At 66.6% G+C, this 225067-nt stretch carries 234 protein-coding genes, 1 tRNA gene, 4 pseudogenes and 1 riboswitch (2 of these 240 only partly in view); of the genes and pseudogenes, 118 read left to right on the forward strand and 121 right to left on the reverse strand.

Annotated elements, in window-relative coordinates; translation table 11 throughout:
* Positions 1–950 carry the 5' portion of a class I SAM-dependent RNA methyltransferase gene (locus tag CG716_RS00835; RefSeq protein ID WP_094475473.1) on the reverse strand. The gene continues 271 nt to the left of window position 1, outside the view, so only the first 950 of its 1221 coding nucleotides appear in the window; its start codon is at positions 948–950; the stop codon falls past the left edge of the window.
* On the reverse strand, positions 925–2928 hold the full coding sequence (locus tag CG716_RS00840; RefSeq protein ID WP_207760545.1) for an APC family permease: 2004 nt from the start codon (positions 2926–2928) through the stop codon (positions 925–927). Before CG716_RS00840 ends, CG716_RS00835 begins: the two co-directional genes overlap by 26 nt.
* Before the next feature lie 125 nt (positions 2929–3053).
* On the opposite strand from CG716_RS00840, the gene CG716_RS00845 reads away from it, so the two are divergent.
* Both CG716_RS00845 and CG716_RS00850 read left to right on the forward strand, forming a co-directional pair.
* Entirely contained in the window at positions 3054–3731 is a 678-nt protein-coding gene (locus CG716_RS00845) for a potassium channel family protein (RefSeq protein WP_094475474.1), read from the forward strand.
* Position 3732: 1 nt separating this feature from the next.
* Positions 3733–4416, forward strand: a complete 684-nt coding sequence (locus tag CG716_RS00850) for a potassium channel family protein (RefSeq protein ID WP_094475475.1) — start codon at positions 3733–3735, stop codon at positions 4414–4416.
* Here the strand turns inward: CG716_RS00850 and CG716_RS00855 are convergent.
* From CG716_RS00855 to CG716_RS00865, 3 genes are read right to left on the reverse strand one after another with little or no spacing between them, the layout of a single operon-like run.
* Positions 4413–5825, reverse strand: a complete 1413-nt coding sequence (locus tag CG716_RS00855) for an MFS transporter (protein WP_094475477.1) — start codon at positions 5823–5825, stop codon at positions 4413–4415. The genes CG716_RS00850 and CG716_RS00855 overlap by 4 nt on opposite strands.
* A 6-nt stretch (positions 5826–5831) precedes the next feature.
* Positions 5832–6557 (reverse strand): DUF3159 domain-containing protein, encoded by a 726-nt coding sequence (locus CG716_RS00860; protein ID WP_094475479.1) that lies wholly within the window; start codon positions 6555–6557, stop codon positions 5832–5834.
* Positions 6554–6925: an OB-fold nucleic acid binding domain-containing protein gene (locus CG716_RS00865; RefSeq protein WP_094475481.1), complete on the reverse strand. Its 372-nt coding sequence runs from the start codon at positions 6923–6925 to the stop codon at positions 6554–6556. Before CG716_RS00865 ends, CG716_RS00860 begins: the two co-directional genes overlap by 4 nt.
* Positions 6926–7046: 121 nt before the next feature.
* Here CG716_RS00865 and CG716_RS00870 point away from each other — a divergent pair, with 121 nt between their 5' ends.
* Positions 7047–7751 (forward strand): alpha/beta fold hydrolase, encoded by a 705-nt coding sequence (locus CG716_RS00870; protein ID WP_094475483.1) that lies wholly within the window; start codon positions 7047–7049, stop codon positions 7749–7751.
* A gap of 7 nt (positions 7752–7758) precedes the next feature.
* Here CG716_RS00870 and CG716_RS00875 read toward each other — a convergent pair whose 3' ends face one another.
* Positions 7759–8538 (reverse strand): DUF3710 domain-containing protein, encoded by a 780-nt coding sequence (locus CG716_RS00875; RefSeq protein WP_094475485.1) that lies wholly within the window; start codon positions 8536–8538, stop codon positions 7759–7761.
* Entirely contained in the window at positions 8538–9002 is a 465-nt protein-coding gene (gene dut / locus CG716_RS00880) for a dUTP diphosphatase (protein ID WP_094475487.1), read from the reverse strand. Before dut ends, CG716_RS00875 begins: the two co-directional genes overlap by 1 nt.
* A gap of 1 nt (position 9003) precedes the next feature.
* On the opposite strand from dut, the gene CG716_RS00885 reads away from it, so the two are divergent.
* Positions 9004–9504 carry a DUF3093 domain-containing protein gene (locus CG716_RS00885; protein ID WP_275988724.1) on the forward strand — a complete coding sequence of 167 codons (501 nt, stop codon included), beginning with the start codon at positions 9004–9006 and terminating at the stop codon, positions 9502–9504.
* Between the two features lie 5 nt (positions 9505–9509).
* Here CG716_RS00885 and CG716_RS00890 read toward each other — a convergent pair whose 3' ends face one another.
* On the reverse strand, positions 9510–9812 hold the full coding sequence (locus tag CG716_RS00890; protein ID WP_094475489.1) for a DUF4193 domain-containing protein: 303 nt from the start codon (positions 9810–9812) through the stop codon (positions 9510–9512).
* A 170-nt stretch (positions 9813–9982) separates the two neighbouring features.
* Between CG716_RS00890 and cei the strand changes: the two genes are divergently transcribed.
* Positions 9983–10633, forward strand: a complete 651-nt coding sequence (gene cei / locus CG716_RS00895; protein ID WP_094475491.1) for an envelope integrity protein Cei — start codon at positions 9983–9985, stop codon at positions 10631–10633.
* A gap of 5 nt (positions 10634–10638) precedes the next feature.
* Here the strand turns inward: cei and CG716_RS00900 are convergent, their stop codons facing one another.
* The gene (locus tag CG716_RS00900) at positions 10639–11496 is read right to left on the reverse strand and encodes an inositol monophosphatase family protein (RefSeq protein WP_094475492.1); all 858 of its coding nucleotides are present in this window, start codon (positions 11494–11496) and stop codon (positions 10639–10641) included.
* A gap of 80 nt (positions 11497–11576) precedes the next feature.
* On the opposite strand from CG716_RS00900, the gene ppgK reads away from it, so the two are divergent.
* From ppgK to CG716_RS00915, 3 genes are all read left to right on the forward strand, one after another.
* Positions 11577–12356: a polyphosphate--glucose phosphotransferase gene (ppgK, locus tag CG716_RS00905; RefSeq protein ID WP_094475935.1), complete on the forward strand. Its 780-nt coding sequence runs from the start codon at positions 11577–11579 to the stop codon at positions 12354–12356.
* 176 nt (positions 12357–12532) lie between these two features.
* Positions 12533–14053, forward strand: coding sequence for an RNA polymerase sigma factor (locus tag CG716_RS00910; RefSeq protein WP_207760546.1), 1521 nt, complete (start codon positions 12533–12535; stop codon positions 14051–14053).
* Between the two features lie 6 nt (positions 14054–14059).
* Positions 14060–14440, forward strand: coding sequence for a RidA family protein (locus CG716_RS00915; protein WP_094475496.1), 381 nt, complete (start codon positions 14060–14062; stop codon positions 14438–14440).
* Here CG716_RS00915 and CG716_RS00920 read toward each other — a convergent pair.
* Positions 14416–14781 carry a DUF952 domain-containing protein gene (locus CG716_RS00920; protein WP_094475498.1) on the reverse strand — a complete coding sequence of 122 codons (366 nt, stop codon included), beginning with the start codon at positions 14779–14781 and terminating at the stop codon, positions 14416–14418. The two genes, CG716_RS00915 and CG716_RS00920, sit on opposite strands and share 25 nt — an antisense overlap.
* Before the next feature lie 163 nt (positions 14782–14944).
* Here CG716_RS00920 and CG716_RS00925 point away from each other — a divergent pair, with 163 nt between their 5' ends.
* Entirely contained in the window at positions 14945–15136 is a 192-nt protein-coding gene (locus tag CG716_RS00925; protein ID WP_094475937.1) for a DUF7455 domain-containing protein, read from the forward strand.
* A gap of 60 nt (positions 15137–15196) precedes the next feature.
* Positions 15197–16198: a YihY/virulence factor BrkB family protein gene (locus CG716_RS00930; protein ID WP_234817651.1), complete on the forward strand. Its 1002-nt coding sequence runs from the start codon at positions 15197–15199 to the stop codon at positions 16196–16198.
* Here the strand turns inward: CG716_RS00930 and CG716_RS00935 are convergent.
* Positions 16185–16424, reverse strand: coding sequence for a DUF3039 domain-containing protein (locus CG716_RS00935; protein ID WP_094475500.1), 240 nt, complete (start codon positions 16422–16424; stop codon positions 16185–16187). The genes CG716_RS00930 and CG716_RS00935 overlap by 14 nt on opposite strands.
* Before the next feature lie 58 nt (positions 16425–16482).
* Between CG716_RS00935 and CG716_RS00940 the strand changes: the two genes are divergently transcribed.
* From CG716_RS00940 to CG716_RS00950, 3 genes are all read left to right on the forward strand, one after another.
* Positions 16483–16896 (forward strand): DUF3099 domain-containing protein, encoded by a 414-nt coding sequence (locus tag CG716_RS00940; protein ID WP_165773990.1) that lies wholly within the window; start codon positions 16483–16485, stop codon positions 16894–16896.
* 118 nt (positions 16897–17014) lie between these two features.
* Entirely contained in the window at positions 17015–18004 is a 990-nt protein-coding gene (locus CG716_RS00945; RefSeq protein WP_264005680.1) for a sigma-70 family RNA polymerase sigma factor, read from the forward strand.
* Between the two features lie 118 nt (positions 18005–18122).
* Positions 18123–18812, forward strand: coding sequence for an iron-dependent transcriptional repressor DtxR (locus tag CG716_RS00950; protein ID WP_094475506.1), 690 nt, complete (start codon positions 18123–18125; stop codon positions 18810–18812).
* Between the two features lie 6 nt (positions 18813–18818).
* Here the strand turns inward: CG716_RS00950 and CG716_RS00955 are convergent, their stop codons facing one another.
* On the reverse strand, positions 18819–19877 hold the full coding sequence (locus CG716_RS00955) for a DUF4192 domain-containing protein (RefSeq protein ID WP_094475508.1): 1059 nt from the start codon (positions 19875–19877) through the stop codon (positions 18819–18821).
* A 167-nt stretch (positions 19878–20044) separates the two neighbouring features.
* Between CG716_RS00955 and sthA the strand changes: the two genes are divergently transcribed.
* Positions 20045–21457 carry a Si-specific NAD(P)(+) transhydrogenase gene (gene sthA / locus CG716_RS00960; protein ID WP_094475510.1) on the forward strand — a complete coding sequence of 471 codons (1413 nt, stop codon included), beginning with the start codon at positions 20045–20047 and terminating at the stop codon, positions 21455–21457.
* Between the two features lie 4 nt (positions 21458–21461).
* Here the strand turns inward: sthA and CG716_RS00965 are convergent, their stop codons facing one another.
* Complete coding sequence (locus CG716_RS00965) at positions 21462–22247, reverse strand: trypsin-like serine peptidase (protein ID WP_094475939.1); 786 nt, start codon at positions 22245–22247, stop codon at positions 21462–21464.
* 189 nt (positions 22248–22436) lie between these two features.
* On the opposite strand from CG716_RS00965, the gene CG716_RS00970 reads away from it, so the two are divergent.
* From CG716_RS00970 to CG716_RS00980, 3 genes are read left to right on the forward strand one after another with little or no spacing between them, the layout of a single operon-like run.
* A complete protein-coding gene (locus tag CG716_RS00970) occupies positions 22437–23411 on the forward strand; it encodes a proteasome assembly chaperone family protein (protein WP_094475512.1) in 975 nt (324 codons plus the stop codon).
* A gap of 31 nt (positions 23412–23442) precedes the next feature.
* Positions 23443–24465 carry an alpha/beta fold hydrolase gene (locus tag CG716_RS00975; protein WP_094475514.1) on the forward strand — a complete coding sequence of 341 codons (1023 nt, stop codon included), beginning with the start codon at positions 23443–23445 and terminating at the stop codon, positions 24463–24465.
* A gap of 34 nt (positions 24466–24499) precedes the next feature.
* The gene (locus CG716_RS00980; RefSeq protein ID WP_094475516.1) at positions 24500–25186 is read left to right on the forward strand and encodes a PhzF family protein; all 687 of its coding nucleotides are present in this window, start codon (positions 24500–24502) and stop codon (positions 25184–25186) included.
* A 7-nt stretch (positions 25187–25193) separates the two neighbouring features.
* Here CG716_RS00980 and nrdR read toward each other — a convergent pair whose 3' ends face one another.
* Entirely contained in the window at positions 25194–25658 is a 465-nt protein-coding gene (nrdR, locus tag CG716_RS00985; RefSeq protein WP_005149375.1) for a transcriptional regulator NrdR, read from the reverse strand.
* Positions 25659–25822: 164 nt separating this feature from the next.
* Entirely contained in the window at positions 25823–26314 is a 492-nt protein-coding gene (locus tag CG716_RS00990; RefSeq protein ID WP_094475518.1) for a LysM peptidoglycan-binding domain-containing protein, read from the reverse strand.
* Positions 26315–26535: 221 nt separating this feature from the next.
* Between CG716_RS00990 and lexA the strand changes: the two genes are divergently transcribed.
* Positions 26536–27207, forward strand: a complete 672-nt coding sequence (lexA, locus tag CG716_RS00995; protein WP_094475520.1) for a transcriptional repressor LexA — start codon at positions 26536–26538, stop codon at positions 27205–27207.
* A gap of 38 nt (positions 27208–27245) precedes the next feature.
* Here lexA and CG716_RS01000 read toward each other — a convergent pair whose 3' ends face one another.
* On the reverse strand, positions 27246–29402 hold the full coding sequence (locus tag CG716_RS01000) for an LGFP repeat-containing protein (RefSeq protein ID WP_094475522.1): 2157 nt from the start codon (positions 29400–29402) through the stop codon (positions 27246–27248).
* Between the two features lie 194 nt (positions 29403–29596).
* Complete coding sequence (locus tag CG716_RS01005) at positions 29597–30784, reverse strand: acyl-CoA dehydrogenase family protein (protein WP_094475941.1); 1188 nt, start codon at positions 30782–30784, stop codon at positions 29597–29599.
* 103 nt (positions 30785–30887) lie between these two features.
* Between CG716_RS01005 and CG716_RS01010 the strand changes: the two genes are divergently transcribed.
* A complete protein-coding gene (locus CG716_RS01010; RefSeq protein WP_094475524.1) occupies positions 30888–33170 on the forward strand; it encodes a molybdopterin guanine dinucleotide-containing S/N-oxide reductase in 2283 nt (760 codons plus the stop codon).
* Between the two features lie 31 nt (positions 33171–33201).
* Here the strand turns inward: CG716_RS01010 and hflX are convergent, their stop codons facing one another.
* The 5 genes from hflX to CG716_RS01035 form a co-directional block, all read right to left on the reverse strand.
* On the reverse strand, positions 33202–34605 hold the full coding sequence (hflX, locus tag CG716_RS01015) for a GTPase HflX (RefSeq protein WP_094475526.1): 1404 nt from the start codon (positions 34603–34605) through the stop codon (positions 33202–33204).
* A gap of 73 nt (positions 34606–34678) precedes the next feature.
* Positions 34679–35548, reverse strand: a complete 870-nt coding sequence (gene dapF, locus CG716_RS01020; RefSeq protein WP_094475528.1) for a diaminopimelate epimerase — start codon at positions 35546–35548, stop codon at positions 34679–34681.
* A 4-nt stretch (positions 35549–35552) separates the two neighbouring features.
* A complete protein-coding gene (miaA, locus tag CG716_RS01025; RefSeq protein ID WP_094475530.1) occupies positions 35553–36470 on the reverse strand; it encodes a tRNA (adenosine(37)-N6)-dimethylallyltransferase MiaA in 918 nt (305 codons plus the stop codon).
* The gene (locus tag CG716_RS01030; protein WP_094475532.1) at positions 36467–37189 is read right to left on the reverse strand and encodes a class III extradiol ring-cleavage dioxygenase family protein; all 723 of its coding nucleotides are present in this window, start codon (positions 37187–37189) and stop codon (positions 36467–36469) included. Before CG716_RS01030 ends, miaA begins: the two co-directional genes overlap by 4 nt.
* A gap of 20 nt (positions 37190–37209) precedes the next feature.
* Positions 37210–38094, reverse strand: coding sequence for a DMT family transporter (locus CG716_RS01035; RefSeq protein ID WP_094475535.1), 885 nt, complete (start codon positions 38092–38094; stop codon positions 37210–37212).
* A 217-nt stretch (positions 38095–38311) separates the two neighbouring features.
* Between CG716_RS01035 and CG716_RS01040 the strand changes: the two genes are divergently transcribed.
* Positions 38312–39637, forward strand: coding sequence for a DUF349 domain-containing protein (locus CG716_RS01040; protein WP_094475537.1), 1326 nt, complete (start codon positions 38312–38314; stop codon positions 39635–39637).
* A gap of 6 nt (positions 39638–39643) precedes the next feature.
* Here the strand turns inward: CG716_RS01040 and CG716_RS01045 are convergent, their stop codons facing one another.
* Together CG716_RS01045 and miaB are read right to left on the reverse strand one after the other, a co-directional pair.
* Positions 39644–40243 carry an Rv2732c family membrane protein gene (locus CG716_RS01045; RefSeq protein WP_094475539.1) on the reverse strand — a complete coding sequence of 200 codons (600 nt, stop codon included), beginning with the start codon at positions 40241–40243 and terminating at the stop codon, positions 39644–39646.
* Positions 40231–41769 carry a tRNA (N6-isopentenyl adenosine(37)-C2)-methylthiotransferase MiaB gene (gene miaB, locus CG716_RS01050; protein WP_234817652.1) on the reverse strand — a complete coding sequence of 513 codons (1539 nt, stop codon included), beginning with the start codon at positions 41767–41769 and terminating at the stop codon, positions 40231–40233. Before miaB ends, CG716_RS01045 begins: the two co-directional genes overlap by 13 nt.
* Positions 41770–41878: 109 nt before the next feature.
* Here miaB and CG716_RS01055 point away from each other — a divergent pair, with 109 nt between their 5' ends.
* The 4 genes and pseudogenes from CG716_RS01055 to CG716_RS01065 all read left to right on the forward strand — a co-directional run bounded on the left by CG716_RS01055 (position 41879) and on the right by CG716_RS01065 (position 44996).
* Complete coding sequence (locus CG716_RS01055; RefSeq protein WP_094475945.1) at positions 41879–42607, forward strand: amino acid ABC transporter ATP-binding protein; 729 nt, start codon at positions 41879–41881, stop codon at positions 42605–42607.
* 17 nt (positions 42608–42624) lie between these two features.
* Positions 42625–43422: pseudogene (locus CG716_RS30595) on the forward strand (glutamate ABC transporter substrate-binding protein); the annotation flags it as partial.
* 36 nt (positions 43423–43458) lie between these two features.
* Positions 43459–44133: an amino acid ABC transporter permease gene (locus tag CG716_RS30600; RefSeq protein ID WP_234817673.1), complete on the forward strand. Its 675-nt coding sequence runs from the start codon at positions 43459–43461 to the stop codon at positions 44131–44133.
* On the forward strand, positions 44133–44996 hold the full coding sequence (locus CG716_RS01065) for an amino acid ABC transporter permease (protein ID WP_094475543.1): 864 nt from the start codon (positions 44133–44135) through the stop codon (positions 44994–44996). Before CG716_RS30600 ends, CG716_RS01065 begins: the two co-directional genes overlap by 1 nt.
* Before the next feature lie 14 nt (positions 44997–45010).
* Here the strand turns inward: CG716_RS01065 and CG716_RS01070 are convergent, their stop codons facing one another.
* Both CG716_RS01070 and CG716_RS01075 read right to left on the reverse strand, forming a co-directional pair.
* The gene (locus tag CG716_RS01070) at positions 45011–45868 is read right to left on the reverse strand and encodes a hypothetical protein (RefSeq protein ID WP_094475545.1); all 858 of its coding nucleotides are present in this window, start codon (positions 45866–45868) and stop codon (positions 45011–45013) included.
* Positions 45869–46042: 174 nt separating this feature from the next.
* The gene (locus CG716_RS01075) at positions 46043–46870 is read right to left on the reverse strand and encodes a TIGR03560 family F420-dependent LLM class oxidoreductase (protein WP_094475547.1); all 828 of its coding nucleotides are present in this window, start codon (positions 46868–46870) and stop codon (positions 46043–46045) included.
* 76 nt (positions 46871–46946) lie between these two features.
* Here CG716_RS01075 and CG716_RS01080 point away from each other — a divergent pair, with 76 nt between their 5' ends.
* The gene (locus CG716_RS01080; RefSeq protein ID WP_234817653.1) at positions 46947–48233 is read left to right on the forward strand and encodes a cytochrome P450 family protein; all 1287 of its coding nucleotides are present in this window, start codon (positions 46947–46949) and stop codon (positions 48231–48233) included.
* Positions 48234–48350: 117 nt separating this feature from the next.
* On the opposite strand, the gene recX is transcribed toward CG716_RS01080, so the two are convergent.
* From recX to CG716_RS01100, 4 genes are all read right to left on the reverse strand, one after another.
* Positions 48351–48881, reverse strand: a complete 531-nt coding sequence (recX, locus tag CG716_RS01085; protein ID WP_420093164.1) for a recombination regulator RecX — start codon at positions 48879–48881, stop codon at positions 48351–48353.
* Positions 48838–49890: a recombinase RecA gene (recA, locus tag CG716_RS01090; RefSeq protein WP_094475553.1), complete on the reverse strand. Its 1053-nt coding sequence runs from the start codon at positions 49888–49890 to the stop codon at positions 48838–48840. Before recA ends, recX begins: the two co-directional genes overlap by 44 nt.
* A gap of 146 nt (positions 49891–50036) precedes the next feature.
* Positions 50037–50231 (reverse strand): DUF3046 domain-containing protein, encoded by a 195-nt coding sequence (locus CG716_RS01095; protein WP_094475555.1) that lies wholly within the window; start codon positions 50229–50231, stop codon positions 50037–50039.
* 9 nt (positions 50232–50240) lie between these two features.
* Complete coding sequence (locus CG716_RS01100) at positions 50241–51413, reverse strand: glycosyltransferase (RefSeq protein WP_094475557.1); 1173 nt, start codon at positions 51411–51413, stop codon at positions 50241–50243.
* Between the two features lie 41 nt (positions 51414–51454).
* Between CG716_RS01100 and CG716_RS01105 the strand changes: the two genes are divergently transcribed.
* On the forward strand, positions 51455–51898 hold the full coding sequence (locus CG716_RS01105) for a limonene-1,2-epoxide hydrolase family protein (protein ID WP_094475559.1): 444 nt from the start codon (positions 51455–51457) through the stop codon (positions 51896–51898).
* Position 51899: 1 nt separating this feature from the next.
* On the opposite strand, the gene pspM is transcribed toward CG716_RS01105, so the two are convergent.
* The 5 genes from pspM to pgsA form a co-directional block, all read right to left on the reverse strand.
* Entirely contained in the window at positions 51900–52730 is an 831-nt protein-coding gene (gene pspM / locus CG716_RS01110; RefSeq protein WP_094475560.1) for a phage shock envelope stress response protein PspM, read from the reverse strand.
* Positions 52731–52745: 15 nt separating this feature from the next.
* The gene (gene pspA, locus CG716_RS01115; protein ID WP_094475561.1) at positions 52746–53561 is read right to left on the reverse strand and encodes a phage shock protein PspA; all 816 of its coding nucleotides are present in this window, start codon (positions 53559–53561) and stop codon (positions 52746–52748) included.
* An 87-nt stretch (positions 53562–53648) separates the two neighbouring features.
* Positions 53649–53984, reverse strand: coding sequence for a transcriptional regulator ClgR (gene clgR / locus CG716_RS01120; protein ID WP_094475563.1), 336 nt, complete (start codon positions 53982–53984; stop codon positions 53649–53651).
* A gap of 72 nt (positions 53985–54056) precedes the next feature.
* Positions 54057–54545, reverse strand: a complete 489-nt coding sequence (locus tag CG716_RS01125) for a CinA family protein (protein WP_094475565.1) — start codon at positions 54543–54545, stop codon at positions 54057–54059.
* Entirely contained in the window at positions 54523–55128 is a 606-nt protein-coding gene (gene pgsA / locus CG716_RS01130) for a CDP-diacylglycerol--glycerol-3-phosphate 3-phosphatidyltransferase (RefSeq protein ID WP_094475567.1), read from the reverse strand. The genes CG716_RS01125 and pgsA overlap by 23 nt, the downstream gene beginning before the upstream one ends.
* A gap of 54 nt (positions 55129–55182) precedes the next feature.
* Between pgsA and CG716_RS01135 the strand changes: the two genes are divergently transcribed.
* The gene (locus CG716_RS01135; protein WP_094475569.1) at positions 55183–55683 is read left to right on the forward strand and encodes an amino-acid N-acetyltransferase; all 501 of its coding nucleotides are present in this window, start codon (positions 55183–55185) and stop codon (positions 55681–55683) included.
* 117 nt (positions 55684–55800) lie between these two features.
* On the forward strand, positions 55801–56655 hold the full coding sequence (locus CG716_RS01140) for a type IV toxin-antitoxin system AbiEi family antitoxin (protein ID WP_094475571.1): 855 nt from the start codon (positions 55801–55803) through the stop codon (positions 56653–56655).
* A 60-nt stretch (positions 56656–56715) separates the two neighbouring features.
* Here CG716_RS01140 and CG716_RS01145 read toward each other — a convergent pair whose 3' ends face one another.
* Positions 56716–59229 carry an FtsK/SpoIIIE family DNA translocase gene (locus CG716_RS01145; protein ID WP_094475573.1) on the reverse strand — a complete coding sequence of 838 codons (2514 nt, stop codon included), beginning with the start codon at positions 59227–59229 and terminating at the stop codon, positions 56716–56718.
* A gap of 184 nt (positions 59230–59413) precedes the next feature.
* Between CG716_RS01145 and CG716_RS01150 the strand changes: the two genes are divergently transcribed.
* A complete protein-coding gene (locus CG716_RS01150; RefSeq protein ID WP_094475575.1) occupies positions 59414–59728 on the forward strand; it encodes a putative quinol monooxygenase in 315 nt (104 codons plus the stop codon).
* A 5-nt stretch (positions 59729–59733) separates the two neighbouring features.
* Positions 59734–60549 (forward strand): mycofactocin-coupled SDR family oxidoreductase, encoded by an 816-nt coding sequence (locus tag CG716_RS01155; protein ID WP_094475577.1) that lies wholly within the window; start codon positions 59734–59736, stop codon positions 60547–60549.
* Here the strand turns inward: CG716_RS01155 and CG716_RS01160 are convergent.
* Positions 60471–62042, reverse strand: a complete 1572-nt coding sequence (locus CG716_RS01160) for a TLP1 C-terminal extension domain-containing protein (RefSeq protein ID WP_133066845.1) — start codon at positions 62040–62042, stop codon at positions 60471–60473. The genes CG716_RS01155 and CG716_RS01160 overlap by 79 nt on opposite strands.
* Positions 62043–62082: 40 nt before the next feature.
* Between CG716_RS01160 and CG716_RS01165 the strand changes: the two genes are divergently transcribed.
* The 3 genes from CG716_RS01165 to CG716_RS01175 are packed head-to-tail and all read left to right on the forward strand — an operon-like array spanning position 62083 to position 64513.
* Complete coding sequence (locus tag CG716_RS01165; RefSeq protein WP_094475947.1) at positions 62083–62613, forward strand: dimethylamine monooxygenase subunit DmmA family protein; 531 nt, start codon at positions 62083–62085, stop codon at positions 62611–62613.
* Positions 62610–63533, forward strand: coding sequence for a PDR/VanB family oxidoreductase (locus CG716_RS30605; RefSeq protein WP_094475581.1), 924 nt, complete (start codon positions 62610–62612; stop codon positions 63531–63533). The genes CG716_RS01165 and CG716_RS30605 overlap by 4 nt, the downstream gene beginning before the upstream one ends.
* Positions 63530–64513, forward strand: a complete 984-nt coding sequence (locus tag CG716_RS01175) for a heme-dependent oxidative N-demethylase family protein (RefSeq protein ID WP_234817654.1) — start codon at positions 63530–63532, stop codon at positions 64511–64513. The genes CG716_RS30605 and CG716_RS01175 overlap by 4 nt, the downstream gene beginning before the upstream one ends.
* Here CG716_RS01175 and CG716_RS01180 read toward each other — a convergent pair.
* The 3 genes from CG716_RS01180 to thyX all read right to left on the reverse strand — a co-directional run bounded on the left by CG716_RS01180 (position 64510) and on the right by thyX (position 67894).
* Positions 64510–66189, reverse strand: a complete 1680-nt coding sequence (locus CG716_RS01180) for a ribonuclease J (protein ID WP_094475585.1) — start codon at positions 66187–66189, stop codon at positions 64510–64512. The two genes, CG716_RS01175 and CG716_RS01180, sit on opposite strands and share 4 nt — an antisense overlap.
* 25 nt (positions 66190–66214) lie before the next feature.
* On the reverse strand, positions 66215–67063 hold the full coding sequence (gene dapA, locus CG716_RS01185; RefSeq protein WP_234817674.1) for a 4-hydroxy-tetrahydrodipicolinate synthase: 849 nt from the start codon (positions 67061–67063) through the stop codon (positions 66215–66217).
* Positions 67064–67141: 78 nt separating this feature from the next.
* Entirely contained in the window at positions 67142–67894 is a 753-nt protein-coding gene (gene thyX / locus CG716_RS01190; protein WP_094475589.1) for an FAD-dependent thymidylate synthase, read from the reverse strand.
* Between the two features lie 88 nt (positions 67895–67982).
* On the opposite strand from thyX, the gene CG716_RS01195 reads away from it, so the two are divergent.
* Complete coding sequence (locus CG716_RS01195; protein ID WP_094475591.1) at positions 67983–68567, forward strand: deaminase; 585 nt, start codon at positions 67983–67985, stop codon at positions 68565–68567.
* A gap of 68 nt (positions 68568–68635) precedes the next feature.
* Positions 68636–70288, forward strand: a complete 1653-nt coding sequence (locus CG716_RS01200) for a purine-cytosine permease family protein (protein WP_094475593.1) — start codon at positions 68636–68638, stop codon at positions 70286–70288.
* Positions 70289–70294: 6 nt separating this feature from the next.
* On the opposite strand, the gene CG716_RS01205 is transcribed toward CG716_RS01200, so the two are convergent.
* The 3 genes from CG716_RS01205 to CG716_RS01215 are packed head-to-tail and all read right to left on the reverse strand — an operon-like array spanning position 70295 to position 72821.
* Complete coding sequence (locus CG716_RS01205; protein ID WP_094475595.1) at positions 70295–71503, reverse strand: winged helix-turn-helix domain-containing protein; 1209 nt, start codon at positions 71501–71503, stop codon at positions 70295–70297.
* Positions 71500–72024, reverse strand: coding sequence for a dihydrofolate reductase (locus CG716_RS01210; protein ID WP_094475597.1), 525 nt, complete (start codon positions 72022–72024; stop codon positions 71500–71502). The genes CG716_RS01205 and CG716_RS01210 overlap by 4 nt, the downstream gene beginning before the upstream one ends.
* Complete coding sequence (locus CG716_RS01215) at positions 72021–72821, reverse strand: thymidylate synthase (RefSeq protein ID WP_094475599.1); 801 nt, start codon at positions 72819–72821, stop codon at positions 72021–72023. The genes CG716_RS01210 and CG716_RS01215 overlap by 4 nt, the downstream gene beginning before the upstream one ends.
* A 43-nt stretch (positions 72822–72864) precedes the next feature.
* On the opposite strand from CG716_RS01215, the gene CG716_RS01220 reads away from it, so the two are divergent.
* Entirely contained in the window at positions 72865–73608 is a 744-nt protein-coding gene (locus tag CG716_RS01220; protein ID WP_094475601.1) for a dienelactone hydrolase family protein, read from the forward strand.
* On the opposite strand, the gene CG716_RS01225 is transcribed toward CG716_RS01220, so the two are convergent.
* The 3 genes from CG716_RS01225 to CG716_RS30610 all read right to left on the reverse strand — a co-directional run bounded on the left by CG716_RS01225 (position 73597) and on the right by CG716_RS30610 (position 75347).
* The gene (locus CG716_RS01225) at positions 73597–74064 is read right to left on the reverse strand and encodes a hypothetical protein (protein ID WP_094475603.1); all 468 of its coding nucleotides are present in this window, start codon (positions 74062–74064) and stop codon (positions 73597–73599) included. The genes CG716_RS01220 and CG716_RS01225 overlap by 12 nt on opposite strands.
* Before the next feature lie 210 nt (positions 74065–74274).
* Positions 74275–74733, reverse strand: a complete 459-nt coding sequence (locus tag CG716_RS01230; protein WP_094475605.1) for a flavodoxin family protein — start codon at positions 74731–74733, stop codon at positions 74275–74277.
* 452 nt (positions 74734–75185) lie between these two features.
* Positions 75186–75347 (reverse strand): hypothetical protein, encoded by a 162-nt coding sequence (locus CG716_RS30610; protein ID WP_234817655.1) that lies wholly within the window; start codon positions 75345–75347, stop codon positions 75186–75188.
* On the opposite strand from CG716_RS30610, the gene CG716_RS01235 reads away from it, so the two are divergent.
* Complete coding sequence (locus tag CG716_RS01235; RefSeq protein ID WP_234817656.1) at positions 75328–77286, forward strand: glycosyl hydrolase family 28-related protein; 1959 nt, start codon at positions 75328–75330, stop codon at positions 77284–77286. The two genes, CG716_RS30610 and CG716_RS01235, sit on opposite strands and share 20 nt — an antisense overlap.
* Here the strand turns inward: CG716_RS01235 and CG716_RS01240 are convergent.
* Both CG716_RS01240 and dapB read right to left on the reverse strand, forming a co-directional pair.
* The gene (locus CG716_RS01240; protein ID WP_094475951.1) at positions 77273–77698 is read right to left on the reverse strand and encodes a tetratricopeptide repeat protein; all 426 of its coding nucleotides are present in this window, start codon (positions 77696–77698) and stop codon (positions 77273–77275) included. The two genes, CG716_RS01235 and CG716_RS01240, sit on opposite strands and share 14 nt — an antisense overlap.
* A gap of 35 nt (positions 77699–77733) precedes the next feature.
* Positions 77734–78468, reverse strand: a complete 735-nt coding sequence (dapB, locus tag CG716_RS01245; protein WP_094475607.1) for a 4-hydroxy-tetrahydrodipicolinate reductase — start codon at positions 78466–78468, stop codon at positions 77734–77736.
* 183 nt (positions 78469–78651) lie between these two features.
* Between dapB and CG716_RS01250 the strand changes: the two genes are divergently transcribed.
* Both CG716_RS01250 and CG716_RS01255 read left to right on the forward strand, forming a co-directional pair.
* Positions 78652–79989: an HNH endonuclease signature motif containing protein gene (locus tag CG716_RS01250; protein ID WP_094475609.1), complete on the forward strand. Its 1338-nt coding sequence runs from the start codon at positions 78652–78654 to the stop codon at positions 79987–79989.
* A 65-nt stretch (positions 79990–80054) separates the two neighbouring features.
* Positions 80055–81146, forward strand: a complete 1092-nt coding sequence (locus CG716_RS01255) for an alkene reductase (protein WP_094475611.1) — start codon at positions 80055–80057, stop codon at positions 81144–81146.
* Here the strand turns inward: CG716_RS01255 and CG716_RS01260 are convergent.
* Positions 81119–81607 (reverse strand): DUF2834 domain-containing protein, encoded by a 489-nt coding sequence (locus tag CG716_RS01260; protein WP_094475613.1) that lies wholly within the window; start codon positions 81605–81607, stop codon positions 81119–81121. The genes CG716_RS01255 and CG716_RS01260 overlap by 28 nt on opposite strands.
* Before the next feature lie 74 nt (positions 81608–81681).
* On the opposite strand from CG716_RS01260, the gene CG716_RS01265 reads away from it, so the two are divergent.
* Genes CG716_RS01265 through CG716_RS30030 form a run of 3 tightly spaced genes read left to right on the forward strand, consistent with a single transcriptional unit; the run spans position 81682 to position 83163 of the window.
* Positions 81682–82281, forward strand: a complete 600-nt coding sequence (locus CG716_RS01265; protein WP_094475615.1) for a TetR/AcrR family transcriptional regulator — start codon at positions 81682–81684, stop codon at positions 82279–82281.
* Positions 82282–82307: 26 nt separating this feature from the next.
* Positions 82308–82700, forward strand: a complete 393-nt coding sequence (locus CG716_RS01270) for a nuclear transport factor 2 family protein (protein ID WP_094475617.1) — start codon at positions 82308–82310, stop codon at positions 82698–82700.
* A gap of 55 nt (positions 82701–82755) precedes the next feature.
* Complete coding sequence (locus CG716_RS30030; protein ID WP_165773982.1) at positions 82756–83163, forward strand: hypothetical protein; 408 nt, start codon at positions 82756–82758, stop codon at positions 83161–83163.
* On the opposite strand, the gene CG716_RS01275 is transcribed toward CG716_RS30030, so the two are convergent.
* Positions 83046–83399 carry a UBP-type zinc finger domain-containing protein gene (locus CG716_RS01275; protein WP_094475619.1) on the reverse strand — a complete coding sequence of 118 codons (354 nt, stop codon included), beginning with the start codon at positions 83397–83399 and terminating at the stop codon, positions 83046–83048. The genes CG716_RS30030 and CG716_RS01275 overlap by 118 nt on opposite strands.
* A 359-nt stretch (positions 83400–83758) precedes the next feature.
* On the opposite strand from CG716_RS01275, the gene CG716_RS01280 reads away from it, so the two are divergent.
* From CG716_RS01280 to CG716_RS01335, 12 genes are read left to right on the forward strand one after another with little or no spacing between them, the layout of a single operon-like run.
* Positions 83759–84445, forward strand: coding sequence for an MlaE family ABC transporter permease (locus tag CG716_RS01280; RefSeq protein ID WP_234817675.1), 687 nt, complete (start codon positions 83759–83761; stop codon positions 84443–84445).
* On the forward strand, positions 84442–85293 hold the full coding sequence (locus tag CG716_RS01285) for an ABC transporter permease (RefSeq protein ID WP_094475621.1): 852 nt from the start codon (positions 84442–84444) through the stop codon (positions 85291–85293). Before CG716_RS01280 ends, CG716_RS01285 begins: the two co-directional genes overlap by 4 nt.
* Positions 85294–85347: 54 nt before the next feature.
* A complete protein-coding gene (locus tag CG716_RS01290; protein ID WP_234817657.1) occupies positions 85348–86640 on the forward strand; it encodes an MCE family protein in 1293 nt (430 codons plus the stop codon).
* Positions 86637–87665, forward strand: a complete 1029-nt coding sequence (locus tag CG716_RS01295; protein ID WP_094475625.1) for an MCE family protein — start codon at positions 86637–86639, stop codon at positions 87663–87665. Before CG716_RS01290 ends, CG716_RS01295 begins: the two co-directional genes overlap by 4 nt.
* Positions 87662–88993 carry an MCE family protein gene (locus CG716_RS01300; RefSeq protein WP_094475627.1) on the forward strand — a complete coding sequence of 444 codons (1332 nt, stop codon included), beginning with the start codon at positions 87662–87664 and terminating at the stop codon, positions 88991–88993. The genes CG716_RS01295 and CG716_RS01300 overlap by 4 nt, the downstream gene beginning before the upstream one ends.
* 2 nt (positions 88994–88995) lie before the next feature.
* Positions 88996–90309 carry an MCE family protein gene (locus tag CG716_RS01305; protein WP_094475629.1) on the forward strand — a complete coding sequence of 438 codons (1314 nt, stop codon included), beginning with the start codon at positions 88996–88998 and terminating at the stop codon, positions 90307–90309.
* The gene (locus tag CG716_RS01310) at positions 90306–91427 is read left to right on the forward strand and encodes an MCE family protein (protein ID WP_094475631.1); all 1122 of its coding nucleotides are present in this window, start codon (positions 90306–90308) and stop codon (positions 91425–91427) included. The genes CG716_RS01305 and CG716_RS01310 overlap by 4 nt, the downstream gene beginning before the upstream one ends.
* Position 91428: 1 nt before the next feature.
* Complete coding sequence (locus tag CG716_RS01315) at positions 91429–92883, forward strand: MCE family protein (RefSeq protein ID WP_094475633.1); 1455 nt, start codon at positions 91429–91431, stop codon at positions 92881–92883.
* Positions 92884–92931: 48 nt separating this feature from the next.
* Positions 92932–93375 (forward strand): SRPBCC family protein, encoded by a 444-nt coding sequence (locus CG716_RS01320; protein ID WP_094475635.1) that lies wholly within the window; start codon positions 92932–92934, stop codon positions 93373–93375.
* A gap of 14 nt (positions 93376–93389) precedes the next feature.
* Positions 93390–94472, forward strand: coding sequence for a CaiB/BaiF CoA transferase family protein (locus CG716_RS01325; protein WP_094475637.1), 1083 nt, complete (start codon positions 93390–93392; stop codon positions 94470–94472).
* 57 nt (positions 94473–94529) lie between these two features.
* Complete coding sequence (locus tag CG716_RS01330; RefSeq protein ID WP_094475639.1) at positions 94530–94982, forward strand: SRPBCC family protein; 453 nt, start codon at positions 94530–94532, stop codon at positions 94980–94982.
* A 40-nt stretch (positions 94983–95022) separates the two neighbouring features.
* Positions 95023–95937: a TIGR03564 family F420-dependent LLM class oxidoreductase gene (locus CG716_RS01335; protein WP_094475641.1), complete on the forward strand. Its 915-nt coding sequence runs from the start codon at positions 95023–95025 to the stop codon at positions 95935–95937.
* Here CG716_RS01335 and CG716_RS01340 read toward each other — a convergent pair.
* A complete protein-coding gene (locus CG716_RS01340) occupies positions 95911–97125 on the reverse strand; it encodes a pyridoxal phosphate-dependent aminotransferase (RefSeq protein ID WP_094475643.1) in 1215 nt (404 codons plus the stop codon). The genes CG716_RS01335 and CG716_RS01340 overlap by 27 nt on opposite strands.
* 74 nt (positions 97126–97199) lie before the next feature.
* On the opposite strand from CG716_RS01340, the gene CG716_RS01345 reads away from it, so the two are divergent.
* From CG716_RS01345 to CG716_RS01355, 3 genes are all read left to right on the forward strand, one after another.
* The gene (locus CG716_RS01345) at positions 97200–97850 is read left to right on the forward strand and encodes a C39 family peptidase (RefSeq protein ID WP_234817658.1); all 651 of its coding nucleotides are present in this window, start codon (positions 97200–97202) and stop codon (positions 97848–97850) included.
* A 119-nt stretch (positions 97851–97969) separates the two neighbouring features.
* Positions 97970–99181, forward strand: coding sequence for an acetyl-CoA C-acetyltransferase (locus tag CG716_RS01350; RefSeq protein ID WP_094475647.1), 1212 nt, complete (start codon positions 97970–97972; stop codon positions 99179–99181).
* A 9-nt stretch (positions 99182–99190) separates the two neighbouring features.
* Entirely contained in the window at positions 99191–101326 is a 2136-nt protein-coding gene (locus CG716_RS01355) for a 3-hydroxyacyl-CoA dehydrogenase NAD-binding domain-containing protein (protein WP_094475649.1), read from the forward strand.
* 56 nt (positions 101327–101382) lie between these two features.
* Here the strand turns inward: CG716_RS01355 and CG716_RS01360 are convergent, their stop codons facing one another.
* A complete protein-coding gene (locus tag CG716_RS01360; RefSeq protein ID WP_094475651.1) occupies positions 101383–102048 on the reverse strand; it encodes a class I SAM-dependent methyltransferase in 666 nt (221 codons plus the stop codon).
* A gap of 77 nt (positions 102049–102125) precedes the next feature.
* On the opposite strand from CG716_RS01360, the gene CG716_RS01365 reads away from it, so the two are divergent.
* The 5 genes from CG716_RS01365 to CG716_RS01385 all read left to right on the forward strand — a co-directional run bounded on the left by CG716_RS01365 (position 102126) and on the right by CG716_RS01385 (position 108263).
* Positions 102126–103622, forward strand: coding sequence for a class I adenylate-forming enzyme family protein (locus CG716_RS01365; RefSeq protein ID WP_094475955.1), 1497 nt, complete (start codon positions 102126–102128; stop codon positions 103620–103622).
* A 542-nt stretch (positions 103623–104164) separates the two neighbouring features.
* Complete coding sequence (locus CG716_RS01370; protein ID WP_094475957.1) at positions 104165–105562, forward strand: amidase; 1398 nt, start codon at positions 104165–104167, stop codon at positions 105560–105562.
* Between the two features lie 32 nt (positions 105563–105594).
* Complete coding sequence (locus CG716_RS01375; RefSeq protein ID WP_094475653.1) at positions 105595–106584, forward strand: LLM class F420-dependent oxidoreductase; 990 nt, start codon at positions 105595–105597, stop codon at positions 106582–106584.
* A gap of 94 nt (positions 106585–106678) precedes the next feature.
* The gene (locus tag CG716_RS01380; RefSeq protein ID WP_094475655.1) at positions 106679–107113 is read left to right on the forward strand and encodes a Zn-ribbon domain-containing OB-fold protein; all 435 of its coding nucleotides are present in this window, start codon (positions 106679–106681) and stop codon (positions 107111–107113) included.
* A 4-nt stretch (positions 107114–107117) separates the two neighbouring features.
* Positions 107118–108263 (forward strand): thiolase family protein, encoded by a 1146-nt coding sequence (locus CG716_RS01385; protein WP_094475657.1) that lies wholly within the window; start codon positions 107118–107120, stop codon positions 108261–108263.
* 51 nt (positions 108264–108314) lie between these two features.
* Here the strand turns inward: CG716_RS01385 and CG716_RS01390 are convergent, their stop codons facing one another.
* From CG716_RS01390 to CG716_RS01400, 3 genes are all read right to left on the reverse strand, one after another.
* Complete coding sequence (locus CG716_RS01390) at positions 108315–110084, reverse strand: PE-PPE domain-containing protein (RefSeq protein ID WP_133066846.1); 1770 nt, start codon at positions 110082–110084, stop codon at positions 108315–108317.
* A gap of 201 nt (positions 110085–110285) precedes the next feature.
* Positions 110286–111935 (reverse strand): DNA repair helicase XPB, encoded by a 1650-nt coding sequence (locus CG716_RS01395; protein WP_094475661.1) that lies wholly within the window; start codon positions 111933–111935, stop codon positions 110286–110288.
* A 7-nt stretch (positions 111936–111942) separates the two neighbouring features.
* Entirely contained in the window at positions 111943–114204 is a 2262-nt protein-coding gene (locus CG716_RS01400) for a helicase-associated domain-containing protein (protein ID WP_094475663.1), read from the reverse strand.
* Positions 114205–114270: 66 nt separating this feature from the next.
* Between CG716_RS01400 and CG716_RS01405 the strand changes: the two genes are divergently transcribed.
* The 4 genes from CG716_RS01405 to CG716_RS01420 are packed head-to-tail and all read left to right on the forward strand — an operon-like array spanning position 114271 to position 115876.
* A complete protein-coding gene (locus tag CG716_RS01405) occupies positions 114271–114453 on the forward strand; it encodes a hypothetical protein (RefSeq protein WP_207760547.1) in 183 nt (60 codons plus the stop codon).
* A gap of 3 nt (positions 114454–114456) precedes the next feature.
* A complete protein-coding gene (moaC, locus tag CG716_RS01410; protein WP_094475667.1) occupies positions 114457–114945 on the forward strand; it encodes a cyclic pyranopterin monophosphate synthase MoaC in 489 nt (162 codons plus the stop codon).
* 26 nt (positions 114946–114971) lie between these two features.
* On the forward strand, positions 114972–115454 hold the full coding sequence (locus CG716_RS01415) for a MogA/MoaB family molybdenum cofactor biosynthesis protein (RefSeq protein ID WP_094475959.1): 483 nt from the start codon (positions 114972–114974) through the stop codon (positions 115452–115454).
* A complete protein-coding gene (locus CG716_RS01420) occupies positions 115451–115876 on the forward strand; it encodes a molybdenum cofactor biosynthesis protein MoaE (RefSeq protein ID WP_094475669.1) in 426 nt (141 codons plus the stop codon). Before CG716_RS01415 ends, CG716_RS01420 begins: the two co-directional genes overlap by 4 nt.
* A gap of 4 nt (positions 115877–115880) precedes the next feature.
* On the opposite strand, the gene CG716_RS01425 is transcribed toward CG716_RS01420, so the two are convergent.
* From CG716_RS01425 to moaA, 3 genes are all read right to left on the reverse strand, one after another.
* Positions 115881–117083, reverse strand: coding sequence for a transglycosylase family protein (locus CG716_RS01425; RefSeq protein ID WP_094475671.1), 1203 nt, complete (start codon positions 117081–117083; stop codon positions 115881–115883).
* A 9-nt stretch (positions 117084–117092) separates the two neighbouring features.
* A riboswitch (cyclic di-AMP (ydaO/yuaA leader) is annotated at positions 117093–117282 on the reverse strand.
* Positions 117283–117529: 247 nt separating this feature from the next.
* Positions 117530–117799, reverse strand: a complete 270-nt coding sequence (locus tag CG716_RS01430; RefSeq protein WP_094475673.1) for a MoaD/ThiS family protein — start codon at positions 117797–117799, stop codon at positions 117530–117532.
* The gene (gene moaA, locus CG716_RS01435; protein WP_094475675.1) at positions 117792–118856 is read right to left on the reverse strand and encodes a GTP 3',8-cyclase MoaA; all 1065 of its coding nucleotides are present in this window, start codon (positions 118854–118856) and stop codon (positions 117792–117794) included. Before moaA ends, CG716_RS01430 begins: the two co-directional genes overlap by 8 nt.
* A gap of 202 nt (positions 118857–119058) precedes the next feature.
* On the opposite strand from moaA, the gene CG716_RS01440 reads away from it, so the two are divergent.
* Together CG716_RS01440 and CG716_RS01445 are read left to right on the forward strand one after the other, a co-directional pair.
* Complete coding sequence (locus CG716_RS01440; RefSeq protein WP_094475677.1) at positions 119059–119469, forward strand: cold-shock protein; 411 nt, start codon at positions 119059–119061, stop codon at positions 119467–119469.
* A 24-nt stretch (positions 119470–119493) separates the two neighbouring features.
* Positions 119494–120501, forward strand: coding sequence for a glutathione S-transferase family protein (locus CG716_RS01445; RefSeq protein ID WP_165773991.1), 1008 nt, complete (start codon positions 119494–119496; stop codon positions 120499–120501).
* Here the strand turns inward: CG716_RS01445 and CG716_RS01450 are convergent.
* Both CG716_RS01450 and CG716_RS01455 read right to left on the reverse strand, forming a co-directional pair.
* Positions 120498–120989, reverse strand: coding sequence for a DUF2771 domain-containing protein (locus tag CG716_RS01450; protein WP_094475681.1), 492 nt, complete (start codon positions 120987–120989; stop codon positions 120498–120500). The genes CG716_RS01445 and CG716_RS01450 overlap by 4 nt on opposite strands.
* Complete coding sequence (locus tag CG716_RS01455) at positions 120986–122587, reverse strand: MFS transporter (protein ID WP_094475683.1); 1602 nt, start codon at positions 122585–122587, stop codon at positions 120986–120988. Before CG716_RS01455 ends, CG716_RS01450 begins: the two co-directional genes overlap by 4 nt.
* 181 nt (positions 122588–122768) lie before the next feature.
* Here CG716_RS01455 and CG716_RS01460 point away from each other — a divergent pair, with 181 nt between their 5' ends.
* A complete protein-coding gene (locus CG716_RS01460; protein WP_094475685.1) occupies positions 122769–123698 on the forward strand; it encodes a DUF3027 domain-containing protein in 930 nt (309 codons plus the stop codon).
* On the opposite strand, the gene CG716_RS01465 is transcribed toward CG716_RS01460, so the two are convergent.
* Both CG716_RS01465 and CG716_RS01470 read right to left on the reverse strand, forming a co-directional pair.
* Entirely contained in the window at positions 123695–124147 is a 453-nt protein-coding gene (locus CG716_RS01465; RefSeq protein WP_094475961.1) for an SRPBCC family protein, read from the reverse strand. The genes CG716_RS01460 and CG716_RS01465 overlap by 4 nt on opposite strands.
* Positions 124148–124169: 22 nt before the next feature.
* Positions 124170–124448, reverse strand: a complete 279-nt coding sequence (locus CG716_RS01470; RefSeq protein WP_094475687.1) for a DUF2530 domain-containing protein — start codon at positions 124446–124448, stop codon at positions 124170–124172.
* A 102-nt stretch (positions 124449–124550) separates the two neighbouring features.
* Here CG716_RS01470 and CG716_RS01475 point away from each other — a divergent pair, with 102 nt between their 5' ends.
* Genes CG716_RS01475 through CG716_RS01485 form a run of 3 tightly spaced genes read left to right on the forward strand, consistent with a single transcriptional unit; the run spans position 124551 to position 126143 of the window.
* Positions 124551–124982 (forward strand): Rv0880 family HTH-type transcriptional regulator, encoded by a 432-nt coding sequence (locus CG716_RS01475; protein WP_094475689.1) that lies wholly within the window; start codon positions 124551–124553, stop codon positions 124980–124982.
* Entirely contained in the window at positions 124979–125827 is an 849-nt protein-coding gene (locus CG716_RS01480; protein WP_234817660.1) for a TrmH family RNA methyltransferase, read from the forward strand. Before CG716_RS01475 ends, CG716_RS01480 begins: the two co-directional genes overlap by 4 nt.
* 46 nt (positions 125828–125873) lie before the next feature.
* Positions 125874–126143, forward strand: coding sequence for a DUF2537 domain-containing protein (locus CG716_RS01485; RefSeq protein WP_094475691.1), 270 nt, complete (start codon positions 125874–125876; stop codon positions 126141–126143).
* Positions 126144–126151: 8 nt separating this feature from the next.
* Here the strand turns inward: CG716_RS01485 and sepH are convergent, their stop codons facing one another.
* Together sepH and serC are read right to left on the reverse strand one after the other, a co-directional pair.
* Positions 126152–126946 (reverse strand): septation protein SepH, encoded by a 795-nt coding sequence (sepH, locus tag CG716_RS01490; protein WP_094475693.1) that lies wholly within the window; start codon positions 126944–126946, stop codon positions 126152–126154.
* A gap of 71 nt (positions 126947–127017) precedes the next feature.
* Positions 127018–128133 (reverse strand): phosphoserine transaminase, encoded by a 1116-nt coding sequence (gene serC / locus CG716_RS01495; RefSeq protein ID WP_094475695.1) that lies wholly within the window; start codon positions 128131–128133, stop codon positions 127018–127020.
* A gap of 156 nt (positions 128134–128289) precedes the next feature.
* Between serC and CG716_RS01500 the strand changes: the two genes are divergently transcribed.
* Both CG716_RS01500 and CG716_RS01505 read left to right on the forward strand, forming a co-directional pair.
* Positions 128290–129306: an AurF N-oxygenase family protein gene (locus tag CG716_RS01500; RefSeq protein ID WP_094475697.1), complete on the forward strand. Its 1017-nt coding sequence runs from the start codon at positions 128290–128292 to the stop codon at positions 129304–129306.
* 15 nt (positions 129307–129321) lie between these two features.
* Positions 129322–131007, forward strand: a complete 1686-nt coding sequence (locus tag CG716_RS01505; protein ID WP_094475699.1) for an FAD-dependent oxidoreductase — start codon at positions 129322–129324, stop codon at positions 131005–131007.
* A gap of 3 nt (positions 131008–131010) precedes the next feature.
* Here the strand turns inward: CG716_RS01505 and CG716_RS01510 are convergent, their stop codons facing one another.
* Both CG716_RS01510 and CG716_RS01515 read right to left on the reverse strand, forming a co-directional pair.
* Entirely contained in the window at positions 131011–131484 is a 474-nt protein-coding gene (locus CG716_RS01510) for a 5' nucleotidase, NT5C type (RefSeq protein WP_234817661.1), read from the reverse strand.
* Positions 131485–131785: 301 nt separating this feature from the next.
* Positions 131786–132910, reverse strand: coding sequence for a citrate synthase 2 (locus CG716_RS01515; RefSeq protein WP_094475701.1), 1125 nt, complete (start codon positions 132908–132910; stop codon positions 131786–131788).
* 117 nt (positions 132911–133027) lie between these two features.
* Here CG716_RS01515 and pdxH point away from each other — a divergent pair, with 117 nt between their 5' ends.
* The 7 genes from pdxH to CG716_RS01550 all read left to right on the forward strand — a co-directional run bounded on the left by pdxH (position 133028) and on the right by CG716_RS01550 (position 139734).
* Positions 133028–133687 (forward strand): pyridoxamine 5'-phosphate oxidase, encoded by a 660-nt coding sequence (gene pdxH, locus CG716_RS01520; protein WP_094475967.1) that lies wholly within the window; start codon positions 133028–133030, stop codon positions 133685–133687.
* A 1-nt stretch (position 133688) separates the two neighbouring features.
* The gene (locus CG716_RS01525) at positions 133689–134963 is read left to right on the forward strand and encodes an MFS transporter (protein ID WP_094475703.1); all 1275 of its coding nucleotides are present in this window, start codon (positions 133689–133691) and stop codon (positions 134961–134963) included.
* A gap of 28 nt (positions 134964–134991) precedes the next feature.
* On the forward strand, positions 134992–135654 hold the full coding sequence (locus CG716_RS01530) for a TetR/AcrR family transcriptional regulator (RefSeq protein ID WP_094475705.1): 663 nt from the start codon (positions 134992–134994) through the stop codon (positions 135652–135654).
* Between the two features lie 39 nt (positions 135655–135693).
* Positions 135694–136335 carry a TetR family transcriptional regulator gene (locus tag CG716_RS01535; RefSeq protein ID WP_234817662.1) on the forward strand — a complete coding sequence of 214 codons (642 nt, stop codon included), beginning with the start codon at positions 135694–135696 and terminating at the stop codon, positions 136333–136335.
* Positions 136336–136437: 102 nt separating this feature from the next.
* A complete protein-coding gene (locus tag CG716_RS01540) occupies positions 136438–137733 on the forward strand; it encodes a citrate synthase (RefSeq protein WP_094475707.1) in 1296 nt (431 codons plus the stop codon).
* A gap of 137 nt (positions 137734–137870) precedes the next feature.
* Positions 137871–139322: an MFS transporter gene (locus CG716_RS01545; protein ID WP_094475709.1), complete on the forward strand. Its 1452-nt coding sequence runs from the start codon at positions 137871–137873 to the stop codon at positions 139320–139322.
* Entirely contained in the window at positions 139312–139734 is a 423-nt protein-coding gene (locus CG716_RS01550) for a MarR family winged helix-turn-helix transcriptional regulator (RefSeq protein WP_094475711.1), read from the forward strand. The genes CG716_RS01545 and CG716_RS01550 overlap by 11 nt, the downstream gene beginning before the upstream one ends.
* On the opposite strand, the gene CG716_RS01555 is transcribed toward CG716_RS01550, so the two are convergent.
* Genes CG716_RS01555 through CG716_RS01565 form a run of 3 tightly spaced genes read right to left on the reverse strand, consistent with a single transcriptional unit; the run spans position 139722 to position 142935 of the window.
* Positions 139722–139970, reverse strand: a complete 249-nt coding sequence (locus CG716_RS01555; RefSeq protein ID WP_094475713.1) for a DUF2630 family protein — start codon at positions 139968–139970, stop codon at positions 139722–139724. The two genes, CG716_RS01550 and CG716_RS01555, sit on opposite strands and share 13 nt — an antisense overlap.
* 28 nt (positions 139971–139998) lie before the next feature.
* Positions 139999–141318, reverse strand: coding sequence for an aspartate aminotransferase family protein (locus CG716_RS01560; RefSeq protein ID WP_094475715.1), 1320 nt, complete (start codon positions 141316–141318; stop codon positions 139999–140001).
* Between the two features lie 45 nt (positions 141319–141363).
* A complete protein-coding gene (locus CG716_RS01565; protein WP_094475717.1) occupies positions 141364–142935 on the reverse strand; it encodes an APC family permease in 1572 nt (523 codons plus the stop codon).
* A gap of 283 nt (positions 142936–143218) precedes the next feature.
* On the opposite strand from CG716_RS01565, the gene CG716_RS01570 reads away from it, so the two are divergent.
* From CG716_RS01570 to CG716_RS01585, 4 genes are read left to right on the forward strand one after another with little or no spacing between them, the layout of a single operon-like run.
* A complete protein-coding gene (locus CG716_RS01570) occupies positions 143219–144232 on the forward strand; it encodes a phosphotransferase enzyme family protein (protein ID WP_094475971.1) in 1014 nt (337 codons plus the stop codon).
* A 28-nt stretch (positions 144233–144260) separates the two neighbouring features.
* Entirely contained in the window at positions 144261–145037 is a 777-nt protein-coding gene (gene fabG, locus CG716_RS01575; RefSeq protein ID WP_094475719.1) for a 3-oxoacyl-ACP reductase FabG, read from the forward strand.
* Between the two features lie 4 nt (positions 145038–145041).
* Positions 145042–145827, forward strand: coding sequence for a GntR family transcriptional regulator (locus tag CG716_RS01580; protein WP_094475721.1), 786 nt, complete (start codon positions 145042–145044; stop codon positions 145825–145827).
* Positions 145828–145845: 18 nt separating this feature from the next.
* Positions 145846–146208: an FKBP-type peptidyl-prolyl cis-trans isomerase gene (locus CG716_RS01585; RefSeq protein WP_094475723.1), complete on the forward strand. Its 363-nt coding sequence runs from the start codon at positions 145846–145848 to the stop codon at positions 146206–146208.
* 39 nt (positions 146209–146247) lie between these two features.
* Here CG716_RS01585 and CG716_RS01590 read toward each other — a convergent pair whose 3' ends face one another.
* A complete protein-coding gene (locus CG716_RS01590) occupies positions 146248–146979 on the reverse strand; it encodes a D-2-hydroxyacid dehydrogenase (RefSeq protein ID WP_094475725.1) in 732 nt (243 codons plus the stop codon).
* 21 nt (positions 146980–147000) lie between these two features.
* Positions 147001–147192, reverse strand: a complete 192-nt coding sequence (locus CG716_RS01595; RefSeq protein WP_094475727.1) for a hypothetical protein — start codon at positions 147190–147192, stop codon at positions 147001–147003.
* 103 nt (positions 147193–147295) lie between these two features.
* Here CG716_RS01595 and CG716_RS01600 point away from each other — a divergent pair, with 103 nt between their 5' ends.
* Positions 147296–148057: a class II aldolase/adducin family protein gene (locus CG716_RS01600; RefSeq protein ID WP_094475973.1), complete on the forward strand. Its 762-nt coding sequence runs from the start codon at positions 147296–147298 to the stop codon at positions 148055–148057.
* A 3-nt stretch (positions 148058–148060) separates the two neighbouring features.
* On the opposite strand, the gene speB is transcribed toward CG716_RS01600, so the two are convergent.
* The 3 genes from speB to CG716_RS01615 form a co-directional block, all read right to left on the reverse strand.
* Entirely contained in the window at positions 148061–149020 is a 960-nt protein-coding gene (gene speB, locus CG716_RS01605) for an agmatinase (RefSeq protein ID WP_094475729.1), read from the reverse strand.
* Between the two features lie 97 nt (positions 149021–149117).
* On the reverse strand, positions 149118–149723 hold the full coding sequence (locus CG716_RS01610; protein WP_094475731.1) for a TetR/AcrR family transcriptional regulator: 606 nt from the start codon (positions 149721–149723) through the stop codon (positions 149118–149120).
* A gap of 3 nt (positions 149724–149726) precedes the next feature.
* On the reverse strand, positions 149727–151289 hold the full coding sequence (locus tag CG716_RS01615) for an ABC transporter substrate-binding protein (RefSeq protein ID WP_094475733.1): 1563 nt from the start codon (positions 151287–151289) through the stop codon (positions 149727–149729).
* Between the two features lie 151 nt (positions 151290–151440).
* On the opposite strand from CG716_RS01615, the gene CG716_RS01620 reads away from it, so the two are divergent.
* Positions 151441–152235 carry an SDR family NAD(P)-dependent oxidoreductase gene (locus CG716_RS01620; protein WP_094475735.1) on the forward strand — a complete coding sequence of 265 codons (795 nt, stop codon included), beginning with the start codon at positions 151441–151443 and terminating at the stop codon, positions 152233–152235.
* Here CG716_RS01620 and CG716_RS01625 read toward each other — a convergent pair.
* Together CG716_RS01625 and prrA are read right to left on the reverse strand one after the other, a co-directional pair.
* Positions 152232–153569, reverse strand: coding sequence for a HAMP domain-containing sensor histidine kinase (locus CG716_RS01625; RefSeq protein ID WP_094475737.1), 1338 nt, complete (start codon positions 153567–153569; stop codon positions 152232–152234). The two genes, CG716_RS01620 and CG716_RS01625, sit on opposite strands and share 4 nt — an antisense overlap.
* 7 nt (positions 153570–153576) lie before the next feature.
* A complete protein-coding gene (gene prrA / locus CG716_RS01630) occupies positions 153577–154278 on the reverse strand; it encodes a two-component system response regulator PrrA (RefSeq protein ID WP_094475739.1) in 702 nt (233 codons plus the stop codon).
* Between the two features lie 230 nt (positions 154279–154508).
* On the opposite strand from prrA, the gene CG716_RS01635 reads away from it, so the two are divergent.
* From CG716_RS01635 to CG716_RS01650, 4 genes and pseudogenes are all read left to right on the forward strand, one after another.
* A complete protein-coding gene (locus CG716_RS01635; RefSeq protein WP_094475975.1) occupies positions 154509–156461 on the forward strand; it encodes an ABC transporter ATP-binding protein in 1953 nt (650 codons plus the stop codon).
* The gene (locus CG716_RS01640; protein WP_094475741.1) at positions 156458–158275 is read left to right on the forward strand and encodes an ABC transporter ATP-binding protein; all 1818 of its coding nucleotides are present in this window, start codon (positions 156458–156460) and stop codon (positions 158273–158275) included. The genes CG716_RS01635 and CG716_RS01640 overlap by 4 nt, the downstream gene beginning before the upstream one ends.
* A 27-nt stretch (positions 158276–158302) precedes the next feature.
* Positions 158303–158950: pseudogene (locus CG716_RS01645) on the forward strand (phosphoribosyltransferase); the annotation flags it as partial.
* 85 nt (positions 158951–159035) lie between these two features.
* On the forward strand, positions 159036–159641 hold the full coding sequence (locus CG716_RS01650; protein WP_094475745.1) for an NUDIX hydrolase: 606 nt from the start codon (positions 159036–159038) through the stop codon (positions 159639–159641).
* On the opposite strand, the gene CG716_RS01655 is transcribed toward CG716_RS01650, so the two are convergent.
* Positions 159638–161218, reverse strand: a complete 1581-nt coding sequence (locus tag CG716_RS01655; RefSeq protein WP_094475747.1) for a carboxyl transferase domain-containing protein — start codon at positions 161216–161218, stop codon at positions 159638–159640. The genes CG716_RS01650 and CG716_RS01655 overlap by 4 nt on opposite strands.
* Positions 161219–161253: 35 nt before the next feature.
* Here CG716_RS01655 and CG716_RS01660 point away from each other — a divergent pair, with 35 nt between their 5' ends.
* Genes CG716_RS01660 through CG716_RS01685 form a run of 6 tightly spaced genes read left to right on the forward strand, consistent with a single transcriptional unit; the run spans position 161254 to position 167839 of the window.
* Complete coding sequence (locus CG716_RS01660) at positions 161254–161985, forward strand: enoyl-CoA hydratase (RefSeq protein ID WP_094475749.1); 732 nt, start codon at positions 161254–161256, stop codon at positions 161983–161985.
* Entirely contained in the window at positions 161986–163140 is a 1155-nt protein-coding gene (locus CG716_RS01665; protein ID WP_094475751.1) for an MBL fold metallo-hydrolase, read from the forward strand.
* A gap of 18 nt (positions 163141–163158) precedes the next feature.
* Positions 163159–164742, forward strand: a complete 1584-nt coding sequence (locus CG716_RS01670; RefSeq protein WP_094475752.1) for a serine hydrolase — start codon at positions 163159–163161, stop codon at positions 164740–164742.
* 34 nt (positions 164743–164776) lie between these two features.
* Entirely contained in the window at positions 164777–167179 is a 2403-nt protein-coding gene (locus CG716_RS01675; RefSeq protein ID WP_094475754.1) for an HAD-IC family P-type ATPase, read from the forward strand.
* 3 nt (positions 167180–167182) lie between these two features.
* Positions 167183–167389, forward strand: coding sequence for an antitoxin (locus tag CG716_RS01680; RefSeq protein ID WP_094475756.1), 207 nt, complete (start codon positions 167183–167185; stop codon positions 167387–167389).
* 3 nt (positions 167390–167392) lie between these two features.
* Complete coding sequence (locus CG716_RS01685; protein ID WP_094475758.1) at positions 167393–167839, forward strand: type II toxin-antitoxin system Rv0910 family toxin; 447 nt, start codon at positions 167393–167395, stop codon at positions 167837–167839.
* Between the two features lies 1 nt (position 167840).
* Here the strand turns inward: CG716_RS01685 and CG716_RS01690 are convergent, their stop codons facing one another.
* Positions 167841–168224, reverse strand: a complete 384-nt coding sequence (locus tag CG716_RS01690; RefSeq protein ID WP_133066847.1) for a hypothetical protein — start codon at positions 168222–168224, stop codon at positions 167841–167843.
* A 143-nt stretch (positions 168225–168367) separates the two neighbouring features.
* Here CG716_RS01690 and CG716_RS01695 point away from each other — a divergent pair, with 143 nt between their 5' ends.
* On the forward strand, positions 168368–168592 hold the full coding sequence (locus tag CG716_RS01695; RefSeq protein ID WP_234817663.1) for a three-helix bundle dimerization domain-containing protein: 225 nt from the start codon (positions 168368–168370) through the stop codon (positions 168590–168592).
* A gap of 13 nt (positions 168593–168605) precedes the next feature.
* On the opposite strand, the gene CG716_RS01700 is transcribed toward CG716_RS01695, so the two are convergent.
* The gene (locus CG716_RS01700) at positions 168606–170168 is read right to left on the reverse strand and encodes a GAF domain-containing sensor histidine kinase (RefSeq protein WP_094475764.1); all 1563 of its coding nucleotides are present in this window, start codon (positions 170166–170168) and stop codon (positions 168606–168608) included.
* On the reverse strand, positions 170161–170802 hold the full coding sequence (locus tag CG716_RS01705) for a response regulator (RefSeq protein ID WP_094475766.1): 642 nt from the start codon (positions 170800–170802) through the stop codon (positions 170161–170163). The genes CG716_RS01700 and CG716_RS01705 overlap by 8 nt, the downstream gene beginning before the upstream one ends.
* 222 nt (positions 170803–171024) lie before the next feature.
* On the opposite strand from CG716_RS01705, the pseudogene CG716_RS01710 reads away from it, so the two are divergent.
* Positions 171025–171911 (forward strand): annotated as a pseudogene (locus CG716_RS01710) (amidohydrolase family protein).
* Here CG716_RS01710 and CG716_RS01715 read toward each other — a convergent pair.
* Together CG716_RS01715 and CG716_RS01720 are read right to left on the reverse strand one after the other, a co-directional pair.
* Complete coding sequence (locus CG716_RS01715; RefSeq protein ID WP_094475977.1) at positions 171908–172795, reverse strand: hypothetical protein; 888 nt, start codon at positions 172793–172795, stop codon at positions 171908–171910. The pseudogene CG716_RS01710 and the gene CG716_RS01715 overlap by 4 nt on opposite strands.
* A gap of 35 nt (positions 172796–172830) precedes the next feature.
* Entirely contained in the window at positions 172831–174513 is a 1683-nt protein-coding gene (locus CG716_RS01720) for an NAD-binding protein (RefSeq protein WP_094475768.1), read from the reverse strand.
* A 49-nt stretch (positions 174514–174562) separates the two neighbouring features.
* On the opposite strand from CG716_RS01720, the gene CG716_RS01725 reads away from it, so the two are divergent.
* Positions 174563–175291, forward strand: coding sequence for a 3-keto-5-aminohexanoate cleavage protein (locus tag CG716_RS01725; protein ID WP_094475769.1), 729 nt, complete (start codon positions 174563–174565; stop codon positions 175289–175291).
* Here CG716_RS01725 and CG716_RS01730 read toward each other — a convergent pair.
* The gene (locus tag CG716_RS01730) at positions 175281–175727 is read right to left on the reverse strand and encodes a cupin domain-containing protein (protein WP_094475771.1); all 447 of its coding nucleotides are present in this window, start codon (positions 175725–175727) and stop codon (positions 175281–175283) included. The two genes, CG716_RS01725 and CG716_RS01730, sit on opposite strands and share 11 nt — an antisense overlap.
* A gap of 165 nt (positions 175728–175892) precedes the next feature.
* Between CG716_RS01730 and CG716_RS01735 the strand changes: the two genes are divergently transcribed.
* From CG716_RS01735 to CG716_RS01745, 3 genes are read left to right on the forward strand one after another with little or no spacing between them, the layout of a single operon-like run.
* Positions 175893–177467 carry an ABC-F family ATP-binding cassette domain-containing protein gene (locus CG716_RS01735; protein ID WP_094475773.1) on the forward strand — a complete coding sequence of 525 codons (1575 nt, stop codon included), beginning with the start codon at positions 175893–175895 and terminating at the stop codon, positions 177465–177467.
* A gap of 9 nt (positions 177468–177476) precedes the next feature.
* Positions 177477–177899, forward strand: a complete 423-nt coding sequence (locus CG716_RS01740; protein WP_094475775.1) for a hypothetical protein — start codon at positions 177477–177479, stop codon at positions 177897–177899.
* Positions 177896–178495: a GNAT family N-acetyltransferase gene (locus CG716_RS01745; RefSeq protein ID WP_094475777.1), complete on the forward strand. Its 600-nt coding sequence runs from the start codon at positions 177896–177898 to the stop codon at positions 178493–178495. The genes CG716_RS01740 and CG716_RS01745 overlap by 4 nt, the downstream gene beginning before the upstream one ends.
* An 86-nt stretch (positions 178496–178581) precedes the next feature.
* Here CG716_RS01745 and CG716_RS01750 read toward each other — a convergent pair whose 3' ends face one another.
* A complete protein-coding gene (locus tag CG716_RS01750; RefSeq protein ID WP_094475779.1) occupies positions 178582–179031 on the reverse strand; it encodes an Hsp20/alpha crystallin family protein in 450 nt (149 codons plus the stop codon).
* A gap of 184 nt (positions 179032–179215) precedes the next feature.
* On the opposite strand from CG716_RS01750, the gene CG716_RS01755 reads away from it, so the two are divergent.
* Positions 179216–179815 (forward strand): LpqN/LpqT family lipoprotein, encoded by a 600-nt coding sequence (locus CG716_RS01755; RefSeq protein ID WP_094475781.1) that lies wholly within the window; start codon positions 179216–179218, stop codon positions 179813–179815.
* Here the strand turns inward: CG716_RS01755 and CG716_RS01760 are convergent.
* From CG716_RS01760 to CG716_RS01770, 3 genes are read right to left on the reverse strand one after another with little or no spacing between them, the layout of a single operon-like run.
* A complete protein-coding gene (locus tag CG716_RS01760; RefSeq protein ID WP_094475783.1) occupies positions 179808–180764 on the reverse strand; it encodes a winged helix-turn-helix transcriptional regulator in 957 nt (318 codons plus the stop codon). The genes CG716_RS01755 and CG716_RS01760 overlap by 8 nt on opposite strands.
* Positions 180764–182281, reverse strand: a complete 1518-nt coding sequence (locus CG716_RS01765; protein ID WP_094475785.1) for a carotenoid oxygenase family protein — start codon at positions 182279–182281, stop codon at positions 180764–180766. Before CG716_RS01765 ends, CG716_RS01760 begins: the two co-directional genes overlap by 1 nt.
* Positions 182271–183500 (reverse strand): acetyl-CoA acetyltransferase, encoded by a 1230-nt coding sequence (locus tag CG716_RS01770; RefSeq protein WP_094475787.1) that lies wholly within the window; start codon positions 183498–183500, stop codon positions 182271–182273. Before CG716_RS01770 ends, CG716_RS01765 begins: the two co-directional genes overlap by 11 nt.
* A gap of 245 nt (positions 183501–183745) precedes the next feature.
* Between CG716_RS01770 and CG716_RS01775 the strand changes: the two genes are divergently transcribed.
* Positions 183746–184396 (forward strand): ANTAR domain-containing protein, encoded by a 651-nt coding sequence (locus CG716_RS01775; protein WP_094475789.1) that lies wholly within the window; start codon positions 183746–183748, stop codon positions 184394–184396.
* Positions 184397–184462: 66 nt separating this feature from the next.
* The gene (locus CG716_RS01780) at positions 184463–185593 is read left to right on the forward strand and encodes a GGDEF domain-containing protein (RefSeq protein ID WP_094475791.1); all 1131 of its coding nucleotides are present in this window, start codon (positions 184463–184465) and stop codon (positions 185591–185593) included.
* On the opposite strand, the gene CG716_RS29820 is transcribed toward CG716_RS01780, so the two are convergent.
* Both CG716_RS29820 and CG716_RS01785 read right to left on the reverse strand, forming a co-directional pair.
* Positions 185590–185829, reverse strand: coding sequence for a beta/alpha barrel domain-containing protein (locus tag CG716_RS29820; protein WP_133066848.1), 240 nt, complete (start codon positions 185827–185829; stop codon positions 185590–185592). The genes CG716_RS01780 and CG716_RS29820 overlap by 4 nt on opposite strands.
* 35 nt (positions 185830–185864) lie before the next feature.
* The gene (locus CG716_RS01785; protein WP_133066849.1) at positions 185865–187691 is read right to left on the reverse strand and encodes a choice-of-anchor I domain-containing protein; all 1827 of its coding nucleotides are present in this window, start codon (positions 187689–187691) and stop codon (positions 185865–185867) included.
* A gap of 208 nt (positions 187692–187899) precedes the next feature.
* Between CG716_RS01785 and CG716_RS01790 the strand changes: the two genes are divergently transcribed.
* On the forward strand, positions 187900–188085 hold the full coding sequence (locus CG716_RS01790) for a hypothetical protein (RefSeq protein WP_094475795.1): 186 nt from the start codon (positions 187900–187902) through the stop codon (positions 188083–188085).
* Positions 188086–188974: 889 nt separating this feature from the next.
* Here the strand turns inward: CG716_RS01790 and CG716_RS01795 are convergent.
* Positions 188975–189532 (reverse strand): hypothetical protein, encoded by a 558-nt coding sequence (locus CG716_RS01795; protein WP_094475797.1) that lies wholly within the window; start codon positions 189530–189532, stop codon positions 188975–188977.
* A 60-nt stretch (positions 189533–189592) separates the two neighbouring features.
* On the opposite strand from CG716_RS01795, the gene CG716_RS31025 reads away from it, so the two are divergent.
* Positions 189593–189715, forward strand: coding sequence for a hypothetical protein (locus tag CG716_RS31025; protein ID WP_272938260.1), 123 nt, complete (start codon positions 189593–189595; stop codon positions 189713–189715).
* 643 nt (positions 189716–190358) lie between these two features.
* Positions 190359–190601: a hypothetical protein gene (locus tag CG716_RS01800; RefSeq protein WP_094475798.1), complete on the forward strand. Its 243-nt coding sequence runs from the start codon at positions 190359–190361 to the stop codon at positions 190599–190601.
* Between the two features lie 520 nt (positions 190602–191121).
* On the opposite strand, the gene CG716_RS29825 is transcribed toward CG716_RS01800, so the two are convergent.
* From CG716_RS29825 to CG716_RS30035, 8 genes are all read right to left on the reverse strand, one after another.
* Positions 191122–191430 carry a hypothetical protein gene (locus tag CG716_RS29825; protein WP_133066850.1) on the reverse strand — a complete coding sequence of 103 codons (309 nt, stop codon included), beginning with the start codon at positions 191428–191430 and terminating at the stop codon, positions 191122–191124.
* A gap of 212 nt (positions 191431–191642) precedes the next feature.
* The gene (locus tag CG716_RS01815; RefSeq protein WP_094475804.1) at positions 191643–192587 is read right to left on the reverse strand and encodes a cutinase family protein; all 945 of its coding nucleotides are present in this window, start codon (positions 192585–192587) and stop codon (positions 191643–191645) included.
* Between the two features lie 234 nt (positions 192588–192821).
* Entirely contained in the window at positions 192822–193652 is an 831-nt protein-coding gene (locus CG716_RS01820; protein ID WP_094475806.1) for a hypothetical protein, read from the reverse strand.
* A 64-nt stretch (positions 193653–193716) separates the two neighbouring features.
* Positions 193717–194082 carry a hypothetical protein gene (locus tag CG716_RS01825; protein ID WP_094475808.1) on the reverse strand — a complete coding sequence of 122 codons (366 nt, stop codon included), beginning with the start codon at positions 194080–194082 and terminating at the stop codon, positions 193717–193719.
* A gap of 658 nt (positions 194083–194740) precedes the next feature.
* Positions 194741–195496 carry a hypothetical protein gene (locus tag CG716_RS29830; RefSeq protein WP_133066851.1) on the reverse strand — a complete coding sequence of 252 codons (756 nt, stop codon included), beginning with the start codon at positions 195494–195496 and terminating at the stop codon, positions 194741–194743.
* Positions 195493–195981, reverse strand: coding sequence for a hypothetical protein (locus CG716_RS01840; RefSeq protein ID WP_094475814.1), 489 nt, complete (start codon positions 195979–195981; stop codon positions 195493–195495). Before CG716_RS01840 ends, CG716_RS29830 begins: the two co-directional genes overlap by 4 nt.
* A gap of 409 nt (positions 195982–196390) precedes the next feature.
* Entirely contained in the window at positions 196391–196762 is a 372-nt protein-coding gene (locus tag CG716_RS01845; RefSeq protein WP_133066852.1) for a hypothetical protein, read from the reverse strand.
* A 95-nt stretch (positions 196763–196857) separates the two neighbouring features.
* A complete protein-coding gene (locus tag CG716_RS30035) occupies positions 196858–197025 on the reverse strand; it encodes a hypothetical protein (RefSeq protein WP_165773992.1) in 168 nt (55 codons plus the stop codon).
* Between the two features lie 98 nt (positions 197026–197123).
* Here CG716_RS30035 and CG716_RS01850 point away from each other — a divergent pair, with 98 nt between their 5' ends.
* Complete coding sequence (locus CG716_RS01850) at positions 197124–197648, forward strand: helix-turn-helix domain-containing protein (RefSeq protein WP_094475818.1); 525 nt, start codon at positions 197124–197126, stop codon at positions 197646–197648.
* Positions 197641–198822, forward strand: a complete 1182-nt coding sequence (locus CG716_RS01855; protein WP_094475820.1) for a tyrosine-type recombinase/integrase — start codon at positions 197641–197643, stop codon at positions 198820–198822. The genes CG716_RS01850 and CG716_RS01855 overlap by 8 nt, the downstream gene beginning before the upstream one ends.
* Before the next feature lie 64 nt (positions 198823–198886).
* Here the strand turns inward: CG716_RS01855 and CG716_RS01860 are convergent.
* The 3 genes from CG716_RS01860 to CG716_RS01870 all read right to left on the reverse strand — a co-directional run bounded on the left by CG716_RS01860 (position 198887) and on the right by CG716_RS01870 (position 200293).
* Positions 198887–198959: transfer RNA gene (locus CG716_RS01860), tRNA-Arg, on the reverse strand.
* A gap of 158 nt (positions 198960–199117) precedes the next feature.
* Positions 199118–199399, reverse strand: a complete 282-nt coding sequence (locus CG716_RS01865) for a hypothetical protein (RefSeq protein ID WP_094475822.1) — start codon at positions 199397–199399, stop codon at positions 199118–199120.
* A gap of 60 nt (positions 199400–199459) precedes the next feature.
* Complete coding sequence (locus CG716_RS01870) at positions 199460–200293, reverse strand: LLM class F420-dependent oxidoreductase (RefSeq protein WP_094475824.1); 834 nt, start codon at positions 200291–200293, stop codon at positions 199460–199462.
* Positions 200294–200387: 94 nt separating this feature from the next.
* Here CG716_RS01870 and CG716_RS01875 point away from each other — a divergent pair, with 94 nt between their 5' ends.
* Positions 200388–201482, forward strand: coding sequence for a glutamate--cysteine ligase (locus tag CG716_RS01875; protein ID WP_094475826.1), 1095 nt, complete (start codon positions 200388–200390; stop codon positions 201480–201482).
* Here the strand turns inward: CG716_RS01875 and CG716_RS01880 are convergent.
* Both CG716_RS01880 and CG716_RS01885 read right to left on the reverse strand, forming a co-directional pair.
* Positions 201475–202842 carry an aldehyde dehydrogenase family protein gene (locus CG716_RS01880; protein WP_094475828.1) on the reverse strand — a complete coding sequence of 456 codons (1368 nt, stop codon included), beginning with the start codon at positions 202840–202842 and terminating at the stop codon, positions 201475–201477. The two genes, CG716_RS01875 and CG716_RS01880, sit on opposite strands and share 8 nt — an antisense overlap.
* A 2-nt stretch (positions 202843–202844) precedes the next feature.
* Entirely contained in the window at positions 202845–203936 is a 1092-nt protein-coding gene (locus CG716_RS01885) for an acyl-CoA synthetase family protein (protein WP_094475830.1), read from the reverse strand.
* Between the two features lie 100 nt (positions 203937–204036).
* Here CG716_RS01885 and CG716_RS01890 point away from each other — a divergent pair, with 100 nt between their 5' ends.
* Positions 204037–205149, forward strand: coding sequence for a DUF7373 family lipoprotein (locus CG716_RS01890; RefSeq protein ID WP_094475832.1), 1113 nt, complete (start codon positions 204037–204039; stop codon positions 205147–205149).
* A 1-nt stretch (position 205150) separates the two neighbouring features.
* Here CG716_RS01890 and CG716_RS01895 read toward each other — a convergent pair whose 3' ends face one another.
* From CG716_RS01895 to CG716_RS01930, 8 genes are all read right to left on the reverse strand, one after another.
* Positions 205151–206224 (reverse strand): poly-gamma-glutamate hydrolase family protein, encoded by a 1074-nt coding sequence (locus CG716_RS01895; protein ID WP_094475834.1) that lies wholly within the window; start codon positions 206222–206224, stop codon positions 205151–205153.
* Between the two features lie 10 nt (positions 206225–206234).
* Positions 206235–207458: an Nramp family divalent metal transporter gene (locus tag CG716_RS01900; protein ID WP_094475836.1), complete on the reverse strand. Its 1224-nt coding sequence runs from the start codon at positions 207456–207458 to the stop codon at positions 206235–206237.
* A 66-nt stretch (positions 207459–207524) separates the two neighbouring features.
* Positions 207525–207767, reverse strand: a complete 243-nt coding sequence (locus CG716_RS01905; RefSeq protein ID WP_094475979.1) for a hypothetical protein — start codon at positions 207765–207767, stop codon at positions 207525–207527.
* A 31-nt stretch (positions 207768–207798) separates the two neighbouring features.
* A complete protein-coding gene (locus CG716_RS01910) occupies positions 207799–208125 on the reverse strand; it encodes a hypothetical protein (protein ID WP_094475838.1) in 327 nt (108 codons plus the stop codon).
* A gap of 25 nt (positions 208126–208150) precedes the next feature.
* The gene (locus CG716_RS01915) at positions 208151–209227 is read right to left on the reverse strand and encodes an NAD(P)H-dependent amine dehydrogenase family protein (protein ID WP_094475840.1); all 1077 of its coding nucleotides are present in this window, start codon (positions 209225–209227) and stop codon (positions 208151–208153) included.
* 22 nt (positions 209228–209249) lie between these two features.
* Positions 209250–210041 (reverse strand): SDR family oxidoreductase, encoded by a 792-nt coding sequence (locus CG716_RS01920; RefSeq protein ID WP_094475842.1) that lies wholly within the window; start codon positions 210039–210041, stop codon positions 209250–209252.
* Between the two features lie 131 nt (positions 210042–210172).
* Complete coding sequence (ku, locus tag CG716_RS01925) at positions 210173–211075, reverse strand: non-homologous end joining protein Ku (protein ID WP_094475844.1); 903 nt, start codon at positions 211073–211075, stop codon at positions 210173–210175.
* A gap of 35 nt (positions 211076–211110) precedes the next feature.
* Positions 211111–211329, reverse strand: coding sequence for a hypothetical protein (locus tag CG716_RS01930; RefSeq protein WP_094475981.1), 219 nt, complete (start codon positions 211327–211329; stop codon positions 211111–211113).
* A gap of 40 nt (positions 211330–211369) precedes the next feature.
* Between CG716_RS01930 and CG716_RS01935 the strand changes: the two genes are divergently transcribed.
* Positions 211370–213652: an ATP-dependent DNA ligase gene (locus tag CG716_RS01935; RefSeq protein WP_094475846.1), complete on the forward strand. Its 2283-nt coding sequence runs from the start codon at positions 211370–211372 to the stop codon at positions 213650–213652.
* A gap of 136 nt (positions 213653–213788) precedes the next feature.
* On the opposite strand, the pseudogene CG716_RS31425 reads toward CG716_RS01935, so the two are convergent.
* The 3 genes and pseudogenes from CG716_RS31425 to CG716_RS01945 form a co-directional block, all read right to left on the reverse strand.
* Positions 213789–213947 (reverse strand): annotated as a pseudogene (locus CG716_RS31425) (nuclear transport factor 2 family protein); the annotation flags it as partial.
* An 80-nt stretch (positions 213948–214027) separates the two neighbouring features.
* Entirely contained in the window at positions 214028–214477 is a 450-nt protein-coding gene (locus CG716_RS01940) for a nuclear transport factor 2 family protein (protein ID WP_094475848.1), read from the reverse strand.
* Positions 214478–214499: 22 nt separating this feature from the next.
* Positions 214500–215219 (reverse strand): SDR family NAD(P)-dependent oxidoreductase, encoded by a 720-nt coding sequence (locus CG716_RS01945; protein WP_234817664.1) that lies wholly within the window; start codon positions 215217–215219, stop codon positions 214500–214502.
* A 56-nt stretch (positions 215220–215275) separates the two neighbouring features.
* Here CG716_RS01945 and CG716_RS01950 point away from each other — a divergent pair, with 56 nt between their 5' ends.
* Together CG716_RS01950 and CG716_RS01955 are read left to right on the forward strand one after the other, a co-directional pair.
* Positions 215276–216184 (forward strand): helix-turn-helix domain-containing protein, encoded by a 909-nt coding sequence (locus tag CG716_RS01950; RefSeq protein ID WP_094475852.1) that lies wholly within the window; start codon positions 215276–215278, stop codon positions 216182–216184.
* Positions 216185–216400: 216 nt separating this feature from the next.
* Positions 216401–217141, forward strand: a complete 741-nt coding sequence (locus CG716_RS01955; RefSeq protein WP_094475854.1) for an SDR family NAD(P)-dependent oxidoreductase — start codon at positions 216401–216403, stop codon at positions 217139–217141.
* Between the two features lie 281 nt (positions 217142–217422).
* On the opposite strand, the gene CG716_RS01960 is transcribed toward CG716_RS01955, so the two are convergent.
* Genes CG716_RS01960 through CG716_RS01980 form a run of 5 tightly spaced genes read right to left on the reverse strand, consistent with a single transcriptional unit; the run spans position 217423 to position 222453 of the window.
* On the reverse strand, positions 217423–218784 hold the full coding sequence (locus CG716_RS01960) for an HNH endonuclease signature motif containing protein (protein ID WP_094475856.1): 1362 nt from the start codon (positions 218782–218784) through the stop codon (positions 217423–217425).
* Between the two features lie 33 nt (positions 218785–218817).
* Positions 218818–219285, reverse strand: coding sequence for a ribonuclease HI (rnhA, locus tag CG716_RS01965; protein WP_165773994.1), 468 nt, complete (start codon positions 219283–219285; stop codon positions 218818–218820).
* Positions 219282–219914: a VOC family protein gene (locus CG716_RS01970; protein WP_094475858.1), complete on the reverse strand. Its 633-nt coding sequence runs from the start codon at positions 219912–219914 to the stop codon at positions 219282–219284. The genes rnhA and CG716_RS01970 overlap by 4 nt, the downstream gene beginning before the upstream one ends.
* 23 nt (positions 219915–219937) lie before the next feature.
* The gene (locus tag CG716_RS01975; protein ID WP_094475860.1) at positions 219938–221134 is read right to left on the reverse strand and encodes a DUF1501 domain-containing protein; all 1197 of its coding nucleotides are present in this window, start codon (positions 221132–221134) and stop codon (positions 219938–219940) included.
* Between the two features lie 11 nt (positions 221135–221145).
* Complete coding sequence (locus tag CG716_RS01980; protein ID WP_094475985.1) at positions 221146–222453, reverse strand: DUF1800 domain-containing protein; 1308 nt, start codon at positions 222451–222453, stop codon at positions 221146–221148.
* 98 nt (positions 222454–222551) lie between these two features.
* On the opposite strand from CG716_RS01980, the gene CG716_RS01985 reads away from it, so the two are divergent.
* Together CG716_RS01985 and CG716_RS01990 are read left to right on the forward strand one after the other, a co-directional pair.
* The gene (locus CG716_RS01985) at positions 222552–223256 is read left to right on the forward strand and encodes a response regulator transcription factor (protein ID WP_094475862.1); all 705 of its coding nucleotides are present in this window, start codon (positions 222552–222554) and stop codon (positions 223254–223256) included.
* 26 nt (positions 223257–223282) lie between these two features.
* Positions 223283–224614, forward strand: coding sequence for a HAMP domain-containing sensor histidine kinase (locus CG716_RS01990; protein ID WP_094475864.1), 1332 nt, complete (start codon positions 223283–223285; stop codon positions 224612–224614).
* Between the two features lie 6 nt (positions 224615–224620).
* On the opposite strand, the gene CG716_RS01995 is transcribed toward CG716_RS01990, so the two are convergent.
* Positions 224621–224869: a hypothetical protein gene (locus CG716_RS01995; protein WP_094475866.1), complete on the reverse strand. Its 249-nt coding sequence runs from the start codon at positions 224867–224869 to the stop codon at positions 224621–224623.
* A 118-nt stretch (positions 224870–224987) separates the two neighbouring features.
* On the reverse strand, positions 224988–225067 hold the 3' end of the coding sequence (locus tag CG716_RS02000) for a propionyl-CoA synthetase (protein WP_094475868.1). 1789 nt of this gene lie beyond the right edge of the window; only the last 80 of its 1869 coding nucleotides appear in the window; the start codon falls outside the window, past its right edge; the stop codon is at positions 224988–224990.

Genomic DNA, 225067 nt, shown 5'->3' on the forward strand with positions numbered 1-225067 from the left:
GTGAGCACCTCGACGCTCGGCAGATCGGCCAACGCCGCCCGGGCCGCACTGGAGGCGGCTCGTGAGGTGTCCACCGTCAACACCCGGCCGCCCTCGCCCACCGCGTCGGCCAGGGCGGCGGCGAACAGCCCTGCGCCGCCGTACAAATCCCACGCCGTGGCACCCTCGATGTTCTGTGCCCAGCCGGCCACCAGGGCGCTGTACGTCGTGGCGGCATCGCGATGCGATTGCCAGAAACCGGTGACCGGAACGCGCCAGACCCGCGAGCCCACCCGCTGCACCGCGTCGTAGTCCCCCTCGGCGCGATGGCCCCGCCGCTGCTGACGGTTGTTGCATACGACGTGCCGGGTGCCGTCGTCGTCGGCGACCACGTGCACCTGATCGCCCGGTTTCCAGCGCGATCCGTCCAGCCCGTCGACCAAGCCGTCGCGCAGCTGACCACAACGCAGATCGGTGACCAGCTCGGCACTGTGGTAGCGGTGAAATCCGGCGTGGCCGCCTGCATCCACCGACAGCCGGACCCTCGTGCGCCAGCCGCGGGCAGCACCGTCACCGAGGGGTTCGGCCACCCCCTCCCAGGGGAAGTCGCCGAGCCGCGCCAGCTGGTTGGCCACCACCTGCCCCTTGAGCACGCGGGCGGCTTCGGGTGCGGCGAAGGCCAGGTCGCAGCAGCCGGACTTACCCACTCCGGCGATCGGGCACAGTGACTCCACCCGGTCCGGCGACGGTTCGATGATCTCGATTGCCTCTGCGTGCCAATAGGATCCGCGGTCACCGGTCACGTGCGCCCGAACGACCTCACCCGGCAGGGCATAGCGGACGAACACCACTCGACCGTCATGGCGCGCCACGCAGCTGCCCCCGTTGGCGGCCGCGCCGGTTGTGAGCACGAGCTCGACCGCATCCCCCTGTTCCACTATCGCGTCACTCCAGGAAGCCTCGGCGCACATCACCCGGTGCGTTCTGCGCCTCCAAGTCATGCACACGCTCCGACGAATTGAGTTGCCAGGGAACCGAAGTCACCATCACATTCGGCATGAACAGCAGCCGGCCCTTGAGCCGCAGCGCACTCTGGTTGTGCAGCACCTGTTCCCACCAGTGGCCGACCACGTATTCGGGGATGAACACCGTCACCACCGTGCGCGGGGCTTCCTTGCTGATCCGTTTGACGTAGTCAAGCACCGGGCGGGTGACTTCCCGGTACGGGGAGGCAACGACTTTCAGCGGGACAGTGATGTCACTGTCCTCCCATTTGTGCACCAGCTGGCGAGTCTCGGAGTCGTCCACGTTGACCGTGATGGCCTCCAGCACGTCGGGCCGGGTGGCTCTGGCATAGGACAGTGCGCGCAGCGTCGGCATGTGCAGTTTGGAGACCAGCACGACGGCGTGGTTGCGGCTGGGCAGAACCACCTCGCCCTGTTCGGCTTCCTGCTCGGCCAGTTCCCTTGCCACCGTGTCGTAATGCTTGTGGATGGCCTTCATCAGGATGAAAAGGCTTGTCATGGCCAGGATTGCGATCCAGGCGCCAGCCAAGAACTTGGTGACCAGAACGACAATGAGCACTGCGCCGGTGGCGATGAAGCCGATCGTGTTGATCACCCGCGAGCGCATCATGTGCCCGCGGGCCCGCGGGTCGGTCTCGGTGCGCAGGTGCCGCGTCCAGTGCCGGACCATGCCGATCTGGCTGAGTGTGAACGACACGAACACGCCCACGATGTAGAGCTGGATCAGCGCGGTGACTTCGGCGCGGAATGCGACGACGAACGCGATGGCGGCGGCGGCCAGGAACAGGATGCCGTTGGAGAAGGCCAGCCGGTCGCCGCGCGTGTGCAGCTGGCGGGGCAGGTAGCGGTCCTGGGCCAGGATCGAGCCCAGCACCGGGAAGCCGTTGAACGCGGTGTTGGCGGCCAGCACCAGGATCAGTGCGGTGACTCCGGTGATCAGCCACAGGCCCAACGGGAAGCCCGCGAACACCGTCTCGGCCAGCTGAGCCACCAGGGTCTTCTGGTGATAGTCGGACGGTGCCCCGCCGAGTTGCTCGGCCGGCCGCTCGGCGATCTTCACCCCGATCTTGGTCGCGAGCACGATGATGCCGACCAACATGGTGACCGCGATCGAGCCCAACAGCAGCAGCGTGGTGGCGGCGTTCTTGGACTTGGGCTTGCGGAATGCGGGCACGCCGTTGCTGATCGCCTCCACACCGGTCAGTGCCGCACAGCCCGACGAAAACGCCCGCGCCACAAGGAACACCAGCGCAAATCCCATGACGTCGCCGTGCTCGGAGTGCATCGAGAACTTGGCCGACTCGGCCTCAAGATGATCGCCCAGCACGTAGATCTTGAAGAAACCCCAGATCAGCATGATGAACATGCCGACGATGAAGGCGTAGGTCGGGATGGCGAAGGCGGTGCCCGACTCGCGGATGCCGCGCAGGTTCGCCGCGGTCAGGATGACGATGGCGGACACCGCGAACGCCACCTTGTGCTGGGCGATGAACGGAAAGGCCGAGCCGATGTTCGACATCGCCGAGGCCATCGACACCGCGACGGTCAGCACGTAGTCGACCAGCAGGGCGCTGGCCACCGTCAGGCCCGCCGTCGGCCCCAGGTTGGTGGTGACCACCTCGTAGTCGCCGCCGCCGGATGGATAGGCGTGCACGTTCTGCCGGTAGGAGGCCACCACCACGAGCATGACCACCGCGACCATCACCCCGATCCACGGCGCCATGGCGTAGGCGGACAGCCCCGCTACCGAGAGCACCAGAAAGATTTCCTCGGGCGCGTACGCCACCGAGGACATGGCATCGGAGGCGAAGACGGGCAAGGCAATGCGCTTGGGCAGCAGCGTGTGGCTCAGCTTGTCGCTGCGGAACGGCTGCCCCAGGACCAGCCGACGGGCGGCGGTCGAAAGCTTAGACACGAGTGCCAAGAGTAGGCCCATGGCGATTTGGCTGTAGCGTTCCCCATACGGTCGTTGTCCGCACACTAGGGTCAGCCACTTCGCGACCCCGGTTCGCTGCGGCTCAACGCACGACGAAGCCGAGAGGACGCCAGGTGCGGGTAGTGGTGATGGGATGCGGCCGCGTCGGGGCGTCGCTGGCCGACGCGCTGTCCCGGATCGGCCACGACGTGGCCGTCATCGACCGGGAGGCGACGGCGTTCCACCGGTTGTCGCCGGACTTTTCCGGCGAGCGCGTGCTGGGCATGGGATTCGACCGAGAAGTGCTGCTGCGCGCGGGGATCCAGGGGTCCGACGCGTTCGCCGCGGTGTCCTCGGGCGACAACTCGAACATCATCTCCGCGCGGCTGGCGCGTGAGACATTCGGGGTGACCCGGGTGGTCGCGCGGATCTACGACGCGAAACGCGCGGCGGTCTACGAGCGGCTGGGCATCCCGACGGTGGCCACCGTGCCCTGGACCACCGACCGGCTGCTGAACACGCTCGTGCGCGACAGCGAGACCGCGAAATGGCGGGATCCGACCGGCACCATGGCCGTCGTGGAGGCGACCCTGCACGAGGGATGGGTGGGTCACCGGCTCACGTCACTCGAGGAGGCCACCGGCGCCCGGGTCGCCTTCGTGATCCGGTTTGGCACCGGCATCCTGCCCGAGCCCAAGACCGTCGTCCAGGCGGGAGATCAGGTCTATTTCGCGGCAGTGTCCGGGCGCGCCGCCGAGGCGCTGGCCATCGCCGCGCTGCCGCCGGGTCCAGACGTCGGAGAGGGGCACTGAGATGGGCGACAAACGGCTCAAGGTGGCAATCGCGGGGGCAGGCGCAGTCGGCCGGTCGATCGCCCGCGAACTGCTCGAGAGCGAGCACGAGGTGACGCTCATCGAGCGCAACGCCGAACATCTCGACGTCGACGCGATTCCTGCCGCGCACTGGCGGCTCGGGGATGCCTGCGAAATCAGCCTGCTGGAGTCGGTGCACCTGCACGACTTCGACGTGGTGGTCGCCGCCACCGGCGACGACAAGGCGAACGTGGTGCTTTCGCTGCTGGCCAAGACGGAATTCGCGGTGTCGCGCGTGGTGGCACGGGTCAACGATCCCCGCAACGAGTGGCTGTTCGACGACTCATGGGGTGTGGACGTCGCGGTGTCCACCCCGCGGATGCTGGCCTCGCTGGTGGAAGAGGCCGTCGCGGTCGGCGACCTGGTGCGGCTGATGCAATTCCGGCACGGTCACGCCAACCTCGTCGAGATCACCCTTCCCGACGACACACCGTGGGGCGGACGGCCGGTGCGCAAGCTGATCCTGCCGCGCGACGCCACGCTGGTGACAATCCTGCGCGGTGCTCGGGTGATTGTGCCGGAGGCCGACGAGCCGCTGGAAGGCGGTGACGAGCTGTTGTTCGTTGCCGCCCCCGAGGTGGAGGACGAGCTGCGGAAGACGGTGCTGTCGGCCGCGACCGGTTAACGCTTTACCGGCGGAGGGCCGTCCCGATCCTGGCAGGCCGCGACGGCGCCCGGCGACGGGCCGGACAGGTTGGGCACGAGGTTGTCGATGCCCGCCGCCGAAACCGCACCCGCGATGAACAGCAGCACGGCAGCGGTTATCGCGCCACGTCGAAATCCGCTGAAATCCATTGCGCCGCCGACGATCACAGCGGCGAAGGCAATCGCGACAAGGCCCGAGACCCGAGCGACAGCGTTGTTGATCGCCGAGCCGATGCCGCTCTGGGCAGGGTCGACCGCCGCCAGAACCGCGGCCGTCAACGGCGATACCGTGACCGCCAGCCCGATGCCGAACAGCACCAGGCCCGGCAGCATCTGCAACCAGATGTTGCCGGTCGTGAATGCCATCAGCACGAAGCCGGCCGCGGCGATCACGGGTCCCACGGCCATGAATCGACGGGGTCCGTGCCGGCCTGCCAACTCACCGAACCTGGCGGCCAGCAACAGTGAGAGGACGGGCACCGGCAACGTGGCCAGTCCGGCTTGCGCCGGCGAGAGTCGGCCCGTCTCCTGCAGGAACAAGGCGATGAGCACCTGTCCCAGCGAAACACCCGCGTAGAGGAACACTGTGGCGAGGTTGCCAACCGCGAAGTTACGGGCGGCGAAGATGCCCGGCGGCACCATCGGCGCAGCGGTGTGGCGCTCCCACCAGACGAAGGCGATCAGACAGACCGGACCCACGATCAGCCCGGCAATGATCGCCGGGTTGATCCAGCCCAGACGCTGTTGCTCGATCACCGCGAAGACAGTGCTGCCGAGCCCGATCGCGGTGAGCGCCGCGCCGACGATATCGATGCTCCCGCCCGGCGCGACCGGGCCGGCGGGGAGTCTGCCGGTGAGCGCCAGGGTGATGGCGAGCGGCACCACATTGACGGCGAACACCCACCGCCAACCGAGGCCTTCGACGAGCAGTCCGCCCAGCAGGGGGCCGACCACGAAGGCGGTCCCGGTCCACGCCGTCCAGATCCCGATGGCGCGGGACTGCGCGGGGCCGGTGAATCTCGCATTGAGCATCGCCAGAGAGCTGGGGACCAGAAAGGCAGCGCCCAATCCCTGTAAACAGCGCGCCGCGATCAACACGGAGCCACTGGGCGCCAGCGCGCACAGCAGCGACGCCAGGCCGAACACGACCAGTCCCGCGCGCAGCACCGCCAACCGCCCCAGAGTGTCGGAGATCGCCCCGGCTACCAGAATCAACGCACCCAGCGTCAACAGATAGCCATCGATAACCCACTGCTGGGTGACGAGCCCGCCGCCCATCTCCGCCTGGATGGCGGGCAGCGCGAGGTTGACCACCGAGCCGTCGAGAAAAGCGATGAAGGAGGCAAGCACGGCGACGGCGACCAACAGGCGGTCGTCGCGGCCGGACATGGAAGGTCAGTCGTTGGTGGCGACGTCGATATCAGCGTCGGCGTCGTGGGTGCCGGCGTGTGCCGCGTGAGTCGCCCGCTGGGCGACGCGGATCGCCAGATAGGTCACCAGCGCGGCAACTGCGGTCAGCGGCCAGCCCATCGCGATGCGGGCCACCCCCAGCCAGCCGGTCTGGTCGAGGTCGTAGAGGTGCCGCTGAACCACGAATCGCGACGCGAACACCAGCACCCAGGTCATCGTCGCGACGTCGAATGCCAGCACAGCGCGGCGGTTGCTGCGCCAGGCACGGTCGTGGCCTTGAATCCAGCTCCAGGCGTAGCCCACGATCGGACGTCGAATCAGCACCGACAGCATGAACACCCCGGCCCAGATCAGCGACGTCCAGATGCCAAGCAGGAAATAGCCTTTCGACGCCCCGACCATCCACGCGATCAGGGCGCTGATTCCGACACCGATGAAACCGGACACCGCGGGCTGAACAGAATCGCGGCGGATCAACCGCCACACCAGGATGAGGGCGGCTACGCCCAACGCCGCGGCGATGGCGGGCATCAAGCCGAAGGCGGTATTGACCGGAATGAGCACCGCGACGGGCAGCGAGGAGTAGATCAGCCCGCTGATCCCGCCCATCTGGGCCAGCAGCGCCTGGGCCGTGGTCTGCTGCGCAGGAGCCGTCTCGGGGTCTTCGGCGGAGTCTTGGGAGCGGTCGCTGTCTTCGACGGGACGGCTCAAGTCTGGATCTCGTAGTGCGGGTTGTAGATGGCCTTCGTGCCGTTCTCCAATGTGCCCAGGCGCCCGCGTACTCGCAGGGCGCGGCCCGATTCGATCCCGGGGATGCGGCGCTGTCCCAGCCATACCAGCGTGACGGCGTCAGTACCGTCGAACAGCTCGGCACGCACCCCACCGGCGCAGCCCTTGGCGTTCATCTCGACACTGCGCAGAGTGCCCACCATCGTGACCTCTTGGCCGCGCTGGCAATCGATTGCCCGCTGCGCGCCGGTCTGAGCAGCCTCGTCGGTCAGCTCCTCGACATCCCGCTGCTCAGGGTCCTCCGTCAGCCGACGGGTGAGACGGCGGACAAAACTTTCGGCCGTAGCCATGGCCTCTCCTGATACTTCAGCGGATCACAATGCCAACGCAACGGTAGACCTCTTGGTTCCCGATTGCCATGCGGCATACCCACGGCGGCCGTTGCTAATCTGCCCAGGGCAGGATCATGAGATGACCATCACATTTCGCGGCGTGACGGCGGTCCTGCTGCCGGGAACGGGCTCCGACGACGACTACGTCTATCGGGCGTTCGCCGGGCCGCTGCACGGGGTCGGCGCAGTGGTCTCGACACCGCGGCCCCAGCCGGCTCGGCTGGTCGCCAGCTACCTCGAAGCGCTCGACGACGCAGCCCGGCAAGGCCCGATCGTCGTGGGCGGGGTGTCCATCGGCGCCGCGGTCACGACGGCGTGGGCGCTGGCACACCCAGGTCATGCGGTAGCGGTGCTGGCCGCGCTGCCCGCGTGGACCGGCGCGGCGCAGTCAGCACCCGCCGCGCTGTCGGCCCGGCACACCGCCCATCAGCTGCGGACCGCCGGGCTGGTCGCCACCACCGCCCACATGCAGGAGTCCAGCCCGGCCTGGCTGGCTGACGAACTCACCCGTAGCTGGCTGGGCCAGTGGCCCGAGCTGCCCGAAGCGATGGAAGAAGCCGCCGGCTATATCGCTCCGAGCATCGCCGAGTTGGAACGGCTGAGCGTGCCGATGGGCGTGGTGGGGGCATTCGACGACCCGATCCACCCGCTTGAAGTGGCGCTCGAATGGGTCTCGGCCGCGCCGCGGGCGGCGCTGCGGACGGTCAGTCTGGACGACTTCGGCCCCAACCCGGAGGTGCTGGGAGCGGCCTGCCTGGCGGCGCTGGACGAGGCGGCGGGCTAGGTCTTACCTAGCCGCCGGTGCTGGTGCTGCGCAGCTGCTGCATAGCCGAGCCCGACGCGCTACGCCGTTCGGTCGGCAGCTGACCCTGCGCCTGCTGTTCCTGCACCAGTGCCTGCTGAGCGGCAGCCATCTGCGCCTGCTGGGCGGCGGCCTGTTGCAACTGCTCGAGCATCGGCTCGGGCAGCTGGACCGGCAGCGGGGTGCGCACCGGCAGGGGGGTGTCGCCGCGTCGTACGACGGTGTCTCCCAAGGCTTCTCGCGCCTCGGCGACCAGGTTGGGCATCGCTTCGGCCGCGCCGTTGACCACGCAGCGGATCATCCAGCGGTAGCCGTCGACCCCGATGAAGCGCACCACGCCCGCGCCGGTACCGACGACCTCACGGCCCCACGGGCCATCCTCGATCGATACCTGGGCGTTGTCTTTGCGCAGCGAGTCGGCAAGTTCGGAAGCCACTTCCCGCCACAGCCCGGGTGATTTCGGTGCCGCGTACGCGGCAATGGTGAACCGCCCGTTCGGCGTGACCACCCACACCGCACTCGGCACTCCCTGCTCGTTGAGCTCCACCTGGATCTGGCCGGCGGCGGGCATCGGAACCAGTACCGAACCGAGGTCGAGCCGGGCGGCGACGGCGTCGTCGGGGTTGTCGAAATCCTCGACGTCAAAAGGGCCGCCGTCGTATTCGACGAAGTCCTCGATGTCGGGCTCCTCGGACACCACAGAAGCTTCGGCCTCTGCCGTCTCCTCGGCCGGGGTAGCTGTTTCGTTCTTACGTCTGCCGAATGCCATCACAAACTCGCATGTCCGCCGGAGGATCCGTAGCCGCCCTCGCCACGGGTGGTGTCAGCCAGTCCGGCCTCGTCGAACGAGACCACCTCGACCAGCTCTGGTAGTTCGACCCGCTGGACCAGCAGTTGGGCGATGCGGTCTCCGCGCCGGATGTGAATCGACGTGGTGGGGTCGAGGTTGATCAACGACACTTTGATCTCGCCGCGATAGCCGGCGTCGATCGTGCCGGGGCTGTTGACAATCGAAAGTCCAACGCGCGCAGCCAAACCGGAGCGCGGATGGACCAAGCCGACCATGCCGTGCGGGATCGCCACGGCAATACCGGTGCCCACCATGGCGCGGTGGCCGGGGGCCAGCTCGACGTCTTGGGCACTGAACAGGTCGACACCGGCGTCCCCGTCATGGGCGCGGCTGGGCATCGGGAGATCGCGGTCTAGGCGAACCACCGCAAGGCTGGTGGGCACGATGCCACAGACTACCCTTGGCCGCGTGTCTGGTTCGCGTGTGACCTCGCAAACCGTGCGGTACCGCGAGCGGCTCTGGGTGCCGTGGTGGTGGTGGCCGCTCGGCCTGGCGCTGGCAGCGCTGATCGCCAAGGAAGTCACGATGGGTGTCCGCACCCTGCCCGTGTGGCTGCCCTACGCGCTTCTTGGCGCCGTCGCGGCGGGCGTGTTGTTGTGGTTGAGCCGCACCGAGGTACGCGTCGTGACCGACGGCGCCGACGTCGAGCTGTGGGCCGGGCAGGCTCATCTGCCGATGTCGGTGGTGTCCCGGTCGGCCGAGATCCCGCGAACGGCCAAGTCGGCGGCACTGGGCCGCCAGCTCGATCCGGCTGCCTACGTCCTGCACCGGGGTTGGGTCGGCCCGCTGGTCCTGGTCGTCCTCGATGATCCGGACGATCCGACGCCGTACTGGCTGGTGAGCGCCCGCCACCCCGACCGGGTGCTGTCCGCGCTGCGCAGCTGATTGTCTCAGGCGGCGCAATCCGTGCAGATCAAGACGCCGTTCTTGTCGCTGGCCAGCCGACTGCGGTGGTGCACCAAAAAACAGCTCGAGCAGGTGAACTCGTCGGCCTGCTTGGGGACCACCCGTACCGAGAGTTCCTCGCCGGACAGATCGGCGCCGGGCAGCTCGAAATTCTCCGCGGAATCGGTTTCGTCGACATCGACCACGGCCGACTGCGCCTCGTTCCGGCGCGCCTTCAGCTCCTCGAGCGAATCTTCGGACACATCGTCAGTCTCGGTGCGCCGTGGGGCGTCGTAGTCGGTAGCCATCTCTTGTCCCCTCGTAACCTCAGCATGGCTTTGTATCAGCGTCGAACGGATCCGCCAAACGATTCGGGCCCAGATCACGCAGTTCTCGCGTGTGATTTACATCACATGTATTGATCTGAACCGATGGGCGTGTTCCACCCGCCCTCGCCCGGTGCCTCTAGAGTGCATCCGTGGTCGCTCAAATCACGGAGGGCACGGCCTTCGACAAGAACGGTCGCCCGTTCCGACGGCGCAACTACTTGCCCGGACTCATCGCGCTCGGCGTCATGTTCGCGGTGACCGCCGTGGTGTGGGGGTTCGTGCTGACCAGGCCGGTCGACGTGCGAGAGGCCGCGGCCTGCAACCCACCACCACCGGCGGCTGATCCGGCCGCTCCCAAGCTCGGCACGCAGGTGTCGCACTCCGCGATGCTCGACGTCTCGCCGGCCAAGCTCGTCGACACCAAGATCCGGGTCCTCAATGCCAGCGGACAGGGCGGACAGGCCGGCGAGGTCGCCGGCGCCCTGCGAGACCTCGGCTTCGCCCAGCCCACCGCGGCCAACGATCCGATCTACACCACCACCCGGCTGAGCTGTCAGGGCCAGATCCGGTTCGGCGCCAGCGGCCGGGCCGGCGCCGCCGCCGTGTGGCTGGTGGCTCCGTGCGTCGAGCTCTTCCAGGACGACCGCAAGGACGATTCGGTCGACCTGGCGATCGGCACCGACTTCAGCGCCCTGGCTCACAGTGACGACATCGACGCCGTCCTGGCGGGCCTGCGCCCGGATGCCAGCGAGCCCGCCGACTCAGCGCTGGTCACCAAGATCCACAACGGCACCTGCTGAACCGGCTACGCCAGCGGCCGTAGTCCCCCGGCGCGATCCAGCGCATCCATGAGCGCGGCCGCGATCCCCGGCGCGGCGGCCAACGTCAGCCCGCCGTCCTCGCCTGAGCCGTCGACCCCCGGCAGCACCACCAGTGCACCCGCCTCGGTGGCCACCAACGCCCCGGCGGCCCAGTCCCACACATGCAGACCGTGCTCGTAGTGGGCATCGAGGCGGCCCGCGGCGACCATGCACAGATCCAGCGACGCCGACCCGATCCGGCGGACGTCACGCACCTGCGGCAGGAGCCGGGCCAGCAACGCCGACTGTTCGGCGCGGCGTTGCGGCGCGTAGCCGAAACCGGTGCCCACCAACGCCATCGACAGCTCCGTCACCGCGCTGCAGCGCAGCGCCACGGACTGCCCGTCGCGGCGGACATGCGCACCGTGACCTGCCGCGGCCGAATACACCTCACCGCTGACCACATCGGCCACCGCACCCGCCACCGACACGCCGTCGATCTGTGCGGCAATCGAAATCCCATACGCCGGAATGCCATACACGAAGTTGACGGTGCCGTCGATCGGGTCGATCACCCAGCAGATCGTGCCGTCGTCACCGGCCGCCGGACCGCCGCCCTCCTCGCCCAGGATCAGGTCATCCGGCCGCAGTGTGTCCAGCCGATCTCGCAGCAGCAGTTCGGTTTCGGTGTCGACGACGGTCACCGGGTCGGTCGGCGTGCTCTTCGTTTGGATTGAATCCGGGCCGGCCGCGTCGCGCCCGCCGCCGAAGATCTCCGCGCGGCGCCGCCGGACGAACGAGGCAGCTTCGGCGGCGAGCTGCTCAGCCACCGCCCGCAGTTGCTCTGGCCGATTGTCGGTCACCCGCCTATCGCAGCACAGACAGGCGCGCAGCCACTAGTGTGTGGATCGCGCCGCCCGCCCGCCTCGCTGAGGAGCAGCCCATGTCTGAGACCGAATCCCCCGCCCCCGGCCAGAATCACATTTTCGGGGTCGACGTCGGCGGCAGCGGTGTCAAGGGCGGCATCGTCGATCTGGACACCGGCCAACTCGTCGGCGATCGCTACAAGTTGCTCACCCCGCAGCCGTCCACCCCGGATGCGGTCGCCGCGACCATCGCCGAGGTGGTCCGGCACTTCGAGTGGACCGGCCCACTGGGCGTCACCTACCCCGGGGTGGTGGTCAACGGGGTCGTGCAGACTGCGGCCAACGTCGACAAAAGCTGGATCGGCACCGACGCCGCCGAGGTCATCAGCAAAGCCCTGGGTGGCCAGCACGTCACCGTGCTCAACGATGCCGACGCCGCTGGCCTGGCTGAGCAGCGACACGGCGCCGGACGCAACAGGAACGGCGTGGTCGTGTTGCTCACGTTCGGTACTGGAATCGGCTCGGCAGTGATCCACGACGGCCAGTTGCTACCCAACACCGAGTTCGGACACCTCGAGGTGGATGGCAAAGAGGCCGAGCACCGTGCCGCTTCCTCGGTGAAGGAACGCAAGGACTGGAGCTACGAGCGGTGGTCCGAAGAAGTCACAAAAGTGCTGGTCAGCATTGAAAACTTGCTCTGGCCCGACTTGTTCATCGCCGGCGGCGGAATCAGCCGCAAAGCCGACAAATGGATTCCGCTGCTCAAGAACCGAACCCCGGTGGTTGCTGCGGAACTGCTCAACGAGGCGGGCATCGTCGGCGCGGCGATGGCGGCTCACGCCGACGTCACACGCTGATTTTTCGCCGCTCGGCGCGGTAGAGGCTCACAGTGTCGTTACAATGGTCGACGGCGGCCGCCTACCGGATAGCGGCGAGAATCCACACACGAGATCCACGCCAACAGTCCTCATAGCCGACGCTTTCGGTGGCGCGCCCTCGCCCGCCGAGAGCCAGCACGACCGAAAGGGTGTACGTGGCAGCGACCAAGGCAAGCCCGGCAACCGAAGATCCGGTGAAGCGCACCGCCACCAAGACTCCCGCGAAGAAGCCTGCGGCCAAGGCCACCAACGGTTCCGCGCCGGCCAAGCGCGTCGCCAAGGCCGCGCCGCACGCCGCGGAAGCCGGCGATCTCGAGACCATTGACGAGACGGCCGCTCCGACCAAGGCCCGCGCCACCAAGGCTCCAGCGAAGAAGGCGCCGGCGACCCGCGGCCGGGCCAAGAAAGACGCTGATGCCGCCGACGGCGATACCGACCTGGGCGCCGAAGAGGAGCTCGACGGCGATCTCGACGGTGACCCGGTGATCGACGTAGTCGACGAAGATCTTGAACTCGACGATCTCGAGGACGTCGCCGAAGAGGCGGACGACGAGACCGAAGAGGTCGCTGACGACGACAGCGAAGACGCCGAGGGCGGTGCTGCTGTCAAGAAGGCTCCGGCCGCCGGGGGTGAGGCCAGCGAGGATGAGGACATCGCCGAGCCGTCCGAGAAGGACAAGGCCTCCGGTGACTTCGTCTGGGACGAAGAGGAGTCCGAGGCGCTGCGACAGGCCCGCAAAGACGCCGAGCTGACCGCATCGGCCGACTCCGTTCGCGCCTACCTCAAGCAGATCGGCAAGGTCGCGCTGCTCAACGCCGAGGAGGAGGTCGAACTCGCCAAGCGGATCGAGGCCGGCCTCTACGCCACTCAGCTGATGGCCGAGAAAACCGACAAGGGCGAGAAGCTTCCGGTCCAGCAGCGCCGCGACATGCAGTGGATCTGCCGCGACGGTGACCGTGCGAAAAACCATCTGCTGGAAGCCAACCTGCGTCTGGTGGTGTCGCTGGCCAAGCGCTACACCGGCCGCGGCATGGCGTTCCTCGATCTCATCCAGGAGGGCAACCTGGGTTTGATCCGCGCGGTGGAGAAGTTCGACTACACCAAGGGCTACAAGTTCTCCACGTACGCCACCTGGTGGATCCGTCAGGCCATCACCCGTGCAATGGCCGACCAGGCCCGCACCATCCGCATCCCGGTGCACATGGTCGAGGTCATCAACAAGCTCGGCCGCATCCAGCGCGAGCTGCTCCAGGATCTGGGCCGCGAGCCCACTCCCGAAGAGCTCGCCAAGGAGATGGACATCACGCCGGAGAAGGTGCTGGAGATCCAGCAGTACGCGCGTGAGCCGATCTCGCTGGACCAGACCATCGGCGACGAGGGCGACAGCCAGCTGGGCGATTTCATCGAGGACAGCGAGGCCGTCGTGGCCGTCGACGCCGTCTCCTTCACGCTGCTGCAGGACCAGCTTCAGTCGGTTCTGGAGACGCTCTCCGAGCGCGAGGCCGGCGTGGTGCGGCTGCGGTTCGGCCTGACCGACGGTCAGCCCCGCACCCTCGACGAGATCGGACAGGTCTACGGGGTCACCCGTGAGCGCATCCGCCAGATCGAGTCGAAGACGATGTCAAAGTTGCGCCACCCAAGCCGCTCTCAGGTGCTGCGCGACTACCTGGACTAGTCCGGCATGTCGGCGCAGCGGGTGACCATCGGATCGGGCTCCGAATTCGAGGCGTTCGTCGGCTACTCCCGGGTGGTGCGCACCGGGCCGTTCATCGCCGTCGCCGGCACCACCGGCGCCGGCCAGGACATCACCGCTCAGGCACGAAATGCATTGCAGCGCATACAAAAAGCGCTGTCAGACGTGGGCGCCGACCTCTCCGATGTGATTCGCACCCGGATCTTCGTCACCGACATCTCGCGGTGGCGCGACGTCGGTGCGGTGCACGCGGAGTTCTTCGGCACGGTCCGCCCGGCCGCCACCATGGTGGAGGTCGCCGCGCTCATCGAGCCCGGGCTGCTGGTGGAGATCGAGGCGGACGCCTACGTCGCCGACTCGAACGGCTGAAACAGGCCGTCCCCTCCGGGCAGGTACGGGGTGACGTCCCTGACGGCGACCGCCGGCAGCCGGCCGTACAGGTGCGGGAACCTCATCGACTCCGGATCCGTTGGCACTCCAGGCTCCCAGCGCACCGGGGCGTCCAGCTCCTGCGGGTCGATGTGGAGCAGCACCAGATCGGTTCGTCCGGCGAAGAGCCGGTTGGCCGGAAGGTGCACCTGTTGGGGCGTCGAAAGGTGGATGAATCCGGCGTCGGTCAGCGATTCGGGGCAAAGTTCGCCAGCGGCCTTGGCAGCCTCCCAGTCTCGCTGTCCACACAGGTGGAGTAATAATTCCGGATTCGGGTACATACGACCACACTGCACCACCCGCAACAGGACAGGGCGTGAGACACGACACAGCGCTAAACCCCCGGGGAACAAGGCCGAAACAACGAACGTCTGAGACAGTGGAGATACGTGACGGCGACGCCAAGTCGCCGGAGCGCTGAGCACCTTACGGAGGAGCCCAATGATGAACGCGACCCTGACCAGTCCCGAATTGACCAAGGCTGATCGTTGCGACCGCTGTGGTGCGGCTGCTCGGGTCCGCGCGAAGCTTCCTTCCGGCGCCGAGCTCCAGTTCTGCCAACACCACGCCAATGAGCACCAGGCCAAGCTGGTGGAGTTGGCCGCGGTGATCGAAGTGGCTGCGTCGGAGGCATAACCGCAACTCACGGCCGCGTCGCTGGGCAGGACTGCTGTCGTCAGGAATGCTGGTGTGGTCATGACTGACCAACCCGTCAAGCCATCTCGCCATCACGTGTGGCGGATTTCTCGCAGGACATTGTCCAAGAGCTGGGACGACTCGATCTTCTCCGAGTCCGCCCAGGCGGGTTTCTGGTCGGTGCTGTCGTTGCCGCCCCTGCTGCTCGGCATGTTGGGCAGCCTGGCGTACATCGCGCCGCTGTTCGGTCCGGACACCTTGCCGACCATCGAGAGTCAGCTGATCAATTTCGCCAACAGCTTCTTCTCGAAGAATGTGGTCAACGAGATCATCCAGCCGACGGTCCGCGACATCATCCAGAGCGCACGCGGCGAGGTGGTGTCGGTGGGCTTCGTGATCAGCCTCTGGGCCGGTTCGTCGGCCATCTCGGCGTTCGTCGACTCGGTGGTCGAGGCTCACGACCAGACGCCGCTGCGCCATCCCGTGCGGCAACGGTTCTTCGCACTCGGGCTCTACGTGGTGATGCTCGTGTTCGTCATCGCCGCGGCGCCGATCATGGCGTTGGGTCCCCGCAAGATCTCGTCGTACCTGCCGGACAGCTGGGACAACGTCCTGCAGTACGGCTACTACCCCGCGCTGGTGTTGGCCTTGGTGCTCGCGGTGACCATCCTCTACCGGGTGTCACTGCCCAGCCCGCTGCCCACCCATCGCCTGGTGTGGGGGGCGGTCCTGGCGACGACGGTGTTCGTCGTGGCCACCATGGTCCTGCGTTTCTACCTGACCTGGATCACCAGCACCGGCTACACCTATGGCGCGCTGGCGACCCCGATCGCGTTCTTGCTGTTCGCGTTCTTCCTCGGCTTCGCGATCATGATCGGCGCGGAGCTCAACGCCGCCATCGAAGAGGAGTGGCCGGCCCCGACGACGCACGCCTACCTGGTGGGGAGGTGGCTGCGCCGCAAGGCGAAGACGTTGACTCCAACGTCCGAGACCGCCAAAGACGACGGGCAGCTACCGCAGCCGGACGCGACGGCGCCGGCCGCGGAGGTCAGCCCTTCTTGAGGTTCTCGTAGACGCGCTTGCAGTCTGGGCAGACCGGCGAACCCGGCTTGGCTGCCCTGGTGACCGGAAACACCTCACCGCACAGTGCGACGACGTGGGTCCCCATCACCGCGCTCTCTGCGATCTTGTCCTTCTTGACGTAGTGGAAGACCTTCGGCGTGTCGTCATCGGTGCCGTCGTCGACGCGTTCGTCGCTGTCGGTGCGCTCGATCGTCTGGGTCTGCATGAAGACATTGTGCCCGGTTGTAGCGCGGTAGGAAACTGACCTGCCTATCGCCTGCGGAATGTGGAACAGTGGAGCTATGAAGCGTGAGCTGGGGTTCGACGACGAAGGTCGGCCCGTGCTCATCACGGCGGCGGCCCCGGCTTACGAGGAGCAGCACCGTCAGCGAGTGCGAAAGTACTTGGCGATCATGTCTTTTCGGATCCCGGCGCTGATTCTTGCGGCGGGGGCCTACGGACTATGGCACAACGGGCTGATCTCGTTGGCGATCATCGCTGTGTCATTGCCCTTGCCGTGGATGGCAGTGCTGATCGCCAACGACCGCCCGCCGCGGCGGGCAGAGGAACCGCGTCGGTTCAACGACGTCCCCCGGCGCACGCAGCTGTTCCCGCGGCCCGATCGTCGGGCTATCGATGCCGGGACCTCGACGGCGCAACCGCATTCGGCCGGCGGCGCCGACCGCGGTTCCCACTGACCTCCAAACAAGGTCGTTTCTCAGGACATTCTCAGGGCTGCGCCGTATTCGTGCACTTCAGAGGGTGTGAGAAGGCGACATCGTGGGAACTCTTTGCTCCGGTCGAACGTTAGACCGTTTGACAGTTGCAGCCGATCAGGAGGCCACCATGGCAAATGCCACCACCAGCCGGATTGACAGCGATCTGGACGCCCAGAGTCCAGCCGCCGACTTGGTGCGCGTGTATCTGAACGGCATCGGCAAGACCGCTTTGCTCACCGCAGAGGACGAGGTCGAACTCGCCAAGCGGATCGAAGCCGGCCTGTATGCCCAGCACCTGCTGGAAACCAAGAAGCGTCTGAGCGACAACCGCAAGCGGGATCTCGCCATCGTCGTCCGCGACGGCCAAGCCGCCCGAAGCCACCTGCTGGAAGCCAACCTTCGTCTGGTGGTGTCGCTGGCCAAGCGCTACACCGGGCGCGGCATGCCGCTGCTGGATCTCATCCAGGAGGGCAACCTGGGCCTGATCCGCGCGATGGAGAAGTTCGACTACACCAAGGGTTTCAAGTTCTCCACCTACGCCACGTGGTGGATCCGTCAGGCCATTACCCGTGGCATGGCCGACCAGAGCCGCACCATCCGGCTGCCCGTGCATCTGGTGGAGCAGGTGAACAAGCTGGCACGGATCAAGCGTGAGATGCACCAGAGCCTGGGGCGCGAAGCCACCGACGACGAGTTGGCCGAGGAGTCGGGCATCCCGGTCGAGAAGATCAACGACCTGCTCGAGCACAGCCGCGACCCGGTGAGCCTCGACATGCCTGTCGGCAGCGACGAGGAAGCCCCGTTGGGTGACTTCATCGAAGACGCCGAAGCCATGTCGGCGGAGAACGCGGTGATCGCCGAGTTGCTGCACACCGACATCCGCCACGTGCTGGCCACTCTCGACGAGCGTGAGCAGCAGGTGATCCGGCTGCGGTTCGGCCTCGACGACGGCCAGCCCCGGACCCTGGACCAGATCGGCAAGCTGTTCGGCTTGTCCCGTGAGCGTGTCCGCCAGATCGAGCGCGAGGTCATGTCCAAGCTGCGCAACGGCGATCGGGCCGACCGGCTGAGGTCTTACGCCAGTTAAGCAACCCCCTTAGTGTGCCCGTCGGCGATGCCGGCGGGCACGCTGCTTTGGGCGCCCATGTTGAACAACCGTTTCCCCAGCTAGCCAGGTAAACTCGGGACAGACGAAGGGTGCCCTTATGAACGACCTGGTCGATACGACTGAGATGTATCTCCGCACGATCTACGACCTCGAGGAAGAGGGCGTCATCCCCCTGCGCGCGCGCATTGCCGAGCGGCTGGATCAGAGCGGCCCGACCGTCAGCCAGACGGTGGCACGCATGGAACGCGACGGCCTCTTGCACGTGGCCGGCGACCGGCACCTCGAACTGACCGAGAAGGGCCGCGAGTTGGCCGTCTCGGTCATGCGCAAGCACCGCCTCGCCGAGCGGCTGTTGGTCGACGTCATCGGGCTGCCGTGGGAAGAAGTGCACGCCGAGGCTTGTAAGTGGGAACACGTGATGAGCGAGGACGTCGAGCGCCGCCTGGTGCAGGTCCTCGAGGACCCCACGGTGTCCCCCTTCGGCAATCCCATTCCCGGCCTATCCCTGCTGGGGTTGGAGCTGAGCCGGCGCGAGGACTCCCACCTGGTGCGCCTGACCGAGCTGCCGCCCGGCTCTCCGGTCGCCGTCGTCGTCCGTCAGCTCACCGAACACGTCCAGGGTGACGTGGAGCTGATCGGCATGCTCAAGGACGCCGGCGTCGTGCCCAATGCCCGCGTGCAGGTCGAGAACACCGCGACCGGCAGCGTGACGATCGTGATCGGTGGCCACGAGAACGTGCAACTGCCCCACGAGATGGCGCACGCGGTCAAGGTCGAGAAGGTCTAGCCAGCACTAGACGGCGCGGCGGCCGAACGACCGCCGCGGCGGTAGCCGCACCCCCAGCCGTTTGGCCAGCCGGTAGCCCGTGCCGGCGAGCTCACGGATCTGTTCAGGCCGCATGCCGGACTGCAATGCAGTGTCGAGCATCCCTGCCATCCGATGCTCAGGATCGCTACGTAATGCCGCGTCCAACGATAAGCCGGCCAATGGGCCGTCGCCCCGCGCGTACGCCGAAAAAGCAAGCAGGACAAGCGCTTCAGCTCGCCAAGGCTCAGGAAGTGTGCGCGCCAACAGCGCCCACAACGTCTCGGCCCGCCCAGCGTCGGCCCCGACCGCCAAGGCGTACAGCGTGTCGCGGACGGCGACGTCGGTCAGCGCGCAGGCCAGGCCAGCCAGCTCGGCGTCATCCAACTCTGCGCCCTCGCACACCCGGGCGCTGACGGCCATGACCGCCTCCACATCCCGCCGACCGCAATCGTCGGGATCCGCGCGCCACCTGGCCTCCCGCGCTTCGGCGTATTCGTCGATCACCGGCACCAGCGCCGCACTGCGCTCGGCGTCGGCCAGGTCCACCACCGCCTGCAAGTCTTCACGGCGCGGATAGAGCCGGCGCCCCTCGAGCACGGCCGCAGCCGCCAGCGGGGAGGCCATCGGATCTTCGACGGTGCCGAACGCCCCGCAGCCGTCCACACAATGCCAGCGCCCGCCCGCCTCGATCCGGTCGACGACGTGGCCTGCGTAGAGCTCCATGTCGTGGGTGGACAGAGCCGTCGTCAGCGCGTCGCACAGATCGCGGTAATCCTGGTTGCACATCGGGCACTGGGCGCCTTCGGCGTCCACGATCACCGCCACCGCCCTGTCCGCTCCCGACGCCGAGGCGAGATCGGCCAGGTGGCTGAGGTCGCCGTCCACCGCACGGGACAGGTCGACGCGCATCACGGCACCCATCTCGCCGTGCTCGAGAGACACCAGGACCAACGACCGCACCGGCACAAAGCCCAGAACGGCAGGTAGAGCGGCGATCAGCGCGCCGGGGCGGGTGAAGCGATAGTCAGGCTCGTGTGTGGTCATGGCCCGACGCTGTCAACCAGCACCGTCGAGACCGTCTCACCCATAGGCCGGCGAGCCCCGGGTTGTGGATGAACGCGGAACTGGGGATCGCCGCACAGCAGATTGTTCACGCCGTATTGACATCGTCGGCATGCAGGATTCGGCAAACCGGCGTACACCTTGTCCTCATGGGTGTGGAATACGACCTCGTCGTCATCGGCTCGGGACCAGGCGGCCAGAAAGCCGCTATCGCCGCGGCCAAGCTGGGCAAGTCGGTGGCCGTCATCGAACGCGGCGAAATGCTCGGCGGTGTCTGCGTCCAGACCGGCACGATCCCGTCCAAGACACTGCGTGAGGCCGTCCTCTACCTGACCGGCATGAGCCAGCGCGAACTCTACGGGGCCAGTTACCGCGTCAAGGACAAGATCACTCCGGCCGACCTCCTGGCCCGCACCAAGCATGTGATCAGCAAAGAAGTCGACGTGGTGCGAAATCAATTGATGCGCAACGGCGTCGTGCTCTACGTCGGACACGGCCGGTTCGTCGACGAACACACCATCGAGGTCGAGGACCCGACCCGGGCCGAACACGTCAGCGTCTGCGGCCGCCACGTCGTCATCGCCACCGGCACCAAGCCGGCGCGGCCCGCCGGTATCGAGTTCGACGAGAACCGGGTGCTGGACTCCGACGGCATCCTCGACCTGAAGACCATCCCCACCTCGATGGTGGTGGTAGGCGCCGGGGTCATCGGCATCGAGTATGCCTCGATGTTCGCCGCGCTCGGCACCAAGGTCACCGTCGTGGAGAAGCGCGACTCGATGCTCGACTTCTGCGATCCCGAGATCGTCGAGGCGCTGCGGTTCCACCTGCGCGACCTGGCCGTCACGTTCCGATTCGGCGAGGAGGTGACCGCCGTCGACGTCGGCTCGGCCGGCACCGTCACCACCCTGGCCAGCGGCAAGCAGATCCCCGCCGAGACCGTGATGTATTCGGCCGGGCGCCAGGGCCAGACCGATCACCTCGACCTCACCAACGCCGGCCTCGAGGCCGACAACCGCGGCCGGATCTTCGTCGACGAGAGGACCTTCCAGACCAAGGTCGACCACATCTACGCTGTCGGCGATGTCATCGGCTTCCCTGCTCTGGCAGCCACGTCGATGGAGCAGGGCCGGCTGGCCGCCTATCACGCGTTCGGCGAGCCGACGGCCGGTATGACGGAGCTTCAGCCGATCGGTATCTACTCGATCCCCGAGGTGTCCTATGTGGGCGCCACCGAGGTCGAGCTGACCAAGGACTCCATCCCCTACGAGGTAGGGATATCCCGCTACCGCGAGCTGGCCCGCGGCCAGATCGCGGGGGACTCGTACGGCATGCTCAAGCTGCTGGTGTCCACAGAGGACCTGAAGGTCCTGGGCGTCCACATCTTCGGTACGGCGGCCACCGAGCTCGTCCACATCGGCCAGGCGGTGATGGGCTGCGGCGGCACGGTCGACTATCTCGTCGACGCCGTCTTCAACTACCCCACGTTCTCGGAGGCCTACAAGGTCGCGGCCCTGGACGTGATGAACAAGCTGCGCGCGCTGAACCAGTTCCGCCGCTAGTTCCTCAGCACTGGCTGTCGAACTGCGTCGGCGCGTCGTCGCCGGGCCCGCCTGCTTCGGCGCGGGAGAGCAGCGCAGCCGTCGCAGCGTCAAAGGGCGGCGAATAGGAGACGTTGGCCTCGCAGCCGCCGCCGTCGAAGCCACCGATCACACCGACTACCGCCGAACCCTTGATCCACGGGGCTCCGCTCGTGCCGTCGACCAGGCCGCCGCAGCGTAACGACGGATACCCACCACGTTCTATCTCAGCGATGACGTCGCATCCGATCGGCGGCCCGCCCACGCCGGACGGGTACCCGACCACCGACACCGCGCCGCGAATGTCGGATGACGCGCCCAGCGTGAACGCTCGGCCGGCGACTGATTCGACCGCGCCGCCCGCGGGCCGGCTGACCCGCGCGAAGGCGTAATCGGCCTTGGGGTCCTGGGAGGTAATCCAGCGGGGATCCATGTAAACGGCATCGACGGTCCACACGTCCTGCGGAGCCGCCGTGTCCTTGAACGCCGGCACGAAGGTGGCCGGGGTGCCCCCGGCCAGGCAATGCGCCGCGGTCAGGATCAGATTCTGGGTCTTGGAGGCGACCACCGACGCAGTGCAGCTATGGGCATCGGTGCCGCCGACAAACAGCGCCCCCACCGCCGGGTGGGGCGGCACAGGCTCGGCATTCTTGGTCAGCAACCGCGCGGCGACGGCCTCGGCAGCCTTCAGCGGCGGCTGGGTCGGCCCATGGCAGCCAGCCACCAGCACCATGGCTCCCGCCAGGTTGAAAGCCGCCGCGACCGTCCGCATGGGCTCGATCATGCCTGATGTAGCTAAGACTGACTCGTCGCGGCGACGGGCATCAGGGAACGGCGCGCCCAGCACCTGCGTTGTGCAACACAGGCGCTATCGATGGCGCCGACCCGATTCTGAGAGACACTGGTTGTCACGGTACAAGGGACACGATGACGTGCCCAGGCACCGCGAGGAGGCGGAGAGATGACTGACGAGCAGGGACAGCAGTACCAACCTGAGCAGACCGGAATGTATGAACTGGAGTTTCCGGCGCCCCAGCTGGCCGCGCCCGACGGGCGTGGGCCAGTGATGATCCATGCTCTCGAGGGGTTCTCCGACGCCGGGCACGCCATTCACCTTGCTACCGAACACCTGAAGAGCAAGCTCGACACCGAGCTGGTGGCGTCGTTCGCGATCGACGATCTGCTGGATTACCGGTCCCGGCGCCCCATGATGACGTTCAAAACCGACCACTTCACCGACTACGACGATCCGCAACTGAACCTCTACGCCCTGCGCGACAGCCTCGGCACCCCGTTTCTGCTGCTCGCCGGCCTGGAGCCGGACCTGAAGTGGGAACGGTTCGTCACCGCCGTCCGGCTGCTGGCCGAGCGCCTAGGGGTGCGCCAGACCATTGGGCTGGGCACAATCCCGATGGCGGTGCCGCACACCCGGCCGGTGACACTGACCGCACACTCCAACAACCGCGAGCTGATCGGCGAGTTCACCCCGTGGGTCGGCGAGGTGCAGGTCCCGGGCAGCGTGTCCAACCTGCTGGAATATCGGATGGCCCAGCACGGCCACGAGGTCGTCGGGTTCACCGTCCATGTGCCGCACTACCTGGCGCAGACCGACTACCCGCCGGCAGCCGAGGCACTCCTGGAGCAGGTGGCCAAGCTGACTTCGCTACAGGTGCCGTTGCGGGCGCTGACCGATGCCGGCTCGGGCATCCGCACCAAGATCGACGAGCAGGTGGAAGCCTCGCCCGAGGTCTCTCAAGTGGTGACCGCACTCGAGCGCCAGTACGATGCTTTCGTTGCCGCTCAAGAAAACCGGTCGCTCCTGGCACGCGATGAGGATCTTCCCAGTGGCGAAGAGTTGGGTGCGGAATTCGAACGATTCCTAGCCCAGCACGCAGACGACTTCAAAGACGGTTTCACCGACAACGGCGAGACCTGAGGAAGTCACCGCACCGACGACGGGGTGGCCTATGACGCAGCGAAAGCCCAATCTGCAGCCGGTGCGGGAAGTGACGCCCACGTTGCACTTTCGGACCATTCACGGGTACCGGCGGGCGTTTCGGGTGGCCGGATCAGGACCGGCGCTGCTGCTGATCCACGGCATCGGCGACAACTCGACCACGTGGCATCCGGTGCACAGCAAGCTCGCCCAGCGCTTCACCGTCATCGCCCCCGACCTGCTGGGGCACGGCCAGTCCGACAAACCGCGGGCCGACTATTCGGTGGCCGCCTACGCCAACGGGATGCGTGATCTGCTCAGCGTCCTGGAACTCGACAAGGTCACCGTGGTCGGGCACTCGCTCGGCGGCGGTGTCGCGATGCAATTCTCTTACCAGTTCCCGCAATTGGTGGAGCGACTGATTCTCGTGGGCGCCGGCGGTGTCACCAAGGACGTCAACATCGCGCTGCGAGCCGCGTCGTTACCACTGGGCGGAGAGGCGCTGGCGCTGTTGCGGCTGCCGATGGTGCTGCCCGCCCTCCAGGTCGCAGGGCGTGCGCTTGGGGCCGTCTTCGGTTCGACCGGGCTGGGCCGCGATCTGCCCGACGCGCTGCGCATCCTGGCCGATCTCCCCGAGCCGACAGCGTCGGCGGCCTTCACCCGCACCCTGCGCTCGGTGGTGGATTGGCGCGGTCAGGTGGTAACGATGCTCGACCGATGTTATCTGACCGAATCCGTTCCGGTGCAACTCATTTGGGGCGATCAAGACGCAGTCATCCCCGTTAGCCATGCGCGGATGGCCCATTCTGCGATGCCTGGCTCCAGGTTGGAGATCTTCGCTCGGTCCGGGCACTTCCCCTTCCACGACGATCCCGACCGCTTCGTCGAGGTCGTCGAGCGGTTCATCGACTCGACCGCGCCCGCCGAATACGACCAGGCCGTTTTGCGTGAACTGCTGCGCAACGGGCTATCCGAGCGCTTGGTCACGGGCACATTGGACACGCGGGTGGCGGTGCTCGACGCCATGGGCACCGACGAGCGCAGCGCTACCTGACCGCTGCCGCGCAGCGGCGTCGTAAAGTCGAATCATGGCCATCGACGTGACCGTTTTGCGGGTGTTCACCGATTCGTGCGGCAATTTCGGCAATCCCCTGGGCGTAGTCGACGCGGCCACCGTGCCTGCCGGTGAGCGTCAACGCGTAGCCACCGAATTGGGTTACAGCGAAACGATATTCATCGACCTGCCCGACCCCGGGTCGACGACCGCGCACGCGCACATCTTCACCCCGGCCACCGAGCTCCCGTTCGCCGGGCACCCGACGGTGGGTGCGGCTTGGTGGCTCAGGGAACGTGGCACCCCGATCAATACCCTGCAGGTACCGGCGGGCATCGTGCAGATCAGCCACGACGATGCGCTCACTATCGTCCGCGCACGGGCCGAATGGTCACCGGAGTTCGCCCTGCACGAGTTGGATTCGGTGGACGAACTGCTGGCTATCGAGCCGGGCGACTACCCCGACGATGTCGAGCACTACCTCTGGACATGGATCGATCGCGACAGTGGGCACATCCGGTCGCGGATGTTTGCCAACGACCTCGGCGTCACAGAGGACGAGGCGACCGGCTCTGCGGCAACGCGGATCACCGAGTACCTGAGCCGGGATCTGACCATCACCCAGGGCAAGGGCTCACAGCTGTACACGACGTGGAGCGCCGAAGGCTGGGTGCTTGTCGCCGGTCGCGTGGTCGACGACGGCGTGCGGGAGCTGGACTGACGACGTCTCAGCCGGAGGTGCCGACCGCGCGATGCGCGCGCAGGGCCTCGATCTCGCGTTCGAAGTCCTCGGCAGAGCTGAACGAGCGGTACACGGAGGCGAATCGCAGGTAGGCGACTTCGTCGAGTTCGCGAAGCGGGCCGAGGATGGCCAGGCCGACCTCGTGGCTGGGGATCTCCGGGGAGCCTGCCGCCCGCACGCTGTCCTCGACCTGCTGGGCCAGCAGATTGAGAGCATCGTCGTCGACATCGCGACCCTGGCACGCCCGCCGTACCCCGCTGATGACCTTCTCGCGGCTGAAAGGTTCGGTGACCCCGCTGCGCTTCACGACCGCCAGCACGGCCGTCTCCACGGTGGTGAATCGCCGGCCACATTCCGGGCAGGACCGGCGCCGCCGGATGGCCTGACCTTCGTCGGCCTCTCTGGAGTCGACGACACGGGAGTCGGGATGGCGACAGAACGGACAATGCATGACCGCTCCTTCACCTCCGCCGCAGCCCGATGCTTCGAACCACCCAGAGCCTACCTGCGTCGTCGGCCGGGCGGCCACGTCCTGAAAACTGCGGCGGCCGCGGCGGCCGCCGTCGAGGCCGCTTGTCCGGCACACGTTTTGGCCAGCCATGACGCGGTGGGTGGTCACCCGATCGGCGCGATGAGGGTCTGCCCGACATCCAGCGAGGCCGAATCGAGCTTGTTGAGGTCGCGGATGCGCTGCATGACCTGCCCAGCGGGCGCATCTGGAGCCACCCGGCCCGCGAGGTCTTGCAGTGTCTCTCCCGCCTGTACCTGAACCACCGCGAGCTGATCCGGCATCTGATCAGTGGGCGCGGGTGTGCTGCTGAGATGGCCCACCAACCCCAGCCAGAGGGTGATGAGCGCGGCCACGCCGGCCAGCGCGATCGTGACGCCAGTGCTGACCGTTCGCCGAGCGTGCGGCGCCCGGGAGAAGGTGACACCGGTGCCGCGGTAGTGGATCGGGGCACCGGCCGGCCGGCCCGGGTAGGGCCGGTGGACCCGAGGGCCGGCCGGACGGACCCGGGCCGGCGCGACGGACCTAACCGCCACCCGAGGGCGCATCGGTCGTACCGGTGCCGAATGGAATACCTGCCGATCGTCGATGACTGTCACGTCTGTTTCCTTCCTTCAAGACGCCCGTTGTTCGCTCTTGTGTTCGAACAGTACTCGATCATGCGTTCGAAATCCGAACATCTGAGCGAGCGTGTCTGAAGAATAAATCCGGCCACCGACAAGTTTTGATTCCTGCAACGACCTGCGCCGTTGCCGGATGCGACACGCGGGGGTCGAACAGATGTTTGATTATCGTTGGCCTCGGGACTAGATTCGGGCCCATGAGCGACCGCAGTGAGATATCAGGTGCCGACTCCGGGCTGACCGAACGGCAGCGAACAATCCTCGACGTGATCCGCGCCTCGGTCACCACCCGTGGCTATCCCCCGAGCATCCGCGAGATCGGCGATGCCGTCGGTCTCACCTCGACCTCGTCAGTGGCTCACCAGCTGCGCACCCTCGAGCGCAAGGGCTATCTGCGCCGCGATGCCAACCGGCCGCGCGCTGTCGATGTCCGCAGCGCAGAGGAGACCGCGAACTCGGTGCGCACCGAGGTCGCCGGCTCCGACGCGCTTCCCGAACCGACGTTCGTGCCGGTGCTGGGACGCATCGCCGCCGGTGGCCCGATCCTGGCCGAGCAGGCCGTCGAGGACGTCTTTCCGCTGCCGCGCGAGTTGGTCGGCGAAGGCTCACTGTTCCTGCTGAAGGTCGTCGGCGAGTCCATGGTCGATGCCGCGATCTGCGACGGCGACTGGGTGGTGATCCGTCAGCAGAGCGTGGCCGACAACGGGGACATCGTCGCGGCGATGATCGACGGCGAAGCCACCGTGAAGACGTTCAAGCGCACCAGTGGTCAGGTCTGGCTGATGCCGCACAACCCGGCGTTCGACCCGATCCCCGGCAACGACGCCGCCATCCTCGGCAAGGTCGTCACCGTCATCCGCAAGATCTAGCAGACTCCCTACTGCGCCTCAGCCAGGGCGCGAGGCACCTATTCTGCCTTGAGGAACCCATTTGCTTGAGCGAGTTCCTCACTGGCGAACCACACTTCGGGCACTGTGTCGTCGTAGAGCGGCGAGCCTGGGGTGTAGTACAGGCCCGAATGCGTGTTGGCCTTGATCACGTAGCCTTCCGGCGCCTGATAGGGGTCGGACAGTGGAAGGTGGATCGCGGGACGTGAGCCTGCCCCCGCGTGCACGTCGGACTGCAGCACCTCCGCCGGCTCGGTGACCAGTTGATCGGCGTCGTCCAGATCCTCTGGCTCGACGATGTCGGCCTCGGTGATCTCTTCAGGCTCAGGCTCGTCAGGTTCTTCCGGCTCGGCGGCGCGGCGGCGACGCGGCGCCCCCAGCTCAGCCAGATTGAATCGCCGGACCGACTGGGACTCCCCGAGGTTCACCACCGCGTGGCGTCCCGAATCGGCGGTGAGGTCGTCGTCCTCGATCTCTTCGACCTCGGCGTACTCGTGCTCGACGGGCACCTCTGGGGCCTCGGCCACGTCGGCCTCGTCGGCCACGTCGGGACCCGCGAGCTCCCCGGGAATCAGGGTCGGCGTGGTGTCGATGGAGTCCTGATCCCCGTCGAACACGTCCTCGGGCCCGGGCATCGACTTGTCCTCAGTTCCCGGCGGCGCCCACCCGAACCCGGGCGCCGGGGCAACCTGCACGTAGCCGCCGTCGGGGTAGGTCGAGAAGCGCGAAGTCGCAGAATCCTCGGCATCGCCGTCAGGACCCGCTCTGTCCCACTCATCGTCGTCGTCGTAGTCCGAGTCGTGAAAGTCGTCGTCATACTCGACCTCGGAACTGCGGCGCCGCTGCAGCCAGAGCAGCCCCAGCGCGATCACCGCCACCAGCAGCAGGGCTGGGATGATGATCAGCAACCACCACAGGTGGAAGGTGAAGCCCTTCGAGTTCGGCGCCCCCGCACTCGCCTGCGGCCCAGACACGGTGGGCACCTGCACGCCCGACAGCGACGCGGCCAACTCCGGGGGCTGGGTGGTGAATGTGTTGTTCGCCTTGTTCCAGGAGATCTCGCCACCACTGAACTTCTGGGTCACTGTGTCGCCGTTGACGCTCTGCTCACCGGTCGGCACACCGAGCTTGCCGGTCGCGCCGCCCAACTTCGCCCAAGCCGCGTTGATCGCACCGCGCACCACGATGGCGCCATTGTCGGGCGTCCAGAAGATCACCGGTTTGTCGGCGGCGCTGAACGCGCTGACCCGACTGTTGGGTGCGCCACCGTCGGCTTCGGTCCCGGTCGGCAGACCCAGATCGCCGGTCGGTCCGCCCGCGGCCTCGTACTTCGACAGGATCGCGCCTGTCACCGCGTGCGCTCCGGTGGCCGGCGAGTAGAAGATCTTGCCGCCGACGTAATCCTGCGTGGCGCCGTCAGTTCCGACGGCACTCTGGGCACCCTGGCGGGCGCCGAGCGGTCCCGTGAGCCCGCCCGCGGCGCGCCACGCCTGGTTTATCGCCGTCGTGGCGTCGGTCGGGACCTCGACTCCGGCCAGATTGTTGGCCAGCTCGGGTGGCACCGTGGTGAACGTCTTGGCGCTGGTGTCATACGAGATCTGGCCGCCGGTGAACTTCTGGCTGATCGAGCTGCCGTCATAGGACTCGTCGGCAGTAGGCACACCCATCGTGCCGGCCGAACCGCCGAGCTTGTCCCATGCCGCATTGATCGCGCCGCGCACCACCCACGCGCCGGTGTCCGGCGTCCAGAAGATCGCCGGCTTGTCGCTCGCACTGAACGTGCTCACCCGGCTGTCCGGACCGACCAGGCCGGCCACTTCGTCGATCGTGGGGAATCCGAGGTCGCCGTCGGCCGGGCCACCGGTGGCCTGGTACTTGTCCAGGACCGGGCCCCACAGCAGATGGGCGCCGGTGGCCGGGGTGAAGAAGATCTTGCCGCCGCTGAAGTTCTGCGCGAACCCGTCGCCGACCGGGTAGACGTCGCCGTCCTTGGTGCCTACCGGAGAACTGTCGCCACCAGCGGCCTGCCAGGCCTGGTTGATGGCATCGCTTGCATCGCTGTCGGGGGTTGCGATCGCCCCGGGCGCCAGCAGCAGCGCTGCTGCTGTAGCCGTCGCGAAGGCGGCGAGCGCCATCCGCCCGACGCCTCTACTGAGACGACTTCCAAGCCAGGTCATGCACTCTCCCCGCAGTTTCGGTCAAGATGCTTGCCCTTATCCTCCGCGTCAACTGTGCGTCAGCACTTCGCGACACGCGGCGTTTCCCCAGATAAGCCAGTCGCTGGAGGGGGTAAAAACTCCGAAAAGTCGGGCACAGAGCGGGCGTGGACGACCAACGGAAAACTAAAACCGCAGGTCAGCCGATGGCTGGGCTAGACGCCGAGGCTACGACCGATGATTTCCTTCATGATCTCGGTCGTTCCGCCGTAGATCGTCTGAACCCGAGCGTCCAGGTAGGACCGCGCCACCGAATATTCGCGCATATAGCCGTAGCCGCCGTGCAATTGCAGGCAGCGGTCGACCAGGTGCACCTGCTTCTCGGTGGAGTACCACTTCGCCATCGATGCCTGCTCGGCGGACAGCTTCCCGTCTAGGTGCAGCCGAATGAACTCGTCGACCATGATGCGCACCGCGGTCGCCTCGGTGGACAGTTCGGCCAGCAGGAAACGGCTGTTCTGCTGACTGCCGATCGGCTTGCCGAACGCCTTGCGCTCCTTGGCGTATTGCAGCGTCTCGGAGAGCACGTTTTCCATGGCCGCGGCCGCCATCACCGCGATGTTGAGGCGTTCCTGGGGCAGGTTCTGCATCAGGTAGATGAAGCCGAAGCCCTCCTCGCCGAGCAAGTTCTCGGCAGGAACCTTGACGTCGGTGAAGGACAGTTCTGCGGTGTCCTGCGCATCCAGGCCGATCTTGTCGAGGTGACGGCCGCGCTCGAAGCCCTCCATGCCGCGCTCGACCATCAGCAGCGAGAAGCCCTGGGCGCCCTTCTCGGGGTCGGTCTGGGCCACCACGATCACCAGGTCGGCGTTGATGCCATTGGTGATGAACGTCTTCGATCCATTGAGGATCCAGCTGCCGTCGTCCTGTTTGACCGCGCGTGTCTTGATGCCCTGCAGGTCACTTCCGGTGCCCGGCTCGGTCATGGCGATCGCGGTGATGTATTCGCCGCTGCAGAACTTGGGCAGCCAGCGCTGCTTCTGCTCCTCGGTGGCCAGGTGCAGAAGGTACGGCGCAATGATGTCGTTGTGCAGGCCGAATCCGAGCCCGCTGTACCGCCCGGCCGCGGTTTCCTCGGTCAGGATCACGTTGTAGCGGAAGTCCGGGTTGCCGCCGCCGCCGTACTCCTCGGGCACGGCCATGCCCAGGAAGCCCTGTTTGCCGGCCTCCAGCCAGACCCCGCGGTCGACGATCTTGTCCTTCTCCCACTGATCGTGGAATGGCGCGACATGGCGGTCGAGGAAAGACCGATAGGCCTCGCGGAACAGGTCGTGTTCGGGCTCGAACAGGGTTCGCTCGTACTTGACGACGGAGTTCTTCTCGGGGCTGTTTTGCGAAGCCATGGTTCCCTTCCGGACGGCGCTGGGCACTTGTGACGAGGATAACCAACCGGATGGTTGGTCGCTCCATGGGGCCCTGCACTGCCGGCTTGCCTAGACTTTTCCCATGCGTGACAACCCCAGCAGCCTCACGCACTGGGGTGCCTTCACCGCAACATTGGCCGACGGCGAGATCACGGCGGTCACACCGTTTCCCGGCGACACCGACCCGTCTCCCCTGCTTGGCAATATCCCCGGTTCGCTGCGACACCCGTCGCGCATCACCGGACCCGCCGTCCGGCGCGGGTGGCTGCACGACGGGCCGGGGCCCACTACCGCGCGGGGAGCCGACGAGTTCATCGCCGTGAGCTGGGAAGAACTCGCCGAGCTGCTCGCAGCCGAACTGCGCCGGGTCGTCGACACCTACGGCAACGAAGCCATCTACGGCGGGTCCTACGGCTGGGCCAGCGCCGGCCGGTTCCACCACGCCCAGAGTCAAGTGCACCGATTCCTGAAACTACTTGGCGGCTATACCTTTTCGCGGCACTCCTACAGCCTGGGCGCCACCGGAGTGATCATGCCGAGAGTGGTCGGCACCCACGATGACCTGTTCAAACGGTCCACCGAATGGAACGTCATCGTCGAGCACACCGACCTGCTGGTGTGCTTCGGCGGGGTGAACATGAAGAACACCGGCATCAACCACGGGGGCACCACCGGTCACCCGGCGCGCGAGGCGCTGCGGCGATTCCGGGACAAGGGCGGACGCATCGTCTCGATCAGCCCGCTGCGCAGTGACGTCGACGGCGACTGCCAGTGGCTACCCGCTGTTCCCGGTACCGACGTGGCGATCATGCTGGCGCTGGCCTACGTGCTGGCCACCGAGAACCTGGCCGACCGGGACTTCCTCGATACCTACTGCACCGGGTACGAGCAGTTCGAGCGCTACCTGCTCGGCGTCGACGACAGCGAGCCGAAATCGCCGCAGTGGGCGGCGGGTATCTGCGGGGTCGACGCCGCAGTGTTGACCGAATTAGCCAGGACGATGGCCGCGCAGCGCACCATCGTCACCGTCAGCTGGTCGCTGCAACGCCTCCGGCATGGCGAGCAGGCCCCCTGGATGGGGGTGACGCTGGCCGCCATGCTCGGCCAAATCGGCCTCCCAGGAGGCGGTTTCGGGCACGGCTACGGCTCGATGAACGAGCCGGGGTTGCCGCCGGTGCGGGTCCGGCTGCCGTCGTTGCCGCAGGGCGCCAATCCGGTGCAGACCTTCATCCCGGTCGCCGCGATCAGCGACATGCTGCTGCACCCCGGCGAGACATTCACCTACAACGGGCGCACCCTGACCTATCCCAACATCAAGTGCGTGTACTGGGCCGGCGGGAATCCCTTTCATCATCACCAGAACCTGCCGCGGCTGCGGCGCGCGCTGGCCCGCGTCGACACCGTTGTGGTGCACGACCCGTATTGGACGCCGATGGCCCGGCACGCCGACATCGTCGTCCCTTCCACGACCGCGTTCGAACGCGACGACTACTCCGGGTCACGCAACGACCCGCTGCTGGTGGCGATGCCGGCGATGGCGCCCCCGTACGCGCAGGCCCGCGACGACTACACCACGTTCGCGGCACTGGCCGAGCGGCTGGGCTTCGGCGAGCAGTTCACCGAGGGTCGCACGGCCGGTCAGTGGCTACGGCACATGTACGAAAAGTGGTCGAGGGAAGTCAATTTCGCCGTTCCTGACTTCGACCAGTTCTGGGCCGACGGCTTGTTGGCGCTGCCGGTCGAGTCGGGCCTGACGCTGATGGCCGACTTCCGCGCCGACCCGCTGGCACATCCGTTGGCCACCCCGAGCGGGCGGATCGAGATCTTCTCCGACGAAATCGCCGGGTTCGGCTACCCCGACTGCGCCGGCCATCCGCGCTGGTACGACCCCGTCGAATGGCTCGGCGGCCAGCGCGCTGAATGTTTTCCGCTGCATCTCATCGCCAATCAGCCCGCAACCCGGCTGCACAGTCAGCTTGACGGCGGCGCGGTCAGCAAGAATGCGAAAATTCAAGGGCGCGAACCACTTCGGATGCATCCGGCCGACGCCGCGCAGCGCGGCCTGGCCGGCGGCGACGTGGTCCGGGTATTCAACGACCGCGGTTCCTGCCTGGCCGGGGTGGTGCTCGACGAGGGGCTACTGCCCCGGGTGGTGCAGCTGTCGACAGGGGCCTGGTACGACCCGCTGGACCCGTCGGATCCGGATTCGATGTGCGTGCACGGCAATCCGAACGTGCTGACCGACGACGTCGGTACCTCTTCGCTGGCCCGGGGTTGCACTGGTGCCGCCGTGCTGGTGCAGGTCGAGAAGTTCGACGGTCCGCTGCCGCCGGTGCGCGCCCATCGGCCCCCGGTCATCCGATGACCGACGTCGTCACCGTCACCGAGCGCGCCGCCTAGCTGTTGTACTGGCGCAGCCCGGCCGCGAGCGCCGCGGGCACTCGTGCTTTGAGCCGGGTGCCCGACTCGGTGTGCTCGACGGCATCGACCTGTCCGTCGCTGTGCAGCCGCGCCACCAGGTCGCCCCGGTCGTACGGGATGGTCACGTCGACGGTGATCTCCCGCGGTTCAACAAGTTCGCCAAGGCGGGCGCGCAGCCGCGGCAGACCCTCACCGGTGTGCGCGGAGACGAAGACCGCACCCGGTAGCGCTCGGCGCAGCTGGGCCAGCGTCAAGTCATTGGCGGCATCAATCTTGTTGACCACCAACAGTTCTGGCGCAGGCGGCGCGTGGTGGTCGTTTTGCACTTCGCGGACGACCTGGCGCACCGCTTCGATCTGAGCCAGTGGGTTGCTGTCGGATCCGTCGACCACGTGCACCAGCAGGTCGGCGTCGACGACTTCTTCGAGAGTGGACCTGAACGCCTCGATCAGCTGGGTCGGCAGGTGCCGGACGAAGCCGACGGTGTCGGTCAGTACGAAGGGGCGGCCGTCGTCGAATTCGCCACGGCGCGTGGTGGGTTCGAGCGTGGCGAACAGCGCGTTCTGCACCAGCACCCCGGCCCCGGTGAGCGCGTTGAGCAGGCTGGACTTGCCGGCGTTGGTGTAGCCGACGATCGCCACCGACCCCATATCGCTGTGCAGCCGGCGGCTGCGCTGGGTATCGCGGACCTGCTTCATCTCTTTGATCTCGCGGCGCAGCTTAGACATTCGCTCGCGGATGCGACGCCGGTCGGTCTCGATCTTGGTCTCACCGGGGCCTCGGGTGCCCACGCCACCGCCGGCACCGCCGGCGCGACCACCGGCCTGGCGCGACATCGACTCACCCCAGCCGCGCAGCCGGGGCAGCATGTACTCCATCTGCGCATACGCCACCTGCGCCTTGCCTTCCCGGCTGGTGGCGTGCTGGGCGAAGATGTCCAGAATCAGTGCGGTCCGGTCGATGACCTTGACCTTGACCACCTTTTCGAGTGCGTTGAGCTGCGCGGGGCTGAGCTCGCCGTCGCAGATCACGGTGTCGGCGCCGGTCGCGATCACGATCTGGCGCAGCTCCTGGGCCTTGCCCGAGCCGATGTAGGTGGACGGGTCGGGCTTGTCGCGGCGCTGGATCACTCCTTCGAGCACCTCGGAGCCCGCCGTTTCGGCCAGTGCGGCCAGCTCGGCGAGGCTGGCCTCGGCGTCGGCGGAGCTGCCTTGGGTCCACACCCCGACCAGGACCACACGCTCCAGCCGCAGCTGGCGGTATTCGACCTCGGAGATGTCAGCGAGTTCGGTGGAGAGCCCGGCGACACGCTTGAGGGCGGCGCGGTCCTCGAGCGCGAGTTCGCCGACGCTCGGATCGGGAAAGTCAGCTTTTGTCATAGGCGGTATGCGTCATGTTCGGTAGTCGATGGTGCCACGCATGTCCAACGTCGCGCATCCGAATAATGTGCCGTCAGCGCGGGGCCGCCCACCACGAGTCGGAAAGTTCACCCTGCGCCACCAGCACCGAGGGTCCGCGCAAGAAGCTGCTGGTGTCGCTGACCTCGACGGTCACCTGGCCGCCTGGGATGCGGACCCGCAGCGTGCCGGTCGACATATTGAGGTGGGCGAGAGCGGCGACCGCGGCGGCCACGGTCCCAGTGCCACAAGAGCGGGTCTCACCGACACCGCGTTCGTGTACCCGCATGCTGATCGCACCGTCGCCGGCGATGGTCAGCACCTCGACGTTGACGCCCTCGGGGAATTGGCCGTGGTCGAACTGCACCGGAGCGGCGACGTCGAGGACGGCCAGCGCCGCTTCGGTGAGGCCGGGGTCCAGGCAGGCCAGGTGCGGGTTGCCGACGTCGACGCCGACACCGGTGAAGCGCCTGCCACCGACGGTGGCGGTGCCCGATCCGAGCAGGTTGACTTTGCCCATCTCCACGGTGACCTCGGCATCAACCGCGTCGGCGTGGTGCACGACGACCGGCCGCGGCCCGGCCAGCGAACCGACCACGAACTCGTCGCGCTGTTCCAGTCCGCTGGTCCGCAGGTAGTGGGCGAACACTCGCACGCCGTTGCCGCACATCTGGGCGATCGAGCCGTCGGCGTTGCGGTAGTCCATGTACCAGTCGTCGGCGCCGACGCCTTCGGGCAACCGGTCCAGGACGCCCGCGGCGACGACGGCGCCGGCGGTGGTGACTCGCAGGACACCGTCGGCGCCCAGACCCTGGCGGCGGTCGCACAGCGCGGTCACCGCAGCAGGCGTCAGCTCCAGCTGGGCGGTCAGGTCAGGCAGCAGCACGAAGTCGTTCTCCGTGCCGTGGCCCTTGGCGAAAATCACGTGTTCAGGATACGTGCCGCCACTGAGCGATCACGTCGTCGGCGAGCCCGGGGGCCGTCCCGTCAAGCCAGTGGATGCGATGGTCGCGACGAAACCACGACCGCTGGCGCCGCACGTAGCGCCTGGTCCCGATGAAGGTCAGCTCGCGGGCCTGCGCGAGGTGCTCGTCGGTGCCACCGTCATCGAGTGCGGCGATCACCTGGGCGTAGCCCAGTGCGCGGCCGGCGGTGACGCCCTGGCGCAGGCCGCGCTCGAGCAGCCTGCCGACCTCGTCGACCAGACCGGTCTCGAACATGACGTCAGTGCGCCTGCTCAGACGGTCATCGAGAATGCCTGTCGGCCAATCTAATCCGACGATCAGAGTGTTCCAGCGTGGTTTCCCGATGCGGGGCGCAGACGCGGCGAACGGCTGGCCGGTCAGCTCGACGACCTCCAGCGCGCGCACGATTCGGCGACCGTCGGTGGCCAGGATCGCGGCCGCGGCGGCGGGGTCGCGCCGCGCCAGTTCGGCGTGCAGGGCCGTCACTCCGACCTCGGCGAGCTGCTGTTCCCACCGGGCCCGCACCTGCGGGTCGGTGGCCGGGAAGGCCCACTCGTCGAGCAGCGACTGGATGTAGAGCATCGACCCGCCCACGATCACCGGCGGCAGCCCACGGGCGGCGATCGCCTCGACATCGGCGGCGGCGGCCTCCTGATAGCGCGCGACGGTCGCGGTCTGGTCGACGTCGAGCACGTCGAGCTGGTGGTGCGGGATGCCCCGGCGCTCGGCCACGCCGAGTTTGGCGGTGCCGATGTCCATGCCGCGGTACTGCTGCATGGCGTCGGCGTTGACGATCTCCCCGCCGAGCCGTTCGGCGACATCCAGTGCCAGCTCGGACTTACCGGTGCCGGTCGGCCCGATCACCGCAATCGGTCGGGTCACTCGGTCGATTCCCCGGACGCTGCGCCCCAGCCCGCCGGGACCCAGACGCCGACGAAGTACCCCACCCCATAGGGCGCGCCCCGCACCAGCTCCTTCGCCGCCCACGGTCCGGGCTCAACCAGCCCGGCCAGCACCTGGTAGGCGACCCGGCCGACGATGCCGGCGGGCAGCCGGATCAGCGCGGCGGCATCGCCGGAGGCCAGCGCGTCGTCGAGAGCGGCCTGCACGGGTGCGGCGTCCGGGTCGAAACCGCCCGGGGCGGCCGGTGTCAGCGTGTGGGCGCCGTCGGCCACCACCAGGACGCCGACCGCGTCCGCGGCGGCGTCGATCTCGGCGCGCAGGGCGCGGCCGCGGGCCACCGCGGAGTCGGCGTCGAGGTCGGCGTCGTACACCCGGACTTCGGCGCGTGCCGCAGGGTTTGCCTGTCCCCTCAGCCAGCCGGTGAACAGCGCGCACAGCGGCAGCGCACTCATCGCCGGGCCCGCGTCCGGGGACAGCGCGACAGGCACGTCGACCCCGTAGCCGGCGAACGTTCCCCGGGTGTCCGGGCCGATGACCTGGCCGGTCGTCCCGACCCCGACGGCAATCCAGCGCTCGGGCAGTTCCGCGGCGGCCGTCAGCGCCGCGGCGCGGAATTCGGCGACCTCGGCCGCCGCCCCGCCGGCCAACTCGGGCACCAGGACAGGCGCCGACGGCGTCAGGGCAATGGCGGACAGCACGCCACACACGGTAGTGGCCGTCAGCCCGAACTGGTCGGCGCGCCCTCCGGCGCGGGCGCGGCCTCGGTGCGTGCCAGTTCCACTGTCGCGGCGATCATCACGACCACCGCGACGACCAGGAAAGCCCAGCCGGACCTACCAGGGCGCAACATCTCGCCGAGGATGGCAACCCCGAGTACCGAGGCGACCAACGGCTCGCTGACCGTCACCGCAGGCAGGGACGCGGCCATCGATCCGGCGCGGAATGACGCCTGCTGGACCGCGGTCGCGACGACAGCCACCGCCGCCCACGGGTAGAGCTCAGGAAGCTTGAGTACAGCCCAGATCCCGTTGTCCAGCTGGTCGACCACGCCCTTCATCAAGACAGCGAACAGCCCCCACAACGAACCCGCCACCACACCGAGCAGCACCGCGGCGACCGGCTTGCCCTTGTACAGCCGGGCACCCAGCAGGCACAGCAGCAGGAAAGGTCCGAGTGTGGCGATCACCCACGTCCACGTCTGCAGCCCGGCCCGCGATTGCCCCTTGGACGGGTCGCCGACGGTGACGATCACCGCAACGGCAATGGCCAGCAGCACCGCCCACATCCACTGGTACCGCGTGATCCGCCGCCCGGCGAAGCGCGCACTCAGCGGCAGCGCGAACAGCAGCGACGTCACGATGAGCGCCTGCACCAGCAGCACGGAGCCGAATGCGAGCGCGGCGGCCTGCAGCCCGAATCCCCCGGCGGCCACGAGGCTGCCCAGCCACCACTGCTTGTCCCTGAGTAGCTGCAGGAACAACGCAACGGTGCCCACCGGTTCGTCGGTGACGTCGTGCGCCGAGCGCTGCTGGATGACATCCCCCACGGCGATCATCAGCGCGGCGCCCAGTGCGAACAGGGTGGCGATGTCAGACCTGTGCATGCCTCGTCTCCTCCGCCTGGAACCCGCCAGCCTGCCTGCCAATCGCAGCGGCCCGCAACCTTAGACCAGCCAACCCGGGCGCACACAGGGCATCGAGCTGGTTCAATACCACGAGGACGGCCGACCGCAATCACACGGCCGTCGACCATGCAGCAGTGGCGCCGCGGTGCGCGGCAGATGCGCGGGTGACCGCGCGGAGGGTAGGTAAGGCGAGGTCATGACCATCGACGAACCCAGCGCAGGCGGAACCCCGAAGCCGACTCCCCGGCCTGGACCACCGCGACCCGTGCCCAAACCCCACCCGCCAGCTGCCCCGCTGGCGGCACCGCCCTCGAGCGACCCGCACCGGTTCGGCCGTGTCGACGACGACGGCACGGTGTGGCTGATCACGTCGGCCGGCGAACGCTCGATCGGCTCCTGGCAGGCCGGCGACACCGAGGCGGCGTACGCCCACTTCGGCCGGCGCTTCGAGGACCTGGCCACCGAAGTCACGCTGATGGAAACTCGGCTGGCATCGGGCACCGGTGACGCCCGCAAGATCAAGGCCGCCGCGGCCGCCCTGGCCGAAACCCTGCCGACGGCAAGCGTTCTCGGCGATCTCGACGCGCTGGCCGAGCGCCTAGGTGCGATCCGCGACCACGCCGAGGAGACCGCCGCGGCCGACCGCGCCCGCCGCGACGAGCAGCGCGCCGAGCAGACTGCCCGCAAGGAAGCGCTGGCCGCCGAGGCCGAGGAGTTGGCCAACGTCTCGACGCAGTGGAAGGCCGCCGGCGACCGGCTGCGCACCATCCTCGACGAGTGGCGCACCATCACCGGACTGGACCGCAAGACCGACGATGCGCTCTGGAAGCGGTATTCGGCGGCGCGCGAAACGTTCAACCGTCGCCGCGGCTCGCATTTCGCCGACCTGGACCGGGAACGTGCCGGCGCCAGACAGGCCAAGGAAGCGCTCTGCGTGCGCGCCGAAGAACTCTCCGGGTCGACGGACTGGTCGGCGACGGCGACGGCGTTTCGCGATCTGCTGACCGAGTGGAAGGCGGCGGGCCGGGCGGCCAAGGACGTCGACGACTCCCTGTGGCACCGGTTCAAGGCCGCACAGGACACGTTCTTCGCGGCCCGCAATGCGGTGAACGCCGAGCGCGACACCGAGTTCCAGGCCAATGCCACCGCCAAGGAAGCGCTGCTGGCCGAGGCCGAGAGACTCGACACGTCCAACCTCGACGCGGCCCGCTCGGCGTTGCGGACCATCACCGACAAGTGGGATTCGATCGGCAAGGTGCCGCGGGAACGCTCCGCCGACCTGGAGCGCCGGTTGCGCGCGGTGGAGAAGAAGGTGCGCGACGCGGCCGACTCCGGGCGGATCGATCCGCAGGCCCAGGCTCGTGCCGAGCAGTTCCAGGCCCGCGTCGAGCAGTACGAACGGCAGGCGGAGAAGGCTGAGGCCGCGGGCCGCACCAAGGATGCGGAAGCGGCCAGGGCCAGCGCCGAGCAGTGGCGGCAGTGGGCCGACGCGGCGGTCGAGTCGCTGGGTAAGAAGCGCTAGGGCCGCTTAGGCCGGGGGCTGTTGCCCTTCGCGATGGTCGACGTCCTCCAGCAGGGTTCGCGACTGGCTCTCGGCGGCGGCGATGCGTCGCTGCTGCTCGGCGGCCAATTGCACCGCGGTGCGCGTCCAGACGACCCGCGCCCAGTGGAATGTCAGCAGGATGACCGCGAGCCAGCCCAGCAGCAGCCCGATTCCGGGGCCGGGATGTCCGTGTACGGCGGTCTGACGCGACCACACGGCCAGCAGTCCGAGCGCACTGGCCAGCGCGGAACCGGCCAGGGCGATCCAGGCCAGCACCCAGCGCCGAGTCGTCAGCGCCAGCATCGAGAACCCGACGCCGAACACCAGCGCGAACCAGCTGAACAGCCTGGATGGCACGGCGATCCCCACGCCGATGGCCTTGTTGTCGCCTATCAGCACGTCGACGCCGCGCGCACCACCTGCGTGCGGCAGGATCAGCGACACCAGCAGGACGAACACCAGGATCGCCACCACCAGCGCACGGGCTCCCGGCTGGATTTCGCCGGCGACTTTGCGTTCGGCGGCCTCCAGTTCGGATCGGTAGGCCTCCCAGCCGTCGTCTTCTGGGCGACTCATCGCGTACATCCCGTCGTTGTTTCCTCGATGCGCGGCCTGCCCACCGGCGGTAGCCCCAGCCCGACCGTCCGCGGCCGCTGACCGGCGGCATGGGCGTCGCCGGCGCGGGTGCGGCGGTGGGTCAGCAGTGGCGCGTCGGCGATCAGGTGGTGCGGGGCCGCACCGGTGACCGTCGTGGTGACGATGTCACCGGGACGCGGCTCGGCGTGGCCTGGGGTGAAGTGCACGAGGCGGCCGTCGCGGGCACGTCCGCTCATGCGGGCGGTGCTGGCGTCCTTGCGACCTTCGCCGGTGGCCACCAGCAACTCGACCTCCGTGCCGATCGCAGCGGTGTTCTCCTCGAAAGAGATCTGCTCCTGCATCTCGATCAGACGTTGATAGCGTTCCTGCACAACAGCTTTGGGCAGCTGGCCGTCGAGCTCTGCGGCAGGGGTGCCGGGGCGCTTGGAGTATTGGAACGTGAACGCGGCACTGAACCGGGCCTGGCGCACCACGTCGAGGGTGGCGGCGAAGTCGTCCTCGGTCTCGCCGGGGAAACCTACGATGATGTCGGTGGTGATCGCCGCATGCGGCATGGCCGTGCGCACCCGCTCGATGATGCCGAGATATTTCTCGGCGCGATACGACCGGCGCATCTCACGCAGCACGCGATCCGACCCGGATTGCAGCGGCATGTGCAGGGCCGGACAGACATTCGCGGTTTGCGCCATCGCGTCGATCACGTCGTCAGTGAATTCGGCCGGGTGCGGTGAGGTGAATCGGACGCGCTCCAACCCGTCGATGCGACCGCAGTCGCGCAGCAGTGCGGCGAACGCGCCGCGATCACGCGGAGTACTGGGGTCGGCAAACGAGACGCCGTAGGCGTTGACGTTCTGGCCCAGCAGCGTGATCTCCAGTACGCCCTGGTCGACCAGGGACTGCACCTCGGCGAGGATCTCGTCGGGGCGACGGTCCACTTCCTTGCCGCGCAATGACGGCACGATGCAGAACGTGCAGGTGTTGTTGCAGCCCACCGAGATGGAAACCCATGCCGCATAGGCGGATTCGCGGGCCGCAGGAAGTGTCGACGGGAATTCCCGCAACGACTCGGCGATCTCGACCTGTGCCTGCTGGTTGTGTCGCGCCCGGTCGAGCAGCGCGGGCAGCGAGCCGATGTTGTGGGTGCCGAACACGACGTCGACCCACGGCGCCTTCTTCAGTAGGCCGTCGCGGTCCTTCTGGGCCAGGCAGCCGCCCACCGCGATCTGCATGTTCGGATTGGCCTGCTTGCGCGGCACCAGGTGGCTGATGTTGCCGTACAGCTTGTTGTCGGCGTTTTCGCGCACCGCACAGGTGTTGAACACCACCACATCGGCGTCGGTGCCCTCAGGCGCGCGGTGATATCCGGCGGCCTCGAGCAACCCGGCAAGTCGCTCGGAGTCGTGGACGTTCATCTGGCACCCGTAGGTGCGGACCTGATAGCTGCGACCTGCGCCCGAGCCGGGCAGTCCGCCCGCCGGGTGGTCGTTGGTCAGCACCGATGTCACATTGCTCATCGTACGGAGCCGGTGGCTTACCCGAGAAATCGCAGATCGGCCAACGCTCGGCAATCTGAGGGTTACCTGGGTATGGTCTGAACGCATGGGGCGCAGCGGCGAGAAGCCGATGATCTCGATCAGAGGCGTCGATAAGCACTTCGGCGACCTACACGTACTCAAAGACATCAATCTCGAGGTCGATCGCGGGCAGGTGGTGGTGGTGCTCGGGCCATCCGGCTCGGGCAAGTCGACGTTGTGCCGGACCATCAACCGCCTAGAGACGGTCGATTCCGGCACGATCGAAATCGACGGTGAGGAATTGCCCGCAGAAGGGCGCAAACTGGCACAGCTGCGCTCAGACGTCGGCATGGTCTTCCAGTCCTTCAATCTCTTCGCACACAAGACGATCCTGGAGAACGTCACGCTGGGACCGATCAAGGTACGTAAGACCGACAAGGGCAAAGCGCGCGAAAAGGCCATGGCGTTGCTGGAGCGGGTCGGGGTGGCCAACCAGGCGGACAAATATCCCGCGCAGCTCTCCGGTGGCCAGCAGCAGCGCGTCGCCATCGCACGCTCGCTGGCCATGGACCCCAAGGTGATCCTGTTCGACGAGCCGACCAGCGCGCTGGATCCTGAAATGGTCAACGAGGTGCTGGCGGTGATGACTTCACTGGCCTCCGAAGGCATGACGATGGTGGTGGTCACCCACGAGATGGGCTTCGCCCGCCGAGCCGCGGATCGGGTGGTTTTCATGGCTGACGGCGCGATCGTGGAGGATGCTCCGCCCGCCGAGTTCTTCGATAATCCGCGATCCGAACGCGCCAAGGACTTCCTCGGCAAGATCCTCAACCACTAGCAGCGAGAGGCCAAGACATGTTGTCACGGGCTGTGCGCGTGCTGGTGATCGCGATGCTGGCGCTGGCGCTTCCGTTCGCCATCAGCGCTTGTGGCGGCGGCGGTAAGAAGATCACCATCGGCACCAAGTTCGACCAACCCGGGCTCGCGGTCAAGAAGCCGGACGGGACGATGGCCGGCTTCGACGTCGACGTCGCCACCTACGTCGCCGGTCAGCTCGGCTACAAGCCGAACGAGATCGAATGGAAGGAAGCTCCGTCCGGGCAGCGCGAAACGCTGATCCAGAACGGCCAGGTGGACTTCATCGCAGCCAGCTACTCGATCACCGACGCCCGCAAGCAAAAGGTCGACTTCGCCGGTCCATACCTGATCACCGGGCAGAGCCTGCTGGTGCGCGCCGACAACACCGACATCACCGGCGCGGAGTCGCTGCAGAACGGCAAACGGCTGTGTTCGGTGTCGGGATCCACGCCCGCGCAACGAATCAAGGACAAATACCCGGGCGTGCAACTGCAGCAATACGATACGTATTCGGCATGCATTGAGGCGTTGCGCAACGGCGCGATCGACGCGGTCAGCACCGATGAGGTGATCCTGGCCGGCTTCGCTGCGCAGTTCCCCGGCACCTTCAAGATCATCGGCAAGCCCTTCTCGACGGAGCCCTACGGCATCGGCCTGCGCAAGGGTGACAGCGAACTGCGCACGAAGATCAACGACGCGATCGTGAAGATGGAGCAGGACGGCGACTGGAAGGCCGCCTTCGACAAAAACCTCGGCCCGGCCGGGATCACTGCCCCGCCCCCGCCTCCGCTGGATACCGGCGCGACGAAGGCACAGGCGGAGAACGTACAGATCTTCAGCAAGTACCAGGGGCAGATTCTGCGGGCGTTCTGGACCACCATCCAGCTCACCGTCTTTGCCGCCATCGGGGCTTTGATCCTCGGGACGATCCTTGCGGCGATGCGCCTCTCTCCTGTCCCAATTCTTCGATCGCTTGGCGCCGCCTATGTCAACGTGGTGCGCAATACCCCGCTGACGTTGATCATCCTGTTCTGCTCATTCGGGTTGGCTCAGACATTGGGGATCACTCTGGCCGATCCGAAGTCGCCGACGTCTATCGCGGACAGTAACTTTCGGCTGGCCGCACTCGGCTTGACGGTCTACACGGCGTCGTTCGTCTGCGAGACAGTTCGCTCGGGGGTCAATACCGTGCCCCTGGGGCAGGCCGAGGCTGCTCGATCGCTGGGGCTGACATTCGGACAGAATCTGCGAATTATTTTGTTGCCGCAGGCCTTTCGCGCAGTGATCATCCCCCTTGGCTCGGTGTTGATCGCATTGGTCAAGAACACCACGATCGCCTCGGCGATCGGGGTCGCCGAGGCGGCTCTGCTGATGAAGGAAATGATCGAGAATACGGCCGCGTTGCTGGTGGTCGGCACCATCTTCGCGGTCGGCTTCGTGATACTCACTCTGCCACTGGGCTTGTTGTTCGGGTGGCTCGGCAAGCGGCTGGCGGTGGCGCGGTAATGAGTACGTCCTCTGTTCTATACGACGTGCCTGGACCCCGCGCCCGGGTCCGCGACCGGTTCACCGCGGTGGTGACGGTCGTCATTCTGGTGTTGGTCGCCTGGGCCGTGGTGGCCAAGCTCGCGGGCAAGGGACAGCTGACCGCCGCGAAGTGGCATCCGTTCTTGACTGCCGATCTCTGGAAAACCTATGTACTGCCGGGTATTGAAGGCACGCTGACCGCGGCAGCTTTGTCGATCGTGCTGGCGGTGGTCCTCGGCTTCGCCCTCGGGGTGGGACGGATGTCGCCGACCGGCCTCGTACGCCGGCCGTGCGCGGTGTTCGTGGAGTTCTTCCGTGCCGTGCCCGTGCTGATCATGATGATCTTCGCGTATTTCCTGTTCGCGTTGTATGACGTCTTTCCGTCCAAGCAATTGGCCCTGGCGGGTGTGGTGACGGGGCTGACGCTCTACAACGGCGCGGTGATCGCCGAGATCGTTCGTGCCGGGGTTGGTTCGCTGCCTCGTGGGCAGACTGAGGCCGCATCGGCGCTGGGCTTGCGGTGGGGACAGACCATGCGCTCGGTCCTGCTCCCCCAAGCGATCACGTCGATGTTGCCGGTGTTGGTGTCGCAGCTGGTTGTGGTGCTCAAGGACACTGCGATCGGTTACCAGATCACCTTCCTGGAGATGGTCCGCCAGGGCACCGTGGTCGGCTCGACCTACGGCAACTATGTCCCGGCGTTGATCGTTATCGCGGGGTTGATGATCAGCGCCAACTTCGCGTTGTCCTGGGCAGCCACCAGACTCGAGAAGCGGCTGCGCCGTTCGAAACGCGTCACTACGCCCATGCAGACGAAGATCGCGCTGGAACCTGGCGACTAGTCCATCGGTGTCGGCTACGTCGTGCGCTTGTCCCTCGCCGCCGGCACCACGGTCTTCGACGCGGAGGGTGTAGATGCAGCCTTCACAGCTTGCGGCCCGTGGCTTTGAGCCGCGGCCGCGAGGGCCAGTCTGGTGAAGAGGTTGATACCGGGAGACGCCTGGGTGACCGTCGCGCCCGTCTGATTGAAAGCTCCGGCGACCGCGAGCGGACCCCCGCCCGCTTGCACGGTGTTGCCGCTGCCGAGCACGTTGAACGCGAAGCTGGCGTAGGCGTTCTGGCTCGTACCGACGCTCGCCCGGACCGCGTTGCCGGTCCCACCAATATTGATGGCCGCATTGGCAAGCCCCAGCGCCCGCACGTCCTGCCCGGTGCCGTTGCCGAAAAGGTTCACGGCCAGGTTGCCGACGCCGTCCGCGACGGTGAGGTTGTTGGTGGAGGACAAGCCCAGATTGAGGGCAACGTTGGCAACAGGCAGATAGGGATGGAGAGTTTCCGCGGCCAGTGCCGTTAAGTTCGTTCCTGCTGCGACCGCGAGCGATAAGGCGCCCCCTGCTTCGGCAAGCGCGTTAACACCAACGGCCGCTGCAAGATTGAAATAGTTTCGCCCCCCGCTAGGGATGGAGCTGATCGAATCAGTGCCGACCGCGAACGAGGTGCCGAACAGCCCACCCGCAAACGCTTGCGCACCGGTGCCAATCGCGATGGCGATACTCGTCTGACTGCTCGAGCATCCCCCGCCGTTGTTGATACCGAAGAATGATGCGCAGGTTGCCTGGGCGGTCGGCGCCACAATCACGGCCCCGGCAGCCAACGCACCGGACACCAACGCGCCGAGAGAAACCCCACCCTTGTTCCGAGTCTGACCGATCATGGTTTGCCTCCCGAGCAGGTATTTTGAAGCGAAAGCTACTCCGGCAGCCTGCAGCCACATTGCTTTTCAGGGATTACTCAGGTTCCGTCCAGCACACCCGCAGCTTGACTTACGATCCTTGGCGTGCAACATGATTCGCCGATCGCACTGAGGCGATCCGTGCGCTGTGGACGCCTACAAGCGCAACTGCGCACACTGCGCCAGCAGCTCGGCCGACGGCGGCTGGTAGAAACTCAGCACCGCGTGTTCGCAACCCAACTCGGCGAAGCGCGGCAGCTGATCCAGTTGCGCGACCACCTGGTCGGGGTCGCGCGGGTGCAGGAAGAGCTGCACTGATCGGCGAATCTGGGCTGGGTCGCGGCCGACCTCAGCGCACGCTTCGGTCAGCCGCACATTCGCCTCGCCCCACTGTGTGGGGCCTTCGTAGCTGGGCATGTTCCACTCGTCGGCGTGACGGGCGATGACCCGCAGCATCTTGGGCTGGGATCCCCCGACGACGATCGGCGGATGCGGGCGCTGGACCGGCTTGGGCTCGCAGATCGCCTCGCGCAGCGTGTAAAACCGGCCCTCGAAGCTGACCGTATCCTCGGTCCACAGTCTGCGGATGATGGTGAGCGCTTCGTCGAGCATCGCCACTCGCGTTCCGGCGCTAGGGAATTCGAGGCCGTAGCCGCGGTGCTCGGCCTCGTGCCAGCCCGCGCCGATTCCGAAGTCCAGCCGCCCACCGCTGATGTGGTCGACGGTGACGGCCATCTTGGCCAGAATCGCTGGATTGCGGTAGGTCACCCCGGTGACCATGCACCCGATCCGGGCTTGGCGGATCACCACGCCCATCGCGGCCAGCGTCGTCCAGCCCTCGTAGGTGGGCTTTCGGTCCTCGACTAGTCCGTAGAAGTGGTCGTAGTTCCAGATCGCTTCGAAGCCGAGCTCGTCGGCGGTGCGCCAGAACTGCTCGAGCTCGGGATAGTCGAAGGTGGGCGCGAGTTTGGCCGAAATCCGCATGGGTGCAGCCTAGAAGAACTTTGGCCGTCTGATCGAAAGGTATCGTCAGCCTCGTGTCCGTTCGCGATGACTTATAGTGCCGAACCCACTCGACGTCCTACCCGTCGCCGACGGCGTCGGGCTGCCGTGGGATGTCGCGGTTGACGATGCTGTGGCTGCGATCGCTACGGCACGCGAACGCTGCGGCGACACGTTCGTGGTGGAGAGTGGGGGCGGGCAGTACCTCTTCACCTTCTCGCCAACCGGCGTCGAATCGTTCTACGCGCTCGCTGAAGAAGCCGCGAGCAAGGGTGTCGCGGATTTCCTCATGCTGCGGCGCAAGCTGCCCGACGAGGTGTTTGCAGGCAGACGACTACTGCCAGGTTCGCTGTTTCGCCGCGACGACGTCACGTCATACCTCGCGAACCTCGATAGTGCTCTCGACGCAACGGAGGTCGAGCTCGGCGAGAGCGGCTCCGTCGACGTGTTCGCGCTGACCCGACGGCTCGGCCATCGCATGGGGTTGGCGTCGTGGGCCGGGCCCGGCTGCGCCGAAGGGGAAGCGTTCGAGCGACTGGTGTGCGCGTTCGACGTGCTCGACGGTTCGGACGCCTTCGTTCACCCCGACGCGATGGCGGCCGTGGCCGCCTCGGGTATGCGGGCCGAACGAGCCGCCTTGGAAGAGGTTTCCGAGGTGATTGAAGCGTCACTGCGGCAGCATGATTCGAGGCCCGAGGTCGGCGTGGGGCTGTTCAGCCGAATCGTCGATGCCTGGGCTTTGGAATCGGTGGACGTCCGCAATCGCGGTATTGCGATGGACGTCGCGCTCATCCACATCGCCTCGATGTCGAACCTGATGGCAGCGCTCGGCTGGGCACTGGTCGACCTGGTCGTTCATCCCGATCAACTCCGCCTAGTCGCGGGCGGCGATCGCGACCTCGCTTCCAGCTGTGCTCTCGAAAGCACCCGGCTGGCGCAGCGTTCGATCATGGCCCGCGCCGTACTCGAACCGGTCGAATTCGACACCGGCGCAGGTGTGGTCGACGTGCCGAAGGGCTGGACCATCGCGACGCTCCTGCCGCTGCTGAACACATCTGCGGCTGCCGGCTTGGAGGAATGGGATCCCAGTCGGTGGCAGCGGTTCCGGCTCGTCGATGCAAATGTGTTGCCATCACCGATGCTGGTGACCGCCTTCGGGCACGGCAGGCATTCCTGTCCGGCACAGCCCTTTTCGGTGGCCGCGATGACGATGGCGATGACCCGCCTCTTGGGCCGCTACGACATGAGACCCGAGTGGAAAGGATACCCACGTCCGGTGCCCGCTCAGATCGGCGGCGTGGCTCGCGCGGCCAATCCCTGCACGGTCGGCTACACAACGCGCTGACCGGAACACCGGACTGGAGGTCTCCACCGCCGGCGACCCGATCATGCTGAACTACCAGACGGTCATGATGACCTACGCCAACGCACCTCGCGCCATGTTGCGCGACGCCGAAGGCGGCTAGACCTTGCGGCGCTCACGTTCGGCGGCCAACCCATCGCTGACCACAGCCACCGCCATGCTCTGGTTGTAGCCCCGCCGGGCCAGCATGCCGACTAGCCTGCGCATCACCTTGGTGTCATCGGCGTCGGTCAGCGCCTCGCGGCGCAGCTTCTGCTCCACCAGCTGCTCGGCCCGTAGCCGTTCGGCGCCGGCATCAATACCGTCGAGCGCCGCGGCGATCAGCTCGTCGTCGACGCCCTTGGTCCGCAGCTCGGCTGCCAAGGCGCGCTTGCCTTTTCCGGCCCGCGCCCGTCGGGATCGGACCCACTGCTCGGCGAAGTCCGCATCATCGACCAGGCCGACAGCGGCCAGCCGGTTCAGTACCGTCGCAGCGACGTCGTCGGGATATCCCCGCTTGGCCAGCTGACCGGCCAGCTCCGATCGAGTTCGTGACCGCGCGGTGAGCAGGCGCAGGCACAACGCGTGCGCCTGCTCTTCGCGCGTCTCAGAAGTCGACTGGGGCTGGCAGGACGTCATCGATGAGTTCATCGGTCATCACCGCACCGATACCGAGCTTCTCCTTGATCTTCTTCTCGACCTCGTTGCCGACGTCGGGGTTCTCGATCAGGAAGTTGCGGGCGTTCTCCTTGCCCTGCCCGAGCTGCTCACCCTCGTAGGTGAACCACGATCCGGACTTGCGGATAAAGCCCTGTTCAACGCCCATGTCGATGAGCGAACCCTCACGGCTGATGCCCTTGCCGTAGAGGATGTCGAACTCGGCCTGCTTGAACGGCGGCGACACTTTGTTCTTGACGACCTTGACGCGGGTGCGGTTACCCACCGCGTCGGTACCGTCCTTGAGTGTCTCGATCCGCCGCACATCCAGGCGCACCGAGGAGTAGAACTTCAAAGCCTTTCCACCCGTCGTGGTTTCGGGTGAGCCGAACATCACGCCGATCTTCTCGCGCAGCTGGTTGATGAAGATCGCCGTGGTACCCGAGTTGCTCAATGCGCCGGTGATCTTGCGCAGCGCCTGGCTCATCAACCGGGCCTGCAGGCCGACGTGGCTGTCGCCCATCTCGCCTTCGATTTCGGCGCGTGGCACCAGCGCGGCCACCGAGTCGATGACGATGATGTCGATGGCTCCCGAGCGGATCAGCATGTCGGCGATCTCCAGTGCCTGCTCACCGGTATCAGGCTGGGACACCAGCAGTGCGTCGGTATCCACGCCGAGCTTCTTTGCGTAATCCGGGTCCAGTGCGTGCTCGGCGTCGATGAAGGCCGCGATGCCGCCGGCGGCCTGAGCATTGGCCACCGCGTGCAGTGCGACGGTGGTCTTGCCCGAGGACTCCGGACCGTAGATCTCGATGATGCGGCCGCGGGGCAGACCGCCGATGCCCAACGCCACGTCCAGGGCGATGGATCCGGTCGGGATCACCGAGATGGGCTGGCGCACCTCGTCGCCGAGGCGCATCACCGAGCCCTTGCCGTGGTTCTTCTCGATTTGCGCGAGCGCCAGCTCGAGGGCCTTCTCGCGATCAGGTGCCTGCGGAGCCATGGTGATACCTCTTCCGGTAGTCGTTGTTGACCGGTTCTCGGTCGGTTAGCCGTGACGCTAGGACAGGGCACCGACAAGACGGGCGAACGTCGACCACCATAGCGAACAGGTGTTCGAAAGCAAGCAAGGCGCGCCGTGCGTGTCGGCTACCACTGATCGCGCGGCACGTCGAAGTCCGCGCACAGCGCCCGCCACACGTCGCGGGGCTCCGCACCGGCCTCGATGGCCTGCGCGGCGGTACGTCCGCCCAGCTCCGTCAGCACGTGATCCACCAACAGCGACCGACCGCGAACACGACCGAACTGCCCATCGACCAGTTCGTGGAATTCCGTCAGCCGCACGTCACCAACTTACCCAGCCACACGCGTCGCCTCATGGCACACCCGTACCGGATCGGTGACCTGCCGGATGCTCTCACCGGCACGCCGGGCCGCCTCCTGATACCTCGGCGACGACAGCACCTCACCCACTTCGGCCACCAGCGCATCTGCGGCCAATGGCCGGATCAGCCGCGCACTCCCCTGCCGCACAACACGATTCGCCAACTCCCACTGGTCACCCCCGCCGGGGAGCACCACCATCGGCACCCCGGCGAGCAGTGTCTTGGACAGCATGCCGTGGCCACCCCCGCAGACCACCAAGTCGGCATGGGCCAGCAGCTCATCCTGTCGCCCGAGGCCGACACTCGCCCACGGCGGAACCTCCACGTCCTGGCCGCCGAGCCGGGAGACCACCACCCGCGAACCGACAGGCAGGGTGCGGCCGGGCACCAGATGTTCCAGCGCCAGCTCGGCCACCCCGGCGGTTCCGGTCGTCGCGGTCGAGGGCGCCACCACGATCACCGGGCCCTCCCCCGGCGGGACCGGCAGCACCGCGGCGGTCGGCTCGAAATGCAGCGGCCCGACGACGACGGCATCGTCCGGCCAATCCGGGCGCGGCACCTCGAGTGCGGGCAGGGTGGCGATCAGCCGGCGTGCCGGGCCCGGTTCGCGCGCCGGCAGCCCGATCTCCACCCGCACTGTCGAGCGCTGACGCTCCCCTGCCTTCACCGACCGCGCGGTCAGGGCACGCATGATCGTGTCCCGCAGCCGCCCGCGGATCCCGGTGCCGGGCGCCAGCCCACTGCCCAGCGGTGGCAGGCCCCGCGACGGCAGGTAGAGCGGATGCGGGCAAAGCTCGACCCACGGGATGCCGAGCAGTTCGGCGGCCATCCCACCGCAGACTGTGATGACGTCGGACACGATCAGATCGGGCGCCAGCTCCCGCAGCACCGGCACGTTGAGCACGGCCATCCGGGCCGCGCGCTGGTGAAGCTTGGCGCCGGCGTCGGTGTCGTCGTCTCCGGCTTCGAGGTCGAGTCCGGCGAGTTCGACGGATTCGATCCCCGCCGCTCGGCCGGTGTCGAGCCATCCGGTGCCGGTCAGCAGGACGGGATCATCCCCGGCGGCCGCCAACCGCAGGCACAACGCGATCGCTGGAAATGCATGACCGGGATCGGGGCCGGCCACCACCGCGACGCGCACGGGCCTACCCTGCCACAGGACTTCCCCATAGGCTGGCGAGCATGACCGAGCAGACCAGCAACGTGAGCTCCGACATCGACAACGCCCATACCGTCGAGGTCTTCCTGGCCGCGCTGCAGAACCAGGACCTGGCGACCGCCGACGCCCAGCTGGACGACAACCTCGTCTACCAGAACGTCGGCTTCCCGACCATTCGCGGCCGGGCGCGGGCCATGAAGATGTTCAAGGGGTTGCAGCGCCCGAGCTTCGGCTTCGAGGTCAAGATCCACCGCATCGCGGTCAACGGCCCGGTGGTGCTGACCGAGCGCACCGACGTGCTGGCGATCGGCCCGGTGCGGCTGCAGTTCTGGGTGTGTGGCGTCTTCGAGGTGAAGAACGGGCGAATCACGCTGTGGCGCGACTACTTCGACATGTACGACGTGCTCAAGGGAACAGTCCGCGGCCTCATCGGCGCCGTGGTGCCCGCGCTGCGGCCGACGCTGTAGGTCAGGCCCGGCGGAGCTGACCCAGCTCGTCGAACGCCTGCGCCCAGCCCATCAGCCGGTCGGTCGCACCAGCCAGCTCGTTGCGGTAGCGCTGCTGGGACATCGGCGAGCTCGACATCGAACCGGTGTTAGCCGCCGACACCAGTTGCGCTGCGGCGGTGACCATTTCGTTGTACTGCCGCACGCCGGCATTCAGCTGAGCGGTGAACGCGTTGATCGTCGGCGCCAGATAGGACTGCGAATGTGGGGTCTCGCTCGCCGCCCGCTCCATCGAGACCACCTCGTCGGCGGTGGCGGCCATGGTCGCCGCGGTGCGGTCCGCCGCTGCGGTGAGTTCACGGATCTCCTCGGGCGGCAACATGTTTCCGCGCGTCATCACACCCAGCAGTGAATGAAATCCCCGCTCGGAGGCGCCCAGCGCCGACATGGACGGCCGGGCGACCGACCCGTGCGGCGGCATCCGGCGGCCGCTGACCTGACGTTGCGGGGGCAGCGGCTCGCCCCGAAGCCAGCGGTAGCGCAACAAGAACAGCGTCGCGGGCACTGCGGCCCCCACGGCGATCACACCCGTGATGATCAGGCCCCATACCGGCGTGCTCCACGTCGCGAGCAGCCCGGTGACCGCCACCCAAAACGCCGTCGCAAGTGAGAAGAACAGGCCCAGCCGCAGCGCCCAGCGCCGCTTGCGCAACAGTCGGGCACGCGGATCGGCTGCGGCACTGAGCTTTTGGGCCGCAGCCCCGGCATACTCGCTGACGGTGTCGATACCGCGCTGCATGGCCGAACGCCACTGGCGCGCTACGAATCCCGGCTTGTCCGGTGTCACCGCCATCGAAGAGCTCGCCTCCTACTGGCCGAGCGGCTGCTCGGGCTCGGGCGTGCCGGCGGGCGCGGCCGATGCTGCGTCAACCGCCGGCGCGGCGCCACCGGCTGGCAGCGCATCGCCACGCATCGAGGCGCGGATCTGCTCCAGGCGGGAATGACCAGCCATCTGGACAGTGGCCTGCTGGACTTCGAGCATCCGGCCCTGCACCGAGTTCTGGGCAAGCTCGGCGGCGCCCATCGCGTTGGCGTAGCGCGTCTCGATCTTGTCGCGGACCTCATCGAGGCTTGGGGTGTTACCCGGGGCGGCGATCTCGCTCATCGACCGCAACGACGCACTGACCTGCTCTTGCATCTTGGCCTGCTCGAGCTGGCTGAGCAGCTTGGTGCGCTCGGCAATCTTCTGCTGGAGCACCATGGCGTTCTGCTCGACAGCCTTCTTGGCCTGACCGGCAGCCTGCAGCGCCTGGTCGTGGAGGCCCTTGAGGTCCTCGACGCTCTGCTCGGCGGTGACCAGCTGCGCGGCGAACGCCTCGGCGGCGTTGTTGTACTCGGTGGCCTTGGCGCCGTCGCCGGCCGCGGTGGCCTGATCAGCGAGCGTCAGCGCCTGGCGGACGTTGACCTGCAGTTTCTCGATGTCGGCGAGCTGGCGGTTGAGCCGCATCTCGAGCTGACGCTGGTTTCCGATCACTTGGGCGGCCTGTTGGGTCAGCGCCTGATGCTGACGCTGGGCATCTTCGATCGCCTGCTGGATCTGCACCTTGGGGTCGGCATACTCGTCAACCTTGGAGTTGAAGAGCGCCATCATGTACTTCCACGCCTTGACGAACGGATTCGCCATCAGTTGCCCGCCTTCGTATCGAGTGCCGCAGTTCGGTGGTCGAGCCCCAACTTATCGGTTCAGGCTGCGTGGCCACACCCTTGTGCCTCAGGCCACCGCCATCGTGACGGGATGTGGGATGACGACCTTGGTGGCGACGTCGATCGACGTGTCGTGAGCGGGCACAGCGGTCAATCGGGCGATGCGCTCACGATCGGCCATCTTTTCCCCGGCGTTGGTCAGCACCTGTGACAGCGGTACCTCCAGGGCGGTGCAGATCGCGCTGAGTAACTCGCTGGAGGCCTCCTTGCGGCCGCGCTCCACCTCAGACAGATAACCGAGGCTGACACGGGCCGAATCCGAGACCTCGCGAAGGGTGCGTCCTTGCAAAGTGCGGGCGTCGCGCAGCACGTCACCGATCACTTCACGCAGTAGTACCGCCATCGAGCTGTCCTCTCCAAGAGTTGCAACAAACTGTGCAACGCCGGAGAACGCCGATTTGGTTCCCAGGAAACCTCAAGTTCGTCCGACCAGGCCTGATAGCCGCCCGATGGCCTGGTGCACCGCGGCCAGACGGATGTCCCAGCGGGAGCCGTCCAGCTGCAATTCGGCCACCTCTGTCGCCCGAGGACCGGCCAGTCCGAGGTAGACGGTCCCGACAGGATGCCCGCCGTGCGGTTCTGGGCCGGCCACCCCGGTCAGGCCCACGCCCCAGGTGGCCGCACAGCGGTCGCGCGCCCCTTCGGCCAGCGCGGCCGCCGTCGGTGCCGCGACGGGACCGACCTCGTCGAGAAGCTCACGGGGCACGCGCGCCAGCGTGATCTTGGTCTCGACGGTGTAGGTGACCAGCCCGCCGAGCAGGACAGCGCTGGCGCCGGGCACGCCGGCCAGGGTGGCCGCCAGCAGCCCGGCGGTCAGCGATTCCGCGGTGGCGACGGTCTCGCCGCGCGCGGTCAGTAGAGCGACCAGCGTGCGGGCGGCGTCATCGACCAGCGGATCGCTCACGGGAGTCCCTGATCGCCGACACCACGTAATCGATGCCGGTGAGAACCGTCAGCACGACCGCGGCCCACATGATCACCCAGGCCACCGTGAGCCAGGGCGACGGCCAGCTGTGCAGCGGCAGCACGAACAAACCGATGGCGACGGCCTGCACCAGGGTCTTGAGCTTGCCGCCGCGGCCGGCGGGAATCACCCCGTGCCGCAGCACCGCCAACCGCAGCACGGTGATGCCCAGCTCGCGGACCAGGACCACCACCGTGACCCACCACGGCAGATCGCCGAGCATCGACAGCCCGATCAGCGCGGCCCCGATGAGCATTTTGTCGGCGATCGGGTCGGCGAGCTTGCCGAATTCGGTCACCATGCCGTAGGTCCGGGCCAGTGAACCGTCGAACCGGTCGGTGATGACCGCGACCGCGAAGATGACGAAAGCTGTTATCCGATAAGAAGTTTCGTGGCCATTACCGGCGAACAAGGCGAGCAGGAAGATCGGGACCAGGACCAGCCGGATCCCCGTCAGCAGGTTGGCGACGTTGGCCACCCGCACACGCGGGACCGCTGGACCGGATTGGGGTTGTCCCGACACGGCAACAGAATATCGGTTGGCAGGCCAAGGCCTCACGCCCGATACTCTGCACCCGTGAGCCCCGATGTCGTCGTCCGCCGCGCCCGCACCTCGGATGTGCCCGATATCAAGCGTCTGGTCGACACCTATGCGGGCCGCATCCTGCTGGAGAAGAACCTGGTCACGCTGTACGAGGCGGTCCAGGAGTTCTGGGTGGCCGAGCACAACGGCGAGGTCGTGGGGTGCGGGGCACTCCACGTGTTGTGGGCGGATCTGGGTGAGGTGCGCACCGTCGCCGTCGATCCGAAGGTCAAGGGCCGCGGCATCGGGCACACCATCGTCGACCAGCTGTTGACGGTCGCGCGCGAGCTCCAACTGCAGCGGTTGTTCGTGCTGACGTTCGAGACGGACTTCTTCACCAAGCACGGCTTCGCCGAGATCGAGGGCACGCCGGTCACCTCCGAGGTGTACGACGAGATGTGCCGCTCCTACGACATCGGTGTCGCGGAGTTCCTCGACCTGTCCTACGTCAAGCCGAACATCCTCGGCAACACCCGGATGCTGCTGATCCTGTAGCTCGTTGAGTGAGCGTTGACGCAGAGATTGGCCGCGTTTTCGCTGCGTCAACGCTCAGTGAATGGCGTGTGGATAGCTGAAAGCGGGCTGACAGGTCGACTGGCAGCGTTGCGCCGCATGACGCGGGTGTTCGTTGGCAGTGAAGCATTGGCGGCTGGGCGGGTGAACCGCTATCAATTGACAAACGCCCACCAACGCGTCTTCCCCGACGTCTACGCTCCGCGCGGAGAGCTGACGCTGCTGGACCGCACCATAGCGGCCTGGCTGTGGTCAGGAAGGCAGGCAACCGTCACCGGACGTGCAGCGGCGGCGCTGCACGGTGCACGTTGGGTCGATCCCGCTACCCCGATCGAACTCAACTTCGCCAACAATCGCAGTCCGCACGGGGTCGTCACGCGCCGCGAAACCCTGCTGCCAGACGAACTCACCTGGAGCGGCGCCATACCGGTCACAACCGTCACCCGGACCGCATTCGATCTGGCACGCCGCAGTACTCGTCGCCGCGCGATCGCAGACCTCGACGCACTGGCCAACGCAACGCACTTCACGACCGAAGACGTTCTGACCATCGCCGACGCTCATCCCCGTCTGCGAGGCGTCCGACGACTGCCCGCCATGTTGAACGCGCTCGATGCGGGTGCGCAGTCACCGAGGGAGACATACCTCCGGCTTGATCTCATCAACGCCGGCTTCCCACGGCCGAAGACGCAGATCCCCGTCGCCCGACCACATGGCCGCTGGTACTACCTGGACATGGGGTGGCCGGACATTCTGGTGGCCGTTGAGTACGACGGCGAGCATCACCGCACCAGCCGAACCGCATACGCCATCGACGTCGAACGGCAGGACTACTTGATTTCGATCGGCTGGATCGTGGTGCGGGTGCTGGCTGACCATCGCCGCACGGACATCATCAGCCGGGTTGGGCGAGCATGGGATGCTCGATCAAATTCACATTGGGCCGCGAGTTGATTGAGCGCCCACGCGCCATTTCCGCGTGGAAAATGCAACATGAGCGCTCAACCAACGCCGTCAGTAGTCCTCGTCGTCACCGTCGTCGTCGGCGCCGCCACCGCGGATCGCCATCAGGGTGGCGGCCAGTTCGTCGGGCTTGATCAGCACCTCGCGGGCCTTGGAGCCCTCCGAGGGCCCGACGATGCTGCGGGTCTCCATCAGGTCCATCAGCCGGCCGGCCTTGGCGAAACCGACCCGCAATTTCCGCTGCAGCATCGAGGTGGAGCCGAACTGGCTGGACACCACGAGCTCGACGGCCTGCAGGAAGACGTCCATATCGTCACCGATGTCGGGGTCGACGTCGCTGCGTTCCCCACTCGGCTTGGCGGCGGTGACGCCTTCGGTGTACTCCGGCTCGGCCTGGTCCTTGCAGGCCTCCACGACGGCCTGGATCTCCTCGTCGCTGATGTAGGCGCCCTGCAACCGTTGCGGCTTGCTGGCGCCCATCGGCAGGTACAAGCCGTCGCCCATGCCGATCAGCTTCTCGGCACCCGGCTGGTCCAAAATGACCCGGCTGTCGGTCAGCGACGACGTGGCGAATGACAACCGCGAGGGCACGTTGGTCTTGATCAGGCCGGTGACCACGTCGACCGACGGCCGCTGGGTGGCCAGCACCAGATGGATGCCTGCCGCCCGAGCTTTTTGGGTGATCCGGACGATGGCGTCTTCGACGTCGCGAGGTGCGGTCATCATCAGGTCGGCCAGCTCGTCGACGATCGCGACGATGTAGGGGTACGGCTTGTACACGCGCTGGCTGCCCAACGGCGCGGTGATCTCACCGGAACGCACCTTGGCGTTGAAGTCGTCGATGTGCCGCACCCGCGAGGCCTGCATGTCCTGGTAGCGCTGTTCCATCTCCTCGACCAGCCACGCCAGCGCCGCGGCGGCTTTCTTCGGCTGGGTGATGATCGGCGTGATCAGGTGCGGAATGCCTTCATAAGGCGTCAGTTCCACCATCTTGGGGTCGATGAGGATCATCCGCACCTCGTCGGGCGTGGCGCGGGCCAGCAACGACACCAGCATCGAGTTGACGAAACTGGACTTACCCGACCCGGTGGAACCGGCCACCAGCAGGTGCGGCATCTTGGCCAGGTTGGCCGAGATGAAGTCGCCCTCGATGTCCTTACCCAGGCCGATCACCAGCGGGTGATGGTCGCCGCGGGTGGTCGGTGCGGTGAGAACGTCTGCCAGACGGACCATTTCGCGGTCGGTGTTGGGCACCTCGATGCCGACGGCGGACTTGCCGGGGATCGGCGCGAGCATCCGGACGCTCTCGGTGGCCACCGCGTAGGCGATATTCCGTTGCAGCGCAGTGATTTTCTCGACCTTGACGCCGGGGCCGAGTTCGACCTCGTAGCGGGTGACGGTCGGCCCCCTGGTGCAGCCAGTAACCGCGGCGTCGACCTTGAACTGCTGCAGGACCGACGAAATCGCGTCCGCCATCTGATCGTTGGCGGCACTGCGCCGCTTCGGCGGCTCGCCGGCCACCAGCAGCTCCAGCGAGGGCAGCGTGTAGGGACCTTCGACGACGCGATCGAGAACTTTTGTGTCCTGCTTGGACGTTTCTTCTCTGGGAGCCGGCTTTTTGCGCCGCACCTTGGCCGGCTCGGGAACCGTCGGGGCGTCCTCGTCGAGCGGATAGTTGTCCAGCGGCGTGCCCACCGGCCCCGCCGCCCCGGGCCAGGCTGGCGCCTCGTCGGTGTAGGACCGCGGGTCGTCGTAGTAGCCGTCGGAGAAGTCCTCCGGCGCAGCCTCATCGGCGGCCTCGGGTTCGTCGTCGTATTCGTCGTGCTCGTCGTAGTACTCGTCGTCGTCATAGCGGCCGCGAGTGCTGAACATCGAGTAGAGCGTCTCGGGTACTTCACGGATCGTGGTGCCGGTCAAGAGCAGCAACCCGAACAGCGCGGCGATGATGAGCAGCGGGGTGGCGATCCACGAGGAGAGCCCGTCGGACAGCGGGCCGCCGATTGCAAACCCGACGAAGCCGGCGGCGCGCTGACGGCCGGCCGGGTCCTGCGGTGCGCCCGACCACAGGTGCCAGAGGCCCAGCACGGGCAGCGCGACCATCGCGCAGCCCAGGATCAGGCGCGGCCGAGCCTCGGGGTTGGGTTCGGTGCGCATGAGAAGGACGGCGACGACGCAGATGATGGCGGGTAGCAGGACGACGGCGCCGCCGACCAGAGTGCGCAGCACCGAGTCGATCCACGCGCCGACTGGCCGGGCGGCGTCGAACCACGAACTGGCGGCGATCACCACCGCGATGGCCAGCAGCCCGAGCGCGACGCCGTCGCGGCGATGGCCCGGCTCGATATCGCGGGCCCGGCCGACCGAGCGGGCGGTCGATCCGGCCCCCTTGGCCAGCATCAGCCAGGTCGCCCGCGCAGCCCGCCCACTGGCTGCTGCGGCGGAGGCGACCGGTGAGGAATTCCGCTTCTTGGCAGGCTTGCGCCGCGGCGTCGGCTTAGCCGACCGTGACGCACCCTTTGACCTGGTCGTTCGCGCGCTTGAGCGAGCGGCCGTCTTGTTCGCCATGCGGGTCAGCCTAGTCGCAATTGCCCCATCTGCACCACCCACCACACCCGTTACACGGTGCGTCGTTGCCAGACTGCGACAAACGCCAAAAACGGCACGCAACGGCTGACCGGGACCCCATCGATCAGCGATACGAAGTAGGGCTAACGTAAGCGCCGTCACACCTACTCCGAGGAGCTTGCCCATGCCCGTGGTCGTCGTTGCCAGCTTCACCGTCAAGCCCGAATCCGTCGACATCGTGCGCGAGGCCTGCAAGAAGGCCGTCGCGGCAGTGCACGAAGAGCCCGGTTGCGACCTGTACGCGGTGCACGAAGGCGACAAGACGTTCGTGTTCGTCGAGCAGTGGGCCGATGCCGACGCCCTCAAGACCCACAGCACCGCACCGGGCGTGACCGCGCTGTTCGGGGAGATCGGGGAACACCTCGACGGTGCCCCCGACATCAAGATGCTGCAGCCCATCGTGGCCGGGGACCCGGCCAAGGGCCAGGTGCGTCCCTAACCGCCATGGGTGAACTCGACGGCAAAGTCGCGCTGATCACCGGCGGAGCCCGTGGCCAAGGCCGCGCGCACGCGGTGAAGCTGGCCTCGGCGGGCGCCGACATCATCGCGATCGACTTGTATAGCCAGATCGCCAGCGTGCCGTACCCGATGGCCACCCCCGAGGACATGGCCGCCACGGTCAAGCTCGTCGAGGACACCGGGGCCCGCATCGTCGCCAAGGAAGCCGACGTCCGAGACCGGGCCGCACTCAAGGCCGCGGTCTACGCGGGCATCGAAGAACTGGGCCGGCTCGACATCGTGATCGCCAACGCCGGTATCGCCCCAATGGCCGCCGAAAACGCCTGGCAGGACGTCATCGACGTGAACCTGACCGGGGTTTATCACACCGTTGACATCACAATGAAGCCGATGATCAAGCAGGGCGACGGCGGCGCGATCGTGCTGACCAGCTCAGTGGCCGGACTGGTGGGCATCGGCGCGCCCGTCTCCGGGTCGCTGGGCTACACGGTCGCCAAGCACGGCGTGGTCGGCCTGATGCGGGCTTACGCCAATTTCCTTGCGGCGTTCAACATCCGGGTGAATTCGGTACACCCGGCCGGGGTGAACACCCCGATGATCGACAACGAGTTCACCCGTTCCTGGCTCGAAGGTTTCGCCGAGCAGATGGCGAGCGGCCCGAACATGAGCAACGCGCTGCCGGTGCAGGCCCTGGAGCCCGAGGACATCGCGAACGCGGTGTACTACCTCGTCTCCGACTCCGGGCGGTACGTCACCGGCGTCGCGCTGCCTGTCGACGCCGGGTACACCAACAAGCGCTGAGACTCGGTCTGGTCGGCGGTGGTGAAGATTCCGTCGCGCAGGACTACCTCGGCGCCGACGAGGTCGTCGGTCAGGGCCGATGCCATCAGTTCCTGATCGTGGCTGCGCGCCACGGCGCGGCTGCCGTCCGCCAAATCGACCACGGCGATCGCCCGCTCGGGCCGATCACCGTCGAACACCACGGTATACGCGACAACCCGGGCGGCACCCTGCGCATCGACGACGACCGGCAGCTGCGGTTCTTCGTCAGCGACTGCGTCCGTGACGTCGATCGTCTCGAACGGCTCTGGCGGCGCCTCCGCGGTGATCACCAAAGCCCCCTGCTTGGTGTACAGACCACTCACACTGCTGACCAGCGCGGCGTGAGCGTCCGAGCTGGTCAATCGCTGCGCGGCGGCAGCAATTGCATGCAGGACATAGCTGTTGAGCGGGCCACCGGCGAAGGACATGCCACCTGTCAAGGTCAGATCACGTCCCGCCGGCACACGCAGCGCCTGGGCTCCGATGAACACCGGAGCGGGGAACGCCGAATAGAGATCCAGCAGCTCGATTTCGGAAACGTCGTATCCCATCCGGCCCGAAATCGTCTCGCCGATGATACGCATCGCGGCTGGCTGGCTGAGCCGGGTTCGGGCGGCCACGGGCACAACATGATTGGACTCGACGGCCACGACCGGATAACACCGCGCCGTGTCGGGAATCCCCAGTTCGTCGGCGTGCCGGTGAGTGGTGATGACCAGCGCACACCCTTGATCGACGGTCCAGGTCGTGGCCAACAACTTGGTGTAGGGAAAGGCCAGCATTGGGTTGTTCGCCGACGGGTCGCGCAGCTCTTCGGCACGATAGCCGTTGGCGCGCACCGCATCCGGGTTGTTCCGGGCGACGGCGGAGAATCGCGAGTACACCCGGGCGAGCTCATCGCGGTGCTCCTCGATGCCCCGGCCGTTCTGGCTACGCCAGAAACTGTCGATCAGGGCGTAGTACGCGGGAGTGGCCGACAGTCCCGCGGCCACCTCCGCGGGATGCGACATGCTCGCATCGAAATCCGGTGAGGTCAACGACTCGTCGGGCACCACAGCCGGCGCCTGGGTGGTGACGTACGATTCCAGCCCGCGTGCTGCCGCGCGGACCTTGCGATAGTGCGCCTCGCCACCAACTACCAACGCCACCTGATGAGCGCCATTTTGGACGGCCCGACATGCGTGGCTGACCAGTGTCTGCTGCATGACGCCGATGTGGGCGAGCACGGTGTGTGCGGCACCGGCGTCGATTCGTTCGGCCACCAGACGGGCGGGGTCCGCGTACCGGGTCAAGCCCGCGGTGGCGCCAATCCAATCCACGTCGCTGCCGTCCAGCCCCGAGGCCGCCAACGCCGCGCCCGCGGCGCTCGCCATCAGTTCGGCGGCCTCCTGACCGTCGCGGGGGTCGGCGTCACGACGGCTCACAGAATGCCAGCCGACGACAACCGGAGTCGACGGGTCGATGGCTGGCACGAAAGCTGTCTATCACACGCTGACATACGATCGAGTGGCGATGACACCCGATCTGGACCTCACCAGCGTCCCGGCCTGGGCCGTCGAACCCACCTGTCCGACGGCCGATCTGACCGGCCGCCAGTACACGGTGCTCGCCATCGGGGCCGACGCTGCCGCCATCGCCACGCAGTGGACCGCCCAGGTCAACGCTGCCCGTCCGGGCGTCGAGCCCCGCGTTCATCTCGTCGACGACACCGCTGGAGCTTGCCGCGCATTGGATTCCGACCTCGCCGACGCACTGGTCGGCTGGCGCCTCCTGCTGGCCGGGCCCGCGCACGCGTGCTTGCGGGTTCGCGCTCGCGCGCTCGAACAGGGCGCCGCCGACAACGAGATCACCGTCGCGAGCACCGAAGTGGGCACCCGCGAGATCTATTGCGCGCATTGCCGGACGACTACCACCGCGGCTGTGGGATTGACGCAGGAGATCGCCTGCCCCGGCTGCGGGCGCGACCTGTTCGTCTACTACCACGTATCCCGGCGGGTCGGCGCCCACCTGGGATTCGCCACCAGCGCTGACACCGTTCCATGAACACGCTGACACTGGAGGTCGTCGGGGTCGACGATCGCGTGCCCGGAATCAGGACACTGAGCCTGGCCCGCACCGACCGAGGCGTGTTGCCGTCGTTCACCCCCGGTAGCCACGTCGTGATCCAATACGCCGGGGGTGCCAACGCCTATTCGCTGACCGGCGAGACCACCGCGCCCCGCGAATACGTTGTTTCAGTGCTGGAATGCCCGCAGGGACGCGGCGGATCGCGCTGGATTCACCGGGACCTGACAATGGGGTCTCTCGTCGTCGCTCACCAGCCCCGCAGCGCGTTCGCCCCGGTTCAGCGCGCCACACGGCACCTGCTGGTCGCCGCCGGTATCGGGATTACCCCGATGGTGTCGCACCTGCGCAGCGCCCGCCGGTGGGGCCGCGATGTGCGACTGCTCTACATTCATCGCGAGGGCCGCGGCGCCTACCTCGACGAGATCGCCTCGCTCACCGACCACGCGTCGTTCTTCACCGACCGCACAGCCTTCCTGACCGAACTGAACCCGACGCTGGCGAGTCAGCCCTTCGGCACGCACGTCTATGTCTGCGGCCCAAGCCAATTCATCGACGACGTCGTCGCTGCCGCCGCTGATGCCGGCTGGCCGCCGAGCCGCATCCACGTCGAGCACTTCGGCGGCGATCTCGCACCGGGCGACCCGTTCGAGGTCCAGTTATCCCGCAGCGGTGATACTTTCACCGTCGGGTCGGGCGTATCGCTGCTGGAGTCGTTGACCGCACGAGGGCATACTGTGTCCAGTCTCTGTCACCAAGGGGTCTGCGGCGAATGCCGGGTGCCGGTGCATTCCGGAGTGGTACTGCACCGCGACCTGTATCTGAGCGCCGACGAGCGCGCGGACACGATGATGGCCTGCGTCTCCCGCGGGTCCGGCCGGTTGGAGCTGGACCTGTGAGCGGGCAGCTCTCGGCGCCGGATCTGTTGGCGTCGTTCCCGTTTCCGTACACCGCCGATTCCTACCGCTACAGCACGAACATCGCGCCGGCCGGCGAGGTCGTCACCACCGCGACCGGGCAGTGGGGTCAGCGAGTGGTGGACATCGACAGCGAGTACACCCACGAGCTGGCCGAGCGCCGCCGCATCCTGGCCGCCGATCCGTCCCGGCATGCGGTGTTGCCGCATATGCGCGTCGCGAGCTGGGACACCATGATCGCGTTGATGACCGAGTTGGCGCAGGCCTACCCGGCGACCATGTCACTCGATCGCGAAGGCGACACCTGGCACTGGCGCAACGAATTGCTCCAGATCACACAGGATTTCGTCGTTGGTGACGTGAAAAGCCTGCCCTGCGACCCGCTGGCCTACATCGCCGGTCAGGTACAGGAGGACATCGTCCTGCTCGACCAGCGCGATGGCGACCTGTTCGCCGACGCCGGCGTGGTCACCTTCGCCGCGGGCTGGTCATTCGGCTTCGACGTCGGAATGACGTTCCTGGAGATCCACGGCCCGGTCCCCCGACTGCGCGAAACCGGGGTCATCACCCGGGCCCGGGAATTCCTGATGCGTATGCAGGCAGGCGACTTCTACCGGCGCACCAACTGGTCCATGACGGTCGGGCGGCGCCTGGACGTGTCTACCGAGGCCGCCCCCGAGTGGCTGCCCGACCCCGGCCGCCTCGACGCGCTCGACGACGACGCCTTCGGCCGGACCATCCATCTTCGGGTGGAGGTCCAGCATCTGATCCGGCTGGCGGAGTCCGGTGCGATCTGCTTCCTGATCCGCAGCTACATGCTGCCGCTGTGCGATATCGCCACCGTCGACCAGTGGCGCACCCGCACCGCGGCGGTGCTGGCCGAATTGCCCGATGACATGGTCGAATACAAGGGCTTGAGCCCCTACCGGGAGCGTGCGGTGCGCTGGCTGCGGTCGCGCTAGATTTCGATGACGGTCGGCACGATCATCGGCTGGCGCCGGTAGGTCTCCCCCACCCACTTACCGACCGTGCGCCGCACCACCTGGGCGACGCGCACCGGATCGGTGACATTGTCGGCGGCAAGCGATTCCAGCTCCGCCTGAACCTTGCGCGTCACGGGCTCCAGCGCTTTGGGGTCCTCGGAGAAGCCGCGTGAGTACAGGTGCGGCGGGGCGGCCAGCTTGCCCGTTTCACGGTGCAGCACAATCGTCGCCGCGACGAATCCCGAACTCAGGACCAGCCGTTCGCCCAGCGTCGCGTCACCCACGTCGCCGGTGATCAGCCCGTCGACGAACATCTTCCCGACCGGCACCGCGCCTGCGATCGAGATCCGGCCACCCACCAGGTCCACGCTGACACCGCTCTCGGCGACGATGATGTTCTCCTCGGGCACACCGCTTCGCGCGGCGAGTTTGGCGTTGGCCCGCAGCATGCGCCAGGTGCCGTGCACCGGCATCACGTTGCGGGGCCGCACCCCGTTGTAGAGGAACAGCAACTCGCCGGAATAGGCGTGGCCCGAAACATGCACCCGCACTTGCTGATTGGTCACGACCCTGGCGCCGATCTTGGCCAGGTCGTCGATGACCCCGTAGACGGCTTCTTCGTTGCCGGGGATCAACGACGAGGACAGAATGATCAGGTCGTTGGAGGTGACCGTGATGCTGCGGTGCTCCCCGCGCGACATCCGCGACAGTGCGGCCATCGGCTCGCCCTGCGTGCCCGTGGTGATCAGCACCACCTGCTCGGGTGCCATCTCCTCGGCCATCGCGATATCGACGACGTCGCGATCTTCGACGTGAAGAAAACCCAGCTCGCGGGCTATGGCCATGTTGCGCAGCATGGACCGGCCGACGAACGAGACCCGGCGGCCCAGCGCAATTGCGGCGTCGACGATCTGCTGCACCCGGTCGACGTTGGAGGCGAAGCACGCCACGATGACCCGCTGCCCCTCGGCGCTGCGCATCAACCGGTGCAGATTGGGCCCGACTTCGCTTTCCGAGGGACCCACCCCGGGGATCTCGGAGTTGGTCGAATCACACAAGAACAAGTCCACCCCGGCGTCGCCGAGGCGGGACATGCCCGGCAGGTCGGTCGGGCGACCGTCGAGCGGCAGCTGGTCGAGCTTGATATCGCCGGTGTGCAGGACAGTGCCGGCACCGGTGTGAATGGCGATCGCCAGTGCGTCGGGAATCGAGTGGTTGACTGCGAAGTACTGGCACTCGAACACCCCGTGGGTGCTGCGCTGCCCCTCGGCCACCTCGACGAACACCGGCTTGACCCGGTGCTCACGGCATTTTGCGGCGACCAGCGCGAGGGTGAACTTGGAGCCCACGACCGGGATGTCGGCGCGCATCTTCAGCAGGTACGGAATAGCGCCGATGTGGTCTTCGTGGGCATGCGTGAGCACCAGGGCTTCGATGTCGTCGAGCCGGTCGGAGATCAGCCGCAGGTCCGGCAGGATCAGGTCCACGCCTGGTTCGTCGTGGTTGGGGAACAACACGCCGCAGTCGATGATCAGCAGCCGGCCCAGATGCTCGAAAACGGTCATGTTGCGGCCGATTTCGTTGATACCGCCCAGGGCGGTCACGCGCAGGCCTCCCGGGGCCAGCGGCCCGGGAGGCGACAGCTCCTTGTTCACCGGAGTCGCCCGGCCGACGACATCGTCATCGCAACACTGCTGCAGCGCGGAGGTCGGCCGCCAGCTCGTCGAGCTGCTCGGACGTTGCGGGTAACTGCGGCAGTCGCGGGTCCCCGACCTCGATGCCCTGCAGGCGCAGGCCTTCCTTGGCGAAAGTGACCCCACCAAGGCGGGTCTGCGCGGCGTTCAGCGGCGCCAACGTCACGGCGATCTTTCGTGCGGTGGCGATATCACCAGAGTTGAAGGCGGTCAACATATCTCGCAGCTGGCTGGCGGCTACATGGCCCCACACACTGACGAAGCCGACCGCGCCCATCGCCAGCCATGGCAGGTTCAGCGCGTCGTCACCGGAGTAGTAAGCCAGACCTGTCTCGGCCATGATCTGGGCGCCGCCATGCAGATCGGCCTTGGCGTCCTTGACCGCGACGATGTTGGGGTGCGCCGCCAGTGTGCGCATGGTGTCCCATTCGATCGGGATGATCGAGCGCGGCGGAATGTCGTAGAGAAGCACCGGTAGGTCGGTGGCGTCGGCCACCGTCGTGAAATGCGCGACCAGTCCGGCTTGCGGCGGCCGCGAGTAGTACGGGGTGACGACCAACAGCCCGTGGGCGCCCTCGGCCGCGGCGGTCTTGGCCAGGTGAACGCTGTGCGCGGTGTCGTAGGTGCCGACGCCGGCGATGACGCGGGCACGGTCGCCGACGGCGTCCAGGACCGCGCGCAGGAGCGCCAGCTTCTCCTGATCGGTGGTGGTCGGCGACTCACCGGTGGTGCCGGACAACACCAGACCGTCGCAGCCGGTGTCGACCAGATGGGTGGCGACCCGCGCAGCGGCGACAGTGTCCAGCGTGCCGTCGGGCTTGAACGGCGTCACCATTGCGGTCAGTACGGTGCCCAATTGGGCGCTGACGTCGACTCCGCTGGTGCTCACGGTCCCCTAGATTACCCGCTCCGGTCAGGCCTCCGTAGCCAGCGGGGACGTGGCAACCTCCGTACCGTCGGCGAGTTCGGTGATCTCGAAATCGGCAAATACGGCGGGCGCCACGTCGGCCAGCTGTCGCAGGCAGGCGATCGCCAGGCGCCGGATCTCCACATCAGCGTGCTCACTGGCCCGCATCGCGATGAAATGCCGCCAGGCACGGTAGTTGCCGCTCACGACGATGCGGGTCTCGGTGTCGTTGGGCAGCACCGCCCTGGCGGCCTGACGAGCCTGTTTGCGGCGCAGTACAGCGTTGGGCTGGTCGGCGAATTTGGCTTCCAGCCTGCTCAAAAGCTCCTGGTAAGCGGCACGGCTGGCATCGGCGGCCTCGAGCAGGATCCGCTGCAGTTCGGGGTCGTCCTCGAGGCCGGGCGGCACGACGACCTGGGCCTCGGTCTCGGGCACGTAGCGCTGGGACAGCTGCGAGTAGGAGAAGTGTCGATGCCGGATCAGCTCATGGGTGCAGGACCGGGAGATGCCGGTGATGTAAAAGGACACCGACGCGTGTTCGAGCACGGAAAAATGGCCCACGTCGATGATGTGCTTGAGATAGGACGCGTTGGTGGCCGTCCGCGGATTCGGCTTGGACCAGCTCTGATAGCAGGCGCGACCGGCGAACTCGAGCAGTGCCTGGCCGCCGTCGGCGTCGGTGTCCCAGGGCACGTCGGCAGGTGCCAGGAACTCGGTCTTGGCGATCAGCTGCACGCGCAGCGGCGCGGTCTCGGCCACGGGCTCACCTTAGTGCGCACCAGTCGCAAGCATGTGACCTGCCTCGATTCGGCGCGCGGCCTGCGGCTCAGTCACGTTAGCCTGCACCATGTCCCCGACGATCGCCCCTCGCCTGCTGAACGTGATCGATGACGACATCCTCCCCTTGACTGAACGTGGAGTGTTCGCGGGCAACAAGGTGTTCGGGGCGGCGATCCTACGCAAGTCCGACCTATCGCTGGTCATGGCCGGAGCCAACGGTGAGATCGAGAACCCGTTGTGGCACGGGGAGATCCACACACTCAAGCAGTTCTACGAACTTTCACAGCGGCCCGCGAGCAGCGAGCTGGTGTTCTTGTCCACTCACGAGCCGTGCACGATGTGCCTGTCGGCGATCACCTGGGCGGGCTTCGACAACTTCTACTATCTGTTCAGCCACGAAGATTCACGTGACGCCTTCGCTATCCCACACGACCTGAAGATTCTGTCCGAAGTATTCGGGTTGGCGCCCGGTGGCTACCGGCACAGCAACGCGTTCTGGACGGCCTACTCGATTCCGCAGCTGGTCGAATCGGAGTCTGAGCCACTTCGCTCGCAGCTACAGCAACAACTCGTGCGGATCAAACAGCACTATGCAATTCTGTCAGCGCGATATCAGGAATCCAAGGGCGACAACCATATTCCGCTCAATTAGCGAATACACAGCTAGGCGAAACATCAGTGTGACGGCGCGGTAACCCCGGTCGCATAAGTTTGCCCGGCATGACGCAAGAAGCTGAACGCATCGATACGGACGCCGCTGCCCCTTCAGCGTCAATCGCCGCCACCAAGGAGACCTTGGAGGACTACACGCTGCGGTTCGCTCCCCGGAGCTACCGCAAGTGGTCCACCCGCGTGGTCGGAATCTCCGCACTGGGCGGCATCGCCTACCTCGCCGATTTCGCGATCGGCGCCAACATCGGGATCTCCTACGGCACCACCAACGCGCTGTGGGGCATTGCGATCTTCGCCGTGGTCATCTTCGCCACCGGTTTTCCGCTGGCCTACTACGCGGCGCGCTACAACATCGATCTCGACCTGATTACCCGCGGTGCGGGATTCGGCTATTACGGCTCGGTGGTCACCAACGTCATCTTCGCGACGTTCACGTTCATCTTCTTCGCCCTGGAAGGCTCGATCATGGCCCAGGGCCTCAAGTTGGGGCTGGGGGTGCCACTGTGGCTGGGCTACGCGGCCTCGACGCTGATCATCTTCCCGCTGGTGATCTACGGCATGAAAGTGTTGTCCACCCTTCAGGTGTGGACCACTCCCCTGTGGCTGTTCCTGATGGTGTTCCCGTTTGCCTATCTGGTGATCAGCCACCCCGAGTCCGTCGCCCAGTTCTTCCACTACCAAGGCGAACACGGCAGTGGCGCAACCAGTTTCGGCTCGATCCTGCTGGCCGCGGGCGTCTGCCTGTCGCTGATCGCCCAGATCGCCGAACAAATCGATTACCTGCGTTTCATGCCGCCGCGCACACCCGCAAACGCTCGCAGCTGGTGGACGTGGATGGTGCTGGCCGGCCCGGGCTGGGTGATCTTCGGCGCCATCAAGCAGATCATCGGACTCTTCCTGGCCGTCTACCTGATCGCCAACGTCGCCGACGGAGCGACGGTGGCCAACCAGCCGGTGCACCAGTTCCTGGAGATCTACCAGAACTTCATGCCCGGGTGGTTGGCGATGACGCTGGCGGTGGCGCTCGTCGTGATCAGCCAGATCAAAATCAACGTCACCAACGCCTACTCGGGCTCGCTGGCCTGGACCAACTCCTTCACGCGGGTCACCAAGCACTACCCGGGGCGGTTGGTCTTCCTCGGCGTGAACCTGGTGATCGCGCTGATCCTGATGGAAGCCAACATGTTCGACTTCCTCAACACGATCCTGGGTTTTTACGCCAACTGCGGTATGGCATGGGTGGTGGTGGTCGCTTCCGACATCGCGATCAACAAGTACCTGCTGAAGATCTCACCCAAGAAGCCCGAGTTCCGCCGCGGCATGCTCTATGCCATCAACCCCGTCGGCTTCTGCTCGATGCTGCTGGCGGCGGGCGTCTCGATCCTGGCCTTCTTCGGCGGTCTCGGCGAGACGCTGCGGCCGTACTCGCCTCTCGTCGCGATTGTCCTGGGCCTGGTGTTGCCACCGATCTTCGCGATCGCCACCAAGGGCAAGTACTACTTGCGTCGCGACCACGACGGCATCGACCTGCCGATGTACGACGACCACGGCAACCCCGTCGATGTCCATCTGCTCTGCCACGCGTGCGGGATCGAATACGAGCGCCCCGACATGGTCGCCTGCGAGACCCACGACTCGCACGTGTGCTCGCTATGCCTGAGCACCGACAAGTCAGCGGGGTGCGTGCTGCCCGCGCACTGAGCGACGTCAGAGTGCTCGGCGAAGCGCCGGCGCCAACTCCCCGCGCCGGCCGACTGTGACGTTGCCCAGCCCCAGCCACGACGCCATCGCCTGAAGTTCGGCGGCCAGGCGCGGGGCGACGACGGCCGGATCCTGGCCCTCTTCGACGAATGCGCCGACCACGTTGAGGGCATCCTTGGACCGCTCGGCTTTGAGGTCCACGCGGCCGACCAGCCGCCCGTCGAGCAGGAACGGCCACACGTAATAACCGAACTGGCGCTTGGCTTGCGGGGTGTAAATCTCGATGCGGTAATGGAATCCGAACAGCCGCTCGACCCGCGGGCGGAAGAAGATCAGCGGATCAAACGGGCACAGCAGCGCCGTCCCGCGATCCACCCGCGGTACCGTCAGTCCCGCGCGCAGATACGCCGGCGCCGACCAGCCGTCGACCTCGACTTCCTCCAGCTCACCCCCGGCGACCAACGCGGCGACCGCGGGCTTGCTCTGCTTGGGATTCAGCCGGAAGTAGTCACGCAGGTCGGGTTCGGTAGCCACTCCGAGCGCGCCGGCGGCGCGCAGCACCAGCTCCCGAACGGCCTCGATATCGTCGACGTCGCGCGCGAACACCTCCGGCGGCAGCACCCGTTCGCTGAGGTCATAGTGCCGCGCGAACCCGACGCGGGTGGCAGTGGTCAGCGCTCCCGACGACCACAGCGCCTCGGCCACCCACTTGGTATCGCTGCGATCCCACCACGGCCCCTTGCGCCCGCGCGGTTCGGATTCCAGGTGTGCCTCGATCTGGCCCGCGGTGCTCGGCCCGAGTTCGGCGACCGCGGCCAGGATGTTCTCGGCCAGCTGGGGGTTCTTCTTGACGATCTCGGTGCCCCAGCGACCGTGGGTGTATTCCCGCATCCGCCAACGCAATAACGGCCAATCCTCGACGGCCATCAAGGCCGCCTCATGTGCCCAGTACTCCACCAGCAGCCGCGGGGCGCGCGCGGTGTGGCTCCATGCCGCACCGTCGAGCACATCCCGGTCATACGGCCCGAGCCTGCTGAACACCGGGGCGTAGTGGGCGCGCACCGCCACCGACACGGAGTCGAGCTGCACGACTTGGATGCGGTTGATCAGCCGACGCAGGTGCGCGCGGGTGACAGAACCGCGCGGCTTGGGCTCGGCCAGGCCCTGCGCCGAAACGGCAACGCGGCGAGCCTGATCGGCAGACAGCCGGGTCATGCCCGCAGGTAACTGTGGAACCGGTAGCGCAGCCCGGAGCTGCTCGTCTGCCAGTCCCCCGATGTACCCACCCACGATTCGTCGAGAACCGGGGCCAGCGTGTCGTCGTCCTCGAGCCGCAGGTCGATCTCGACCTCGGTCACCTCGCAGCGCGTCGCCGCCGGAAGGGCGAGGTGGTAGATCTCTGCCCCGCCGATCACCCAGAACGTGTTGTTCCCCGGGTCGCTTCGATCCGGCCCGCCGAGTCCGGCATCCAGCTCGTCGAGCCCGCTCACCACCGTCGCTCCGTCAGCCACGTAGCCAGCTTGCCGGGTGAGTACGACATTTTCGCGACCGGGCAGCGGGCGCACCTGCACCGGCAGCGACTCCCACGTGCGCCGCCCCATCACGACGGTGTGTCCCATCGTCAGGTCCTTGAAGCGGGCCAGGTCCTCGGGTAGGCGCCACGGGATACCGCCGTCCCGGCCGATCACACCAGAGGTCGACTGCGCCCAGATCAGGCCCAGCCCCGTTTCCGTCATACCGCGACGGGCGCCTTGATCGCCGGGTGCGGATCGTAGTTGCGGACCTCGACGTCTTCGAAGGTGTAGTCGAAGATCGAATCACGATGAGCAAGAACAAGTTCCGGGTAAGGGCGCGGGTCGCGGGTCAGCTGTTGGGTGACCTGCTCGACGTGGTTGTCGTAGATGTGGCAGTCACCGCCCGTCCAGACGAACTCCCCCACGTCCAACCCGGCTTGGGCGGCCATCATGTGGGTCAGCAGCGCGTAGCTGGCGATGTTGAACGGCACGCCGAGAAACAGGTCGGCGCTGCGCTGGTAAAGCTGACAGGACAGCTTGCCGTCGGCGACATAGAACTGGAAGAACGCGTGGCACGGCGGCAGTGCCATCTGCGGGATCTCGCCGACGTTCCAGGACGACACGATGTTGCGACGAGAGTCGGGGTCAGCCTTCAGTAGTTCCAGCGACGCGCTGATCTGGTCGATGTGCTCACCCGACGGCGTCGGCCAGGACCGCCACTGCACACCGTAGATCGGACCGAGTTCGCCCGTCTCGCTTGCCCATTCGTCCCAGATGGTGACGCCGTGCTGCTGCAGCCAGGCCACGTTGGACTCGCCGCGCAGGAACCACAGCAGCTCGTAGACGATCGACTTCAGGTGCACCTTTTTGGTGGTGATCAGGGGGAAGCCGGCCGCCAGGTCATAGCGCAGCTGATGGCCGAACAGGCTTCGAGTGCCGGTACCGGTGCGATCAGATTTCGGTGTGCCCTGTTCGAGCACAAGTCGCAACAGATCCTCGTACGGCGTGGCGATCGGCACACCGCTCAGCTTACGTCCATGGCCGAAGAGTAGAACGGATGCCATGCCGACCATCAGCGACACCGTGACCACGCCCGATGGCACTTGCCCCGTCACCTTCACCACCCCCGAGGGCACCGGGCCGTGGCCCGCTGTCTTGATGTACCCGGACGCCGGCGGCCCGCGCCAGGTGTTCCGCGATATGGCCGCCCAGTTGGCCGGCTATGGCTACGCGGTCCTGGTGCCCGACATCTACTACCGCAGCGGCGACTGGGCGCCGTTCGACCTGAACACCGCGTTCACCAACCCCGATGAGCGCCAGCGGCTGATGACGATGATGGGTGGCATCACCCCGGACAAGATGACGTCGGACGCCACGGCGTTCTTCGACTACCTGGAATCGCGGCCCGAGGTCAGCGGGACGACGTTCGGCACCACCGGCTACTGCATGGGCGGACGCACGTCGCTGATCGTCGCGGGCCGCCTACCCGAGCGTGTTGCGGCGGCGATGTCGTTCCACGGCGGCGGCCTGGCCGCCGATGATCCTGGCAGCCCGCACCTGCTGGCCGACCAGATCCAGGCCGCCGTCTATGTCGGCGGCGCCGAGAACGACGCGTCCTTCACCCCCGATGCCGCTGAAACACTCGACAAGGCGCTGACCGCGGCCGGCGTCGAGCACACCATCGAGTGGTATCCCGCACTGCACGGATTCGCGGTGGCCGACCACAGCGCCGCCTACGACAAGGCCGCCGCGCAGCGGCACTGGGACGCGATGAAGGACTACTTCGGGGCGCACCTACCCCGTTGAGGTGGGCTGCTCGTCGTGCCGATGGCGAATGCTGCTCAGCGCGCGAATGACACCGCGCGAGGCGTACAGCGCAACCACCCCGGACAACACGATCAGGAACACAAACGTCACCAGCCAGTTGCTACGGCTGTGCGGCACGTTCCACCAGACGATGGTGAACAACACGGCGCAGACGAACACCACGATGTCGCGCCAATTGCCCTTGTAGGAAGTGGCGATCTCGCGCAGTTCGCGGGTCTTCTCGGTGGCGGCGATGAGGTCGGCGATGCGCTCCTCGATGCTCCTGCGCAGTGCGGCGCGCAGCTCGACGTTTTCGTCCGGGATCTTGTCGAGCAACTCGAGGTCGGACTTGATCGCGCCCCGGACGTCGGGGCCCCTCAGACTGCCCGCGGCAACACCCAGCAGTGCGCCGCCGGCGATCGGGGCGGCCCCCAATGCGATATCAGCTATCCCCATAGCGCCTCACGTCCTTCCGCAGCGGCTGTTGTATCCACCGACCGTAGGGCCCGAGCGACATGCAGGTCCAGAAGGGCGGCAGGCCGTGTCGACCGGCGAGCGTCCAATGAGCGCTTGCGCAGCAATCTGGGCGGAGCAGCGGAGGTCTGCCGGCCGCGTCAGGCAATACTCAACGGGGACTGGATATCTCCCAACGCCAACCCTGCTGATTCACTCCCCCATCAGCGTGGCCGCGACGGTCGCACCGAGATTCCAGCACGCCTCGACATCAGCCTTGGTCGGCTTGCCCGACACCACAACGTATTCCGCCGCCTTGACCCACCCCAGCCCGGCGGTGATGCCGTCCAGGGCACGCTCGGCTCCCTCGGTGCCCTCGTTGCCGTGCAGCCACACCCCAAACGGCCTCCCCCGCGTCGAGTCGAGTAGCTGGTAGTAGCTCTGGTCGAACGCGTGCTTGAGGGCCCCGCTGATGTAGCCGAGGTTGGCCGGCGTACCCAATAGGTACCCGTCGGCCTCCAGCATCTCGACCGGCGAGACCGTGAGTGCAGGGCTACGCACCACCTCGACACCCTCGATCTCGGGGTCGGTCGCGCCGGAAAGCACCGCCTCGAACATCTCCTGACAGTGCGGCGACGGCGTGTGATGCACGATCAGCAGGCGCGGCTTCATCTGAAGAGTGCACCATAATTCCCACAGATCGAGCGGGGATGGTTGCTCGCGTGCTAAACCAATGCCTATCGACGCTTACGTAAGCGAGGTGGGGGGTGAGCAATGAGTGCATTGAGTTCCGTTAAACTGCCAGGCAATTCGCCGTATATCGGCCGGGTTGGCGCATTGGCGGTGGCGCTCGGTGTCGGCGCTGCGGTCGCATGGATGCCAGCCATCGCATTTGCTGACTCTTCCGACCCAGGCGGATTATCGGGGTCATCCCCTTCATCGTCATCGGTCGGCGGTTCGCCAAAATCGCCCCAGGTGGGTCAGTTCCGACTCGCGCCCGCGCGCAAGTCGACGCACCCGGAGACGACCAAGAAGACGCCGTCTGCTTCGGCACGACGGGACGTAGGCGGTCCGCAACGGTCGACGGCAGCAGCAGGGCAACCGACAACCGGCGCCGATGCGAGTCAACCGCAGAGTTCCCAGGTGGCCAGCGTGGCCGTCCCCTCGTCATCGGCGCCCGCCCCGGCGACCACGGGGGTAACGACCGCGGCGACGACGACACCGACGCTGGCCACCGCTGAGCGCACGGTGAGCGCGCAGGCCTCGGTGCCGACGCCGGCCGGCATGTTCGCCGCGATTCTGCATCTCTTCGGCATCCCCAACCGGCCGATCGCAGTCCCGACGCTGACGTCCATCCTGGAGTTGTTCCGCCGTAACCTCGAACAGACGCGCTCCAGCACGTCGGCTGCCAACCCAACAACGCAGGTGAGCGCCACGACCACCACAATCAACGTCAAGGACTACGGAGCGGTCGGCGACGGCGTTACCGACGACTCGGCGGCGATCAAGGCCGCCGAAGCCGCGTTGACCTCAGGCGAGACTCTCTACTTCCCCCCGGGCAACTACCGGTTCGCCCAGCAGAATCCGAGCGGCAACGCGGCGATTTTCCTCGACGGCCTCTCGAACGTCACGGTGGAGTTCGCCCCGGGCGCCCAACTGCTGATGGACAACCTCGATGCGAACGGACTCGGTACCAGCTATGGCATCCGCGTCGAGGGGGCGGCATCCAACATCACGATCCTCAATCCGACCATCGATTGGACCACCCGCCCGTCGGCCCGCAGCTTCGGCGACGGGATCTCAGTGCTGGGCTACCCGTCCGATTCCGCTCCTCCCGCGGGGTGGACGGGATCCACCGGGGAAGTGTCGAACATCTCGATCATCAATGCGCGCGTGGTGAATTCACCGCAAGCCGGAGTGGTCGTGATGGGTGCTTCCGATGTGACGGTCACCAATCTCACGGTGATCGGCTCGCTTGCCGATGGTTTGCATTTCAACGCCGACCGCCGCGTCACCGTCAACGGGCTCTACGCAGAGAACACCGGCGACGACGGCCTGGCCTTCGTCACGTACTACGACCCGACTCAGCCGTGGACCTACGGTCCCACCGACGGCCCCTTCAACGAACCCGGGCTCGGCGAGTGGAACAACGGCGGTTCGACGGCCACGAACATCACCGTGGTCGGAGGCCAAGCCGACGGCGTCCGGGTCCAGGGCGGCTACGACATCAGCATCAGCCACGTCACGGTCAGCGGCAAAGACTTTGGCATCCAAGTCAATTCGTCCATCTCCACCGGCGCCGGCGACTGGACGAGCCTGGCGTCGCGGAATGTCACGATCTCCGACGTCACGATCGACGGAACCGGCACCGGCATCGTGCTCGGCACGCACAACATCGACGGCACCGAAGATCCGATGTGGTGGGATTTCTCCGGCGTCGTGATCAATGGTGTCACGATCACCAACTCCAACAACTGGTCGGTTGCGGTGGAGACACCGGCCACCGAGACCAGCAAGTTCGCCGGCGTCACCTTGAGCAACATCTACGCGGTGTCGAACGGCGATCCGACCGGTGGCGGCGACGGAGGCATGCTGTTGGCGTCCCTGCAGAACTCGGTGATCGACAACGTGAAGCTGGTCTCCGACCACGCCGCGAGTATCTATCTGTTTGGCGCAAGCCAGATTCGGAGCGAATTGTCGGTCGATGAACTGCCGTCGTCGAACTTGACCGTGGACAATCTGGAACTCGACGGGCCCGGGCTGATCCTGATCCAGGACATCGCTGGGGTGAAGTTCGGCACGGTCACGTCGTCGGATGCCGACGGTGCCGGCGTCGAGCTCTACCGGGTCAAGGACGCCTCGTTCGACAATATCGTCGTGAACCTGCCAGGGCGCGGCGACGGTGCGGGCTACGGCGTGCGGCTGCTGCAGGTCGACGGTATCGACATCGCTGCGGTCAAGGTGACGATGGACGACCATGTCGGATCATCCTTCTTGGCGCTCGAACTCAGCGGGGGAAATCCCACGCAGTACATCGCCGGCAGCGATGTCCACGTCGACAAAGTCACCTTCGTCAGCGACCTGGGCGACATGGGCTCCCCCATCGGGATCCAGGGCGGACCTTACGGGCCGGTGGACTGGTACATCGACGCCTCGTGGTTGTACGAGGGTGAAACCGATCCGCAACAGCAATCGGCCTCGTACGGAGATATCAGTCCCCTCTGAACTCCGCTTGCATGGCAACGGCTTTGCGCATCGCTTCGCGGGCACGGCTGCGATCGCCCGCATAGTCGTAGGCCCGGGCCAGCCGATACCAGCGCAGCCAGTTGTCCGGGTCGGCTTCCAGTTCGGCCCGCACCCTGTCGAACAGGGCGTCGGCAGCGTCGCGCTCGATACGGCCCGCCGGCGTCCTCGGCAAGCCACTCACGTCGAGTTCCATCCCGTCTTCGACCGCGAGCCGGGCCAGCCGCTGGTGGGCGAATCCGGCGCGCAGGGTGGCGACCATCGCCCACGCCCCGACGACCGGCAGGATCAGCACGCCGACACCGAGCGCGATGGCGACCGGCGTTCCGGTGCCGATGAGCGTGATCCCGGTCCGGCCGAGGAGCACGAAGTACACCACCAGGGCCGTACACATGAGGCCGATCAGCAGCTGGATACGCAGCGCGGCATTCACAGGTCGAGCAGCGGTTCGATCCCGATGGTGAGCCCAGGCCGGCTCGCGACCTGGCGGACGGCGAGCAGGACGCCGGGCACGAACGATGTGCGGTCCAGGCTGTCGTGCCGGATGGTCAGCGTCTCGCCGAGGGTGCCGAACAGCACCTCTTGGTGTGCGACCAAACCGGTCAGCCGAATGGAGTGGACAGGAATGCCGTCGACGTCAGCGCCGCGAGCGCCCTCCAGCCCGGTGCTGGTGGCATCGGGGTTGGGCGGCAAGCCTTTTCGAGCTTCGGCGATCAGCTTGGCAGTGCGTGTAGCGGTGCCCGACGGGGCGTCGGCCTTGTGCGGATGATGCAGCTCGATGACTTCCACTGATTCGAAGTACGGTGCGGCCTTCTGCGCGAAGTGCATCGACAGCACGGCTCCGATCGCGAAGTTGGGTGCGATCAGCACCGCGGAGCCGGGTCTGGCGGCAAGCCAAGCGCGGACCGTATCCAGGCGCTCGTCGGTGAAGCCGGTGGTGCCGACAACAGCGTGGATTCCGTTGTCGATGAGGAACTTCAGGTTGTCCATCACGACGTCGGGGTGGGTGAAGTCGATGACCACTTCGGTGCCGCTGCTAGTCAGCAACGACAGTGCGTCACCGGCATCGACTTCCGCACTCAACGTCAGGTCGTCGGCCGCACGCACGGCGTCGCACATCGTTGTTCCGACTTTGCCTCTGGCTCCCAGGACCGCAACTCGCATGGGTGCAGCTTAGCGAGACAACGTTGATCAAAACCTGGGCGACGGGGCAACCCCGCGGGCCATCGAACACGCGGTGGTTCAGTCCGTTCGATTGGTTGTCACGCCGACACGGCCGAAAGGTTCGACGGCACCATCCGGTCGGGAGCGCTGAGTTTTGTCGGCACGTTCACATAGTATTCGAATATGTGTTCGATCGATGGGTTGTTGGAGGAGCTCGACGATGTTGTCGAGCGTCTCGGTGCCGTCGATCTCGAGGTGTTGTCGCCGCCGCGGCGGTTTGTGGTGTTGGAGCGGTTGGAGACTGCGCGGCGGCGTCAGGTGGCGCTCTCGCATGCGGTGCTGGCCCGGTTGGAGCGGTTTGCGGGTTGCCCGCCGGTGGGGATTGCCGTGGCCGATGTGTTGCGGATCAGCCCGCGGGAAGCGCGCCGCCGGATGCGCGATGCTGAGCAGCTCGCACCACGCACCACGTTGACCGGGCAACCCCTGCCGCCGCTGTTACCCGAGACGTCGGCAGCGTGGCAGGCCGGGTCGTTGGATGGCGAGCACCTGCGGGTGATTCAGACGTTCTTCCGGGAGTTGCCCGATCATGTGTCGCCGGTCGAGGTGGACAAAGCCGAACGGTCGTTGGCCGGGCATGCGATCACCCTGCGGCCGGACCAGTTGGAGAAAGTCGCCCACCGGTTGGCACTGCATCTGAACCCCGACGGGACATTCTCCGACGCCGACCGGGCCCGCAAGCGCGGGTTCGTGTGGTGCGGGGGCCAACAAGTCGACGGCATGAGTGTGGGTCGGCTGATCGCCGACCCCGAACTGCGCTCGGAGTTGGACGCCTGGTTCGCGAAATTCGCCGCCCCGGGTGTGTGCAACCCCGATGACGAGAGCCCGAGCATCGCGCCTAGTGAGGAAGTCGCACAACGAGATCTGCGCAGTTACGGTCAGCGCCAGCACGACGCCCTCACAGCGTTAGTGCGCGGGCAACTCGGTGATCCGACATTCGGTCAGCACAACGGCTTACCGGTCACGGTCATCGTGTCGGCCACCCTGCAGGACCTCCACGCCAAGACCGGCTATGCGGTCACCGCCGGCGGCACCTTGATCCCGATCCCCGACGTGATCCGGATGGCCGCCCATGCCTACCACTACCTCGCCCTGTTCGACGGGGTGAACGGGCGGGCGTTGTGGCTGGGCCGCACCAAACGCATCGCATCAGCCGATCAGCGAATCATCCTGCACGCCAAGGATCGTGGGTGTACTCGACCAGGCTGCGACGCACCGGGCTATCACAGCGGCGTGCACCACGCCGCCCAAGACTGGAAAAACGGCGGTAACACCGACATCGACGACCTCGGCCTGGCCTGCGACCCCGACAACCAACTCGTCGAAACCGGCGGCTGGGCCACCCGAAAACTCGCAGACGGCCACACCGAATGGATCCCACCACCCGCGCTCCCCATGCTGCGCGGCGGCACCAACGACTACCACCACCCCGAACGCCTGCTCGGGCCAGACGACGATCCATAAATCGGGCGGGAATGAACGGGAATGAACGGGAATGAATAGGTACGGCTGTGCACTTGTAGCCAAGCATGACGTTCACCCTCACCGACGACGCAGCCCTGCTCCGGCCGATCACGATCGGGGCGAACACCGCCCGGAATCGGCTGTTCATGGCGCCGTTGACACGTTCGCGGGCGGAGGCCGACGGCACACCCAGTGACCTGCAGGTCGAGTACTACGCGCAACGTGCGACGGCCGGGCTGATCATCAGCGAAGCCACCGCCATCTCCCAGGTCGGCAACGGTGCCTACGTCAACACCCCGGGCATCTACACCGACCGGCATCAGGAGAAGTGGGCAGACGTCGCCGCTGCCGTTCACGCCCAAGACGGGCTCATGTTCATGCAGATATGGCACGTCGGCAGGATGGCTCACCCAGACATCAACGGCGCTGAGTCGGTGGCGCCCTCGCCGATCGCGGCCGACATGGTGGCGCGCACGCCGTCCGGCAAGAAGCCACTCCCGGTGCCCCGGGCGCTCGACACCCACGAAATCGCCGGCGTGGTCGCCCAGTTCCGGGCAGCGGCCCGCCGCGCCGTCAACGCGGGACTCGATGGGGTCGAAATCCATTCCGCCAACGGCTATCTCCTGCATCAGTTCCTGGCCGATGCCACTAACACCCGTTCCGATCGCTACGGCGGATCCGCGCAGAACCGTGCACGACTGGCCGCCGAGGTCGTCGAAGCGGTCGCCGATGAGATCGGACCGGGCCGCGTCGGATTGCGCATCTCACCCGGAAACGGTGCCGGCGATGTCAACGAGGTGGACACCGTGTCGGCCTACGAAGCTCTGCTGCAACGGATCTCGCCGCTGGGTCTCGCCTACCTACACGTTCTGATCAACCCGGACGCCGCCGAGTTCGGCGTTGTTCGGGCCCTGTGGCCCGGGCCGTTCGTTCTCAACACCGGTCGTGACGTCGACACCAGCTTCTGCGAGCTGGAGAACCTCGCCGACTGGGGCGCCATCAGCGCCGCGGCGGTGGGCCGGGCGTACCTGGCCAACCCCGACCTCATCGAGCGACTGCGTACCGGCGCCGAACTCACCGAGCCCGACGTGGCGACGTTTTACTCGCCGGGCCCCGCCGGCTACGTCGACTACCCGACGCTGGCGCCAACCGTCTGACGCGACTTCTCGTGCAGCCGTTGCCGTTCCACGGTAGCGAGGTAGAAGGCCCAGGCGAATGCGAAGCTGGTGAACAGGCTGGCCACGAAGTACAGCCACGGCCGGCGGATGCCGCGCCGGTAGCCGTCGATGATGGTGAACATCGGCAGCAGGATGACGTTGCCGATCGTGTAATCCTGGCTGGCTGATGCCGCGGCCGGGTTGGCGTACCCCAGCGTGATGAACTGCCACCAGCTGCCGGCGCCGGTGAAGACATTGCCGGAGCCGTCGGCGTAGTGGTGGACGAACTGGATGTTGAAGTACCAGCCGAACACGACCGATGCGATACCGATGACGTAGTAGAGGATCTCGAGCAAGCTCACCGCGGGGCCGCCCGCGGGCCTGCGGAAGATCGGCGAGTTGGATCCGATGATCCACGCGATGACGAGGACGGCCAGGACGGCATGAACGAGGAGCGTCATGGCTTCGTAACTGTAGTGAAGAAAGCCGCACGTTTTGTCAATTTTGACAATTCCTTTTGCGGTACGTTACCTGCGTGGTTCGGCCTGCTCAGACAGCGCGCAGCGAGCGCACCCGCGACGCGCTGAGGCGTGCCGCCTTGGTGCGCTTCCTCGCGCAGGGCGTGGAGGACACCTCCGCCGAGCAGATCGCCGATGACGCCGGCGTCTCGCTGCGCACCTTCTACCGGCACTTCACGTCCAAACACGACCTGCTGTTCGCCGACTACGACGTCGGCCTCGAGTGGTTCCGCGCCGCGCTGCACGCTCGCTCACCGGGGGAGTCGATCATCGAGTCGGTGCAGTCGGCCATCGACGCGTCGCCGTATGACCCGGAAGCGGTCGCCCAGATCGCCGCGCTGCGGGCCAGGGAACTCGACCCCGGCCGCATCGTGCGCCACACCCGGCAGGTGGAAGCGGAGTTCGCCGACGCGATCGCCGACCAGCTGTCGCAGAGCGCTCAGCCGACCACCCCCGACGAGCGGCTGCGCGTCATCGTGACGGCGCGGTGTATCGCCGCGGCCGTTTTCGGCGCGATGGAGCTGTGGATGGTCGGCGAGGACAGGTCGCTGGCGGAGCTGGCCCGGCTGTGCCGCACCGCGCTGGAGTCGCTGCGTGACGGGATCGTCGAAGGCTAGGAATCGGTGCGTGGCATGCTGACCACATGCATGCATTTCGCGCTGCCGTCGAAGCCGGTGATTTCGATGCCCTGCCCGCCCTGTGCGCAAAAGACGTGGTCTTCCGCAGTCCGATCGCCCACAAGCCGTATCAGGGTCGTGAGCAGATAGGCGTCATTCTGCGGGCGGTCTCGCGGGTTTTCGCCGACCTGACCTATGTGCGCGAGATCGGCCACGAAGGAGATGCCGACCACGCGCTGGTGTTCACCGCCAAAGTCGGCGACCTCGACATCAACGGCTGCGACTTCCTGCATGTCGGCGACGACGGACTCATCGACGAGTTCACGGTGATGCTGCGCCCGCTCAAGGCCGTCACCGCATTCGCTGAGCGGATGAGCGTCGAATTTGAAAAGGAAATGACCGCGGCCGGATTGGCGTAGAAGTCTCGGCGTGTGCTTCCGCGCATCGGCCGTCGGGCGGCGCACTATCTAAGGTATGGCGAGGATCGGTGACGGCTCCCTGATCGTCCGCGGGGAACAGCGCCCTGACGGCACTTGGCTTTTCACCATCCGTTACACCGTGCACTTCGAGCCCGCTGAGGTTGGGACCCGCTTCGCCGACTCGGTTCAGATATCTCCCGACGACACCGCGACCCCGGTTCCGTTCCTCGCATGCGGCCGTTCGGTGCTGCGGAAGAAGCGCGTCATCGTCGACGACGGCACGGTGACCGACGACGCCTGCGCGACGGTATGCGTGCGCCGCCGCGGCGCCCCCGACGCGCTGACTCAGTCGGCGCGGTTGCGCAGGATTTCCATCCAGTCGGTCGGCACCCGCCCCCGCGGGCCCGGCGTGGTCTCCTCCGACGGGCGGCACTCGGGCGGCGCCAGGTCCGGCCCGTCGTAGTACTGGTCGGTCTGGTAGTCCCAGAACCAGTCCTCACCCGGCTCGAACGACCGGATGATCGGATGCCCGCTCTCCCGCCAGTGGGCGGCGGCGTGCCGCATCAGCGAATCGTCGCAGCAGCCGATGTGCCCACAGGCCGCACAGCGCCGTAGATGCACCCACCAGCCGCCGGCGGCTTCACATTCGACACATCCGGTTCCGCTCGGTGGTACCGACGGATCAACCGCTTCACCCATGTCTGTGAGCTTACTGATGGCCGGAACTCCCGCGCGGCAAGATTTCGGCTCGGGACGATTTAATCCGTCTGAGTGAAATCAAAAGCGTTGGGGCAACCAGCCGATACCTGGAATTGACGACAGTTTCTGCGCAACCCCTTGCGTTGACAGCTAATCTCCGCCCTCTTAGCGTCCGCCTCAGGCTTGACGACGAGAGGACTGCATGTGGGATCCGCAGAGGGGTGCTTGCGCGAGGCGGCGATGACGCCGCCCTCGCCCCGCCGCTCGTCACCCCTCCCGCATCCGTGAGCGTCGCGTGGTCCAAGCCGGTTTTCTCGGTGGGGGACTTCGTCGTACTCGTCGGTGAGACGCTCGCCGCGATGTTCCGCAGGCCGTTCGCCTGGCGGGAACTGCTCGACCAGATCTGGTTCGTGGCGCGGGTGTCGATCGTGCCGACGCTGGTGCTGTCGATTCCCTACACGGTGCTCATCGTTTTCACGCTCAACATCGTGCTGCTGGAGGTGGGCGCGGGGGACCTGTCCGGTGCCGGGGCTGCGCTCGCGTCGGTGACGCAGGTCGGTCCGGTGGTGACCGCGATCGTCGTCGCCGGGGCCGGCTCTACCGCCATGTGCGCCGACCTCGGTGCCCGCACCATCCGCGAGGAGATCGACGCCATGAAGGTCATCGGCGTCAACCCGACCCAGGCTCTCGTGGTGCCCAGGGTGATCGCAGCGACTTTCGTTGCGCTGATGCTGTATTCGGTGGTGGCCGTCGTGGGGCTGGCCGGAAGCTACTTCTTCGTGGTCTACGTCCAGCACGTCACCCCGGGGGCATTCGTCGCGGGGATGACGCTGCTCACCGGGCTGCCACAGGTGGTCGTCTCGCTGGCGAAGGCCTTTTTGTTCGGGCTGTCCGCCGGCTTGATCGCCTGCTACAAGGGGCTGTCCGTGGGTGGCGGCCCGACCGCGGTGGGCAACGCCGTGAACGAGACCGTGGTGTTCGCGTTCATGGCGCTCTTCCTGATCAACATCCTGGCGACGGCGTTCGGCGTGAAGGTGGCGCCATGACACAAGCGAGAAGCGACGCGGGATCGCCCGTATCCCAGGTGTACCAGCGCGCTGTCGACACCACCCGCAAGCTGGGCGAGCAGACCGCGTTCTACGGCAACGCCCTGGCCGCCACCGGCGACGCCATTCGGCGCTATCCGGCCGAGGTGCTGCGCCTGATCGCCGTGATGGGCATGGGTACCGGGGCGCTGGCGGTCATCGGCGGCACCGTGGTCATCGTCGGCTTCCTCACGTTGTCCACCGGCGCCCTGATTGCCGTGCAGGGCTACAACACCCTGTCCAATGTCGGGATCGAAGCCCTCACCGGGTTTCTCGGGGCTTTCCTCAACGTCAGGTTCATCGCCCCGGCGACCGCGGGTGTGGCACTGGCCGCGACCATCGGAGCCGGCGCCACCGCACAACTGGGTGCCATGCGCATCAACGAGGAGATCGACGCACTGGAAGTGATGGGCATCCGTGCCGTCACCTATCTGGCGTCGACGCGGATCGTGGCCGGCATCATCGCGGTCGTCCCGATCTACACCGTCGCCGTGCTGATGTCGTTCCTCGCCACCCGGTTCGGCACGACGATCATCTACGGCCAGTCCCGCGGCGTCTACGACCACTACTTCTCGACGTTTCTGCACCCGACCGATCTGCTGTGGTCGTTCGTCGAGGCGCTGGCCATGGCCGCCGCGGTGATGTCGGTCCACACCTACTACGGCTACACCGCCACCGGCGGCCCGGCCGGTGTCGGGGAGGCGGTCGGTCGCGCGGTGCGCACGTCCATCACCGCCGGTGTCTTCATCCTGTTGACCATCTCACTGTCCGTCTACGGGCAGTCCGGCAACTTCCACCTGTCGGGGTGAGCAGTGGCCACTACACCTCGGCGGGGCAGGATCGATCCAATTTGGTGGGCCCCGGTGCTCATCCTGTTGATCGCGGCGCTCACTGCGCTGACGGCATTGCTGTTCACCGGCGCACTGCGCACAACAGTTCCCCTGACCCTGATCTCCGACCGCGCCGGCCTGGTCATGGAGGACGGCGCCAAGGTCAAGTTGCGCGGCGTCCAGATCGGCCAGGTTTCTTCGATCGGTACGCAACGCGGTGCTGACGGCATCAATCTGTCGACCCTCAATCTGAAGATCGATCCCGGTCCATTCCAATACCTGCCGAGCAACGTCGAAGCGGAGATCAAGTCGAGCACCGCTTTCGGCGCCAAATACGTCGACCTCATCATCCCGTCGGACGGCACCGGGTCCCTGAAACCCGGCGCCGTCGTCCGCTCACGAAATGTGACCGTCGAGGTGAACACCGTCTTCGAGAACCTGCAGTCGGTGGTGCGCCAGGTCGACCCGGCGAAACTGAACGCGGTGTTGTCGGCGGTTTCCGAATCTGTACGTGGCAAGGGTGAACGGATCGGCCAGGCCATCACCGATGCCAACACCGTGTTGCTCGCCGTGAACCCGAGAATGCCGACCGTGCAAAAAGACTGGCAGCTATTCGGGAAGGCCACCCAGGCGTATTCTGATGCGGCGCAGGACATCCTGTCGATTTTGGACAATTTCACCACCACCAGCGCGACGCTCACCACCAACGCCGGTGCGCTGGACAACCTGCTGCTGTCCGCGGTCGGCTTCTCCCAGTCGGGAATCAACACCATTGGAACCAACGAACCCAACCTGGTGCGTGCGATGAATCTCCTCGACCCCACCACGGCCCTTTTGATGAAGTACTCGCCGACCTACACCTGCCTCTTTCAGGGTGCCCAGTGGTTCCTCGACCACGGAGGTCGAGATGCCATGGGCGGCAACGGAAAATCGGTTATCATGGACGCGGCGCTGCTGGCCGGCGACGACCCCTATCGCTTCCCGGACAATCTGCCTGTCGTCAACGCCAAGGGCGGCCCGGGCGGCAAGCCGAGCTGCGGCTCGCTGCCCGACGCCAGCAAGAACTTCCCGGTCAAGTATCTGGTCACCGACACCGGCTTCGGCACGGGCCTGGATATCCGGCCCAACCCCGGCATCGGTTTCCCCGGCATCGCGAACTACTTCCCGGCCACCAAAGGTGTGCCCGAAGATCCCAAGGTCCGCTACCCGGGCGGCCCGGCACCCGGTCCCTGGCCGACCTACCCCGGTCAACCCGCCTACGGCGCACCTGAATTCGCGCCGGACGGCACACCGCTGAACCCGCCGCCGCCCGGAGGGCAGCCATGAGATCAAAGACGGTTCGCTCGGTAACCCGCGTGGTGCTCTTCAGCGCGATGTGCCTGCTCTTCATGTTCGTCCTCGTCACGGTGTTCGGGCAGTTCCGCTTCGACTCCCGGACCGGGTACAGCGCGGTGTTCACCAACGTGTCGGGGCTCAAGGGCGGCAACTTCGTCCGCATCGCCGGCGTGGAGGTTGGCAAGGTCAGTGACATGACCTTGCACAAGGACGGCACGGTCACCGTGGACTTCGCCATCGACAAGGGCCTGCAGCTCACCGAGGGCACCCGGGCAGTGGTGCGCTACGAGAACCTGATCGGCGACCGGTACCTGTCCCTGGAGGAGGGGCCGGGATCGGTACGCAAACTCCAACCGGGGCAGACTATTCCGCTCGCCCGCACCTCGCCGGCCCTTGACGTCGACGCACTCATCGGCGGATTCCGGCCGCTATTCCGTGCACTGGACCCCGACCAGGTCAACGCGCTGTCCGGCCAACTGCTGCGGGTGTTCCAGGGTCAAGGCGGCACCATCTCCTCAGTGCTCGCCCAGACATCGGCGCTGACCACCACACTGGCCGGCCGCGACCAGCTGATCGGACAGGTCATCACCAACCTCAACACCGTGCTGGGCACCTTCGCCGCCCGCGACGACCAGTTCGCGACCGGACTGGACAAGCTCTCCCAGCTCGTCCAGGGACTCGCCGACCGCCGCACCGACATCGGCAACGGGGTGGCCTACATCAACGCCGCCGCGGGGTCGGTCGCCGACCTGCTGACCGCCGCACGCCAGCCGATCAAGGACACCGTGGTGCAGACCGACCGTTTCGCCGGCCAGGTGATGGCTGACCACGACTACGTCGACAATCTGGTCAAGACGCTGCCCGATGCGTATCAGGTGCTGTCGCGCAACGGCCTATACGGCGACTACTTCGGCTTCTACCTCTGCGACGCCATCCTCAAGCTCAACGGCAAGGGCGGGCAGCCCGTGTTCGTCAAGCTCGCCGGCCAAGACACCGGACGGTGCACACCCAAATGAGCCGAATCACCCTCAAGCGCCCGAAGTTCAAGCCGCTGGCCGAACGAAACCGGCTGACCGTGGGCATCGTCGGGGTCCTCGTTGTGGTCGCCCTGGTGGTCGCCGTCTTCTCCTACGACAAGATCCCGTTCATCAAGGGGACGTCGGACTATTCCGCCTATTTCGCCGATGCGGGCGGCATCAAGACCGGTAGCGACGTGCGGGTGTCCGGACTCGGCGTGGGCCGGGTCTCCGATATCAAGCTGCAGGGCACCAAGGTGCTGGTGGACTTCACCGTGCGCGACGGTGTCGATCTGGGCGACCGCACCGAGGCTGCGATCAAGACAGAAACCGTGCTCGGCACCAAATACCTGGAGCTGACCCCGCGCGGCGATGGGTCGCTGGCCGGTCCGATTCCGTTGGAACGCAACAAGTCTCCCTACGATCTCACCGATGCCCTGGGGGACCTCACCACCACAATCAGCGGCCTCGACGCCACGCAGTTGTCTTCGGCGCTCACCACACTGGCCGACACGTTCAAGGACACCCCGCCCGACCTGAAACTCGCGCTGGAGGGTGTGGCACGCTTCTCCGATACCTTGAACGTCCGCGACGCCAAGCTGCGCGACCTGCTGGCCAACGCCAACAAGGTCACCGCGGTGCTGGCCAAACGTAGTGATCAGATTGCCCAGTTGGTGGCCAACGCCAATGCGCTGCTGGTCGAATTGCTCTCCCAGCGCCAGTCGCTCGACGCGTTGATGGGCAACCTGACCGCGGTGTCCGCACAAATCTCCGGTCTGGTCAACGACAACCGCACCCAGCTCAAGCCCGCCGTCGACAAGCTCAACGGTGTGCTGGGGATCCTGGACAACCGTAAGAAGGAGCTGCAGCGCACGCTATATCTGTTGCGGCGCTATGCGATGTCGTTCGGTGAGGTGCTCGGATCGGGACCGTTCTTCAAGGCCTCACTGGTCAATCTCGTGCCTGGCCAGTTCTCCCAGCCGTTCATCGACGCCGCATTCTCCGACCTGGGGCTGGACCCCGCTACTCTGCTGCCGTCCCAACTCGTCGAACCTGGTGTCGGCCAGCCCGCAACCCCGCCACTGCCGGTGCCGTTCCCGCGGACCGGCCAGGGCGGCGAGCCGAATCTCACACTGCCCGATGCGATCACCGGAAACCAGGACCCCAACTTGCCCGCGCAGTTCCCGGGCCGCTATCCGTATCGGGAACCGCTGCCCGCGCCGCCGCCCGGCGGGCCGCCGCCGGGACCGCCGGCGCTTGGGCCCGCGCCGGGTGAACTGCCGCCGCCGACTGTCCCGCCGGTACCCCCGACCGATGGAGGGAACTGACGATGCTCACCCGCCATCGCCGCGTCATTCAGATCATCACCGGGATCAGCCTGGTGGTGGCTCTGGCCGCCGCCATCGTCGTCGTGGCCACTCCGTGGGGTCGGCACGTCGCCCGCAACAGCTACGTTGCCTACTTCTCGAACACCAACGGTCTGTACACCGGCGACGAGATCCGTATCCTCGGTGTCGCGGTCGGCACCGTGGACAAGATCGAGCCACAACCGAATTCGGCGAAGGTCACTTTCTCCGTCGACACCCAGTACAAGGTGCCCGCCGACGTCAAGGCGGCGATCCTGTCGCCGTCGCTGGTCTCGGCCCGGGCCATCCAGCTGGTTCCGGCCTACTCGAGCGGCCCGGCGCTGGCCGACGGGGCGAGCATCCCGATCGAGCGCACTGCGGTTCCCATCGAATGGGACGACCTGCGCCGGCAGCTGGAAAAGCTCACTGACACACTCCAGCCCACCACCCCGGGCGGCGTGAGCACGTTGGGTGAATTCATCAACACCACCGCCGACAACCTGCGCGGGCGGGGCGACACCGCCCGCGACACCGTGATCAAGCTTTCCCAGGCCGCGTCGGCGCTGGGTGATCACGCCACCGACATCTTCAGCACGGTGCGCAACCTGCAATTGCTGGTGTCCGCGTTGTCCTCCAGTAGTGATCTGCTGGCCTCGTTCAACACCAACCTCGCCGACGTCACCACGGTGTTGTCGAACTCGCCCAACGAGATCGCCAACGCCACCCACGGGCTCGACGGTGCGGTGAATGACTTGCGCGGCTTCGTCGCCGACAACAGAGAAGGCCTCGGGCAGACTTTCGACCACCTCAACGCGATCACCACCGCGCTCAACGCCAGCCGCGGCGACATCAAGCAGGCACTGCACATCGCGCCGACCGTCTTTCAGAATTTCACCAACATCTATCAGCCCGCCCAAAGCGCCATCACCGGGATCCTGGCGCCGGTGAACTTCGCCGACACCGTCCAATTCATCTGCAGCTCAATCCAGGCCGCGTCGCGCGAAGGTGCCGAACAGTCCGCGAAGCTGTGCACGCAGTACCTGGCGCCGATCATCAAGAACCGGCAGTACAACTACCCGCCGCTCGGTGTGAACCCCTTTGTCGGAGCGACGGCGCGCCCCAATGAGATCACGTATAGCGAAGACAGACTCAACCCGAACCTGCCGCCGGCCGCACCGGCACCACCGCCCACCGACGGCGCGGGTGCGCTGGCTGCCGAAGCACCCCCTGCTCCGGCCACCCCGACCGATCCCGGTCAGGGTCTCGTCGGCTTGATGGCACCGGGCGGCTCACCATGAGGCGGCTGGTGGCCTTCATTCTGGGGGTGGTGTGCCTGTCTGCGATCTCGGGATGCGAATGGCGCGGACTGAATTCGCTGAGCCTGCCGGGCACCACCGGTACCGGGCCCGGCTCGTACACCATCCAGGCGCAGCTGCCCGACGTGACGACCATTCAGCAGAACACCCGGGTGCGGGTCGCCGACGTCAACGTCGGCAACGTCACCAAGATCGAAGTCCAGGACTGGCACGCCCTGGTCACCATGCGTATCGACGGCGATATCCACCTGCCGGCCAACAGCACCGCCAAAGTCGGCCAGACCAGCCTGCTGGGATCCCAGCACATCGAACTGGCTCCGCCCACCGACGAGCCGCCGCACGGGGAGCTCAAGGACGGCTCGCTGATCCCGCTGTCGCGGGCCAGCACCTATCCGACCACCGAGCAGACGCTGGCATCGGTGTCGGTGTTGCTCAACGGCGGTGGTCTGGGCCAGCTGCAGGAGATCAACCAGGCTTTTGCCACCGCGCTGTCCGGTCGTGAAGATGACATGAAAAGCCTGCTGCACCAGCTGGATACGTTCACCGATCAGCTCAACACGCAGACCGACGACATCATCACCGCCACCGAACGGCTCAACAACCTGGCCGGTCAGGTCGCAGCCAAGGACCAGACTGTCGATCACGCGCTGACCACGATCCCGCAAGCGCTTGCGGTGCTTGCCGATTCGCGCACCAAGCTGGCCAACGCCATCGACGCACTCGGCAAGTTCGGTGCCATCGCCGCCGACACTGTCCACCAGACCAAGGAGTCGCTGGTGGACAACCTGCGCAACATCGCCCCGGTCCTGCGCGAACTGGCGAACGCCGGCCCTGCCCTGACCAAGGGCCTCGATTTCCTTTCCACCTATCCGTGGGTTAAAAGCACCATCCCCAACTGGTTTCGCGGTGATTTCGCCAACATCACCCTGGTCATCGACCTGACCCTGAGCCGCATCGACAGCAGCCTGTTCACCGGCACCAGGTGGGAAGGCAACCTGACCGAACTCGAAATGCAGTGGGGCCGAACCATCGGCCAGATGCCCAGCCCGTACACGGCGAACAATCCGTTGATCGCTCCCTACCACTTCGGGGGGTACTGAGGTGTTGCGGTTGTCGCGACAGGTCTGGACCCAGCTGGCCATCCTCGGCGCAGTCACCATCATCTCCGTCGGGGTGATGGCGTTCGGATTCGTCAACGTGCCAGCGCTGCTGGGCATCGGCCGCTACACCGTTACGGTCGACCTGCCCACCTCGGGTGGGCTGTACCCGACGTCGGTGGTGACCTATCGCGGCACCGAGGTCGGCCGGGTCGAATCGATCGACGTCACTCGCGACGGGGTGCGAGCGGTGCTGAAACTGGACTCGGGCCAACCGATTCCCGGGCCCGTCGCGGCGGCGGTGCACAGCCGCTCGGCCGTCGGTGAACAGTTCCTCGAACTCACCCCGCAGCCCGGGGCGAATGCGAAGCTGCGCGACGGTGATGTCATCCCCGCCGCCGAAGTTCAGACCCCGCCCGACATCGGAAGACTGCTCGACGCCACCAACACAGCGCTGCAAGCGATCCCGCAGGACAACCTACGCACGGTCGTCGACGAGGCGGCCACCGCCGTTGGCGGGCTGGGTCCCGAACTGTCCCGCATCGTCGACGGATCCACGGCGCTGGCCATCGAAGGCGGCAAGACCGTCGGGCCGCTGACCGAGCTGATCGACCAGACGCCACCGGTTCTCAATTCCCAGGTGCAGACCTCGGATTCGATCGCCACCTGGGCCGCGCACATGGCGTCGATCACCGGCCAGTTCAAGGCGCAGGACCGCGCGTTCGCCGATCTGCTCAACACCGGCGGGCCGGCCCTGGACGAGGGCAAGGCACTGTTCGACCGGGTCTCACCGGCCCTGCCTTTGCTGCTGGCCAACCTGGTCAGCCTCGGTGACATCGCGGTGACCTACCGCAACGACATCGAGCAGCTGCTGGTGCTGTTCCCGCAGGGCACCTCCGTGATGCAGGCGATCGCGGTCGCCGACTCGGGAGTCAAGCAGTCATACCGGGGCATCTACCTCGACTTCAACCTGAATCTCAACCTGCCGCCGCCCTGCAACACCGGCTTCCTGCCGGTCCAACAGCAGCGCTCACCGTCGGACACCGACTACCCGGAGCGTCCCGCCGGTGACCTGTACTGCCGGATCCCACAGGACTCCGACATGAATGTCCGTGGCGTGCGCAACATTCCGTGCGAGAACAATCCGGCCAAGCGCGCCCCGACAATCGAGATGTGCGAAAGCAACGAGAACTACGTGCCGCTCAACGACGGGTTCAACTGGAAGGGCGACCCCAACGCCACGTTCTCCGGCCAGGGGGTGCCGCAGTACCCGCCGGGCGCCGATCCGCGGCTGCCACCGCCGCAGGGCACCGGCGCCGCGCCACCGGTCGCGTTCGTCCCGTACGACCCGGCCACCGGTGGCTACGTCGGGCCCGACGGTAAGCGCTACACCGAGGGCGACCTGGCCCACCCGGGGAACAAGACGTGGCAGTCGATGCTGGCGCCGCCGGGCTCATAACGAGTCAATACCTTCCCGCCGACGCGCTCGCCTCGCTATGGTCACGCCATGGCAGTCAAAGATTCCCGCGAGGTCGTGATCGAGGCAAGCGCCGACGAAATTCTGGACGTCATCGCCGACGTCGCATCGACCCCGACATGGTCCCCGCAGTATCAGAGTGCCGAGGTCCTGGAGGCCTACGACAACGGCAGGCCGCACAAGGTCAAGATGAAGATCAAGGCGGCGGGCCTGACCGACGAGCAGATCGTCGAGTACACCTGGGCCGACAACGTCGTGAGCTGGACGCTGGTCAAGGCCGGCCAATTGCGTGCCCAGGACGCGAAATACACGCTGACTCCCGACGGTGACGCGACCAAGCTGCGCTTCGACCTGTCCATCGACCTGGCTGTTCCGCTGCCCGGTTTCGTGGTCAAGCGCACCATCAAAGGCGCGATGGAAACCGCCACCGACGGCCTGCGTAAGCAGGTGCTGAAGGTCAAGAAGGGCGGCTGAGTTACCTTACGGCCGTGACGAATACCGGACCCCTGGCCGGGGTGAGAGTGATCGAGCTCGGCGGGATCGGACCGGGGCCGCATGCCGGCATGATCCTGGCCGACCTCGGTGCAGACGTGGTCAGGCTACGCAGGCCCGCTGGGGGGTTGACGATGCCGGCCGAGAACGTCGACCTCATGCACCGCGGCAAGCGGGTCGTGGATCTGGACGTCAAATCCCAGCCCGACGTGCTGCTGGGCCTGGCCGCGAAAGCCGACGTGCTGCTGGACTGCTTTCGCCCCGGCACCTGTGAGCGCCTCGGCATCGGGCCAGCCGAATGTGCGGCGGTCAACCCGCGGCTGATCTTCGCCCGGATCACCGGCTGGGGTCAGGACGGCCCGCTGGCCTCGACCGCCGGCCACGACATCAACTACCTGTCGCAGACCGGTGCGCTGAGCGCGATCGGGTACCGCGACCGTCCACCCGTGGCGCCGCTCAACCTCGTCGCCGACTTCGGCGGCGGCTCGATGCTGGTGCTGATCGGCATCGTCGCCGCCCTCTACGAACGGGAGAAGTCCGGCAAGGGCCAGGTGATCGACGCCGCGATGGTCGACGGGGTCAGCGTGCTGGCGCAGATGATGTGGACGATGAAGGCGACCGGCTCGCTCAAGGACCAGCGCGAGTCGTTCCTGCTCGACGGTGGCGCGCCTTACTACCGGACTTATGAAACGGCAGACGGCGGCTACATGGCCGTCGGCGCGATCGAACCCCAGTTCTTCGCCCAGTTGCTCGCGGGACTCGGGTTGGCGGCAGACGCGGTGCCCAACCAGCTCGATGTGGCCCACTATCCCGAAATGCGGGAGCTGTTCACTTTCGCGTTCGCGAGTAAGACCCGCGACGAGTGGACGGCGATCTTCGCCGGCACCGACGCCTGCGTCACCCCGGTGCTCAGCTGGACCGAGGCCGCTTCCAACGAACATCTGTTGGCGCGCCGAACCGTCATTGACATCGACGGCACGCAACAGGCCGCGCCGGCGCCCCGGTTTTCCCGCAGCGCTCCCGGCACCGTCGGGCCGCCGCCGCAGGGCACCACACCGCTGACCGACATCAACTGGTAGCCGAGGAACTGAGCCGAAACCCCAACAGCGCGACGCTGGGTCGTTACGTTTGCTGATGTGGCGGTAAGGGCATCGCGCGAGATCGTGATCGACGCCCCGCCGGAGGCCATCCTCGATGCGCTCGCCGATATCGAGGCGGTGCCGACGTGGTCGTCGATCCATAAGCATGCCCATGTCGTGTCGCGCTACGCCGACGGCCGGCCGCGACTGGTCAAGGTAACCGTCAAACTGCTGGGGCTGGTCGACCACGAGGTCCTCGAATACCACTGGGGACACGACTGGGTGGTATGGGACGCCGACCGGACCCCGCAACAGCACGCCCAACACGGCGAATACACCCTGTGCCGGGAGGGGGAGTCGACCCGCGTTCGGTTCGACCTCACCCTGGAACCGTCCACACCGCTGCCGCACTTCCTGGTCAAGCGTGCCAAGAAGACGGTGCTTGCCGCCGCGACCGAGGGGCTGCGCCACTACGTGCTGGCCGGCAAGGGTTCGCTTCAGCCCGAATAGATCGGAATGGCTCCGGGTCGCAGAGGTGTTGGGCTGATGCATGACAACTTCAGTTGTGCTGCTACCGAATCCCGACGCCGACAACGCCGTGGACGATGTCATCCGCCAGGCCCGAGGCGCTTACGGCGCAGGAGTTCGCCAGGTCTGGTTCGCCCAGCGCTTCGACCTGGACGCCATCGCGTTGGCCGCGGTGGTCGGCGCCGCGGTACCCGGCCTCGGCGTCGGAACCAGGGTGGTGCCGGTGAATCCGCGCCACCCGCTGATCATCGCGTCGCTGGCCCAGACCGCGCAGGCGGCCAGCCACGGCCACTTCAGCCTGGGCCTCGGCCTGGGCGCTCACGCACCCGAGCGGGTGGCCTTCGGGCAGGCCTGGCCCAACACCATTGCCCGGCTGCGTGAACACCTCACCGTGCTGCGATCTGTATTCGACACTGGCGCAGTCGATTTCCACGGTGCGGAACTGTCCGCCGCCCCGGAGTGGGATGTCGCCGTGCCGGGCGGCACCCCCGTGCCGGTCTATGTGGCGGCGATGGGCCCCAAGGCGCTGGCGGTCACCGGCGAACTAGCCGATGGGACCCTGCCGTATCTGGCCGGGCCGCGCACCATCGGCGAATTCATCGTGCCCGTCATCGGCAAGGCCGCCGCCGAGGCGGGCCGGCCGCGTCCCCGCGTCATCGCCGCGGTGCCGGTGCTGATCACCGGCGACGAAGCTGCCGGGCGCGAGGTGGCCGCCGCCGAACTCGAGTTCTATACCGCGATTCCGTCGTATCAGAAGGTGATTGCCCGCGAGGGGCTCGACAATGTCGCCGACCTTGCCGCCGTCGGGACGCCCGAGAGTGTGGTGCGACAGTTGCAGACCTATCTCGACGCGGGCGCAACCGATCTCGTGCTGAGCCCGCTGCGATCGCAGGACACGCCACCGCAGGGGCTATGGGAGGTCGCGGCCGCCCTGTAACGCGCCCAGCCGCCGGATCGCCTCGTCGAGGGTCTCGTCGCGTTTGCAGAAAGCAAAGCGCACCAAGTGATTCCACTGTCCGATGTGAGGCGAGGCCGGATCGCAGAATGCCGACATCGGAATCGCCGCCACCCCGGCGCGCTCCGGCAGCTCCGCGCAGAACGTGGTGCTGTCGGAGTAGCCCAGGGGTCTCGGGTCGGCGCACAGGAAGTAGGTGCCCGCGCTGTCGTGCACGCCGAAGCCCAGCTCGGCCAGCGCCGCGGCCAGCCGGTCGCGCTTGGCCTGCAGCGAATCGCGCAGTGCGTTCACCCAGGCCTCCTCGAAATTCAGCGCGTAGGCCACGGCGGGCTGGAACGGGGCGCCACCCACGTAACTGAGGTATTGCTTGGCCGCCCGCACCCCGGCGATCAGGTCCGGCGCCCCGCAGGCCCAGCCGATCTTCCAGCCGGTGCAGTTGAACATCTTGGCCGCACTCGAAATCGTCACAGTGCGATCGGCCATGCCCGGGTAGGCGGCCAGCGGCAGATGCCGCTTGTCGTCAAAGACCAGGTGTTCGTAGACCTCGTCAGTGATCACCAGCAGGTCGGCCTCGACCGCAAGGGTTGCCAGCGCGTTCAGGTCGCGGTCGGAGAGCACCATGCCGGTGGGGTTGTGCGGCGAGTTCACGATCAGCGCCCTGGTTCTCGGCGTGATCGCGGCGCGCAGCGCGTCGACGTCGAGGGCGAAGCCGCGTCCGTCGGGCACCAGTGGCACCGGCACCCGATGACAGCCGGCCATCGCAATGACGGGGGAATAGGAGTCGTAGAACGGCTCGATCAGCAGCACCTCCGAGCCTGGCTCGACCAAGCCGATCACGGCCGCCGCGATCGCCTCGGTGGCGCCGACGGTGACGAGCACCTCGGTCTCCGGGTCGTACTCCACGCCGTACTGCCGCTTGCGCTGGGCGGCGATGGCCTCCCTCAGTGGCAGGATGCCCAGCCCCGGCGGGTACTGGTTGACGCCCTCGGCGATCGCTTTCTGTGCCACCTCGAGCATGCCGGCCGGGCCGTCCTCGTCGGGGAAGCCCTGTCCGAGGTTCACCGCGCCGATGCGTGCGGCCAGCGCCGACATCTCGGCGAAGATCGTCACCGCATAAGGCTGCAGTCGTGACACCGGAGCCGGGCGGCCGGCGGTATTGGGACCCGTCATAGCCGGCGAGCCTACCCAGGAGATTCGCAGCGCAGATGATCTGCGGGCTCGTCAATTGTGGTTACGGTTTGCGGGTGGTCGGATCACTGTGGCGATCGAGCGTGGTAGCTCTCGTAACGGCGCTGGCAATCGTGCTGGGCTGCGGCACCGCCTTCGCCGATCCGTCCGGGTCCGATAGCGGCGTCTATGGCGACCCCGCTGCGGCCGCGCCGTACTGGCAGGCCCAATCGCTGGAAGACAACTGCGGGGCGATGTCGGTCGCCGATATCGTCGGCGAACTCAAGGGTGACCGGCCGACTGAGGCCCAAATCCTCATGGTGGCCGAGCAGACACCGTCGGAGATGAACCCCGGGACCAAGATCTACGCCCCCAACACCGGTGGCATCTCGGTCGGCGACCTGCCGGTCCTGCTCAAGCACTACGGCATCAAAGCGGTCGAAAGCGATACCTCTGGACCCGAGGCGACCGGGCTCAATGCCCTCGAGCAGTACCTCGGCGCCCGCCGCAAGGTGATCGCCTACGTCAACTCCGCGCTCATCTGGGACACCCATGACCAGCGGACCGCGGCCGACCACTTCGTGGTGGTGACCGGGGTCGACGCGAACAAGAACGTCGTGCACCTCAACGACCCCGGCGCCGACGAGGCCAACACCAAGGTCGCCGTGCCCACCTTCATGAAGGCCTGGGACACCTCCAACGACTCGATCATCGTCACCGCGGCCTGACACCGACCAGCCGCCCAACCATCCGGTTGGGCGGGCTTGCTAAGCTTCGCGTTCAGAGGACTACCGTCGAACGACGGATCGTCACGCCCAATTCCGAATAGGACCTGGAGAGAACACACATGTCCGAAGAAGCCTTCATTTACGAAGCCATCCGCACACCGCGCGGCAAGCAGCGCGGTGGTTCGTTGAACGAGGTCAAGCCCCTCAATCTGGTCGTCGGGTTGATCGACGAGCTGCGCTCGCGCTTCCCTGACCTCGACGAGACCCTGATCAGCGATGTCATCCTGGGCTGCGTCTCCCCGGTCGGCGACCAGGGTGCCGACATCGCCCGCACCGCGGTGATCGCGGCCGGCATGCCCGAAACCGTCGGCGGTGTGCAGCTCAATCGCTTCTGCGCGTCCGGCCTCGAGGCTGTCAACACTGCCGCGCAGAAAGTGCGCTCCGGCTGGGACGACCTGGTGATCGCCGGTGGCGTCGAGTCCATGAGCCGCGTGCCGATGGGTTCGGACGGCGGTGCGATGTTCACCGACCCGGCCACCATGTTCGACAACTACATCGTGCCGCAGGGCATCAGCGCCGACTTGATCGCGACCTTGGAGGGCTTCACCCGCGAGGACGTCGATCGCTACGCGGAGCGCTCTCAGGAGCGGGCGGCGGCGGCCTGGTCGGGCGGCTACTTCACCAAGTCGGTGGTTCCGGTTCGGGACCAGAACGGTCTGGTGATCCTCGACCATGACGAGCACATGCGGCCCGGTAGCACGGTGGAAAGCCTCGGCAAGCTCAAGCCCGCCTTCGAGGGTCTGGCCGCGATGGCCGGCTTCGATGATGTGGCGCTGCAGAAGTATCACTGGCTGGAGAAGATCAACCACGTCCACACCGGCGGCAACAGCTCCGGCATCGTCGACGGCGCCGCACTGGTGCTCGTCGGTAGCGAGGCTGCCGGCAAGTCCCAGGGGCTGACCCCGCGGGCGCGCATCGTGGCCACCGCCACCAGCGGCGCCGAGCCGACGATCATGCTGACCGGCCCGACCCCGGCCACCCTCAAGGCGCTCGACCGCGCCGGGCTGACCGTCGACGACATCGACCTGTTCGAGCTCAACGAGGCCTTTGCCTCGGTGGTGCTCAAGTTCCAGAAGGACCTGAACATCCCCGACGAAAAGCTGAACGTCAACGGCGGCGCGATCGCGATGGGCCACCCGCTGGGTGCCACTGGAGCGATGATTGCCGGAACCATGGTCGACGAGCTGGAGCGCCGCGGCGCCAAGCGTGCCCTGGTCACGCTGTGCATCGGCGGCGGCATGGGCGTGGCCACCATCATCGAGAGGGTTTAAGGAAAAGTCATGGCAGAGAACACGATCGCTTGGGACAAGGATGCCGACGGCATCGTCACGCTGACGTTGGACGACCCGACCGGCTCGGCCAACGTGATGAACGAGCACTACAAGGAATCCATGCACAAGGCGGTCGAACGTCTTGTCGCCGAGAAGGATTCGATCACCGGTGTGGTCATCACCAGCGGTAAGAAGACCTTCTTCGCCGGCGGCGACCTCAAGGCCATGATCACCGCAGGCCCGGAGAACGCCGGCGAGATCTTCGCCGAGGTCGAGGAGATCAAGCGCGACCTTCGCGCTCTGGAGACCCTGGGCAAGCCGGTGGTCGCCGCCATCAACGGCGCCGCGCTCGGCGGTGGCCTGGAGATCGCACTGGCCTGTCACCGGAGAATTGTGGCTGACGTCAAGGGCGTTCAGATCGGTCTGCCCGAGGTCACCCTCGGTCTGCTGCCCGGTGGTGGCGGCGTCACCCGCATCACCCGGATGCTCGGCATCCAGAACGGCTTCGTGAACGTGCTCTCGCAGGGCACCCGGTTCAAGCCGTCGGCCGCCAAGGACAACGGCCTGGTCGACGAACTCGTCTCCAGCGTCGACGAATTGGTCCCCGCCGCCAAGGCCTGGATCAAGGCCAACCCCGACTCGCATGTGCAGCCGTGGGATGCCAAGGGCTACAAGATGCCCGGCGGCACCCCGGCCAGCCCGGCGCTGGCAGCGATCCTGCCGTCGTTCCCGTCGCTGCTGCGCAAGCAGCTCAAGGGCGCGCCGATGCCGGCACCGCGGGCCATCCTGGCCGCGGCCGTCGAGGGCGCGCAGGTGGACTTCGACACCGCCAGCCGCATCGAGAGCCGCTATTTCACCGAGCTGGTCACCGGGCCGATCGCCAAGAACATGATTCAGGCGTTCTTCTTCGACCTGCAGACCATCAACTCCGGTGGCTCGCGGCCCGACGGCATCGGCAAGACCCCGATCACCAAGATCGGCGTGCTGGGCGCGGGCATGATGGGCGCGGGCATCGCCTACGTCTCGGCGAAGGCCGGTTTCGACGTGGTACTCAAGGATGTCAGCCTGGAAGCTGCGCAGAAGGGCAAGGCCTACTCCGAGAAGCTGGAGGCCAAGGCCGTCGAGCGTGGCAAGACCACGGCCGAGAAGTCCGCGGCCCTGCTGGCCAGGATCACCCCGACCGGTGACCCCGCCGACTTCAAGGGCGTCGATTTCGTCATCGAGGCGGTCTTCGAGAACCAGGAACTCAAGCACAAGGTGTTCCAGGAGATCGAAGACATCGTCGAGCCCAACGCGATCCTGGGTTCCAACACCTCGACCATGCCGATCACCGGACTGGCCAGTGGAGTGAAGCGCCAAGAGGACTTCATCGGGATCCACTTCTTCTCGCCGGTCGACAAGATGCCGCTGGTCGAGATCATCAAGGGCGAGAAGACTTCTGACGAAGCACTCGCCCGGGTGTTCGACTACACCCTGGCCATCGGCAAGACCCCGATCGTGGTCAACGACAGCCGCGGCTTCTACACCAGCCGGGTCATCGGCACCTTCGTCAACGAGGCGCTGGCGATGCTCGGTGAGGGTGTCGAGCCGGCGTCGATCGAGCACGCGGGCAGCCAAGCCGGCTACCCCGCCCCGCCGCTGCAGCTGTCTGACGAGCTGAACCTCGAGCTGATGCACAAGATCGCGTTGGCCACCCGCAAGGGCGTCGAGGATGCGGGCGGCACCTACGAGCCGCACCCGGCCGAGGCGGTCGTTGAGAAGATGATCGAAATCGGCCGTCCCTCAAGGCTTTCCGGTGCCGGGTTCTACGAGTACGTCGACGGCAAGCGCACCGGTCTGTGGCCGGGCCTGCGGGAGACCTTCAAGTCCGGCGCGTCGACCCCGCCGCTGCAGGACATGATCGACCGCATGCTGTTCGCCGAGGCACTGGAAACCCAGAAGTGCTTCGACGAGGGCGTCATCACCACGACCGCCGACGCCAACATCGGCTCCATCATGGGCATCGGCTTTCCGCCGTGGACCGGTGGCGCCGCGCAGCTGATCGTCGGCTACCCGCACGGCGGCAAGGCCGGGTTCGTGGCGCGGGCCAAGGAGCTGGCGGCCAAGTACGGCGATCGGTTCAACCCGCCGGCGTCGCTGCTCTAGTTCGTCTGTACGACGAAAGGCCCGGAGAGACGTCGCGTCTCTCCGGGCCTTTCGCGTCAGCCCTTCTGGATGACCGTGTTGGTGTCGTCTAAGTTGGTGATCGCCTTCGAGCTCCTCGATACGGTTGTGCGGCGGAAGCGCACGATGTCCTTCCACCGGGATCGCTCGGCCCGATCGAGGATGAACCCCGCCGGCTCGCACAGTGCCCGCAGTTCGGCGACGCTCAGCCGGTCGGGGTCCAGGAACGCCTCATGGAACACCAGCTTGCCGCCCGGTTTGAGGACCACCGCCAGCGAGCGCACGCAGGCCTGCTTGTCGGGCACCTCGCCGATGACCTCGGCCAGGAACGCGGCGTCGAATGTGCCAGCCGGAAACGGCAGTGGCGCACCGGCTTGCCCGGCCGTATAACCGACGTCGTGGTGGCCGGCCACCTCGAGTTTGCGCCGTGCCTTGGCCAGCATCTGGGGCTGGATGTCGAAGAGATCCAGCTTCCCTGTTGGCAGGCGGCTGGCAAGTTCAACGCTGAAATACCCTGCGCCGGGACCGATTTCGAGAACGTGTTCGGTACCGGCCAGTTCGATTACGTCGATCGAGTGGGCGGGTTTCTCCACCTTTCGGCGCCAGGGGTTGTCCAGCAGCGCCGCCGCCTGATGTGGATAGGGAAAGGTGCCGATGCCCGCACGGGTTCGTCGCAACACCGAGTCGAGGAATGTCGTCGTCATTCACGCTCCTAAGTTAGGTAACCCTTACTATTGCCCACCCGGCGTGTCCTGTCACGGCCACGATTAGCGTGGGGCGGGTGAGTGAGGGCGCCGCAACGATCAGCAGCACGCTGGCCGCCAGCCTGGCCGGGTACGGCGACGGGCCGTGTATCGAGTTCGGCGGCCGTTGGTACACCGGCTCTGAGATGGCCGCCTATGCCGACGCGATCGAGAACGCGTTGCGTACGGCAGGTGTCGCCGACGGCGCGGCAGTAGGGGTGGTGGCCCGCAACCGGCCACCCCTTGCGGCTGCGGTGGTGGGGTTGCTCGGTGCGGGCCGGTGGGTGTCGATGATCTATTCGTTCCAGTCGGCGGAGTCGATCGGCCGCGACATCGAAGCGCTGGAACTGGCCGCGGTGGTCGCTGATCGCGAGGACTGGACCGAGCCGGTGGTCGCGGCGGCCCGCCGCACCGGCACGGTCGGTATCTCCATTTCTCTGGAACCGCCTGTGGTCGAACTCATTTCGGGTGCCGACCGGGTGTCGCCGGGGCTGCGCGCGGCGGGCCGCGACGGCTCCACCGGCCTTCAGGTCCTCACCAGCGGCACCACCGGGCCCCCGAAGCGGCATGCGATCCCCGCCTCGGTGCTGGAGCACACCGTGTACAGCGTGGCCTTCGGCGGTGCATCCTCCGATGACCCGCCGGAGCTGATGTACTGGCCGCTCGGCGGGATCGGCGGCGTGTGCCAGCTGATCACCGGTGCCTACATCGGGAAGCGGATTGCCCTACTGGAGAAATTCAGCGTCGCCGAATGGGTGCGGGTGGTGAAAACCTACCGGATTGGCCGGTGCGGACTGCAGCCCGCGGCGGTCCGCATGCTGCTCGACGCAGACCTGCCGCGCGACGACCTCGCCTCGCTGGACTACGTGATCAGTGCGTCCGGGCCCCTGGACCCCGAGATTCGGGACGCTTTCGAACAGCGCTACGGAATTCCAGTCCTGTTGGCCTATGGCGCAACAGAATTCGCAGGCTCGGTGTGCACGTGGACGCCCGAGCTCTACCGGGAGTTCGGCGCGGCCAAGCGCGCCAGTTCCGGTCGCGTGCTGCCGGGCACCGAGGTTCGCATCACCGACCCCGACAGCGGCGCGGAGGTGCCGACAGGTGAGCAGGGGGTCCTCGAAGCCAGGATTGCGTTGGTGAGTCCGGATTGGATCCGAACCAACGACCTCGCCGCCATTGACGCCGACGGCTTCATCACGCTGCATGGCCGGGCGGACGGGGCGATCAATCGCGGCGGCTTCAAGGTGCTGCCGGAGACGGTTCGCCGGGTGCTGGTCGCCCACCCCGCGGTGCGGGACGCGGCGGTCGTCGGCGTTCCCGATGCCCGGCTCGGTGAGGTGCCGTTCGCCGCGGTGGAGCCGGTCGCCGGGTGCCCCGCGCCCGACCCTGCCGATCTCGTCGGGCTGATCCGCGACGTGCTTCCCAAGCACTGCGTGCCCGTCGCGGTGGTCGTCCTACCGGAGTTGCCGCGGACTCAATCGCTCAAGGTTGCGCTGCGGGACGTGGCTGCCCTGTACACCGCCGGCACGACCTAGGCGGCAGGTCCCTCCCGGGTCATTGCCAGGGCCGTGGGGTACCGAGTGGCGACCGGCATGACGGTTGAAGCGTGGCGCCGGATGGCCGCCGCAAAATCGCAAATCCGCTATGCGAACTTCAGTCGCAGCATGAGCTGCGACAAATGTCGGCTCTGGCGAATTGGGCAAATATTCGTGCGTTGTGCGGGTCGTTACTTGAAGATGTGAGTTGCTGGCCGAATTGCCCCGTCCCTGAGATGGCATGCGATTTGCCGCCGCCGCAATTTTGGGAAAGTGGCCCTGAACTAGAGATATGTCAAAAGCAGGAAACTCGCCGCTCGTCCGAGGCTCATTTGCCTAAGTGTCAAGAAATTTTTGCTGAACTGCTCCATCTCAGCTTGCTCTCAGCTAGGTTTTGCGGTGTGATGGGAATTACGCCAGGGGAATGAGGAGGCGAGGGGGAGCATTGGCCCCTCCCATATGGGAGGGGCCGATTGCCGTCAGGGCGCGGCTTCTTCGGTGAAACCGAGGAAGTCGCGCCCGCCGCGTATCACGATGGCGAAATGGCCGACCTCTGTCATCTGCCCGCCCACGAGCTCGTCCGCCTGATGTCCACGGGTGAGGTGCCCTGCCGGGAGGTCCTCGACGCCCATCTGGCCCGGATCGACGCCGTCAACCCCGGACTCAACGCGCTCGTCGCCGCCGCTGACCCCGAGATCTGCCGGCGGGCCGCCGCCGACGCCGACGAGCGGGTCGCGCGGGGCGAACCGCTCGGCCGGGTGCACGGGCTGCCCGTGGTCGTCAAGGACGTGATGCTGGTGTCCGGGCTGGTCTGTTCGGGTGGCAGTCCGGCGCTGCGGGCGGTGGCCCACCGCGACGCGACCGCCGTGTCCCGGCTACGTGCCGAGGGCGCCATCGTGCTCGGCATGACCAATGTGCCCGAGATGGGCCGCGGCGGGGAATCCAACAACAATCTGTACGGGCGCACCACCAACCCCTTCGACAGTGCGCGCACGCCGGGCGGCAGCAGTGGCGGGTCGGCCGCGCTCATCAGTGCCGGCGGGGCGGCGCTGAGCGTGGGCTCCGACGGTGGCGGCAGCATCCGGCAGCCGGCGCACAACTGCGGTATCGCCGGCCTCAAACCCACGCACGGCCGGATCCCCAGGACCGGCAGCGTCTTCGGTGACGCCCTCGGGATCTTCGGCCCCTTCAATTGCTATGGGCCGCTGGCCCGTTCGGTGGCCGACCTGCAACTGGGCCTGTCCATCATGGCCGGCCCGGATCTCGGCGATCCGTACGCCGCGGCGGCGCCGGTCGGCAACCCCGGCGGCGTCGACCTGGCCTCACTGCGGGTGGCGACCTACCTCATCGACGGCATTTCCCCGCCGCAGGCCAAGGTCGCCGCGGTCGTCACCGCAGCAGCACAGGCTGTCGCCGACGCCGGTGCCGCCGTCCGCTGGGATCAGCCCGCATGCTTGAACAGAACCATCGAATTACTCTGGGAGTCAGTCTTTCTCGGCGGTGATCGGGGCGAGGGATTCGAGGCGGACCTCGCTGCGATGGGCGCCACCGAACCGTCGGAAGAACTCGCCGAATTCCTGCGGCAGGCCCGCGAAATCGAGTTCACACTGTCGGAGGCCCGGCGCCGACTCGTCGACATCGACACCTTCCGTCTCGACATGCTGTCGTTCATGGCCGACTATGACGTGATCATCGGGCCGGCTATGCCCGCTCCGGCCAAGCCGCATCACCACGGGCTGGTCGAGATCAGCGACTTCTCCCACCTGATGGCGCACAACCTCACCGGCTGGCCTGCCGTCGTGGTCCGGTGCGGAACGTCGGCGGAGGGCCTGCCGATCGGAGTCCAGATCGCGGCCCGGCCCTGGCAAGACGCCACGGCGCTGGCGGTAGCGGCGCACCTGGAAGCGGTGTTCGGGGGTTGGCAGCCGCCGCCGCTCTAGTCGTGGATGGCGCTCGGCCGTAGAGTCGGGCCATGCGATTCGGATTGTTCATTCCGCAGGGCTGGCGATTGGATCTGGTCGGCATCCCCACTGAAAAGCACTGGCAGGTAATGCGCGATCTGGCCGATCACGCCGACGCGGGGCCGTGGGACTCGCTGTGGGTCTACGACCATTTCCATACCGTGCCGATGCCGACCGGCGAGGCCACTCACGAGGCATGGACCCTAATGGCCGCCTACGCGGCGAGCACGTCGCGGATCAAGCTCGGCCAGATGTGTACCGCGATGAGCTACCGCAACCCCGTGTACCTCGCCAAGGTCGCCGCCACCACCGACGTGATCTCCGGTGGCCGGGTGCAGATGGGCATCGGCGGCGGCTGGTACGAGCACGAATGGCGCGCCTATGGCTACGGCTTTCCTTCCGCCGGTGTGCGACTGGCCCGCCTCGACGAAGGCGTGCAGATCATGCGCGACGCCTGGCGGGACGGCAAGGTGAGTTTCGACGGCAAGCAGTATCAGGTCGACGGGGCGATTGTTGCGCCTAAGCCATTGCAGGAGAACGGAATTCCGCTGTGGATCGCCGGCGGTGGTGAGAAGGTGACGCTCAAGATCGCCGCGAAGTACGCGCAGTACACCAACTTCACCTCCGATCCCGAGGGGTTCGCGCACAAGTCACGGGTGCTGGCCGACCACTGCCGCGAGGTCGGGACCGACTACGACGCCATCGTGCGCTCGGCCAACGTGAACGCGATCATCGGCAGCTCGCCGGATGACGTCACCCAGCGGGTGCAGCGGGTCCGCGACCGGCTGGCCGGGTACTGCGGGGACGCGGCCGCCGACGCGATGATGACGACGGCCACCGCGCCAGGCTCGGCCACGGGCACGCCCGCGCAGGTGGTCGAAAGCCTGACGGCACTGCGCGACCTGGGCTGCGAGTACGTGATCTGCTACTTCCCGGAGGCCGCCTACGACCGGTCCGGCATCGAAATGTTCGAGCGTGAGGTGATCCCCGCGCTGGCGTGAGAAGCGCGTGCATTCAGATGAGAATGCGGTTTCCGTCCGTGGCTAACAGTGTTGTACGATCGCCGCTACCGACTTGACTACGGAGGATGCCGCTATGCAAAAGGCCCTGGCGCCCGAAATCTCCACATGGCCGCACGAGAACCCCCAGCTGATCGGCAGTGAATGCGCCAGCTGTTCGGCCGTGGTCTTCCCTAGTCAGGATCGCTGCCCGCATTGCAGCGTGGCCGGTATGAACGAGGTCAAGCTGCCCAGGCGCGGCACCCTGGTGGCCTGGACCACGCAGGGCTTCCCGCCCGGAGCCCCTTACATCGGCCCGACCGGTAAGGACTTCGTCCCGTTCGGCGTCGGCCTGGTGCAGCTCGGCCAGGGAGAAGAGGCCGTGGTGCGCGTCGAGGGCCGGCTCACCGAGAACGACCCGGCAAAACTGAAGTGGGGCATGGACGTCGAGCTCACGATGATCCCGTTCGCCACTGACGCCGACGGCAACGAGGTCGTCACCTTTGCCTTCCAGCCCGCCGAGGGAGCTTAAGAGCATGAGCAACGACGTCGCGATCATCGGAGTCGGCCTGCACCCGTTCGGCAGGTTTGAGAAGACCGCCATGCAGATGGGTGCCGAGGCGATCGCGCTGGCGCTCGAGGATGCCGGCGCGGACTGGAAGGACATCCAGTTCGGCTTCGGCGGCAGCTATGAGGTGTCCAATCCCGACGCCGTGACCCGCCTCGTCGGACTTACCGGGATCACCTTCACCAACGTCTTCAACGCGTGCGCCACCGCGGCCAGCGCCATCCAGCAGACCGCCGACACGATCCGGCTCGGCAAGTACGACATCGGCATCGCGGTCGGCCTGGACAAGCACCCGCGCGGCGCCTTCACCGACGACCCGGCCAAGCTGGCCCTGCCGCAGTGGTACGCCCAGAACGGGCAGTTCGTCACCACCAAGTTCTTCGGCATCAAGGCCAACCGGTACATCCACGACCATGGCATCTCCGAGCAGACGTTGGCCCGGGTGGCCAACAAGAACTTCCGCAACGGTGTGCTCAACCCGAATGCGTTCCGCCGCAAGGAGATCTCCATCGAAGAGATCATGGCCTCGCCGGTGCTGAACTATCCGCTACGGCAGTACATGTTCTGCGCTCCCGACGAAGGCGCCGCCGCGGTCATCATGTGCCGCGCCGACATCGCCCACCGGTTCACCGACAAGCCGGTTTACGTGCGCGCCAGCGAGATTCGCACCCGGACGTTCGGCGCCTACGAGGTGCACGGCACATCGGCACCGCTCGACGAGGACGTCTCGCCGACCGTCTACGCCGCCAAGGCCGCCTACGAAGCGGCCGGCATCGGCCCCGAGGACGTCGACATCGCCCAGCTACAGGACACCGACGCCGGTGCCGAGATCATCCACATGGCCGAGACCGGCCTGTGTGCCGACGGCGAGCAGGAGAAGCTGCTGGCCGACGGCGCCACCGAGATCCATGGCTCGTTGCCGATCAACACCGACGGCGGCCTGATCGCCAATGGTGAGCCGATCGGCGCCTCAGGTCTGCGTCAGATGCACGAGCTGGTGCGCCAGCTGCGCGGCGAGGCTGGTGAGCGTCAGGTGCCGGGCAACCCCCGCATCGGACTGGCACAGGTCTACGGCGCACCCGGAACCGCTTCGGCGACAATACTTTCTCTCTAACCGGCTCAACACCCGGCTCAACACCCGGCTCAGTAACCGGCCCGGCAGCCCTCAGACGTCGGTCTCCTGGCCGAAGAAACCCTGGGCGGCCTGCACCAGAACGAGCACCTCGATGAGCGCTGCGGTGGTGCCCAACCCGACGGATGCAGCGAGTGGCAGGCCGATGGCGTTGACCAGACCCGTGATGGCGTCACCGGACAGCGCCTGCTGAATGCCGCTGAGGAACAGGTTGGCGTCATAGGCGGGCAGCATCGTGACGATGGCGTTGACGATGTCCGCGGTCGGAAGTGCTGCCGCGTAGAGCGCCGCCGAACTGTTCGAGACGTTGTAGGCGACGTCGGAGATCACTGTCTGCAAGGCCGAGATGACCCCTGTGGGGGTTGGCAGTACCGGCGACGGACCGGGTTTCGGCAGATGCAGAGCCGCCAGCTCCTGCCACATGATTCCGCCCGGGCTGACATCGGCGACAAAATCGCTGATCCCCTGCTGGACGCCGGCGACGAAGAGCTGAGCGACCTCACCCCAGTTGACATTGGGGATGAACCCGAAGGTGCTCTGCACGTTGGCATATCCGTCAGTGGACCAGCCGTAGTTGGGGTCGCCGTAGCCCAGGTTGACGATGACTTTCAAGGCCGGCTGCAGCAGGTCGGCGATGGGGTTGCCGATGACCGGGATCAACCGCAGGGGCTCCAGCAGCGGCAAGTTTTCGGTCGGGATCACGTAGTACTTCTGCGACGGGTCGGTGGTCGGCAATGCGATGGCCGAATCGACCTGTGCTGACGTCAGATCGGCGTACTTGGTGTGCACGAAGACGATGCCGAGCCCGGCGTTGAGATCGGCCAGGAAATTCAGCGGGTACTTCGGAAAGTCGGCAAACCCGTCGTACTCGAGGGTGTAGTTCGTTGTCGGGAACAGGTTTTCGGGGGTGGCGCCGTAGAAGTCGATCCCGAGACTGGGCAGGCTCAAGTTCGGGAAGCGGGACAGAAAGCCGCCGTTGGGGTTCATCTCGTTACCGACGAGCACGAACTGTGCCGCCGTACCCGCCGGCAGCAGGCTCTGCACCAGCGACGAGATGATCGCGCTCTGCGAATACCCGAACACCGTGGCGGTGTTGCCGGCATCGATCTGGCTCGCGATCGTGGTCATGAGGGTGCTGATCCCTTGCTGGACCGACACGTTCAGCGGCAGGCTCTTCACTCCAGTGATCGGATACAGCCCCTCGGGAGTGTCCAGCTGGAACGGGACGGCCCCTGGGTAACTGGGGTTGATGTAGAGGTCGAAAACGTGCTGGATGTAGGTAGGGCTCGGGATCGGATCACCGCTGCCCCCCATGATCAGGGCAGTGTTCTGGGCCGCGGCGGCTTGGACCTGGTCCAGCACGGTCGTCACAGTTGCCGCTGCGGCGGTCAGGGGCGGGCTTTCGGTGATCCGGCGGCTGAAGGCGGCCAGCGTCAACTCCAGATCTGAGTCGCTGGGCAGCGCTGGGAGATTCGGCGTCGGTAGGGTCGGGATTTTCAGCCTTGGCGGGGCCGGGAGTTTCAGCGTCGGCACCTGGAAGGTGACCGCAGACTTCGCGCCGGCGGTCGCGCGGGGGGCCGCCGCGGTTCGTGCCCCCGTCGTCGAGGCAGGCACCGCCGTGGCAGTGTGCTGGTCTGCGCGTGGGGAGGAACCGCTCGAGTGCGTCGAATTCGCGTGCGCAGACGGCGATCCCGACGGCGAGCTATCGGCCCAGGCCACTGCCGTTCCGTTGGCTACCGCGGCGCCTACGCCGAGTGCAATGGCCAAACCACCGACGCGACCGACGAATCCTGCTGCACTCACCCGATGCCCCCTTTTACCGCCATACGGAAAATGTGCCGGGGCGAAGAATAACCTGTCGATCGCAGGTTCGCTGGCAATATCTGACGGTGTGGTCGATTGTTCGTTCTGTCGTCGCACATCCGACGATTTCGGAAGCCATCGGCCGTTTTCGTGCCAGGATTCGTTGTTGCTGCGCTACTGACGCGGCTACCTTCCGGCCAGTCAGATCGTGGGGCCGAGCAGGTCGTCAGCGTCCTGAATGATGTAGCCGTACCCCTGCTCGGCCAGGAAGCGCTGCCGGTGCGCGGCGTACTCCGCGTCGAGACTGTCTCGGGAGACCACCGAGTAGAACACCGCGCCGCCGCCGTCGTGCTTGGGGCGGAGCAGCCGGCCGAGCCGCTGCGCCTCTTCCTGGCGCGACCCGAAGGTCCCCGAAACCTGCACGGCCACTGACGCTTCCGGCAGATCGATGGAGAAATTCGCCACCTTCGACACCACCAGCGTCTTGACCTCGCCGCGGCGGAAGGCGTCGAACAGCGCTTCGCGCTCGGCATTCTTGGTCGAGCCCTGGATCACCGGCGCGTTCAGTTCGGCGCCCAGCTCGTCGAGCTGGTCGAGGTAGGCGCCGATCACCAGCGTCGGCTCGTCGGGGTGTTTGGCCAGGATCGATTTGACTACCGCGATCTTCGAGTGCGCGGTCGAGCACAGCCGATAGCGCTCCTCGGGTTCGGCGATCGCGTAGAGCATCCGCTCGTTGTCGGTCATCGTGACCCGAACCTCGATGCACTCCGCCGGCGCGATCCAGCCCTGGGCCTCGATGTCCTTCCACGGCGCGTCGTAGCGCTTGGGGCCGATGAGGCTGAAGACGTCCCCTTCGCGGCCGTCCTCCCGGATCAGTGTCGCGGTGAGCCCGAGCCGGCGACGTGACTGAAGGTCGGCCGTCATCCGGAACACCGGCGCGGGCAGCAGGTGCACCTCGTCGTAGATGATCAGCCCCCAGTCACGGCTGTCGAACAGCTCCAAATGCCGGTACTCGCCCTTGGTGCGGCGGGTGATGACCTGGTAGGTGGCGATGGTGACCGGTCGAATCTCCTTGCGCTCACCGGAATACTCGCCGATCTCTTCCTCGGTCAGCGAGGTCCGCGCAATCAGCTCGCGCTTCCACTGCCGGCCCGCCACGGTATTGGTCACCAGGATCAGAGTCGTCGCCCCGGCCTTGGCCATCGCGGCCGCGCCGACCAGCGTCTTGCCCGCGCCGCACGGCAGCACCACCACGCCCGAGCCGCCCGCCCAGAATGACTCGGCGGCCATCTCCTGGTAGTCGCGCAGCTGCCAGCTCTCCTGATCCAGTGTGATCGCGTGGGCCTCGCCGTTGACGTATCCGGCCAGGTCCTCGGCAGGCCACCCGATCTTGAGCAGCATCTGCTTGACCCGGCCGCGCTCGCTGGGATGGACGATCACGGTGTCGTCGTCGATCCGTGCGCCCAGCATCGGGGCGATCTTCTTGTTGCGCAGGACCTCTTCGAGCACCGCCCGGTCGAAGCTGACCAAAACGAGGCCGTGGACCGGGCTCTTGACCAGCTGCAGGCGCCCGTAGCGTGCCATCGTGTCGACGATGTCGACCAGCAGCGGCTGGGGCACGGCGTAGCGCGAGAAGCTGACCAGCGCGTCGACCACCTGTTCGGCGTCGTGGCCGGCGGCGCGGGCGTTCCACAACGCCAGGGGAGTGATGCGGTAGGTGTGGATGTGCTCGGGCGCGCGTTCCAGCTCCGCGAACGGTGCGATCGCGGCCCTGGCGGCGCCCGCCAGCTCATGGTCGACCTCGAGCAGCACGGTTTTATCGGACTGCACGATCAGGGGGCCATCTGTCATATAGCCATTATCCAGCGTCGGCCGACATCACCGACGTCACGCGATGGACGGCGAACTCTCGCGGGCGACCTTGGGTCGCGTCCCAGGCCAGCAGCTGACCGCCGCTGACCGTGAGCGGGCGCACCACTTTCTGCGTAGCCACACCGGCGGCATCGACGTAGCCGATCACCACGTCCTTGTGTTCCATGGCCGCCTGCTGCAGCAGTGCCATCGATACCGCGGGGTCCAGCCGGACGTTGGCGAACGGGGCCGACGAGTCCACCCGGCGCAGCACCGCCACCACCGAGGCCAGGGTTTCCTGGCTCGGCTTGGGCAGCGCACGGAACAGGCGACGGTGCACGGGCGCGGACACCCGCGCACCGTGCCGGCGCAGGTCGACGATCGCACCGGATGAGTCTTCGGCCGCCGGCGCGAAGCCTCCCGCCCGCAGCGCCGCGAGCATCTCGCCGATCGGCGCCTGTGACACGGCCACCGTCGGGGCCAGTAGCCGTACCTCCAGGTGCTCCAAGGCCGGCGCGGCCACCGCGTGGGCGAGCAGCGTCGGATCCTCGCACCGCAGGAACGACGACGCCATGCCGACGCGCAGCTGGCCGTGCCGACGCGCAACATCGTTGATTAAATAAGTCAAGCCCTGGGGGACAGGGGTTTTCGAATGCCGATCGAAGAATGCGTGGAGCGCGCCTGCGGTGCGACCGGTGTCGAGAGCGTGGCGGATCGACGCCTCGCTGACTCGGTAGACCATGGCAGCGCCGGCCGACTCCACCGCGGCCACGGCCGCCAGCTCGTCGGCCAGCTCGCGTTGCAGCGGTCCGGGCACCACCACGGTCAAGTCGGCTTGGACCAGGAAGTGATCGATCGGTGCGGGCAGCACCTTGCTCATCGCCTCGATGGCGGCTTCATCGTCACCGGTCAGCAGAACCCGTGCTGGTGTGCTCAGCGACCCCCGGCCGACGAGGCCCAGCGCGTGCGCCTCGTCGAGCAGGTGTGCGACGGGCTCCGGCTGTAACCGCGCCGCCCAGCGGGGCCGGCGCCAGATCAGCGCCTGTGAGGCGCGCAGGGCGTCCACACCTGACCCGGGCGGCAGATTGTCGAGCAGTTCCAGCAACAGGCGCCGGTCCAGCGGGGCGGCTGTGGAGTACAGCGAATCAGACAGTGCCGCATAGGGTTTCCCGTCGGGGCCGCGGCTTCCGATCAGGCCGGGGCGGGACGGCAGCGCGAGCCAGGTGGTGGCCAGCATGTGCCAGCGCGCGGCGGTCGGCGTCTCGAGGAAGCGGTCGGCCGCCACCGTCGGCGTCCAGTACGGGCCGCCGGCGCCATCCGAAGGCTCGGGGTCGGGTGAGCCGCTGGCGATCAGGCCTGCCGCCGAACTGATTTCGAGGACCAGGCCCAGGCGTGGTTCGTCGATCCCGGTCAGCTTGCTCAGCCGCTTGGCTTCACGAACCCCCAACCCACCGCTGCGCAGTTCGGGAACCGGTGCAGCGGAGAGGTTTTCGACTACCAGCTCGATTTCGCGGATCAAATCCAGCAGGGCGCCGGCCGCGGCGGAGTCGACGTCGGCGACGGTGGTGGTGCTGGCCACCGGATCCGGCTCGGTCAGGTGGGCCGGGCCTGGCTCCTCGCCGCGCAGCACCTGACCGACATGGCGCGGCAGGATCACCGTCTCCTCGTCGAGCTGTCGCAACAGGCCGGCCGCGATCAGCCGGGGGACCGGCCGGTCGGCGGGCGCACCGGGCGCGGCATCGCGGGTTCGGCCGACCGGTGAGCCGTTCAGCAGCCGCTCCAGCAGCTCGGTCTGGGGTTCGTCGAGCGCGTCGATGACCGCCGAGATCTCGGCCCCGGAGCGGGTGGCGTCCTCGAGGGTGACCTGCCCCGGATACCAGGGCAGCCCGGCGGCTGCCTCCGTGGACACCCGAATTTCGGTGTCGCCCCACGCCAGGGCCCGCTCTCGCAGATCCTCCAACGCGAGCAACACCGACTGCTCGTCAGCGCGATCACCGGTCAGCGCGATCAGCTTGGTCACCGGTACCGCCGTGGTGTCGGCATGCAGTACCAGCAGTGCGTCCAGGACCGCGAGCCGCAGGAAGTCCAGTTCGTCGGTGGCGGCCTTGAGCGACTGACGAGCCACCGCACGGGCGGCCAGGGCTGCGATGCTGCCGGGTGCGGGTTGAGCAAGATCCGGCCGCAGTTCCAAGAGGCGGATCAGCCGATCATCGGGCAGATCCGCCAGCCAGGCACCCAGCGGCAAACCTGGCCCGGATTGTTCAGTCATTTGTTGACCAGCGTAAAACAGCCGCCTGTGTGCACAAGCCGGGCCAACAGGTGTCAGAATGTTGCCGTGGCTGAGAAGAAGACCCCGTATGTCGACAACGGCTGGCCGACCCGCGACCCAGACGACCACGCCGTGAGCGAGTTGGCCGCCGATCGGGTGGGCGCATTGTCCCCGTTCGGCGACATCACGTTCCCGGTACCCGCCTCCGACCTGCCGTATCTGCACCCGGTCACTGTCGTCAACAAGTAAACGGTGACCAGCGGACCGCAGCCCCGGCTCTCGCACCTCGATGAGCACGGGGCGGCGCGCATGGTCGACGTCACCGAGAAGGCCGCCACCACCCGCATCGCGGTGGCTGGTGGCCGGGTTCACACCACCGCCGAAGTGGTGGCTCTCATCGCCTCCGGCGGCCTGCCCAAGGGCGACGCCCTGGCGACTGCCCGGGTGGCCGGCATCCTGGCAGCCAAGCGCACCAGTGACCTCATCCCGCTGTGTCACCACCTCGCCTTGACCGGGGTGGACATCGACTTCGAGATCGGCGACACCGAAGTAGGTGTGACCGCGTCGGTGCGGACCACCGATCGCACCGGTGTCGAAATGGAGGCGCTGACCGCGGTAAGCCTCGCGGCCCTGACGCTCTACGACATGATCAAGGCCGTCGACCCCGCCGCCCGACTGGACGATATCCGGGTGCTGCGCAAAGAGGGCGGCAAGACCGGCCTGTGGGTGCGCCCGGCGTGAGCGACGCTTGCGGAGCGCCCCAACCGGTGAGTAGCCGCAACGCACGGGTCGTGATCGCCTCCACCAGAGCCGCGACCGGTGTCTACGAAGACCGCTGCGGGCCCATCGTCGTCGCTTGGCTCGCCGAGCGCGGATTCACCGTCCCCGACCCGATCGTGGTGGTCGACGGTCCCGCCGTCGGCGATGAGCTGCGCGCGGCGATCGGCGCCGGATCCGATGTCGTGATCACCTCAGGCGGTACCGGCATATCTCCGACCGACGCCACCCCGGAGGAGACCTTGGGCGTTCTCGATTACCAGATCCCCGGACTGGCCGATGCCATCCGTCGATCGGGGCTGCCAAAGGTGCCGACGGCGGTGCTCTCCCGCGGCGTGTGCGGGGTCGCCGGGCGCACGCTGGTCGTCAACCTGCCCGGATCCTCGGGCGGAGTTCGCGACGGCCTGTCGGTGCTGGCCGACGTCCTCGACCACGCACTGGACCAACTGGCCGGAGGAGATCACCGCTCATGACACGGATCCTGCGGGCCGCACTCAGTGAGGGTCCCATCTCGCTGGCCGAGCACGAGAAACTCGTCGCCAACGAAGCTGCGGGCGCGGTGGTCGGTTTCTCCGGGGTGGTGCGCAACCACGACGGCGGACGGGACGTCGTGCGGCTGGACTACTCCGCACACCCGCTGGCCGAGCAGACCCTATTCGAGGCGCTGGCCGAGGTGGCCGCACAGGCCACCGGGGTCAGAGCAATCGCAGCCAGCCACCGGATCGGCAGCCTCTACATCGGAGACGCCGCCTTGGTGGCCGCGGTCGCGGCCGACCACCGAGGGGCGGCGTTCGAGGCGTGCGCGCTCCTTGTCGACACCGTCAAAGCGCGCCTACCGGTGTGGAAGCACCAGTTCTTCGCGGATGGAACCGACGAGTGGGTGAACTCGGCCTGAGGCCTTACTGAGCCGGTGCCGGGACCGGCGCGTCCGGTGCGGGAGCGGCAGGGGCCGGCGCGGGAGCACCGGGGCCCGGCAGCGGAGCATTCGGATCGCCCGGAGCCACGCCCATGCTCGGGTCGTTCGTCACCGGGGTGTTCAGCGGACGCTGGGTCAGGGCCAGGAGCGCGTCGCCCCTGCTGACCTGCTGGGTCTGCACCGCGTGCCACAGTTCTTTGAGGTACGTGACATTCGGGCCGTCCTGCGGGCCATCCGCCTCTGGGTCGGCGCTGGTGCCCGGCGGCAGGTTCTGCGGGCTCGTCAGGTGCGGGATTCCGTCCGGCAGCTGAGTCGTCGGCTGGCCAGCGGCGACCACGTTGGCGTCCGGCGCGGGCGCCGCGGCGGGATCGGCAGGAGCCGGAGCCGGGGCCGGAGCCGGAGTGGGGACCGGCGGCACGCCGGGATCGCCCGGAGCCTGCGGCAGGAAGTGGATCGACGACGCCTGCACGGTGACCGTCTGCTCGTCAGGGTGTGCGGGGGCGTCGGGAGCGGGTACCTGCAGAGCGGTGTCGATGACCGGGGCCGCATCGGGTGCCGGGCCCGTGTCCTGGGAGACGGAAACGACGTTGGGCTGCGGTGCGGGCGGCAGATCCTGCGGTGCCGGCGGCAGATCCTGGGGTGCCGGCGGCAGATCCTGCGGTGCCGGCGGCAGATCCTGGGGTGCCGGCGGCAGGTCTTGCGGTGCGGGCGGCAAGTCAGCCGGAGCGTCGGGGGCCGGGGCGTCAGGCGCCGGCGCGTCGAACGAGGCAGCCTCGATCGGCGCCGCGTCAGGGGCCGGCTCGTTCACGACGTTGCGCGGGGTCGCACCCGACAAACCGCGACCGCACACCGGCCAAGCGCCGCGGCCCTGAGTGGCCAGCACGTGCTCGGCAATAGCGATCTGCTCGTCGCGGGTGGCCATGTTGGCCGACGGGGCGTATTGGCCGCCGCCGTGCGCGGACCAGGTGCCGGGGGAGAACTGCAGACCACCTTGGTAGCCGTTACCGGTGTTGATGCCCCAGTTGCCGCCGGACTCGCAGCGGGCAACCTGATCCCATTCGGCATCGGGAGCGGCCTGAGCCTGACCCGCGAAGGCGATGCTGCCGCCACCGATCACTGCACCCGTGACTGCGATCTTCGCGACGCTGATTGACGATGAAGTGGGCTTGCGATGCCGTCCACTCATAGGTCGTTGTATTCCTCTCTTCAATGCGCCTGCGAGGTCAGCTGTCGGGTTCGGGCTGGAGAGGTCGCCCGGCCTTGTTCGTTTCCGGCTGGAAACGACTTCGGCTTCACCCCAAGGAACCGCGAGCGGTTCCTGGTCCTGATATTCGGTGGACCGGTGGGTCCCCCGCCTCCATCCATGGTTCTCGTTGGTCTCCCCGCTCCTCGGATGGAGCTGAGCGCTAAGAGCGGAGAGGGCTTGCCCCGGTTGAGGGGGCGGGCCTGGCAGAGACGCTAACCGGAAGGGAGAGTGCCGTCACCTTTTGCAATCTCGGGCGTTTCTGCTAGCGGCAAACCTTAAGAGGGATTTAAAGCCCCACGTGGCGTCAGCGTTGGCCCAGGTGATACGGACGGAAAATTCCCCGGTGGCCATCTCGTTACCTGATCGTGATGTGACGTAAATCACGATCACCCCCCGGCGAACGGGGGTAGGACGTCGATGGTCTGCCCCGAACGCAGTTCAGTGGCCGAATTTCGCACCGCGATGCCGTCGCACAGATATGAACATCGCTGTAACACACGTGCCAGTTCGTCACTGCGGCAACAGAGTTCGCTCACCACATCGGCGACCGTCGCGCCTTGGCGCACCCTGAGCAGGTCCGACTCTGCGCCGGCCGCGGCTCTGGCCGCCGCGAAGAACCGCACAGTTACTTCCAGCGGCGCGGGCACCTCAGCCACCGATCGCGCTCATCGGCCGTTGCGGTTGAACGAATCCCGGGTCGTTGATGCCGTGGCCGGCAGCCTTGCGCCACATCGCGGCGCGCCACACCGACTCCAGCGCGTCGTCGTCGGCGCCGTTGCGCAGCAGTGCGCGCAGGTCGGTTTCCTCGGCGGCGAACAAGCAGCTGCGGATCTGGCCGTCGGCGGTCAGGCGGGTCCGGTCACAGGCCGCGCAGAACGCGTGTGAGACCGACGCGATGATGCCCACCGTGGCCGGTCCGCCGTTGACCTGCCACAACTGCGCGGGGGCCGACCCGCGCGGCGCCGGGTCGGGACTCAGGTCGAAGCGCGCGGCCAGCGCCGTGTAGATCTCGTCGGCACCCAGGCTGGCGTCGCGCCGCCACAGGTGCCCGGCGTCGAGCGGCATCTGCTCGATGATGCGTAGTTGATAGCCGTAGCGCAGGCAGTAGTCCAGCAGTTCGACAGCGTCGGCCAAGCCCCCCTCGGGATCCAGCACCGCGTTCACCTTCACCGGGCCCAGCCCGGCAGCGGCCGCCGCGGCCAGACCGTCGAGCACATCGTCGAGCCGGTCGCGGCGCGTGATGGCGGCGAACTGCACGGCGTCCACGCTGTCCAGCGAGACGTTGACCCGATCCAGGCCGGCATCGGCCAGTGCTCGGGCGCGCCGGGCCAGGCTCACCCCGTTGGTGGTCAGCGCGATTTCTGGGCGGGGACGCAGCGCAGCCACCACCGCTACGACATCCTCGAGTCCCCGGTAGAGCAGTGGCTCCCCGCCGGTGAAGCGGACGCAGGTGATCCCGAGCCGCGTGACGGCCAAGGTCAGCAGGCGGGCCAGCTCGTCGCGGGTCAGCAGCTCGTCGCCGGGCAGCCAGTCCAGGCCCTCGGCGGGCATGCAATAGGTACAGCGCAGATTGCACCGGTCGGTCAGCGACACCCGCAGATCGGTCGCGACCCGGCCGAAGGTATCGACCAAGGGGCCGGTGCGCGGCATGTCGGCCGGATGTTCCTCGGCGTCGCGCCGAATCGCGGGAAGCCCGAGAGCGGTCAATGTCATGGCGCCACCCGACGCGCGGCCAAGAGGTAGCCGACGACGTTCAAGATCAGGCGCATGTCTCCTCCAGCGGTTTGCCCAGCCTACCGAACTAAACAGGGGTGCTGGGCAGCTGTGTTCCCGAGTAGGATCACCAGACGCGTCCTGCACCGGTAGGGCGCTTCGTCATGTTGTCATGGACCCGTTAGACAAGCAGGTGAGACCAGTGCCTACCGGCAAGGTGAAGTGGTACGACGCCGAGAAGGGATTCGGCTTCCTGTCCCAGGAGGACGGCGAGGACGTCTACGTCCGTGCGTCGGCACTGCCCGAGGGCGTCGAGGGTCTCAAGGCCGGCCAGAAGGTCGAGTTCGGCGTGGCCTCCGGGCGCCGAGGGCCACAAGCGTTGAGCGTCAAGCTGATCGACCCGCCGCCCAGCCTGACTCGGACGCGGCGTGAGGCGACCCCGGTCGAGCGTAAGCACACCCCCGACGAGTTGCACGGCATGGTCGAGGACATGATCACGCTGCTGGAAGGCGCGGTGCAGCCTGAGCTGCGCAAGGGCCGCTACCCGGATCGCAAGGTCGCCCGACGGGTCTCCGAAGTGGTCAAGGCAGTCGCTCAGGAGCTCGACGCTTAAGCAGGGTTGGGCAACACTGGTTGCGTGGGTGCCTATGTCGCCGGTGGCGGCGAGTTCAAGCGCGATACCAACTACATCACTACCCGGATCACCGCTGACGGTGCGGATGGGTATCCGGTCGAACCTGGCCGCTACCGGCTGATCGTCGCGCGGGCCTGCCCATGGGCGAACCGGGCGATCATCGTGCGCCGTCTACTCGGCCTGGAGGACGTGTTGTCCATCGGGTTCTGCGGGCCGACGCACGACTCACGCAGCTGGACCTTCGACCTCGATCCCGGCGGGGTCGACCCGGTGCTCAAGATCCCCCGACTGCAGGACGCCTACTTCGCCCGGTTCCCTGACTACTCCAAGGGCATCACCGTGCCCGCGATCGTCGAAGTCGGGACCGGCCAGGTGGTCACCAACGACTTCGCGCAGATGACATTGGACTTCTCCACCGAGTGGAGCGCGTATCACCGGCAGGGCGCGCCGCAGCTCTACCCCGAGCCGCTCCGCGACGAGATCGACGAAGTCGCCCAGCGGATCTACTCCGAGGTCAACAACGGCGTGTACCGGTGCGGATTCGCCGGCTCACAAGAGTCCTACGAAGCCGCCTACGACCGGTTGTTCGCCGCGTTGGACTGGCTTACGGAACGGCTCGCCGACCGCCGCTATCTTGTCGGCGACACGATCACCGAGGCCGACGTCCGGCTGTTCACCACTCTGGCGCGCTTCGATCCCGTGTACCACGGCCACTTCAAGTGTAATCGGGCCAAGCTTTCCGAGATGCCGGTGCTGTGGGCGTACGCCCGAGACCTGTTCCAAACACCGGGATTCGGCGATACCACCGACTTCGTCCAGATCAAGCAGCACTACTACATCGTGCACGCCGACATCAACCCCACCAGGATCGTGCCGAAGGGGCCGAACCTGTCCGGTTGGCTGACACCACACGGACGAGAATCCTTGGGCGGCAGGCCATTCGGCGATGGAACTCCGCCGGGGCCGACGCGCGAGGGTGAAACGGTGCCGGCCGGGCACGGCGCCGGCTAGGGCCAGATCAGCCGGACGGACCACTCCGCGTGGGGTGCGTCCTGCAAGTCGCCGTTCTGGTCCTGCACCAGGGTGAGCAGCTGCACCGCGACTCCAGTGAGCTTGCCGCGCTGCGGGTCGACGGTCGGAATCGTCACGGCCAGTTCGGTATTGGGCCGGTAGATCGTGCTGGTCGAGTTGCGTTCATCCTCGTAGACGCGCAGCAGACGCCACGGCGCCTGCCCGATGGCGGCCGGCACCGACAGCTGGACGGGAAACTTGTCCGTGACCGGAAGCTCGCCTTGGGTCTGCGGATTCTGGCAGTCGTTGAGGTTCACCACGTTGCAATACACGAACGGCCCTACCCGCACCGACCGCCCGTGTGAATAGGCACTGATCTCCGGTAGGTGCGAGCCGGTGTTGCGGGTGAGCACCGAGGCGCCCACCCCGGCGCCGACCGATGCCAGGACGACGAGCACCACCAGGAGCCAGCGGACCAGACGGGTCACTGGTTCGTCACCGCCGATGCCCCTTCCGGTTCGGCCAGCACCGGGCGGTTGCCGCCGAAGCCGGGAATCAGCGAGTTGCCGCGGTAGCTGACGATGGTCTGGGCCACGCCGGGGATCAGCAGCGCGGTGATGGCGGTGAAGCCGACCCACAACTGCGTGGACACCAGAACCCCGAGCGCGCCGCCGAGCACCCAGGCCAGCTGCAGCACCGACTCCGAACGGCCGAACGCCGATGCCCGCGACTCTTCGGGCAGGTCGTCCTGCAGCGACGCATCCAGCGACGCTTTGGCGATCGCCGTCGCTCCAGAGGTGATCAGCGCGGCCACCGCCACGACGATCAGGTTTCCGGTGACCGCGGCGACCAGCGCCATCACCGTGACGCCAACCGTGGCGCGGGCGACGAGCATCGCCGGGCGGCCCAGCTTCATCCGTGCGGCGGTGAAGTTGCCCGCGAAGTTCCCGATTCCGGCCGCCGCGCCGATGAGGCCCAGCATGGCCAACTGCTCCCAGCTGTTGCCCTCATGGGACTTCGCCACGAAAGCCGGATACAAGAACAGGAACCCGACCATCGCCTTGATCGTGCAGTTGCCCCACAGCGAGGTGATGATGTTGCGGCCCAACGGTTGTCGCGGTGCACCCTTCTTGTTTGCCGGCTCGTGGTGTGTCCAGCCCAGGGGGCCTGTGTCGTCACCGTGATAGGTCAGGGTGGTCGGCACCTCGCCTTCGGTCACTTCGACCCAGCGCGGGATCCGCATCGACCACGAGGCGCCGGCCACGGAGACGAAGACCACCACGAACAAGGCCCCGGGCAGCTGGAAGACCGTGGTGAGCAGGTATTCCGCCCCGGCGGCGATACCGCCGCCGACGATGGTGCCGCCGATCAGGCCGAACATCGTCAGCCGAGAGTTGACGCGGACCAGGTCGATCGACGGTGGCATCACCCGCGGGGTGACTGCGCTGCGCAGCACGCTGAAGGACTTAGACAAGACCATCATCCCCAGCGCGCACGGGTAGAGCACCCACGACGGATAGCTGCCGCCTTCGTAATTCATGATCATCACGATCGCCAGCGCGGTGCGAAGGATGAACGACATCGCCAGCGCCGCCCGCCTGCCGTGCTGCACGCGGTCCAGCGCAGGCCCGATCAGCGGTGCGATCACCGCGAACGGCGCGATCGTGATGAGCAGGTATAGCGCGACCTTGCTCTTGCTCTCACCGGTGGCGGCGGCGAAGAACAGCGTGTTGGCCAGCGCCACCGCCATCGCCGAGTCCACCGCGAAGTTGGCCACCACCGGCCAGGTCAGCGCGGTCAGACCGGATTTGTCGGCACCGTCGGCCGTGGCCGCCCGGTGCACCATCGAATACATCCGCGACCCCATCTCCCGGCTGCGCATCGCCGCGGCGCGCGTGACGGTGACGCGTTCGCCCGCAACGCCACCGACGCCGTGTGACCCCGGGCGCGGGCCCGAGAGGTTCTCGGTGCGCTGATCCTGGTCGCCCAACGGCGGCAGGTAGCGATTGGAGCTGGGAATCGGGTTGGACCTCCGGGTGGCTCCGGGGCGACGGTAGCCTTCGCCGTCGCTGGGGTAGTTGGCCATGCCGGGGTGTTCGTCGGACGCGCCGGCCGAAGGGCGACGATTCGGCCCGAACGCGGGATTCGCGCGGGGTTCGTCAGGCCGGCTTCCAGACACGCCACGATTGTCCCCTATACGGGCACGCGGGGGCGCGCACGTGACCGGTGTGGCTGGGCGAACCGGCCGTGAGGCAAGATTGGTGACGATGGACAGCTCGATCGACTCCGCAGACCCCACGGCCCCGGCCCAAGCCGGCCCGCCGTCGGAGGCGGTTGCCGCCATCCTCGGCGGCGCCGTGGAACAGGCACGGCAGGCGATCGTGGAGTTCAGCGGCGACACCGTGGGCGAGTACCTCGGCGTCAGCTTCGAGGACGAGACCGCGGCCACCCACCGGTTCCTGGCGAAAATGCCGGGTTATCAGGGCTGGCAGTGGGCCGTGGTGGTGGCCTGCCCCGGTGCCGATCACGCGACGGTCAGCGAGGTCGTGCTGGTGCCCGGCCCGACGGCCCTGCTGGCTCCGGCCTGGGTGCCGTGGGAAGAACGCGTCAAGCCCGGCGACCTGAGCCCAGGTGACCTGCTTGCCCCGGTCAAAGACGATCCGCGGCTGGCCCCGGGATATACGGCGACCGGCGATCCGGCGATCGACGACATCGCCTACGAAGTCGGGTTCGGTCGCCGCCAGGTACCCAGCGCCTTCGGCCGCGACGAGACGGCACAGCGCTGGCATGACGGCGACTACGGTCCCGAGGCGCCGATGGCGCGCGGCACCAAGCGGGTGTGCCGCGATTGCGGATTCATGGTTCCGCTGTCCGGTGCCCTCGGCGCGATGTTCGGGGTGTGCTGCAACGAGATGTCCGCCGACGCTCACGTCGTCGATTTCGAATATGGCTGCGGCGCGCACTCGGACACACCGCCGGCCCCAGGCACCGGCTCGCCGATATACGACCCCTATGACGACGGCGTGTTCGAGGTGGTCGAGGTCGAGGTCGCGGCCGTTGTCGAGACGCCCGTCGCCGCCGAATCGGTCGAGGCTCTCGAGCCCGCCGACGCCGAGTCGGTCGAGACTGTCGGGCCGGTCGAGGCTCCCGAGCCCGTCGAAACGGCTGAGACCCCCGAACCGGTCGATCCCGCTTAGCGTTCGGCGGCCGCCTTGATGCGCGCCAGCGACGTGTTCATCCCGTCGACCAACTCCTTCTCGAAGCCTGGCACCCCGCCGAGCACAGCGTTGACGGTCATGGTCGAGACGGCCTTGACGCCGTTTTCGGCGTGCCGGGTTTCGACGACGTGGGTGCCGGTCGCGGTCGGTTCGAGCTCATAGCTCCAGACGGTGTTGTTGGCGTTGACCCGGAACGCGAGCTTGCGCTCGGGGATCAGCTCGGTGATCGTCGACGTCGTCGGCCAGAACAGGCTGTTGCGCCGGTTGATGTTGAAGGTGCGGGTGCCCGGACGCACTTCGCCGAATGCCTTCATCAACCGGCATTGCGGACTCCACTTGGGCATGTTGGTGAGGTCCGAAATCAGCGACCACACCTCGGCCACCGGCGCGTTGATGTCGATCTCTGCTTGTAAAAGCGGCGCTGCCATCAGTTCTCCTTGATCGTCGGCGTCAATCGGTGCGCGGTGCACGCCCGGTTTGCAAGCCGGTCTGCGCGCCCCGCGTCCCGCGCCGGGCAGCGGTGCGCTGCCACAGGAATATCGAGGTGCCGAGCACCCCGGTGCCCAGCCCCGCGATCGCGATCGGGCGCCACGACTCCAGCGCCGGGACCGTGAATGCCGCGATGGTGGCCAGCGCCCACAGCACGGCACCGGCGACGACAACGGGCCACGGATCCAGTAGGGCCGCGGGCAGTGCCGGTGGTTCGGGTTCACCCTGATCGGAAGGCATTGTCGTCCAAGGTAACCGATCGAGTGAGCGGCCTGCTGTGCAACCTCGGTAGTTGCCCGGTTCATGATGGATCGCGTGTCGTTGTGTCGTACTGTTTGCGATGTGAAGGACGGTGACCTGCGGTTGGCCAGTGATTTGTCGCTGGCCGTGATGCGGTTGGCGCGCCAGTTGCGCTTCCGCCGCCCCGAGTCACCGGTGACCCTTTCGCAGTTGTCGGCGCTTGCCACTCTGGCCAAAGACGGTGCGATGACGCCTGGTGCGCTGGCCATCAAGGAACGCGTCCGGCCGCCGTCGATGACCCGGGTCATCGCATCGCTGGTCGATCTCGGGCTGGTGGTGCGCACGTCGCATCCGGCCGACGGTCGCCAGGTTTTGGTCGCGGTGTCCGACGCCGGTGCCGGGTTGGTCGACAGCGAGCGCCAAGCCAGCCAGGAGTGGCTGCGCGGCCGACTGGCGACGTTGGACAGTGAGGACCGCGGCACTCTGTTGCGCGCCGCGGACCTGATGACCGTGCTCGTCGACGAAGACGCGTGAGCGACAACACATTTGGCGCTTTGAATCGCCCGGACGGCCTTCACGTCGTAGACATCACCGATCCGGGTGACGCCCGCGTCGACGACTTTCGCGACCTCAACAGCGTCGACCGCAGGCCGGACCTGCCCAACGGCAAAGGGCTGGTGATCGCCGAGGGCGTGCTGGTGGCGCAACGCATGATCGCCTCGCGGTTCATCCCGCACGCCTTTCTCGGCACCGACCGTCGTCTGGGCGAACTGGCCGACGACCTGTTCGGTGTGCGGGCTCCGTTCTATCGCGCCTCAGCCGAGGTGATGGCCGAGGTGGTCGGATTTCACCTCAATCGGGGGGTGCTGGGCGCGGCGCGGCGTCCGCGCGAGCTGGCGCCTGCCGACGTGCTCGACGGCGCACGGACGGTCGCTGTCCTGGAGGGGGTCAACGATCACGAGAACCTCGGATCGATCTTTCGCAATGCGGCCGGCCTCGGCGTTGACGCGGTCATCTTCGGTGCCGGCTGCGCGGACCCGCTGTACCGGCGCGCGGTGCGAGTCTCGATGGGCCATGCCCTGCTCGTGCCGTTCGCCCGGGCGCAGCAGTGGCCGGCTGACCTCGCGGAGCTGCGCGAGCGCGAGTTCCGGCTGCTGGCGATGACACCCGACCCGACCGCGCAGACGCTGGCCCACGCCATGGCCGACCTCTCGGGACAGAAGGTTGCGGTGCTGGTCGGCGCGGAAGGCCCGGGGCTGACCGAGACCGTGATGCGGGCCAGCGACGTCCGGGTCCGCATCCCGATGTCGCGGGGAACCGATTCGCTCAACGTCGCGACCGCGGCGGCGCTGGCGTTCTACGAGCGGACCCGTGGATAGGCTGCGGAGTGCAGGAGCAAAGCGGCCCGGGAAGGAAACCAGCCCCATGATCGAAGAGACGACGCCCTGGGGGACCGGTCTGACCGTGGCGGCCTTCGTCGCCGCGATCACCGGTGCCGCGATCGTGGTGCTCAGCCTCGGCATGATCCGGGTGCACCCCTTGGTGGCGATCGCGCTCAACCTGATCGCGGTCGGCGGGCTCGCGCCCACACTGTGGGGCTGGCGGCGTATCCCGGTGCGACGCTGGTTCGTGCTGGGCGCCGGCATCGGAGTCGCCGGCGGCTGGGTCGCGCTCCTGGCGATGACCCTGGTGTAACAGCTAGCTCAACGCTGGCCGCTGGACCGCACGCCCAGCAGGACGTCTTCCCAGCCGGGCACTGCGGGCTTGGCCTTGGCGCGCCGGGCACGGGGGGCCGGTGCGGGAGCGGGAGCCGGCGCGGGTGCCGGCATCTCCTCGACCGGAGCCGCTGTCGGCTGCGGCTGCTCCTCGAAATCCAGCTGCGCGACAGGCGCGACGGGCCGCAGCACCGGGCGCTCGAACCCCGGGTCGATCAGCTCGCTGGCGGCATCATCGAGGGCGGCGACCGTACCGCCGTGTGCCCCCGGGCTGAAGCGGAAGTGGGCGACGTTGTCGGACAAGCCGGCCTGCCAGGCAATCTGCACGACCCAGCGGCCGTCTTCGGCGCGCCATGCATCCCACTCGGTGGCCTCGGGGTTGAGCCCGCGCGCCACGAGGGCGGAGGTGATGGTGGCTTGCAATGTCGTCACGGCCGGCCCGTCGGCGAGGACCGGGTGGGCAGCGGAGGCCAGCTCGGCTGCCCGCGCGCGCTCCAGGAGCACCGGATGGGCGAAGCGCTCGACTTTGGTGATGTCCATGCCGGATGATTCGGCAACTTCCTCAACAGATGCACCCGCACGAATGCGGGCCTGAATGTCCCTGGGCCGCAACACGCCTTTGACCTCTTTGTCCCTCAGGGTCTGGCCCAGCGACCGGTCGCCGCGAATGGCGGCACGCAGTCGGTCGTCGACCTGCAGGGTGTACTTGTCGGCCGGGTCGGGACCTTCACAGATAATGTGCCGTCCGTCGACATCGAGTCCGATCACCCTGAGTTCTCGCATGTCGACCTCCTTCTCCGTCCGGAATTTAACCCAGGCGACGGAATATAACGGTTAGGACACGCCGAGGTTTCTCACAGGCGTTCGACAACCCAGTCCACGCACTGGGTGAGCGCCGAGACATCGTCGGGCTCGATCGCCGGGAACATCGCGATGCGCAGCTGGTTGCGGCCCAGCTTGCGGTACGGCTCGGTGTCGACGATGCCGTTGGCACGCAGCACCTTGGCGACCGCGGCGGCATCTACCGAATCGGCGAAATCGATGGTGCCGACCACCTGCGAGCGTAGGGCGGGATCGGTGACGAACGGGGTGGCGAACGAGGACGCCTCCGCCCAGGAGTACAGCCGCTGCGACGAGTCGGCAGTGCGCTTGACCGCCCAGTCCAGGCCGCCGTTGGCCAGCATCCAGTCGACCTGCTCGGCCATCAGCACCAGGGTGCCGATCGCCGGGGTGTTGTACGTCTGGTTCTTCAGGCTGTTGTCCACCGCGATGGGCAACGACAGGAAGTCGGGCACCCAGCGCCCCGCGGCGGCGATCGACTCGATACGTGCCAGCGCGGCAGGGGACAGGACCGCCAGCCATAGTCCTCCGTCACTGGCGAAGTTCTTCTGCGGTGCGAAGTAATACGCGTCGGCGTCGCTGATGTCGACGGGCAGACCACCCGCTCCGGAGGTGGCGTCGATCAGGATCAGGGCGTTACCGGAGTCCTTGGGGCGTTGGACCGGCACGGCCACCCCGGTCGAGGTCTCGTTGTGCGCCCAGGCGATGGCGTCGACCGAGGGGTCGGACTGCGGTTCGGGGGCGCTACCCGCGTCGGCCTTGATGACGATCGGGTCGTCGATGAACGGGTTGGCCGTGGCAGCCGAGGCGAACTTCGCGGAGAACTCCCCGTAGGTGAGGTGCAGCGAGCGCTTCTCGATCAGGCCGAATGCTGCGGCGTCCCAGAACGCGGTCGCGCCGCCGTTGCCGAGTACCACCTCGTAGCCGTCGGGCAGCGAGAAGAACTCCCGCAGCCCGTCGCGGACCCGTCCGACCAGGTTTTTCACCGGGGGTTGCCGGTGCGAGGTGCCGAAAAGTGCGGCCGAGTCGCTGAGTGCCTGCACCTGCTCGGGACGCACCTTCGAGGGGCCGCAGCCGAAGCGGCCGTCGGCGGGCTTGAGGGAATCGGGAATCACGAGGTGATCAGCCATACCTCAAGCCTAGAAGTCCGCGCCAGTGCTTTTGACACAGAGGGGGTACACGGAGGCGTTCGGCAACCCTGAAAACGGGTATGGACAAGTATGCGATACCGGCGGTACTGTGTGGACAACACCCGCCCGAATGTAAACCTCTCTGGGGAGACTGTCATGGCGAGAACCAAAATCATCCGGCGCTGGCGTCGCAATATGGAGGTGCAGGACGACATCGCCTACGTCGAGAAGCTGGAGACCCTCTCTGCAGGCTCGGTGCGGCGCAATTTCAACCCCTACACAGATATCGACTGGGATTCGCCCGAGTTCGCCGTGGTTCCGAACGACGAGCGCTGGATTCTCCCCTGCACCGACCCGATCGGACAGCACCCCTGGTACCGGTCACAGTCCATAGAGCGGCAGATCGAAATCGGCATGTGGCGCCAGTCCAACGTCGCCAAGGTCGGCTTGCACTTCGAGTCGATCCTCATCCGGGGATTGATGGAGTACGCCTTCTGGACGCCCAACGGCTCGCCGGAATACCGGTACTGCCTGCACGAGGCAGTCGAAGAGTGCAACCACACCATGATGTTCCAGGAGATGGTGAACCACATCGGCGCCGACGTGCCGGGCATGCCTCGCTTGCTGAAGTGGGTTCAACCGGCGATTCCTCTTGTCGCGGGGCCGCTGCCGATCCCGTTCTGGTTCGGCATCCTCGCCGGCGAGGAGCCCATCGACCACACGCAGAAAAGCGTTCTGCGCGAAGGCAAGACGCTGCACCCGATCATGGAGCGCGTGATGGCCATTCACGTCGCCGAAGAGGCCCGGCACATCTCGTTCGCGCATGAGTATTTGCGTAAGCGGGTGCCGCACCTGCCCCGACGGAAACGATTCTGGCTGTCGCTCTACGTGCCGGTGGTGATGCGCGTGCTGTGTTCGGCCATCATCGTTCCGCCGAAGGCGTTCTGGAAGGAGTTCGACATCCCGCGCTCAGTGCGCAAAGACATCTTCTTCTCCTCGCCGGAGTCGCGACAGATGTTGCGCGACATGTTCGGTGATGTCCGGATGCTCGCCACCGACACCGGGCTGATGAACCCGCTGGCGAAGCTCATCTGGCGGCTCTGCAGGATCGACGGGCCGCCAAGCCGCTACCGCAGCGAGCCTCAGCGCCGGCACGCCGTAAGCGCCGCGTAGAACGTCGACGCGCCTATGCCTCACGTCATCACTCAGTCGTGCTGTAGCGACGGGTCTTGCGTCTACGCCTGCCCGGTCAACTGCATCCACCCCAGCCCCGACGAGCCGGGCTTCGCCACCGCCGAGATGCTCTACATCGATCCGGTCGCGTGCGTGGACTGTGGCGCCTGCGTCAGTGCGTGCCCGGTCGGTGCCATCGCGCCCGAGACCAAGCTGACCGGTAAGCAATTGCCGTTCATCGCGCTGAACGCCGCCTACTATCCCGAGCGCCCGGCCGACGTGAAGCTTCCGCCGACCTCCAAGCTCGCCCCGGTGTTGCCCGCACCGCAGGTGCGCCGCGGCGTGGTGGACCTGACGGTGGCGGTAGTCGGGTCGGGACCTGCGGGTATGTACGCCGCCGACGAACTGCTCACGCAGAAAGGTGTGCGGGTCAACGTCTTCGACAAATTGCCGACGCCGTTCGGCCTGGTGCGCGCCGGAGTGGCGCCCGATCACCAGAACACCAAGGGGGTGACCCGGATCTTCGAGGGGATCAGCGAACGATCGCGCTTTACCTTCTATCTCAATGTCGAAGTAGGAAAACATATTTCGCATGAGGAGCTGCTACAGCACCACCACGCGGTGCTGTATACCGTTGGCGCACCGAACGATCGCAGGCTGAACGTCGCCGGCATGGAGTTGCCCGGTACCGGCACCGCCACCGAGACGGTGGCCTGGATCAACGGCCATCCCGATTTCGCCGGGCTGACCGTCGACCTGCGCCATGAGCGGGTGGTGGTCGTCGGCAACGGCAACGTGGCGCTCGACGTGGCCCGGATCCTCACCGCCGACCCAGATGCCCTGGCCCGCACTGACATTTCCTCCGCCGCCTTGGCCGCGCTGCGCAATTCTGCAGTGCGTGAGGTCGTCATTGCGGCGCGCCGCCGACCGGCCGACTCGGCGTTCACCCTGCCCGAGTTGATCGGGCTGACGTCGGCGGCCGAGGTCGTGCTCGACGCCGACGATCACGCATTGGTTCAGCAGGATCTGGCCAGTGCCACCGACCCTCTGACGGTGAGCAAGCTCGAGATCCTGGCCAAGCTGCCCGTTGCCTCGCAGACCGCCCAGCGTCCGCGGATCCGGTTGGCCTACCGGCTGACACCGCATCGGGTGCTGGGCGCCGACCGGGTGAGCGGGGTCGAGTTCCGCCGCACCGGCACCGACGAGGCGGTGCAGCTCGACGCCGGTCTGCTGCTCACGTCCATCGGGTACCGCGGCGCGCCGATTGCCGGCCTGCCGTTCGACGACGCAGCCGCCGTCGTCCCCAACCGGGACGGCAGGGTCGTCGACCCGGCCACCGGGGAGGCAGTCCCCGGTGCGTACGTCGCGGGCTGGATCAAGCGCGGCCCGACGGGCTTCATCGGCACCAACAAATCGTGCGCGATGCAGACTGTGTCGAACCTGGTCGACGACTTCAACGCCGGCCTACTCGCCGACCCGGCTGCGCGACCAGCGTTGCTGGACAAGCTGATTCGTTCCCGCCAGCCCGATACGGTCGACGCGGCCGGCTGGCGTGCCATCGACGCGGCCGAGATCGCGCGCGGCGACGCCGAAGGCCGGCCCCGGGCGAAGTTCACCGATGTGGCCGACATGGTCGCGGTGGCCGCAACGGCGCCCGAACCGCCGGTTGCCCGGAGACTGCTGGCGGGCCTGCTGCGCTAAGGCTCAGGCCTTGTCCCGCAAGTAGTTCAGCACCGCGGCCCAGTCGGGAAACCGCGTCGACCCGAAGTGGATCCACTCGCCCTCGAAGTGCTCGGCGCCGTTGTTGGGCCGGTCGTCGACGAGGAAGTCGCCTCGGTTCAGGTCTTTGTGGTGGGTCAGGATCAGCCGCTTGTATGCGGGCGAATCCTCCTCAGTACCAAGGTGTTCGTGCACCCACTCGATCTTGTGTTGCCAGCCCGACGGGTTGCGCCAGGGTGCCGTTGACAGCAGGTAGGTGTCGAACAGCGCCGACAGTTCGATAAAGGCCTCGATCGCGCCGGGCATCGATCGCATCAACGCGAAGATGCCCGGCGCTTCGTCCATCCGGCCGCGGTACTTGTCCACCACGACGGGGTCGAGACCCTCGATCCGGTGTCCGAAGTCGACCATCGTGTTGTCGAGGTCGATGTAGAGGATCTTGCGGTGGGGCTGCGTCACCACTGGATCATGCCTGGCTCATCATCGACGATCAGGTGCGGTGACAGTGCGGGTGTACGTCGATCGCCATTGCAGCCTCTTGTTGGTTAGGGCGGCCCAGTAGATCGCCACCGGTGTAGACGTCATGGGCGGGCGGAACTCATCACCCACCTCGATGCAACCACCGGGTACCGGCAGAAACGATCAAACGGTGTCTGGATTGTTTGACTTCTCCTCCGCCTCGTACCTCGGCGGCATCGTCGTCAAACGGTGTCTGGATTGTTTGACTTCTCCTCCGCCTCGTACCTCGGCGGCATCGTCGTCAAACGGTGGCGTGCTTGATCTCGTTCCAGCCCTCGACCGCGTCCACCGGGCGCGGTGCCGGGCCGACGTAGATCGCCGACGGGCGAACCAGCTTGCCGAGCCGTTTCTGCTCGAGGATGTGGGCGCACCATCCCGCGGTGCGGCCGCAGGTGAACATCGCGGGCATCATCTTCGCGGGCACCCCGGCGAAGTCGAGGATCACCGCGGCCCAGAATTCGACGTTGGTCTCGATGGCGCGGTCCGGGCGGCGCTCGCGCAGTTCGGCCAGTGCGGCCTGCTCGAGAGCGCTGGCCACCTCGTAGCGCGGCGCGGCCAACCGCTTGGCCGTGGCCCGCAGCACTCGCGCCCGCGGGTCCTCCGCGCGATAGACGCGGTGGCCGAAGCCCATCAACTTTTCCTTGCGGTCGAGAACACCCTTGACCACTGCGCGGGCATCGCCGTTGCGCTCGACCTCTTCGAGCATCGGCAGTACCCGAGCCGGTGCGCCGCCGTGCAGCGGTCCGCTCATCGCGCCGATCGCGCCGGACAGCGCGGCCGCGACGTCGGCGCCGGTGGAGGCGATTACCCGCGCGGTGAACGTCGAGGCGTTCATCCCGTGCTCGGCCGCCGACACCCAGTACGCGTCGATCGCCTCGACGTGCCGTGGATCCGGATCGCCTTGCCAGCGGGTCATGAAACGCTCTGTGACAGTCGAGCATTCGTCGATTACGCGCTGTGGCACCGCAGGCTGGTAGATCCCGCGAGCGGACTGTGCGACATACGACAACGCCATCACCGATGCGCGGGCGAGATGATCACGCGCGGTCTCGCCGTCGATGTCCAGCAGCGGTGCGTAACCCCAGATGGGCGCGAGCATCGCCAGGCCGGCCTGTACGTCCACGCGCACATCGCCGGTGTGAATCGGCAGCGGGAACGGCTCGGCCGGCGGCAGGCCATCACCGAACCGGCCGTCGACCAGCAGGGCCCAGGCATCACCGAAGGTGACCCGGTTGCCCACCAGATCCTCGATGTCCACACCGCGATACCGCAGCGCGCCGCCGTCTTTGTCAGGCTCGGCGATCTCGGTGGTGAAGGCCACTACGCCTTCCAGGCCGGGCACGAAATCGTCGGGTACCACAGTCATGAGCTGGATTCTCCCACTCGCCGATCAAGCCGCTGCTACCGGTCGGTAACGGACGCCCGCAGGCTTCCGGCGTACCGTGAGCCCGTGGAAAATCCAGACGCCGATCGCCTGGCGGCGATGCGAGTCGAGTACGGCTCGGTCGAGAAGGACGGCAGCAGCGACCTCGATATCGACTGGCTTGCCGACGGCTGGCTTGCCTTGTTGCACAGGTGGATCGCCGATGCGGAGTCGGCCGGGATAGCCGAGCCCAACGCCATGGTGCTCGCGACGGTCGACGCGGGAAGACCGGTCAGCCGCACGGTGTTGTGCAAAAGCGTGGACGAGACCGGGATCACTTTCTACACCAACTATGACTCCGCCAAGGGCTCCGAGCTCGCGGCGACACCGTATGCCGCGGTGACCTTCCCGTGGTTTGCGCTGGGCCGGCAGGTACACCTTCGCGGTGCGGTGACGAAGGTCACGGCCGAGGAGACCGCGGACTACTGGTCCAAACGGCCGCGCGGTTCGCAGCTGGGCGCGTGGGCCTCTTCGCAGTCCCGCCCGATCGGCTCGCGGGCCGCGCTGCTGGGTCAGCTCGCCGAGGTGACCGAGCGGTTCGCCGGTGACGAGCGGGTCCCGGTGCCGCCGAATTGGGGTGGCTACCGGATCGCCCCCGAGGTCGTCGAGTTCTGGCAGGGCCGGGAGAACCGGGTCCACAACCGGATTCGCGTGATAGGCGGCGCCGGAGCCGCCGGGCCGGCGACATCGGGCATCCGTATAGAGCGGCTGCAGCCCTAGCGTGGCGCGGCTGTTCGCCGACACCACCCCACTGAGAACGCCGGACTTCCGCCGGCTGTGGGTGGCCGGAATCGTCACGGTCATCGGGGCCAACCTCACCATCTTCGCCGTGCCCGTTCAGTTGTACGCACTCACCCAGAACTCGGCGTATGTCGGGCTGTCCGGGTTGTTCGCCTTGTTCCCCCTGATTGTTTTCGGGTTACTGGGTGGCGCGTGGGCCGATGCCATGGATCGGCGCGTGCTGCTGATCATCACGTCCTGCGGGCTGGCGGTGTCCTCGGTGCTGTTGTGGCTGCAGGCCGCGATGGGGCTGAACAACGTGTGGGTGGTGCTGTGCCTGTTGTCGGTTCAGCAGGCGTTCTACGCGATCGACAGCCCCACCCGCTCGGCGGCGATACCGCGCATGATCCCCGGCAACCAGCTGGCAGCGGCCAACTCGCTGAACTTCACGGTGTTCCAGTTTGGTGCCATCGTCGGCCCCTTGATGGCCGGCGTGATGCTGCGGTGGATCGACCTGTCCACGCTGTATCTGATCGACTCGCTCACGTGTCTGGTGCCGATCTGGGTGGCCTTCCGACTCGCACCGATACCGCCCACAGTCGGCGGGCGGGGGATGGGATTCGATGCCATTCGCTCGGTTCTCGAGGGCTTCCGGTTCCTGTCCGGCAACAAGGTGGTGCTGATGTCGTTCGTCGTCGACCTGATCGCGATGATCCTCGGTATGCCGCGGGCGCTGTTTCCGCAGATGGCACACCAGAGTTTCGGCGGACCGATCGAGGGCGGCACAACCATGGCGCTGCTGGCGGCCGCAATGTCGATCGGCGCTGTCGCAGGCGGGGTGTTCTCCGGTTGGTTTCCGCGCATCCAGCGCCAGGGCTTGGCTGTGGTGATATCGATCGTGGTGTGGGGCGCGGCCATGATCGGTTTCGGTGTGGCGGGTGGCCTGGCACACGGCCGCACGGGGGCGATGCTGTGGATTGCGGTGGCGTTCTTGGCCATTGGCGGCGCTGCTGACATGGTGTCGGCGGCATTCCGGTCGACGATCCTGCAGCAGGTGGCCTCCGACGACTTGCGCGGCCGGCTACAGGGAGTATTCACCGTCGTGGTCGCCGGCGGTCCGCGGCTGGCCGACGCGGCGCACGGCGCGGCCGCCGCGATGATCGGCACGACCATCGCGGCCGCGGGCGGCGGAGCACTGGTGGTGGTCGGGGTCCTCATTGCCGCCGCGGCGGTTCCGGTGTTCGTGCAGTACCGCGTGCAACCGGTCGAACGGTAAACGCGCGCGTTCGGATTAAGATTGCGGCGTGGCCGACGTCACCGCGCCGAGGCTTCCCGGATTACGCGAACGAAAGAAGCAACGCACCCGCGCCATGTTGGTGGATGCCGCTGTGAAGCTGTGCATCGAGAACGGTTACGACAACACCACTGTCGAGCAGATCGCCGCGGCCGCCGAAGTGTCGTCGCGCACCTTCAGCCGGTATTTCCCGAACAAGGATGCGGTGATGATCACCGTGCTCGACGACTTGGTCAACGCCGCTGTCGCCGAGCTAGCCATGATCGCGCCGTCGGTTTCGCCGCTGCGTGCGTTGGCCTGCGCGCACACCCGGGCGCTGCGCCGGGTTCCGGCCGGTGAAGTGACCGATCTGACCACGCGCCGGCTGATCCTGATGGTCAACGTCATCTCCTCCTCCAGTGCGCTGCGACTGGCGGCCGCCGCGTCGCGGCTGCATCCGCTGGTCGTCGCGATCGCGGCCCGGATGGGCGTGGATCCAAGAGACAAGCAGGTGGCTCTGATCGTGTCGCTGTGGGGCGCTATCACCGCAGGAGCGTGGGGTCAGCTGGTGATCGGACCTGACGACTACGGCGACTGTGCGGTCGTCATGGCCGACCGGCTGGACGTCACATTCGGTGAATTCGCCGATATCGCCGCCGCCGAAGGCCGATCGGCGTTACCCTCGACCACTTGACGTCCGGGGGCTCGCGAGAGGCGAGGGGGGTGGCGCGACGTGGCCGTTATCGCGAACGCAGCCGCTCCTGGATTGCGTGAACTGAAGAAACAACGCACCAGGGCGACTTTGATCGACGTGGCTATCCACCTGTGTATCCAGCAGGGCTACGACAACACGACGGTCGAGCAGATCGCGGCCGCTGCGGAGATCGCCCCGCGTACCTTCAGCCGGTACTTCTCCAACAAAGACGCGGTGGTCGTCGCCATTCTCGACGACGTCGCCCGGGACGTGGCCGCCTCGTTCGCACGCCAGCCCACCGACATCACCCACTACGAGGCGCTGGCCCGCGCGCACCTCGAGACGTTCCGCAGCGCGCCGTACGCCGCGCCGGGGTCGGCGTCGTTCGACCGGATGAGACTGCTGCTGACGATCGTGAACTCCGCCCCGGCGATTGGGTTGGCGCCGTTCATGTTCCGCGAGGACGGTTTTCAGCACGGGGCCGTCAGCGTCGCGGCGCGCCGGATGGGGGTGGTGGCCGACCACCCGGCGATCCGAATCCTGTTCGACACCTGGACGGTGGTGATGGCAGTGGCCTGTCGCGATCTCGGAACTCCGGGTGGCCCACCCATCGAACCGAACGTCCTATGCGACCGAATCGAGTCGATGTACGGCGTTTTCACCCGGCTCTGGAGCCCATGACCTACCCCGGGCCAACCCCAGGCGGGCGTGTCGGCAGAATAACGACTACCTTCCACTAGTACGGACGCCTTGGGGGCGTCAAAGAGCTCAGAAGGGGTTCCTGTGTCCGCAACCGACGAGACCGCCACCCTGAAGTACCCGGGCGGCGAGGTTGAGCTCGACGTTGTCCGTGCGACCGAGGGTTCGGACGGAATCGCACTGGGCTCACTGCTGGCCAAGACCGGCTATACGACGTTCGACCAGGGCTTTGTGAATACCGCGTCGACCAAGAGCGCCATCACCTACATCGACGGTGACGCCGGGATCCTGCGCTACCGCGGTTACCCGATCGAGCAGCTCGCCGAGAAGTCGACGTTCATCGAGGTGAGCTACCTGCTCATCTACGGCGAGCTGCCGACCGCCGAGCAGCTGGAGAAGTTCACCACCCAGATTCAGCGGCACACCCTGCTGCACGAGGACCTCAAGCGGTTCTTCGACGGCTTCCCGCGCAATGCACACCCGATGCCGGTGCTGTCCAGCGCCGTCAACGCCCTGTCGGCGTACTACCCCGACTCGGTCGACCCGCTGGACAAGGAGCAGGTGGAGCTGTCCACGATCCGGCTGCTGGCCAAGCTGCCGACCATCGCGGCCTACGCCTACAAGAAGTCGGCCGGCCAGCCGTTCCTGTACCCGGACAACTCGCTGACCCTGGTGGAGAACTTCCTGCGGATGACGTTCGGCTTCCCGGCCGAGCCCTACGAGGTGGATCCCGAGATCGTCCGGGCCCTGGACATGCTGCTGATCCTGCACGCCGACCACGAGCAGAACTGCTCGACGTCGACGGTGCGGTTGGTGGGCTCCTCGCAGGCCAACCTCTTCACCTCGATTTCCGGTGGCATCAACGCGCTGTGGGGTCCGCTGCACGGCGGCGCCAACCAGGCGGTGCTGGAGATGCTGGAGAAGATCCGCGCCGGCGACGACGACGTGCAGACGTTCGTCAAGAAGGTGAAGAACCGCGAAGACGGTGTGAAGCTGATGGGCTTCGGGCACCGGGTGTACAAGAACTACGACCCGCGGGCGCGCATCGTCAAGGAGCAGGCCGACAAGATCCTGGGCAAGCTCGGCGGTGACGACGAGCTGCTCGATATCGCCAAGGAACTCGAGGAGATCGCGCTCACCGACGACTTCTTCATCGAGCGCAAGCTATACCCGAACGTCGACTACTACACCGGCGTTATCTACCGCGCGATGGGCTTCCCGACCCGCATGTTCACCGTGTTGTTCGCGCTGGGCCGGCTGCCGGGCTGGATCGCGCACTGGCGGGAGATGCACGAAGAGGGCAGCAGCAAGATCGGCCGCCCGCGCCAGATCTACACCGGCTACACCGAGCGTGACTACGCCGGCATCGAGGGCCGGTAACTCTGTCGAGGGCCGGTAACTCTCTTGACGCCCGAACCGCGACTCGGGCGTAAAAGTTCGGGTGATCTTCGCCGGTTCGTCGATTTCGACGCCGTCCCCGCTTGACCTGCACACGATTGTAGTTTCACAATGGTTGTGTGATTACAACTGTCGATGAGTTCAGCGCGCGGCGCAAGACGATAATCTTGGCGTCCTGCTGCCTGAGCCTGTTGATCGTGTCGATGGACTCGACGATCGTGAACGTCGCGATCCCCGCGATCCGCGCCGACCTCCACGCCACGCCGTCTCAGATGCAATGGGTCATCGACATCTACACCCTGGTGCTGGCCTCGCTGTTGATGTTGTCGGGCGCCACCGGTGACCGCTTCGGCCGCCGCCGGGTGTTCCAGATCGGCCTGGCCACCTTCGCCCTGGGCTCGCTGCTGTGCAGCCTGGCGCCGAACATCGACACCTTGATCGCCGCCAGGCTGGTCCAGGGCTTCGGCGGATCGATGATGAATCCCGTTGCACTGTCGATCATTTCGCAGATCTTCGTGGGCCGGGTGGAGCGCGCCCGGGCGCTGGGGCTGTGGGGTGCGGTGGTCGGCATCTCGATGGCGCTGGGCCCCATCGTCGGTGGTTTCCTGATCCAGGCGATCGGCTGGCGCGCGGTGTTCTGGATCAACCTGCCCATCTGCGCGGCGGCGATCATCCTCACCGCCGTCTTCGTTCCCGAGAGCAAGTCGGCGACCATGCGCGACATCGATCCGGTCGGGCAGCTACTGGCGGTACTGGCGCTGTTCGGCGTGGTGTTCGTGCTCATCGAGGCGCCCGGTCTGGGCTGGACCAACCCGCGCATCGTGGCCATCGCGGTCGGTGCGGCGATCGCCCTGGTGGGCTTCCTGCGTTACGAATCGCGCCGCCACGACCCCTTCATCGATCTGCGGTTCTTCCGCAGCATTCCGTTCTCGGCGGCTACGGTCACAGCCGTGTGTGCCTTCGCCGCGTGGGGGGCGTTCCTGTTCATGATGTCGCTCTACCTGCAGGGCGAGCGCGGCTACTCGGCCGCTCACACCGGCTTGATCTACCTGCCGATCGCGATCGGCGCGCTGTTCTTCTCGCCGCTGTCGGGCCGGCTGGTCGGCCGTTTCGGCGCTCGTCCGTCGCTGCTGATCTCGGGGGTGCTGATCACCGTCGCCTCGGTGATGCTGACGTTCCTCACCGCCACCACTCCGATCTGGGCGGTGCTGTGCATTTTCGCGGTCTATGGCATCGGCTTCGGCATGGTGAACGCACCGATCACCAATGCCGCGGTGAGCGGCATGCCCCGTGACCGGGCCGGGGCGGCATCGGCGGTGACGTCGACCAGCCGGCAGGTGGGTGTGAGTATCGGTGTGGCGCTGTGTGGTTCGGTCGCCGGCTCGGCGCTGGCGGTCGTCGGTGTGGACTTCACGTCGGCGGCCCGGCCGCTGTGGTGGGTCAGCATCGGGCTGGGTCTCGTGATCACCCTGCTGGCCGTGGTGTCCACTTCGGCGCGAGCCGCACAGTCCGCGCAGCGGCTGGCCCCGCTGATCGAGACCCATCGAGGGGAGGCCGCCCGTGTCGGGTAATCCGGTCGCCGATCAGGTGTGGCGATCGATGTCGAGCCTGGTCCTGGACAACAAGGACCGGTGGCGTCGCGCGGTGGTGGACCGAACCGACCTGCCGTTCAGCCGGATTCGGATCCTGCGGAGGCTCGCGTCGCAGCCGATGACGGTCAAGGAAGTCGCGGAGGCGGCCACCATCGACGCCCCGGCCGCCACGGTGGCGGTCAACGATCTGGAGGCGCGCGGACTGGTGGTCCGCCAACCTCATCCGGACAACCGGCGCTGCAAGATGGTGTCGCTGACCGAGGCGGGCCGCGACGTCATCGCCGTGCTCGACGACACCGACGACCCCGCTCCCGAGGTCTTGGCAACGCTGGACGAGCAGGATCTTCAGGCGTTGCGGACGATCCTGGCGCGTCTGGGTCAGCTGAGGTAGCCCTCGACTTCCTCGGCGGGCCGCACAGCGGCGGCGCCGGGGTCTCCGCCGGTCTCGCGCAGTGCGCGGCGCTGCCGAAGCAGGTCCCAGCACTGGTCGAGTTCGGTTTCGATGGCCCGCAAGCGCCCCTGTTCCTCGGACGGGTCGAGCTGTCCGTGTACCACCCGATCGCGCAGTTCGCGTTCCTGCGCCACCAGGTCGTGGATGCGCGCGAGGGTGTCGTTGTCTTCTGCCACCGCTCCAGTGTGCCCGATCTCGCTCTCGTCAGAACGGGGAAGCGAGAACCGCGGCGAACTCGGTGCAGAACCAGTCGACGTCGGAACTGGAGAAAACCAGCGGCGGCCGGATCTTCAGGACGTTGCCGTCGCGGCCGCAGACCGAGATCAGTACCCGGCGCTCCCGCAAGGCGTTGACCAGTGCACGGGCGCCGGCCCGGTCCGGCGCGCCGGTCTCGGAGATGACCTCGACGCCGACGTAGAGGCCGGTGCCCCGCACGTCGCCGATACGCGGCTGGTCGGCGCCGAGCCGGGCCAACTCGGTGCGCAATTCGGTGCCCACGTCGCCGGCATTCGCCATCAGCTTCTCGTCGTCGATGACGTCGAGCACCGCGGCGGCGGCGGCCACCGTCACCGGGTTGCCGCCAAAGGTGTTGAAGTACGGCACTCCGCGGGCGAATGCGTCAAGCACCTCGGTGCAGGCCGCCATCGCCGCGATGGGCAGGCCGTTGCCCATCGGCTTGCCCATCGTGACCAGATCCGGCACCACGCGATGGCGCAGGAAGCCCCACATCGCATCGCCGGTGCGGGCGAATCCGGGCTGGACCTCGTCGGCGATGAACACCCCTCCGGCGCGACGCACCGCCGCCACCGCGGGCGCCAGCACCGAGGGGTCGGGGTAGATGCCGTCGGAGGAGAAGATGGTGTCCACGATCAGAGCGGAGAATCCGGCACCGCTGTCCTGCAGGTCGGCGATGGCGGCGACGACGTCGTCGGCGAACCGGGCGGCCAGTTCGTCGGCCGGCACCCGGTAACTGTCCGGCGGGGGGATGGCGCGCACGTGCTCGCCGAGTGACGTCGCTCCGCCGATCGACGGCGAGATCGCGGTTACCGCGGCGGTGTTGCCGTGGTACGCGTCGGTGGTGACGATGACACCCGTTGCACCCGTGTGCATTTCGGCGACACGTAAGGCCAGATCGTTGACCTCCGACCCAGTGCAGGCGTACATCACCTGATCGATCTGGTCGGGCATGGTGGCCAGCAGACGCTGGCTGTAGTCGATGATGCCGCCGTGCAGATAGCGGGTGTGGGTGTTCAGGGTGGACAGTTGCCGGCTGACGGCGTCGACCACGTGCGGGTGGCAGTGCCCGACGCTGGCGACGTTGTTGTAGGCGTCTAGATAGCAGGCGCCGTCAGCGTCGTAGAGCCGGGTGCCCTCGCCGCGAACCAGGTGCACCGGCCGCTGATAGAACAGCCGGTACGCCGGGCCTAACATGCGGTCACGGGCCGCGATCAACGATTCGGTGGCGGGATCAACCGGGTGATCCGCGGAGTAGCTGTTGGAATCCATGATGTTCGAGAAACTCATACCGCTACTCCTTCGCCTCGTTGACGCGACCCGCGACCGCACTCACTAACGCTCGTGTGCCTCCTCGAGGACCGTGCGGCCCAGTTCCGAATAGCGCTGCGGCGAGGTGTATTTCAGCACCACAGCCAACACGATGCCGCCGATGCCGACGATGCCCACCACATAGGGGATCGCGGTGAAGACCCAGTCGGAGGCGGCGGTGCCCGCCGCGAACGACGCGTTCTTGGCCAGCAGGTAGATCACGTAGAGCATGCCGAGCCCGCCTAGCAGGGGAGCCAGGAAGGTGCGGAACCAGTTTGCGGTCTCGGGGTGGTTCTTGCCCACGTGGAAGTAGGCGATCACCGCAAACGCGGCCAAGGCCTGCACGAGCAGGATCGCGGTGGTGCCCAGCAGCGCCATCAGCCCGTAGAGGCCGGTGTAGGGGTCGCGCCCGGTGATGGCGAAGAACAGCACCACCACGGTGGCGAATCCGGTCTGCACGAAGCCGGCGATGTGCGGGGAGCCGTGCTTGGCGTGCGTGGCGCCGAGCGTCTTGCGCATCCCGGGGATGACGTTCTCCCGGCCGATCGCGTAGATGTAGCGGGCGGCGCAGTTGTGGAACGCCATGCCGCACGCGAACGAACCTGTCATCAGCAGGATCTTGAACAGGTCGACGGCCCAGGTGCCCAGGTGCGCACCGACCGGCCCGAAGAAGATGTCACCGGCGGTAGTCGAATCCTGCGCCAGTGCAATGGCGTTCTGCGGTCCGGTGCCCACGATCGCCAGCCACGAGACCAGGATGTAGAACACGCCGATTCCGATGACCGAGCTGATCACCGCGATCGGGATGATCTTCTTCGGGTTCTTGGACTCCTCGCCGTACATCGCACTGGACTCGAAGCCGACCCATGACCAGAACGCGAAGAACAGGCCGATGCCGGCCGATCCGGCGACCGTGAGCATGCTGCCGTCGGCACCGGTCACCGAGCCGGACAGATTCTGGAAAGCGTTGAGCGGGTTGAGCGATCCCCACGACCAGCCCTGCGGGCCGCCGCCGGTGAACAACACTGACAGCGCCATCAGGGAGAGCATGACGATCTCGGTGATCAGGAACACCCCGAGGACCCTCGCCGCCACGTTGATGTCGAAGTATGTCAGCAGGGCATTGATGGCCAGCATCGCGACCGCGAAGACAATCCACGAAACGTTCACGTGGAAAAGCGAATTGAACGTGTCATTGCCGAAGAAGGCGAAGATGCCGATGAGTGAGGCCTCGAACACCATGTAGGCCATCGTGGTCAGGAACCCGGCGCCGAGTCCGATGATGCGGCCAAGTCCGTGGGAGATGTACCCGTAGAACGCGCCGGTGGCGGTGATGTGCTTGCTCATCGCGGCGTAGCCGATCGCGAACAGCGTCAGCACGATCGTGGCGACGAAGTATCCCGCGGGTGCGTAGGCGCCGTTGCCGAATCCGACCGCGATCGGCACGTTGCCGACCATTGCGGTGATCGGCGCGGCAGTGGCGACGGCCATGAACAGGACGCCGATCAGCCCAACGGCATTGGGCTTGAGCCGCTGGACGGTATCGGTGCTGGCACCGGTGCCCGCCGTGGCGGGCGGATCGATGATGTCGCTCATAGTGTGAATTTCCGATCTCGAACGTGACTGGGGGTCGCGCCGGTTTTTGGTCTGGTTTTGTCTCAGGTGCTGGTGACCCGGGGAGCGAGGGCAATGTCGACAACGACTCTGTGGTGCGACGACGACATTGTTACCCTCGCGAGATCGCCTGGTCAACAGGAACAATCGAGCCGATACGTCCCGATTGTTTCGGTTGTGTTTCGCGCGACGGAGCTAGGAAACAGGGGCGTAAAAAGTCCCGATTTGGTCTGCCGGGCATGCGGTTATGGTCCACACTGATCGCATGCCGGGACTGCCGCCGACTCACGACTTATTCGCGCGCGCTGCCCTTCCCGCCTACGGGCGCTCGCCAGAGGCGCCGCTGCGGCTGCTCAGCCTGTCGGAGAACGCCACGTACCTGGTCGAGGGCGACGAGCCGATCGTGCTGCGGGTGCATCGGCCCGGCTATCACTCGCTGGAGGCGATTCGCTCGGAGTTGGCGTGGATGCAGGCCCTGCGGACCGAAACCTCGGTTACCACACCAGAGTTGGTCGCCGCCCTGGACGGAACCGATGTGGTGGTCGCCGAGGTCGATGACGAGGCGTTGCACGTCGACGCGGTGACGTTCGTGGCGGGCTGCACGGCCGAGGAAGATCCCGAGGCTGTCGGCTTCGACGAACTCGGCCGCCTCACCGCCGTCATGCACGAACATTCCCGGAACTGGCACTTCCCGGATGGCTTTACCCGGTTCCGCTGGGACCTCGAGACGATCCTCGGCCCGCGGGCGCGCTGGGGTAACTGGCGCATGGCGCCGGGCCTGACCGACGCCGACCGTGTCGTGATCCAGCGCGCCGTCGACGACATCACGGCGAAGCTGACCGATTTCGGCTGCAGCCCAGACCGTTTCGGTCTGGTGCACGCCGACCTGCGGCTGGCGAACCTGATGGTCGATCCAGCGGACGTGTCGGCCGGGATCACCGTGATCGACTTCGACGACTGCGGGTGGTCGTGGTATCTGGCCGACCTCGGGGCAGCGGTATCGTTCATCGAAGACACGCCCGCCGGCGAGCGGATCATCGCCGAATGGCTCACGGGCTACTTCGAGGCGGGGTCGTTTCCGGTCGAGCACCTGGCCCTCATCCCGTCCTTCGTGATGATGCGACGGATCATGCTCACGGCGTGGATCGCATCGCATTTCGACGCCGACGCGGCGATCGGTGTTGGTGTGGAGTTCGCACCAAATACTGCGCGGCTGGCGCAGCGCTACCTGGAAGACCGGAGTTGGCTGCAGGATGCGATCTTCGGGTCGCGGGTGTGAAACCGGCTGTGGCAGAGATGGAGTGCGCATGTTTGACCTGAGTTCGACGTCTGTGGTGGTCACCGGCGGCAGCAAGGGCATCGGCCGTGGTATTGCCGCGGTGTTCGCCACCGCCGGCGCCAACGTCGCGATCGCAGCGCGTTCGGCGGCCGAACTCGACACGGCGGTAGGCGATTTGGCCACCTTGGGCCCAGGGAAGGTGCTGGGCGTGCAGACCGATGTCACCGACCCCGCTGCGTGTGCGAGCTTGGCCGCCGCCGTCATCGAGGCGTTCGGCGGGATCGACGTCGTCTGCGCTAACGCGGGCATCTTCCCCGAAGCGCCGCTGGCCACTATGACCCCGGCTCAGCTCTCCGAGGTTCTGGACGTCAACGTCAAGGGCAATGTGTTCACGGTTCAGGCCTGCCTGGATGCGCTGATCGCGTCCGGGCGCGGCCGGGTGATCCTGACATCGTCGATCACCGGTCCGATCACCGGCTTCCCCGGCTGGTCGCACTACGGCGCGTCCAAGTCCGCGCAACTGGGCTTCATGCGCACCGCCGCAATCGAATTGGGACCACACGGGATCACCGTCAACGCGGTGCTGCCGGGCAACATCTTCACCGAAGGCCTCGCCGACATGGGCGAGGACTACATTGCCGGAATGACCGCCGCGATCCCGGCAGGCGTGCTGGGCAAACCGGAGGACATCGGCCATCTCGCCGCGTTCCTGGCCACGGCCGAAGCCGGATACATCACCGGCCAGGCGATCGCCGTCGACGGTGGTCAGGTGTTGCCGGAGTCGCCGGACGCGGTGCGGCCCTAGTCCGATGGAGGAGTCGGAGGGGGGCCCGATTGCCGAGGATGTGCGACGGCGCATCCTCTCGATGCTCGCTCAGGGCACCCTGCGGCCCGGTTCGCGGCTTGGTACCGAGCGTGAGATGGCCGACCGGTTCGAGGTTTCCCGCTCGACGCTCCGCAGTGCGCTGCTGCCGCTGAGTCGCGCGGGGGTGCTGGAGCGCCGAACCGGCCGCAACGGGGGAACTTTCGTACGCGCCGACGTGGTGGAGCGCAACGCCGCCGAGCTGGCCGGCCTGCCGGCCAGGCTGCGCAGTGGCGGGCATACCAGCGCCACCCGCGTGCTGGCCACTGATCGCCGCCCCGCCACCCCGGCGGAGGCCGCCGCACTGGAGATCGAGGATCGGTGTGAGGTTTTCGCGATCCGCAGGCTGCGCTATGCCGACGGGGTACCGCTGTCGGTGGATTTCTCCTGTTTCGTCGCCGACCACGTCATCGATCTGCTGGAGCAACCGCTGGGCGGCTCGCTCTACGAGTTGTTCGCCGTTCGGTACGGGCTGGTGCCCGCGACCTCCAGCGAGACCATCGAGGTCGTCAGCGCCAGTCCGCGGGAGGCGGACTGGCTGGGCATCGCGCACCGCCGCCCACTGGTGGCGATCACCCGGGTCACCCGCGATGCCGCCGACCGGCCGTTCGAGTACGCCTACGACCTGTTCCGGGCCGATCGGGTGCGGTTGACGGCCACGACGTCGACGGTCACCGCGCGGGAACGTAGGGGCACTGACGGTCGGGTGGAACGCTCGGTCAGCAGCGCCTGACCGACTAGTGTGTGTCCCGTGACGAGCAAACCCGAGATCGAGTTCCCCGACGGCCCGGCGCCCACCGAGCTGGTCATCAAGGACCTGGTGGTCGGCGACGGCGATGAAGCCACGCCCGGCGCTGTCGTGGATGTCCACTACGTGGGTGTCGAATACGACACCGGGGATGAGTTCGACAGCTCATGGAAGCGTGGTGAGTCCATCTCCTTCCCGCTGCGCGGACTGATCCAGGGCTGGCAGGACGGCATCCCGGGCATGAAGGTGGGTGGCCGGCGTCAGCTGACGATCCCGCCCGAGCAGGCCTACGGGCCGGCCGGCTCCGGGCATCAGCTGTCCGGCAAGACGTTGATTTTCGTCATCGACCTGCTGGCCACCCGCTAGATAACTGTCCCTCGTCCGCCCGGGGCCCTGACGATTGAATTACTGGGGTACGTACCCGACGGCCGGGTCGACAATATTGTGCAGCGGCTCGCCACGCAGCCATCGCGCGAGATTGTCGGTGAACACCCGCATCATGTCGACCTCGAACCCGACATAGTCGCCCGACATATGCGGAGAGACAAGCACATTGGGAATCGACCAGAGCGGCGACCCGGCCGGCAGTGGCTCGACCTCGAACACGTCTAGTGCCGCACCCGCGATCGCTCCGCTGCGCAGCGCATCGACCAGATCCGCCTCGACGACCGTCGGCCCGCGACCGACGTTGACAAGAAATCCGCTCGGCCCCAGCGCGTCCAGGACCGCGGACCCCACCAATGCCGTCGTGGCCGGAGTCAGCGGTGCGGCCAGCACCAGCAGGTCCACTTCCGCGGCCACTGAGACCAACTCCGTGCTGGCCCTGACGGTGCCGAAGCGGGGGTCGGCGCTCGCGGTGCGGCCGACCAGCGTTACGTCCACGTCTAGTCGCATCAATCGCTCGGCGACGGCCCGGCCGATCGACCCGCTGCCCACCACGGCCGCGCGCCTACCGGCCAGCCGTCCGGTGGTCCGGTACTGCCACCGACGCTCACGCTGCAACGACCAGCTGTCGGCGAGCCCCTTGACGTGGCTGAGCACCGCGGCGATCACCCATTCCGCGATCGGCACGTCGAATACGCCGCGCGAGTTGGTGAGCGTGACCGCCGCCAACTCGGGACACAGCAGTCGGTTCACCCCGACCGAAGCGGCGTGGACTCAGCGGACGTCGGTAGCCCGGCGCAGCAGCGCGCCCAGATCGGCGAAGCGATGGTCCCAGATGTAGAGCACCTGAGCTCTGGCCACCTGATCGTCGGTGGGCGTCGCACTCACCTCGACCACCTCGACGCCGGCAGGGATCAGTTCCAGCGGCGGCGGCGGCAGTTCGGGGTCGGGCTCGGTGACGACCACGACGATGGGGCGCTCAATGACGTCAATTTCGATAGTCTATTGCAGACGAAATGCGATCGCCCGATGGACGATTCGACCGCACCGAAAGCAGGTGGTCCCCGACATGATCGCTGACGGCGCATCAAACGGTGCGTTCCTCGACCCGGATGCCGCCGAGCCGCTCATCACCGATGGCGCCGCACTGCGGGCCCACCGTAAGCGACGTCTGGCGTTGGCCTATCGCGTATTCGGCGCGATGGGCTGGGGCTCATTGGGAGACGGGCACATCTCCGCCCGCGACCCGGAGCGGCTCGACTGTTTCTGGCTCGGCCGCTACGGCGTGCCGTTTCGCTTCATGACGCCCGACGATCTGGTCCTGGTCGGCCCGGACGGCTCGATCGAGGGCGGCGGACACATCAACATCGCCGCGTATTACATTCATGCCCCGCTCCACGAGGCCCGCCCCGACGTCATCGCTGCCGCGCACTGCCACACCCCCTACGGCACACCGTTTTCCGCGGCCGTCACCAAGCTGGCACCCATCTCACAGGAGGCGTGCGCGTTCTTCGACGACCACGAGATTTTCGACGACGAGGAAGTCAACATCGGCTCGACCGATGGCGGCAAGCGGATCGCGGCCGCCATCGGGGAAACCCGGGCCGCGATTCTGCGTAACCACGGGCTTTTGACGGTGGGTGCCAGTGTCGACGCGGCGGTCGGCTATTTCTTGATGATGGAGCGCAGCGCCGAAGTTCAGGTCAAGGCGCGCGACGCCAAACCGATCGGAGCGCAGGCCGCCCGGCGGGTGCACGACATGTTCGACGAACGTGAAGCATGGCAGGTCTTCCAGTGGGCGCAACGGACCTATGTGCCCGACGCGGGCTGAGCCTCACCCGTTGGCGACGATCAGGCTCAGCAGGTCGAACACCACCGTTGCGGCCGCGATCGAGGTGATTTCGGCGTGATCGTAGGCCGGCGCGACCTCCACGACGTCGGCGCCCACGACATTGACTCCCTTGAGCCGGCGCAGCATTCGCAGCAGTTCGCGTGAGGTGAGCCCACCGGATTCCGGCGTCCCGGTGCCGGGAGCGAAGGCGGGGTCAAGCACGTCGATGTCGATCGAGAGGTAGACCGGCAGATCGTCGACACGGCGGGCGACGACGTCGACAGCGGCCTCGACGCCCATGACGTCGAGGTCGCCGGCCCGGATGATCCGGAATCCCATTCGGGCGTCGTCGTCCAGATCCATCCGGTCGTAGATCGGGCCCCGGATGCCGACGTGGATCGAGTGGTCCTCGATCAACAGCCCTTCCTCGAACGCGCGCCGAAACGGCGTACCGTGCGTGACCGGCGCATTGAAGTACGTGTCCCAGGTGTCAAGGTGCGCGTCGAAGTGCACCAACGCCAGGGGGCCGTGGAACGCATGCAGGGCACGAAGATTCGGCAGTGCGACGGTGTGATCACCGCCGATCGCGACGACCCTGCGCCCGCGGTCACCGATGATCTCGCGCATACCGGTCTCGATCTGCCGGCACGCTTCCGGGATGTCGAACGGGGTGATGGTCACATCGCCTGCGTCGACGATCTGAACCTGCTCCAACGGGGCGACGCCGAATTCGACGTGGTATCCGGGACGCAACGTGCGGGCCGCCTGGCGCACCGCCATCGGTCCGAACCGCGCGCCCGGCCGGTAGGAGGTGCCACCATCGAAAGGTAAACCCACAACGGCGATGTCGTAGTCGGACACCTCGTGAATGTCCGCGATGCGCGCGAACGTGCCTCTGCCGGCGTAGCGGGGGACCTGCGTCGACGGCGTGGCGCCGACAGGGGGCGGCGGTGCGTCGGACATCAGTGATTGTGGTGGGGTCGTGGGCGGGGGACGCCGAGGATGGTGATGTCCGGACCGAACAGGCTGCCTGCCATACGTGAAGCCTCCTGAGTAGTCGTTACCGGGTGTCGTGCAGGGCGATGACGGCGGTGAACGCGTGCCGCAGAGTCGCTCGGATACGCCGCTTGTCCACCGGCCGCAGCGGGCGGTAGAGATTGTCGATCTCCAGGCCCGCCATCACCGCCAGGATGGTGCGGGAGTCGAGTTCGGGCTGGTGCGAACCGATCTCACGGAAGAGCCGGCTGAGCGCGGGAACCATTGCGGCATACCATGCCTCGAACAGGGGCCGAAGCCGCTCGTCCCGACTGGCCTCGGTGACCAGTTCGTAGCGGGTGATGATCGCGCCGCGCGGTGTGCTGAATCCTTCGATGATCATGTCGGCGACCAGATCCGCGAGCGCTGAAGGCGACATCGACGGTTGCAGGCCTTCGGCGGTGCGCACCACCCGGTCGATCTCGCGATCCGACAACTGGGCGAAAGCCTGGGCGATCAGATCCGACTTGTCGTCGAAGTAGTAGGTCAGGGCACCCAGCGGTATCTGGGCTTGATGGGCCACCAGGCGCATCGACAATCCGGCGAGGCCGACTCGTGCCATCACCTCGATGGCGGCGTCGATGATTTCGGTGCGCCGTGCGGCGCCTCGCGCCGTGGTGCCAGCCGTCATCTGTCATCCCTGATGCTTCAGGGTGGAGAAGTCCGTATCCCACATCCAGGCCGGCTGGCTCTGCCAACCGGAGTAACCCTTGCGGGCGGCGACCGTGTTGTGCAGGTCGGAGATATTGATCCAGCACAAGGAGTCCCGATAGGCCTTGGCGGCTTCGACATACAGGGCCTGCGATTTGGCGGCGTCGGGCTCGGCACTGCCCGCGTCGAGGAGCTTGTCGGCGTCCGGTACCGAGCAGCCCTGCAGGTTCACCGGCGCGTTTGTGTACTGATAGATCCGCGACCAGGTGTCAGGGTGGGCGGCGTCGGGATTGAACGAGGCCAGCAGCAGATCCGGTCGCTGGTCGGGGTTTTGGGGCAGCGCGAAGAACTGGGCCAGCGGGAAGTCGCGGATTGTCGCCCTCAGCCCCGCCTGCTGCAGGATAACCTGCATCTGGTTGGCCAGGTTCTGCAGGCTGCTGTCACCGGTGGGGTAGCCGATCATGACATCGCCGCCGCTCTTGCCGACAGCGGCCAGCTTCGACGGGTCGTAGTCGTGCTTGTCGGGCACTGCACCGTCCGGCAACATTCCGACTGGGTAGAACTGGGTGGACGGGGCGCCCTGTGCGCCGAAAACCTGTGTGGTCAAGGCGGTTTGGTCCAGAGCGGCGGACAGGGCGGCCCGCGCGTCGTGCGAGGCGAAGACTGTGGAACTCGGACTGACCATGACCTCGGCCTTGACCAACGCATTCTCCTGGAGCACCTCGGTGTCCGGGCCGGACGCAAGGGCTTCGTAGTCGCCCTTCGACAGGCCGTGCAGCACCATGTCGAGTTGGCCGTTGCCGAGTTCGAGCCGTTGCACGGCCGAGGCGGTGATGACCGGCATCTGCACCGAGGTGATCTGCCCGGGTGTGCCCCAGTAGTTCTTGTTGGCGGCCATCGTGTAGTGACTGGCTGGCACGGCCTCGGTCAGCTCGTAGGGGCCGGTGCCGGCGGTATGCGACGCCAGCCACGCCGAGGCGTGGTCGTTGCCGGTGGCGTGTTGGGCGACCGCGGTCGGGCTGGTCATCAGCGGGCCGTACGGGGAGGCGAGGTAATCCAGAAAGGGTGCAACGGGTTTGGTGAGGGTGACGACGAACGTGTGCGGGTCCGGTGTCTGCATGTCCTTGAGGTCGGCCAGCATGTAGGCCGGTCCGCCCGCCATGTCGATGCGTCGCTGGAAGCTGGCCTTGGCAGCCGCCGAGTCAAACGGCGTGCCGTCGGCGAACTTGACGCCGTCACGCAGGGTGAACGTATAGGTTAGCCCGTCGGGGGAGACGTCCCACTTGGTTGCGAGCAGCGGTGCGATCTTCGTCGACCCCGGGGCGTACTGGAGCAGCCCCTGGTAGGTCGAGGTCATGATCAGCAGACCCTCGGGCTGGTAGAACGTGTCGGGATCCAGTGGCGGTGGGTCGGACATCAGCGGAGTGCGCACGGTCGACGAGGCTGCGGCATTGTCGCTGGGGCTGTTGGTCTTTCCCGAACAGGCCGTGCCGCCCAGCAGTAGTGCCGCGATCGCCAGGGGCGCGATTCCCGACGTGATCTTCATCGGCCCAGTTTCGGGTGGGCTGATTTCCACTGTGTGACATGACGGTTACCGCCTTGTACGAACGTCCAAGAGTTGTACGTTTGACCTAGAAATGCCGGCGGCGGCGCTCTACTCTCGCGACGACAGCTGAAATTCGAAGGGAGCAAGCACAATGCCTGCTACACCACGGGCGTTCGACCTCACCGGTCAGGTGGCTCTCGTCACCGGTTCGAGCAGCGAGCTCGGCATAGGCTTCGCCTCGGCGCGGCTGCTCGGCCAACTGGGTGCGGCGGTGATGGTGACCGGCACCACCGACCGGGTTCACCAGCGGGCCGAGGAGCTCGCCGCTGAAGGTATTCGGGCCGAAGCGCAGATCGCCGACCTGTTCGATTCCGATGCGGCCCGCGGTCTGGTCCAGGCCACCGAGGCGGCGTTCGGCAAGCTCGACATCGTAGTGAACAACGCCGGCCTGGCATCGGTGCACAGCCCCGAAGAGCCCAACCCGCTGATGGTGATGACCGACGAAGAGTGGTCACTTGCATTGCGGCGCAACCTCGACAGTGCGTTCTTTGTCACTCGGGCGGCACTGCCGGGCATGGTCGATCGGGAATACGGCCGCGTGGTCAACGTGGGGTCGACCGCCGGTGTCCTGACCGCCTACACCGGAGACGTCGGATACCACACCGCCAAGGCCGCGATGTTGGGGATGACCCGGTCGATGGCCGTCGACTACGCGAAGACCGGCATCACCGCCAATCTCGTACTGCCGGGCTGGATTGCGACGGCGGCCCAGTTGCCCTCGGAAGTCGCCGCAGGCAATGCCACGCCGGTCGGGCGGTCGGCCACCGCGGACGAGGTGGCGACCGGCGTCGCCTACCTGGCCACCCCGGGCGCCTCCTACGTCACCGGGACGACGCTGATCATCGACGGCGGCAACGCGATCTGCGGAGCCACCGTGGCGGCCTAGTGCGGTGCAGGCAACCGCAGTATCAGTCGCGCACCGCCGAGCGGACTGTCCTCCAGTGAGGCGGTGCCACCGTGCAGTTCGGCCTGCTGGGCCACCAGCGCCAGGCCCAGGCCAGAACCAGAGTGCGACGCCGTTGACCCGCGGGCGAAGCGGTCGAACACCGCCGAGCGCTCTGCCTCCGGCACGCCGGTGCCGTTGTCGTCGACCGCGATCTGGACACCCTCGCGCGAGCTGACCGCCGACAGCTGAACCCGGGTGGCGCCACCGTGTTTGACGGCGTTGGCGATCGCGTTGTCCACAGCCAGCCGAAGACCGGCAGGCAGCCCGATGATGATGCAAGTGGGCGACGGCACCAGCGACACCTCGAGGTCGGCGAAGACCCGCATCGCGTCGTGCGCGGCGCGGTCGAGTAGCTCGGTGATGTCGACGGGAACGTGGTCGGCCTCTGTCGAAAGTTCGCCCTGGGCAAGGCGTTCCAGTGCACCCAGGGTGGCTTCGATGCGGTCCTGGGTGCGCGCGACGTCGCCGAGCAATTCCTTGCGCTGTTCGTCGGTCACGTCCAGAGTGGTCAGCACCTCGAGGTTGGTGCGCATCGCGGTCAGCGGGGTGCGCAGTTCATGAGCCGACACCGCGGCGAAGTCGCGCGCCGAGGCCAGCGCCGCCTGGGTGCGGTCCTGTTCGGTCCAGATCCGTTCCAGCAGACCCTTGATCGCCTCGCCGATCTCGACCGCCTCGGTGGCGCCACCGATCTCGACGTCGGGCGCCTTGTCGCCGGCCTCGATCTGCCGGGTCTGGGCGGCCAGTCGCCGAAATGGCCGCACCGCGAACGTGGCCAGTGCCCAGCCGAGCAGGGCGGCCGCGCAGATGGCGAACACGCAGATGACCAGCACTCGGCGGTGCAGGTTGTTGGTATCGGCGATGGTGTCGTCATAGGTCGCGCCGACCTCCAGCGTGGTGGCCTCCGGGTAGGCGAGTTCCACCGTACGCACCCGATAGCGGACTCCGTCGACCTCGGTGGTCGCGTAGTCGGAGTCGAGTCTGGGCAACACGACCGTGGAATTGGACCGGACCTGGTCGCCGCGGCGGACGGTGATCACCACGTCCTGATCGTTGGGCGACGGCGGGATCTGGTCGAGACCGCGCGGGACGAACGGAACCGCGAAGCCCGCGGCCTCATCCAGTCGCCGGTCCAGACGTTCCAGGCGGTCGTTGGTGATGCCGATCCAGACGATGGTGCCGACGATCGTCACCACGATCGCCGCGCCGATCGCCGTCGCGAATGCCACTCGAGTACGCAGTGACGGGGTGCGGCGGAAGATCCGCGGGAGCGTCACGACCCGATCACTGGGTGCGCAACACGAAACCCACGCCGCGCACCGTGTGCAGCAGTCGGGGCGCGCCGCCGGCCTCGAGCTTGCGGCGCAGGTAACCGATGAAGACATCGACGACGTTGGTATCGGCGGCGAAGTCGTAGCCCCACACCAACTCGAGTAGCTGGGCGCGGCTCAGCACCGCCGTCTTGTGCTCGGCGAGCACCGCGAGCAGATCGAACTCACGTTTGGTGAGGTCGACGTCGACACCGTTGACCCTGGCCCGCCGCCCGGGGATGTCGACCTCGAGCGGACCGACCTGGATGGTCTCCGAGGAGAACGTGGCCGTCGCGCCACGCCGACGCAGCAGTGCCTTGACCCGGGCCACCAGCTCGGCCAGCACGAACGGTTTGACCAGGTAATCGTCGGCCCCGGCCTCCAGGCCGGCGACCCGGTCGTCGACGGAGCTACGGGCCGAGAGCACACAGACCGGCACGTCGTTGTCCATCGCGCGCAGCGCGGTGACCACGCTGACGCCGTCCAGCACCGGCATGTTGATGTCGAGCACGATCGCGTCGGGTCTGGTTTCAGTGGCCGAGCGCAGGGCTTCGGCGCCGTCGACGGCGGTGGCCACCTCGAATCCGGAGAGCCGCAGCCCGCGCTCCAGCGATGCGAGCACGTCGGGATCGTCATCGACCACCAGTACTCGGGGTGCGGCCGAACTACTGTCCATGGGCCTTATCTTGCCTGATCGATGCCCGTACCAGTGGGAGGCCGCCGCGACACGGCGACATCCGGGGGAAGGGTTTGACCTCAATCATTGTTCAGGTTTTAGCGTTGGGATGTTGCGACCGATAACCGATTGCCGTGCGTGCGATCATCGAACGTGGGGGTCTTGTCGGACTGGCCGCATAGGTTCAGCGGTGGTCGATGACGAAGGAAATGGTTGACGCGGTGGATGTGATGACTTCCGAACCGGGCGGGGCGCGCTCGGATCCGGCCATCGCCGCGCCCCGGCCATCGCCCGGAGCCGCCTCCGATCTGTTCCGGTTGCTGCCCTACTTGATGCCGTACAGGGCCCGCTGGATCGCGATGGTGACCGTCGCGGTCACCAGCCTGGTTGCCACCGTCGCCATCCCGCTGATGACCAAGGCCGTGATCGACGGCCCGGTCCGTCATCACGACCAGCGCGGGCTGTGGGTCGTGGGTGCCGCGGCCATGGCGGTTGGCATCACCGAGGCGGTGCTGTGGTTCATCCGGCGCTGGCTGGTCGCCCGCGCCACGATGGGCGTGGAGGCCGACATCCGCAAGGATCTCTACGCCCGGCTGCAGATCCTGCCGATGTCGTTCCACGGCCGCTGGCAATCGGGCCAGCTGTTGTCGCGAATCATGAACGATCTCAGCGTTATTCGGCGGCTGCTGTCGTTCGGGTTGGTTTTCCTGATCCTCAACGTCCTGCAGATCACCGTCGTCACGATCATTTTGCTGGCGATGTACTGGCCACTCGGGGTGGTGGTCCTGGTGTCGATCGCGCCGATCACCATCACCGTGCTGCACTTCGAACGCGCCTTCACCCGGCTGTCCCGCCAGGCCCAGGACCAGGCCGGCCACGTCGCCACACATGTCGAGGAGTCGGCCCTGGGACTGCGGGCGGTGAAATCCTTCGGCCGCGAAGACTACGTCTACGACCGCTTCGACGAGCAGGCCAGCATGCTCTACGACACGCAGGTCCAGAAGGTCGCGGTGTCGGCGAAATTCTGGACCCTGCTCGAGGTGATCCCCAACCTCACGCTGATCGTCGTGCTGGGCTTCGGCGCCTACGCGGCCGGGCACGGCCTGGTCACCCTGGGCACCCTGGTCGCGTTCATCACGATGATGCTGTCGCTGGTCTGGCCGATCGCCTCGCTGGGCTTCCTTCTGTCGATGACGCAGGAGTCGATGACGGCGGCCAACCGGATCGCCGAGATCTTCGACGCACCCCGCGAGATCACCGACGGCGCGGATGGGATCGCGCCGCGGCGCGGCCGGCTGGAACTGGTCGACGTGGGCTTCCGCTTTCCTGCGTCGGACAATTCGCACACTGAGGCCTGGGCCGTACGGCATGTCGATGTCACCGTGGAGCCGGGGGAGACGCTGGCGCTGGTGGGTGCCACCGGTTCGGGGAAGTCGGTGTTGGCCTCTCTGCTGCCGCGGCTGTACGACGTCACCGAAGGCGCGATCCGCATCGACGGCACCGATATCCGGGAGCTATCCCTGGACGCGCTGCGCGAGACCGTCGCCACCGCCTTCGAGGACCCGACGCTGTTCTCCATGTCCGTGGCCGAGAACCTGCGGCTTGGCCGTCCCGACGCAAGCGATGAAGACCTGGGTAGGGCCGTCGAGATCGCCGCTGCGCAGTTCGTCTACGACTTGCCGTTCGGCCTTCAGACCCGCATCGGTGAGCAGGGCATGAGCTTGTCCGGCGGTCAGCGGCAACGGCTTTCGCTGGCCCGCGCCATCCTGGCCGCACCGCGGATCCTGGTGCTCGACGACACCCTGTCGGCACTCGACGTGCACACCGAGGCTGAGGTGACCGAGGCGCTGCGCCGAGTGCTGGGCGGGGTCACGGCTGTGGTGGTGGCACATCGTGCCTCGACGGTGCTGCTGGCCGACAAGGTCGCACTTCTCGACACGGTCGACGGCGCGGGCACTATCACCCACATCGGCACGCACGCCGAACTGCTGGCCACCGTGCCGCGCTACCGCTTCCTGCTGGCCGCCGACGACGAACTCGACGACGGCTGCGAACCTCGGGTCGAGTGGGAGGACGACGACGAGCGTCAGCGGCTGGACCGCGCCTACGAGGAGGCCTGCGAGGAGCGTGGTGCCGTCCGCCGCACCGACGATTACGCGGCGTCGGAAGGCAGGCGGCGATGACCGCAACAGAATGGCGGGGCCGCCTCGACGAACAGCCCGAGGACCTGCCGATCGACGAGCGTGCCCCACGCCGCCGCGAGGCTCGCGCACTTCTGGGCTCGCTGCTGGCACCCTTCAAGATGACCGTCGGCCTGCTCGCGTTGGTGGTCGTCGTGGAAAACGCTGCGCGGCTGTCGGTTCCGCTCCTGGTTCAGCGAGGCATTGACCACGCGATACCGCCACTGCTGTCCGGCGGCTCGGCACGCGAGCTGGTCATCGTCGTGGCGGTGCTGTGCGGTGTGGTGAGCCTGCAGGCGATCAGCCGGCTCGTGTTCCTGAACCGCTCCGGGCGGATCGGCCAACGGGTGCTGTTGGAGGTGCGCCGACGAGTGTTCCGGCACTTTCAGCGCCTCGACGTTGCCTTCCACGATCGCTACACCTCCGGGCGGGTGGTCAGCCGGTTGACCAACGATGTCGAGGCCATCCAGGACATGCTGGAGACCGGCTTCGACAGCCTGATCACCGCGGTGCTGACCCTGTTCGGCACGGCGATCCTGTTGGTGGCCCTCGACGTCCGGCTCGGTCTGATGTGTTTGACCGCCTTTCCGATCCTGGTCGGGTTGGTGTGGTGGTTCTCGTCCGAGTCGGCCAAGACCTACCGCCGGGTGCGGGAGAGCGCCGCGCTGGTGATCGTGCAGTTCGTCGAGACGATGACGGGGATCAAAGCGGTACAGGCCTACCGCCGCGCGCCGCGCAATCAGGAGATCTTCGACGACGTCGCCGACCGATACCGCGAGGACAATGAGCAGACCTTCCGGCTGCTGGCGATCTTCATGCCTGCGGTGAAGCTGGTCGGCAACCTGACCACGGGCGTGGTGTTGCTCTACGGCGGCTACCGGGTGCTGCACGCTGAGATGACCATCGGCACGCTCGCGGCGTTCCTGCTGTACCTGAGGATGTTCTTCGAGCCGATGCAGGAGATCTCGCAGTTCTTCAACACCTTCCAATCGGCGTCGTCGGCGCTGGAGAAGCTGGCCGGGGTACTGGCCCAGAAGCCGGCGATCGCCGACCCCGCGACGCCTGTGCACCCCGAGCGGGTTCACGGCGAAATCGCTTTCCGCAGTGTGCAATTCAGTTATGTGCCGGATCGTCTGGTATTGCCCGGGCTCTCGCTGGTGATTCCTGCCGGGCAGACCGTCGCCCTGGTCGGCACCACGGGGGCGGGCAAGACCACCATCGCCAAGCTGATCGCCCGGTTCTACGACCCGACGGCCGGCTCGGTCACCCTCGACAGCGCCGACCTGCGGGACTTCGCCCAGAGTGACCTACGCCGACACGTCGTCATGGTCACCCAGGAGAACTTCCTGTTCTCCGGAACCGTCGCCGACAACATCCGGTTCGGTCGCCCTGCGGCGTCCGATGCGGAGGTGCGTGCGGCCGCGGAAGCGGTGGGCGCCGACGAGTTCATCGCGGCACTGCCCGACGGCTACGACACCGACGTCGCCACCCGCGGGGGACGGCTGTCCGCCGGGCAGCGGCAGCTGATCGCGTTCGCGCGGGCGTTCCTCGCCGACCCGGCGGTGCTGATCCTCGACGAGGCGACGTCCTCGTTGGACATCCCCAGCGAGCGGCTCGTGCAGCGGGCGCTGCGGACGGTGCTCGCCGACCGCACGGCGCTGATCATCGCCCACCGGTTGTCGACCGTCGAGATCGCCGACCGGGTGCTGGTGCTCGAGCATGGCCGCATCGTGGAGGATGGCCCGCCCGCTGAGCTGATCGATTCGCAGGGCCGGTACGCCGCGCTGCACCGGGCCTGGCTGGAGTCACTGGCCTAGCGACTGCCAAGGGCGCAAACTGCGAATATGCGGCGCTACGTCGATCGTGCTGACGCGGGCCGCCGGCTCGCCGGCTGGCTGCTGGCCTATCGGGACCGCGATGTGCTGGTCCTAGGCCTTCCGCGCGGCGGGGTCCCGGTGGCCTACGAAGTCGCCGAGGCGCTCGGCGCCGCATTGGACGTCCTCGTCGTGCGCAAGCTCGGGGTGCCGAGCCAGCCCGAGTTGGCGTTCGGCGCCATCGGGGAGGGCGGCGTGCGGGTGCTCAACGATTCGGTGCTGCGGCATGTGCTGGTCAGCGATGCGGAGATCGCAGACGTAGAAGCCGCTCAGCGCGACGAGCTACAGCGCCGTGTGGAGCGCTACCGCGGGGACCGCGCGCCGATTCCACTCGTGGGGCGGGTCGTGCTGATCGTCGACGACGGATTCGCCACCGGCTCCTCCGCCCGCGCCGCCTGCCTGGTGGCCCGCGCGCACGGCGCGGCAACGGTGGTGCTGGCCGCTCCGATCGGAGCGCCGGATACCATCGCCGAACTTCGCTCTTTCGCCGACGACGTGGTGTGCCCCGGCGCGCCAACGTATTTCAGTGCCGTGGGCCAGGGCTACGACAACTTCACCCAGACCTCCGATGACGAAGTGTGCACGCTGCTGCGGTGCGCTGAGAGCGGCTTTACGCAATACTGAGTTAATCAGCGATACAAGCGATACAAGCGATACAAGCGATACACGGGCGCAACCTCTTGGTAACTATCCGCGCCCGAGCGTGGCTGTGGACACCGCGCTGTTGACCCTCGACCCGGCCGAGCCGGAGTTACTGGTCCTGCAGGTGCGCCGCGTCGACGCGCCGGGCTGGGCCTTACCGGGAACGTTCCTGCATCCTGGCGAGCGTCTTGCCGACGCGGTCGAGCGCTCTCTGCATGCCAAAGCCGCTGTGCGTGGCTTGCGTCCGCGCCAGTTGCACGTCTACGACGATCCCGCGCGTGACAGCCGTGGCTGGGCGCTGTCGGTGGCGCATGTCGAAGTCGTGCCGATCCGGCGGCTCGACTCCCGCCTGCCGGGCCAGACCCGTCTGGTCGCAGTGGCCCGCCCGGGCCGGCTGCGCTACGGGCATGCCGAGATCATCGCCAGGGCGGTGGAACACCTCCGCGATCGCTATGCCGAACAACCCGACCCCGGTCACCTGCTGGGGCGGCAGTTCACGCTCGGGGAGCTGCATCGCGTACACCAAGCGGTGGCGGGCCGGCCGCTCCAGCGCGACCGGTTCCGGCGCCTGATGAAACCGCTGCTGCGGCCCACCGGCCATCTGGTCACCCGCACCGGAGGCAGGCCCGCCGAGCTGTTCCTGCGCGAGTCTCGGCCGAATCCCTAGCCGGGCAAGCCGATTCGGCGGTAGCGCCGCAAACGGGCGGCATAGCGCGATTCCGCCGGCTTCTCTCGCAGTTCGTGGATTTCCCTGGCGATCGCCGCGGACATCCGGTGCGCAAATTCTGTCGCTTCGTCGGCGGCATCGGGATGTTCGGGCACGATCGCGTCGACGATCCCGCTGCGCAGCAGATCGGTCGACCGAATGCCTTGTGCGGCAGCCAGTTCCGGGGCGTGCTCGGTGTCACGAAAGACGATGGCGCTGGCCCCTTCTGGCGGCAGCGGGGCTAGCCAGCCGTGCTGGGCGGCCAGCACGCGGTCGGCCGGTACCATCGCCAGCGCGGGCCCGCCGCTGCCTTGGCCGAGCAGTACCGACACCGTCGGGGTGTCCAGCGTCACCAGGTCGGACAGGCAGCGGGCGATCTCGCCGGCCAGGCCGTCCTGTTCGGCTTCCGCCGACAGCGCGGGCCCGGCGGTGTCGATCACCAGCACCAGCGGCAGTTGCAGACCGGCGGCCAGCGCCATGCCGCGGCGGGCCTCGCGCAGGGCCGCGGGGCCGACACGGAGGGCAGGAGCGGAGCGACCCGGGATTTGGGCACGGAGGGCAGGAGCGGAGCGACCCGGGATTTGGGCACGGAGGGCAGGAGCGGAGCGACCCGGGACATCGCCGGAGTCGCCAACGACGCGCTGCTGACCGACGACGACGGCGGGCTGGCCGCCGAACCGGGCCAGGGCCAGCACCGTCGTGGCCGCCTCGCCGTGGGTACCGGACAGCAGCAACCGGTCGGTAGCTCCCTCCCGCAGCAGCCAGGTCACCCCCGGCCGGTCGGGGCGCCGCGACGCGAGGACCGAATCCCACGCAGGTTCGTCGGGCACCGGCTCGTTCGGCACCGCGGCCGGCGGGGCCGTCGGCGCGTCGGTGATGACGGTCAGCGCGCGGTCCAGCGTCGCGCGCAGCGCCTCGACGCCGACCACCGCGTCGATGACGCCGTGGCGGAGCAGGTTCTCAGCGGTCTGCACGCCGGGCGGGAACGGTTCGCCGTAGAGCTGCTCGTAGACCCGCGGGCCGAGAAACCCGATCAGCGCGCCCGGCTGGGCCGCGGTGATGTGTCCCAGCGAGCCCCACGATGCGAACACGCCTCCGGTAGTCGGGTGCCGCAGATAAACCAGATATGGCAGATGCGCCTGCTTGTGCTGGGTGACCGCCGCGGCGATCTTCACCATCTGCAGGAAGGCGACCGTGCCCTCCTGCATGCGGGTGCCCCCCGAGCTCGGCGATGCCAGCAGGGGCAGCTTCTCGGCGGTCGCGCGTTCGATCGCGGCGGTGATGCGTTCGGCGGCGGCCACCCCGATCGACCCGGCCAGGAAGTCGAACTCGCAGGCCACGACCGCCACGCGGCGGCCGAACACGGTGCCTTCGCCGGTGAGCACGGCCTCGTCGAATCCGGTAGTGGCACGGGCCGCCTCGAGCTCGCGGGTGTAGGCCTCGTCGGCCTCGATGGCCAGCGGTGTGTCATCCCAGCTCTGGAACGAGCCCGCGTCCAACGCAGCGTCTCGCAGTTCGGCAGCCCCGATACGACTCACGAGACGAGGTTATCGGTGCCAGTACGCTGAAAATCATGATCGGTATCAACCGCGTGGGGGATGTGACCACCATCGAGCTGCAGCGTCCCGAACGCCGCAACGCGCTCAACTCCGACCTCGTCGACTCACTACGGGAAACCGTGGAGAAGGCCGCCGCCGAAGACGTGCGGGTGATCGTGCTGACCGGCCAGGGCACCGTGTTCTGTGCCGGGGCCGACCTGTCCGGGGACGTCTTCGCCGCCGACTTCCCCGACAAAGCCATCGCGCTTAACAAGGCGATCGACGCTGCCCCGATGCCGGTGATCGCGGCGATCAACGGCCCGGCGATCGGCGCGGGCGTGCAGCTGGCCATGGTCTGCGACCTGCGGGTGGTGGCTCCCGGCGCCTACTTCCAGTTCCCGATCGCCAAGTACGGCCTGGCGCTGGACAACTGGAGTGTCCGCCGGCTGTCCTCGCTGGCCGGCTACGGCCGGGCCCGCGGCATGCTGCTGGCTGCCGAGAGGCTGGACGCCGCCACTGCCCTGATGACAGGGATGGCCAACCGGCTCGGTGACCTGACCGATGCCCAGGCGTGGGCGGCCGAGATCGCCGGGCTCGCGCCGCTGTCGTTGCAGGCCTCCAAGCGCGTGCTCAACGACGACGGCGCGTTCGAGGAACAGTGGCCCATCCACAAGGAGCTGTTCGACAAGGCGTGGGGCAGCCAGGACGTCATCGAAGCGCAGGTGGCGCGGATCGAGAAGCGCGCCGCCAAGTTCAAGGGCGCCTAGATGCCCGGCCTTCCCCGAGTCGCGTCGCTCCTGCCTTCGGGGCGGGCTGCGCTGCGGGTGGCCGCCGGGACGGCATCGCTGGCCACCGGCGGCTGGGTTCTGCGGGCCCTGAACGACGCGCCCGCCTCGCTGGGGGCCGGGCCGGTGCAGATCCGCGCGGTTGCTGACGGCTCGCCCCACTACCGCGACGGGGTGTTCCACAACATCGAGCCCGCGTCGGCGCTGAAGCTGGATGCCCTGGACGGCGAGGAAAACCGCCTCGTACTGTTCGACATGCTCGGCCGTCGCTCGGCCAGCCGCCCTGCCGGCGTCATCCCGCTGGACCACTCGCCCCCGCCGACCCACTCCGAGGAGCTCGCGGTCACCTGGCTGGGGCACTCGACGGCACTGCTGGAGATCGACGGCTACCGGGTGCTCACCGACCCGGTGTGGAGCGACCGCTGTTCACCGTCGCGCGCCGTCGGGCCGGGGCGATTGCACCCGGTGCCCGCGCCGCTGGAGGCGCTGCCCGCCCTGGATGCGGTGGTGATCAGCCACGACCATTACGACCACCTCGACATGGACACCGTGCTGGCCCTGGCCCGCACCCAGCGGGCGCCGTTCGTCGTCCCGCTGGGCGTCGGCGCGCATCTGCGGCAATGGCAGATTCCGTCGCAGCGCATCATCGAGCTGGACTGGAACGAGCAGACCACGAGCGGCGACCTCACGCTGGTCTGCACACCGGCGCGGCACTTCTCCGGCCGCTTCCTGTCCCGCAACACCACCCTGTGGGCGTCGTGGGCGCTCATCGGTCCGCAGCACCGCGCCTACTTCGGCGGCGACACCGGCTACACCTTCAGCTTCGAACAGATCGGCGCCGATCACGGCCCCTTCGACCTGACGCTGATGCCTATCGGGGCGTACAACACCGCCTGGCCCGACATCCACATGAACCCCGAGGAAGCCGTGCGCGCCCACCGCGACGTCAGCGACAACGGGCTGCTGGTGCCGATCCACTGGTGCACGTTCCGGCTGGCGCCCCACCCGTGGGCCGAGCCGGTCGAACGGCTGCTGGAGGCCGCCGACGACGCCGGCGTGCGAACTGCGGTGCCACGCCCCGGCGGCCGGGTCGTCGCGTCGGCCGCGGGGGCAATAGACCCGTGGTGGGAGCTGTGAGCTACTACGGTTCAAGCCATGACCGCTCTGGCAGCCCGTGCCGCGATCGTCGCTCTCGTCGCCGCCCTCACCGCCTGTAGCAGCCCGGCCTCCCAATCCGAGACCAAACCGCTGTCCGACCAGCCGCCCCCGTTGGTGCCCGCGCTGGCGCTGCCCGACAACGCCGTTGACAATGCCGTCGCCAAGCTCGATGGGATCGTCGCGGACCTGATGAAGTCCTCCAGTATCCCGGGTATGGCCGTTGCTGTCGTTCACGACGGAAAGACGCTGTACGCCAAGGGTTTCGGCGTCAAGGATGTCAACCGTCCGGCCGATGAACCGGCCAACAAGGTGGATCCCGACACGGTATTCCAGCTAGCTTCGGTGTCCAAACCCATTGGTGCGACCGTCGTCGCGCATCAGGTCAGTCAGAATGCCATCAGCTGGAACACCCCGGTGGTCGACAAGCTGCCGTGGTTTGCGCTCGCCGATCCGGCCGCCACCAAGATGGTGACTGTCGGTGACCTGTATTCGCACCGCTCGGGGTTGCCCGACCATGCCGGTGATCAGCTGGAGGATCTCGGCTACGACCGGCGCTACATCCTGGAACGCCTGCGCCAGCTCCCGCTGGCACCCTTCCGGATTTCGTACGCCTACACCAACTTCGGGCTGACCGCTGCCGCCGAAGCGGTGGCGGCGGCTGCCGGCAAGCAATGGGAAGACCTCAGCGACCAGGTGCTCTATGGGCCACTGGGCATGGCGTCGACCAGCTCCCGGTTCGCCGACTACGACGCCAGAGGAGACAAGGCGTTGGCGCACATCCGCATCGACGGGAAATACCAGCCGCTCTACAAGCGCGATGCCGACCCCGAATCGCCCGCCGGCGGGGTCAGCTCGTCGGTCAACGACCTCACCCACTGGCTGTCCATGGTGCTGGCCGAGGGTAAATACAACGGGCAGCAGATCGTCGACCCGGCCGCGCTACTGCCCGCGGTGTCGCCACAGATCGTGTCCAATCCGCCCACCGAGCCGGCGATGCGCTCGGGGTTCTACGGCTACGGCTTCAACGTCGGCACCACGTCGGCGGCCCGGGTGCAGCTGAGCCACTCGGGTGCCTTCGATCTCGGTGCCGCAACCAACTTCGTCATGATCCCGTCGGCCGACGTCGCGATCGTCGCGCTGACCAACGCCACCCCGACCGGTATCCCGGAGACGCTGACCGCGGAATTCGCCGACCTCGTTCAGTTCGGCGAGGTGCGCGAGGACTGGCGCAAGCTCTACAGCAACGCGTTCGCCGGTCTGGACAAGCCGTTCGGTGCACTGGCGGGCAAGACACCACCGGCGAACCCGGCTCCGGCCAAGCCGTTCGCCGCTTACTTGGGCACGTACCGCAATGACTACTGGGGGCCGGCCGTGGTCGCCGAGAAGGACGGCAAGCTCACGCTGTCGTTGGGGCCGCGGCCGGACGTGCTCGAGCTCAGCCACTGGAACGGCGATGTGTTCACCTTCCGCTTCCCGAGCGAAAACTTCCCTCCCGGAAGCATTTCCATGGCCACGTTCGATGGTGCCAAGTTGACCCTCGAGTACTACGACGAAGACAAGATGGGAACTTTCACCCGATGAGCCGCTTGCGCGAAGAGCGAAGGCCTGAGCCGCGATGAACGTCGGGGTTGCGGCGGGGCTGTCCGCCGACGAAGTAGCCGCCCGGATTGCACAGGGCAAGACCAACGACGTCCCGTCCCGGGCATCGCGCAGCACCTCGGAGATCGTGCGGGCCAACGTGTTCACCCGCATCAACGCCATTCTCGGGGTGCTGCTGCTGATCGTGCTGTCCACCGGGTCACTGATCAACGGGATGTTCGGGCTACTCATCGTTGCCAACAGCGGCATCGGCATCATCCAGGAACTGCGCGCCAAGAAGACCCTCGACAACCTGGCCATCGTCGGGCAGGCCAAGCCCACCGTGCGCCGGCAAACGGGGACCAAGCCGTTGCCGCCCAACGAGGTAGTGCTCGACGACGTCATCGAGCTCGGGCCGGGCGACCAGATTGTCGTCGACGGTGAGCTGATCGAGGCTGCCAACCTCGAGGTCGACGAATCGTTGTTGACGGGTGAGGCGGACGCGATCGCCAAGCATGCCGGCGACCACGTGATGTCAGGAAGCTTTGTCGTCGCCGGCGCCGGTGCCTACCGCGCCACCAAAGTTGGCCGGGAAGCCTACGCGGCCAAACTCGCCGAGGAAGCCAGCAAGTTCACCTTGGTGAAATCCGAACTGCGCAGTGGCATCAACAAGATCCTGCAGTTCATCACCTACCTGCTGTGGCCAACCGGCCTGCTGGTCATCTACACCCAGCTGTTCACCACAGGAGTCGGCTGGCGGGAGTCGGTGCTGCGGATGGTCGGCGCGCTGGTTCCGATGGTTCCCGAAGGCCTGGTGCTGATGACGTCGATCGCGTTCGCCGTCGGTGTGGTCCGGTTGGGCCGCAGGCAATGTCTGGTTCAGGAACTGCCTGCCATCGAAGGGTTGGCCCGCGTCGACGTGGTGTGCGCCGACAAGACCGGCACGCTCACCGAGAACGGCATGCGACTGTCCGAGGTCACCGCGGTGAGCGATGACGCCCACCCGGTCGGCGATGTGCTGGCGTCGCTGGCGGCCGACGACCCCAAACCCAACGCCAGCATGCAGGCCATCGCCGAGGCCTACCCGAAGGCGCCGGGCTGGACCGCAACGGCCGCAGCGCCGTTCAAATCCGCCACCAAGTGGAGCGGGGTCTCCTACGGCGAACACGGCAACTGGCTGATCGGCGCCCCCGACGTGCTGCTCGATCCGGACTCGCCTGTGGCGGCAAAGGCCGAGGAGATCGGCGCCCGCGGCATGCGGGTGCTGTTGCTGGGCTCCAGTGACGTAGGCGTCGACAGCGCCGATGCGCCCGGTCACGTCACCCCGGTGGCGCTGGTAGTGCTCGAGCAACGGGTCCGTCCCGACGCCAGGGAGACGCTGGAATACTTTGCTTCCCAGCATGTTTCGGTGAAAGTTATCTCCGGCGACAACGCGGTGTCGGTCGGGGCGGTGGCAGGCACACTGGGTCTGCAGGGCGAGACGATGGATGCCCGCCACCTGCCGGCCGAGCCCGACGCGCTGGCCGACGCCATGGCGACCTACACCACGTTCGGCCGGGTGCGACCCGACCAGAAGCGGGCCATGGTGCACGCGCTGCAGTCGCGCGGCCACACCGTCGCGATGACCGGCGACGGGGTCAACGACGTGCTGGCACTCAAGGACGCCGACATCGGGGTGGCAATGGGGTCGGGCTCCCCGGCCTCGCGTGCGGTGGCCCAGATCGTGTTGCTGGACAACCGGTTCGCCACGCTGCCCTACGTGGTCGGTGAGGGCAGAAGGGTGATCGGCAACATCGAGCGGGTCTCCAACCTGTTCCTGACCAAGACTGTCTACTCGGTGTTGCTGGCCCTGCTGGTCGGGCTTGCGGGCCTGTCGCACAAGCTGTTCGGCACCGACCCGCTGCTGTACCCGTTCCAGCCGATCCACGTCACCATCGCGGCGTGGTTCACCATCGGCATCCCGGCGTTCGTCCTCTCGCTGGCACCCAACAGCGAGCGCGCCCACACCGGATTCGTGCGCCGCGTGATGACGTCCGCATTGCCGTCCGGAGTGGTGATCGGCGTGACGACCTACGCGTCGTACCTGCTCGCCTATCACGGCAACAGCGCGACGACGATCGAGCAGACGCAGGCCTCCACCGCCGCGTTGATCACCCTGCTGATGGGAGCGCTGTGGGTGCTGTCGGTAGTGGCCCGGCCCTACCAGTGGTGGCGGGTCGCACTAGTGGCCGTCTCCGGTCTGTCGTACGTGGTGATCTTCGCCATACCGCTGGCCCGCAAGACGTTCATGCTGGACCCGTCGAACCTCGAAGTCACGACTTCGGGTCTGGCGCTGGGATTGGCCGCTGCCGGGCTGATCGAGATCATCTGGTGGGTGCAGGGCCGGATGCTGGGCGAACGGCGGACATTGTGGCGAACCGCGCCCACGGTGCAAGATTGACCGATGGGATTCCTCGAGAAAGCCCTCGACAAGACCAAAGAAGTCTTGAGCGAGAACGCCGACAAGGTGGGGCAGGCCATCGACAAGGCCGGCGACATCATCGACGAGAAGACACAGGGCAAGTACTCCGGCACCGTCGACAAGGTGCAGGACGCCGCCAAGAACATCGTCGAGAAGAACCGCACCGACAAGGGCGATCAACACACCTGACCCATGGCGAAAATCTCAGTATCCGTAGATGTTCCACTTCCACCCGAGCAGGCTTGGCAGCACGCCTCCGACTTGTCGCGCTACAAGGACTGGCTCACCATCCACCGAGTCTGGCGCTCCACGCTGCCCGAGACCCTGGAAAAGGGCACCGTCGTGGAGTCCATTGTCGAGGTGAAGGGCATGCCCAACCGGGTGAAGTGGACGATTGTCCACCTCAACGCGCCCGAGGCGATGACGCTCAACGGTGCCGGTGTGGGCGGAGTCAAGGTCAAGTTGATCGGCAAGGTCCGGGCGAGCGCCTTGGACGCGGGAGCATCCGTGGTGACCATGGATGTACATCTGGGCGGCCCGGCGCTGTTCGGGCCGATCGGCATGATCGTTGCCGGCGCGCTGCGCGGCGACATCAAGGAGTCGCTGGACCGCTTCGTAACGGTCTTCGCGGCGTCGTAGCTCAGCCCCGGATGACCCGATGTGGGGTCGGGTAGGGGTGCACCCTGGGGGTGCCGTGCCGAGCCGTCCCCAGCCCGGGCAGCGGGTGCCGGGCTTGGTCGGCCCGCGCCTGCTCGGTGGCCAGGAACCGCCGTTCCAGTCCGGCGATCAGATCCTGCACCGATCGGCGCTCCCGTTCGGCGGCGCGGATCATCCCGCGAATCCGCCGGGCCTGCGTTTGCTCACCGCGACGCTGATACCTCTCGAGCGCGGAGCCGTAATTGGCCAGATCGGCGTCGAGCTGCTCACACTGCGCCAGCAGCATTTCCCGGAGATGCTGAGCCTGAAGGCGATTCGCGGAGTCGGGGGCTTGGTTGCCCAGATCCACATTGCGCGGTGAGGTCACGGGCGAACTGTAGCCGACCTGATACTCCGGCGCGCAGCGGGTGGAAAATCGCTCGCTGAACCGCTTTTTGTTCATTTATCCGCCACCTCATCGCCACCGTCCGTGATGGCGGTGGTTGCGCAAACCGCGTATTTCGTCCGATGATGTCGGGCGTGGAACGTGCCGAGGAACAGCGCCAGATCGATCAGGTGGTCCACCGCCTGACCGAGCTCTTCCCCTATGTGCCGGATCACGTCATCACCGAGACCGTGGACAGTGCATACCGCCGGTTCGACGGCGCGCGCATCCGCGAGTACGTCCCGCTGTTCGTCGAGCGCTACTGCCGTGCGCTGTTCGTACTTCAGCCGGCGGTGGAGATCTCGGCTTAGCCCGGCGGCGTCGTCAGGGCAGCGGCGCCGACCAGACCAGCCTGCTGCCGCCCCCGGCGCGCGGCACAAGAGTGAACTGGCCCCCGCATTCGTGCGCGCGTGCGGCCAGATTCGCCAGACCGCTGGCGGTGATGTCCGCGCCGATGCCCACTCCGTCGTCGCTGACATTGATGGTCAGGTCGTCGTCGACGGTGACCGACACGGTCACCGAACGAGCCCGGGCGTGGCGCACCACGTTGCTCACGGCTTCTCGCACCACCGCCTCGGCATGATCGGCCAGCGCGGCGTCGACCACCGATAGCGGCCCGCTGAGGTGCACCGCCGGGCGCACCGCGGAGTCGACGGTCATCCGGGTCACTGCCTGCTCGATGCGCTGACGCAGCCGGGTCACCGATCCGCCGTGCAGGTCGAAGATCGCGGTGCGGATCTCCTCGACGACCTCCTGTAGGTCATCCAGTGCGCCCGCGACCCGCCGGGTGCCCTCGGCCTGGTCGGCGTTCAGCGCGCCCTGCAGCGACAAACCCACCGCGAACAGCCGCTGGATCACATGGTCGTGGAGATCCCTCGCAATCCGGTCGCGGTCGGTGAGCACGTCGAGTTCGCGCATCCGGCGCTGCGCGGTCGCCAGATGCAAGGCCAGCCCCGCCTGCGCGGCGAACGCCGCTGCCATCCCCAGTTCCGCTTCGGTGAACTGTTTACCCGCTGCCGGCACGCACACCAGGACGCCGGTGGCGGTGCCGGGCTCACAGACGGGCAGCACCAGCGCCACGGTGCCAGTCTCGGAGAGATCGCGGAAATCGCTGGCCCGCAACGGAAGGCAATCGGTGAAGGCCTGGCCCACGGCCGTATCGGTCATCGACAGTCGCCGCCCCAGAAACTCGGTGCGGGTCGAGGCGGTTATCACCAGCTCACCCGGCTCGCCCGGTGTGGCGTAGAAGCTGAAATCCCCCCCGGTCAAAGCCAATGCCTTGGAGGTGATTTCGCGGTGCACCTCGGCAGGGTCGTCGCCGGCCAGTAGGTCGGTGCTGATATCGCGAGTAGCCTCGATCCACAGCTGACGGGTATGTGCCGCCTGGTAGAGCCGGGCGTTGTCGATCGCGATGCCCGCGGCGCCGGCCAATGCGAGCACCAGCACCTCGTCGGCTTCGGTGAAGGCCGCGCCGTCCGCTTTCTCGGTCAGGTAGAGGTTGCCGTACACCTGGTCGCGGATCCGGATGGGCACGCCGAGGAAACTGTGCATCGGCGGATGATGCGCGGGAAACCCGATCGACGCCGGATGCTGCGAAAGATCGTCGACGCGAATCACCTTGGGAGTCTTCAGAAGAAGACCGAGCATTCCGTGCCCGGCAGGAAGCGGTCCGATCAGCTCGGCGGTTTCGGAGTCGATACCCTCGAACACGAACCGCTCGAGGCCCGGTTGCGGTTCGGAATCGATCACGCCGACGGCGCCGTAGCGGGCGTTCACCAAATCCATTGCGGTGTGGATGATGGTGTGCAGTTTCTCTTCGAGTTCAAGCCCGGAGGAGACGGCCAGCATCGCGTCGATGAGCCCATCCCGGACGTCAAGGTCAAACATCGTTGCGAGGCAACGTGTCTGCGGCGAACAGCGCGGCCTGGGTGCGCCCGGCGAGTCCCAGCTTGGCCAGCAGCCGCGACACGTAGTTCTTCACCGTCTTTTCGGCAAGGAACATCCGCTGGCCGATCTCACGGTTGGTCAGTCCCTCGCCGAGCAGCTGCAGCAGTGTGCGTTCGGTGGACGACAAGTCGCGCAGCCGCTCGTCCTGTACGGTGTCCTTGCGCAGCCGGGACATCAGCGCCGCCGCGGCTCGATTGTCCAGCAACGACTTTCCCGCGCCGACGGTCTTGATGGCCTCGGCCAGCGCCATGCCGCGGATGTCCTTGACCACGTATCCGCTGGCTCCGGCCAGGATCGCGTCGAGCATGGACTGCTCGTCGGTGAAGGAAGTCAGAATGAGGCAACGCAATTCGGCGTGGACGGCCAGCAGGTCCCGGCACAGTTCGATACCGCTGCCGTCAGGCAGGCGGATGTCCAGGACGGCGACGTCGGGTCGTGCCGCGGAGATACGCGTCAGCGCCTCGGCGACGGTGGCCGCCTCACCCACCACCGTCAGTTCGGGGTCGCTGCTGAGAAGGTCGGCCAGACCGCGCCGCACGACCTCGTGGTCGTCGACCAGGAACACCTTGATCACACCGCAGTACAGCCCGTGAGCATGCCGAGCCGGTAGGGACTTTGGTCCTGAAAACGGCAGACCAACGCCGTTCTGAAGGGGCCGTAAACTGCCCGGCTCAGGGACCGGCGAGGGTGCATCGTTGGTGGCGCGCGACGATAACTGCACCCTTCGGCGCGCCATGGGCCGGCGGGCGGATCCTTCTCCGCCCGGCCGGCCCAACCCCTCTTCTAGACTGCGTCGATGACCGCCAGGTACTCACCCGCCATCGACTTCGCCGCGGTCGACGCCATCGACTTCCACACCCACGTCGAGATCGACGGGGCCGGCCAGTGCGCCTACGACGACGAACTGGCCGAAGCCACCGGACGTTACTTCAAGCTCGGTCCCGACTACTTCGCCCGTGTCGACGACCTCGCCGAGCATTACCGGAAGCACAACACCGCCGCGGTGGTGTTCACCATCGACGCGCACACCGTGTCCGGGCACGCGCCCAATTCGGTGGAGGAGCTCATCGAGGGGGCAGTCCGCAACAGCGACGTGCTCATCCCGTTCGGCTCCGTCGACCCGTGGGACGGCGACGCCGTGCGGCGAGTGGGGGAGCTGGCCCGTGACTACGGCGTGCGGGGTTTCAAGTTCCATCCCAGCCTGCAGGGCTTCGAACCCAACGATCGCCGGTTCTACCCGATCTACGAGGCGATTGCCGCCGCCGGGGTGCCCGCCCTCTTTCACAGCGGCCAGACCGGGCTGGGGTCGGCGCTGCCCGGAGGGCACGGGATCAAACTGCGCTACTCGGACCCGATGCTGCTCGACGACGTCGCCGCCGACTTCCCCGACCTGACCGTCGTCATGGCCCACCCGCGGTGCCGTGGGTCGACGCCCAGATCGCCATCGCCTCGCACAAGGCCAACGTCTTCGTCGACCTCTCCGGCTGGTCACCGAAATACTTCCCGCCCCAGCTTGTTTCGGCGATTGGGCGCCAGCTGCGCACCAAGGCCCTGTTCGGCACCGACCATCCCTACATCGCGCTGGACCGCTGGCGGCGGGATTTCGAGACCCTTGACGTCGATCCCGCGGTGGTCCCGCTGATCCTCAAGGAGAACGCATTGAGGGTGCTCGGACTGGCCTAGGCGGTCTGGGATTCGACGACCATCGCCGACGGTGCGTCGCGTTCCCACAGCACCGCGCCGACGCAGGCGGTCAGCACCCACCCGGCCCCGACGGCGCCGCACCAGATCAGCAATGCCATCGCTACGCCGATCGGGCCGAAACCGTCCCAGTCGTGCAGCAGCGACGGGAACAGCAGCCGGGAGCCGATCGGGATGACGATCCCGTCGACCACCACGCCGGCCAGCCCAGCCAACGCAAGTGAGCGCAGGCCTCGGCCTCCGTCGCGAACCAGCAGCGCCGGGGTCACCGACCAGAACAGCCACACCGGCAGAAGACCGATGACGAACAGCAGTCCCCGGCTGACGCCGTGGTGATGGTGGCCGAACATGATCCGCTCGCGCACCGCCATGGTGGCCAGATACAAGGTGAACCAGATGGTTCCCCGCACTAGCCGGGTCAGCAGACCGTACTGCTCGCGGCGCCAGGCCTTCGCGAAGATGGACGCGACCGAGGCCGCCATCGGGATGCCCCAGACCAGGAAACTCGCCACCCCGATCAGTGTCCAGTCCGCCCGCAGCCCCGCGGAATTGCCGAAGGCTTCCCGCAGCCGGTCGCTGAGCGGATGTTCCAGGGCGAACTGGCGAGTGAAGATGGTGCCGGGGCTGGCATTGTCGGCGAAGCCCTGCATATAGCTGAAGCCGATGATCATCAGCGGAATGACCGTGGTGAACAGCTGGGTGGAGACCACCGCACTCTGGGTGCCGCCATCGATTTCGTTGTAGCGGGCGACCAGTGCCGTCAGTGGTTTGAGCCGGCGTGACTCCTGTAGGCGCCGGTAGCGTTCCTCGACGCGCCGCCGGATGTCGTCCCGTCTGGTGCTTACGGGTTCACCGGACTCCGTCATGAGCAAAGGGTAGGACAGCCCGACCCACGCGGGCATCAACCTGCCGACTGGCCCTTGCGCAGTGTGTCGAGCAATTCGCGGTAGGGGCCGACGAGGTAGGCGGTGTCGCCTGCGATCAGTTGCGTATCGCGGCGCGGATGTAGCCGCACCGGCGACTGGCCGCGGCTGATGGCGATGACCCGGGTATGGGTCGACAGCTCGAACATCCGGATCCCGTCGAGCTCGCTGCCCGGCTGCACCTGCACGGCGCCGATCATGAACGAGCGATGGCCCACCGAGAAGGTGCCCTGAACGTCCAGGCCCATCGCCGCGCCGATGAACCACGGGGTGGCCAGGTCGACGGTGGAGCGGACGTATTCGAACTTGAACCGCGTGCCGACGGCCGAGCCCAGCGCCCGGTCATAGATGCGCAACACGATCGGGACATCGGGACGGTGGATTTCGGGAAGCGTTCGCGGACCGAGCATTTCCTTGAGCACAATGCCGGTTTCGATGTTGACCATGTCGTCCTGGGTGAGCACCGCGACCGCGCGGGCTTCCTCGATGCGGGCCGCCTGAAGGGTCTGACGCAGGGTGGCGTCCCCGAAGATCACCGGCACTCCCAGCTCGGCGGCCGCCGACAGGTAGCGGTTGTCTTCGCTGCGTTCGATCACCGCGACATCGTGTCCGGCGGCCTTCAACATGCCGGCCACCTGGATCCCGAACGATCCCAGGCCGACCACGACGACGTGCCGGTTCAGGTGTCGCACCTTCTGCCTGCTGGCGGCATGCGAGAGTCGTTGTGACAGCAGCCCGTCGGCCACGAACGCCACCACGATCGCTGTCGTTGCCACCCCGGCGAACATCATCATGACGCCCCACAACCGCAACCACGTCGGCTGATGGAGGAAGGTGAAGTCGCCGTAGCCGACGGTGGCGATCGTCTCGGACGAGAAGTACAGCGCGTCGACCCAGCCCATCCCCGGTTGCTTGTAGGCGTAGCGCAACATGATCGTCGACCCGGCGAGCAGCGCGGCTCCCACCGCAAGTGACCGGTAGAACATCGGATTCAGGTCGTCACTGAAGGCCCGTACGGCGTCGGAGATGCGGACGAACAACGGGCGCGGCCGCGGGGTGGCACGGATCGGCTTGGCGATCTTGATGCCCCGCTCAGTGAGCTCGTGAGCGGTCCCGATCATCGCCGTCCAGTCGCCGGGTCGCACCCGTTCGTCGCGGCCGGGACAGGCGATCAGTTCGCCGGGAGTCTCGGCGGCTTCGCCGCGGATGACCGCGACCGGAGCGAGGTCGCCGTAGATCTCCCGCAGGGTGCCGTCCTTAGTCGCGGTGGTGCCGGTGATGACGAAGTCGATTCCGGCTACCGAGATGGTGTGGGTCGTGCGCTTTAACAGGGCTTCTACCACCGAGGGTGCCGCGAGGTCGGCGACGTCCAGGATGGCGCCGGGGCCGTTGCCGTCTGCCATCGCTTCGCGCAACACGGCGTTGGCCAGCCGCGCCACCACCCGCGCATGCGGGTTGGCCTGCCGGGCCAGCAGCGCGATCTGCAGGTTCAGATCGTCATCGTCGTCGGCGCAGATCACGGCGTCGGCGGTGGCGATGCCTGCGTCCTCGAGGTCCTCGGGCGCCTGCGAGATGGCTACGGTGACTCCGACGTTCTTCAGCTCCTCGATGATCCGCAAGCCGAGCGCGTCATCACCGCAGACGATGGTGTGACCGTGCATGGGGAAACGCTACTTCGGAAACGTCGGCCATGACGGGTGAGAATGACCTATGCCCACAGCCCCCTACGTCAAGGCCTGCATCAACGGCGCCCGCACACCCGAGGCACATCCGGGCCTGCCGGTGTCGCCGCAGCAGCTGGCCGATGCCGCCGTCGCCGCTCACCAGGCCGGAGCCAAAGCCGTGCACCTGCATCCCAAGACCGCCGACGGGGTGGATTCACTGGCGCCGGAGACCGTCGCCGCGGCGGTCAGCGCCGTCCGCCGCGCGTTGCCGGGCCTCCCGCTCGGTGTGACGACGGGGTTTTGGGCGCTGCCCGACCCTCAGGCCCGGTTGCGGGCCGTCGAGTCGTGGACGGTGTTACCCGATTTCGCGTCGGTCAACTGGCACGAGCCAGGGTCGGCCGAGCTGGCGCAGCTGCTGCTGAGCCGCGGCCTCGGGGTGGAGATCGGCATATTCCACGCCGAGGCGGCCGAGTCGTGGGCGCGCTCCGAGGTGGCGCCGCACTGCCTGAGGGTGATGATCGAACTGGGGCCAGACGGGGACACCGAGACCGCCGACGATCTGCTGGCGCGGATCCGCGCCGCCGAGTCGCCCGCGCCGATCCTGCTGCACGGGCTCGACGACAGCTGCTGGCCGCTGCTGGCGCATGCCGGCAAGCGCGGGCTGCAGACCCGGATCGGGTTGGAGGACACCCTGCTGTTGCCGGACGGGTCTACGGCGCCGGGCAACGCCGAACTGGTGGCCGCCGCCGCCGAGGTTCTTGCGGTCAGTCGTTAGGTGCGGCCAGCGCGAAATCGGCGAAGTCGAAGCCAGGCACGACCACGCAACTGACCAGCGTCGGCTCGTTGTCACGCGGATGGGCGCGCTGCCAGTAACCCGGCGGCACCAACACCTGCGGCTGTTCGCCGGCGACGATGTCGGGGCCGAGCACAACCGTTGTGGCGCTGTCCCTTTCCGGTCCGATGTCGAGCAGCAAGGGGCTGCCGCGGTGATACAGCCAGAGCTCGGCGCTGCGCACCGTGTGCCACGCCGACTGCTGGCCGGGCAGCAGCACGAAATAGATGGCGGTCCCGGCATTGCGCGGGCCGTTGTAATCCGGTGGCAGCGCCGACTCGCCGACGACGAGCTCGCTGCGCCACGTCTCGCGGAAAAAGCCACCCTCGGGGTGGGGACCCATGTCGAGCTGTCGAACCCAGTCGGGGAGATCCGTCATGGGCAACAGAGTAGAGATAAATCGGTTGCTCGCGTTCGCGTTGCCGCATTACCGTGGCCGTCGTTCACCTCGAACTCATTGAAGCTCGAACTCATGAAGAAGGAGGGTCCCCATCGTGGATCACAGCGTCGCCCACCCGCCCGCTGACGACCACATCGGAGACCCATGCCCACCGACTCTGCAATCACCCTGATCGATCTCGACTTCGTCTGGCCGGACGGCGCCGTCGCGCTGGACCAGCTCAATGCCACGCTGGCGAGCGGGCGCACCGGACTGATCGGTGCCAACGGCAGCGGAAAGTCGACCCTGCTGCGCCTGATCGCCGGCAGGCTCACCCCGACCGGTGGCCGGATCGTCACAACCGGGGACGTCGCCTACCTGCCGCAGACCCTGACCCTCGACAAGCACCTGTCGATCGCCGACGTGCTGGGCGTCGGCGCCAAGCTGGCAGCGCTGCGTGCCATCGAATCCGGCACGGCGACGGTGCGGAACTTCGAGACTCTCGGCGAGGACTGGGGCATCGCGGCACGTGCCGGTGAGACGCTGTGCGCGATCGGCCTCGGCCCAGCCGATCTCGACCGGACGGTCGGTCAGCTGTCCGGCGGGGAGGCAATGTTGTTGGGGGTCAGCGCCCTTGCGCTCGACCCGGCACCGATTACCCTGCTCGACGAGCCCACGAACAACCTCGACCGGGGCGCCCGTACCCGGCTGTTCGACCTGATCGCCGACTGGCCGGGAACGCTTGTCGTGGTCAGCCATGACGTCGGCCTGCTCGACCGGATGGCCACCACCGCCGAACTGCACGACCATCGGCTGACCTGCTTTGGCGGGCCGTACCGGGACTGGTGCGCGTATCTGGCCAACGAACAAGCCGCCGCGGCGCAGGCGGTATCGGCGGCTGAGCAGACGGTGCGGGTGCAAAAGCGTCAGCGGGCTGCCGCGGAAACCAAGCTGGCGCGCCGTAACCGCAAGGCGCAGAAGGACTATGCCAACAAGCGGGCACCGAAGATCGTGATGAACAACTGGGCGTCGGCTGCCGAGGTAACGGCCGGCAAGCTGCGCTCCGAGCTCGACGGCAGAGCGGCCGCCGCCGCCGACGCGCTGCAGGCAGCCGAGGCCCGGCTCCGCAGCGACGAGCGCATCCGCGTCGACTTGCCTGACCCCGAGGTGCCCGCCAGTCGCAGAATCGCCGAATTGCCCAGCGCGCGTGGGCCGTACGTCGTCATAGGCCCCGAACGGATCGCTGTCGTCGGCCCTAACGGCATCGGGAAGACCAGGCTGCTGGACGATCTTCTCGCCGGGACTGCCGGCCGGTTGCTGACCGACCGGGTCGGGTACCTGCGACAGCGCATCGACGGACTGGACGAGCAGGCCAGCGTTCTGGACAACGTGCGGGCCGCGGCGCCACAGGGCGACCCTGCCCCGGTGCGCACCCGCCTGGCGCGGTTTCTGCTGCGCGGCGACTCGGTGTACCGGCCGGTGGCGACGCTGTCCGGCGGCGAGCGATTCCGGGTGGCGCTGGCACGGCTGCTGTTGACCGAGCCGGCGCCCCAGCTGATCCTGCTCGACGAACCGACCAACAACCTCGACCTGGCCAGCGTGGATCAGCTGGTCGACGCCCTGCGCGCCTACCGCGGCGCGCTGGTCGTCGTCAGTCACGACGACGAGTTCCTGGCTCGGCTGGATCTGGACCGGACCTTGTCGATGCGGTTGCCCGGCGTACTGGACGAGGCGGGTTAGGGTCGGACCATGGCACACCTGCGCGCGGGCTGGTTGGTGGTGCTGTGCGCGGTCGTGCTGGCTGTCAGTGCCTGGCTGCCGTGGTTGACCACCCCGGCGCTGGGCGGCGGGCGGGCCAGCGCGATCGGGGGCACGGTCGGCAGCATCGTGATGCCGCCGCATTTCGGGGTGGGGCAGCTGATCGTGCTGTTGACCTCGGTGCTGATCGTGACCGGTGCGATGGTGGCACGCAATGTGTCCCCGCGGCTGGCCGCGCTGGCGGCACTGGTGCTCTCGGTGCTCATCGGCGTGCTCGTCTATTCCTATTACCACCGAAACGTCAGCCCTCCGGTGTCGGCCGGATACGGCTTCTACATCGGGGCGGGCGCCGCGTCCGCAGTGCTGCTGTCGTCGGTGTGGGCGTTGATATCGGCACTGGTGCGGCGGAGGTGAGCCGTTTCGTCGAACCGGTCACTTTGACCGGTGCGCAATGGGTTTCACTGGAGCCGTTGAGCAGTTCGCACATTCCCGAGCTTGCCGCTGCCGCCGCCGACGTCGGGGAACTCTGGTTCACCAGTGCACCCTCGCCGGAGACCGCGCCGGCGTGGGTGGAGCGGATGCGGGCCATGCAGGCCACCGACGAAGGCGTGACGTATGTGATCCGGCGAAGCACCGACGGTGTGGTGGTGGGCTCGTCGAGCTTGTTTCATGTCGACGCCGCCAACCGGCGACTCGAGATCGGCCACACCTGGTATTCGGCGTCAGCGCGGCGCACCGGGGTCAACACCGAGACGAAACTGGTGATGCTGTCGCATGCATTCGACCAACTCGGTTGTGTCGCAGTCGAGTTTCGAACGCACTTCTTCAATCGGGTGAGCAGGGCGGCGATCGAACGCCTAGGAGCCAAGATGGACGGCGTGCTGCGCAGCCACCAGCTGCTCGCCGACGGGTCCCGTCGCGACACGGTCGTCTACTCAATCCTCGACATCGAATGGCCCGCGGTTCGCAACAACCTCGCCTACCGGCTCGGCCTCCACGCGGACGGCTGAGCTCGAATGTCCGGCTCGGCCCTACGGCCGAGCTGAATGTCCGGCTCGGCCTTCAGGCCGAGCCGGACAGCGGAATGGGTTGGGCCTCAGCCCGCTTCGACGGTGGTTGCCTCTATCTGCTGGCCCCCGCCAGAGCGGACGACTTCGATGCGGCGTGCCTTGGCCCTCTCGGCCAACGGAATCGTCACCGTCAGCACGCCGTTCTCGTAGGTGGCCGAGATCTTCGCAGTGTCGATGCCCTCGCCGAGCGCCAACTGGCGACGGTAGGTACCGAAGAATCTCTCACTGGTCAGCCATTGCACGGAGTCTTCTGAACGCGCCGAGCGATGTGCGGTCAGCGTCAGTGTCCCGTTGTCGACATTGACATCGACCGAACCGGGATCCACGCCGGGCAGGTCAGCGGTCAGCACGTAGTGATCGTCGACCTTGTAGAGGTCCATCGGCATGAATCTGGGGCTGCGATCAGTTCCGGCTTGGCTGGTCAACAGCCCCCGGGTCATTGCTTCAAGGTCATTGAACGGATCGAAGCGCAGCACAGTACTCACCTCCTGCGTCACTGAATGTAAGCCCGCCACCCTGGCGGGCAGCTTTACTGTGCAGCGCCAGATTAGCACTCGATGGTCGAGAGTGCTAACACTTTTTTGGGTGTCCTGGGGGCTGCCACCGGTAGGCTTGGCCGGGTTTGCCGGGGCGGGTGTGCGGAGGATGAGATTGCGCAGGGTGACAGGACAGGTGGCGGCCGTGCTGGCCGCGGCGCTGGTGGTGGCGATCGCGGGGTGCTCGGATAATGCGAAGCCGGCCGCCGTGGCATGCGCCGAGGTGTCGGTGCCCATGGTCGACATCCCCACTCGAACCGACCAGGAGCCACGGCTGCGGCTGCCGCAGCCGCAGGACTGGGAACGCACCACCAAACTGGACTCCGACACCATCCGGTTCGCGCTGCGCAACGAGAAGCTCACCGATCGGGGCTTCACCCCTAACGCCGTCGTCACGCTGCAGAAGGTGGGCTCCGACCTGGGCAAGCCGCAGCAGATTCTCGACGCACAGAACCAGCAGCTGGTGGCCAAACTTAAAGTCAAGGACCTGAAGACCAATCCGACGCAGGTGTGCGGGTCGACTGCGCAGTCGACCACCTACACCGCGCCGGCGATGGGCAAGATCCCGGCCCGCAGCGCGACCTCACTGGCTGTGGTCTACCAGGCCGGCGACGTCAACTACGTCACCACGCTTACGGTGCAGACGATCAAACCTGACGACCCTACCTACGCCGCGGACTCCGCGACGATCCTCAAAGGATTCCAAGTACTTTCGCCTAAATAGCGGCGGTGCTGACCTGGCCGCCGCTCAATCGTTCGGCGCACCGGTCGCAGGCCAGTTCGCCAGTGAAGCCCGCGCCGCAGTCGTGGTGGGTCATCACGACCGCTGGGCCTTCGGGCGCTTGGAACCACCACTGGGCCCATTGCAGGGCGGCCGCCAGCACCGGGAAGAATGCCAGCCCCTTCTCGGTGAGCAGGTAGGCGGCCCGCTCCGGGCCCGACCGCTCGGTCGGTGACGTGGTGAACACGCCGATGTGGCAGAAGGTCTGTAGCCGCTCGGCCAGCAGGCTGGGTGGGGCGCCGAGCTGGTTCTGAAAGTCGGTGAATCGCGTCGTTCCCAGGAATGCCGCCACCAGAAGCGCTGCAGCCCAGCGGTTTCCGAGGATGCTCATGGTTTCCGGGAACAATCCGGCATGGCGTTCGGTGGTGTCGGACTCCGAACGGCGTCGCGTCGTCGCGGCCGGCGCCGACCGTGCCCACGTTCCGCTTGGGCCGAGGCTCAATGCCACTTCGGCGCCGGTGACCACGCCCTGACACGTATTGCAGCGCAACAAGGGTGTGAAGTGTGATCCGCAAGCCGCATGGCGCATGGCGGGCAGTGTTTCCCGATGCCCGGTGACCCAGTTGCGTTCCCACTGCCAGATGGACAGCAGTGCCGGCCACAGCGATCGCCCGCGGCCGGTGATCAGATACTCGGTGCGCGCCCGGGTGGAGGCATGGACCCTTCGAGTCAGCAGGCCGTCACTGACCAGGGTCCGCAGCCGGTTGGTCAACACGGAATTCGAGATCGGCAATCGCGCCATGAACTGGCTGTACCGGCTGGCGCCGAGCAGTGCTTGCTGGACGATGAGCAGGTTCCATTCGTCGCCGAGCAGGCCGAGCATCCGACCGATGGCATTAGGGCTGTCTGGCGCCAACACGGTAGGCGTCTCGGCAGGCACGGTCTCGACCACTACAGTCCGATCGCCTCGGCGGCCGAATCGCTGGTATGCCAGTGGCGCAGCGCGTCACCGGCCACCCACGTGGAGTGGGTGCCGCTGGAAATTCGTTCCGGTAGTTGAAGTTTGCAGACCGGCCCGTCGGACAACCGGGCGGCGTCGAACACCAGGCAGTACGAGGCGTCCGCGGTCATGTCGGTGGTCAGGGTGACCAGGTACCCGTCGTCCTCGGTCCGGCTGCCGACGCGTGGGGCCATAGCCGTCTCGCTGCCGTAGACACCGTCGGCGAATGCGTAACGTTGTTCGGTGCCGGTGTGAACATCGTGGCGGACCAGGCCGTCGAATAAGAACCAGCCCGGCTTGCCGGTGGCCGCGTAGGTGTAGCGGTACGGCTCGCCTTGATAGCCGGAGTTGATCATGCCGAACTCGGTGATGCTGTCCGACAACGGTTCTTCGGTGAGCCCGCCCGTGACGAGGTTGAGGCGCCAGCGATGCAGTCTGGCCTGCATCCGGTCCAGTGCGAGGAAGCGGAACGCACGCTGCCACTTGGTGCCGGTACCGTTATCGGTCGGCTCGGGGTCACCCTGGAAGAACCCGTCCAGCACGATCTCGTCGCCGTCCTCGTAGGCGTTGACGAAGTGCAGCACGAATGTGGGGTCGGCTTCGAACCACTGGATGTCGGTGGTGGAGCCGCGTCGGGGGAGCACCGCGAACCGGGACGGCATATCCCGGTGGAAGCGAGCCACGTGCGCATCGCGCTCCAGCATCTCCGGATCCCAGAACAACGGAAAGTCGTTGAGAATCACGTAGTTTCGGGTGAACGCCATGTCATGGGGCAGCCGTGGGCCCGGTAGCGGGACATCGGTGTAGTGCACGAGGTCGTTGTTTGCGTCGACCACCCCATAGTGCATGTAGGGCGCAGACTTGGAGTAGTTGAAAAACAGCATCTCTCCAGTGCGGTCGTCGACCTTCGGATGGGCCGAGACGCCCCAGTCGGCCGGGAAACCGCCGTTGAACGTCTCCTTGCCCAGCGTCTGCGCGGAGTACGGGTCGACGCGATAGAGGTCACCGCATTGGTAGAAGCTCGTCAGCGCGGTGCCGCGATGCACGATGACGTCTGTGCTGGAGGCGTCCTTCATCAGGGTGCGCGCACCCCAGCCGTAGTCCACCTTCGCCAGCGGCAGCGGTTCGGCCAGCCCCGGCCAGAGCGGGCCACCGGCGGCGTTCTCAGCCTCGAAGCCATCAGTGCGGACAAAACGGTTGCGGTAGAACGCTTTTCCATCGCGGAAGCCGACGATGTGCAGCATGCCGTCACCGTCGAAGGGGTGGTACGCCTTCAGCGCCGGGTGCAGCGGGTTCTCGGTGTTGCGCAGATAGACGCCATCGAGGTCGGTGGGAATCTCGCCGTCGACGACGGTGAGGTCGTCGGCGCGCCACTCAGTGTTCTGGGGTCGCCACGGCCCGGTGCGGTAGGGGTGGTCGTCGTCCTCGGGCAGCGTGCTGAGGAATTTGCCGACGATCTCAGTGTCCATCGTCTGCCGATCTGATCACGAAACTGACTGTGGTGGCGGTACTACCACCGAAATTCAGGGTGCCGAAGCGGCGCGCGCCACCGACCTGATAGTCGCCGGCGGAGGCGCTGACCTGTTTGGCGGCGTCCAGGAGCATCCGGATCCCGGATGCTCCTACCGGGTGTCCGCCGCCGATGAGGCCGCCACTCGGGTTGACCGGCAACCGGCCGCCGATCTCGATCTCGCCGTTCTCGATCGCCTTCCACGATTCGCCGGGACCGGTCAGGCCGATGTGGTCGATGGCGAGATACTCACTCGGAGTGAAGCAGTCGTGCACCTCGATCCCGTCCAGATCGTCGAGACCGATGCCGGCCCGGCCGAAGGCGTCGTACACGGCGGCGCGAACGTGGGGCAGCACATACGGATTTGACGCGTCACGTTCGAGCTTCTGCCGCAGTCCCAGCCCCACGGTGCGGTGGCCCCAACCCTCGATCAGCCCGATCGGGCGCACGCCGGGGTGGTCGCGCAGAAAGTCGTCGTTGACCAGTACGACGCCGGCGCCGCCGTCGGTCATCTGGCTGCAGTCGTAGCGGCGGATCCGGCCCTCGGTCGGCGGATTGACGGCGTCATCCCCGCCGTGTGACACCAGATCGGGGACCTCCCAGTCCCGGGTCTGGGCGTTCGGGTTGCGTTTGGCGTTGGCGAAGTTCAGCGCGCTGATGGCGTGCAGGTGAGCATCGTCGATACCGAAGCGGCGGTCGTACTCGTCGGCGACTTCGGCGAACATCGACGGCCAGAGGAACGTGGCATCTGCACCCTCGTGGCCGGTCCAGGCCGCCGCGCCTAGGTGGGCCGCGGCGGTATCGCCGGGCACCGTCTTCTCCAGCTCCACACCGACCACGAGGGCGGTGCGGTAATGACCGGCCCGCAGATCGGCCATCGCTGCCAGCGCCGCCACGCTGCCCGACGCGCAGGCCGCCTCGTGGCGGGTCGCCGGGGTGTCCCACAGTCCCTCGTGCACGGTGGCGGGCATCGCGCCGAGGTGGCCCTGCCGGGCGAACATCTCACCGAACGCGTTGGCGACGTGCACGACGTCGATGTCGGTGGCGTCGATCATCGCTTCAGCCAGGGTGAGGTTGACGACCTCGCTGGTCAACGCCGCGTAATCACGCCCTTCGCGGGTCAGATTCCTGGCGAAATCGCTTTGGTAGCCGCCGAGGATCCAGATGTTGCCTGTCACAGGCCAGAAGTTACTACAGCTAAGAGAGTGGCGGGCCGGATTGCGTAAGGTGCAGTCGATTGGGGGCGGCCCCGCCGGCTCGCGGTCTGAACCGACAGGACCTCAGTGGGCGCGGAAGTCGACCACCGTGCCCACTTGCTGCGGAGCATTACCGAACCCGTCCATCCACAAACGTCGCGTTAGTTTCCCGTAACTCGGGGAACCCCTGCATAGTGTCTTTGCCCAACCATGACCTGGCGCTGCGGATGGCCGAATTGGCCCGAGCGACCGCGCTGCCCCGCAAGGTCGACGAGGTGCTGGCCGGGGTGACCGAAGCCGTAACAGAAATGATCCCTGGCGTCGACACCTGCGGTGTGCTGTTGATCGGCAAGGGCGGCAAGTTCGAATCGCTTTTCGGTACTTCGGATTTGGTATACAAGCTCGACGCGCTGCAGGAGCAGTGCGGTGAAGGGCCGTGCATCGAGGCTGCCATCGACGAGCTGATCGTGCGCACCGACGACTTCACCACCGAGCAACGCTGGCCCAAGTACAGCCGCGCGGTCGTGAAACTGGGGGTGCGCAGCGGGTTGTCGTTCAAGCTTTACACCAGCGCGACCACGGCCGGTGCGTTGAATCTTTTCGGCCTGCAGCCGCATGCGTTCGACGCGGAGGCCGAACTGACCGGCTCGGTGCTGGCCGCCCACGCGGCAGCGGCGATCATTGCCAGCCGGCATGGCGAGCAGCTCGAATCAGCGGTGACCACCCGCGACACCATTGGCCAGGCCAAAGGGATGATCATGGAACGATTCAACGTCGACGCAGTGCGCGCGTTCGAGATGCTGCGTGAGCTGTCGCAGACCACGAACACCCGACTGGTCGACATCGCCCAACGGGTGATCGAGACCCGAGGGCCGTAACGGGAGTGGCGGGCGTCACCGCACCGGTATCGTGGGCCTAGTTTCCGGCGCTGCGGGGGTACTTCGATGATCGGTGTTGTACTCAAGCGGTGGTGGCGGCATTCCGCTCATTACGAGTGGTTGAGCGGCTACCTCGCCGATCGGGGAATGCGTGGGGCAACGCGAGCCCTGATGGCCTTCATCGCCGCCTCGATGGTGGCATGCCTGCTGGGCTTGCTGCGGTCTGCCGACGGGCCGATCGGAACGGCTCCCATCACGATGACCTGGCTGGCTATCGCGGGCGGGATTGCGGGGGCTGCGCTGTGGGTCCTGAAGTGGCCGACGCGTCGTGAATCATTCGCTTTCGCCGTGATCACCAACGCGTCGATCGCCCTGGCTTGCCTGGCTTATCCAAGTCCACTGCCGGCGGTGACCGGGTGTATCGCCTTCGCCACGATCGGGGCGTACATCGCGTTCTTCCACACCACGGGATTGGTGCTGTACAACTTCGTCGTCGCGTCCGCTGTGGTCACGCTCGGTGCGTCCAGGCTGGCGGCGTCCGGGCATCCGGTACTGGCCGTAGTGGACTGGTGGCTCATCATCCAGATCAATATCGCGCTGCCGTTGGCGATCCAGATCCTGGTGCGGGCTCTTGGCGTGGATCTGCTTCGCGCTGAACGTGACCCGTTGACGGGGTTGCTCGATCGGCGAACATTCCACCGTCACACGTCGAGTCTGATCGGCTCGGGCCTCGCCGTCGACGCCCATCTGGTCGTGGCGCTCATCGATCTGGATGCCTTCAAGTCCATCAATGACCGTTATGGGCACGCGGCAGGCGACGAAGCCCTGGTGCATGTGGCGCAGGCCATCGCGGGGGCCGCCGGGGATGGGGCGGTGGTCGCGCGCAGCGGCGGCGAGGAATTCCTGGTGGCCACGACGGCACCGACGCCGGACTGCCACGAACTGGCGCAACGGTTATGCACCGCCATAGCCGAGTCGCCGGCAGGTGTAACCGCCAGTGTCGGCACTACCGCCGTCCGGCTGGGCGACGCCGATTGCCATGACAAACCGCTGGTCGACCGGCTCGTGGCCACCGCCGACTGGGCGATGTATCGCGCTAAACGCGCGGGGGGCAACGGCTTCCGCCACCAGGACACCGATCCCATCGGCCGCCGGCCGCCCGACGCCAATGGCGGCGTGAGCCAGTCGATCGCCTAGCGCTTCGCGTTGTCGATGAAGCGCTGAATACCGGCGTGGTCTTTGTAACCGTCGGAACCTTTGGCGTCGGAGTTCACGTCGAATCCGTACGGGCCGAGGTATCGCGTTGCGGTGTCGGGTGATTGGTCGTTTATCACGTGAATTGCCTTGTAGGTCTTCATATGTGGCAGGCGTTGCTTGATCAGCGCGGCCTGCGCGGGCGAGGTGTCACCGTGACGTGGAGGTCGCTGCGTCAAGGCGAAGCAGGGCGGGGGCGTCTGTCGTTGGGGCGTCACCCCACTAGCGAGATCACCGACACCGTCCCCACGAGGCTGTCATTGCCGAGCCCGTTGGTGACGTAGGCGGTGCCGTTGGGGGCAACGGCCACCCCAAGCGGGTTAGTGCCGACCGTGATGGGGTTACCGATGACTTCGTTGGTGGCGGTGTCGATCACCACCACCGTGGTGCCGTTGTAGTCAGCGTTGCCCGGGTCGCCGTTGTAGGTTTCGGTGACGTAGGCCAGGCTGCCGTCGGGGCTGAACGCCACCCCTTCTGGTTGACCGCCGACGTTGATGGTCTTCGTGACCTGATTGGTGGCGGTGTTGATGACCGACACCGTGCCGTTGAATGTGGTGCCAGAAGTGGTGTTGCCGTCTTCGTTGACGACGTAGGCGAGGCTGCCGGTGGGGCTGACCGCCACCCCGTCCGGCCCAACGCCGACTTGCACGTTGGCGACGACAGAGTTGGTGGCGGTATTGACCACCTCCACCTCGCCCGGCGAGTTGCCGCCTCCAGTAGGGGGTTCGGTGACGGTGATGTAGAGCTGCTGGCCGTTGGGGCTGACCGCCACCCCCACCGGCCCGTAGTTGCCGTTGAGACCGGGGAAGCTCGCGACGGGGCCGCCGACGGCGTTGGTGGTGGTATTGATCGAGGTCACCGATTCGCCGCCCTGGTTGGCAACGTAGGCCTGGCCGGTGCTACTGGTCGTCACCCCGAGGGGGCTGTCCGCCGTCGGCCCGGTGGGATTGCCGTTGCCGACCGGGACGTTGGTCACGGCGTTGGTGGCGGTGTCGATTATCGACACCGTGCCGTTGTAAACGTCGGTGACGTAGACATCGTTGCCGGTGGTGCTGACCGCCACCCCATACGGATCGGGGTTACTGAGGGGGTTGCCGTTGCTGGCCGTGATGGGGATGTTAGTGACGACGGTGTTATACGTTGTTGTGTCGGCCGGATTGGTGTCGATCACCGACACTTGGGCGCCGCTGCCGCCGGTGTTGGTGACGTAGGCGTCGCTGCCGTCAGGGCTGACCGCCACCCCGATCGGGAACGTGCCGACGTTGATGGTGTTGGTGACTTTAAGTTGCGCGGCGGTGATGGGGACGGTGATCGTGTCGCTGCTTGGGGGTGCGCCCGTCTTGGTGGCGGTTTCGGTGAAGCTGTCGTTCTTGGTGCCGGTCAGCTGGGCGGCCTCGGTGGGGATGTAAGTGAAGGTGCCGGTGGTGGGGTCGACGATGACCGAGCCGTTGGTGGGGGCGGCGGTGATGCTGTAGGTGTTTGTCCCGTTGGCGAAGCTCACGGTGCCGGTCACCGCCCCAGTGGCGGACACGGTGCAGGTTGCGCCCGTGCAGGTGCCGGTGCCCTTTGCCGTGCCAGAAATGGCGGTGCTGATCTGGCCGGCCACCTTCTGGTCGCGCGTGTTGACGCTGTTGATGAAACCGGCGACCTCGTCGAAGAAGCTGCTGAAGACCTCGGGAACTTTGCCGAGAACGGACACATAAGTGCCGATTTTGTCGGCGATCCCGCCGAGGGTCCCGGTGGTTTGGGCGAAGGGGCCTGCATAGCCGTCGAGGCCGGTGACGAGGACCTTAAGCCCGGTGACGACGAGGGGGGAGGCGAGGACAGGGCGGGCGGCGATGAGGGCGAGTTCGGCCACCTCGGTGGCGGCAAGGGCGCCCTCGACGAAGGGGGCGGCGGCGACGACGGCGAGGACGCCGACGACAACGAGGCCGGTTACGGCGACACCGGCCAACAGCGGGTCGACGGGCGCGGCGGCGGGCGCGGCCGTGAGGGCGTCCGTGGTGAGGGCGGCGGCGCGAGTGGTGTCGATGCTCAGCAACGGGAACCCCCGCGTCAGCAGACTCGGCGCAGTGCTCGCAGGTGCTGGGGTTGTGGTCGTGGGCCGTGCAGCTGCCGCGGTGATTGTCCCTGCCTCGACCTTGCCGGTCGTGGCGGATGGGAACGGTGCCATAGCCTGGGCCGCGCTAGCCCTGGCGCCTGCACCGAGGGCTGTATGTGGCGCTGTCGCGGCGGCTTTCGATTCGGGGGTGCTCGCTGACACGGTGGTGGCGGTGGCTGCCGGGGTGGCCCGCAACCCTGGCTGGCTCGCCGCGCCTCCGCTGGTCGAGGAGGGGGATGCTGTCCTGAGCGACGGACTGCTGGACGCCGGCGATGCTGGGCTACTCGCGTGGGCCGATGATGACGAATCACCCCGCCCGGTGGTGTCGGCGTAGGCGATCCCGGCAGTGCTGACCAGCGCTGCGCCCACCCCGAAGGTGATCGCACCAGCCCCCAGCCAGGCGTAGGGCTCGCGGTGACGTTGCGGAGCGCGGTGGCGGCCCTTCGTGTTCCTCGACGATGTCTTCGCCTGCTGCCCACCGGCCATGTCGGCCTCCCGCACCCGTAGTTCGGTACAAGCCGACACCTGGAATGGCCCAGAAAATAGACGTGCACGAAAATTGGCAGGATATTGACAGATAAGTCAAATTATGCAGGCTGTGGATTCCAACAAAGGTCACTTGCCCTTTGCTGGATCCGCTGAGCGGCGAACACGTTCTCAGTCCAGTGTGAACCGGGGGCTTCCAGCGGGGCGGCCGTGGTGCCCGGTAACTCGCGGAGGTCGGCCAGCATCTGCGACGCCGTGATGGACGGCGTGAGTAAATCGGAGTCATCTGCATCTTGCGGGTGGCCGATCTTCTCGTCGCTACGGCCTCGACTTCCGCGAGATCACACCGAGGATGTCCGTCTGAGGGTGGTCATATCCTCCAGACTGCGTGGCTGAACCGGGACAACCGAGAGACACGGGTGCAAACCGTTGAGCGACAGGAGGATTGGGCGACGCGATCGTAGCGGGGGTTACTCAGTCGTGCTTCCGAGGTCATACAGAAAATATGGTGCCCCCGGCAGGATTCGAACCTGCGACACCGGCAAGTATCATGGCGTACGCGAACGTCCGCAGCAGTTCGTTAATGTACTGCCACGCAACATATTAGGATGACTCCCATACGTGTGAGTCCGTCCCGATTCCGGCAGATTCGGCCGCGTTTGTATCGGGAAAGTGGAGACTTCCGCCGATGAGCTAAGGACCGTGCGGTGCTCGCTGCAGGTGGCAATGGACTTCCGTCATGGAAGCTGCTGCGACCGCTTAGCCATTACGAGGTCGTACTGTGCCTTGACCCAGCGCACACCTCCTTTGGCGGTGTGCACCTCGTAATCGGCCGGGTCGATGCCCACGGCCGAGGACAAGTCAGCCGCATTCCAGGGCGGGTCGGATAGTTCACCCCGAGCGGCCAGGAAGCCCTTCACGATCGAGCCAATGCCCTCGACGCAAAACCACTCGGGTTCGATGGAATGCCGTCGCAACAGCGCCGCCACGTGATCCACGTGGAAGGCGGGTTCACGTGCAACGACAAACGCCCTTCGGGTGATCTTGCTGATGGTGTAAGCCGCCATCTGTTCGGTCTGCGCCTCGGACGGGTCATAGCGCGCGCGGTAATCGGATGCGAAGGGCTCGGGGAGCGACTCCAGCCAGTTATCCGAATCGTGTTCTATAGCGAACCTGATCTCGTCCCCCCGCGCCGACCTCGACAGGTTGGGCGTCGAGATCGCTGCAAATTCCCAGGTGGGCGCATTTCGACCTAGGCCAAGCGTTTTGATATCGACGAAGCAGTATCCGGTCACTCGGCCACTTCAGCATCATCGTGGGCTGGTCAGCAGAGCAATCCGTGAACCCGCCCCCAAATGGACGATCCCGCCTATTACGAGCTGGACATCACCGGGCTGATCGACGGCGATTGGCTCAGATCAGCGGCGGCAATGGCGACCGACGATCTGGCCAGATGGCGGGCAGAGATGCACAGGTGACGATCTCCACCCGTGCCCTGAGTGAGAGATGATCGACGCCATGTCAGCCGCGAGACCGCATACCAACGATTCGGCAAGGTTGGGTAGCGGGAACCTCAAGCTGCCGCCTGCGAGTTCCACACGAGGGCGTTCAAGTACTACGTCACGTACTTCTTCCTGGACTTCTTCCTGCGCCAGCGCACGCTGGCGCTGCGCAACCTGTGCATAACTTTCCGCGCGATATCCCCCAACTTGTCGGCGCATTTGTGCATGATGTGGGGGCGGTTGTGTTGTAGTCCCGGGTGGTGCCGGACACAGACCATCGGTAGGGGCCCCCGCTTCGGCGGGGGCCCCTCTTTGTCTTTCTGGTCAATTTCTCACGCGAAACGGTGTTGTGTTGCGGCGTGTCGTCGGACCGCGGCGGTAGCGTTCTCCTCACACCACCCGGAAATGGACTGCGACCAGAGGGAGACCACGATGATGCCCACATCGTCTGCCACCGCGACGCCGATGGAACTGCGTGTCCGGGATGCTATCGGCTAAGTCATTCCGCGGGTCGAGAGCCCTCCCCGCCCCTCAGTCACCTCGGCGAAGCCCGAAGGTTCCCCGGTACCCACCATGGCCATCGGCCGGCACGTGGATTCGCGGCCCACCAACATCCTTCTTGACCTTCAGCAGCAAGACGAAGATCAATCCCAAGGAAAGTTGGATCAAGATGGCCAAGAAGCGCCACAAGGGGCCTTTGGGGCCCAACGGGTCCTGGAAACAGGGCCAGCGTGTTCCGGTCGGCGGGCAGTGGATCGACCAATTCGGTCGCATCCTCGACCTGACGGCACACTTCACCTTTCCACCGATTCCGGTAAAAGGTGAGTGCACCTTCTGGAAGCTCTACGAAGAAGCCGCGTAAGCGGATGCGGAGCAAACCAGTTATGTAGGTCGGACGCCCTCTCGGGGATCAGGCCGGTGCGCCAACACCGGTCCCCCGGGAGGGTTTCCCATTTTTTGGGCGGATACACCGCCGCAACACGATTTCTACCACTGTTTGCCGAAGATGTGCCAGTTCTGGGGTAACTGCCTAGTCTCGATTCGCTGAGAGAATATTCACAGGTCACTGGCCCTTCAGTATGTGGGTCTGAAGGCGCTCAACGTTTCGAAGTCTGTCGGCGTCCCTCGTTCCGGTGGCGTGCCATCGACATGTCAGGGGTGGCGCGGGCCGCCATGTCGACGGCGGACGGCACCATGCCGAACGGCAAACACCAGATGCTGACTGTGAATCCGCGCGGGGGCGCGCCGGGCATCGCCATGCCGGGCTGCTGGATCATCCCGAACTTCCCATCGGTGACTACCGTCTTCGCGCTCGTTTCCCAACTGGCGCTCGTAGACCGACGGCCAGATACTTTTGATCGCCGTGTGGTTTGGTCGCCCAGTCACGCGCCGTGTACGCAGGTTCCCCCGATCGACACGGGCACGTCGTAGGCGGACGACAGCAGCGACTGTAGCTCCTGCGATTTCGCAGGGCCGTGCTCGCGGTCCTTGAACACGTACAGGCCGTTGATGGTCGCTTCTGCAGCTCGAAACTCGGGGTATAGCGGGCCGCCTGGGGCGCTGTCGGTGTGCGGCACGGCATGAGACAAGGTCACGCGGCCGATGACTAGGAATGGGGGTGTCGCGCTCTTTGGGATGGCGTTGAATCGGATCGCTCTCACTTGCCAGCGGATGTCGACGACGTTGGGCACTGCGTAGACGCCACAGAGGCAGTCGCTGGCGGGCGGGTCGTGCGCTGGATGGACCGGACACCGTGCTCGGAAGTGCTTTTGTGGCCACGCCGTTCGACCGTCGTATGGGGACCAAAGCACGGCGTCGCGGGTGTTCACGGCGGCGGGGTCGACGCGCCAGAATCGCCATCCGTGGACCGTGCCGTTGGGCATGGCCGGTGGCTGGTGAAGAGTCACGCAGGTGACCGATTGGGGATGGGGCGAACAGTCGTCCAAGGTCGTGCCACCAGCGGATCACTGGGCGCCAAAATCGGCTCGGTGTAGACCTCAGCGGCGATCTCGTCGATGAAGTCGAGCGCCAAGTCGTAAACCGTCTCAGCGCCAGCCGGGAACGTGTCGTCCCGGTCGGTCAGCGGTGGATACCTCGGGTAGCGGACATGCCCGAAGTCGCCGATGGCCAGTGCGCCGGGAGTGCCGGGTGCGCCGAAGATACCGGCAAGCAGGTCGGGGGCGAGTGACGCGATGGCCGACAGCGGATCGACCAGGCCGGTAAGGATCCCCACCGCGGCCCGCCACCCGGCACCGAGTGGCGATGTGCCCGTTGAAGTGATGATGTCGTCGACGTTTGCGTACTCCCGCCACAGCCCGAACTCACAGTCAGTGAGCCGAGTCGGGAAAGAACCGCTGCCGCCGGTGTCGGATCCCGGAACGTCCCAGCAGCCAGACCACGGCGCATCCGGTGCTGTGAAGTCCCGCTGCCGCATCGGATTACCGAACAACACCGCGCCCTTGAAATCAGGCAGGCGGGCAGTCAGCGGCCCCGTGCGGAGGTCGTTGTAGATCATCGACATCAGCGCCGCACCCTGGCTGTAGCCGCCGAGCACAATCGGCGTACCCAACGGAACAGACTGGATGTGTGCGCGGGCGATGTTGCGGCCATCGGCCAGGCTTGAATTCATCGGGAACGTCGCGGCGGCGTAGTTGATTTTCCTTGCGTCCCAAACCTGTTCGTCGAGCATCCGCCAGAACGGATCGTCGGTCACCTGGCCGTTGAAGTAGAACTTTCGGCCAGCACGCTCGATGGTCGCCGCTGACGTGCCGATCGGGCTAATCGGCATCCCCATCACGTTGGTGAAGAACGCGGTACCGGTGGCGTACAGAAACAGCGGCTTGGGCATCGTGACTAACTCCGTTCTGGTGAGGTGCAGCAGGCCGCCGTGACTGTGCTCCTGTGATCGCCGCCAAAATGTGCATCCATGGATTGGTCCTTTTTCCTTTGCCTTTGGGGAGACTTGGCATTTGGGACGGGGCAGGGTGCGCGCTCGACAGCGCCCTACAACGCCGGAGGCGCACGCCTGCCCGCCCGCCGTGGCGTGGGCTGCCCAGGAGAGGTGGCCCACACCAACGACGGTCTAGTTGCCGGCGTCGATGAGCTTCTCGAGTTCGGCGTTCTGGGCAGCGCGTCGGACGCTGATCACGCCGGCCGCCTTCATCTGTTCGGGATCGAAGTCGTGTTCGTTGATCGCCGCGACGGCGCTTTGGTGGAGCTCGGCGATCGCAGGCGGTTGTGGGACATCGAGACTCTCGTAGTCGTCGAGAGCCAGGGCCGCCGCGCGTGCGGTAGCGGCCGCATTCTCAGTCTGCTCGTGCGCGAAGCTCTGGAGCAGATTGAAGCAACGGTCACGCTCGGCCCGGGCGCGATCGTTGATCACCTGGTCCAGGTACCTCGACCAGGTCAGGTCGGCGTACTGCTGGCCTGTCCGGAGGCTTCGCTCTCGGGGCGCACCGATAGGCGAGTCGGGAAGTGGATCAGTTCTATCCAAATTTCTGGCGTACAGCGCGTTCGCGCCACACCGGGCATCAGCCAACTTGAATTCGCCGAACGCCGCCGCGAGCTTGGCGACGTCGAACCTTGTGGCGATCGCTAGATTTTCAAGGTGCTCTTGTGCTCGGGAGCGCGCTCGGTTGCAGTCGATCGCCCAGGAGTTGGCCGCCTGCCGGACGATGCCGAGGCGTACCTGTCGTGATGCTGCTCCCTCCGCTTCACGGATCGCGGCCTTCTTGTCCCGCAGCCGGTCAACTTCGGCTTCGGCTTGGGCCAACGCGTCGGAGATCATCTCGACCGTGGTGGTGAGCTCCGGCCCCTGGTCGTCCGCGGCCGACTCCGGTTCGGGGTCGTATTCGTCGTGTCCAATCGCAAGTTGGTCGGTGGTCTCGGTTATGGCGTTAGGTGCGTGCGTCATTGCTCTGTCGGGTTCCTTTTGAGGGTGTTTTGTAGGTGGTGGGTTGGGCGCTCGTTCGGGGCGATCAGCTCGGCAATTTGAGGAGTCGTTCGGCCTTCTGAGTCAGGGTTTCTTCGCCGAGCGCGGCGGCGACGCCGTTGGCGGATGCTCCCTGTCCGCGATTAGCAGTGAAGCCGGAAGCCGTCTCGGGTCCGGTTGAGTGCGGTGTGAGAGCGGCCTCGATGTGGGCCGCGTGGGCGTCTCGCTTCTCCTGGGTGTGGGCCTCGTATTGCGCGGCGGTGACGTCCGGGCTGTAGCCAAAGGCCATGCCGCCGTTCCCATCAGAGGTCTGGCCGTGGGCCAAGTAGGCAGCCTTCTGATGACCGCTGGCTTGCTGTGCAAGCGCTTGCGCGCGGGCTTGTTCCGCTGCCTGAGTGTCGTAGAGGGTCATTGGTCGGGTATTCCCTTTCAGTAGGCGGCCGGGGCCGCGTTGGTGAACTTGACCGGCTGTGACGCCGGGAGGTTTTTGATGCGCCGAAGTTGCCGGTTCAGAGGAGTTTGCGCGGCCGAATAATGTTGTTTTACAGTGCTTTTCGACCCCCTTGATCGAACATCTCAGTGGCTGAAAGTGGCTGAGTGGATCGCTTCGGTGGTTGCCCGCAGTGATCACCTTCGGTAGATCGCTGTGGTGCCCGATCAAAAAACTGGCCAATAGCCGCTCGCTGCCGCAAAGGTGCCAAACCATTCGGGAGTCTGCCCGGTCGCTGGGGGTTACCCGTACCCCGGCCGTGCCGGCTGCGCTCGCTGCTATTTGGACTCGTCACAGCAGTCGCCCTTCTGCTGCGAGTGCCTCGACACGGAAGTTGGAATGCTCCGGGCAGTCGACCCACGACGTGTCGTCGTCGGCCCAGAGTCGTCCGTAGGGATCACAGTCGTTGCAGCTGTCGATCGCTGCACGGATCGCGTGACGGCGGTCCCTGTCGGCCTTCTGGGCGGCTTTGAGGGCCGTTCGGCAGCCGTCGCAGGACCGAGGGCTCTTGACGTTGGCGTGAGTGGAGCAGCGTGGTCCGAATGGTCCATGAAGCGAATGCATCTCGTCACTTCCAAGCTCAGGCATTGGAGGCCACCCCCCGCGGCACGCCGTGGTCGCAGCGCTTGAGTCGCTCGGTCCCGTCGTCGTCGAGTACTTCGACCATCCCGGAGTTCTCCGCGCAGTGCATGGGGCAGTTCTCGATCAGCTGGCGGTTGCGCCGGCGTTCGAAGTCGTGGGCCTTCGCCGCGATGACATCGGATTGGGCTGCATGCTCGTCCCATGCCTCAAGATGTTCGCGGGCCCTTGCACAGCCGCCACATTCTTCGCTGGTGCCGATCGGGTGAAGGTTGCAGAACCGCGGCGGGCGTTCTCCCTCTGTCTTCAAGTTCTCTATAAGTAGTGCAGATGCCCTGTGGGGCACGGTCCCTTGCCCTGTGGGGCACGGTCCCTTGCCCTGTGGGGCATCTGGCGTGCCCCACAGGGCTTCTGGCTGGTCAGCGGCTGCCCCGTGGGGCTTCTGGCTGGTCAGCTGTTCGTCGATTGCCGGGACTCTGTAGGCGAGAGACTGATCGCTGAGTGGTGGGAGGTGCTTTGCTGAGACTGCGTCGCCGAGAGCCTCCAGTGCGGTCCTGACGACCTTGACGGTGAGTCCAACTTCGTCGGCAATGTCGCGTCGGGAAACGCGCCACCACCTTGCACCGTCGTGGTGAATCCGGCCGGGGCCGTCCGTGTTACACCGCCAGCGGATGTGCGCAAGCACGATGGCAGCACTTGGACCGTGCTGCGCAACATCGGCGGGTAGCACGCGAATGAACGCCCCTGTTGTCTTCACGATGGCTGGTTGCGCTCCAGAGCTTCCAGGTCATCGGCCGCACTGCTGAGGGCTCGCACCAGTTCACGCACGTCTGGCGGGGACAGCTCCTCGTCGTCGATATCGCCGCGCTGGGCCTGGATTCTGATCCACCGAGTGAAGGATGCGCTTTCATCCTGGATGCCGACGATCGAGACACGAGCCTTCGCGGTGTCGAAAGTCCTCCATTGAAGCCAGCGGATGGCATCGCCGTCGTCGGCGCGAATTGAGCTCCACTTATCCGCGGTGGCGCCGGGCGGGATCTCGATATGCGAGAGGCGGGAGTCAAGTTTGGCTTGCTCGGCGCTCTCCTTGACAAAGTCGCGCGCGACCTCGATCAGGTCGGCGGGCGGAGTAGATCGCTGCTCCCCGCCCTCCAGGATCTTGATCTGATTCGGTGTGAGCTGATCGATGAGATCGCGCCAACTCGTCGAGTGCTGGGCGACGTCGGTGTTCTGTGTGATCATGGTCGTGCCTTTCGGTTTTCATGGATTGATTGGTCGCTACGGCTCCCGCCCGGTGCTCGAACACCAGGATCAACGGGGGCCGTAAGCAGCTCTGAGTGCCGCCTGCAGTGGTGCCCTGACTCCTTCACGCGGTGTCGGCACGGTTGGCCGTCGCTCCGGGGTTGACCGCACCGCAGGGAGCCCCAGATGCGCTCCCGAACCCAGCCAGGCAGTCGTCCCGTCCGCTCGTGATGTTGCGCCCCATTACCGTATGTGGGCTGATCCCTTGCGATTTCGCGTCGGCTAACCAACCACAAAACCTCGTCTCCGTTCGACGTCACACACACCGCCGCCATGTAGTCGGGAGCGCCGGCATCACCCAGACAGGCCGTTCGCGTGAAGTCGACGAGGGGTCCTGCGCCGCGCTCGCTCATTGCGGGCGCTCCAGGGACTCCACTTGACCGGCCGCATCGATCAGTGCTGTGGCGAGCCTGCGGGCTTGGGGTGCCAACAACTCTTCGGTTTCTAGCCAGACGAGAATCCTCCGCTGAACTGCGCCGTTGCTGAATTGAGTTCCGGTTAGGTCCAAGCTGATTCCGGATTCGACATCTCGTGTCGAGGTGACGAACTGGCGGCCGTAAAGATGACCTTCGTCGTCGAAGTCCTCCCACTCACCGACCGCGCCCACCGCGTCTGCCGGCGCAGCGATGTGAGCGCACACCTTCTGAGCGTGGTTGCGTTTGGCGGCCGTACGCGCGCAATTGAGCAGCTGATACTCCGGCCACGCGTCGGGTCCGGTCACGCGTTCAAATTGCTCAATTTCGGCGATCTGTTCCGCCGTGAGCTGGTCGGAAAGTCTGCGCCAACCTGACGCACGGGGGGCCGCACGCATTTCGGTCATGCCGCACCTTCGAGCCCGGTGATGTAGTCGTTGATCTGCTTGTCAGTGCTGAATCGGCGCCGGCCAATCTTCACCGATGCCAGCACGCCCGCTGCCCACAGCTGGAATACCGTCGTGCGGCTGACCCCGCCGAGCTTGTGGCCCGTGGCCTGCCAATCGTTCATTACTTTCTCCTGTCACGATATGCGACACCTGTTGACGCATAACGTGACACTAGCACGTATGTCGGCGGACGCAACAGAACACGTGCGACAATGTCGCAATGAGTGACAGCGAACCTGTCGTCGACTGGCTCGGGCGAGGTCTAGGGCAATCGATCAAGCGGGCAACTAAGGCTGCCGGGAGCAGCTACGTGAAGGTCTCCGAGCGGACGCGGGAACTCGGCGTACCTATCCACCGAACAGCGCTCGGAAAGATCGAGAAGGGCGAACGCGACGTCACGGTCCGGGAGCTGGTGGCCATTGCGGCCGCGTTAGACACGTCGCCACTAGCCCTCCTGTTCCCGGACGCATTGGCTGACGTCGAGATCTTCCCTGGCGTGACCAAGCAAGGTGTCGAGATCCTTGGCGAATGGGCGGACGACCATAAGACCCGCACTGCCCTCGAACTTTTCGACAACGAAGAGGCTCTAAGACTCCAGATGCTATGGCTACGCAAGAATGAGCTCTACGGATTCGACGACAAAGCAGAGAAAGCTCGCCATATGGTCGAGTTGCTCGAAGCTGAACATCAGCGATTACTGGATGCCTACAAGAATGCCACCGAAGATCGGTCTCCCGATGCCTAGGCAGCGGATGGCACCGGGTGAGCATGGGCGTATCGCGGAAAGGTCAAGTGGTGGAAAGTTTTTCGCTTCGACCTATGTGCGTGACGCGGATGGGAAGCGGCGGCGGGTCGAGCGATCGAGCGACAAATCAGCCGAGGATGCCCGCCGCCTGTTACAGCGCCACCTCGGCACGCGACGGGCACCGTTGGACGCACAAGTGGTCAACGACAAAACGACCTTGTCCGAGCTATTCGAACAGTGGATCGAGGGCAAAGTGAAGCGCGGCGAGATCAAGCCGCAGACCGAAAATCAGTACCGCCATGTGTGGACTAAGCACGGCGACTGCCAACTCGGCGCGCTACGGATCCGAGAACTGGAAACACCCCGCGCGCATTCACACATCCAGTCAGTCGCGGCGACCACACCCGCCCAAGCCGCCTATTTGCGTCTGGTTCTACGCGAAATGTATGCGCTCGCAGTCAGATTCGGTGTGATGCAAATCAACCCGATCGTCGGCACAGCGACAGCGAAACGGAACCGCAAGCCCGTCCGTGCGGTTTCAGCAGACGAGTTCGCGACCGTGAGAGCTGCCGTCGCTGACTACACCCGCTCCCGTGACGGCAAGGGTGGACCCCGGCCAGGTCGACTGCTGCCGGCCTTTGTCGAGGTCCTGGCCGCCACGGGTGCGCGGCCAGGGGAAGTGCTGGCGCTGCGTTGGTCCGACGTCGACCTTCTGGCTGATCCGCCGACCGTGACGATCGTCGGCACGCTGCTCGACCACGGGGCCGCGGGCCCGCTGCACCGCCAAGACGAACGCAAGCACGGCTCGCCCGCTCACACTGTTGTGCTCCCACGGTTCGGCGTCGAGGCATTGACCGAGATGGTCGGTCAGTCAGGGATGGACGGCCCGGTGTTCGCTACCCGCGACGGGGGATGGGTGAGCCTCGCGAACCTGCGGCGCTGCCTGCGCGATGCGCTGCCCGAAGAATTGTCGTGGGTGACCCCGCACAGCTTCCGGCGCACCGTGGGCACCGTCATCCGCGATGCGCACGGCTCGGCCGCCGCTCAACAGCAGCTCTCCCACACTGAGCTGGCCACAACCGAGCGGCACTACCTGCAACGGGTGTCTCGTGGTCCCGACGTGCGGGTGGCACTCGACAAGTTCGCTGGTCAGCAAAGTGGAGACCGAAAGTAGCGGGAAAGTATCAGCTGCGGGCGTGTCGCGTCCGGTCAGACGCGACAACGCCGCAGGTAGAGAGTGCCCCCGGCATGATTCGAACATGCGACACCGGCTTTAGGAGAGCCGTGCTCTATCCCCTGAGCTACGGGGGCGCACCGGCTGGCAGCTTACCGCCCTGTCGTCGCTACCCCGTATCCACAGGTCTATCGAGGCACGTCGCGGGGTCCACACAACGCGACCAGATAGCAGTGCCCACGCGCGGGTGCGATCTGCGGGTAGTCCTTGCGGACCCAGGCGACAAGCCTTCGCATCATGGCCGCGCCCGTCGCGCCAGCAATGCGCCCCACTCGAAGCGGGCAACCGCAGTCGCATTGCTATCTGCCTCCGGATCGACCTCCTGGGCCAGCCGCACTAAAGCCTGGGACACACGCCAGCTGTTCAGCTGGTGCCGCTGCGACGCCTGGGCGATCTCGCCCGAGGCCGCATTCATCGTGCACCGTTTCAGCGCAACCAGTACGCCCTCGGCGCACTGCCGCATCCTCGTCTCGTCATTGCTGTGCTGCTGCATGAAAAAACCCTCTAAAACCGCCATCGTGCTTCGCATCCGTCCTTCAAGCCATTGCCCGACTCGCGGTTGCGCAAACCCTGAAGCTCAGCGCAGCTCGGCGATGACCTTGGCGAAGTACTCCGCGTGGTAGTCCTGCACGGTGAAGTAGGTGATCCCGTAGTTGTCCCGGCGGGCGCGCAGGGTGTCGGCGATATCGCGGGGCGTGCCGGTGAGCACTGTCGGCAGCGCCAGCAGCTGCTCTTCGGTGGCGTCGGGGGCGTAGCCGCGGGTGAGCGCCAGGTCGGGAATGCCCGACGAGTCGGTGGGCACCCCGGTGATCGCGATATTGAGCTCGAGGTCGGCGAACCGCTCCCCGGCGGCGTTGCGGACGAACTCGATGCGCTCGGCCAGTGGATCGTGGCCGGGATACTCAGGCACCCCGCCGCCGGTGAGGCCGATGATGTCGGCGTGCTGCGCCGCGATCCGCAGCACCCTGTCACCGTTGCCGGCGATCAGGATCGGAATCGTCGGCGCCGTCTCCTTGAGATATGTGGTGGTGTGCCGCAGGTGGTCGACGCGCTCTCCGGCGCTCGGGTACGGCATTTCGGCGGCTTCGAACTCCTCACGGACGTACCCGGTGCCCAGCCCGAGATCGAGCCGGCCCTCACTCAGCACGTCGACGGCGATGGCGTCGCGGGCCAGGATCGCGGGCTTGTAGAACGCCGCGTTGATGACGAACGTACCCACTCTCATGGTCTTGGCATACTCCGCGGCGGCCACCATGGTCGGAAACGGCGCGGGTATCCCGAAGCGGCCCAAATGGTCCGGGACATGCAAGACGTCGAAGCCGAGGTCCTCGAACCGCTTGACGGTGTCGCGCAGCTTCGGTGCCGACTTGACCGATCGCACGCCGATGCCGAAGCGAAAGTCTCTGACCATCTCCGCATGCTAGGACTGAGTCCGGCCGGATCGACAGCGCCGGTCTCGCTGCGTGGCACGGTTTGACGTGGCCTGGCTGCGGGCATCCCGGTGAATCGTGAATGTGCCCAGCGTCGGCGTGGAGGAGGAGTTCCTCCTCGTCGATCCCAGCACCGGGGAACCGGTGCCCCGCAACGTCGAGGTCGCCGACTATGCGGCCGCCGGCGGAGTCGACCTGCAGCTGGAACTGACGACTTGCCAGGTCGAGACCGCGACCGAGGTGACACAGACCAGTTCGCAACTGCGCCAAGAGATCACACGATTGCGGCGGGCCGCGGCCGAGGCCGCCGAGAAGGCCGGTGCGCGACTGCTGGCAGTCGGCCTGCCGCCGACCGTGCCGCACAGCTTCCCGATCACCGACAACGAGCGTTACCGCGACATCGGCGACCAGTTCGGCATGATCGCCCACGAGCAGGGCATCTGCGGATGCCATGTTCACGTCGAAGTGCCCGACCGCGATATGGCCATCGCTGTCAGCAACCGGCTGCGGCCCTGGCTGCCGCTACTGCTGGCGCTTACCGCCAACTCGGCGATCTATCGCAGCGCCGACAGCGGCCATGCCAGCTGGCGCAGCGTGCTGTGGAACCGTTGGCCCAGCGCGGGGCCGCCGCCCCACCTGGATTCGGCCGAGCACTACGACGCGATGGTGGCGATGATGATCGACGCCGGGGCCATGCTCGACGACGGGATGGTCTATTGGGATGTCCGCCCGTCGAAGAAGTTCCCGACCATCGAGGTAAGGGTCGCCGATGTTCCCGCTACCGTCGCCGAGACCGTCTTGCTGGCCACGCTGACCCGGGCGGCGGTGATGACCGCGCTGGCGGCCGAGCGATCCGGGGCACCGGTGCCGCGGATCGACGACCACGTCCTGAGAGCCGCGCACTGGAAGGCCGCCCACGACGGGTTGGACGGCCAGACGATGGACGTCATGGCGGGGTGGGCAACGGCTCCCACGTCGGCGGTGCTGGGCAAGTGGTTACAGCTGTTGCAGCCGGCGCTGGCAGACCTCGGCGACGACGAATGGGTCCACGCCGAGTTGGGCCGCCTGCTGCGGGAGGGCAACGGCGCGATGCGTCAGCGCGGGGCCTGGCGCGAGCGCAACGAGATCGCCGACGTTCTCGCCGTCGCCGCCGAAGCGACGCTCAGCTGAGGCGCACAAAACCCTTGGTGCGCATCAGGAAATCAGCCAGGAATCCGTCATGCGGCAGGCTGCTGGCCGTGTAGTAGGTGGGCGTCGGACCGCGGTAGACGTTGGCGATTGTGGGCTCGTCGAGCAGGTCGCCGATCAGTGCGTCATCCTCGGTGAATGCGCTGACTACCAGCGAATTACGCAGCGGTCCAAGCCCGTTCGTGCGCTCCCAGGATGCGATCCACACGCAGGGAAACGCCAGTTCGGTATTGAGCTTCTCGGCGTCCAGGTCAGCCAGCAGATGGACGGCCGGTCGCAGCGCGGCCCTGCCGTCGCCGAGCTCGGCCACGATCTGGTCGGCACCCAGCAGTGTGCGGGTCCCGACGGCCCTGGCCGCGACGAAGGCAGCCATGGCCCGAGCCGACTCGACGGTCTGCGTCGGCAGCACCGCACGCTCGTCGTCAGGTGGCAGCGCCTCAATGGTGCGCAGCCGATCGGCGATCGCCGACGCCAGCGCCGCCGCGTCCCCCTCGACCAGAACCGCAGTGGTGTTCACGCACGCCATCCCGCCAAGCCGGGCAATCGAATCGACGATCACATCCAGGTGATCGCGCCAGTCCTGCTCGGCGGTCAGCAGGATCTTGGTGCGGCCCGGCCCGTTGACGAAAACCTTTGGGTCGCCGCTGTACTTGGCCGCGACATCGCTGCCGCCGTACACCAGCGCAAGATCGGCCGACGCGATGATCTCGTCCGCGCCCGCGTGATCGGTGGGCAGATAGGTCACGTCGTCGTCGCGAAAACCGGCTTCGCGTAAGGCCGTTACCAACCGGTGTGCGGTGAACGGTTCCCGCCGCGACGGACGAATCGCCACGCGATACCCCATGGCCAGCGCCTGCGGCCACAACCCGTGTACGCCCGGCGCATTACCGGAGGCATGCACGCCGAACAGCTCGCCCCGCCGCGACCAGATCGCCGTCGCCTGCCCGGCGCGTACATCCCGCCAATTCGGGACCGCACCGATCGGCCGAGCCGGCTGCACCGAGTCGAACGCCGCGACCACGGCGTGGCTCACCTCGACCGCCTGCGCACGGGTGACCGCGATCGGCAGGCCGGAAACCCGGCTCGCCAGTTGGACATACGCGTCGAAGTCCAGCCCGGCGGAATGTGAGGTGGCGAAGATCGCACCCGCCTTGTGCAGAGCGGCCCGGCGCTGATCGACCGGAAGAGGCTTGGCCTTGCGCTGCGCCGCCATCGCTCGCGCGATGTACAGCGGGGGTGCGATGCTGAGCTCGGCCACCGGGGTGCCTGCGGTGTCGGTGACTACTTCGCGCTTGCGAGAACGGTTTTCGCCGTTCGGACCCAGGCCGGGCAGGTCGATCACGATCAGTACACGCCCTCGATCACCGGCTCGCCGTCGAGCGTGGCGACCGGGGCGACCTCGGCGACCGAGTCGCCGATCTGGCCCTCGGGGCCGGGCAGCCTGATCGCGCTGTCGCGCTCCAGGTTGTTCGGGATGAACATGCCCTTGCTGATGTGGTTCATCACGACCTGGCCCCGCTCGCCATACCCCACCTGCTCTCCGGTGTCCGGGTCGATCACCCAGAACACCACGTAGGGGCTGCGTGGGTCGAACACGAACGTCTCGTGCGCAGTTCGGGTCTGGGCCTGCGACAGGATCATGGTGCTGCCGAACACCATCGCGATCGTGGCCGCCGGAAAGACGTCGCGCAACACGTCGAGGGTGTCGGCGTCCACGTGCGCGCCACTGAGCAGGATGAAACGCACCTTGTCGCCGACGAGGTGGGTGAGGGTCTCGTTGCGGGCGATCGCGTCCAGCAGCGGCGGGGTGGTGTGCAAATTGGCGATGTCCTGGCTGCGCAGGACGTATTCGGCTTGCTCCAGAATGTGGTTCACATAGCCTGACATCTCCGCCGCTGCCCCGCGGGCGACAAGCTTCTTGACCCACCGGGGATCGAGGTCGACCGAGTGGCAGATCGAGCCCAGCCGCGCCGAGACCACCCGGGAGAAGTAGCCGACGCCGTGCGGACCGCTGGGCATAAGGCACAGGAAGCCGCGCCCGCCGACGAACCCCGCGCGGCGGAAGTCGTCGGTCTGCCACTCGACGACCTGGGCCACCCAGTCCGGCAGCTGAGCTGTCCGCTTGGGTGCGCCCGTGGTGCCGCCGGATTCGAAGATCAGGGGGACCGGTGGTGGGGCGCCATAGCCGCGCGGGATCAGGTCGCCGGCCGGTGCGTCGCGTAACTCGTTGACCAGATTCGGGAATCGGCGAAGGTCGGCGAATGTCCTGACGTCGGTCACCGGATCGAAGTCGAGCGTGGTGGCGGTTCGCAGCCAGTATGGCGAGCCGGTGTCCGTGCCGAAGTGCCATGCCATGGCGGTGCGCAGGTATGTCTGCGCGTCAGGTGGCGGCGCATCGCGCGGCAGATCCAGCAGGGCGAAGTCGACGTCGGTCACAGGAGAATCCTGTAGCAGCTTCCGTCCAGGTAACGCCAGACGGGGCTGTCGTTAACCGAGTCGTCTGCAGGAGTTTGCATACGGTATCCATGCTGGTGCGATGACACACGCCCGCCGGGCCGTGGCTTTGGCCGCCGCGCTCACGCTGTCGCTGGGGGGCTGCAGCCCTGTCGCCGGCACGGCTGTCACGGCGAGTCCCCTTGATGTCGGGCCGTACCCGACGACGGCTGTCGCACCGCCCGTTCTGCCACCGATCGGGACTGTTCTCGAAGGCCAGCGCATGGCTGCCAGCGTGGTTCTGCCCAGCGACGTCGACCCATCCCTTCGGCGACTGGAAAGCACCAACACCGGGGCTGTTCCGGACGCGCAGGGTTTGCGCGCCGATATCCGGCTACGGCGTGCGGAGATCGCCGAATCGCACGGTTTCCTCGCGGGTTTCTCCTCCTCGCGGAGCACCGAGGGCGAGGCGACCCCAACCACCTCGGTCGTCAATCTGGTGATGCGCTTTCCCGCTGCCGGCGCCGCAGCTGCTGCAGCCAGGGAGATGGTTGCCGCTGAACCCGCGCGAGCGACGGTGATCGAACATCACCGCGACGCTCTGGCGCAGGTTCTCGTCATGCCGCGCGGGTTCATCGTCGAGAGTTTCACCGCTCGCGGGCCCTACGTTCTCTACCAGTGGGTGCAGACCCGCAACACCCTGGACGCCGCGACCAATCTGGTCGCCGGGATCCTGGATCGGCAGGGGCCGCGCATCGACGCGTTCACGCCGACCGACCCCGTCCGCCTCACAGAGCTGCCGGCCGATCCGACCGGTTTGATGGCTCATACGCTGCCGCCGGCCGTCGGTGCCTACTCCGCCACCGGCGCGCTGCACTTCGAGCGTGACCCGGCCGGGGCGGCGGACGCGTTCACCGCCGCCGCGGTGACCACGGTCGCACTGGGGCGTGCCACCGTGTACCGGACCGAAAACTCCATGAGCGCATCACTATTGGTCAATACGCTTACGTCTGACGAGATGTCTGGCGGGGCGAAGCAGTCCGATGCGGTCTCTGGTATCCCTGACGCTTCGTGCTTCGACCGCGGCTCGGTGTCGCCGTCGCGGTACGGCTGCTACGGCACCAGCGGCCGGTACGTGTTCACGACGAGGTCCGAGCACCTGCAGGACGCTCGTCAACAGGCGGCGGCGCAGTATCTGCTGCTCGGCGGTCTTTGAGCTAGAACTCCCAGGAGTTCGCTGCCGCGGCCAGTCCTTGTACCAGTGCGGAGGTCGCCGGCGACAGCCCGTCGGCACCGGCCGGCTGGCTGCGCGGGCTGATGCCGCGCACCCGGGTCGGGAGCTCCACTTGCGCCCCGCCGCCGCGCGCCTTGTTGACCGGGTTGTCCGGGTGCAGACCGCGCAGTTCGGCGGGGATGTCCTCGAGGTCGGTGATGATCCGGTACCCGGGCAGATCGATGTTGACCGCGAGGTGCCGGGCCAGCTTCCGGTTGCCGCCACCGGCCAGGAGTTCGGTGCTGCGTCCGATGCGGCCGTAGCCGTGCAGTGACACCGTCACCTCGACATGGTCGAGAAAAGCGGCCAGCCGGTCGGATTCGGCCGCGAGGTAGCGCGACGATGGCAGGTGGTGCGGATAGTTCTCGGGGTGGCGCAGCAGATACAGCGACGCTCCCGCGGCGTCGGCGGCGCGTTCGGCGATGACGTCCGTCATCTGTTCCAGGCCGCCGCCGTGAATGGCGAGGAACCCGAAGCGCGACCCCAGCCGGCTCACCTCGACGACCGAAGGGTCGGCAAGGAGTGCGGAAAGTGATTGTGGCCCAGAACCATTCGATGTCATCGGTCGGGGCCAATGCGCCGGATCCCAGCGGCGCAGGAAATCGATCCAGCGCGCGGGCAGACCGTGGTGCAGCGCACCGTCGATGATGCGCTCCAGGTAGCCGGGCCGAGGTGGGCCGGGTTCGGTGCGGTGGTCAATGTAGACCCACGCCGGGGCGGGCCCATCGGCGGTGTGCACGGTCAGCTGGTCACGGCGGTAGCGCACGGGTACACCTTCGGCGCTGTCGAGGACGGCCAGGTCGTGGTCGGTCAGCCACCAGAGCACGCCGTGGACGGTGCTGCCGGCGAAGGGTTCGACGGTGGCCACGCCGCGCTCGTTGATCAGCCAGTCGTGGTCGGCCAGGGTCGCCGGCCGTGGGTCGGAGGCCTCGGGACAGCGCCGGGCCATCTGCTGCACGCAGAGGTTGGACCCGTAGGCGAAATACGGGTGCCTCGGGAGCCGCTGGGCCGGCGACATCAGGCCGCGATCAGGGCGCGAGAGTCAGATAGATCAGGACCACGTTCAGCAGCGTAATGATCGAGGCCACCGCACAGCCCAATACCGTGGTCAGCCGGCTGTTGACGTCGGCGCCCATCAACGTGGGATTGCTGGTCAGACGCACCAGCGGCACCAGTGCGAACGGAATCCCGAACGACAGCACCACCTGAGAGATGACCAGCGCGCGGCTGGGGTCGATGCCGATGCCCAGCACCACCAGCGCGGGGATCAGCGTGATGACCCGGCGCGCCAGCAGCGGGAACGTCTTGTGCAGCAACCCTTGCATGATCATCGCCCCGGCGTACGCACCGACCGACGTCGACGCCAGCCCGGAGGCCAGCAGGCCGATCGCGAAGAACAACGCCACCGTCGGCCCGAGGGCCTCGCGGACGGCGGCGTGCGCACCTTCGATCGAGTCGGTGTCGCCGCGGCCCTGCAGGTTGGTCGCCGCGATCAGCAACATGGCCAGGTTGACCGCGCCGGCCAGCAACATGGCGATGCTCACGTCCCACCGGGTGGCCCGCAGCAGCCGGGCGCGCGGGGCGCCGGCCTCGGGGTGGCCGTGCCGGTCACGGGCCAGGCCGGAATGCAGATATACGGCATGAGGCATCACGGTTGCGCCGAGTATTGCCGCCGCCAACAGGACGCTTTCCGTGCCGTCGAACCGGGGGATCAGACCCGCCACGACGTCAGCGGCGGGCGGTGTCTTGACGAACAGGCTGGACAGAAACCCGATGGCGATGACCATCAACAGCCCGATGATCACTCGCTCGAATACCCGCTGTCCGCGCCGATCCTGTACGACGAGCAGCAGCAGCGACACCGCTCCGGTGATCACTCCGCCGAGCAGCATGGGCAGGCCGAACAGCAGCCGCAGCGCGATGGCGCCACCCACCACCTCGGCAAGATCGGTGGCGATCGCGACCAGCTCGGCCTGAAGCCAGTACCCGATCCGGCTGGGCGTGCGTGTGTGGTCGCGCACGGCCTCGGGCAGGGTGCGGCCGGTGACCAGGCCGAGCTTGGCCGACAGGTATTGCACCAGGCCGGCCATCACGTTGGCCACGACGATCACCCACACCAGCAGGTAGCCGAATTGGGCGCCGGCGCTGACGTTGGCCGCGACGTTGCCGGGGTCGACGTAGGCGATGGCCGCGACGAAGGCCGGGCCGAGCAGATACCAGCCCGCCCTGGGAAGTCGCGTCACCTGTGCCAATCGCCGAGCTCTCCGTCCGGTTCCTCAAACAAGAAAGTGAGGGTACCCGAAACTAGCTGTTCGGCGTCACAAACCGATGAACACTCCGCCCAGGCCGATCCCGATTCCGCCGAAGCCCCAGCCCGCGAGCGGATTCTGCAGGGCCGGGTTGGGCGATGTGGTGATCTGGGCGTGGCCCGGGGTTTGGCAGACCGTCGTACTGGGTCCGGTGTCGGTGCACTCCGTTGGTCGCGCCGCGGCCGGGGCGGCCAGCAAGACGCTCGCGACCGCAATCAGTAGTGGAGCACCGAGAAGACTCTTGGTAACCATGGTGGCCTCCTTTGTGGCCGCGGTCTCGAACTCAGCGGCCCCCGCCGCCGTGGGCGCCGCCGCCACCGCCGTTGGCGGGGCCGGGGCCACCGAAAATCAGTGCGGGACCGTAGAACTCGTCGCCCCAGGGATAGGCGAAATCCTCGGGGACTTCCGGGGTTGCGTTGAGCTGCACGTTGCCGGGGGTGGCGCATTCGGTGGTCTGGCCACCGATGACGGTGCTACCTCCGGTGTTCTCGCAGTTGGGACCTGTCGGGGAGATCAACGTCGTATCGGCGCCCGCGGTCGGAGCAATCGCAACGGCGGCAGCACCGGCGGCGATGATGATCGGAAACGCATAGCGGAGTCTGTGCCGCATTGGCATTCCCTTCCTGGCAGTTCCCCTAACCTGCAGCGTACAGCCCTTTGCCGGTGACGAGAGGTAAGTCGATCGCGGTGCAGATGCCGGCCGGGGCGGCGATCACCGACGGGATGGCATTGACGAGCCGCATCGCGGTCGCTACCAATCCGGCGTGGTTGTGGTCTCCGTTGGGCGAGCTCAGGCACACGTCGACGGCATAGGAAGGTTCGCCGGTGATCTCGATGCGGTAGTTGCCGCCCTCCTGGGCGGGCTGCGGCCATTCCGGGCACAGGTCCTCGCGCAACCGGGTGACGTGTTCGAGGACCACGACGGGGGCGCCGCCGACCAGTCCGATCACCTCGAACCGCAGTGCCGCGGCGGTGCCCTTGGCGATGGGGCCTGCGGCGATCTCGAAGTCCTCGGGCGCGGGCTCGCGCACGTACATCTCTTCGATGCCGTCGAGCTCGAGCCCGAGTCCGGCCGCGATCTGGCGCACCACCGAGCCCCAGGCCATGCTCAGCACACCGGACTGCAACAGCATCGGGATCTCATCGAGCGGCTTGCCGAAGCCCATCACATCGAACATCACCGTGGCGCTGTTGTAGGTGGCGTAGTCGACGATCTCCATGCAGCGCACCTGCTGGATGTTCTGGCAGGTGCCGGCCAGCGTCAGCGGCAAGATGTCGTTGGCGAAGCCGGGATCGATACCGTTGACGAACAGGCTCGAATTCCCTTGCTGGGCAGCGTCTTCCAGCGGCTTGATCATTTCGTCGGGTATCACCTGCCACGGCCACTGCAGGAACACCGGTCCGCTGCCGACGATGTTGACCCCGGCGGCCAGGATGCGCCGGTAGTCCTCCAGCGCCTCGAGCAACCGGTTGTCGGCCAGGGCGTTGTAGACGACGCAATCCGGCTTGGTCGCCAGCACCTCGTCGAGGTCGGTGGTCGCCGCGACGCCGGTGGTGCCGGCGAGCCCGGCCAGTTCGGCGGCATCCTTGCCGGCCTTGGAATCCGAAGACACCCAGACACCGGTGAGCTCGTAGTCAGGGTTGGTGATCAGCGCGGTCAACGCGTGGACACCGACGTTGCCGGTGCCGACTTGTGCGACGCGGATGGCCATGGCGTTCCTTACAGGTCGGGGCTTACAGGTCTGGGATGGGAAGGTCGAGGTTCGGCACGATGAGGCCGCCGTCGACCTCGATCATCTTGCCGGTGAGGTAACTCGCGGCGGGCGAGGCGAGATAGACCGCGGCCGCGGCGATGTCGAGCGGATCGCCGAGTCGCTTCATGGGCGTCGCCTTCTCCATCGGATCGCGCAGCGAGTCATTCGAGGCGACGATCTCCAGGGCCGAGGTCAGGATCGAACCCGGCGCGATGGCGTTCACCCGGATCTTCGGGCACAGGTCCAGCGACGTCAGCCGGGTGTAGTGCGCGAGGGCGGCCTTGGCGGTGCTGTAGGCGGCGAATCCGCGTCCGGCCAGCCGGCCCATGGTCGAGGTGATGTTGATGATGTTGCCGCCGCCGGAGTGCTCGAGCATCAGCGGCACGGCCGCCAGCGTCAGAGCGTGCGCGGTCAAGACGTTGAAGGTGAACGCATCCTTCATGTCCTTGACGCTGGTGTTCAGCAGGGCGTTGGGCATGGTGCCGCCCACGTTGTTGACGACGATGTCGAGCTTGCCGAACGCCTCGACGGCGGTACCGGCGAGTTCGGCCGTCGTCTCAGGGTGCGCAAGGTCGCCGACGACGATGTGAGCGCGCCGACCGACTGCCTCGATCTGCTTGGCGACTGACTCCAACTCGGACTGGGTGCGCGAGCCGATCACGACATCGGCGCCGACTTCGGCGAATGCGACGGCGATGGCGGCGCCGAGGCCGCGGCCGGCGCCGGTGACTACCGCAACTTGACCATCAAGTCTGAACTTGTCGAGTATCACGTGTCTCTCTTCCCTTGTCGGCGAACACCGTAACAAGATCGGTACGGTTCATGACGCTGAATTGGAACCGTAATTGAAACACGTTCTATTTTGGCGTCGAGTTCGACAATTGGGTGAAAATCACCCGAAGTTCAGGACTTCTTGGCCGGTGCCTTCTTCGCCGCAGCCTTCTTCGCGGGTGCCTTCGCGGATGCCTTTTTGGCGGGCGCTTTCTTCGCCGGCGCGTCGCCGGCGCTGGCCTCGCCGCGGCGGCGTTTGACGCTGGCCTCGAGCTTGGCCAGCAGGTCGGAGACGTCCTCGGTCTCGTCGAGCTCGGCCGGCTGATCCTCGGTGGTGAACGCCTCGCCGCCTTCCAGCTTGGCTTCGACGAGTTCCCTGAGCTGCTCCTGATACGTGTCGTGGAACTGCTCGGGATGGAAGTCGTCGGCCATCGACTCGACGACCTGGCCGGCCATCTTCAGTTCGGCGGGCTTGATCTCCACTTCCTTGTCGAGCACCGGGAAGTCGGGATCGCGGATCTCGTCGGGCCACAGCAGCGTGTGCACGATCATCACGTCACGCTTGGAGAAGTCCTTCACCCGAAGCGCCGCCAGCCGGGTCTTGTTGCGCAACGCGAAGTGCACGATCGCCACCCGATCGGTGTCGGCGAGCGTTTTGGCCAGCAGCACATAGGACTTCGACGATTTGCCGTCCGGTTCGAGGTAGTAACTGCGGTCGTACATCAGCGGATCGATCTCGCTGGCGGGGACGAACTGGACCACTTCGATCTCGTGGCTGCGTTCCTCGGGCAGGGTGGCGATGTCGTCGTCGGTGATCACCACGGTCTGGCCGTCATCGGATTCGAAGGCCTTGGCGATGTCGCGGTATTCGACCACTTCACCGCACACTTCGCAGACGCGCTTGTAGCGGATGCGGCCGTTGTCCTTGGCGTGCACCTGATGGAACTTCAGATCGTGGTCTTCGGTGGCGCTGTACACCTTGACAGGGACGTTCACCAGACCGAATGCGATCGAGCCTTTCCAGATGGAACGCATATGACCAGTATGCAGGCCTGATCGGGTTTGCCGGTTCAGATAGCGGGCTGCACGCCCGGATTCAGCCCGATGGGCAGATCGGGATTCGCACCGGGTGAGACGCCGTCGCTCGTTTCTTGATTCGGCGCGGGACGGCAATTGCTGTTCACCGGGGACTGACCAGCCGAGCAGAACGGGACGTGATCTTCCGGCTCGGCGGCTGCTTGCGGAACGCCGATCAGCGCGGGCAGCGCCAACAGGGCAGCTGCCAGCATTTTGGTCATGGTCCACGGTAGCAGCGGGTAATACGTTGTGATGGTGAATGACGTGTGGCCGCCGGGAGCGACGACGGGACCGCGCGTCACGCTGACCAACGCCGACAAGGTGCTCTATCCGGCCACCGGCACCACCAAAGCCGATGTGTTCTCCTACTACACCGCCATCGCCGAGGTGATGCTGCCGCACATCGCCGGCCGCCCGGTGACCCGAAAGCGTTGGCCGAACGGGGTCGACGAGTCGGCCTTCTTCGAAAAGCAACTCGCCAGTTCGGCACCGGACTGGCTGGATCGTGCGACGGTGGAGCATCGCTCGGGTAGCACCACCTATCCGATCATCGACAGCTCGACAGGGCTGGCATGGATCGCTCAGCAGGCCGCACTGGAAGTCCATGTGCCGCAATGGCGTTTCACTGCCGATGGAAAGCCTGGTCCGGCAACGCGTTTGGTGTTCGACCTCGACCCAGGCGAGGGTGTGACGATGCCGCAGTTAGGCGAAGTGGCCAACGCCGTCCGCGAGCTGATGGACGATATCGGGCTGGCGGTCTATCCGCTGACCAGCGGGAGCAAGGGGCTGCATCTGTACGCGCCGTTGGCCGAGCCGGTCAGCAGTAAGGGAGCGGTGGTGCTGGCCCGCAGGGTGGCCCAGCAGCTGGAGCAGAGCATGCCCACGCTGGTTACCGCGACGATGACCAAGAGCCTGCGGGCGGGCAAGGTCTTCCTGGACTGGAGCCAGAACAACGGGGCCAAGACCACGATCGCGCCGTACTCGCTGCGAGGCCGGGAGAATCCGACGGTCGCCGCCCCGCGCACATGGGACGAAATCGGCGATCCGAAGCTGCGCCACCTGGAGTACCGCGAGGTGCTGGCCCGGGTGGCCGAACACGGTGATCTACTGGCCGATCTGGATCCCGACGTGCCGCGTTCCGACCGGCTGACCACGTACCGCAGCATGCGCGATCCCGCCAAGACACCCGAGCCGGTACCTCGTGTATCGCCCGCGGTCGGGAACAACAACACCTTCGTCATCCAGGAACACCACGCCCGCCGGCTGCACTATGACTTCCGGCTGGAGCGCGACGGTGTGCTGGTGTCGTGGGCGGTGCCGAAGAACCTGCCGGAAACCCCGGCGGTCAACCACCTCGCCGTGCACACCGAGGATCACCCGCTGGAATACGCGACATTCTCCGGCGACATCCCGAAGGGGGAGTACGGCGGCGGCAAGGTGGTCATCTGGGATTCCGGGACGTACGAGGCGGAGAAGTTCCGGGACTCCGGGGCGGACAAGGGCGGCGAGGTCATCGTGGACCTGCACGGCCAGCGGATCTCGGGGCGCTACGCGCTGATTCAGACCAACGGCAACCAGTGGCTGGCGCACCGGATGAAGGAACAGCCTGCGCCGCACTTGCCGGACTATGCGCCGATGCTGACGACGTTGGGTTCGGTCGAGAAACTGACCAGGGCGCAGTACGGATTCGAGGGCAAGTTCGACGGCTATCGGCTGCTGGTCGAGATCGCTGAAGGCGAGCTGCGGCTGCAATCCCGCAGCGGGCGGGACCTCACCGCCGAGTATTCCCAATTGCAATCGCTGGCAACCGATCTCGCTGGTCACGACGTCATCCTCGACGGTGAATTGGTGGCGCTCGATGCCGACGGAGTCCCGAGCTTCGGCGAACTACAGAATCGTGCGCGTGCTACCAGGATCGAGTTCTGGGCGTTCGACATCCTGCGGCTCGACGGGCGCTCGCTCCTGAAGGCGAAGTACCGCGACCGGCGGAATGTGCTGGAAACCTTCGCCGAGGGAACGGATTTGATCGTGCCACCGCTGATCGACGGCGACGGGACTGACGCATTGGAGTTCTCCCACGTGAAGAAGTGGGAAGGTGTCGTTGCGAAGAAGTGGGACTCGACGTACCGGCCGGGCCGGCGGTCGGCGTCGTGGATCAAGCAGAAGCTCTGGCGGACCCAGGAGGCCGTGATCGGCGGCTGGCGCGAGGGAAACGGCGGCCGCTCGAGCGGGATCGGCGCGCTGCTGCTCGGTATTCCCGACGAGGGCGGCCTGCGGTTCATCGGCCGGGTGGGCACGGGATTTTCCGACAAGGAACTGGCGCGGCTCAAGAAGATCCTCGAACCGCTTCACGCCGACGAATCACCCTTCAGCACAACACTTCCGAGGCTGGACGCCAAGGGCGTCACCTATGTGCGCCCAGATATGGTGGGGGAGGTGCGCTATGGCGAGTGGACGTCCGACGGCCGGCTGCGCCACCCAAGCTGGCGCGGCCTGCGGCCCGACAAGGAACCGTCGGACGTGGTGCGGGAGTAGGCCTGCCAGCAGAACTGCTGCTACCAACCACTCGTACCTGTGTCGTATCGCTCAGTCCTTGAAGACGTCGAAGGTCCCGACGGTGGCGTGACTGAACTTCTAGCGCGCTGAGCAACAATGCCCCGTTCGTGTCGCGGACCCACCGATCCCGGTACTCCACGAGTGTCGAGAACGTCTGATCGGCCAGGTCTCCGCGGCCCATGTGAAGTTCCTGGACGTAGCAGGTGCTGGTCGCCGTCGTAGGGGTGCCGTCGACCAAGACGTTGCCGATGAGGTACTGGGTTGTCCCACTCACGTCGGTCCATAGCAACGGTGAACTGCAACAGGCGCCGGCTTATCTGTTGGTGGGCCGGCATTTCGGCGAGTTCGATGTCGTCAGAGTTCACTGAGGGTCTGCACTCGAATCCGCACCAACCGGACCTTAGCGATGCGCCATTCGCCATCTTCCCTGACGTACTCGTCTCGGTAATGCCCAACTCCGGTGATGCCAATACGCTCGCCGGAGGCGGCTCGGGGCCACTCGACGATGTCCTGCATCGCCCAGATGCCGGTGGCGGTGTCGGGGCCGGTGAATATCAACTCGGGGGTGTGCCCGTGATGAGCGCTTACCGCGCCGCTCACGGAGGCGAGCACCTTGGCGGCGATCTCCTCCCTGCCGCGGAAGACGAGGTCGACCTCGGGTACTTCGAGGACGGCGTCCTCGGTGAAGACCGTCGCGAAGCCTTCCTGGTCTCGCAGGTCCAGGAAGCGAAAATACCTGGCGCGCAGTTCCTTCAGTTGTTCCCGGTCGAGAAGCTCGCGCAGGATGTCCTCGGTGTTCGGCATGTGTGTCCCTTTCCCGGGGGGTTCAGGCGGCGGTGCCGCGGTCGACGGACAACACCGCGCCGGTAACCGACGCTGCGGCGTCCGAGGCGAGGTAGGCGATGGCGTCGGCGACGTGGCTCGGCGGCATGAATCCGTAACGGGCTCCCGAGCTTTCCATCAGCAGAGCCCAGTCGAGGTCGGAATTGGCGTGCTCGGCGGCCGCGCTGACCGGCATGTCCGTCTGCACACCTCCGGGGCAAATGGTGTTGACCCGGATACCGTCGGCCGCCAACTCGATTGCGAGCGACTTCATCAGCATGATGACGCCTGCCTTGGAGGCGCAGTACGCGGCTTGGTAGGGCTGGCCGCGTAGACCGGCGATCGAGGCGATGGTGACGATGTTGCCCTTGCTCGCGCGCAGGTGCGGCAGGGCGGCGCGGGAGATCAGCATGGGGCCGGTCAGGTTCACGCTGAGATGGCGCTGCCAAGTGGCGAGGTCGAGGTCTTCGAACTTCCGGAATTGGTCGACGCCGGCCACGTTTGCGACCACGTCGAGCCCGCCCAAGCGTTCGGTTGCCGTGGTGACGGCGGCATGCACCGAGGCTTCATCGCCGACGTCACAAGCAACGATGCCCTCACCCGGCGTTAAGTCCAAGCCCACCACCGAGGCGCCTTCGGCCTCGAACAGTTCGACCGTCGCGCGACCGACACCGCCGGCCGCCCCAGTGACCAGCACCCGTTTACCAATGAATCGATCACCCACAGGCATGCCTTCCCGCCGGTTGTCGATGTCGATATTTCGACATATGGTTCGATATTATGACGACGAAGGTAGACCCCGCAGAGTCTCAGCGTCAAGGGATCTCGCCACCGACAGAGCGCGTCGTCGCCGTCGTGGAACTGTTGGGAGCCAACCCTGACGGCCAGTTCACACTGGCCGAGATCTGCCGCCGCCTCCAGATCAGCCGCGCCACAGGCCACGTGATACTGACTACCTTGGCCGCCCACGATTGGGTCACCCGCGACCCTGTCACAGCCGCCTATTCCTGGGGTCCGGCGATTGCCAGCCTGGCCAATCCAACCGACACCCACCGCTGCCGCGACGACTTGCAGGCACTTGCCGCAGCGACCGGGACGCAGGTACACCTCAGCCGCAGGCAGGGGCAGACCCTCGTCATCGATCAGACCGCCGGGAACTGCTCGACCGGCCCGCGAATCGGACCCGGTCTGCGTACGCCGCTGGTGGCACCATTCGGCAGGGAATACGTGGCCTGGGCCGCCCCCGACGTCCAAAGGGCTTGGCTGGAAGCCATCGGCCAGCCCAGCCCCGCATTGCGTCGCCGAATGACGTCGATACTCAGGGAGATTCGAACCCGGGGCTTCGCCGTCGAACGACTGACCACCGAATATCTTCGGGTCTACACCGCCCTGCGTGCCCTCACCGGCGATGGCGAAGTCGACGCCATCACCGCGCAGTTGGCGCGTGCGTTCGCCGATCTCACCGTCATCGACGTCCTACCGGACGAATTGGGCGCCAAGGCCAGCCACAACGTCGCCATCATCTCGGCCCCGATCACCGACGCCACCGGCGCTGTCACCATGTCGGTCACCGCAGCGGTATTCACCACCGTGGACAGCGCCCGAATCCGAATGCTTGGCCAGCAGGTGAGCCGCACCGCACACAATATCGAAGCGCGCATTGCCGGTTATCCGCCCGCGGCTCCGTAGCGCGCCGATTATCGCTCGGGAGCCGGGCTATGGCGCAACTGGTTGCCAGTGAAGAGATGAAAGAGACTGCAGTGCAGCTGTATTCAGTCCCCATTCTTTGAGTGTACGGAGCGGAATGTGGTGACACCAGGCGCGTGTACCGTTTATGTCCACCTAGAAGCAGTGTCCACCTACAAGCAGTGTCCACCTAGAAGCGAAGGGGAGGACCAACACCAAATGTCCGCATTGCAAGGAAAGATCGCATTGGTTACCGGCGCCTCGTCGGGTCTTGGAGCCGAAACGGCGCGGCTGTTGTCCGAGCAGGGCGCGACGGTGTTCGGGATCGGTCGGGATTCGGCCCGGCTGAGGTCGGTCTTCGCCAACGTTCACGGGGGCTCCCATGCGTCGTTGGACATCACGTCAGCGGAAGCATGCCGGACAGCAGTTGCACAGTGTATCAACGAATTCGGAGCTTTGGACATCCTGGTCAACGTCGCCGGACAGCATCAGATGCGGCGCACGGAGTCGATGGCCGACGTCGACTGGGAACACGACCTTGCAGTAAATCTCCACGGCCCCTTCTATCTCTGCCGGTCGGCACTGCCGCATCTGCTCGAACGCGGTGGCAATATCGTTAATGTCGCGTCGATTGCTGGCCTCGAAGGCCAGGCCTACTCAGCCGGCTATTGCGCGGCCAAACATGGTCTCGTTGGGCTTACCCGCGCACTGGCTGTCGAGTACTCGGCAGACCGACTGCGGGTGAATGCCGTATGCCCAGGTGGCATGATCACGCCCCAGATCGAGGAGTTCAGTGCCCCACAAGGGGCGAACTTCGAACTGATCATGCGCACTGCGTCACCGCGCGGGATGATGTCGCCGCTTTCCGTGGCCAACGTCATCGCTTTCCTCGCAAGCGATGCCGCCGCAGCCATTCACGGCGCGGTGTACCGCGTCGACAACGGCAAGGGAGCAGGTTAGCGGTGGCCCGTTCCTGATCGCCGGCTGTGGAGTATGTCCCCCGCATTCACGTAAAGACGTTTCCGATCAGGGCAATTCGGATGTCACTTCCACCTCGCTCCACAGTCATGGACCAATTCTTGGCGACCACTCCAGCCGACCACGAAGCATCCCCGCGCTGGAATTCAACACCCGCCGCCAACGCCACTCTGCACAAGGTTCTCAATGGCCGCTGAACTGCGCTCATGAATAGCGCACACACCAAATACTGCATCTCCGCGAGTTGACATCGAACCGCCGGACTAGGCAGCGCCGGAGTCATCGGCTGGTGGGTCGGCATCGTTTTCCAACAGCCTCTCGGGGTGGTGGTAGTCGTTGACGCCGCCGCGCAGTATGGGGAGCGCGGGTGGTGGGATCCATTCGGTGTGGCCGTCTGCGAGTTTTCGGGTGGCCCAGCCGCCGCTTTCGACGAGTTGGTTGTCGGGGTCGCAGGCCAGGCCGAGGTCGTCGATGTCGGTGTTGCCGCCGTTTTTCCAGTCTGTGGCGGCGTGGTGCACGCTGCTGTGGTAGCCGGGTGCGTCACAGCCTGGTCGAGTACACCCGCGATCCTTGGCGTGCAGGATGATTCGCTGGTCGGCTGATGCGATGCGTTTGGTGCGGCCCAGCCACAACGCCCGCCCGTTCACCCCGTCGAACAGGGCGAGGTAGTGGTAGGCGTGGGTGGCCATCCGGATCACGTCGGGGATCGGGATCACGGTGCCGGCGGCGGTGACCGCATAGCCGGTCTTGGCGTGGAGGTCCTGCAGGGTGGCCGACACGATGACCGTGACCGGTAAGCCGTTGTGCTGACCGAATGTCGGATCACCGAGTTGCCCGCGGACTAACGCTGTGAGGGCGTCGTGCTGGCGCTGACCGTAACTGCGCAGATCTCGTTGTGCGCCTTCCTCACTGGGCGTGATGCTCGGGCTCTCGTCGTCGGGGTTGCACACACCCGGGGCGGCGAATTTGGCGAACCAGGCGTCCAACTCCGAGCGCAGTTCGGGGTCGGCAATCAGCCGACCCACACTCATGCCGTCGACTTGTTGACCCCCGCACCAGACGAACCCGCGCTTGCGGGCCCGGTCGGTGTCGGAGAATGTCCCGTCGGGGTTCAGATGCAGTGCCAGCCGGTGGGCGACTTTCTCCAACTGGTCCGGCCGCAGAATCGTCGCCTTGTCCGCCAGCGACCGTTCGGCTTTGTCCACCTCGACCGGCGACACATGATCGGGCAGATCGCGGAAGAACGTCTGGATCACCCGCAGGTGCTCGCCGTCGAGTTGTCCGTCGTGCCAGACTTTCGCGGTCTCGGGCAGCGCCGGCGGCAACAGTTCCCCGGTCAACGTGGTGCGTGGCGCGAGCTGCTCGGCATCGCGCATCCGGCGGCGCGCTTCCCGCGGGCTGATCCGCAACACATCGGCCACCGCAATCCCCACCGGCGGGCAACCCGCAAACCGCTCCAACCGGGCCAGCACCGCATGCGAGAGCGCCACCTGACGCCGCCGCGCAGTCTCCAACCGCTCCAACACCACAAACCGCCGCGGCGGCGACAACACCTCGAGATCGACGGCACTGAGACGCTCGACAACATCGTCGAGCTCCCCCAACAACCCATCGATCGAACACATATTCGAATACTATGTGAACGTGCCGACAAAAATTCAGACCGTTGAACCCGCGATCGCTTCCTGCAGGCCACGCGTCGCGAGCTGATCGGCCAGCTCGTTGTCGGCAACGCCCGAGTGGCCCTTCACCCAGAACCACTCCACTTGGTGGCGCGCGCAAGCGGCCTGAAGGCGCTGCCACAGATCGACGTTCTTGACCGGTTCCTTGGCTGCGGTCAGCCAGCCGTTGCGCTGCCAGCCAGCCACCCACTTGGTGATGCCGTTGCGGACGTAGGTGCTGTCGGTATAGAGGTGCACCGTCACCGGTCGGGTGAGCGCTTCCAGCGCCATGATCGGAGCCGTCAACTCCATCCGGTTGTTGCTCGTCGAACCGGGCTCGCCGCCGCACATCTCGCGGACGTGCTGGCGCATCCGCAAGACGGCGCCCCAGCCGCCCGGGCCCGGGTTGGGTCGGCACCCGCCGTCGGTGTGGATGACGACGATGTCGTCGGCGGACTCGGTCACGTGCCGAGGATAGGCGGCGAAATCATCGCTGTCCGGACCGACATGCCCAGATCCCGATGGCGCAGTGTGGTGATCCGACGACCCGGCTGCACGGCGTCCTTCACCGGCATCGCGTGGTCACCGAAGAACGCCGCAGTCGCGTCGATGTCGGCGACGACGTACGTGATGCCCCACAGCGACGACGGACCGTCGCCGGCGACCTCCGGTGCACCGACGACCTCGAGGATTACCGGGCCCAGCCGGAAGAAGATCTGCCGCATCGGCTGGCCGCCGAGTTCGGCGTCGCGTTCCCGGCGCGGCCGCAGTCCCGCAGCCGCCAGCGATGCAACGGTGCGGTTCAGGTCCGGGGACAGCAGCACGACGTGGTCGATCGAGGTCACGCCGTTTGCATGCGTGGCGGGCTCTGGAGGTTCGGCGTCGGACATCAAAGTCGGGATGCCGTCTAGCGCGGCATCGTCACAAAAGCCCCGCAACGTCCAGCCGAGAATGCCGGCGCCACGCGCGCGTCCCAGCAGCCGGACCCGAACGTCGCCGATCCGGCAGACCCCGTCGCGGTCGACGCTGAAACCGGCGTCCTGCCAAGCATCGGCAGGGTCAGCGATCTGGAATTCGTCGACCGTCACGGACATGGTTGTCAGAATACTTCGACGTGTCAGGCCAGCATGCCGATACCTCTGCGACCGGGGCCAACTGACGGCGTGGGGTCAGTGCCCAGCGTGTGAGCCAGTACGTCGTAGTAGACATCACGGAAATCGGTGGTGGGCTTGAGATCCCCGTTGTCGAGATCAGTCAAGCTGGGCTCGTCGCCGTAGAACCCGCCGCGGACCGGTACGCCCGCGACGAAGACCGGGCCCGCGGTGCCGTGATCTGTGCCCTGTGAAGCATTGGCGTGGACCCGGCGCCCGAACTCCGAATAGGCCACGCACACAACACTCTTGCCATGCTCATCGTTGGCCATCTTCTGCAGAAACGCCGTGACTGCATCGTCGAACGTCTGCAGAAGTCGCTGCTGGGTTCCTCGCTCGTTGGCGTGGGTGTCGAAGCCGCCCAACGACGCCATGTACAAGCGGGTGGGGACTCCCGATGTTATCGCCGCGGCGATAACGTCCAGCTGTGCAACCAGCGAGTTAGCTCCTATGGCTGGTGGTGCCGTCAGCCCGTGGAATGCGGCATCGGCGGTTCGAGCTGCGCGGTAGGAGGCGCTCACCGCCGCCATCACCGGAGTGTCGGCGCCGTCCGGCGCACCCAGCGCCTGGGTGATCGGAGCGAATTGTGCAGTCGAGGAAGGGGTTTGGTTGGTGCTCAAGGCGGCCGCGGTGGTCTTGGCGCCGACGGCCATCGGCGGAAGCACTGCACCGATGTTCACGGCCCGCAGCGGATCGTCACCGGTCGCGTCGAGCCAGCGGCCAACCCATCCGGTGTTGACCGGCTCTGCCGGCGATGCGGTCTGCCAGATGTCCATCGAACGGAAATGACTGTGATCCGGGTTCGGGTAGCTGACTCCGCGCACGACGGCCAGTCGACCGCTTTTCCACTGCGTCGCCAAACCCTTGAGCGCAGGATTGAATCCGAGATCGTTGTCGATGTGCAGAACTTCCGTTGGTGCATAGGATAGTTCGGGTCGTGCATCGTGATAAGCCCCGTCGGCGTACGGGATTACCGTGTTGATGCCGTCGTTTCCGCCGTACAAGGTGATGATGACTGCGATACCGGCACCGGCGGCAATCGGCCGCTGATCGGCGGCGCGCATCAGGTCAGGCCAGGTCACTGCGGCGGCACCCGAAACCAGGCCGATCGCACCGACGCCGGCGCTGGCGAGGAGGAACTTTCGTCGGTTGATCTCGGGCATGATGCCTTTCCCTAAGACGTCAGATATTCGGGAGAGTTGACCGCCGCCGCTACCAGGGCCGGTGGCCGGCCGGCGAGCGGTCTGAGAGCAGCGACAGTGCGGTCGCTCCACTGGCCGATGCCGATGAGGTAGCCGGTGGCGTCGATACGGTCGTTCACCGCGTTCTGCTCCACTAAGGACAGGTCGGCCCGGGTGGCCATGGTGTTCGCTGCCGCGAGTCGTATCCCTGCGCTGGCCGTCGACAACCAGGCGGTACCGTGCGGCCAGCCGCCGACGTCGGGCGGATAAAACGGTTGCTGGCCCAGGGTTTTCAGAGTCTGCTGCATCGCGCGGGCGTCTCGTTCGTCCCGGACGGGGACGCGCAGCGATCGGGCCACGCCTATCAGCCATTCCACCGGAGTGTTCACCATCGCGGGAGCCGCGCCGACGAATTCATCGTCGGTGAGAATTGCTGTGGTCAGCCCGCGGAGATCTCTGCCGGGCCCATACGCGTCGACAAGGCGAGCGAGTGCTGCCTGCGACGGCGCCGTATCGCCCGCCAGCTGACTCCAAAGCCGTCCCGCGACATAGCCTGGTGAGGCAGGGTGAGCAAGAACCGCGTCGCAGAAGCCAGCGGCGTCGAAGGTGCCGGTACTGCCCAGGATCGTCTTCGTGCCCGCGTCGTGACGTTTTGCGACGAATTCGGGTAGGGCATCGGTGCCCAAGGTCCAACCGGTCAGGGCGCGCGCGCCTTGGCGCACGTCATCCTCGGTGTATCCGTTGCCGTGGCCGAGCGCAAACAGCTCCATGAATTCACGAGAAAGGTTCTCGTTTGCCGATTTTGCCGTGTTGGTCTGGGCGTCGAGCCAGTCCATCATCGCCGGATCGGTCAGCATCGCATATGCGAGAGTGCGGAAGTCGCCGAGCTTGAGGGCGCGTAGCCTCTGATTCTGACCGAGCATCCATTGCGCGTAACGGACTTTGGCAGCCGAGGTTGCGAAATGGTTGTGCCACAACAAGGTCAGCTTCTCGTGGATCGGATCCTGCACTGTCAGCATGCGGCGAATCCACCACTGTGCCAACTGCGTCTTCTGTTCACCGAGATCGCGCCGAAACTGCTTGCGCTGGGCCATCGTTGCACCCTTGCCGATCGGTCTCGGGCTTGGGAATGAGGGCACGGGCGTGGCCCGCGCTCCCACGTCGTCGTCTGGATCGGCAGCGAGCGCGGCGTTGACGTAGGCCTTCCAGTCACCCCCGCTGAGAGCGTCGACCTGCGGCCCGGTGGTGCCGAACCCGACGCGTCGCAGCAGACGCGCCGCTGTGCTCCACTGATTCGACATGGAAACAGGCTTGCCGTCCAACCTGAAGCCCAGCTGAAGTTTGTGCGCTGCCGTCAGGTGCACAGCTTCCTCTCATGAAGCATTGGTAGACACGTGTCATGAGCGGCGGAACCGCTCGCGCGGCAGCGAACAGCCCCGCGCGAATCCTCCTCGTCGAGGATGCCGAGACGATCCGCGTCGCTGTCGAATCGGCACTGACCGCCGCCGGACATCGCGTCCTGGCCAGGCCCGACGGCGGGGATCTCGAACGTGACCTCGTTGGGTTCCGCCCCGATGTCGTCATACTCGACGTGATGCTGCCCGGCCGCGACGGGTTCACCCTGCTGAATATCGTGCGCTCGCGGTCCAAGGCCGGTCTGGTCATCATGACCGCCCGGGATGGCGTCGACGACAGGCTGCGGGGCCTGACCTCCGGCGCCGACGACTACGTGGTGAAGCCATTCATATTGGCGGAGCTGGTCGCCCGGGTGAATGCATTGTTGCGTCGGCTGGGGCGGCTACCGACGGTGATCACCGTCGCCGACCTCGTTGTCGACCCGCAGGCAGTCATCGCGCGGCGCGGTGACAGTGATATCGCCTTGACCGCCACCGAATTCCGGCTGTTGCACTACTTCGCCGAAAACCGCGGGACGGTGTTGAGCAAGACCCAGATTCTGACTGCCATCTGGGGTTTCGATGCCTACGATCCAAACCTGGTCGAGGTCAACATCAGTGCCCTGCGGCGCAAGCTCGACGCGCACGGTCCGCGGATCCTCCATACCGTTCGCGGGATCGGGTACGTGTTGCGGGACGGATCACATTGAGACTGAGAGAATCTCGGCCATCCACGGTGTCGCTCAGCCGACGCGTCACGCTGGCGACATTGGTGGTGTTCGTTGTCGTTCTGGCGGCGGTGGTGGGGATCGTCTATGCCGCGATGTCGGTCGTTGTGGATCGCTCGGTCGGTGCCATTCTGACCGAACATGCGCAATTCGCCCGGCAACTCGCAGCCCATGACACGGCGCCTCAGCAATTGGTCGCGCGGTTGCAGTCCGCCACGGTGCGAACGCGGCTGGAGCTCACCGACGGCCGCGTGCTAGGTGGGCTGGACAATCGGCCGCTGCACGACAGCACCGCCCGGACCCGGACTATCACCCTGACCGCCCCGCATTCGGCAGTCAACGGCGCCCGGCTGACCCTGCAGGTGGATGCGCCGCTGATCGCGCAAGTGCGCTCTCGCGTGGTACGGATCCTGCTGGTTGTGGCTCTCGTCGCGGTGTTGGTTGTGTTGGTCGTCGTGCCGCTGACGGCGCGCTTCGCGCTGGCGCCGCTGGACCGGCTGGTCGCGCTGGCGCGCAGCATCACTGCCGGACGCCGTGGCGAGCGACTCAAACTGGATCACCGCAGTGAGCTGGGCCGTGCCGCGGAGGCCTTCGACGAGATGCTCGATGCGTTGGAAGGCGCCGAGCAGCGGGCCAGGGACTCTGAACTCGCCCTGAGACAATTCATCGGCGACGCGGCACATGAGTTGCGCACGCCGATCGCCGGGATCGCCGCGGCGACCGAAGCCGTGCTCGCCCAGGCCGACGAGAACCCCGACCCGCAGCGGCAACGTCTCCTGCTCGCCCTGGGTCGAGAAGCGCATCACGCCGGCCGTCTGGTCGAAGACCTGCTGGATGTGGCGCGTATCGACACCGGCCTGCGCCTGGCGTGCGAGCCGACTGACGTACGGCAGATCTGCCTGCAACAAGCTGAGCGGGTGTCGATTTCGCTGCATATACCGGTACTGGTCGACGGTCCGAGCATGATCGCATGGGCCGACCCCGCCAGGATCGGTCAGGTGATGGCGAATCTGTTCAACAATGCGTGTGCGGTGACACCACCTGGAAAGTCGGTGCACACGCTGATATCCAGCCTCGGTGACGCCATCACTGTTGTCGTGCACGACGAAGGTCCTGGTGTTCCCGCCGCGGATCGGGAGCGGATCTTCGAGCGCCTGGTCCGGTTGGATACCGGACGCAACAACGGGGGTGGCAGCGGACTGGGTCTGACGATCGCCCGCGGCATCGCGCGCGCACACGGCGGCGAGCTCACGTGCCGGCGCTCCGAACCCGGCACGCTGGGCGCGACATTCGAGCTGACGCTGCCCGCGTATTCGCCGGCGACCTCGGTCGCCGGCTGAAGATCGCTACTGCGCGCCCGCCTGGATCCCTTGGTTGACCTGGTCGATCGCCTGCTGCACCAAGCTGATGGCGTCGACGCGATGCCCGGCCTTGTCTGGAATGGCCAACTGCAGCTCGTTCAACGCGGACTGCAGGCTGTCGCGCGCATTGAGCATGTGGGTCTGCACGGCGAATGCGGTTCCCGCACCCAGCAGGCTGAATCCCACGGCCGCGGCGATGGTGCCGATGATCAGTCGAAGTCGTGAAATGTACATGGCCGCTGAATCCTTTCGTCCCCGAGAATGCCACTGGCATTGCGGGATCCGACGGTAGCGCGTTTTCCGGAGGCGGCGGCGATATCGTCCCTGATCTTCAGCAAACCTTCACCTTGTCCTACCCCGTCAAGATCGGTCGCAACGTGTCCAGCACGGCCGGATCCTCGATGGTCGACGGCATCGGCTCGTCCTTGCCGT

Origin of the sequence: Mycolicibacterium sphagni (genome assembly GCF_002250655.1) — a bacterium.
GTDB lineage: Bacteria > Actinomycetota > Actinomycetes > Mycobacteriales > Mycobacteriaceae > Mycobacterium > Mycobacterium sphagni.

Excerpts from the sequence above, each read along its gene's own strand:
- CG716_RS00850 (WP_094475475.1), top strand. The coding sequence starts at position 3,733 with ATGGGCGACAAACGGCTCAAGGTGGCAATCGCGGGGGCAGGCGCAGTC.
- CG716_RS00855 (WP_094475477.1), bottom strand. The coding sequence starts at position 5,825 with ATGTCCGGCCGCGACGACCGCCTGTTGGTCGCCGTCGCCGTGCTTGCC.
- CG716_RS00865 (WP_094475481.1), bottom strand. The coding sequence starts at position 6,925 with ATGGCTACGGCCGAAAGTTTTGTCCGCCGTCTCACCCGTCGGCTGACG.
- CG716_RS00870 (WP_094475483.1), top strand. The coding sequence starts at position 7,047 with ATGACCATCACATTTCGCGGCGTGACGGCGGTCCTGCTGCCGGGAACG.
- CG716_RS00875 (WP_094475485.1), bottom strand. The coding sequence starts at position 8,538 with ATGGCATTCGGCAGACGTAAGAACGAAACAGCTACCCCGGCCGAGGAG.
- CG716_RS00885 (WP_275988724.1), top strand. The coding sequence starts at position 9,004 with ATGCCACAGACTACCCTTGGCCGCGTGTCTGGTTCGCGTGTGACCTCG.
- CG716_RS00890 (WP_094475489.1), bottom strand. The coding sequence starts at position 9,812 with ATGGCTACCGACTACGACGCCCCACGGCGCACCGAGACTGACGATGTG.
- ppgK (WP_094475935.1), top strand. The coding sequence starts at position 11,577 with ATGTCTGAGACCGAATCCCCCGCCCCCGGCCAGAATCACATTTTCGGG.
- CG716_RS00915 (WP_094475496.1), top strand. The coding sequence starts at position 14,060 with ATGTCGGCGCAGCGGGTGACCATCGGATCGGGCTCCGAATTCGAGGCG.
- CG716_RS00920 (WP_094475498.1), bottom strand. The coding sequence starts at position 14,781 with ATGTACCCGAATCCGGAATTATTACTCCACCTGTGTGGACAGCGAGAC.
- CG716_RS00925 (WP_094475937.1), top strand. The coding sequence starts at position 14,945 with ATGAACGCGACCCTGACCAGTCCCGAATTGACCAAGGCTGATCGTTGC.
- CG716_RS00930 (WP_234817651.1), top strand. The coding sequence starts at position 15,197 with ATGACTGACCAACCCGTCAAGCCATCTCGCCATCACGTGTGGCGGATT.
- CG716_RS00935 (WP_094475500.1), bottom strand. The coding sequence starts at position 16,424 with ATGCAGACCCAGACGATCGAGCGCACCGACAGCGACGAACGCGTCGAC.
- CG716_RS00940 (WP_165773990.1), top strand. The coding sequence starts at position 16,483 with ATGTGGAACAGTGGAGCTATGAAGCGTGAGCTGGGGTTCGACGACGAA.
- CG716_RS00950 (WP_094475506.1), top strand. The coding sequence starts at position 18,123 with ATGAACGACCTGGTCGATACGACTGAGATGTATCTCCGCACGATCTAC.
- CG716_RS00955 (WP_094475508.1), bottom strand. The coding sequence starts at position 19,877 with ATGACCACACACGAGCCTGACTATCGCTTCACCCGCCCCGGCGCGCTG.
- sthA (WP_094475510.1), top strand. The coding sequence starts at position 20,045 with ATGGGTGTGGAATACGACCTCGTCGTCATCGGCTCGGGACCAGGCGGC.
- CG716_RS00965 (WP_094475939.1), bottom strand. The coding sequence starts at position 22,247 with ATGCGGACGGTCGCGGCGGCTTTCAACCTGGCGGGAGCCATGGTGCTG.
- CG716_RS00970 (WP_094475512.1), top strand. The coding sequence starts at position 22,437 with ATGACTGACGAGCAGGGACAGCAGTACCAACCTGAGCAGACCGGAATG.
- CG716_RS00975 (WP_094475514.1), top strand. The coding sequence starts at position 23,443 with ATGACGCAGCGAAAGCCCAATCTGCAGCCGGTGCGGGAAGTGACGCCC.
- CG716_RS00980 (WP_094475516.1), top strand. The coding sequence starts at position 24,500 with ATGGCCATCGACGTGACCGTTTTGCGGGTGTTCACCGATTCGTGCGGC.
- nrdR (WP_005149375.1), bottom strand. The coding sequence starts at position 25,658 with ATGCATTGTCCGTTCTGTCGCCATCCCGACTCCCGTGTCGTCGACTCC.
- lexA (WP_094475520.1), top strand. The coding sequence starts at position 26,536 with ATGAGCGACCGCAGTGAGATATCAGGTGCCGACTCCGGGCTGACCGAA.
- CG716_RS01000 (WP_094475522.1), bottom strand. The coding sequence starts at position 29,402 with ATGACCTGGCTTGGAAGTCGTCTCAGTAGAGGCGTCGGGCGGATGGCG.
- CG716_RS01005 (WP_094475941.1), bottom strand. The coding sequence starts at position 30,784 with ATGGCTTCGCAAAACAGCCCCGAGAAGAACTCCGTCGTCAAGTACGAG.
- CG716_RS01010 (WP_094475524.1), top strand. The coding sequence starts at position 30,888 with ATGCGTGACAACCCCAGCAGCCTCACGCACTGGGGTGCCTTCACCGCA.
- hflX (WP_094475526.1), bottom strand. The coding sequence starts at position 34,605 with ATGACAAAAGCTGACTTTCCCGATCCGAGCGTCGGCGAACTCGCGCTC.
- CG716_RS01035 (WP_094475535.1), bottom strand. The coding sequence starts at position 38,094 with ATGCACAGGTCTGACATCGCCACCCTGTTCGCACTGGGCGCCGCGCTG.
- CG716_RS01040 (WP_094475537.1), top strand. The coding sequence starts at position 38,312 with ATGACCATCGACGAACCCAGCGCAGGCGGAACCCCGAAGCCGACTCCC.
- CG716_RS01045 (WP_094475539.1), bottom strand. The coding sequence starts at position 40,243 with ATGTACGCGATGAGTCGCCCAGAAGACGACGGCTGGGAGGCCTACCGA.
- miaB (WP_234817652.1), bottom strand. The coding sequence starts at position 41,769 with ATGAGCAATGTGACATCGGTGCTGACCAACGACCACCCGGCGGGCGGA.
- CG716_RS01055 (WP_094475945.1), top strand. The coding sequence starts at position 41,879 with ATGATCTCGATCAGAGGCGTCGATAAGCACTTCGGCGACCTACACGTA.
- CG716_RS01065 (WP_094475543.1), top strand. The coding sequence starts at position 44,133 with ATGAGTACGTCCTCTGTTCTATACGACGTGCCTGGACCCCGCGCCCGG.
- CG716_RS01070 (WP_094475545.1), bottom strand. The coding sequence starts at position 45,868 with ATGATCGGTCAGACTCGGAACAAGGGTGGGGTTTCTCTCGGCGCGTTG.
- CG716_RS01075 (WP_094475547.1), bottom strand. The coding sequence starts at position 46,870 with ATGCGGATTTCGGCCAAACTCGCGCCCACCTTCGACTATCCCGAGCTC.
- recX (WP_420093164.1), bottom strand. The coding sequence starts at position 48,881 with ATGAACTCATCGATGACGTCCTGCCAGCCCCAGTCGACTTCTGAGACG.
- recA (WP_094475553.1), bottom strand. The coding sequence starts at position 49,890 with ATGGCTCCGCAGGCACCTGATCGCGAGAAGGCCCTCGAGCTGGCGCTC.
- CG716_RS01105 (WP_094475559.1), top strand. The coding sequence starts at position 51,455 with ATGACCGAGCAGACCAGCAACGTGAGCTCCGACATCGACAACGCCCAT.
- pspM (WP_094475560.1), bottom strand. The coding sequence starts at position 52,730 with ATGGCGGTGACACCGGACAAGCCGGGATTCGTAGCGCGCCAGTGGCGT.
- pspA (WP_094475561.1), bottom strand. The coding sequence starts at position 53,561 with ATGGCGAATCCGTTCGTCAAGGCGTGGAAGTACATGATGGCGCTCTTC.
- clgR (WP_094475563.1), bottom strand. The coding sequence starts at position 53,984 with ATGGCGGTACTACTGCGTGAAGTGATCGGTGACGTGCTGCGCGACGCC.
- CG716_RS01140 (WP_094475571.1), top strand. The coding sequence starts at position 55,801 with ATGACGCGGGTGTTCGTTGGCAGTGAAGCATTGGCGGCTGGGCGGGTG.
- CG716_RS01145 (WP_094475573.1), bottom strand. The coding sequence starts at position 59,229 with ATGGCGAACAAGACGGCCGCTCGCTCAAGCGCGCGAACGACCAGGTCA.
- CG716_RS01150 (WP_094475575.1), top strand. The coding sequence starts at position 59,414 with ATGCCCGTGGTCGTCGTTGCCAGCTTCACCGTCAAGCCCGAATCCGTC.
- CG716_RS01155 (WP_094475577.1), top strand. The coding sequence starts at position 59,734 with ATGGGTGAACTCGACGGCAAAGTCGCGCTGATCACCGGCGGAGCCCGT.
- CG716_RS01165 (WP_094475947.1), top strand. The coding sequence starts at position 62,083 with ATGACACCCGATCTGGACCTCACCAGCGTCCCGGCCTGGGCCGTCGAA.
- CG716_RS30605 (WP_094475581.1), top strand. The coding sequence starts at position 62,610 with ATGAACACGCTGACACTGGAGGTCGTCGGGGTCGACGATCGCGTGCCC.
- dapA (WP_234817674.1), bottom strand. The coding sequence starts at position 67,063 with ATGGTGACGCCGTTCAAGCCCGACGGCACGCTGGACACTGTCGCCGCT.
- CG716_RS01195 (WP_094475591.1), top strand. The coding sequence starts at position 67,983 with ATGTCCCCGACGATCGCCCCTCGCCTGCTGAACGTGATCGATGACGAC.
- CG716_RS01200 (WP_094475593.1), top strand. The coding sequence starts at position 68,636 with ATGACGCAAGAAGCTGAACGCATCGATACGGACGCCGCTGCCCCTTCA.
- CG716_RS01205 (WP_094475595.1), bottom strand. The coding sequence starts at position 71,503 with ATGACCCGGCTGTCTGCCGATCAGGCTCGCCGCGTTGCCGTTTCGGCG.
- CG716_RS01210 (WP_094475597.1), bottom strand. The coding sequence starts at position 72,024 with ATGACGGAAACGGGGCTGGGCCTGATCTGGGCGCAGTCGACCTCTGGT.
- CG716_RS01220 (WP_094475601.1), top strand. The coding sequence starts at position 72,865 with ATGCCGACCATCAGCGACACCGTGACCACGCCCGATGGCACTTGCCCC.
- CG716_RS01225 (WP_094475603.1), bottom strand. The coding sequence starts at position 74,064 with ATGGGGATAGCTGATATCGCATTGGGGGCCGCCCCGATCGCCGGCGGC.
- CG716_RS01230 (WP_094475605.1), bottom strand. The coding sequence starts at position 74,733 with ATGAAGCCGCGCCTGCTGATCGTGCATCACACGCCGTCGCCGCACTGT.
- CG716_RS30610 (WP_234817655.1), bottom strand. The coding sequence starts at position 75,347 with ATGCCGGCCGGCGTCGGCACCGAGGCCTGCGCGCTCACCGTGCGCTCA.
- CG716_RS01240 (WP_094475951.1), bottom strand. The coding sequence starts at position 77,698 with ATGTGTACGGCCCTGGTGGTGTACTTCGTGCTCCTCGGCCGGACCGGG.
- dapB (WP_094475607.1), bottom strand. The coding sequence starts at position 78,468 with ATGCGAGTTGCGGTCCTGGGAGCCAGAGGCAAAGTCGGAACAACGATG.
- CG716_RS01250 (WP_094475609.1), top strand. The coding sequence starts at position 78,652 with ATGTGTTCGATCGATGGGTTGTTGGAGGAGCTCGACGATGTTGTCGAG.
- CG716_RS01255 (WP_094475611.1), top strand. The coding sequence starts at position 80,055 with ATGACGTTCACCCTCACCGACGACGCAGCCCTGCTCCGGCCGATCACG.
- CG716_RS01260 (WP_094475613.1), bottom strand. The coding sequence starts at position 81,607 with ATGACGCTCCTCGTTCATGCCGTCCTGGCCGTCCTCGTCATCGCGTGG.
- CG716_RS01270 (WP_094475617.1), top strand. The coding sequence starts at position 82,308 with ATGCATGCATTTCGCGCTGCCGTCGAAGCCGGTGATTTCGATGCCCTG.
- CG716_RS30030 (WP_165773982.1), top strand. The coding sequence starts at position 82,756 with ATGGCGAGGATCGGTGACGGCTCCCTGATCGTCCGCGGGGAACAGCGC.
- CG716_RS01275 (WP_094475619.1), bottom strand. The coding sequence starts at position 83,399 with ATGGGTGAAGCGGTTGATCCGTCGGTACCACCGAGCGGAACCGGATGT.
- CG716_RS01280 (WP_234817675.1), top strand. The coding sequence starts at position 83,759 with ATGTTCCGCAGGCCGTTCGCCTGGCGGGAACTGCTCGACCAGATCTGG.
- CG716_RS01285 (WP_094475621.1), top strand. The coding sequence starts at position 84,442 with ATGACACAAGCGAGAAGCGACGCGGGATCGCCCGTATCCCAGGTGTAC.
- CG716_RS01295 (WP_094475625.1), top strand. The coding sequence starts at position 86,637 with ATGAGATCAAAGACGGTTCGCTCGGTAACCCGCGTGGTGCTCTTCAGC.
- CG716_RS01300 (WP_094475627.1), top strand. The coding sequence starts at position 87,662 with ATGAGCCGAATCACCCTCAAGCGCCCGAAGTTCAAGCCGCTGGCCGAA.
- CG716_RS01305 (WP_094475629.1), top strand. The coding sequence starts at position 88,996 with ATGCTCACCCGCCATCGCCGCGTCATTCAGATCATCACCGGGATCAGC.
- CG716_RS01310 (WP_094475631.1), top strand. The coding sequence starts at position 90,306 with ATGAGGCGGCTGGTGGCCTTCATTCTGGGGGTGGTGTGCCTGTCTGCG.
- CG716_RS01320 (WP_094475635.1), top strand. The coding sequence starts at position 92,932 with ATGGCAGTCAAAGATTCCCGCGAGGTCGTGATCGAGGCAAGCGCCGAC.
- CG716_RS01335 (WP_094475641.1), top strand. The coding sequence starts at position 95,023 with ATGACAACTTCAGTTGTGCTGCTACCGAATCCCGACGCCGACAACGCC.
- CG716_RS01340 (WP_094475643.1), bottom strand. The coding sequence starts at position 97,125 with ATGACGGGTCCCAATACCGCCGGCCGCCCGGCTCCGGTGTCACGACTG.
- CG716_RS01350 (WP_094475647.1), top strand. The coding sequence starts at position 97,970 with ATGTCCGAAGAAGCCTTCATTTACGAAGCCATCCGCACACCGCGCGGC.
- CG716_RS01355 (WP_094475649.1), top strand. The coding sequence starts at position 99,191 with ATGGCAGAGAACACGATCGCTTGGGACAAGGATGCCGACGGCATCGTC.
- CG716_RS01360 (WP_094475651.1), bottom strand. The coding sequence starts at position 102,048 with ATGACGACGACATTCCTCGACTCGGTGTTGCGACGAACCCGTGCGGGC.
- CG716_RS01370 (WP_094475957.1), top strand. The coding sequence starts at position 104,165 with ATGGCCGACCTCTGTCATCTGCCCGCCCACGAGCTCGTCCGCCTGATG.
- CG716_RS01375 (WP_094475653.1), top strand. The coding sequence starts at position 105,595 with ATGCGATTCGGATTGTTCATTCCGCAGGGCTGGCGATTGGATCTGGTC.
- CG716_RS01380 (WP_094475655.1), top strand. The coding sequence starts at position 106,679 with ATGCAAAAGGCCCTGGCGCCCGAAATCTCCACATGGCCGCACGAGAAC.
- CG716_RS01385 (WP_094475657.1), top strand. The coding sequence starts at position 107,118 with ATGAGCAACGACGTCGCGATCATCGGAGTCGGCCTGCACCCGTTCGGC.
- CG716_RS01395 (WP_094475661.1), bottom strand. The coding sequence starts at position 111,935 with ATGACAGATGGCCCCCTGATCGTGCAGTCCGATAAAACCGTGCTGCTC.
- CG716_RS01400 (WP_094475663.1), bottom strand. The coding sequence starts at position 114,204 with ATGACTGAACAATCCGGGCCAGGTTTGCCGCTGGGTGCCTGGCTGGCG.
- CG716_RS01420 (WP_094475669.1), top strand. The coding sequence starts at position 115,451 with ATGACACGGATCCTGCGGGCCGCACTCAGTGAGGGTCCCATCTCGCTG.
- CG716_RS01425 (WP_094475671.1), bottom strand. The coding sequence starts at position 117,083 with ATGAGTGGACGGCATCGCAAGCCCACTTCATCGTCAATCAGCGTCGCG.
- moaA (WP_094475675.1), bottom strand. The coding sequence starts at position 118,856 with ATGACATTGACCGCTCTCGGGCTTCCCGCGATTCGGCGCGACGCCGAG.
- CG716_RS01455 (WP_094475683.1), bottom strand. The coding sequence starts at position 122,587 with ATGGCCAACTACCCCAGCGACGGCGAAGGCTACCGTCGCCCCGGAGCC.
- CG716_RS01460 (WP_094475685.1), top strand. The coding sequence starts at position 122,769 with ATGGACAGCTCGATCGACTCCGCAGACCCCACGGCCCCGGCCCAAGCC.
- CG716_RS01465 (WP_094475961.1), bottom strand. The coding sequence starts at position 124,147 with ATGGCAGCGCCGCTTTTACAAGCAGAGATCGACATCAACGCGCCGGTG.
- CG716_RS01470 (WP_094475687.1), bottom strand. The coding sequence starts at position 124,448 with ATGCCTTCCGATCAGGGTGAACCCGAACCACCGGCACTGCCCGCGGCC.
- CG716_RS01485 (WP_094475691.1), top strand. The coding sequence starts at position 125,874 with ATGATCGAAGAGACGACGCCCTGGGGGACCGGTCTGACCGTGGCGGCC.
- sepH (WP_094475693.1), bottom strand. The coding sequence starts at position 126,946 with ATGCGAGAACTCAGGGTGATCGGACTCGATGTCGACGGACGGCACATT.
- serC (WP_094475695.1), bottom strand. The coding sequence starts at position 128,133 with ATGGCTGATCACCTCGTGATTCCCGATTCCCTCAAGCCCGCCGACGGC.
- CG716_RS01500 (WP_094475697.1), top strand. The coding sequence starts at position 128,290 with ATGGCGAGAACCAAAATCATCCGGCGCTGGCGTCGCAATATGGAGGTG.
- CG716_RS01505 (WP_094475699.1), top strand. The coding sequence starts at position 129,322 with ATGCCTCACGTCATCACTCAGTCGTGCTGTAGCGACGGGTCTTGCGTC.
- CG716_RS01515 (WP_094475701.1), bottom strand. The coding sequence starts at position 132,910 with ATGACTGTGGTACCCGACGATTTCGTGCCCGGCCTGGAAGGCGTAGTG.
- pdxH (WP_094475967.1), top strand. The coding sequence starts at position 133,028 with ATGCGAGTCGAGTACGGCTCGGTCGAGAAGGACGGCAGCAGCGACCTC.
- CG716_RS01560 (WP_094475715.1), bottom strand. The coding sequence starts at position 141,318 with ATGAGTTTCTCGAACATCATGGATTCCAACAGCTACTCCGCGGATCAC.
- CG716_RS01565 (WP_094475717.1), bottom strand. The coding sequence starts at position 142,935 with ATGAGCGACATCATCGATCCGCCCGCCACGGCGGGCACCGGTGCCAGC.
- CG716_RS01570 (WP_094475971.1), top strand. The coding sequence starts at position 143,219 with ATGCCGGGACTGCCGCCGACTCACGACTTATTCGCGCGCGCTGCCCTT.
- fabG (WP_094475719.1), top strand. The coding sequence starts at position 144,261 with ATGTTTGACCTGAGTTCGACGTCTGTGGTGGTCACCGGCGGCAGCAAG.
- CG716_RS01580 (WP_094475721.1), top strand. The coding sequence starts at position 145,042 with ATGGAGGAGTCGGAGGGGGGCCCGATTGCCGAGGATGTGCGACGGCGC.
- CG716_RS01600 (WP_094475973.1), top strand. The coding sequence starts at position 147,296 with ATGATCGCTGACGGCGCATCAAACGGTGCGTTCCTCGACCCGGATGCC.
- speB (WP_094475729.1), bottom strand. The coding sequence starts at position 149,020 with ATGTCCGACGCACCGCCGCCCCCTGTCGGCGCCACGCCGTCGACGCAG.
- CG716_RS01610 (WP_094475731.1), bottom strand. The coding sequence starts at position 149,723 with ATGACGGCTGGCACCACGGCGCGAGGCGCCGCACGGCGCACCGAAATC.
- CG716_RS01615 (WP_094475733.1), bottom strand. The coding sequence starts at position 151,289 with ATGAAGATCACGTCGGGAATCGCGCCCCTGGCGATCGCGGCACTACTG.
- CG716_RS01620 (WP_094475735.1), top strand. The coding sequence starts at position 151,441 with ATGCCTGCTACACCACGGGCGTTCGACCTCACCGGTCAGGTGGCTCTC.
- prrA (WP_094475739.1), bottom strand. The coding sequence starts at position 154,278 with ATGGACAGTAGTTCGGCCGCACCCCGAGTACTGGTGGTCGATGACGAT.
- CG716_RS01635 (WP_094475975.1), top strand. The coding sequence starts at position 154,509 with ATGACTTCCGAACCGGGCGGGGCGCGCTCGGATCCGGCCATCGCCGCG.
- CG716_RS01640 (WP_094475741.1), top strand. The coding sequence starts at position 156,458 with ATGACCGCAACAGAATGGCGGGGCCGCCTCGACGAACAGCCCGAGGAC.
- CG716_RS01660 (WP_094475749.1), top strand. The coding sequence starts at position 161,254 with ATGATCGGTATCAACCGCGTGGGGGATGTGACCACCATCGAGCTGCAG.
- CG716_RS01665 (WP_094475751.1), top strand. The coding sequence starts at position 161,986 with ATGCCCGGCCTTCCCCGAGTCGCGTCGCTCCTGCCTTCGGGGCGGGCT.
- CG716_RS01670 (WP_094475752.1), top strand. The coding sequence starts at position 163,159 with ATGACCGCTCTGGCAGCCCGTGCCGCGATCGTCGCTCTCGTCGCCGCC.
- CG716_RS01675 (WP_094475754.1), top strand. The coding sequence starts at position 164,777 with ATGAACGTCGGGGTTGCGGCGGGGCTGTCCGCCGACGAAGTAGCCGCC.
- CG716_RS01680 (WP_094475756.1), top strand. The coding sequence starts at position 167,183 with ATGGGATTCCTCGAGAAAGCCCTCGACAAGACCAAAGAAGTCTTGAGC.
- CG716_RS01685 (WP_094475758.1), top strand. The coding sequence starts at position 167,393 with ATGGCGAAAATCTCAGTATCCGTAGATGTTCCACTTCCACCCGAGCAG.
- CG716_RS01695 (WP_234817663.1), top strand. The coding sequence starts at position 168,368 with ATGTCGGGCGTGGAACGTGCCGAGGAACAGCGCCAGATCGATCAGGTG.
- CG716_RS01700 (WP_094475764.1), bottom strand. The coding sequence starts at position 170,168 with ATGTTTGACCTTGACGTCCGGGATGGGCTCATCGACGCGATGCTGGCC.
- CG716_RS01715 (WP_094475977.1), bottom strand. The coding sequence starts at position 172,795 with ATGACGGAGTCCGGTGAACCCGTAAGCACCAGACGGGACGACATCCGG.
- CG716_RS01720 (WP_094475768.1), bottom strand. The coding sequence starts at position 174,513 with ATGCACGGTCACACCATCGTCTGCGGTGATGACGCGCTCGGCTTGCGG.
- CG716_RS01725 (WP_094475769.1), top strand. The coding sequence starts at position 174,563 with ATGCCCACAGCCCCCTACGTCAAGGCCTGCATCAACGGCGCCCGCACA.
- CG716_RS01730 (WP_094475771.1), bottom strand. The coding sequence starts at position 175,727 with ATGACGGATCTCCCCGACTGGGTTCGACAGCTCGACATGGGTCCCCAC.
- CG716_RS01735 (WP_094475773.1), top strand. The coding sequence starts at position 175,893 with ATGCCCACCGACTCTGCAATCACCCTGATCGATCTCGACTTCGTCTGG.
- CG716_RS01740 (WP_094475775.1), top strand. The coding sequence starts at position 177,477 with ATGGCACACCTGCGCGCGGGCTGGTTGGTGGTGCTGTGCGCGGTCGTG.
- CG716_RS01765 (WP_094475785.1), bottom strand. The coding sequence starts at position 182,281 with ATGGACACTGAGATCGTCGGCAAATTCCTCAGCACGCTGCCCGAGGAC.
- CG716_RS01775 (WP_094475789.1), top strand. The coding sequence starts at position 183,746 with ATGGCCGAATTGGCCCGAGCGACCGCGCTGCCCCGCAAGGTCGACGAG.
- CG716_RS01780 (WP_094475791.1), top strand. The coding sequence starts at position 184,463 with ATGATCGGTGTTGTACTCAAGCGGTGGTGGCGGCATTCCGCTCATTAC.
- CG716_RS31025 (WP_272938260.1), top strand. The coding sequence starts at position 189,593 with ATGGACGATCCCGCCTATTACGAGCTGGACATCACCGGGCTGATCGAC.
- CG716_RS01815 (WP_094475804.1), bottom strand. The coding sequence starts at position 192,587 with ATGCCCAAGCCGCTGTTTCTGTACGCCACCGGTACCGCGTTCTTCACC.
- CG716_RS01820 (WP_094475806.1), bottom strand. The coding sequence starts at position 193,652 with ATGACGCACGCACCTAACGCCATAACCGAGACCACCGACCAACTTGCG.
- CG716_RS01825 (WP_094475808.1), bottom strand. The coding sequence starts at position 194,082 with ATGACCCTCTACGACACTCAGGCAGCGGAACAAGCCCGCGCGCAAGCG.
- CG716_RS01840 (WP_094475814.1), bottom strand. The coding sequence starts at position 195,981 with ATGATCACACAGAACACCGACGTCGCCCAGCACTCGACGAGTTGGCGC.
- CG716_RS30035 (WP_165773992.1), bottom strand. The coding sequence starts at position 197,025 with ATGAACGATTGGCAGGCCACGGGCCACAAGCTCGGCGGGGTCAGCCGC.
- CG716_RS01850 (WP_094475818.1), top strand. The coding sequence starts at position 197,124 with ATGAGTGACAGCGAACCTGTCGTCGACTGGCTCGGGCGAGGTCTAGGG.
- CG716_RS01855 (WP_094475820.1), top strand. The coding sequence starts at position 197,641 with ATGCCTAGGCAGCGGATGGCACCGGGTGAGCATGGGCGTATCGCGGAA.
- CG716_RS01865 (WP_094475822.1), bottom strand. The coding sequence starts at position 199,399 with ATGGCGGTTTTAGAGGGTTTTTTCATGCAGCAGCACAGCAATGACGAG.
- CG716_RS01870 (WP_094475824.1), bottom strand. The coding sequence starts at position 200,293 with ATGGTCAGAGACTTTCGCTTCGGCATCGGCGTGCGATCGGTCAAGTCG.
- CG716_RS01890 (WP_094475832.1), top strand. The coding sequence starts at position 204,037 with ATGACACACGCCCGCCGGGCCGTGGCTTTGGCCGCCGCGCTCACGCTG.
- CG716_RS01895 (WP_094475834.1), bottom strand. The coding sequence starts at position 206,224 with ATGTCGCCGGCCCAGCGGCTCCCGAGGCACCCGTATTTCGCCTACGGG.
- CG716_RS01905 (WP_094475979.1), bottom strand. The coding sequence starts at position 207,767 with ATGGTTACCAAGAGTCTTCTCGGTGCTCCACTACTGATTGCGGTCGCG.
- CG716_RS01910 (WP_094475838.1), bottom strand. The coding sequence starts at position 208,125 with ATGCGGCACAGACTCCGCTATGCGTTTCCGATCATCATCGCCGCCGGT.
- CG716_RS01915 (WP_094475840.1), bottom strand. The coding sequence starts at position 209,227 with ATGGCCATCCGCGTCGCACAAGTCGGCACCGGCAACGTCGGTGTCCAC.
- ku (WP_094475844.1), bottom strand. The coding sequence starts at position 211,075 with ATGCGTTCCATCTGGAAAGGCTCGATCGCATTCGGTCTGGTGAACGTC.
- CG716_RS01930 (WP_094475981.1), bottom strand. The coding sequence starts at position 211,329 with ATGCTGGCAGCTGCCCTGTTGGCGCTGCCCGCGCTGATCGGCGTTCCG.
- CG716_RS01935 (WP_094475846.1), top strand. The coding sequence starts at position 211,370 with ATGGTGAATGACGTGTGGCCGCCGGGAGCGACGACGGGACCGCGCGTC.
- CG716_RS01940 (WP_094475848.1), bottom strand. The coding sequence starts at position 214,477 with ATGCCGAACACCGAGGACATCCTGCGCGAGCTTCTCGACCGGGAACAA.
- CG716_RS01950 (WP_094475852.1), top strand. The coding sequence starts at position 215,276 with ATGACGACGAAGGTAGACCCCGCAGAGTCTCAGCGTCAAGGGATCTCG.
- CG716_RS01955 (WP_094475854.1), top strand. The coding sequence starts at position 216,401 with ATGTCCGCATTGCAAGGAAAGATCGCATTGGTTACCGGCGCCTCGTCG.
- CG716_RS01960 (WP_094475856.1), bottom strand. The coding sequence starts at position 218,784 with ATGTGTTCGATCGATGGGTTGTTGGGGGAGCTCGACGATGTTGTCGAG.
- CG716_RS01970 (WP_094475858.1), bottom strand. The coding sequence starts at position 219,914 with ATGTCCGTGACGGTCGACGAATTCCAGATCGCTGACCCTGCCGATGCT.
- CG716_RS01975 (WP_094475860.1), bottom strand. The coding sequence starts at position 221,134 with ATGCCCGAGATCAACCGACGAAAGTTCCTCCTCGCCAGCGCCGGCGTC.
- CG716_RS01980 (WP_094475985.1), bottom strand. The coding sequence starts at position 222,453 with ATGTCGAATCAGTGGAGCACAGCGGCGCGTCTGCTGCGACGCGTCGGG.
- CG716_RS01985 (WP_094475862.1), top strand. The coding sequence starts at position 222,552 with ATGAGCGGCGGAACCGCTCGCGCGGCAGCGAACAGCCCCGCGCGAATC.
- CG716_RS01995 (WP_094475866.1), bottom strand. The coding sequence starts at position 224,869 with ATGTACATTTCACGACTTCGACTGATCATCGGCACCATCGCCGCGGCC.